Genomic DNA, 230,686 nt, shown 5'->3' with positions numbered 1-230,686 from the left:
GTTTTACAGGCGCGGGCAACGACTTCGATCAACAGGCGCAACTCTGCAGGGATCGAGTTATTCAGTCGTTGTTCTTCGACCAGGTATTGGGTAAGGCTTACACGTTTCATGTTGTTCTTTCAGTTTCTATTTCAGTGACTTTTAAATTCTTTATGAAGCCAGGGCCTTGCTAACTACTTCCAGTACGTCTTTCGACAATTTCTTGGTATCGGCTACTTTTTGCAAAGCTGCCTTCATGTGTACTTGCAGGCTTTCTGGGTATTTTTTCCAGCGGTCCATGCTGCGCGCCAGGCGTGCTGCGACTTGCGGATTGAGTTTGTTCAAAGCGATCACCAGCTCAGCCCACAGCGCATAACCACTGCCATCAACTGCATGGAAACGCGCTGGATTGGCATTGCAGAAAGCAAAGGTCAGACTACGCGCACGGTTAGGGTTGGCGAGCGTGAACGCCGGATGCTTCATCAGTTCACGCACCTTGGCCACATCCGTGGTACGAGCAGTTGCCTGCAACATGAACCATTTGTCGATGACCAGGGCTTCTTTCTTGAAGTCTTTATAGAATTTGTTCAAGGCTTTTTCTGCTGCCTTGGCTTGTTTGCCAGTACCGCTGAAATTGCTCAGTGCGGTCAAGGCTGCCAAGCGATCCGTCATGTTTTCAGCTTCTTCAAACTGGGTTTTTGCCAGTTCGAATGTGGACTCATCCGACCATTCAAGCAAGTAAGACAGAGCCAGGTTTTTCAAACCACGTTTAGCCATGGACTGTGCATCCGGGCTGTACTTACCTGGTGTCAGGTGGCCTTCATAGGCACTCAGCAAATCAGCGCGCAGGTGCTGGGTGATAGTGGCACGGGCAAACTGGCGGGCTGTATGGATGGCTTGCGGATCAACGACCTTGAATTCTTCGGCGATCATCGCTTCTGATGGCAGGGTCAGGACCAGTTCACGGAAAGCTGGATCAAGGCTGGCATCATTCAGGGTAGCACGCAGGGCTTCGATGAACATGCTGTCCAGGCTCAGTTCTTCGCCTTGCTGTACTGCAGTCGTCAATTTGACCAGACGGCGGGTTGCCAGGCGTTGGCCTGCTTCCCAGCGGTTGAAGGGGTCGCTGTCATTCGCCAGCAAGAGGCCGAGTTCTTCATCGCTGTAGTCGATTTCCAGCACAACTGGTGCAGAAAAATTGCGCAACAGGGACGGTACTGGTTTGCTGCTAACACTAGTAAATACAAAGGTCTGGCTGGCTTCTGTCAATTCCAGCACCAGACTGGTCGCGCCTGCCTGCGCTTCATAAGCAGCACAATGCAAAGGAATATCCTTGCCATCGGCACCGAGCAAGCCCATGGCAACAGGAATATGGAAAGGCAGTTTTTCTGCCTGGCCTGGCGTGGCCGGGCAAGACTGGCTCAGGGTGATGGAATAAGTCTGTGCATCAGCATCGTAAGTCGCCTCCACCTTCACGCGGGGCGTACCAGCCTGGCTATACCAGCGTTCAAACTGGGTCAGGTCACGGCCACTGGAATCTGCCATGGCAGCACGGAAGTCATCACATTCAACAGCCTGGCCATCATGACGCTCGAAGTACAAATCCATGCCCTTGCGGAAGCCATCATGGCCCAGCAGGGTGTAATACATACGCACGACTTCTGAACCTTTTTCATAAATCGTGACGGTGTAGAAGTTATTAATTTCTACAAAAGAATCAGGGCGCACAGGATGGGCCATGGGGCCAGCATCTTCTGAGAACTGTACCTGACGCAGCAGGCGTACATCTTCTATGCGTTTGACGGCGCGGCCTGTGGCTGTACCAACCAGATCGGCAGAAAATTCCTGGTCGCGGAAGACCGTCAGGCCTTCTTTCAGGGACAACTGGAACCAGTCGCGGCAAGTGACGCGATTGCCTGTCCAGTTATGGAAGTATTCATGACCTACGACAGATTCTATGCCAGCATAATCAACGTCAGTCGCAATGCTTGGATTGGCCAGCACAAACTTGGTATTAAAAATATTCAAACCCTTGTTTTCCATCGCGCCCATATTGAAGTCGCCAGTGGCAACGATCATGAAGCGGTCAAGATCGAGCTCCAGGCCAAAGCGTTCTTCATCCCAACGTATGCTGTTCTTGAGGGAATCCATGGCATGCTGGGTTTTATCCAGGTTGCCGTCTTCTACCCAAACCTGCAACAAGACTTTGCGACCAGATTTCAACTTATAGTCTTCTTCCTGGCAAACCAGCTTGCCAGCAACCAGGGCGAACAGGTAAGACGGCTTTTTGAACGGGTCTTCCCATTTGGCAAAATGGCGGCCATCACCGAGGTCACCCTCTTCTATCAGATTGCCATTACTCAGCAGCACAGGGAATTTTTTCTTGTCGGCACGCAGCATGACGGTATATTTCGCCATCACGTCAGGGCGGTCGGGAAACCAGGTGATCTTGCGGAAGCCTTCTGCCTCGCACTGGGTAATAAAGTTGCCGTTGGACGCATACAGGCCGGACAGGGATGTATTCTTGAGCGGATTGATCAGGGTTTCAATTTCCAGCGTGACTTCGTCCGGGGCATTGGCTATGCGCAGGGTCTCGCCTTCTATCTTGTAGGCAGACTTCTTGAGGTTCACGCCATTCATGCGCAATTGCAGCAATTTCAGGGATTCGCCAAACAAGACCAGGTCTTTCTCGCTGCTGTCATGATTGCGGCGCATGGTCATGCGGGTGGCTACATGGGTGGCACTCAGATCAAGGTCGAAACCCATCTCTACCGTATCTACCCAAAATCCCGGGGCTACATAGTCTTTACGGAAAATTGTCTCTGGTTTGCTGGCAATATCGTTACGCATGGATGGAATATCTCGCGAAAATAAGTTGAATGACAAAGTCTTATGGACTTTGTTAAGACCACCATTTTACCAAGCAGTTTCGTTGCAAGCACAAAAGCATGACAATTAGCTGTATTAAATGCGGTAAATTGGCTTAAATTGGTTTGAAACACGATTTCAGTCAAAGCAATCGAAGGACAGGGTCATGCAAAAAATCATATTTGGACACTGAACCAGGAAGAAATATCAAATGACATCAACAGCAGTAACAATATCGTTACAACACGTTACAGTCCAGACAACAAGTTTGCGTAATCATGCATATCATGAAGAGTATCAATATGGAGCATCGGAGTAGCATCATGAAAAAATTCGCTTTTATCCTTGCACTGGCGTGCAGCTTGCTGCTCAGCGGTTGCGCAACGACCTTCAGCAGCCAGGTCAGTGTTTTCCACGAATGGCCCACAAATACACAGGATAAGACCTATATCTTTGAACGTGCGCCAGGGCAAGAGAACAATCCCGAACATAAGGTTTATGAAGACATGCTGCGCAGCCGACTGCATAGCATAGGTTTGAAGGAAATCACAGCTGGCCAGTCGGCTGCACTGAAAGTCGAACTGAAGTATGCGACCACATTAAGGGAAGTCCAATATTCTCCTTTATGGTATCCGTCCATTTATGACCGTTACTGGGGTCTGCACTTCAGCCGGGGGATTTATCGCCACAATTATGTCTATTACCCGGGATATTGGGGCTGGCCTGGATATCCGCGTGGCTGGATGGATGTCAGCATGCGCAGCACCTATCTGCACCAGCTCGAAATACAGATCAGTGAAATCGGTTCAAACAAAAAACTGGCTGATATCAAAGTCAGTTCGGAACAATTGAATCCTGAAATTTCCCTGTATATTCCTTACCTGATTGACAGTGCCCTGAAGGCCTTCCCGGGTAAAAATGGTAGCACCACCAAAGTGGAGCTGAAAGTAGAGTGACACTGCATTCGCACTAAAAAAACGGCTGGCTTTGTAAAGCCAGCCGTTTTTTTACAGCTTAATACGCCTCTCAAGCAACATCACGCAGCCGGAGGATCGCGCAATGCTTCTACCAGGGCGCGGTCTACCACGGACTCGGCAACGATCTGGATCGCATTGCCCTCGCGGAACTGGGTAATTAGCTCTTCACTGGAAACTGAAAAAGCATCATGCCCCTGCCGATTGGTGAAGATATAGCGTGTCCGTTTGGGGCTGACCCAGGCCAGTTTGAAGCGGGTTGTCATCCCATTGGGGCGGGTAAAGTCTATCCAGACACCACGCTCCAAGGTTTCTATGACGCGCGCCCATTCATCGACTGGCTGCTCTATCTGGTCCTGCACATGACGGTTCAGGCGTTTTTCACTCGCTCTCTGAGCGATATTGACGGCAATTTCCAGCTGACGCCTGGGTGAAAATTCCAGCGGTGCGCGGGCAATGGCGGCATGGCGCTCTGCCAGCTTGGAGAAAAACAGGACGCGGTCAGGCTCATCCCATTTGATCGCATTGAGCCAGGCATTGAGCAAAGACAGCATGGCAGGTAACTTGCTGACCAGCTCCTTGCGCTCCTCGGCACTATTCTTGGGTTTGAGACTCCAGATCAGGTCATCCATCGTCCTCAGAGCATTTTCGAGGGCGTTGGGTTTTTCTTCCTTGACGTTATGTGCAATCGTCAAAATCCGTATCCACTGCTCTTTCAGGAAAACTTCAAGAAAGCCGGCAACTTCGCCGGTTTCTACACGGATCGCGACATCGTTTTCAGCAAATTCACGCGCCAGGCGCATTTTCTCTTGCTTAAGGGCAACCGCCACCGGCTCGCTGATGGCGACTTCGGTCTGTTGCTCCTCTTCTTTCAGGAAAGCTTCGAGGTCAGCAACCACATCAGAAAAAAGCTCGATCTGCTGGTCAAAATCCTGCTGCACCCTTTCAACTATGCCTTCTATCATTTGATAGAGAGGATCTTCCGTGGTTGTATCACTGTTGATCAGAACACTCGATTTGGCCAAAGTGTCTATCAATACCCGCGCCGGATGGGTTTCCTTGAAAAAGAAATCCTTGTCCAGCAAAGCGACCTTCAAGGTGGGTATTTGCAACTGACTGATCAGACTCTTGATGTCAGAAGGAATGCTGGAGTCATTGAATACATAATCAAAGATACGCGCCAGCAGTTCTATCGTGCTCTGATCTATATGGGTCAGACCTTCGGCATTGGGTTGCTGCGACAGTTGTCTCAGGTGTGCCGTATCCGTGGGCATGGGGCCACTGCTGGAGAAATTTCTTTGTACGCTGGTCAAGTAGTCAAAGAACTGGCGATCTATGGTAACCATATCCGGTGCATTACCGCCTGACTGCCCAACGCCAGAACCACCACCGCTAAAGGGTATTCCCTCACCGCCCGGGAACCCGCCACTGCTGCCGTATCCACCGCCGCCGCCCCCTGTTTCACCACCGCCCCCAGAACTACCCTGACCACCAGGGCCGCCAGGGACAGTATTACTAAAGGTCGACGGCGTGGCATTGCCTGAGAAAATATTGCGCAGCTTGGTTTCCAGATAGGGGTCGCGGTCACTGATATCATCAGAACGGGTCATCATGCTTTTTCTTTGCTTGTTGCGATAACCGTCATTAATATCAGGCAATATCCCACGTTCAACGAGAGCCTGGTTCAGTTCACGATAAATTGCGCCGAGTTGCAGGAACAACTCTGGCCGCAGCAGCCTGAGTATCAGGTGATGGGTTTCCGGGTTGGGCTCGAGCTCCATCCAGGCCTGATGAACGGCTTTGACAAACAGTTCCGGGCGAAAAGGGTTTTGTGAAACGCTGATCGGCGTACGACGCAACACGTGACCTATACGTGTATTGAGGGCAACCAATAGCTCGGCATTATTGACTTCCAGCGATTGACTGAGATTTCGGCTAAGTACCTTGCTTTCCATCTCTTCAAAACTGACCAGAGAGAAGTCCTGCTTCCCCTCATCAACTTTGCTACGCTTGCGCGTATTGACGACGCTGACTTCTTTTGCCAAGGCGGCATTGACCTGGCCAGCTACCAGGCGATAAAAAGTCGTGCCATTGCGTTTCAGTTGCTGGTAAGCCTGGAAACTGACGGCAACCTCTTCCGGCCTGACTGTCTGGTCTGATAACTGGAACAAAGCCTCAGTCAGGCGTCCAGTAAAAGCCTCAATCTGTGAAGACACCAGATTGGTCGCAATCGGCACCAGGCTCTGCAAAATCAGCAGGCGACTTGAGCTTGAAAATTCACTCGTCTTGGCGTTCTGTAGTGGAATGGTGTCCATCGCTCTTTGTTATTGTGATCAATATGTTAACAAAACCAAGATTGTTGAAAATCGTGTTTTGCCCGGAGGGGCAAACTTGTGCAACACCGGCACCCGCAAAACTGAAATGACGAAGCAAGCAGACTTGCTTCGTCAAATCAATGCGAATGCGATACCAGTCAACTATTAATTAGTATAGTAAGCCTCCGAAGCAAGGGTAATCACTACTATCAGCATAACTGCAAAAATCAGTACCACAAGCAGTCGCCCAAATTTGGGACTGCCATTTTGTTTCTCTGCGGCATTGTTTTTGATCGGTGGTGTCACATCAGTCATATTATCTTGCATTAAGGTATCAATATAGTGGAGCCTGTTGTTTTTCGGGCTTCCAGATCACGATGCGCCTGAGCAACCTCGCTCAAGGCGTAACGCTGGCGTATGTCTATTTTAACCTTGCCGCTCTCTACCATAGAAAACAATTGTGCAGCCATTTGCTCCAGATCATCGCGCTTGGCGGTATAACTCATCAGACTTGGCCGGGTAATGAACAGGGAACCACGTGAAGCCAGCTCACCCAGGCTGAACGTTGGCACCGGGCCGGATGCATTCCCAAAGCTGACCATCATACCCAAAGGGGACAGGCAGTCGAGTGAAGGGATGAAGGTATCTTTCCCTATGGAATCATAAACGACCGGCACCCCTTTTCCATCCGTAATTTCGCGAACCCTCTGAACAAAATTTTCTGTGTTGTAATTGATGACGTGGGCGCAGCCATGCGCTCTGGCCAACTCGGCTTTTTCGTCCGACCCTACAGTGCCTATCATGGTGACACCGATAGCGCGTGCCCATTGGCAGGCGATCAGGCCCACCCCGCCCGCTGCGGCATGGAACAGGATGGTTTCACCACCTTGCAGGGGAAAGGTGCGATGAAACAGGTATTGCACCGTCAATCCCTGCAACATCATCGCTGCTGCTGTTTCAAAACTGATGCTGTCAGGCAGACGCACCAGATTGTCTGTCGGCATGATGCGTGCTTCCGCATAGGCGCCGTTAGGCCTGCCCGCATAGGCAACCCGGTCGCCAGGCTTGAAATGACTGACGCCGGGACCAACAGCTTCGACTATGCCAGCACCTTCCATACCCAGGCCGGCAGGCAAAGGCTGGGGATATAGGCCCGTGCGGAAATACACATCGATAAAGTTCAGACCACAAGCTTTATGGCGCACCAGGACCTCATTGACGCCTGGCTGCCCCAGTTCCACATCAACGAACTCCATGACTTCTGGTCCGCCGGTCTGATTAATACGGATTGCCTTGACCATTTAATCCTCCAGTGACTTTGATTCGCATTGCACTTAAGCCTTTTTTACAGATAGCAAATACATGCCCCCCATGACCAGCACGGTACCGGCCATTTGCCAGCTGGTAATCGGTTCACCTAAAAAATATGCTCCCAGAAACAAGGTGGAGACCGGACCTATCATACCAGCCTGTGAAGCGGTGGCCGCTCCTATGCGCTTGACCGCTACCATGGTCATGAATACCGGCAAAACCGTACACATGATGGCATTGACCAGGGACAAAGAATATACCGCAAGTGGCTGTACCAGCGCGGAGGCGGGACGCAAAATAAAAAACTGAGCTATACAGGCTGCACTCGAGACACACATGGCATAGGACACCAAACGCAAGGAGCCCAGTCTTTGCACCAATTGCCCCGACTGTATCAGGTAAATAGCGTAAGAGATTGCAGCCCCCAGCACCAGGGCAGAGCCTAGAAGCACATAATCCCCACCCAGTTTAAGGTCATGGAAAAACACCAAGACTATGCCCAGGTAAGACACCAGCAAGGCCGTCCACTCAAGCATGCTGACTGCGCGCTTGAGAAAGAAGGCGGATATCAGCAAGACGAAGGACGGTGTCAGGAACAGGATCAGGCGTTCGAGCCCTGCACTAATATATTGCAGACCAAGAAAATCCAGGAAAGAGGACAGGTAATAGCCGACCAGCCCCAGAACCACCAGGCGCCAACGGTCAGCCTTGCCGAGGCTGCCAGCCTTGTGCATTTGCCATACAGCAATTGAAGCAAAAATGGGCAGGGAAAAGGCCATGCGAAAACAGATCAGGGTCACCGCATCGACGTTGTAGCGATAAATCAGTTTGGCAACGATGGCCTTGGTCGAGAAAAGGATTGCGCCAATCAAGGCAATGGCAAGTCCCGTCAGATAATGACGGCGTGAGGACTGGGTAGTTTGTTCTGTCTGCATAAATCCCTAAAAGCGCCAATTGTTAAATGGCCAAAATCCGCAATTTCATACATAAATTTCCACTTGGAAAGAATATAATTTCCGCATGGAAAATAAATAACATTCTTTCACAAGAAATTTGACATTTAGTTGCCAAATTTGACTTTGCGTAACTTTCAAACAATGCCTGTTTTATTACACTTATTTCCATGGACCACATCGCAGGAGAAAAGCACATGTACACGCCACGCTCACAATACGTCGATCAGCCCGTACTTCGCCCTAAACGTGCGATGCCGGAAATGCCGCAAAGACAAGTAAATCCAACATCGCCCAAACAGGATGAAAGCTCACTCAACAGCATCTTCAGGCGCCTGGTCAACAACAACCCCGAACAGGAATAATTTGCCTCAGACAGAGGCTGTACGCACCATTTCCAGAAGGCAAGCCATTCAATCTGGTCAATCTGGTGCTAGCAGCCTCACTTTTTCAGGATGGACCCTAATACCCCTCGAATTATTTCGCGCCCGACCTGGGAACCCATGGTCCTGACCGTCGATTTGATCATGGTTTCGACGACATTGTCCTTGCGTCGCAAACCGCCGCCGCCCAGCAGATTACCAAATACGCTCTTGAGCGTATCGCCAACACCACTGCTGCTTTCCTGTGGCTCTGCAGCTTGCGGCCTGGCAGCAGGGCGGCCAGATATGGCCGGGCCGGCAGCAGCAGGCGCATTGCCCCAGGCATTGCTGTCTGCAACAGATGCCTCATCCCGGCTACCTTTCTGAGGCACCGCCTCCTTGTCAGCAGCACGCGCGGCCACACGACCTGTCAATTTTTCATAGGCAGACTCGCGGTCTATCTGTTTTTCATAGACGCCGGCAACGATGGAAGTTTGCATGACCTGCTGGCGCTCATCTGCTGATATTGCCCCTATCTGCGAAGATGGAGGCACAATCAGTGCACGTTGCACGATGTTTGGCCTGCCATTATCATCAAGAAAAGAAATCAGTGCTTCACCGACACCAAGTTCGGCGATCACTGCCGCGGTATCCAGCTCGGGATTAGGGCGGAAAGTTTCTGCCGCAGCCTGTACCGCCTTTTGATCCCTGGGCGTATAAGCGCGCAAGGCATGCTGCACACGGTTGCCTAGCTGCCCCAATACCGTGTCAGGAATATCGAGCGGGTTTTGCGTGACAAAATACACACCCACGCCTTTGGAGCGTATCAAACGTACTACCTGCTCTATCTTTTGCAGCAAGACCTTGGGTGCTTCATCAAACAGCAAATGGGCTTCATCGAAGAAAAACACCATCTTGGGTTGATCAACATCACCGACTTCAGGCAGGTGTTCATACAACTCCGACAACATCCACAGCAGAAAGGTTGAATACAGCCTTGGCGACTGCAACAACTGATCTGCCGCCAGGATGTTCACAAAACCACGGCCATCGCCATCAGTCTGCATCATGTCATCGAGGTTCAGCATGGGCTCGCCAAAGAATTGCTCGCCGCCCTGCTCTGAGATAGTCAGCAGCGAACGCTGTATGGCACCGACGCTGGCGGCGGAAATATTGCCGTACTCAGTCTGGAATTCAGACGCATTCTCGGCCAGGTATTGCAGCATGGCGCGCAAATCCTTGGTATCAAGCAGCAACAGGCCATGATCGTCGGCGATCTTGAAAGCCAGTTGCAGGACACCTTCCTGGGTATCATTGAGATTCAGCATGCGGCCCAGTAGCAAGGGCCCAAGATCAGAAACCGTGGCGCGCACCGGGTGCCCCTGCTTGCCAAATACATCCCAGAATGTGACCGGGCAGGCCTGCCATTTGGGTTGATCCAGCTGCAGGGCTTGCAGCCTTTGCTGCATCTTGCTGGTGGCGCTGCCTGCCTTGGCCATGCCAGACAGGTCACCTTTGACGTCGGCCATGAACACAGGCACGCCAATATCGGAAAAAGCCTGGGCCAGGGTTTGCAGGGTGACGGTCTTGCCTGTCCCTGTGGCACCAGTGATACAACCATGGCGATTGGCCCAATCAGACAATAAATTCAGGTCTAATTCGGTGTTTTTAGCGATCAACAGAGGTTTTGACATGGTTTTGGAGGGCGATTAGGGGAAGTCGGTCGGTAGCACTATGGTAAAATACTGGTCTTCATTATAAAACCAAGCCAGGCAAAATTGCCGCCCTCAGGGTGAGCTATTGTCAATTCAGGAAAGAGCGATCATGGCAGGACATAGTAAATGGGCCAATATCAAGCATAAAAAAGCAGCAACCGATGCCAAACGCGGCAAGATCTGGACGCGTCTGATCAAGGAGATCACGGTTGCAGCACGCATGGGTGGTGAGGATGTCGATTCCAACCCGCGTCTGCGTCTGGCAGTGGACAAGGCGGCTGACGCCAATATGCCAAAAGAAAACGTCACGCGCGCGATACAACGCGGCGCGGGCACGCTGGAAGGCGCAAACTATGAAGAAGTACGTTATGAAGGTTATGGTATAGGCGGTGCAGCCATCGTGGTTGACTGCATGACCGACAACCGCGTGCGTACCGTAGCTGAGGTACGCCATGCCTTCAACAAATATGGTGGCAATATGGGTACTGAGGGCTCAGTGGCCTTTTTGTTCCAGCATTGTGGCCAGATGTTCTTTGCCCCAGGTACAAATGAAGATGCGCTGATGGAAGCTGCCCTCGAAGCTGGTGCTGATGATGTCATCACCGACGAAGAAGGCGGTATAGAGGTCATCTGTGCGCCATTTAGTCTGTCTGACCTGCGTGCCAGCCTCGAAAAAGCCGGATTCAAGGCAGAAGTCGCTGAAGTCGTCATGAAACCAAATACTGAGACCGTATTTGCCGGTGATGATGGCATCAAGATGCAAAAACTGCTGGATGCCCTCGAAAACCTCGACGATGTACAAGAAGTATTCACCAACGCCATCATAGAAGATTAAGATGAAATTACTCGTAGTCGGCTCTGGTGGCCGTGAACATGCCCTCGCCTGGAAACTCGCACAATCTGAACGTGTGCAAACGATTTTTGTCGCCCCCGGCAATGGTGGTACGGCTGCTGACAGCCGCCTCAAAAACATCAATATCACTGACCCTGCTGCCCTCGCTGATTTTGCCGAGCAAGAAAACATAGGCATTACCGTGGTTGGCCCTGAAGTACCGCTGGCTGCCGGTATCGTCAATATTTTCCGTGACCGTGGACTGAAAATCTTTGGCCCGACCAAAGAAGCCGCACAACTGGAAAGCTCCAAGGATTTCGCCAAGGCCTTCATGCACAGACATGCGATTCCTACGGCTGAGTACCAGACTTTCTCTGAGCTGGCCCCAGCGCATGACTACATCAATGCCAAGGGCGCCCCCATCGTCATCAAGGCCGATGGCCTGGCCGCTGGCAAAGGCGTGGTCGTTGCGATGACCGCTGAAGAAGCGCATGCGGCAGTCGATATGATGTTGTCGGACAATAAGCTCGGTGATGCCGGTGCACGCGTCGTTATTGAAGAGTTTTTGGCTGGCGAAGAAGCCAGCTTCATCGTCATGGTCGATGGCAAAAACATTCTGCCACTGGCTACCAGCCAGGATCACAAGCGTTTGCTCGACAATGACGAAGGCCCGAATACGGGCGGCATGGGTGCTTACTCCCCTGCCCCCATCGTGACACCACAACTGCATGCCCGCGTGATGCGTGAAATCATCGTACCTACGGTGCAGGGTATGGCCAAGGATGGCATCGTCTTCACCGGCTTTTTATATGCCGGCCTGATGATCGATGACCAGGGCAATCCAAAAACCCTGGAATTCAACTGCCGCATGGGCGACCCTGAAACACAGCCCATCATGGCACGCCTGAAAACAGATTTGCTGCACGTGGTTGAACATGCCGTCAATGGCACATTGGATACAGTAGAGCTCGAATGGGACAGACGCACCGCCATGGGCGTCGTCATGGCAGCCGCTGGCTACCCTGACTCACCGCGCAAGGGCGACAAGATCACCGGCATCCCGGCAGAAACCGCAGACACCGTGACCTTCCATGCAGGTACATCACTGAATGAAAAGACCTTGAGCGTAACCGGCGGCCGTGTGTTATGCGTCGTTGGTCTGGGCGATACCGTCAAACTGGCGCAAAAACATGCTTATGACGTAGTCGAAAAAATCCATTTCGACGGCATGCAGTATCGTCGTGACATAGGCTGGCGCGCACTGAACCGCAAGCATTAATCCTTGTCAGGCGTACATGTTTCATGTGCGCCACCGATCTTTTAAAGCGGGTTGAGAATAGTCCAAAGACTAGTCCAGCCCCTTGCGTTTTTTAGAGTAGATAGCAGAATGACAGATACACTCGCGGTTAAAAACTATTTCCTGGGCTTGCAGGCTGCTATAGTCGCGGCGCTGGAAGAAGTGGATGGCCATGCTTTTATTACGGATAGCTGGGAACGCCCTGAAGGTGGTGGTGGTATCTCGCGCGTGATAGAAGAAGGCAAGGTATTTGAACGTGGCGGCGTGAATTTCTCCCATGTCATGGGTAAAAACCTGCCCCCATCTGCCGCTGCTGCCCGCCCTGAGCTGGCTGGTCGCCAATGGGAAGCCATGGGTGTCTCGCTGGTCCTGCATCCACGTAATCCGTACGCGCCTACCGTACACATGAATGTGCGCTTTTTCACCACCCGTGCCGAAGGGCAGGAAGATGTCTGGTGGTTTGGCGGTGGCATGGACTTGACACCTTATTACGGTTTTGCTGAAGATGCTGTGCATTTTCACCAAACCTGTAAAATGGCGGTCCAGCCGTTTGGCGCAGATTTGCATGCCCGTTTCAAGAAATGGTGTGACGAGTATTTCTACCTGAAGCACCGCAAAGAAGCACGTGGCGTAGGCGGTATTTTCTTTGATGATTTCAATGAACAGGATTTTGCCAGTAGTTTTGCCATGATGCGCAGCGTAGGCGACGCCTTTATCCCGGCTTATCGCCCTATACTGGAACGACGCAAAGATCAGGAATATGGCGAGCGTGAACGTGATTTCCAGGCTTATCGCCGTGGCCGCTATGTAGAATTCAACCTTGTATTTGACCGTGGCACGCACTTTGGCCTGCAATCCGGCGGTAGGACAGAGTCCATACTGATGTCCATGCCGCCCATCGTCAAATGGCGCTATGACTGGAAACCGGAAGTCGGCAGCCCGGAAGCAAAACTGGCCAGCGATTTTCTGGTACACAGGGAATGGGTATAGAAACCCGTGCAAACCGCTGCATCCTGATACTGGGCGGCAGCTTTGACCCTGTCCATCAGGGTCATATTGCCCTGGCAGAGAGCCTGGCTCTGGCGCTGAAGCCGGATCAGTTACGCATCATTCCGGTTGGCCAGCAGTGGCAAAAAAGTGAATTTCAGGCCAGTCCGCAGCAAAGGCTGGCCATGCTAAAGCTGGCTTTTGAAGACTGGCAACTCTGCCCTGTGGTATTTGATGAGCAAGAAATCGACCGGGCAGCGCAAGGCAAGGCCAATTACACCATAGACACCCTGCGGCAATTGCGTCAGGAGCTGGGGGCAGATGCCTCCCTGGTGTTTGCCATGGGGGCTGACCAGTTGCAAAATTTGCATACCTGGCATAACTGGCAGGGTTTGCTGGACGTTGCTCATCTTTGTGCTGCTTCGCGCCCCGGCTTCAGCCTCGATATCAGCAGCCCCGGGATTGCTGATATCTGGAAGCAAAGCAGTTTGAGCGCCGAAGAAATACGTTCCAGACCCGCTGGCGGCACTTACCTTGAAAGAAACCTGGCACAGGATGTATCTGCCACCCAACTACGAACAGAATTAAAACAGCATAACCCGACAACGAGATTGCTAGTCCCACACAAGGTGCTAGACTACTTAACACAACAAACAATTTACCAATAAAAACATGGATATTAAAAAACTGCAAAGCCTGGTTGTTGACGCTCTGGAAGACGTCAAAGGGCAAGAAATACAATTATTTGAAACCACTCACCTGACCAGCCTGTTTGACCGCGTTTGTATCGCCTCTGGCACATCCAACCGTCAGACCAAGGCCCTGGCAGCCTCTGTACGCGATAAAGTCAAGGAAAATGGCGGCAACATCGTCAGCATGGAAGGTGAAGAAACCGGTGAATGGGTACTGGTCGATCTCGGCGACATGGTGGTTCACATTATGCAACCTGCCATCCGCGCCTACTACCGCCTCGAAGAACTCTGGGGTGACAAGCCTGTGAAGCTCGGTGCAGCAAAGCGCACGTCTGGCAAGAAAGCCGAAGCTGATGAAGCAGGCGACAAGCCCAAGCGCGCCCCACGCAAGACAGCTGCCAAGGCCGCTCCTGTTGAGGTCACACATGACATGATGGCGATCCAGGCCACGCTTGATGATGACAAGAAACCAGCCCGCAAACCACGCGCAGCCAAGGCAACGGGTGATGCTGAAGCCAAACCGGCCCGCAAACCGGCAACACGCAAGGCTGCCGATGGCACAACTGCCGCCAAGGTGCCCACCGGTGCCCGCGTCAAGGTAGCAGCAACAAAGACAGCCGTCGCCTCGGCAAAACAGGCCGCAGAAAAACGCTCTGCCAGCACGGCAGCGGCAAAACGTGCACCTGCCCGTAAAAAAGCAGCAGAATAACCTGCCCAGTACATCACCCTCAAATGGCTGCCTGGTGCAGCCATTTGTTTAACAGGCTCCAAGAGACCTAGCAGTAAAAATTCAATATGCAATTGATCATCGCCGCCGTAGGCCACAAAATGCCCTCCTGGATAGAAACTGGCTTTCAGGAGTACGCCAAGCGCATGCCGCCAGAATGCCGCGTCATCCTCAAGGAAATCAAGCCCGTAGAGCGCTCCGGCAGCAAAACGGCTGAAACCGTCATGGCGCTGGAACGCACCAAAATCGAAGCCGTGATACCCAAGAATGCCCGCATCGTCGCCCTCGATGAACGGGGCAAGGACTGGACCAGCGTCGCACTATCGCAAAACCTCACGCAATGGCAGCAAGATGGCCGCGACGTGGTCTTCGTCATCGGCGGAGCCGACGGCCTGGATGCAGAATTCAAGGCCAGGGCCGATACCCTGATACGTATCTCCAGCCTGACACTGCCGCATGGCATGGTCAGGGTGCTGCTGGCTGAACAGTTATACCGTGCCTGGTCCATTACCCAGAATCACCCTTATCACCGGGTATAAGTCAGGAATGAGCCAAATACGGAGACCGCCATGATAAAAGAAAATAAAATCTACCTTGCATCGAAAAGCCCAAGACGTCGCGAACTGCTGCATCAGGTCGGCATAGAATTCGACCTGTTATTGCTGCGCGACGCCGCACCACGCGGGCCGGATGTGACCGAAATCGTCCTGCCGGGCGAAGCCCCACATGATTATGTCAGTCGTGTCACCCGAGAGAAAGCCGACAAGGCATGGGAAATCATGCATCTGCGCAAGCTGCTGCCTCGTCCCGTACTGGCAGCAGATACCACCGTCGTGCTGGGCAAACAAATACTTGGCAAACCCGCCAACCGTGAAGAAGCCGTGCAGATGCTACGCATGCTGGCAGGCCAGACACATGAAGTCCTCACCAGCATTGCCGTCCACTGGGTACAAGGCAGTGCCGCTGTCACCCAATGTTCAGAGGTCAGTTTCGCCCCCCTGGATGAACAACAGGTACTGGCCTATTGCCTCAGCAATGAACCGTATGACAAAGCCGGTGGCTATGGCATACAAGGCGCTGCTGCCCGTTTTATTTCACACATCAAAGGCAGTTATTCTGGCATCATGGGCTTACCCTTATTTGAAACCTGCCAGCTATTGCGTCAGGCAGGTATCTTCATTCCTTAAATTGAAGCATCAGATTGAAGTATTAGAGAAGCTTATGAGCGAAAACCTCCTCATCAATATTACCCCTCAAGAAACCCGCGTCGCCCTGATGTTCCAGGGCGCAGTACAAGAACTCCACATAGAACGCACATTGTCACGCGGCCTGGTCGGCAATATCTACCTGGGCAAAGTCGTGCGCGTTTTGCCTGGCATGCAGTCTGCCTTTATCGACATAGGCTTGGAACGCGCTGCCTTCCTGCATGTGGCCGACATCTGGGATGCACGTTCGCAAGATGCCAATGGCAATACCAATGCACCGCTGACACCGATAGAAAAACTGCTGTTTGATGGTCAGTCAGTCACCGTGCAAGTCGTCAAAGACCCGATAGGTACCAAGGGCGCACGCCTTTCTACCCAGATATCCATCGCGGGCCGCATGCTGGTCTACCTGCCGCAAGACTCACACATAGGCATCTCACAAAAGATAGAAAACGAAGCTGAACGCGAAGCCCTGCGCACCAAAGTACAAAACCTGCAGCAGCCAGATGAAAAAGGCGGCTTCATCGTCCGTACCATGGCAGAAGACGCCTCCGATGAAGACCTAAAGGCCGACGTCGATTACCTGCGCCGCACCTGGTCAACCATACTGCAACTGGCCAAGACCCAGCCGCCGACTACCCTGCTATACCAGGACCTGAATCTGGCACAGCGCGTCTTGCGTGACTTCGTCAATGAAGAGACGGACAGCATACAGGTCGACTCGCGCGAAAACTACATCATGCTGCAAGAGTTTGCGACGCATTACATGCCATCGGTACTCGGCAAGCTGCAACACTATACAGGCGAGCGCCCTTTGTTTGACTTGCATGGTGTGGAAGAGGAAATCGAAAGAGCACTGGGTCGCCGCGTCGACCTGAAATCTGGCGGTTACCTCATCGTCGACCAGACCGAAGCCATGACCACCATCGACGTCAATACCGGCAGCTTTGTCGCTGGCCGCAATTTCGATGACACCATCTTCAAGACCAATCTCGAAGCCGCCCACGCCATCGCCCGCCAGTTACGACTGCGCAACCTCGGCGGCATCATCATTCTCGACATCATCGATATGGAGAATGAAGAGCATAAGGCTGCCGTGCTGGCAGAACTCAACAAGGCATTGTCGCGCGACCGCACCAAGTTGTCCGTATCAGGCTTCTCTGCGCTGGGCCTGGTCGAAGTCACACGCAAGCGCACCCGGGAATCACTCTCACATGTACTATGCGAACCCTGCCCAGCCTGCAACGGCAAAGGCCAGGTCAAGACAGCACGTACGATATGCTATGAAATCCTGCGCGAACTGCTACGCGAAGCCAAACAATTCAACCCCAGAGAATTCCGCATCATGGCTTCACAGGTTGTAGTTGACATGTTTCTCGAAGAAGAATCACAACACCTGGCCATGCTTGGCGACTTCATCGGCAAACCTATCTCATTGCAGGTAGAGAATGTGTTTCATCAGGAGCAGTACGATATTATTTTGATGTAACTATTTATCAAAAATACTGATCACTAAATCTTCCCTGTTCGCAGGCACTGAACTGTGCCCATTTTTTCTTTGTCTGCGAAAGAAAATGCAGCTTTGTGCAAGTAACAAAAGCATTTTAATAAGGAAAGCTGATATTGCTGCTTGATAGCGGTTTTACCCAGATATGGGCAGCTAACGCAATTTCTTTGAGAATACGGGCATCAGCCTTGAAGTAATACAACATTTCTGCTCGATTCTCGCCCAAAAAGCCTCTCCATTCATTATATTTAATAGTAATATAACAATAAGTGATTTGGAGATCATTTTGGCAACTCTCATACCTACCATCAATTCCTGCCTTTCCAGAATGGAGAGCGGGGAAAAGCGTTTCGCTCAACGTCTGGAAGATAAACTGGAAGAAGATTATCTATGCTGGTACGACATTTCCATCGGTGAGCGAACGCAGCACCCTGATTTCGTCGTTTTTCACCCCAGCCGAGGAGTATTGGTTCTTGAAGTAAAAGACTGGCGGATATCGACGATTATCAGTCTTGACAAGCAATGTGCTCAAATCCTGACCGGTCAAGGCTTAAAAAACGTACTTAATCCGATAGAACAAGCCAGACAGTATATGTTTGCCATTACAAATAAACTGGAGCGCGATCCACAACTTGTCTGGAGTGACGGTAAATGGAAAGGCCGGCTTATATTCCCGTATGGCCATGGTTTGGTACTTGCCAACATCAGTCGCAAACAGTTTAATGATACCAACCTGGCTGAGGTGTTACCCGAACATCTTGTCATCTGTCAGGATGAAATGACAGAAACCACTGATGCCGAATCTTTCCAGCAAAGAATGTGGGCCATGTTCCCAGTCAAATTTGACCGTCGGCTCACACTGCCGCAAATTGACCGTATTCGATGGCACATGTTTCCAGAAATACGACTGACTTCACAACATGACATGTTCAGTGAAACAGAGATCCCCGACATACTGCGCGTTATGGACATTCAGCAAGAACAGTTGGCCCGCAGCCTGGGCGAAGGTCATCGCGTCATACATGGTGTAGCAGGATCAGGAAAAACTTTGATTCTTGGCTACCGTGCTGAACATTTGGCCAAAGTTTGTCAGCGCCCTATCTTGATTCTTTGCTATAACAGAATCCTCGCAGCAAAGCTGTCGCAAGTGATCAAGGTGAAAGGTCTGGAAGACAAGATCCACGCAGTCAGCTTCCATGCATGGTGTAATCGCCAGCTTGATACCTATCATGCAGGAAAACCACCGCAGGGCCCAGATTTGAATGTTTATTTTGAAGAGTGTGTCAACCGGGTTATTCGCTCAGTGGAACAAAAAATCATTCCATCCGCTCAGTATGATGCCGTGCTGATTGACGAAGGGCATGACTTTAAACCAGAGTGGTTCAAACTTGTTGTGCAAATGATTCATCCTGACACGAATTCGCTGCTTGTTCTCTATGATGATGCTCAATCCATTTACAACGGCCCGAAAAAGCTGCGTTTTTCCTTTTCCAGCGTAGGAGTTCAGGCCAAAGGTCGTACGACAATACTGAAGCTGAATTATCGTAATACTGCAGAAATTTTGTCGGTGGCCCGCGCTTTTGCCGACGAATTACTCAAAACAAATGAGACAGAAGAAGATCAGGTGCCGACAGTACAGCCCATGAGTGCAGGCCGTCATGGGGCCAAACCTCTATTGATCAAGCTACCGACGCTGAAAGCAGAAGCAGATTTTCTAGCCAATAAACTTGTTGAAGCAAATCGTACCGGCACACCATGGAATGACATGGCTGTCATTTATCGCCGCTACGGTATCGGTCAGCAAATGACAGAAGCACTGAAAAGACGAGATATCCCGTTTCAATGGCAGCAAGATAAAAAGAAGGTGTTTGCGCCGTCGCACGACGGTGTAAAGATCATCACTATGCATAGCAGCAAGGGGCTTGAATTTCCGCTTGTCTGCATACCGGCGATTGGCGTATCAAGTAGTGAAGAAGACGACATTCAAGACGAAGCCCGCTTGCTTTACGTTGCAATGACGCGAGCTACACAGGAACTCGTCATGACTCATTGCGAATCTTCGGTTATTGTGGAGAAAATGCACAAAGCCATGAGTCATCTACACACTCTTTGAGTTTGCGCACTGATAAATCATCCCTTGATTATTACTGAGTCATGCTTTTTATCATTTTACGCTGTTGTAAATTTTAATCAGTTAAGGAGCTATCATGTATCCATGGTTATGGGTTTGGTCACCTCAGTTTCACTTTCCCTGGAGTGGCAGCGTCGCACAAAAAATCGAACCGAATACGACCTGGTTCAATAATATGATTCCACCGGTCTCTGGTGATGCAGAAATTGAAGCGCAGGCATTTCATCTGGCATCGTATGGTACGCAATTGGGACTGATTACTGATGTATTGCTGGATATTGCGAAAGAGACTGGCAATCTGTCACCTAAAGCGGCCGAATCGATGAGAGAACTCACTATGCTCAAAGCCAAAATAGAAGTGATCAAGAAAAGATCCGCGCGACAAGCCAAGCAAAAATAAGCTGTTACTCCTTATTGTTTGAGTACAAGCAGTTGCTGTGCATCTCTTGCGGCAATACGACCTTCATCAGTAGGAACCACCCAGATTTCTATACTGCTGTCTGGCGCATGGACAGGAGCTATGTCATCGCCTCTGGCTGCCTGGTTTTTTTTCATATCGATTTGCGCGCCGAGGTAAGCTAGTCCCTCTGCCACCTCTCGTCTCAGCGTGGCATCGTGCTCACCTATACCACCTGTAAACACCAGCACGTCCAGCCCGCGCAAACAGGCGCTTAATGCACCGCATTCGCGTATGACGCGGTAGGTGAATAAATCGATCGCAAAGCTGGCTTGCGGGTTGCTGCTGGCGCGCAGGGTGCGCATGTCAGCGGATATGCCTGACACACCAAGCAGGCCGGATTCTTTGTACAGTGTAGCTTCTATTCTTTTTTCATCCCAGCCCTGCTGCATCAGGTGTAGCAAGACACCGGGGTCAAGGGCACCGCAGCGGGTACCCATCATCAGGCCGTCGAGTGCTGAGAAGCCCATGGAACTGGCGATGCTTTTGCCGTTTTTCATGGCGCAGGCGCTGGCACCGTTACCGAGATGCAGCATGATGACTCGCCCGGCAGCGGGATCAAATGCGCGTGCCGACTGCTGGGCCAGGTGGCTGGCGACGTAGCGGTAAGACAGGCCGTGAAAACCATAGCGGCGTATGCCTGTTGCACGCAGGGATTGCGGCAGGGCCAGCGTAGTTTCGCATGCGGGCATATCAGCATGGAAGCCGGTATCGAAACAGGCTATCTGCGGTATGCCGGGATAGGCGCGGCGAAAGGCTGCTATGCCCTCCAGATTATGTGGCTGGTGCAATGGCGCCAGTGTATCGAGAGTATGCAGGTAGGCCAGGGCTGCATCATCTATCACAATGGAAGATGAAAAACGCTCACCGCCGTGGACGATGCGGTGGGCAACAGCCGCTATCTGTATGTCTGCGCTATGGCTCGTCAACACGCCATGCAGGGCTTGCAGCGCGGCGGCGAACTGGTCACCGCCTGCGGCCTTGATATCCGTTTGATCCAGTGTCAGGGTTTGAGCTTCAGCACCGGCACGATATTGTATGACGGGCTTGCCACCAGGTTGCAAACCCTCGATGACACCTGTCAGATTACTGCCAGTCACGCCCTCATTTGTAAACGGATACAGCGCAAATTTGATGCTGGATGAACCTGAATTCACCGACAGGATGACGGGCTGCTTCATGGTGCATTCTTCCGGTATTCGTGCGCCAGCAATTTGACGAGGGCGGCAGAAGCAACACGGGACGATGGGCCATCAGCACGGCTGGTCAGTGCGATGGGGACTTTGGCACCGAGAACAACACCACAGGTAGCAGCGCCTGCCAGATATTCAAATTGCTTGCCTAGCATATTGCCGGATTCAAGGTCTGGCACCATGAGTATGTCGGCGTCTCCTGAAACGGCGGATACTATGCCCTTGATTTGTGCTGCCCGGGCAGAAATGGCATTGTCGAATGCCAGCGGGCCATCAACAATGGCACCGGTGATTTGCTTGCGCTCTGCCATCTTGCACAAGGCAGCGGCATCAATGGTGGAATTGATTTTGGGGTTCACGGTTTCAACTGCCGACAAGAGAGCAACCTTGGGTTCGGTGATATTCAAGGCATGGGCCAGGTTGATGGCGTTTTGTAAAATATCGGCCTTTTCTGGCAAGCTCGGATAAATATTCAGGGCAGCATCCGTCAATAGCAAGAGCTTGTGGTACATGGGCACATCCAGGTGATAGACATGTGACAGGCGCCGTTTGGTGCGCAAGGCAGCACATTCAACGACGGCATGCATGAGCTCATCGGTATGCAGGCTGCCTTTCATCAAGGCTTCTGCCCTGCCGCTCGCAGCCAGTTCTACGGCTTTTTCGGCAGCGGCATGGCTGTGTGGTACATCGATTTGCTCATAGCTGCCAATATCAATATTGGCGGCAGCGGCGACAGCGACCAGTTTTGCCAGAGGGGCGATCAGGATGGGTATGATCAGGCCATGTTTTGCGGCATCGACCGCGCCTTGCAGGGAATCGACATCGCAGGGGTGAACAACAGCACAGGGTATGGCCGCCAGGTCTTTGACACTATCAACCAAGTGCTGCTGGCGCTCACCGAGATTGAACATGGCCAAAGTAGGCAGATGGGCGCGCGGGCGACTGACTTTTTCAGTGGGAGCGATGACCAATGCTTCTCCATAGACGACTTTGTCGCCCTTCTGGTTCCTGATTTCGCAATCGAGGGTCACGCGCTTTTTCGCATCATCCTTGGCAAGCACCGTCACAGACACGGTCAGGGTATCACCTATGCGCACGGGTTTGACGAAGTGCAGGTTTTGTTCGAGGTAGATCGTACCAGGGCCAGGCAGACGCGTACCCAGTATGGTGGAGATCAATGCGCCTCCCCACATGCCATGAGCGATCACGCCATGGAATAGCGTGTTTGCCGCATATTCTGCATCCAGGTGAGCGGGATTGACGTCACCCGATACAGTAGCAAAGGCCTGGATATCGGTGTTCGTCAGTGTGCGGGTCTGGCTCGCGGTCTGCCCTATCTGCAAGTCTTCATAAACGACATTGGAGATCAGGTCTTGTTCATTCGTTGCTGTGCTGATGGTATTCATTTGATCTGGACTCTCATTAATTTACGACGTGATAACCGCCATCGACATACAGTGTCTGCCCCGTCATGCCGGACGAAGCATCGCTGGCCAGGAATGCGGCCAGCCTGCCTATCTCTTCGAGTGTCACCAGCCTGCCCAGAGGGGAGCGGGCAACAGCCTTCTGCATCAGACTATCAAAGTCTTGCAAGCCGGAAGCAGCACGGGTAGGTACAGGGCCAGGGGATATCGCATGCACCCGTGTACCGTTGGGGCCGAGTTCAGTCGCCAGATAGCGCACGCTTGATTCCAGTGCCGCCTTGACCGGCCCCATGATGCCATAGTGGGCAACGGCTTCGTCTGCACCCAGGTAGGTCATGGTCATGATACTGGCACTCTTGCTCAAGTGTGGTTCGCAAAGCCTGGCAAGACGGACAAATGAATGGCAGGAGACATTCATCGCCCGCAAGAAACCCGCACTGGAGCTGTCTACGACGCGGCCATGCAAATCATCCAATGGCGCCCAGGCAATGGAATGGATGACAAAATCCAGTTCCCCCAATTCCTGAACTGCCACTTCAACCAGGGCTTCCAGAGATCCGTCCTGCTCCACGTCACATACGACGAGCGTGGACTCCAGCGCTGCCGCCAGGGGCGCGACAAATTGATGCGCCTTGGCATTCACACAGGACAATACCGTCTTTGCACCCAATTGCCTTAGCATGGCTGCACAGCCATAGGCAATACTGTGCTCATTAGCGAGGCCTATGATCAGGCCGCGCTTGCCTTGCAATGAAAATGAAGAACTTGCTGCAGTCATTTTTTTATCCATTTCGGTTAAACCTGAACGCGGAGCCTGCCTTGAATGAACATCAGGCAAACTGCTTTTTAAAACGCGCTATCGTCGTCAAACTCACCAATACGGCGATCAGCAATATGCCCGAGAACATGGGCCACAATACACTGAAACCCGCGCCTTTCATCAAAATGCCGTAACTGGCATTGATGTAGTAATACAGCGGCGATACATACATGCCCAGTCGCATGATGGTGGGCATGGCTTCAGGAGGAGTCCATGCGCCAGACAAAAACATCATGGGCGCGATGATAAGTATCACCATCATGCCTGCCTGCGCCATATTGCGCGTCATGGTGGCGATCAATATACCTATGCCGGCCAGGGTGCTGACATACAAGGTAGTCAGCACAAAGAACAAGAACAGGCTGCCCGCAACAGGTACTGCAAAGACCGGCACAAGGATGCCGAATAGTCCAAGCGCAGTGCCACCCAGTATCACTGCCACCATCGCAATTATCTTGGGTATCATGATCTGCAATGGTGACAGGGGTGATACCAGCAACTGCTCTATGGTGCCACGTTCTTTTTCCCTGACCATGGCAGCTGCTGGCAGCAGCAACGAAAACAGGGTAATCACATTCAATAATTCTGAAATGCCCATGAACCAGGCATCATTCTGGTTAGGGTTAAACCAGACCCGGGTCTGGTTATTGATCAGTGGCGCATCCACAGCCCCTCCTGCTCCGCCTATGTCACCAAGGCCACCAACGCCAACACCATAACGCTGCGCGGTCTGCTCCAGACCATAGCGTGTCACGATTTGTGTTGCATCCACGGCTGCCAGAAAACCCTGTACAGAATTGGAGGCATCAATCTGCATCTGTACAGATGCCGTGTCGCCACGCGCCAGCTTGTCTGCAAAACCCGGCGGTATGTCCAGTACCGCCATTGCTTTGCCATCATCCAGCAATTGCTGTCCCTGGCTGGCATGCGTGATGGCACCTGCCCAGCGAAACTCCGGCGACATGAAGCGCCCTGCCAGCTCGCGTGATGCCGCACTGCGGTCCAGGTCAAACAATACTAAAGCCGCATTATTTAACTGGAATGACACACCAGAGGCGGCATTGTAGATATCAGCAGAGAATGCATACAGCACAAACACCAGCAAGACAGGGTCGCGCATGAGTTGCAATAACTCTTTCCAGGTCATGGCCTGCAAGCGACTCCACCAGATACGATCAAACAGATTGCTCATTTCCTATCACTCCGTATCAATTTTTTGGTCGCTTGGAGAACCCAAGAAATCCTGCAGTGAACAAGGCTATTGCATACAGGGCCAGGATCAGCATGTCTTGCCACAATGCGGCAATGCCAACCCCCTTGAGAAAACTCCCCATGGCAATCTCTGCGTAATACATGCCAGGCAAGGCATGGGCAATGACAGAGGCAATGGCAGACAGCGAAGGAATGGGAATAATCATGCCTGAGTAAAGTACAGCAGGTACTACAGTCACAATGGCCGTACCAACCATGGCGGCCACCTGGGTATTGACCATCACTGATACCAGCAGGCCTATGCCAGTAGTACAAATCACATACAGTATGGTAGACAGCAAAAAGAATAGCGGATCACCCTTGAATGGCGCACCAAACAGCAGCAGGGCAAATGCAGTCAGTGCGCAGGCATTGACGATGGAAATGCCTACATAGGGTAGCAACTTGCCAATCAGGTATTCACCCCGTGACAAGGTGGATGAATAAACGTTATAGATGGCACCAGATTCTTTCTCCCTGACGACGCCCAAGGCTGTCAGGAATGGTGGTGACAGCATGAGGATAACCATGATGAGTTTGGGCGCTATCGACCAGATGCTCTTGACCTCCTGGTTATACAGATACCGGGTCTCCAGCTTGACCGATTGCATGCTGTTGCGCAAAGTCTCTTGCCCTATGCCTGTCAGCGCAGAAAAATGGGCTGACAGATTATCGAGATTCATCGCAGCATTGATGGCAGTCACATAACCCTTTGCCGTCAGTGCACGGAAAGGGAAAGTACCGTCTATCCAGGTTTGTAACGTCGTTGCCTGCCCTGATTTCAAACGGGCACCAAAATCAGGCGGGATAATGATGACTGCCCGCAAACTGTTATCGACCAACAGCTTTTCTACTTCCTGCTCCCTGTGCGCATAGCCCTGGAAAGAAAAATAACGCGAATCACTGAAGTGATGCGCGTAATCACGCGAGCTGACAGACTGGTCATAATCCACAATCGCCAGCGGAATGTTTTCCACATCCAGCGACAAGCCATAGCCAAACAGCAGCATCAATAAGGACGGCACGACAAAAGCCAGGACAAAAAACAGGCGGTCACGCACGATCTCACGCCACTCCTTATACGCCACTACGCTGATACGCCGCAGATTCATGCTTGCTCTCCCCTCGCTTTGGCATCTTCTGCTTCCAGCCTGGTGACGATGTGGACAAAGACGTCTTCCATGCTCAAACGCTTTTGCTGGAACTGCATATCAGGTGTCTGCAGAAGCGCTTGGAGACGCGGCAAATCCTGTTCAGGTTGCGGCAGCATCACGTGGATGCGCGCACCAAACAATGCGGCGCTGGAAAAACCATTCTTGTGCAGAGTCTCGAGCATGGCCTGCGCCTGGTTGGCATCACCTGCCGCCTTCAATTCATACAATTTGCCAGCCTGCGCTTCCACGTCTGCCTTCAATTGATCAGGTGAGGCATCTGCCACGATGCGCCCGGCGTACATGAGTGCGATGTGGTCGCAATGCTCAGCCTCTGACATATAGTGGGTCGTGACAAGAATAGTGACGTTTTCTTCGCGTGCAAGCCGGAACAGGACCTCCCAAAAGGCACGGCGGCCCAGTGGATCAACTCCCGAGGTAGGCTCGTCAAGAAACAGTACTTGCGGCCTGTGTATCAGCGCACAGCCCAGTGCCAGGCGCTGGCGCAAGCCCATGGGCAGGCTGGCTGCCAGCGCACTGCCAAAAGGGCGCAGGCCTGCCATATCCAGTATCCAGTCCATGCGGGCTGCGGTTTGCTGCCTGGTCAAGCCATAGATACCAGCATACAGGCGTATGTTTTCCAGCACGGAAAGGTCAAGGTAAAGAGAAAACGCCTGCGACATATAACCTATGCGTTCACGTATCTGCCGACCTGCATCCCGCATGTCGGCTCCCGCCACCCGGCCCTTGCCGCTGCTGGGGCTGAGTATGCCAGTCAGCATCTTGATGACCGTGCTTTTACCGGCGCCGTTTGCGCCCAGCAAACCGAAAATCTCGCCTTGCGGTACGCGAAAACTCAGATCATCCACTGCCTTGAACGCGCCAAAAATACGCGACAGATTTTCTGCCTCTATCGCCAGGCCCTGATCGGCATGGCGCTGGGCAGGTACATCAGTGGCATCAGCATTTTTTTGAACCGCTTTGCCGGTCAGTAGCTGTTTTTTTCGCAGCAGCGCGATAAAGACGTCTTCCAGCTCTGGCTCCAGCACTTCAATATGACTGATAGCGACATCAGGCACACATCGCTGTACTTGCGTGCTGGCCTTGGCAGCCTCGGTCTCATCGACGAATACGCGTATGTCTTGCCCCAATACTTCCATCTGCGGGAACTGCTGGCCAAGCTGATGGACAGCGGCTATCTGTTGCTCCGCCTTGCTGCATACCATGCTGACTACAGAGCCCGCCGCCAGAGTCTTGATTTGCTCGGGCTCGCCCGATGCCAGTATCTTGCCTGCATGCATGAGCGACACGCGGTGAAAGCGGCTGGCTTCATCCATATAGGCGGTGGACACCAGGGCTGTGATGCCTTTTTCCTTGAGCAGGCGCGCAAGGATGCTCCAGAATTCGCGACGGGATACCGGGTCAACGCCCGTGGTTGGCTCGTCCAGTATCACCAGTTGAGGCTCATGGATAAGGGTACAAACCAGTCCCAGTTTTTGCTTCATGCCGCCTGACAGGTTTTTCATCGGACGGTCACGGAATCTTTCCAGCCTGGTGCTGCGCAGCAGTGCTTCCTTGCGCTCGCTTAGCTGACTCTTGCTTAACAGACGCAAGCCTCCGAAGTAGTCGATGTTTTCTTCTACCGACAGGTCACCATACAGATTCTGTCCCAGTCCCTGGGGCATGAGACCTATCCTGTCCTTGATCAATTCACTGCTTTTTTCAGAATTGATCAGCGTGCCAAACACCTGCAAGTCGCCACCATCATGTGCCAGCACGCCTGCCACCGATTTGAGCAAACTGCTCTTGCCAGCCCCGTCAGGACCAATCAGGCCATAAATCTCGCCGGCTTCGACCTGCAAGGTGATGCCATCCATGGCAATCGAGTTGCCGTAGAATTTCATCAGTGCACGCGCAAGGACGACTGGCGTGGAAATCGTCGCGACTGTTTGCATTTGTTTCGTCATCGCGGGCACTTATTTCCAGCGTGGCTTTTGCCAGGCCTGATCTTCTTTCCAGCGTATGACGGCATCTGCCGGTATGCCTGGTGTCAGGCGGTGTTCAGGATTCTTGTCCAGGCTGAGCTTGACTGCATACACCAGTTTTACCCGTTCATCGGTGGTCTGTACTTCCTTGGGTGTAAACTCAGCCCTGGTGGCGATATAGCTGACCCTGGCCTCATAAAATTGCTCACCCTGCGAATCTACATAAATGCGTGCGGGCAAACCCAGGCGTAACTGTCCTATCCTTGATTCGGCGACATAGACCTTCAGATACAAATGATCAAGATCGACCATCTCCAGGATCGATCCTCCAGGCATGACAACTTCGCCTGGTTCACGCAGACGTGTCAGCACCACGCCAGAACCTGGCGACTTGATGAGCAGATCAGCGAGCACGGAACTGGCTTCTGTCACGGCAGCATCTGCCCTGTCATGCTGGGCTTTTAAAGCTGCAATGTCCTGCTGCCTTGCCTTGACCTTGTCATTCCCCAGTTGCGCCTGTGCGAGCCCTTGCCTCGCACGATTCACCGCCTCTTGCGCCGCCTTGACATCTGACTGTGCCACCTGCCAGGCAAGGTCAGCCTGTTCGTATCTGTGCTTCTCGATAACGCCACGGTCAAACAAGTCCTTGTGACGTTGCGCATCAAGCCTGGCCTGCTGTTCGACTGCCATGGCCTTGGAATAGACAGACTGAGCCTGGCTGACTGTTGCATCTGCGAGGTTGATACCCAAAGGTACTTCTTTTTGCGCCACATCGAGGGCACCTTGCGCCGCACGGACTTGTGCTTCAGTTGCATTGGAAGCCTGGCGGGCCTGCTCGACCTTGGCCTGGATACTTTCATCTTCAAGTTGTGCAATGACGGTACCAGCTTTGACACTGTCCCCCTCTCTGGCAAACACCTTGCTGATGCGGCCAGGGTATTTTGCAGCGGCGACGACACGGTCACCCTCTATACGGCCATTGGCGACGATCAGGCCTTCTGGCATCTTGCGTGACTGAGCCAGATAGTAAAAATAACCGCCAGCGATAAGCACGGCAGCAACACCGAGCAGGGCCGGGCCCATTAATTTGGATTTATTTTCCATCATTTTTCCTGAATGCTGATAGGTAACATGAAATGTGTCATTTACAATTTGCCGGCAGCATGCAGCAATTGCAGGCGGGCGAATTCATGGTCATAGAGCGCGTTATCGCGATTGGAGAGTGCCTGCAAGCGGCGCGTCTCGGCATCAAGCACATCACTATTTGGTGCCAGCCCTGAGCGGTAGCGCTCGCGTGCCAGCGACAGTGTTTCTTCAGCCTGTTCTACCGCCTTTTCCACCAGTTGCATGCGCGCCCTGGTCTCTTGCTGCGTGAGCCAGGATTGCCGCACCTGCAAGGAAATGCGCTCACGGGTGTCTGCCTCCATCTCATTGATCGCCTGTGCATTGGCAGAAAGCTGTGATGCCTGATGACGGATCAGTCCACCATCAAACAAATCCCATTTCATCACCACGCCTACATACCAGCCCTTGTCTTCGGCAAGGTAACGGTTTTCCAGCTTGCTATAACCGGCAGTGACGCCTATCTGCGGCATATGTCCGGCGGCAACGCTATGGGCCTGTTTTTTATAGGCCAGGCTTTGGCTGGATAACTCTTGTAGCTCCTTGCGGTCATTGTTCGCGGACTGCAAAAGAGCAGGCAAATCCGCCATGACTGCCTCTTTGTTAAAACCGGCGATGTCTTGTATCTCGACCGCGCGTTCATATTCACGCCCCAGCCAGCGATTCAATGCCGCACGCGCCAGCTCCAGCGCATTGTTTGCCTGCAGCCCCAGTTGACGCGCATTTGCCATCGCCACCTGGGTAGCCAGCAAATCGTGTCTGGCAGCATAGCCTTTGTCAAAGAGTGCCTGTACATCATCCACATGCTTGCTGACTGCAGCGATATGGCTGTTACTGACATTCACCGCATGCTCGGCCCGCAATACGGCAATATAGCTTTGCGCAATCGCCAGTTTGAGATCGCTGCGGGTAAGCTGGGTGCGGGCCAACGTCGCTTCGGATTGCGCCTGGGCTGCCTCGACGCCGGATGATATCTTGCCGCTGGTATATAAAGGTGCAGAAACACTGAGACCGCCGAAATAAGACGACTCTTGCGCAAACGGCAGCGTAGTACCTTTCAGCATGGGCAGCGCCGGTATATTCACTTTGGCTGCCGGTTCGCTTTCGGTACGCATATAGCCACTCTCCAGGCTCAGCCTTGGCAGGTAATTGGCTTGTGCCGAAGCCAGTTGATGTTGCGCCGACTGCTCTTTTTGCTGCGAAGCAGCAAGCATGTGATTACGCTGTAAAGCGATGCTCCAGACTTGTTCAAGGCTCTCTGCGGCAAGTGCTGGCGCGCCAAGCAACAAAACATTGATGCAAATCAAACTTTGTGTGAAAGCCTTGATTTTCGTTCGTTTTTTTACTGCTCCCGGTATGTCTGCACAGGAATTCATCTGCCGATGCATGGGAGCATTTTCTGCATTTCTACAGAGAGGAAGTGGTCTGAACAGGGTCATCATGTATTCACCAAAAAAGAGTATCCTTAGTGTATTGCTGCATTTGCACAATGCAATTGATTCGAATCAATTCAATAGACTGACATGTTTGCCAGAATAGGCCTACATCAACGAGGATGCGCTAATGAAAACTGATTACAGCCCTGCCAACACCACACAACAGACTGGTCAAAAGAAAGACTATGCGGGGCCTGCCCGCCCACTTTGCTATCTGGGTGACGATGAGGCTGAAGTGCATCCTCTCGATATGGCCTTGCAAAACAATATTGCCAAAATGACGGGCGGTATCTCACCCGCCAGCGTGGCGCTGGCCTGGATGGACTGGGGCATGCATCTCGCCGTCTCACCAGGCAAACAGCTGGAACTAGGCAATCTGGTGCAAAAGCAAATCGCCAGTTGGCCTCAATTTCTGGCGCCTGCGCTGACCGGCACACCCGCAGAGACTGCCAAAAATGCGGCAGGCGATACCCGCTTTGCCGATGCAGGCTGGGCCAACTGGCCTTTCAACGCCATGAGTCAATACTTCCTCCAGAGACAGGAGTTCTGGCAGATCGCTACCAAGGGTGTACGCGGCGTCACTGCGCATCATGAAAATGTCGTCAACTTCATGGCCAGGCAGTTGCTGGACATGATGTCCCCATCGAATTTTCCTTTGCTTAATCCCGAAGTCATCGCCACTACCCAGGCCACGGGTGGCAAGAACCTGATGACAGGCGCGGCACACTGGATGCAGGATAATGGGCTGGAGTTTCAAGTGCCTGGCGTCGAAGCCGGGGAACATAAAACTGAGCAACTGGCATATCAACCGGGACGTGATGTTGCTGTCACTGAGGGTAAGGTGGTGTTTCGCAACCACCTGATAGAGCTCATACAATATGCCCCGCAGACTGCCAGGGTGTATGCAGAGCCGATCCTGATCGTACCTTCGTGGATCATGAAATACTACATCCTCGATCTGTCACCGCATAATTCCATGGTGCGTTTCCTGGTCAGCCAGGGTCATACGGTATTCATGATTTCATGGAAAAACCCTGGTAAGGAAGACCGTGACATTGGCATGCAGGATTATCTGGCCAGTGGTCTGTTTGCAGCGCTTGAGGAGGTCGGTAACAAAACACAACACAAACCTGTGCACGCTGTCGGTTACTGCCTCGGCGGCACATTGCTGAGTATCGGGGCTGCTGCGCTGGCCAGTGACCATGTAAAGGACTTTGCCGCCCATTTGCCGAAACTGCACAGCATCAGCCTGCTCGCTGCGCAAACAGATTTCACGGAACCGGGAGAACTGGGCCTTTTCATCGACGAAGGCCAAATAGCCATGCTGGATGCGCAAATGTGGGAGCAAGGTTACCTGACCGGCGAACAGATGACGGGCTCATTCCAGTTACTTAATTCGCGCGACCTGATCTGGTCAAAGATTATGCGGGAATATCTGCTTGGCACGCGCAGCTCGCCGAATGACCTGATGTCGTGGAATGCCGACACAACACGCATGCCATATCGCATGCACAGCGAATACCTCAAGCATCTCTTCCTGCACAATGACCTCGCCGAAGGCAGGTATGAAGTCTATGGCCATGCTGTCGCCCTCAACAATATCCATGCTCCCATGTACGTAGTCGGTACAGCACGCGATCATGTTTCACCCTGGCGTTCCGTATATAAAATTCATGTACTGACAGATGCGCCCATCGACTTTGTTCTGGCTTCCGGCGGCCATAACGCTGGCATCGTCTCCGAACCTGGTCACGCCAATCGCAGTTACCAGCATTTACCCAGTGACCAGCGAGGTCAATCTTTTCAGCAGGCAAATGACTGGTTAAGTGCGTCAAAGACAGAGAGCGGTTCATGGTGGAATCACTGGCAAGCCTGGCTATCCAAGCATTCCAGCGCAACCCAAATCAAGGCAAGAAGCGTTGCTGATCAGGGGCTTGGTAAAGCACCTGGCAACTATGTATTTGAAAAATAAGCTTAAATTACCAGATTTTGAACTTCCCCTAAGTACACAAGGAGTAGAATAATTTCCTGACATAAACCATATTCATTGCTAATTGGCAGGAAAAATCACTGCGATGATATTAAAGCAAATATCCCGGCGGAGACAGTATCTTCTGAGTATTCTTTCCTTGTTCATATCATCATCGGTCTGGTCAGAAGAGCAGCGCAAGCTGGTCTTGCTGATCGCCGAATCAAATACGACCAATACGCCGCAAATCCCTTATAACCCTGTCTTTCAGCAGGCAGTCGCTTATGTGGAAAGAGAATTACATGTCCAGTTTGAATACAGGCGTTATCCATGGAAACGCTTACTGCAAAGCCTGAACGAGGGCGAGGGTCTCGCATTTGGATTATCGAAAACCAAGGAACGTGAACAAACACTGCATTTTTCTTTGCCCGTATTTGCTACCCATGTATGGCTGGTCGTCAGAAGTGACCGGTCCTTTCCATTTTCCAGAGTCAAAGACCTGCAAGGTAAAATCGTCGGCATGATACGTGGTTCTACCTTTGGCGACGAATTTGAAAAGGCCAGGGCTGAACTGCTGCTCACGGAGGATGATGTTTACTCCCTGTCATCTCGCCTCAAAAAACTGCTCAGCAAACGGACCGACGTGATGCTGTTCAGCCACTACGATCCCGATCCACGCAAGGTCGAAGCCATGCTCAACAAGACCATGCCAGAGATAGCACCCGAAATGCCTATGCCACCCGGCATATCATTCAAGGTGCTCGATCATTATCTTTTTGTAGATCACATCCACTTTGCAATACTGGCGTCCAAAGACGATGGCATCATAGAGCAGATCAACAAAGCCGTCAGGAAAGGGCGACAAGATGGCTCATTGTCTGCCGTCAATCCGCAACAAAAATAACCGGCATTTTGAATGCGACAGTCATTGCAGTAGCTGTATTCGGATAGAACTCGACGCTAAGACAAATACGCTATTTTTTACATCGGACATCAATATCAGATACATATAAAAGAGGCAGCTTACCCCTCGTCAAACTGCGGATAACTCGCGCCTTCCAGCATGGACTGTACGGAACAGTTCACGCCTGGTAAATTGTCCCAGCTGGGCTCGCCTGGTCTGGTTTCCATCATATTCGCCCAATGCAGGGTTTCTTCACCACCACCTGATGTAGCCATTTGCATTTGAAATACCCATTGCTGGTCAAGCCTGCTCATATGACCAAAGCCTGTGACGATCGATTCACGCAGGCCACTGCCACGGATAAAGCTGATCTGTACCTGCCCGTTGGCGGTGACTGTGCCGACCATGCTGCGTTGCTGCGGAGATGCAGACCGGCGACCACTGCCTTCATCGGCATCTACAATCACAGCGGACGATACTCCCCAGAAATAGCCGTTTTTATAGCCAGAGATGTGCCAGACAGTTTGATCGACTTTCCAGCTCAGCAGATTATCACTTGCTGAGAATTCCAGGGCGGGCAGATCCGGGTAGCTGACATACCAGTAGGTATTCGCCAAAAAATTCCAGGTGCTTCGGTCAACTTCAGACATGTGCATCTCCATTCTCAAACAATGTACTATGATATTAGAAAAATGCTATGATGCCATTATAGCATCAAAATAAAAGCTTGCATGTGACTTTGCCAGGTTACCTTACAAAACCTATTTCATATCGATGCATGCAGTTGCTTCCAGTAATGGTGCTACGGGTTCGGTGATCGGACAGGTTTTTATGATTGAAACCATCCCTGCGTGTCTGGTAATGTCTGTTCCGCGGCATCAGGTGGGGTCTTGCATGTCCTGTTGATAAAGCCTGACCTGGTCACGCCCTCCTGCTTTTGCAGCATACATAGCAATGTCTGCTTTTTTTGCCAGTTCAATGACCGTTGTCGCGTGATCTGGATAAATGGCTACACCTATGCTGCCTGAGACCAGGTGTTCATTGCCCTCGATATGAAATGCCTCACGAAGAGCTGCGCATATTTTTTCCGCCAGCAAACAGGCGCTTTGCAAATCCCCCACATTCAGTGCCAAGGCAACAAACTCGTCACCGCCTATGCGCCCTACGGTGTCTGAATCCCGCAGGCTGTGCGTCATGCGTTCTGCGGCTTGTTGTAAAAGGATGTCGCCTACTGCATGACCATAGGTGTCATTGACTGGTTTAAAGCGGTCAAGATCAATATACATAAGCGCCAGACGGGTCTTGTTTCTCTTTGCCAGAGCCAGTCCCTGGGCCAGGCGCTCGAAGAACAGGGTGCGGTTTGGTAAATGGGTAAGGCTGTCGTGATGGGCGAGATACGCCAGCTTGTCATTGACTTGCTTGCGTTCACTCACATCGATTTTGACAGCGACATAGTGGCGCGTCTTGCCCTCGTCATCCCTGACCGGGGCAATATGCGCTTCTTCCCAGTACACTTCGCCATTCTTGCGACGGTTTATCAACTCCCCAGTCCAGACTTCACCACGCTGCAGTTGCTTCCACATCGCTTGATATGTCTCGGCTTTGACTTGTCCGGATTGTAAAAGGCTGGGCTTCTTGCCTATCACTTCATCTGCACCATAGCCTGTTTCTATTGTGAAATGTGGATTCACATATTCGATGACACTAGCGGCATCGGTGATGATGACAGAAGTCGGGCTATGCTCTATGGCGGACGACAGGAGATTGAGCCTCAGTTCATTTTTTTTCAATTCAGCCAGGCTATTGGCCAGCCTGTGATTAACTTTAAGGATGTACAACGCAACACCACCAACAATGCCGGCAAGTACTAAAGTCAGCATGCCCCAGAAATAAACCCAGCGCAAGTTCACGTCGGGATTGGCGTCATACAGAAAATCCTTGACTGGGAAATTCGCTGGCAACATGCCCAGCTCCGCATACGTATCGGCAATATGCCGCCAACGATCAGGATTCATGTAACCGATGGCGATCAGCTCACGGCTGAGCAGGTAGCTGGTTTGTGCAGCTTCGTAGTGAAAAAATTCCTTGTTGTACTGCCTCGCATCACCACTTTTATAGCGCTGCAGTATCATGTCGATGATTTCTTCCTGGTGAGACATCGCATAGTCCCAGCCTCGTAAACTAGCGGCGCGAAAGGCCTTGACGCGTTCGGGATGCTGGCGGATCTCGTTTTCAGTGGTAAAAAGATTATCGCCATAAAAATCGATTCCGGCTGATCGCGGTGAAAAGATATTGTAGGCAAATCCTTCTTGTCCCAGCCGGAAAGGTTCATTGGTGAGATAAGCAGAAATCACATCGACCTTACCGCTAATGAGTTCCTCAATATTAAAACTGTGTTCGACCCGTTGTAGTTGATCAATCGGTAGATGTTCTCGCTTCAGGTAAGCCAGCAACTCCTGGGACTGGGGCTCGAGCATAATGCGTTTCCCCAGCAAATCATGGATGTTTGATTCATCCTTTTCTTTCCTCGCGATCAGGATCAATGGTGAATGCTGGAATATCACGGCCAAAACCACGACTGGCTTGCCAGCCTTGCGCGCCAGGATAAGGCTGCTGGTGCCAGTACCGTATTCCGCCTTACCTGTCGATATCTGTTCCAGTACATCCAGCCCAGGTCCTGCTTGCACAATATCGACATCAAGACCTGCTTCCCGATAATAACCAAGCTCTTTTGCCGCGTAATAACCGGCAAACTGGAAGGCATGAGTCCATTTGAGTTGCAAACGTACTTTATCCAAAGCCATGCTGGCTGGCGAAAACAGGAGCAGCACGCACACGCAGGTCAGGCTGAGCCACAATTTTGCACGCTTGGTCATAAGTGGAATGAGGAAAGAAGATCGATGCCACAAGCAAAGATACAAACCAGATTAATGCGCCTGCAAAGCAGGTGCAGGTATGCTCAGGTATCAACTGTAGTAACCAGGCATTTCCATCTTACAACAACTACCTATGTCAATCAGGGCTTTACACAATCATTTACAGTCGCAATCGTTTGCGAATACGGCTCAATGCTTCTGGTGTCACTCCCAGGTAACGGGCTATATCGCGCAATGGCAACTGGTCCAGCATGGCAGGATGTGTTTTTAAAAAAGAAAGGTATCTGTCCTCAGGTGTCAGCATCAACAATTCACGCTCGCGTTGTTCCTTCCTGACAATATGCCGTTCGAGCAGCTGGCGTATAGCTTTTTGCCAGGTAGAATGCTGCTCGCACAATTGCTGTATCGGGGCGTAATTGACTTGTTCCAGCTCGCATTCAGTCACAGCTACAGCAAAATAATTGGTTGTCTGCCCCGCTATCAGCACCTGTGGGGAAGCAAAAAAATCACCAGGTCCAATGAAGGACTTAATCCACTCTGCACCGTCAGCCTCCAGATAAGTCAACTTGACAATCCCTGTGAACACAACATAAACATAGGGTTGCCACTCACCGGCCGCAAAGATTTGACCACCTTTTTGCAAATGCCGTAATTGCGTTACCGGCCTCAAAATTTCCCAGCCTGGCAAAGGCACACCCGCTGCCTGCTCCATCAATTGCCTTGTATGCACCATGATCAGGCGGGCACCCGCCGGCTGGCCGTGACCAAGATATTCTGCAATGGTTGCCATACCATCTGACTATCAAGCTTGTTCATGCAGTCATGATGAAGCAAAGGGCATTCCCTCTGTTTGCATGGTGCACATGCCAGACGCAAGGACAGTGAGTGTGCGACATCCGAAAACGGGGGCGCGTGGTCAGGATCAGTCGGACCATAAATGGCAATGACAGGTATATTCAGTGCGGAGGCTATATGGAGCAGGCCAGAATCATTGGATACCATCGCATGGCTGGCTGCAATCAGAGCCAGCGCCTGATCCAGAGAAGTTTTGCCAGCCAATTGATGTACTTGTGGGCAAGCGGACTGAATCTGCTGGCAAACATCCCTATCTTTGGGTGACCCCAGCAAGACGATCTGTGCTTGTGGATCAGTAGCCCAAACAGTTTTTGCCAGCTCAGAAAAATGCGTCACCGGCCAACGCTTGGCATTGCCAAATTCGGCACCAGGGGCAAAACAGACCAGTGGCTGATCCTGTTGCAAACCCATCGCCTGCATCGTTACAGCGATTTGCCCTGCACTGACTTGCAAATGCGGACGCGGCAAATCCTGTGGCGCCTGTTCAGATGGTGGAAATGCCAGCGCAGCATAAAAAGGCACCATGGCGCGCGGCGCAGCCTTGTCATCATGGTGCATCACATTGATCAGGCCGTAACGGCTTTCCCCTTTATAGCCGACCCGCTTCTTGATACCGGCCATCCAGGGCAGAAGTGCAAATTTCAGGGTATTTGGCAATACATAGGCAGAGGTGTAGCCACGCTGGCGCAGCAACTGCGCATAACGCCAACGTTCACGCAATTGCAGAGCGCCATGCTTGAATGGTGTTTCCAGTACTGTGTCAACTTCAGGCATGGCGCGCAATACCGGCGCTACCCAGCCAGGGGCCAGGACATCGACAGGTACTGCAGGATGCTCAAGTTTCAAGAGCTGCAACAAGGGTTGCGCCATGACTGCATCGCCTATCCAGTTGGGGGCAATCACCAGTATCCGGTGTTGCGCATGCAACTTGCCTTCACTCATCTTGGCGTACGCCCCATCAGGAAGAACTCATCATTCGGGCGCATGGAAATCACATTTGCCATGCGGTTGGACAAACCGAAAAAAGCCGTGATGGCAGCAATGTCCCAGATATCCTCATCGTCAAAACCATGGTTGCGCAATGCCGCATAGTCTTCATCATTGACATTTTGCGAATCAAGACAAACCTTGATGGCAAAATCGAGCATGGCAGATTGCCTGGGCGTAATGTCTGCCTTCAGATGATTGACCGCAACCTGGTCGGCAACCAGGGCATTCTTGCTGTAAATACGCAAAATTGCGCCATGTGCAACCACACAATACAGGCAATTGTTTTTTGCGCTGGTGGCAGTGACGATCATTTCCCTGTCAGCCTTGCTGAGGCTCCCGGTGGTTTTCAGCATCAATGCATCGTGGTAGGCAAAAAAGGCGCGGAACTCATCCGGCCTGTGTGCCAGGGTCAGGAATACATTTGGTACAAACCCGGCTTTTTCCTGCACGGCCAAAATTTTTTCACGGATATCATCAGGCAAATCCGCCAATGCAGGAACGGGGAAACGGGAAATCGCAGTCATCGTGCATCCTTCATCGTTGATGTATAAGAATAATTCTCGTCAAGCAGCAAACTGCAGACGATGCAGGTTGGCATACACATTATCATTACCCAGCAATTCTGCATGTGTTCCTATCTCGACGATCTGGCCATCAACCAGGACGGCGATGCGGCTGGCCCGCTCTATCGTTGACAATCTGTGGGCAATGACCAGTGTCGTCCTGCCCTGCATCAGTTCATCGAGTGCAGCCTGTACAGCGCGTTCTGATTCGCTGTCTAGTGCAGAGGTCGCCTCATCAAGAATCAGGATGGGTGCATTTTTATAGATGGCACGGGCAATGGCCAGGCGTTGCCTTTGTCCACCGGACAAGCGCATGCCGTTGTCACCTATCATGGTTTGCAGGCCATCCGGCAGATCACGCACCACATCAGTCAGGTGTGCGGCCTGGACGGCTGCCGCTACACGCTCAGGATCAGGTGTTTGGTCACCATAAGAAATATTGGCCCCCAGGGTATCGTCAAACAGGACCACATTCTGGCTGACCATGGCGATTTGCTCACGCAGGCTGCGCAACGAGATATCCTGCAATGAACAGCCATCGAGCAAGATATCACCAGAATCCGGAGCATAAAAACGAGGCACCAGATTCACCAGTGAAGTCTTGCCCCCCCCAGACATCCCCACCAGGGCAATGGTTTCGCCTGGTTGTATGCTGAGATTGATATTCTTCAAGGCTTCCTGCTCTTGCCCGGGATAAGAAAAACTGGTGCCGACAAATTCCAGCTTGCCAAGTGCACGGGTATTCAGTGTTTTACCCTGGTCTGTTTCAGGGGCGGTATCGATCAGGGCAAATACAGATTCTGCAGCCGCCATGCCGCGCTGCATGGGGCCATTCAAGTCAGCCAGTCGCTTCAAAGGTGTGAGCAGTAACATCATCAGACTGACGAACTCAACAAAGCGACCTGCCGTTGTCGCATCCTGCGCCGCCTGCGATACGGCAAACATGATGACGACAGCAACTGCAATTGCTGCCGCCAACTGTGTCAACGGCGTGGTGGACGCAACTGCAATGGTGGTGCGCATGGCATAGCCACGCAGCTTTTCATTCTTGGCTTCAAAACGTTGCTGCTCGTATTTTTGCCCGCCAAAAATGCGTATCACCTGACTGGCACGGGTCGCCTCTTCTATCACCTGTGTCAGTTCGTTACTGACATTAAGCTGGCTTTGGTTCAACTGACGCAGGCGCTTGCTGACGCCACGCACCAGTATTGCCATGACAGGCATCATGACCAGCGCGATAATGGTCAGTTGCCAGTTGCGCCAGATCAGGGCGGCCAGCAAAACTATCACCGTCAGTGAATCACGGAACAGGGTCGTCATCGAAACCTTCAGCATCTCCACGATTTGCTGCGCCTCGAACATGATGGTGTTGATGATGCGACCGCTGGATTCTGCCTGATAAAAATTAATCGGCACATTCAGTATGCGATCAAAAATCTTTGCCCGCAATTCATTGAGCAGTTTGCTCGACACCCAGGTCATCAGGTAGCTGGTGGTAAAGGTGCATATGCCGCGAAACAGGAAAATCGCAATAATGGCAACCGGCACCATCCACAAGGCCAGGTGTTTGGCATCGGCATTAAAGCCGTGATCGAGGATATAACCCAGTACCTTGGGGAACATCACCTCGGTTGACGCTGTGCCCAGCATGGTCAGCAAAGCCCACCACACGCGCGAGCGATAGGGGGTGATCGCCTGCCATAAGCGCCCGAACACCTGCAAAGTCTCTTTATTAATCAATTTCATATTCAGAATTTTTATTTTTGTACCTGCATTATCATTTTTACATGCACGGTATTAAGCATTTTGCCTGCTGCGCGTACCTGCCAGGGGGATGGATAACAGAATCATGAATGCCATGCCAAAGACACCATCACGCAAAATGGCGTTGAACATGCCGCCAACCATCATTGCCAGCGTCAACATCACTAAAGGCATTGCCATTTCGCGCACGCCTGGATGGTCATGCATGGCCAGACGATAAGCTGCCAGGAATTGTGCCGCCCAGATCAGCAACAGCGCCAGCAGGCCAAACAGACCGAGTTCGGTAAGGTAAAGCAAATAATCGTTATGTGGCGTAGTCATGGTGGCGCTGGACAAGCCCGCTGCACGCTCACGATAGAGTGGCATCCAGCTTGCAATGCCATGCCCGAATACGGGCTCTTCTGCAATGATGTCAGCAGTTATCCGGTAGATATCAAGACGCATGCCATCCTCGTTAACTTTTTTGCCGGTCAGCGAATCATGTATCTGCTGGACCGTGCAAATGCTGCGCAGCTTGAAAATATTCCACGGACTATCCTGTACCAGGCGTACTTCGCAAGTTGGCGGCGGCGGCAGGCTCAATGCATATTTCCAGCCACCGGCAACGCCAGCACAAACCACCAGCGATAACAGCATGGTGCGCCAGGACCAGCCAAGCTGACGCAAGGCGATTACACCGCACAGTATCAGAAACAGCAAAACAGCTGTCCTTGACTTTGCCAGCAGGATCAATACCAGTACCACAAAAGCACAGGCTAGCAACCGCAATGGCAGATGATTACGCTGTACGCGCATTTCCTCTATCATCCAGGCGGCAGCGACAGCCAGCAGGATGGCCAGTAAAATGGACTTGTTGCCTTCATAAACCACATAACTGCGAAACAGGGTATTGAGCGGCAACAGGTGAAAAAAATTCGCAACAAACAAGGTGGCCGCCATCAGCGCACCGGCAAAAAAAACCTGTATTGCTCTTCTCTGCCAAAACCCGGTAGTGACAGTCAGAAAAGGTAGTAGAAACAGGTAAGTCTGGTAATGCCAGAATCCGGGCCAAAATTCTTTTTCTGCCCCCTCAGGTGCCCCTTCCATGGCAGCAATGATGATACTGACCAGGCTGAGTCCCAGTATCGGCAACAGCATGGGGCTTTGCCTGAGCCTGAGTATTTTTCGCATATAGCCGCCGGACAGCAGTACGCTCAGGTAAAACAGCAAAACCCCTGTATACATGACACCGACGGGAAAAAACAGACTCAACGGCAAATAAGCCAACAGCTGTTGCGGCAATGCCTGACGCCAGCCGAGGGCTGACTCATTGGGCTCCAGAGGATCAACTGCCCATGCTTGTGTCTTCACCATGGAATCAGGCGTATTCAATTTTGACGTTCTTCATTGACAGCCATTCGCCCAGACTCTGGCGCAAATTGTCATCGGGATTGACACGCCATTGATCAGACAGGTACAACTCTGCTCCGGCGTTGGCATTCTGGTAGCGTATCAGTACCGGACAACCATCGGCATTGAGGTGTGGCTTCAACAGCTCAGCCAGTTTTTTGGTATCAGCGCTGGAAGTCAGGGTCAGGCGCAAGCCTTGCGAGAACTGCACGCGCGCCCGGCCTATGTCCATGACTTTTTCTGCAGAGATACGCAAGCCGCCAGAGAACCTGTCTTCAGTCACCTTGCCCAGCACGGCCAGAAACTCATCTTCCTTGAACAGGGACTTGAACTCTTCCATCAGCTCGCTATACACCGTCACCTCAACCACGGCGGTACCGTCGTCCAGCGACACAATCAGCAACTTGCCACGTTGCGTCATCTGGGTGCGTACACCAGTGATGATGCCGCAAATCAGGCGCAAATCACGCGAGGGTTCCAGCTTGGCCAGGGTCGTCTTGATGAATTGACGAACCTCAGGCGCATAGGAATCAAACAGATGGCCAGAAAGATAAAAACCCAGCGCCAGTTTTTCTTCAGTCAGGCGTTTTTTATCTGTCCAGGCAGGTACATCCAGGTAATCGGGCGGCGGGATCAGGTCATCGTCGTCACCAAACAGGCTGACCTGGTTTGCGGCCGCTTCTGCCTGCTCCGCTGCTTCCAGCGCGAAATCAACGGTCGCCATCAAAATGCCGCGATCCTTTCCCAGACAATCCATAGCGCCTGCGCGTATCAGGGATTCCACTGTGCGACGGTTAACCTGGCGTTTGTCAACCCGCTTGCAGAAATCAAACAGATCGGTGAATGGGCCACCGTTTTTTCTGGCAGCGACGATGCTTTCTATCGCATTCTGACCCGACCCCTTGACTGCCCCCATGCCATAACGTATCTGACTCGACTTTTTGCCCGGTTCGGCAACTGGCACAAACCGGTATTCTGATAAATTGATATCAGGCGGCAGCATTTTCAGCTTGCAGACATCAATCGCATCTTCCACCAGGATCTTGACCTTGTCGGTATCATCCATTGCCAACGACATATTGGCTGCCATAAAAGCAGCAGCGTGGTGCGCTTTCAAATAGGCTGTATGATAGGACAGCAAGGCATAGGCGGCAGCATGGGATTTGTTGAAACCATAGCCGGCGAATTTTTCCATCAAATCGAAAATTTCATCGGCTTTTTCTTGCGACAACCCGTCCTTGGCAGCACCGTCGCGGAAAATCTGGCGGTGTTCCGCCATCTCTTCTGCTTTCTTTTTACCCATGGCGCGACGCAACAAATCAGCGCCACCAAGTGAGTAGCCACCGACCACCTGCGCCATCTGCATAACCTGTTCCTGATACACCATGATGCCGTAGGTCTCGGACAAAATACCTTCGGTACGCGGATCAGGATAATCGAATTTCTCACCGTGCTTGCGCTTGCAGAAGTCCGGGATCAAGTCCATCGGGCCCGGGCGATACAAGGCCACCAGTGCAATAATGTCCTCAAAGCGGTCCGGGCGCGCATCTTTGAGCATGCCTTGCATGCCACGACTTTCCAGCTGGAACACAGCCACAGTTTTGGCCTTTGTCAGCAAGTCATACGATGCCCTGTCATCGAGCGGCAATTTGGCCAGGTCAAAGTCCGCCATGGCCGGGTCCAGCATCTTGATATAGCGTACCGCCCTGTCGAGAATGGTCAGCGTGGTCAGGCCCAAAAAGTCGAACTTGACCAGGCCGACCGCTTCCACGTCATCCTTGTCATATTGCGAGACCACACCGGAATCACCGCCCTGAGTGTACAGCGGACAAAAGTCGGTCAGTTTGCCAGGCGCGATCAATACACCACCGGCGTGCATGCCAATATTGCGGGTGATGCCTTCCACCTGTTGCGCCAGGTCGAGCAGGGTTTTGACTTCTTCTTCATTTTCCTGGCGTTCGGCCAGCAATGGTTCTTCGACAATGGCTTCGGCAATCGTTACCTGCTTGCCCGGTTTAAAAGGGATCAGCTTGGAAACACCGTCACAGAACATATAGCCAAAGTCCAGCACCCGCCCCACGTCGCGTATCGCCCCCTTGGCCGCCATGGTACCAAAAGTGGCAATCTGCGACACCGCTTCTTTGCCATAGCGGTCTTTCACGTACTGAATAACCTTGTCGCGCCCTTCCTGACAAAAATCGATGTCAAAGTCGGGCATGGATACCCGCTCAGGATTCAAGAAGCGCTCGAACAGCAGGTTGTACTGCAAGGGGTCCAGATCGGTAATCAGCAGCGAATACGCCACCAGCGAGCCAGCACCGGAACCACGGCCCGGCCCCACCGGCACGCCATTGTTCTTCGCCCACTGGATAAAGTCGGCAACGATGAGGAAGTAACCGGGAAAACCCATCTTGATGATGGTGTCGGTTTCAAACTTCAGGCGTGCTTCGTAGCGAGGACGCTCTTTCTCGCGCTTTTCTGCATCCGGGAACAAATGCTGAAGACGGAATTCCAGACCCCGCTGGGACTCATGAACCAGGAAGTCATTGATGGTCATGCCTTCAGGCGTGGGAAAATCTGGCAGTTTGGGTTTGCCGAGTTCCAGCGTCAGATTGCAGCGTTTGGCAATTTCTACCGAATTTTGCAAGACGGCGGGCATATCGGCAAACAGTTCTGCCATCTCAGCCTGGGTCTTGAAGCAGTATTGCTCATTGAAACGACGCACACGACGACCATTCGCCAGCATGTCACCTTCAGCAATACAGACCCGTGCTTCATGGGCGGTATAGTCGTCCTTGCTGATGAATTGCACTGGATGAGTCGCCACCACTGGCAGTTTCAGGCGGCCCGCCAGCGCCACGGCAGAGCGCACATGGTTGTCCATATTCGCCTGCCCTGCCCTTTGTATCTCTATATAGAAATGGCCAGGGAAAATGCTGGTCCAGCGTCTGGCATGATGCTCCGCCAGCTCCAGATTGCCATTGTCAATGGCAACGCCGACATCGCCGAAATGAGCACCGGACAAGGCGATCAGTCCGCCGCCTTGCCCTTCCTCATGTATTTTTTGCAACCACTCGTAGCGTATCTCGGCCTTACCCTTGTGCTGATTGGTCAGCCAGGCTTGTGCCAGCAGCTCACAAAGCTGCAGATAACCCTGGCGGTTCTTGACCAGCAAGAGCAATCTGGACGGCTTGTCACGGTCAGCATCATTGGTAATCCAGACATCGCAACCGGCAATCGGTTTCATGCCCTTGCCACGCGCTGCCTTATAAAACTTGACCATGGCAAACAGGTTGGCCAGATCGGTCACCGCCATGGCAGGTTGTTTGTCTTTTGCGCCAGCCTTGATCACATCATCAATTCGCACCAGGCCATCCACAATTGAATATTCAGAATGGATGCGCAAGTGCACAAATGTCGGCTCATAAGGCTTGGAAGCGGCAACTTCAGTGCCCACGTCAGGAGTAAGTGTTATTTCTGTAGTCATCCCGCTATTTTACAGGTTGAGTGCAAGAATCTGTAGTTTTAGGACTGTCTGACACCCTCATTCCCATTTGCCCCTCATTTCCAGGGCATACACCAGCCAACTATCTGGACAAATGTATAAAACAATAAATTATTAACAACAACACTATCAATACCCATAGGTTTGACAAGACAACAAATCCGTTTCATCGCCTGGAAACAACAATCATTTATCCTGAACGAATAAGTGTGGGTAAAAACTTGCTCTTTTGCATGGCTTTGCATTTAAACTAGATTCATGGTTCTGCTTCGTTACTTTAAATCAACGGATTTAGCTGCCGGAGTCAAATTTGCTACCAAAAAAGCACAAACTCGTCAGAACATTGATTGCATCAGGAGTATTACTTGGGTGCAATCTTGCCCCCTTTGCTAGCAAAATGGCATGGTCTGCACCTGTGCCTGAAGGCGAGTCCATCTTCCTCGATGACATGCCCGTGGTCCTGTCTGCCTCGCGCCTGTCGCAACCGGTCAATGAGGCACCGGTTGCCGTCACTATCATCGACCGCCAGATGATCAGGGATTCCGGCGCCTGGGACCTGTCCGAGATCTTCCGCCTGGTGCCGGGCATGTATGTGGCCTATCATGCCGACCCGTATTTTTCTGCTGACAGCACCGTTGCCTATCATGGCATGGTTACCACCACCATGTCAGACCGCATGCAAGTCCTGATTGATGGCAGATCGGTGTATGCCAGCCTGTTTGGCGGTGTCAACTGGAGCGACCTGCCCATCGTGCTTGATGACATAGAACGCATAGAAGTCATACGCGGCCCTGATTCTGCCAGTTATGGTGCAAATTCGTATTCAGGCGTCATCAATATCATTACCCGCCACCCGGCAGAAACCCAGGGACAAACCCTTTCTTTTGCCTTGGGCAAGGGCCGCAAAGAAGCTGTTTACCGCTATGGCGGCAAACAGGGTGACCTGAACTACAGGCTGACAGCCAGCCTGCGCGATGATACGGGTGAAGACAGTCGCATCAAAAACGCCACCTCGGCATTCACCTTCTGGACACTCAACAAATACGATAACAAGACCATACAGAACCTGAGCCTGCGGGCAGATTATCAGCTCAACTCTGCCGATACCATGGAGTTCCAGTTTGGCTATAACGGTGGCCCGCGTGAAGTGGGCGAGTACAATAATGTGTCCGCCATCAGCCGCAATGCACAAAACCATTTTGAAATGCTGCACTGGCGCCGCGCCCTGGAAGCCGGCGGTGAACTGTCAGTACAGGCCTTTCATACGGTGGAGCGCGTGTACGCCAGCCTCAGGGACTCTGATGGCATCAGCAATGGCGACGCCATCTTGCGGCGCTATGACCTGGAAGTACAGCATACTTTTTCGCCATTCAAGAATGCCCGTCTGGTCTGGGGTGGCAGCATACGCTACGACCAGACGTATGCACCGTATTACCTGGGGGTAGGTGACAACCAGTATCTGTTTGGTGATTTCCCCTATCATCTGCGGCGCTTTTTTGGCAATCTGGAATGGCGTGCCCGCCCTGACCTGGTTTTCAATGTCGGCGGCATGATAGAAAACAATACCTATACCGGCACCGACACCACCCCAAGGTTTGCCATCAACTGGCATGTGCAGCCTGGGCACACACTGCGTCTTAGCCACTCACGGGCTACACGCTCGCCTTCTGTCTATGAAAAAATCTATGACAGTTACTGGCGCGGCAGCGATTTTTATCCGTCCCTGCCAGAAATGCAGACCGAGCGCGTCAAGTCGACAGAACTGGGCTATATTGGAAAATACGGTCGTCTCGATCTGGATTTCCGCCTTTTTTACGATGATTACAGCCAGTTGATTGACGTCAGGAACAAGCGTTCTGCCGCCGGCGGCAACCTCAATGCCGGCACCGCTGTCATGCGCGGTTATGAGTTGCAACTGAAAGCACAATTGTCTGACCAGACCAGGGTTATCTATGGCCTGTCTGGCGGCGGCGTCAAAAGCGATAATGTCAATGGCGTCATCTATAGTGATTCTTTACCCAAATACAGCCACAGCCTGATGCTGAGCCATCGTATCAATGATCAATGGAGCGGCAGCCTGGTCGCCTATCAGGTTGCAAAAACCAAGTTCAACGCCACTGACTATAACCCGCGCGAAAACCGCGGTTATTTCATCGATGGCAACCGCCGCTTTGATGGCAGACTCAGTTACCAGTTCAAGATCGGCGGCAAGCAGGCCGAATGTGCATTGATTGCACAAAACCTCGCTGACGCGCGCTATTTTGAATACAGGCACGACAATGAGCTGCCGGGCCGGGCTGTCAGGCTCAATTTCAAACTGGATATCTAAAGCCTATTATGTGTGCGGGGATACGCAGTCACCATCCGTGTCGCTTTCAAGCCCTGCTCTCACCCGTCCTGATGCTACTGGCCCTGTTTGGTTTGATTGTCTCGCCGGCCTGTTTTGCGGTTGACAATATCACCCTGTTGATCAGCGAAGATGGCCCTGCCTACAATGAATTTGCCAGCCAGTTAAACAGCCTGCTGGCAAACAGCAATAAATATACGATCAAGACAATTTACCTGCCTTCCTTAAAGCCGGAAGACTTGCCGCGCAATGCCGCCAACCATGTGCTGGTTGCCGTTGGCACACCGGCAATGAACAGCATGGCGCAAAAACCACCTGCCATGTCAGTATTAAATGTCATGGTGCCACGCGACAGTTTCCATAAAACAGCCAGACAATATGGCCGCCATCAGGACCCACACCGTTTTTCCAGCATTTATTTTGACCAGCCCTGGAACCGGCAACTGGCCCTGATACGCTACGCCCTGCCCGGTCGCAATCGCATAGGTTTATTGATGAGCAAGGATGGCAGCGAAATGACTGTAGGTGTACAGGCAGCAGCCAAAGAATTCGATATGCAGATCAATGTTGAAACCGTGACCGATGATTCAGAACTACTGCCTGCCTTGCGCCGCCTGCTCGGCAACAGCGAGGTCTTGCTTGCCATGCCCGATGCGACGATCTACAACCGCAACAACATGCCGAGTATTTTACTGAGCAGCTATCGCCAGAAAGTACCGCTGTTCGGTTTTTCAGCCGCCTATGTCAAGGCGGGCGCCCTGGCAGCTGTCTATAGCTCACCTGCGCAAATCGCACTACAGGTTTCTGAAGTCATACAAGGTTTGCCTGCTCATGCCAACCTGCCCTTGCCCCAATACCCGCGCTATTTCAGCGTCAGCGTCAACACCCAGGTCAGCCGCTCGCTCAGCCTGGACATGGAAGACGAAAGCACATTGATGCGAAAACTAAAATCCTCTGCGGAGCGTGCCCAATGAAAAACTGGCCCCTCGCTCATCGCATACTGTTTATTGCCCTGGCGCCTGTCTGGATCATTTCTGCCCTGCTGGTGGTGCTGGTGGTGATTGTCGGCACGACTGAAATTGATGGCGCCATCAAGGCACGCGGCACTGTCATCACCCGGCAGCTGGCCCCGGCCAGCGAATATGGTGCATTCTCGGGCAACCGTGAAGTCTTGCAGGCACTGACCCAGTCAGTCATGAAAGAAGATGATGCCAAGGCTGTTGTCATCACCGATGCCGACAACAAAGTGCTGGCCGTCAGCGGCAAACCAAGCAAGATGGGGGCAGAACACACCCGGGCGGCTGACAGCGGCAGCATCCTTAATGGTGAACACGAATCGCTGATTTTTGCCGCCCCCATCTATCAGGGCAAGGCCGAAAGTGATGCCTTTGACATCTTTGGCAATATCGACAGTGATGCAGGCGAAAGCAGCAGGCAAAAACTGTTGGGGCGCGTTTATGTAGAACTGAGCACCCACGCCAGCCATCAGAGCAAGAATATCTTTGTCGCCATCAGCATCGTCATCGGCTTGTTTGGCACTGCCTGTGCATCCGTACTGGCCATGCGCATGAGCCGCGACCTGACCAGGCCATTGTCACGCCTGCTAGACGGTGTGCATCACATGGAAAAAGGTGAATTTGCCACGCGCGTCCCCGCTGATTCGGGCGGTGAAATGCAGGAACTGGAAGCCGGTTTCAATCAGATGGCGGAGAAGCTTGAAAGCAGCCACAAATCCATGATGGAAATCAATGCCAATCTCGAAAACCTGGTCATTGCCCGTACGCGAGAACTGGAATTACGCAACCAGGACCTGGAATTGCTGTCCAGCACAGATCGCCTGACCGGTCTGTATAACAGACTGAAGCTGGAACAGATACTTGACGAAGAACACCAGCGCAGCCAGCGTTATGGCGCCAACTTTGCCATCGCCATCATTGACATCGATCTGTTCAAACAGGTCAATGACTCTTATGGCCACCAGATTGGCGACCAGGTACTGGTCACCATCGCCAACATCCTGCAAGAACATGTACGCAGCATGGATGCAGTCGGCCGCTGGGGCGGTGAAGAATTCCTGGTCATCTTCCGCGAGACTGCCATCCATGCCGCCATCGCCATTGCAGAAAAACTGCGCTGCGCGATTGCCAACCATGAAATCCAGATTGTCGGCAGAAAAACCGCCAGCTTTGGCGTCACTGCCTATTATCATCCCGACAATGTCAACGAGATGATGAAGAGGGCCGATAATGCCCTCTACCACGCCAAGAAATGCGGGCGCAACCGGGTGGAATCGAGTGAAATGTAGCAAAGATCATTGCCAATAAAGCCATTTATCCTGTATTTTCGCTCTGATACAAGGCAATTGGCCCATTCTCGGGTGAGCAGTTTGCCAAACAGTAGCGCCTTCCATGCTGCGCTACGGTAAAATGTCTGTCATCCATCGACTTATTGATCTGACAAAAAAATCATCGAATTATTCTTATTATGAGCAACGATATTAAAAATAAAGCCACGCCTGAAGCAGCACCTGTATCCAATTTCTTGCGCAGCATCATCGACAATGACCAGGCAGCGGGCAAGTACGCACGCGATGGCATGCCCAGTGTCATCACCCGTTTCCCGCCTGAGCCCAACGGTTACCTGCACATCGGTCACGCCAAATCCATCTGCCTGAACTTTGGCCTGGCACGCGATTATGCCGGTCGTTGCCACTTGCGTTTTGACGACACCAATCCTGAGAAAGAAGACCAGGAATATGTCGACACCATCATGGACAGCGTCAAATGGCTGGGTTTTGACTGGAACAACCAGGGCGTGGAACACCTGCACTATGCCAGTGATTATTTTGACCGTCTGTATCAAATCGCTGAATACCTGATCGGTGCAGGCCATGCGTATGTCGACAGCCAAAGCGCTGCTGACATGGCCGCCAACCGCGGTGATTTTTCCAAACCGGGTGTAAATTCACCTTTCCGCGATCGCCCCGCGGCAGAATCACTGGACCTGCTACGCCGCATGAAAGCTGGCGAATTCAAGGATGGTGAACACATCCTGCGCGCCAAGATAGACATGGCCTCGCCCAACATGAATATGCGCGACCCGGCCATCTATCGCATACGCCATGCCCACCATCACCGCACGGGTGACGACTGGTGCATCTACCCAATGTATGACTACACGCACCCACTGTCAGATGCGATAGAAAACATCACCCATTCCATCTGCACACTGGAATTCCAGGACCACCGCCCTTTCTACGACTGGATCATAGAACGCGCTGCCGAAGGCGGCTTCTTCACCAAGCCGGTGCCGCAGCAATATGAATTCGCCCGCCTGAACCTGACCTATGTCGTCACCAGCAAACGCAAGCTGCGCCAACTGGTAGAGCAAAACATCGTCAATGGCTGGGACGATCCGCGCATGCCTACCATCGTCGGCATACGCCGCCGTGGCTATACGCCAGAATCCCTGCAACTGTTCTGCGAACGCATAGGCGTGACCCGTTCTGACGGCTGGATCGATTACAGCACACTGGAAGGCTGCCTGCGCGAAGACCTCGACCCCAAAGCGCCACGCGCCACTGCTGTACTGCGCCCGCTGAAGCTCATCATCGACAACTTCCCCGCTGGCGAAAATATCGCCTGCACGGCGCCTATCCATCCACATCATCCAGAGCTCGGCAACCGCGAATTCACCATAGGCAAAGAACTGTGGATAGAACAGGAAGACTTCATGGAAGAACCTGTCAAAGGCTACTTCCGCCTCTTCCCTGGCAACAAGGTACGCCTGCGTTATGGCTATGTGGTCGAATGCACAGGCTGCGACAAGGATGAAAACGGCAACGTCATCGCCGTCCATTGCAACTACTTTGCCGACAGCAAATCCGGCACAGAAGGCAGCGCCAACTACAAAGTCAAAGGCAATATCCACTGGGTCAACGCCGCCGACGCCCTGGAAGTCGAAGTCCGCCTCTACGACCGCCTGTTCACCGACGCCAACCCCGATGCCGGCGGCAAAGACTTCATGGCTCTGCTGAACCCGAATGCACTGGAGGTAGTACGCGCCTACGTCGAACCAGGCATGGCCGTAGTCACACCGGATACACGTCTGCAGTTTGAACGGCACGGTTACTTTGTGGCGGATCGCGTGGATTCAGTGATAGGCAAGCCGGTGTTTAACCGGGTGACGACGTTGAAGGACTCGTGGGGGAAATAAACAACTATTTTTGAGGAAGGAAAACACCTTCCTCATGTTGGCCAATGTCAGAGATAGAAATAATTGTCACCTGCTTGAAACCTTACGTAACGGCATTTTCTGCCGTAAAAAACATGACGACAGTTCGATAATTACATCCCAGAACAGCATGGCAAGCCATGCTGTTCTGGTCTCTTCCAATGTTGACGATATGGCGTGACTGATTCAGTCTATTTTTAATTTCTGCACGCCATTGCTTGTGCGCTTTTTGGGTAAGGTCAGATTCAATACGCCGTTGTCATATTTGGCGCTCGCCTCACTCGCCTCTATTTCCAGGGGTAATTGGAAGCTGCGCGACACTTCTCCAAAATAGCGTTCACTGCGCAAGACTTTTTGATCACCGCCCGTTTTATCTTCCTGTTTTATTTCTGCGCGCAAGGTGACGACATTACCATCCAGGGTAACGTGGATATCGTCTTTGGCGACACCAGGCACTTCAGCATGCACCGTATAAGCCTGATCGGTTTCTTTCAGATCAAGCTTGATCTGCGCGGGGCTGGGCAAAGGATCGCCATGCAGGGGTTTGATAAAAAATCCTGAATTAATATCGCGAAAAAAATCGTCAAAGAAATTACTGCGATTGCTTAAGGCACCCATTTACTTCTCCTTTTGAAATGACTGATTCACATCGAAGATAAATGCTTCTCGTATTCTCAAAGTAGAACACCGAATCAAGTGCCACAAGATCAGCACACAGTGCATTTGATACATATCAAATGATGAGTGACACCTCTGTATAGCTTCGACTTTCAAGAAGAAACGGCATGTTACAAAATATTTAGCATAGAACCTGCGCTACTTTTAATACGGTTTGCCTACCACGACAAATTACAAGGGAAGGATAAAATATTCGCTATCATTCCTGATTCTGAATACTTAACCCTTGCCTTCAGTTGACGGCTGCTATGTCAGTCTGCCGCCACAAATTTATTGCGTCAGCGGAAATTCGCCATTGATAATCTTGTTGCCGATATCACTGACGCTGACATCCGCATTCGATAATATCACTACACCTTTTCCTGCTTTTTTGTCGAATGCAATATAACTGCTGTAGCCGCCTGTCTTGCCTTCGATGCCCAGGATGGAGCCGCCGAATTTATTGTTGTAACTGCCCCAGGCCAGCAAGAGGCGGTTGCCGGGCTCAAATGGTTCCTGCAATTTGCGCATGGTGTCTTTGAGTGATGTGTTGGTCTGTCCCATGTTGGCGGCGACAAATTTCAGCATGTCATTGGCTGACGAACGCAAGCCACCGGCGCCTTCAAATGAAGTAAAGTTCCAGCTCGGGGTGGCAGCAAATTGTGCCTTGCTGCTATAGCCTGTCGCCATACGTTTTTCCAAGTCTGCATTGAGTGCGACACCGGTTGCCGTCATGCCCAAGGGTGTGGTGACGCGGTTTTTGACCAGGGTGTCATAGTCTGTGCCGGCACGCTGACTCAAGGCCTGGCCCAGCAGGCCATTACCAAAACTCGAGTATTCAAAGCGACTACCGACGTCGTATTTCAACTGATAAGCGGACAAAAAATCATAGGCATTGTTGACCGTAAAACCGGCATAGGGATTGTCAGCACCTGTCTGCTTGAGATTGGCAGGCAAGGCTGGCAAGCCGGAGCGGTGTGCCGACAAATCAGCCAGGGTAATTTTTCTATCGTCAGAATAAGGAACATTGACATTGGCAGGCAAATACTTTGCCAATGGGTCTTTCAACCGGATTTCACTTTTTTCTGCCATGTCCATCATGGTGATACTGGTAAAGACGCTGGTGATGGAACCTATTTCAAAAAGGGTGTCGGCATCGACAGGGCGACGATCTGCCAGATTGGCGTAGCCGTAACTGATTACACGACTGCCTTTGTCGTCAACAATACCAACGACTATACCAACACCTTTCTTTTCTGTATCAACACGCTGCTTGAGCACATTAAGTACATCAGCATCTGACATGGATGTTGCCGCGTGCGCCTGAAAGGCACCCAAAGCCAGTGTTGCCATCAGCAATTTCATAGGAAGGCGGCGGAAAGTTTTTTTCATATTCAATTTGCTTTCTGATTCATGATTTAAAAAACCAGACCCATTACCATAAGGATCTGAGAATTGCTGAAACCACATACGAAACCGCATGTGAAGTCGCGCAAATAACAGACTGTTCAGCAATTGACGCCTGTCGCCTGCGCACACATGGCGCAATATAAGCAAATCAGGATTTGTTCGCGGGTAGATTGAGACAGAAGCTCAAAACAGGGGAATGAGTGTAGATTTTTGCGGTACAAAATGCCAAGCCTTGCGTAAAAAATTTTGCACACATCCTGCTTTTCAAGATGAAGGACTATGTATAAAATTATTTTCCCTGTAGCAGATATAAGCAGGTTTTACAGTTTTAATTTATGGAAAGAATTGATATCGCGACCCTTGAACCTTGCCTGAATTGCGGAGCATGCTGCGCCAGTTACAGGGTGTCTTTTTATTGGGCTGAAGCTGATGCTCTGTCCATCCCGGATCAGATGGTGGAAGCCATCACGCCACTGTATGCCTGCCTGACCGGAACCAACCAGACCAAGCCGCGCTGCCAGGCATTGACTGGTGAAGTGGGACAAGCAGTCAAATGCAGCATGTATCTGCAACGTCCCTCCCCCTGCCACGAATTACAGGCTGGCGATGAGAAATGCAACAGGGCGAGGGCAAAACATGGTCTGCCAGCCTTGCAAGCCAACGCATTACCTGCCGCTGCTGTATATCGGGCAGAACCTGCCAAGAAGGTGTAGGATGCAGCCTGTCTGTCATATTAGTGAGAATTTGCCTTGCACGAACAAGTAGAACACCAGGAAGCCAATGACGGCGACAAGATCCAGGAAGCACGCCTGTGGCGTGACAAAGGCTGGACTGCGCGCGTCATCAAGAACGAAGATGATGAGGGTTGGGCCGTCGCCATGATCAAGGACGGTGAGCCGGAGCCTGCCCTGGTTGGCCCCTGGACCATGGGCCGTGACAAGAAAAACCCCAAGCCACTGGACGCCAATGCTTTTGGGACACTTGTTAAAACCGCCGCAGAAGTCATACGCCGTCATGAACAACAACTGCATGCCACGCTGCACAAGAGCCTGCTGGTGTCGACAGAAGAAGCTGACTACAAGATACAGCTTGATATCGTCCCGGATGAAGATGACCCGTATGCCTGGCTCAGCGCTTTTGATGCAGGCAATACAGAATTGGCCAGGGTCAAAGTTGCAGTCGGCTTCAAACTGAACCAGCAAAATGCCCGCAACTGGATCAGCAACGAGTTTCGCCGCCCCGACTAGTGATTAGTGACTAGTGGACTGTAACAGTGAAAGCGGAAGTGAAGGACATGTGCCCGGTGACTCAGGGCAAGGCAAGGTTTTGACAAATAAGCACAGCGATAGCGGGGCTATCGCGCGTATTTGCGACGCCGCCATGGCCGCCGCGCACATGGCAGGCACTTCGCTTTTCACTGTTACAGTCCACTAATATTTTAAACCGGTAGTGAAAAATACTTGCCCGTTGATCAGGGCGAGCACAGGCAACAGAGCCCTGATTGTTTCATCATCAACTGACCGGAGCTTGTGCAGTTCCATTGATACAATCGATGAAAATCATATTTTTCCCGGAATCACGCCATGTCTTCTCAAGCAAGTTTTGTAGAATTTGTGACCGATCAGCTGAGTGCCTGCGAGGGTATCGTCGCCAGGAAGATGTTTGGCGAATATGCCCTCTATCTGTCAGGAAAAATGTTTGCCCTGATCTGCGACGACCAGTTGTTTATCAAGCCCACGCCAGAGAGCCGCAGCTTTCTGGAAATACATAGCAAGATTGTAGAAGTCCCGCCCTATCCGCAAGCCAAACCCTGGTTTGTGATCGACAGCGATATGCTGGAAGACCGTGACCAACTGACGGACCTGGCCAATTGCACGGCAGCATCCCTGCCTGTCCCAGTGAAAAAAACACCAAAAAAAGATAAAACCAAATCCTGAAAACAGTGTCAGATGTCGTGCATCTGTTGTTCTTGTATTCAATTCACACAAAGCCCATGAAAAAATTTGTCATCGCCCTGTTGATAAGTTGTACTTGCGTCGTTTCTGTTGCGGCAGAAACACCCTCTGTACCGCTGATCTGGGGTCACAGCCAGCAGATACATTCTGTCAGTCTGGGCGAAGACCGCATCATCAATGTTGTCGTGCCAGAAGGCTACAATGAAGATACCACCAGCAAGTATCCTGTCATTTACCTGCTCGACGGTGCCATGGATGAAGACTTCGTTCACATGGCGGGGGCTGTGCAATTTTCCAGTTTTTCATGGGTGAACCGCCTGCCGCCGTCTATCCTGGTCGGCATTGCCAATACTGATCGCAAGCGTGACATGACATACAAGGCGTCGGCCAATTTTAGGTTGCCGGAATGGTTGGCAACACAGCGTGACTCCTATAAAAATGCCGGTGGATCAGCCCGGTTTATGGAATTTATTGAAAAGGAATTGCAACCCTTTGTCGCAAAAAATTACCGTGTCAGTGGTGACAGGACCTTGATAGGCCAATCACTGGCCGGGCTACTGGCAACAGAAGTGTTGCTGAAAAAGCCGCAACTATTCAACAACTACATCATCATGAGCCCCAGCTTGTGGTGGGATAATGAATCCCTGCTCAGACAAGCACAGCCCTTGCTAAAAATACGACCCGCACAATCAATGAAGGTCTACCTTGCCGTTGGCGAGGAAGGTGCAGAGATGGTCAGCAATACGCGAGCCCTGGCAGCAGCACTCAGGCAGGCAAGCAAACAGGGCAAGAACCTGACTTTCCATTTTGAGTACTTGCCGCAAGAAGATCACGGCAGCATTTTGCATGGTGCAGTAATGAAGGCATTCAGGCTCTTTCATGAACAAAAGAAATGAATGACAGTCAGTACAAACTTGTCACGCCATCGCCCGCCTGACATCAGGCGGCTGACCTGATTGATTTGTCAACCCTTGAAATTATCCAATCTGTCTTCAAGTACTCTGGTATTAGTGCTTACCCGGAGAAAGAATGGCCTTTGACCCACTGAATCTGAAACAGGCATCGGAACATTTTGAGGTCGGACTCAATCGTGTCATCGATGAACGTGTAGGCCCGCTGGTTGATCGCTCGATTCATCAGGTCAGTACAGAACTGTCAGAGGTAATTCGCCAGGCAGGTGTGCAGATAGACAGGAATATTGCCCTGCTATCGGACGAAATCCATAGTCAGCGCAGCATGACCAAGGATGATATCAAGGAACTCATCGATTACTCAGCCAGCCAGATCGGCGCGGCCCTGGACCAGCGCATACAGGTCATCAAGCATGAAACATCGACCCTGATCAACGAAAAAGTTGACTTGCTCAAATGCGAGCTTGAAGATGCCGCCGTCAACAGCCGCAAGACCATGTATGCCAATGTCGCCATCTCCATAGGTGCAGCCGTGGTCATGGCCTTGATAGGCCTGATCTACAAGAAAATATCGATCGGTGAGCTGGACCTGTTGAATGTATTCAGAGTCAGCCTCTTATCTTGCGCCACGTTCACCTTTGTCTTGTCTATCCTGAAATTCATACAGCGCTGGCGCGGCATGCGGCGTGTCAAGCGCGGCGTGGCAACGGTAGCCATAGGCTATTTTGGTGTTTTGCGGCCGAATGGAGCAACCGGCCTGTTCCTGCTCAGCCTTTGCCTGATGGCGGGCTGGGTCTGGCTATATCTGGGCAAAATCTGAAACGCTTTTAACCGACACCCCAGCCTGCATCAGGCGACGACTTAGAAACTGTATTGGAAACCGGCAGACAAGTTACTGCTTGACGTCCCATTATTGGAAAAGGTCTTGGGATTATATTTCTCAAACTCGGCACGAACTGCGAGATTGGGATTGATCTTGTAAGCCACGCCCACACCGTATAACGCCTGATTACCTGTATCGGAAGCAGTGTATGCAGGCAAACCCGAAGTATCAAAAAAGGTCTCCGTTTTCACTCTTGCCATACCCAGTTTGGCAAAACCGGCGAATGTTTCGCTGAACTCCTGGTTGTACACGCCCGCCAGGCTGAAGCCGGTTTTCTTCTGCTCACTATGGCCCAGCGGTAAGCCTGAATTGATGGAAGTTTTACCGTTGGAAAAATAGCTGCTTTCCACGGCAAAAGACTTATTGATGTTATAGCCGCCAAATACCTTGGAACTGGTGGCTTTGGAGTCGCAGGTAGTGCTGTAATTGCAGTAATTGCTGTTCTCGCTCTGACCGACAGAACCACCAAGATAAAGCTGCGCAGATGCGAAAGAACTGGCAAGCATGCCTGCTGCGGCACAGACGATGAGGGAAATTTTCTTGATCAACATGTATAGCCTTTATTCAATTATCCAGGTACCTGGGTTAAGTCAGAAAACCACAGTTAAAACATCAAAGCACAGAGGCATCTTTCTACAATACAGATTTTGTTACTCATCTAACATGTCCAGTCTAACCAGAAACTTGCAAAAATAAAATTTTAAATAATCAAGTACCATTTCAATGACCACATGGTATCACCTGGCTACACCCTACTTAAATTTTAAGCAAAATTAACATCGAATCAACTTATCCGCTTTGAAATTTCATCTGATTACATCAACTACTGGACAATCAGCCAGGCACTGGAAAGGCGCCCTCTTCCTGAATCGGTAACCGGCATACCCGGCTTTTGATTCACTATCTGGACACAGCAGGATTTTAGAAAGAATGCGCACTGATAATTTCATACAGCCGGCCTCCAGACTTATTGCGTTCCAGCAACAAGGTCTGAAAATTAAGCGTACAATTCAAGGCTTATTCGGTTAACGTATTTCGATGAACTTTTTCTGTTGATCTGCATCACAACATAAGTTCTTTGTCCTGACAGTAAGCGTTGTCTGCTGTTTCCGCCGTTCCTGCTTTTAGTTTTCAGAGCGCCGCCACGGTGCTTACGCCTTGACCTATGCAAACCAAGAAATTCAATCCCGTCTTCAATTCCTATCTGATTTATATTGGTGTTGCAATTGCGTCTGGCGGCGTGGCCTTGTACACACCTATTATCGTTTCTGAAACCGGCAAGGCATTCTCGGGATTCTGGGCGGCATCCATATTATTTGGCTTGAATCTGGGTCGGGTGCTGGGTTCCTATGCGGGTACACGGTTTTCCCGCATGGCGAATCACCCTTTGGCAATTTCAGGCAATATCCTGCTGGAAGGCATCGCCCTGTATTTCATGGCCTACCTCAATCAGGCCTGGGCACTGGCCCTGTTTGCCCTGCTGGCCGGCTTGGGTAGCGGCTTGTCCTTTCCCGGTTTGAAAAATTATTTATTGAAGCTTAAGGGTCTGGACCAGACTTCTTTATTCAGTAAACTGGCTTTCGCTATTCGTATGGGTCTGGTAGGCGGTTACCTGACTGCCAGTTTTGTGCCGCATGATCAGTTGAAGCTGGTATTCCTGATCGTGCTGGTGACCTTCATCGTGTATGGCTTGTTCATGCTGATTGCCATGCGCGCCATCAGTGAACACGAGCAGGAAGGACTGGTCCAGGAGCAAAAAGCGCTAGCAAATGAAACAGCAACCATCACTGCAGCAGAAGACACGGAAGTAGACAAACCTGTAGAACTGCCAATGATGTTTTACCTTTCTAATTCAGTGTTCTGGTGTTTTGCCGTGCAACCGATGATAGGCTTCAGCCTGCATATTCCCAAGTTCACACCCGAGATACCGGTATCCACGCCTTTCTGGCTGGCGGCCCTGGTCATCATCTTTTTCCAGATACCTATTTCCAAACGTGCTGTACGCACACTGGACCATTTCCGCTTTCTGAAGATAGGCTATGCCTGCCTGTTTCTCAGCTTTGCCATCATGGTGGTGTTCACCCATAGTGCCGCCGCCGTCGTCATTTCTGCAATACTGCTGTCATTCGGTCAGGTATTTTATGGCCCTTCACTGGACGTACTGATGGCCCGCTTCGCCAACAAGTCAGCGACTGACACAGGCAGACTGATGTCCCAGCAAATGTTCTATCAAAGTATGGGCACCATGGTAGGCAGCCTGGCAGGTGGTGTCCTGTTTGATCTGGCACAGAGCATGAAAATGCCCGGACTCAACTGGTTCATGCTGGCAGCAGCCAGTCTGGCGATGATGATGCTCAGCCAGAAGAAAATTCCATCCCTCTATTACAGCGCAGGCCAAAGAGTACCAAACGCCGGCTAGCATCAGACTCTGCAACAAGCAAGCTTGTTTTTTGTTTTACCTCTTGCCCATTAAAAATGCCTGCCCACCCGGACAGGCATTTTTTTATCACTGTTACAGTCCGCTAATACCTATCCAGTACTCATTTCATCCATGTAATAGTTGCAAACTAGCCTGTACTTAGTTCAAGGCAAGGGTCTGTGTATTTAAAATTCAGTTATTTAATTGCATTTTTTATTATACTATTAGATAACCGTCTTATCCTTTGAACATTAACTATCTGGACAAGACTGACTTCATGAACAAGTTTAGCCGTCTCTGAATTTGTTTTGCAGATTCAGATTCATTCCAAGTAGTACAAACCTTGAAGGATCTTGAAAATGACACTTTACTCACCCAGGCGTGTCGCAGCCCCAGGCAATTTGAGTTCATCCCCACTAGGGCCTCTGGCCGAACTCGAAGGTAGCTGGTCGGGTCGTGGTTTTAATCTGATCGCCGTTCCAAACAAACAACACAATGCTGCATTCCGGTTAATGCTCAATGCGACCGCTGAACGTATACAATTCAATGCCATAGGCGGTCCAGTCCCCAATCGTGGCTCGGCGCAGGGTGATATCGATATTTTCGGACTGACTTACCTGCAGCAAGTGAATGATGCACCAACGATGGAAGGCCTGCACATAGAGCCTGGCATCTGGCTGAATGTACCGGCAACCACCGATCCCAAGGCCGGTCCCAGCATAGTCAGGCAATCAACCATCCCTCATGGTGACTCCCTACTGGCGCAAGGCACAAGTCTGGTTGTTGCTGGCGGTCCGCATATAAGCCCGGTCAGCTCCAAACCTACCGGCCCTGGCATGGCGCATGCGCCGCTCGGCTATCTTGATCCTTATTTACATTCCAATCTTCCACCTGGAATGAAACAAAGCTATGTTGCCGACATGAATGAGGCTTTAAGGGATGCCATTCACGGGCAAAATATCATCAGCACGACAGTGCTGTCCGTCGCATCCATACCGGTCGGCGGTATCGTCAATATTCCTTTTGTTACAGTGAATGCAAATGCAACCAAACTTGAAGCAATTTTCTGGATAGAAACTGTAGAACGTCCAGATGGAACCCAGTTCATGCAATTGCAATATACCCAGACTGTCATACTGAATTTCCTCAATATAGACTGGCCTCACATTTCCGTGGGCACCTTGATCCGTACCTGAAGCATCACCAAGAGTACATCGTGCCCCGCATATTTGCCGGGGTACGATTCATCTTGCCCCTTTCAGCCGCCGCAACACTGCTGACAGAAACTGACACTGCGCCCTCTTAAGATGACATGGCCTTGAGCAATAAAGCCCAAGCCAGATTAAAACCCATCTTGAAAAGGAAGCCCGTACCATGTTTACTCCAGCCTTTGTACTTTTGTATGTCCGCAATCCTGAAGCCAGCGCCAAGTTCTACAGTGAATTGCTGGACCTGACACCGGTGGAACTGTCACCGACGTTTGCCCTGTTCGTGCTCAAATCCGGCCTCAAGCTCGGCATGTGGTCCAGTGCCACAGTTGAACCTGCGGCCACTGCAGTGGGCGGTAGCGAAATGGCCTGTCCGGTCGCTGACAATGCAACGGTCGACGCTATCCACACCAACTGGGTAGCACGCGGCCTCAAAATAGATCAGGCGCCTTGCCAGCTCGACTTTGGCTACACCTTTGTAGCGCAGGACCCGGATGGCCACCGTCTGCGCGTTTTCGCACCGGTGTGATCATGAACACGCACAGCAACCGTAACTGGATCGCTGTTGCCTCTGCCGACCATGTACAACGTGGTCGGGCAGATGGTTTCATGCAGGTCTGCCATGGCAAGGCCAGTCCCTTGCGCCGCCTGCAGGCTGGTGACAGGGTTGTCTACTACTCACCCAGCCAGGTATTCGGCAGCAAACAAAAATTGCAGGCGTTCACCGCGATTGGCAAGGTACAGGCACAACCTGCCTATCAGGTGGATATGGGTGAAGGTTTTCAGCCTTTCCGGCGTGACGTAATCTGGGTGCCAGCCCAAGAGGCAGCCATTTTGCCGCTGCTGCAAGAGCTGGATTTTTCTGCCGGAGTGAAGAACTGGGGTTATCAATTTCGCTTTGGTATCTTCGCCATCAGCGAGCACGACATGCAAATCATCGCGATAGCCATGGGTGTACCTGCCGCCTGGCTACTCGAGGACATGGCTGCCAATACAGAATTACCTGCGCCAGACAGGCAATTGCGTCTCGCGCTACCCTGAACTTAGGCAGGGTATGCGGCAATAACAACACTGATATGCAGATTTTTTTTGCGGACTGGCGCTACAATGCGGTCTTCAAGGCATTCTGCCTGTGAGTCACCGCCTGTTACCTGTCCAAGGATACGCTTGAAAAAACGCCATCAGGTCAAGATCAAACCATTGCGCAAGCATTTTTCCGCTTATGCATCTGGCTGCCTGCTGTCTTGTATGGCAGCACTGTTGTTGACTGCCTGTTCGCGCAAAACAGAGGACAAAACCTATCGTCTCAACGACTGGCTCAGGGGTCGCAGGACAGTGAGCGAAGCGCTGGTACGGACTGATGCAGACAGCGAGCATGTCGAACTCAGTTATGCCACCCGCAAGCCCAAAACCTGGTGGTTCGTTACTTTTGATGACTGGGTGGAGCTCGACTATGATGAGGTGCAAGTCATTAATCAAAAAAATATCCTGGCCGGCAGAACGGAAAAACTGGCCAGGTCCCTGTTTGGCAACAACTACAAGCCAGCGGACAGAAATGTCAGGCTGCTCAACAAGGACGGCGGAAACGGCAGCACAGTCTGCACATCTTTTGCCGCGATCAGCGCCCCTGCCAAGGTCGGTTTCTTTGACTGTGTGGACAGCAGCGACAAGCAAAAGCGCACGGTCAGGCGCACAGACCTGAGTGGCAAATTAATACTGACCGTCAGCATGGATGCCAATCAATGGGATGATCTGACCACCGCAGACACGGTGTCATTTTATGATGAACAGCAGCGGGCTTATATACTTGAAGTGTCAAAGGATGGCAGCTATTGCCGGTTGGTGATGCCAGCCAGGGATAAAAGTATTGGTTATGCGTTGAGCACAGCAGCAGGTGCAAGGAGTTGTGATGACATGGGTGCATGGGAAAAAGTGACCCAAAGACACCTGAGCAGAGCAGAAAAGTTTGCCGGCCTTGGCCGGGACGCAAAGACCTGGAAAGACATCAGTGAACACAATTCAGGCTGGTGGCAACTGAAAGTGACGAATCTTGATGAAAAAGACCAGGAAGCAAGCAATAAATAAAGTAATCTGCAGTTTTTACACGTAACGCATTCTGCAACAGGCAGAACAGGTAAAATCTGCACCTCAGTTTCATACATTGAACGCAACATGATAGTCAGAACCCTTGTCATTATCTTCGCCCTCTTTTCACTTTATCTGGGTGTCGATAATCTGCAAAAATTCAATGCCATGCGTATCTCTGCCGATGAGTTCGAGCAGGTGGAAGGTGCAGTCGTATTAATGGTCCATGAGGTCGACAACAACCCCGGCTATGTCGTCAATGGCAGCTACAACAAGCAACTGATACAAATTACCTATAGTTATGACTTCAACGGGACAGAGAGAAGCAGTGACAGCATCTCGCCGATTTGCAGTCGTTGCGAAGCCCATCATGTGTTCAGGATGACAGGCAAGAAGCCATCAGAGCTGTTGCCAGGCACACCGCTGAAGGTATATGTGCTCAAATCTGATCCGGGCAAGTCCTATCTGGCCCTACCGACTTCCGGCGAAAAACAGTCGCAAATGTGGACTATTTTTCTTTGGCTGATTTTTGCACCTGCCATGTGCCTGCTGTTCTACAAACTGGAAGGCAGCGGTAAAAGACCAGATGATACTGGCGGCAAATGACGGCGCCATCCTGTGCTGATTTGCCTTGATTTTGCAGAACTTAGTATTCTGTGTACTTCCTGGCATCCCCGTGGACTTGTGATACAGGGTATTTCCTGGCATTCAAGGCGATTTTTTCTTTGCAGGCGACCAGCAGATCAACCTCAAGGCTGTCTGCCAGCATGACCAGGTAATTCATCACATCAGCCAGTTCATGCCTCGCCGCAGCCCTGGCCTGCTCGCTTAATTCACCGCCTCGCCCTGTAGGTAACCATTGAAAAATCTCCAGCAACTCTGCGGCCTCAACGCTGAGCGCACTGGCCAGGTTTTTTGGCGTATGGAACTGCGCCCAGTCGCGTTCATCGACGAAGTCACGCAATAACTGCCGTATCTCGGTCAAGCTATCTGCTTTGGGGGTGTCAGCCAGGTTCTGCATGGTGTCTGTTTCAATATTAACAAAGGATGATAAATTGTAGTTTAGCCAGACGTCATCGCAAATCAGTTTTTAGTCAAAAGCAATATTTATATTGCAGTGCAAAAATAATGCTTACAAATTAAGCAGTCTGGCGATAGAATACCGCTACAATTAAATATACATGTCATGCGGACATATTGCATGCTGCATTGCGCCAACATTTTAGATCGCCATGTCCAAAACAGGACATGCCCCCAACGGCTTACCATTCCACTCTGGAGAGTTCCATGTCTTTGCTTACAGAACAAATATCATCTGCTGCCCAGAACCAGATTGCCTCCCAGATCGCATTTTTCCAGGCATTCTCGCTATCGACATTCGGCGGCCTGGAAAAACTGATCGCCCTGAATTTGTCGATTGCCAAACAATCAATCGACAACGCCGACCAGTTCAGGCGGGAATTGCTGGCTGTTAAACAGCCACAAGAACTACTGCAATTTAGCCGCACGCATGCACAGCCTGAATTGGAAAAACTGCTGTCTTACAGTCGTGAGCTGGCCAGTATCAGCCGTGATACCCGGGCCGGTATCTGGCAAGCGGTGAGCCATGCCCCGATCACGACGAACTCTGTCGTTACACCTGGCCCTGCTCAAGCAGATGCAGTCAAAAAAACTAAACCTGTCAGCAAAAAACCACCTGCAGCGCAACCCATTGCAGCGACCAAACAATTGACCTTGCTTGCAGAGCCTGAAGTCAAAACCAAACCTGCCACAGGTAAAAAAGCAGCAAAATCACTGGCAAAAGATAAACCGCTTGCCCTGGTTGAAGCCAAGACCACATCAGCCAAAAAAACCGTTGCCAAACCGGCAGCAGTTAAAAAAGCCACACCGGCAAAGATAGATAAGCCAGCAGATCAAACTGTCACCCCGACCAAAACTGAAACAGACAAATCCCTGACGGCAGCCGTACCAGTTATTGCACCGGTGACAGAAGCAGTTGTGAAAGCAGACAAATCCATCGAGAAAAAACCAGCTGTCGTACCTGCAGCGAAAAAAACCTCACCGTCTACCAGCGCGAAAGCTGAAACGGCCAAAGCTGAAGTAGCAGACAAAACCGCTGAGAAAAAATCAGCAGTCAAATTCCCTTTTGCCGTAACAAACAAGCTCAAGGCAGGTACACCTGCATTCCCCAATGCGGAAACCAAACCGGCATACAAGGCAAAATCAAGCTCGGCAACCGGCGCCAAGAAGCGGGTTCGTCAATAAGTCGTTCTGAATTCTGAACCTCGCGACTCACCGCAGCAGCGCAAGCTGTTGCGGTTTTTTATTGTACTTGTTGCTTCGGCGCAAATAGTTCGACAAAGTGACATAATTAACCCAACTTTACGCCAGCAATACGCCTGCATTGCCGTTGATCGCATAGAATAAATTAACTATATCAACAGCATCATCATGCAACACTATCTCCTGGCTTTGGGCGCAAGCCTGCTATTACCACTTCAGACCGCAATGGCAGATGATGCCATCACGGTAGCCTGGCGTATCAAACCACCGCATCAGTACCTTGAAAACGGTACAGAGAAAGGCATCCTGCTGGAACGCGCCAAGCAAGTCTTCAGTGCGACACAATTGCCGCATCGTTTTGTAGAAGAACCGGCAAAACGCATCTGGAGCAATTTTTCCACCGGTAGCAAGAATTATTGTTCTTTTGGCTGGTACCGGATACCGGAGAGAGAAGGTATCGTGCAGTTTTCCGACGTGTTTCACACCGATCCGCCACATACCTTGCTGGTCAGCCCGCTTGCGAGCAAGCAGGTGGCCGCACACAAAAATCTGAAATCACTGATGAAAGATGAAACCCTGACCCTGGGAGTGGTCGATGCCGTGTCCTATGGGCCCGAGCTTGATGCAATGATCAAGAGCAGCAAGAACAAGATAGAACGCAGCACCACCTTACCGATGATCATGGCGCGCATGGTCGGCGCCAATCGCGCCTCATACATGTTCATCGACCGGGAAGACTGGGAATTCCTGAAGGACAAGGAAGACAGTCTGCGCCTGACCACGCAGATGGATTTGCCTGGCATGCCAGCTGGACTGAACCGCTATATCGTCTGCAGCAAAGATGTGTCACTTGAGCAAATGCAGAAAATCAATATGGCCTTGCAAAAATTCTATCCCATCAAAAAATAGCTTGGTACGAGGTGCCCAGGTTGCTACGAAAAACTGACACTGTTAGCTTCTCAAGCTGCCCATGCACCTGACGGTAAACCAATTGGTGACGGCAGCCCGGTTTCTGTTGCCCTGCTCAACGAACATGCACATGACCGCATAGTCATCCGTTGTCGGCCATAGCTTAACCCGACGGCTATACCTGTATCAGCCAGGTTTTGCAGGTGTTGGTTCACTTCCCTGGTGTCGCCCAAGCCAATTGTTCCCATTCATGTCTGAGCAGCGCATACATGGCGATATCTTCATGTCTTCCACGCGTGAAGATGGCGCCGCGGGCAATGCCTTCTTTGGTATAGCCACAATTGATGGCGACTTTTTCTGATGCCAGATTGCCGATATTCATATGAATTGCAAGGCGGTTGATATGCATGGTCTTGAACAGGTAATCGGTCAGCAGTTTGACTGCCTCGGTCACGATGCCTCTGCCATGCAGGTTTTTGGTGAACAGCCCATAGCCTATCTCCCTGGCATTAAAGTACGGGATTGTTTTGAAATGAAATACACGGCCGATCATATTGTTGTTTTCATCGATGATCAGAAACGTTTCATAGTGTTCTTTTGAACGGGACTCCTCTTCAATTTTTTTTTCCAGCACACCTGGCAACATCAATTCCAGCGAAAGGTAATCCCCCTTGGCATCGGGGTGGTTCATCAAGTCCAGCAAAACCGGCAGGTCCTCTTTTCTGACATGGCGAAGATGAAAACAACTACCTTTTATCATGCAAATTCTCCTGTAAAAACATTATGCAGTGAGCCTGAAAGCTGTCTGTTCCTGCAAAAACCGTAGATCTCATGCGAAGACATCAAAGAAGAGACCTGACCTGCCCGCAAGAGTTCCCAGGTTGCCTGAATCTGCCCGGTTGCGGAAACATTTTTTCACTTTGCACCGGCAGCTACGTTTCCATCAAACGTCTTTGGCGCTCTTTTTCTTCAAGAATGGCTGATTCTATTTCGTCCATGACAGCAGCAAGATCAACTGGACGCTTGCTCTCTTCCACTTTGCCCGTGAGGACTGCATCCGGTGTCAGACTGCCTGCCATGTAGAGTTTCCAGATTTCCTTGCCATAGCGTGTACCGGCCAGTTGTGGTGCAAACTGGGAAAAATAAGTCGCCAGATTGTTGACATCTCTCTCCAGCAAGGTTTGCGCTTCTGTATTGCTGGCGGCATCGATAGCCTGCGGCAGATCGATGATCACCGGCCCCTGATCATCAAGCAGTATATTAAATTCAGACAAATCGCCATGGATTACACCGGCGCACAACATCAGCACCACCTGGTGCAAAAGCTGGTCATGGTATTGCAAGGCCAGTTCCGCCGACAATTCGACATCGTTGAGGCGTGGCGCTACATTGCCTGCAGCATCAGTGACCAGTTCCATCAGCAGCACGCCTTCATGACAGATGTATGGTCTGGGCACCCTGACACCGGCAGCAGCCAGTTTGTAGAGGGCGTCAACCTCGGCATTTTGCCAGACCTCTTCCTGCATCTTGCGACCGTAGCGCGTGCCTTTTTCCATGGCGCGCGCCTGGCGGCTGTTCTTGACCTTGCGCCCCTCCTGATAGGAGGCGGCGTTTTTAAAGCTGCGTTGACTGGCCTCTTTATAAACCTTGGCACAGCGTATTTCGTCGCCACATCGGACGACATAGACAGTGGCTTCTTTGCCACTCATCAGCTGACGCATTACTTCGTCAATCAAGCCCTCTTCCTGCAAGGCTTGCAGGCGCTTTGGTGTCTTCATGCTTTGCGCGGCTTGCCAGACTTGATATTTTTTCCACTCCTGGCTGACGGGGTGTGTCCACGCGATTTGTTACGTTGATCATAGATCGTCTGGGCATCCTGCTCTGCCCGCTCTTGCGTACGCATGCTGGGAATATCGTCATGCAGGGTAAAAAAGTCGGCAGCCTGGGCACGCATGACATGCTTGATCGCGTCTTCGTCGCTGAGGTCAAATTTTTCTGTCATTAAAGTCGTGACTTCATCCAGATACTCTTCATAAGTCATCATGCTGGTTTTTCCTGTCTGTCATGAAGTGATGTTGAAAACTGCCGGATTCATCCAAAATGGGTTTTGCATCCCTGGCAAGTCTGATTCTCAGTATAGAGAAAATAATGCGGATACCCCGCAAGAAAGACAAGTATTGTACACGTGCTACCCGCCAACAACAGGGATGGGGCTATTCTCGGCTACAATGCCGCCTTCCGCGAACATATAGAGTGAAGATAGATTGTATGAGTATCATCATCCATGAGGCCTTGCGCGCCTATATAGATCCTTTGACTGAGCATGAATACGCCGCACTGGAGCGGAGCATACTGACAGAAGGTTGCCGTGACGCCCTGGTCTGCTGGGGTGAAGTGCTGATCGATGGCCATAATCGCTATGCGATTTGCCAGCGCCACAACCTGCCCTACAAAATTGTACAAAATGACAACTTCGAAACAATAGAAGATGTGCAATTATGGATGATAGACAATCATCTGGCACGTCGCAGCGTATCTGACTTCCAGCGTGGCATGCTGGCCCTGCGCAAGAAAGAAATCATCGTCAACCGCATGAAGGCACAGGAAGAGCAGGCACCACCTGAGCAGGCTGAAAGCGAAGTAGCCATCCCTGTCATCAAGCCTACCCAGAGCCGTCAGGAAATCGCCAGATTGGCAGGCATCAGCAGCAGTGCTGTCGTACAGATAGAAAAAATCCAGAAAACTGCAGCACCGGAACTGGTACAGGCTGTACGCGATGGTACTATTTCCATCAGTGCAGCCGCAGCGGTGGCATCCCTGCCAAGTAACGAACAAGTCGCTGCCGTGGCCGGCGGCCGTAAGGAATTGCAACAGGCGGCCAGACAGGTAAGGGAAAAAGTACGCGAACAAAAAACCCCGGCAAAACCTGCTCCCCCAAGTCCGGCAATACAACCGGAAGAAGAAAGTGTCAGCCATGCGCCGGCCCTGGATGAAGTAGCGGCCCTGCGCCAGCAAGTCCTGAGTCTGCAGGCAGAAAATACTGATTTGCAAAGCCAGATCGCCGCATTGAAAGCACAACTGGCTGCCTGATCATTCAAGCAATCACAGATACCATCATGACGAAAGCGCGCAAGAGTTTGTCCAGCCTGTTCTTGAACAGGCCGTCCGGCGCCGAACTGGCGCATATGAAAAAACTGGAGGCATTGCACAAAGCCGGGCAAGGTCGTCCTTTCTTTGTCGATGACGACAATTTGCGCATGATGTACCTGAACCCCAAATGCATGCAAAGCGCGATGAAGCTGGACGCGCCTGACGAACTGGTATGTGCTTATTCGCGCGCCGTCATGGGGTTTCTGCTATTCCACCCCAGGCCAGCGCATATCTTGCTGATAGGCCTCGGTGGCGGCTCACTGGTCAAGTATTGCCTGCGTCACCTGCCTGACTGCCGTATCACCGTGCTGGAAATCAATGCCGATGTCATCGCCATGCGAGAACAATTCGCCCTCCCCCCAGATAGTGAGCGCCTGCGCGTCATCCATTGCGACGCCATCCGCCATTTGCAGGAAGAGCGCTACCAGGCCGATGTGCTCTTGCTTGATGCCTATGACGAACAGGGCCTGGTGGCAGAACTCAATACCGCAGAATTTTATGCCACCTGTCACAACAATCTGACCAGCGGTGGCGTGATGGTCGCCAATGTCTGGGGCAAACCTAGCGCCCTGGCAGTCATGCTGAGCCGCCTGCGCAGGCAATATACGGGACAGGTGTGCTGGGCTCGCTCTGTTGATAGCTACAACCTGATCGTCTATGCACTCAAGACAGGCCTGCCAACACCACTAGAGCAGTTGCTGCACAAAACAGCCAGTCAGCTTGCACCATCCTATCCTGAACTGGACCTCCATACCTTGCAAGACAGCCTGTTGAGCCTGCCTGTACATCAGCAATTCGCCACACCTGACGATGAATTGCAAGCCATCAGACATAGCCTGGCGGGCATCATGGTAGCTGACAGCCGCGTGCCGCAAACCTATGCAGACTGGAAGAAACTGGTGCAGAAAAATATTTGAACAGTTAATGTAAGCTTTTCCGTCCTGCTGCGACCAAGATGTATCGATATGTGGAATACAGCTTATGAAAACCCTGATTTTGATCGGTCTGCTGACTGGTATTGCCGCCAATTTGTCAGCAGCAGAAATCTGTAGCAAGAACAGCCCTGCATACACCGTCGCCTTGCTGGAACTGTATACGTCTGAAGGTTGTGACAGCTGTCCACCCGCCGATAAAACCGTCAGTCATCTGCATCAAAGCAGTGGCCTCAATATCGACCAGGTGATACCAGTGTCCCTGCATGTCGATTACTGGGACTATCTGGGCTGGAAAGACATCTTTGCAAAAAAAACCTATACCGACCGGCAAAGAAGCCTGGCAGACCTGGCTGGCGCCCGGACGGTCTACACCCCTGAAATCTTCATGGCTGGCAAGGAGTTGCGCAATTGGCGCAACGGTATGGTCGATGATGTCAGGCGCATCAATCAAAAACCGGCAGGAGCTTCGCTGCATCTGGGCATAGAAAGACTGGCCGACAATAAGCTCTACATCACCCTGCAAGGCAATAGCATGCAGGAAGCCCGCCTGTATTTTGCCCTGGTAGAACAAGGCATCATCAGCAAGGTACAGGCAGGTGAAAATCGCGGCGCCACCTTGCAGCACGATTTTGTCGCCAGGGAATGGAACGATACTTACCAGCTACTCCCCGGGAAACCGGCCAGCCATGCCGCACAACTAAACCTGCCTGCCAATGCAAGAAAGAAAAACCTGTCGGTGCTGGCATTTGCCCAGGACAAGCAGGGAAACATATTGCAAGCTCTAAGCCTTCCCCTCTGTGAAGCCTTGCAATAAATTTCAATAAATACAGCATGCAAGTCTGCGATCAGTCCCACGACTGATTTATCCGTTTTCAACTGTGTAACGAGCAGTTCGCGCCAGATTTGCCGGGTCTGGCGCTTTTTTTCCTCCGACTCATCGCTTGCCTGCTGCAAACATTAAGCAGAACGACTACACTTTCTGCAAACTTGTGCATGCGCCGCCCAGCATAAGCCCACCTCATTTAACCTGCCGGAGTGTCAGTCAAATGAATATGCTAGTCGCTTTTCTGCACCATCTTGCTGCCTTTACGATCGTCAGCACTTTGCTGGCAGAACTGGTCCTGATGTATCAACCTTTTAGCCTGGCTTCTGCAAAAAGCCTGCGCGCGATCGACGCGGTCTATGGCCTGTGCGCCATGCTGATCATCGTCCTAGGGATATTGCGCGTCATGTATTTTGAAAAAGGGCCTGAATATTACCTGCATAACCCCACCTTCATGCTAAAAATGACTGCCTTTGCGGTGGTCGGCCTGCTGTCAGCTTATCCAACGATCATCTTCCTGCGCTGGGGAAAATCGCTGAAACAGAATCAATTACCTGAACTCACGCCGAGACAGGCACAAAATATCAAAAGTATTTTGAAACTGGAACTGGCTGGTGTTGCGGTGATCTTGCTTGGTGCCGTGCTGATGGCCAAGGGCTATCGTTTTTGATCAATCTTGATTTCAGTTGTTTTGGCCCACATTTCCTTGAAGAAAAGTTGTGCTAAAGTCTGATTTCTGGCAATCTTTCCTCATCTTGTAGTGCTGCCAACATGCTTGGTAGCCGCCTGATCTGCTTATAAGGGACCTTGCGGGATTTTGCCATGTACGATGAAAATGACTTTACTGCCGTGTCCAAGTTCTTGAAACTGGGCATCAAAATCACCTTCAGAAACCCCATGGGGCAAACCCCTTCGTTTCAGACGACCTTCCCTACCCCCAAAGGGGCCACCGTCAGCCTTGATGAAAAAAATCTTTACGATGTAGAGCGCAAATTACGCGCCCTGATAGGCAATGATACGCCCGTAAAGACGAAACTGACGCCGTTCGCCTATCTGGGCACGAATTTTCGCGGACTACTTTATTGCACCAAAGGCTCGAATGAGTTTATCGTTCAGGAAACGCATGACCTGTTCGGTTCAGAGTCCAAGCGCGTTGTGCGCACAGCAGAACACTTCATTCAGTTACTAAGCTAGCTTCATCATATCAAGCGCCTGGCTGGATTTTATTCCGGCTTCGTCAATTACCGACCAAGGGCTGTCATTCGCCGAAATGACAGCGACAAATCGCCATACTTTCAGTATCTTGACTTCACGGAACAAAACCGTCGAAGTTCTGACTCATTGAAAGGAAATTGTATGTCTCGTCGTTTCGCTGAAAAAGGCCATAGCAAAGGCAATCTGTTTTTCGGACTGACGCTTATCGTCGCCGGCTGCATCTTTCTGATGGATCACATGGGCCTGATCGAGGCATTTGAATACTGGTTCCTGCTGCCGGTCATGATTGCCCTGAGCGGTCTGGTCGATATCATCAGCCCACGCAAACCCGAACACATTGCCAAAGGTTTCTTCAACCTGGTATTTGCCTTCTGGCTGTATGTATCAATAGAACAGGTATGGGGCTGGAATTTCCGTACCAGCTGGCCGCTGTTGCTGATTGCCTTTGGCGTACAGCATCTGGTTGGCGGTCTGCTGACGAAGAAAGAAAAACAAGAATAAAACCCGTCAAGCCTGACTCATCTCAACGACCAATTCAACATCAGGAAAATTATCATGAACAACAATAATCCACAGGGGCGCATTCTGGTTGGTGCCTTGCTACTGATCTTCGGTGCGGCTGCTCTGATAGACAATCTGAACATTTTCAATATGCGCGACATCTTCCATTTCTGGCCCATGGTCTTCATCTTCGTCGGTGCGTTGAAGATATCGAAGAGCGAAACCACGGCCGGATACGTCATCGGTTGCGGTTTTGTCGGCCTTGGTGCTTTGCTGATATTGCATCATATGGGCATTATCTATTTCCGCATGCGCGACTGGTGGCCGATATTCCTGATTTTCGCAGGCTTGATGGTGATCTTCAAGGACAGAGTCGGCACCGGCACCGAAAACCTGCTGGGCAGCTCGAGCACCAATCAGGACAGTGTCTGCAATATCGTGGCCGTCATGAGTGGGAACAAATTACAAAACAGCACCCAGGACTTTCGTGGTGGCGAAATCAACGCCATCATGGGCGGAGTTGAACTGGATCTGCGCAGCGCATCGATACAGTCAGAAGCAACCCTGAATGTATTTGCCATGTGGGGCGGCATCGTCCTCAAGGTGCCGAATGACTGGACAGTTATCTCGCATGGGTCGCCCATACTTGGCGGTTTCGACGACAAAACAGTACCACCGATGGTGAGCACCAAAAAGCTATATATCAAAGGCTACGCCCTCATGGGTGGTGTGGAAATCCTGAATTAAAGGCTAGCATGCATCCCATACTGTCAGATTCGCGTCGCCTGCTGGTCTACATCGCTGCCTGGCTGATGACCGGCATTTTCATCGCCAGGCTGCTGGTGGCGGCGGATTTGACAAACTGGACCTATGCACTGTTGTTCGCCCTGCCGCTCGCCCTGCTTTGTGGTTTTTTGGCATCGTCAGCATACTTTGTGTGTCGCTCCCTGCCCATACATCAGCGCAGCTTCAGTACTGCTGTCATGGTGTTTGCGGCGGCGGCAATGATATCCGGTCTCGGCTGGCTGGGCATCTGTTATGGCTGGAACAAGACCCTGGCAGCAGCAAGCGAAGACATGCCGGTGCTGAACATGTCCCCGCATTTGTCTGTCCTTTTTTTCCTGGCGGGATTCGCGTCTTATCTGCTGGCCCTGCTGGCCTTTGATGTCTATATCGCCTTTCACAATATACGTGAAGCAGAAAGGCGGGAAGCGGCATCGCGCCTGTTGGCGAGAGATGCAGAATTGCAGGTATTGCGCTCGCAGATCGACCCGCACTTTTTGTTCAATAGCCTTAATTCAATCAGTGCACTGACGGCCATTGACGCTGCCGCAGCCAGGACCATGACAATTGCCCTTGCCGATTTTTTCCGCCAGACCCTGGCAATTGCTGAACAGGAAAAAATCAGTTTGAAAGAAGAGCTGCGTCTGTGTGAAAATTTTCTTGCGGTTGAAAAGATTCGCTTTGGCAAAAAGCTGATGACCGAGATGCAGATCGATCCCGAAGCGGGACATGCACTGATACCACCTATGATATTACAGCCTTTGCTTGAAAACGCCATCAAGCATGGCATACGCAACCTCCCCAAGGGCGGCACGATCCGCATCCATGCATTGCAACGCGATGGTTGGCTGCATGTTTCTGTCCGCAACCCCGTAGCAATAACTCCAGCCAATAGCACTGGCAATGGCCTGGGTTTAAGCAATCTGCGTCAGCGTTTTTTTGCGCTTTATGGTGAGCAGGCGAGGGTAAGCTGGCAACAAAACAACGAAGAATTCATACTGGAAATGGCGCTGCCATTTGAACGGGATAATAATGAATAAGCCACTGCAAGTCTTGATTGTTGATGATGAAGAACTGGCGCGCAGATTATCAATGGAATACCTGCGGACGCACAGCGATATTATCATCGCAGGAGAGTGTGAGACCGGCGTCGAAGCAGTTGACGCCATCCAGAAACTCAATCCTGACCTGATTTTGCTTGACATACAGATGCCAGAATTGTCCGGCCTGGAAGTACTGGAAGTGACTGGCAGACGTAGCGGCGTTATCTTCACGACAGCCTATGATCAATATGCACTGAAGGCCTTTGATCTGCATGCAGTCGATTATTTACTGAAGCCTTATTCCCAGCAGCGTTTCGATGAGGCTCTGACCAAGGCGCGCAAACTGTTGTCAGCAGAAACATCTGGTATCCCCGCTACACAAGCGCTAAGTCAGCTGATAAGTGAACAAGGCGAAAAAATGCAACGTTTGCTGATACGTGATCGCGGCCAGGTACACGTAGTGGCTCTTGACAGCATAGAGTATGTAGAAGCGCAGGACGACTACATTCTTATCCATGCGGCTGGCAAGTCATATATGAAGACACAAAGCCTGTCTGAGCTGGAAGCCCAGCTTGATGCGGCAAGATTTGTCAGGGTGCACCGTTCTTTTCTATTATCGCTGGCAGCACTGAAAAGCATAGAAAAAGCCAGCAAGGACAGTCAGGTTGCAGTCTTGCACAATGGCGCACAGGTGCCCATCAGCCGCGCCGGACATGAGCGTTTGAAAAACCTGCTTAATTGATCGCCTTGAGAACCAGGGCAAGTTCTGTCCTGGTTTCTGCCATCAGCTCGTCGATGTTTTCTTTATCAATGTCAAGTAGCCTGAAGCTCGACGGTACCGTACTCCAGTCAAGCTGGTCTATCGTATTTTCAACGAAATGTGCATCGAGAAAATCAGCAGCGGCAACAACGTCAATCAAGCCCACTTTGTGTGCAGGACCAGGATTATGTTCACGGTGATCCATCACCGCGACACGTATATCGTCAGAAATTTCCCAATCTTCAAGTATGGCGCTACCTATACTGGCATGCCAGCGATCTATCACCTCCCACAATGCTTTTTCAGTGGAAAACAGATCAACGTAATGATTTGCCCTGTTCAGGATATAGAATTTGCCTATATCGTGCAGTAAACCGGCCAGCATGGCCTTGTCAGCACTGAGCCTGGTATGTTTTCTCGCAATCACCATGGACAGAGCAGCCACCCGCAGGCTGCGGCGCCAAAGACCATCCATCTGGGTCGACAGACTGCCATTGTATTTATTCTCGGCCAGCTGCTTCATGCCTATGGATATCGCAATATTGCGAACAGCAGAAAAGCCGAGCAAGGTTGTAGCGTTTTTCAAATCACCAATTTTCTTGCCTTGGGGATTAAAACTGGCGGAGTTACTCAGATGCAAAATTTTGGCAGATAACACAGGTTCGGTACCGATGATACGCGCCACCATGTCGGTAGAAATATCGGCTTGACTCAATGCTTTCCTGATCTTCATGGTGGCTCCCAAAGACGTCGGGAAAACCAGTTTTTTTGCAGACAACTCTGCAGTAAAAGCTTCCAGGAAAGCAAACTCGGCATTCTTTTGATCAGTCATGATGGCAATAGAAATACAGGCGATTTTTCATTGTACCTTGGGAAACCCTTTTGTGCAGCCAGCGAAACAATGGCTAACATGAATTATCAATTGCTTACAGTGTCTGGAAATCAAGCAGTAAAGTTAGCCATTGAACCCTGTAATCCGGCATTTCGTCGCATCTTTGCTGCATATGGATACCTCGTGGCGTAATCTGTAACTACCGAAACGCAGCACTTAAACATAAAAGGGGAACAAGCATGAAATTCGACCAGACCGAACAGTTCAGCATCATCTTTAAACAAGCCATCCATGAATTTGCCTATCTGTTACGCCAGGTCTGGCGCTGGCTGATGCAATTACCCGCACCACAATTACTGCTCGCCTGCCTGGCACTGGCATTCGCTGTCACGATCCTGCCGCTCGCCATTAGCCTGTTCATGCTCTTCATGTTGCTGAAGTTTGTGCTGGTGGTGGTCGCTATCGCCACCAGAAAGAATCGCCAGAAAGGCAGGCAGATCGGCCAGTAAAGCTACAGGACTTCACGTCCTCTCGCCAACACAGGCAAATAAATAATGGACAAAAAAAGTGAGGCATGAAAGCCTCACAAAAACCCCTTTGGAGAGGGCAATACCTCGGGTAAAATGAGGATCAAGCTGTATTACAGCGAAGTAGCCGCCCTGGCTGCCTGCTCGTACAGTCCTGACAGTACCCGCAGGAAGCGGGCCAGTTCACTCAGTTCAAAACTTTCCGTACCGTCGCCGGTCAGCGCCGACACCAGTACCTGTTCACGTATTTCCGAATAACGACGACAGACTTCACGGCCAGCGTCATTGGTGGCATACAGGATTTCCTTGCCGCGTTTTTCTGTCTGCACCAGTGACAGGGCTTGCAGCTTTTTCAGGGAATAATTGACGATATGGGTATCTTCAATATTGAGGATGAAGGCGATATCGGCCAGTTTTTTTTCCCTCGCACGGTGGTTGATATGGTGTAGCACCAGTACATCCGTGATGGTCATGTCTTTCATGCCTACCGCCGCCATGCATCTGACCGCCCAACGGTTAAAGGCATTGCTGGCAATGATCATGCCGAATTCAAATTCACTCAATTCTGCACTCCTGCCCTCGGCCAGATGGGAGGAAGAAACGATAGGGACACGGGGTGCAGCCGGCGTGCCCAGGCTGGTTTTCTTGGCTGGTTTCGTCGTGGACATAATGACACTTTACAAAATAAATTAAACAAATTCCTTACAGAATGCCTGCTTAATTTTAACTTTTTCATTTGAAATTTCAGGTTATTTCCAATAAATTATCAATAAAAACTCGATATTTCATCATTTTTGTCGTATTTACCTCAAGCCCCGCCACTAGAAAAGACCCTGACGATGTCAATTTCTGTGATTTCGCATGGCTGCGGCATGGCCATATGTCACTTGCATGTTATGCCGGCAGAGCCAGCATTCTCGCTGGAGATGTCGCTCTTGTTGACGCAAGCAAAGCGTCCTCCTCCAATTTAAACACAGCCACCGTAGCGAGCAGTTGCGCTGCTTCTTCGCGCATGCTGCCGGCTGCCGCCGCTGCCTGTTCAACGAGAGCGGCATTTTGCTGTGTCATCTGATCCATCATGCTGATCGCCTGGTTGACCTGGAGAATACCGGTATTCTGCTCGCGACTGGCCGAACTGATCTCGCTGATGATGTTAGCCACATGCTGTACCGAGGTAACGATGTCGCGCATGGTATTACTGGCATCCACGACCAGCTTGCCACCCGTATCAACCTGCTCCACTGAACTGGCGATCAATGCCTTGATCTCTTTGGCGGCGCTGGCTGATCTTTGCGACAAATTACGAACCTCCGCAGCCACTACGGCAAAACCACGGCCATTTTCACCAGCACGTGCCGCCTCGACCGCGGCATTCAGAGCCAGGATATTGGTTTGAAAGGCGATGCCGTCGATGACCGCAATAATGTCTACTATCTTGTTGGAACTGGATTTGATCGCCCCCATGGTCTGTTCAACCTCGCCTATCACCTGGCCACCCTTGCTGGCGTTGCTGTATGCACGGTCTGCCAGTTGATGGGCTTGCAAGGCATTCTCTGCGTTTTGCCCTACGGTTGCCGTCAATTGCTCCATGGAGGCGGCAGTTTCTTCCAGACCAGAAGCCTGTTGCTCGGTACGATTTGATAAATCCAGATTGCCACTGGCAATTTCCCTGGAAGCGATATTGATTTTTTCTGCGCTTTGCCTGACCTGCCCTACCGTTTCCGTCAGGCTCTGGCTCATCTGGTTAAGGGAGGCTAATAATTGACCGGTTTCATCCTCACGACTGACTTTAATATTGGTGCGCAAGTCACCACTGGCAACCTCCCCTGCAAACTGCATGGCGGTTTGCAGGGGTGTGGTAATGGTCCTGGTTGTCATCACTGCAATCAGTATCGCCACCACAACAGCACCGGCCATCAATACAATCATCAGGGTCTTGGCAGCAGCAGATATGGAAGCAGCATCCTTGCCGCTGCTTTCCATCAGGCCCGACTGCCACTCCACCAGTTTATCCAGGGTATTAAGGTATTGATCCTGCAAAGGCGCAATCTCGGGCAGGACCAGGTCCTTGGCCTGCTCTACTTCATTGTCAAGCACCAGTTTCAGGAACTTGTCCAGCACAGGCTGGTATTTTGCTTTGGCGGCTTGTACCGCCTGCAACAATTTTTTTTCCTGTTCTGAACTGGCCAGTTTGCCAAATTGCGTCAAATCCAGGTCTATCTGCTTGCCCGCCTTGTCGATGGCATCCTGCTCTATTTTGCGTTCCGGTAAAGTGGAAAGCAGCAGCAAGCTGCGCATGCTGCGTGCAATGTGATCAAGATCAGATTTGATGCGATTGGCAATGGCCGTCTTGGGATACAGATCCTTGCTGATCAAGTCCACGCCCTGGTTGACGCGCGCCAGTTGCGTTACCCCGGTGACTGTGAGAACCAGCATCAATAAAATCACAAAACCAAAACCCAGGCCAAGACGATGACCTATTTTCCAAGTTTCCAATAATTTTTTCATGATGTATCCGCCCCTCAAATAAAGTCCTGGCTTGGCGTCTGCCTTGATCAGTTGCCAGCAGCGTCGCTGGTCAACAAATCAGTGACGAACATTTTCCCTGGTGCATGAGTGATGCAAAAAGGCAGTTTGCTCAATTCAGCCACATATTGCGGTGTCACGCCGCAAGCCCAGAATACCGGCAGCTCATCATCAAGCAAGACAACTGCATCGCCATAATCAGGTTGCGACAGGTCGTGTATTCCAATCGCCATCGGATTACCTATGTGCACAGGCGCGCCATGTACACGCGGGAAACGTGCCGATACTTCGACTGCCTTGGCAACATCCCGGCTTTTTACCGGCCGCATGCTGACCACCATATTGCCGCTGAAGCGACCGGCAGGGGTACAGGCAATACTAGTGCGATACATCGCCACATTTTTTTGCTGCTGTATGTGGCGCAAGGGAATGCCCGCCTCTATCAGTGCGGACTCAAATGAAAAACTGCACCCGAGCAAAAAGCTGACCAGCCCCTCTTGCTGGTATTGCTCCCAGTAAGTATGAATCTCAGCCACCTTCCTGACCAGTTGCCCATGTTCATAGATACGATATGCGCCAATATCATTGCGTATGTCTGAACCAGGCGCACAACGGGCTTCAAACTGCCCAGCATCCATCACCTCCACCAGAGGGCAAGGCTTGGGATTGCGCTGGCAGAACAGCAAGAAATCAAAAGCATGTTCGCGCGGCACCATCATCAGGTTGGCCTGGACATGGCCTGCAGCCATGCCCGCAGTTGATCCGCTGAATTCGCCACTACGGCACAGGGCACGTACCTGGCTGGCACTCAAAGAAGCATGTTGCATGTCATACCCCCAGATAGGCTTTCTTGACGTCTTCGTTATTGAGCAACTCTTGCCCCGTACCCTGCATGACAATACGGCCCGTCTGTATCACATAGCCATGATGAGCGATGGCCAGCGCCTTGTGCAAATTTTGCTCTACAAGCAAAATCGACATACCCTGCTCATTGATCAGCTGTATGGTGTCAAGCACCTTGGTCACAAACTTTGGCGCAATCCCCCAGGACGGTTCATCAAGCAGCAGCAACTTGGGTTTAGCCATCAGGCCACGCCCTATCGCCAGCATCTGCTGTTCACCACCACTCATGGTGCCGGCCAGTTGGTAACGTCGCTCTTTCAATATGGGGAAAAGACCATACATGGTATCGATGGATTCAGCCACCTCATCTGCATCGCGCCGGGTGTAAGCGCCGAGTTGCAAATTTCTCTCTACGGTCAGACGAGCAAAAATGCGCCGTCCTTCCGGTACCAGTGACAGGCCCAGACCAACACGTTTGCTGGCCGGGATTTTTTCCAGAGGCTTGCCATCAAAGACGATCTGGCCATCGTCAGCAGCATTCAAACCGGCAATTGCACGCAGTGTGGTGGACTTGCCGTTACCATTGCCACCGACCAGGGCAACAATCTTGCCCTTTTCCACGTCGATATCCACCTTGGACAAAGCGAGTACACCGTCGTAACTGACTTTTAAATTTCTTACTTGCAGCATCATTCATCTCCCAGGTAGGCAGCGATCACTTTGGGATCGTTGGACACTTCGTCAGGGCTGCCTTCCGCAATTTTTTTGCCATAATCGAGTACTACGATGGCATCTGCAATCGGCATGATACCTTCCAGCACGTGTTCGACAATCAGGCAGGAAATACCTTCTTCCCGTATCTTCAGGACTACGTCTACCGTCTCTCTGACTTCTGTCGGATTCAGGCCAGCCATCACTTCATCCATCAGCAGCAGGCGTGGCTTGACAGCCAGTGCACGGGCTACGGCCAGGCGACGCTGTTCACTGATAGTCATGCTGCCGGCCGGCTTGTCCTTGAATTGGCCAAGATTGACAAAGTTCAACAGCTTTGCCGCACTTTCCCTGGCGATAGCAACATTCTTGTTGATCAGGAAAGCACCGACCATGACATTTTCCAGTGCTGTCATGCTGGTAAAGGTGCGTGCCACCTGAAACGTCCTGCCTATGCCGGCGCGGGCACATTGTTCCGGCGTCATGCCCGATACCTTGATGTCATTCATCCAGATTTCACCCGTGGTCGGCGGTGCATAACCGGCAATACAGTTGAACATCGTGGTCTTGCCAGCGCCATTGGGGCCGATCAGGCCGACGATCTTGCCGGCGCCGACTTCAAAAGACACATCCTGGTTGGCAGTAATGCCGCCAAAGCGTTTGCTGACGCTTTCTACTCGCAACAAGCTCATGCTGTTTCTCCTTTTGCGTCTTTTACCTGCTGTGCCTGCACAGCTTTTCTGCGCGCAAAGAATTGTTTGATCCAGCCCATCACACCGGTCGGGTAGTACACGGCAATCACAACGATCAATGCCGCATAGATGACAAGATCAGTACCACGGCCTGAACCACCAAACAGGGCACGTGTGCCTTCTTCAATAAAAGTCAACACACCCGCCCCTATTACCGGGCCAAGCAGCGTACCGACACCGCCGAGGATGGAAACCAGCGCCATCTTGATGGACAGACCGGTATGCAGGACAGAACCCGGGTCTATATACAGCTCTTTTTGTGCATACAGGCTGCCACCCACCGCAGTAAAAAAACTGCTGACAGCAAAAGCGATCTGTTTATAGCGACTGAGATTGATGCCCAGGCTGCGCGCAGCATCAGGTTCATCTTTGATGGCCCGGAAGTAATAGCCCAGATAGCTGTTCTCTATCCAGTAATTAGTCAACAAGGTCAGTAACAGCAAGCCCAATGCGATGTAGTAATACGGCTCCTTGTCAGCAAAAATCATACTACCCCAGCCTTGCTGGTCCATGGGTATGGTCAGACCGACCGCGGCCCCCGCGTATTCCCAGTTGGTGAAAATGATCTGGATGATTTCTGCAACGGCAATGGTTGCCATGCCAAAGTAGTGGCCATTGAGACGAAAACAGGACCAGCCTATGACCAGGCTGATCAGGGCTGCCAGAATACCGCCACACAACATTGCCAGCCAGGCATTCAAGCCCCATTGTGTCAGCAGCAATGTCGAGGTGTAAGCACCCAAACCATAAAAGGCGACGTGCCCTAGTGATACCTGTCCCGCATAGCCGCCTACGATATTCCAGGCCACGCCCAGTTGTGCCGCCATCAGTATCAGGATAGCCAGATTTTGATGTGAAGGGTCTTTCACGACAACAGGAACCAGCAAAGCACACACCACGACCAGCGCCAGGAGTATGTATTTCACCGAGGAGTTGCCATGCGAATCCGGAGCCAGCAACTCCTGCGCCGAGATCGCTGTCTTTTCTTGAATATTCATATTTCCACCTTATTTCTTACGTTATTGCTTACCCATCAGTCCTTGCGGACGGAACATCAGCACAGCCAGGAACAGGCTCAATACCAGGGCCAGTTTGTATTGCGGCCCTATCAGGAACCCGCCCATGACTTCGATCACGCCGACGATGATTCCGGCAAACAAGGCGCCAATCACACTGCCAAAACCACCAAGATTGACGACGACGAAAGCAATCAGAATAAAATTGGCGCCAACTTCAGGGAAGATGGGAAAAAAGGTCGACAGCAGGGCGCCGGCCACGCCGGCGCAGGCTGCACCTATGCCCCAGGCCATGGCAAACATTTTTTGTGAATCGATACCCATCAGTTGTGCTGCTTCCTTGTCGGCGGCGGTCGCTTCAAGTGCCGCACCAGCGCGAGTCTTGGTCAGGAACAGGTAAATCCCTGCCGTGACCAGTATGGCGCCGATACCGGCTGTTACTTGCGGAGTGCCAACCTGAATACCAAAGATCTGCATGGATCCTGACACGATGGAATGATCAACGGTCCTGAAATCAGGTTTCCAGAAGAACTGCGCCAGACCACGGAACAGCATCATCAGGCCGAAAGTTGTAAATATCTGCGACAGCATGGGTGCATTGGTGATCTTTTTGATGATCAGCTTGTACAGCATCACGCCAAGCGCAAACAGGAACAGCGCCGTCAGCGGTAACGTAAACATGGGGTCCAGTGCAAACAGCGAGTACATCCAGAAACTGGAGTACATGCCGAACATCAGGAATTCGCCATGTGAAAAATTGACGATATCCATGACACCAAAAATCAGTGTCAGACCAATCGCCACCAGCGCATAGATCAGGCCTATCAAGATCCCGGACGCCAGGGTTTGTATGAGTATTTCAAGGGACATAAGCTCCTCCCACTTCCTATATGTAAAACTGAAATCTGGTGAACATGTCGCCAGGCAGTTTCTTTATTTGATCCGCTCAGTCCTGGCAAGCCACTTCGCACTGACTCGCGATTTGGCATACCAGGTCTATCATTGCATTTTCATTACTTGTTGTTATACCTGTCCGACCACATTATTTACGCTGATCCCATTTAGGCATGGGCCAGACGACATCCCTGGTTGCCAGGTCAAAGGGCCAGACAGTGTTGTATTTACCGTCGATGATCTGCACCAGGATGCCGGAACCCAGGATGTTCTGACCGTGCTCATCAAATTTGACGCCTTTCCATGGCATGATCAGTTTGCTGGCAGGGATATTGGTTTCTGTCAGTGCCTTGCGGATTGCTTCCGGCTCGGTGGAACCGGCGCGGTTGATCGCATCGACCAGGGTCATCAGGCCAGTAAAGGTACGGGAGGAATTGCCAGTGAAGTCGATTTTGTATTTGGCATTGAACAGGTCATTGACTTGCTTGATCAGCGGATTATTCTTTGCCAGGTCAGGCGACCAGACTTCGCGGGTAATGACGTAATCAGAATCCTTGCCCAGGGTGCGACGGAATTCCGTATCAGTAAAGCCGGCATTATTGGCCAGGATCATTTCAGGTGAAAAGCCAAGTTCCTTATAAGTTTTCATCGACATGATGGCGTCGCCCAGGTAGGACGACTGCATCACCACTTGCGGGTTGGATGCCTTCAATTGCTGCACTTCAGAAGTCAGTTGTGTACTCTTGGCCGGGTAGACAATAGTCTTGACCAGGTTATAGCCTTTCTCACCGGCCAGCTTGGTTTCAAGCTTGGTGGTTTCATTACCCCACAAGGTATTTTCATTGAAGGTCGCGAGTTGCTTGACCTTGATGCCTTTTTTGGCTTCCAGTTCCTTGAAGAAATCAAAGAAGTTATGAACAAACAGGTCGTCATGAGCGGTGGTACGGAAAAACCATTTGAAGCCACGTTGCGTCAGTGTTGAAGAAGACGATTCGGGATTTACATAAGGAATCTTATATTTTTCAGCCACCTGGCTGGATGTCGCCGTCACGTTACTGAAATAGGCGCCGACCACGGCCACGACTTTTTCCTGAGTAATCAGGCGCTCAGTTTCAGTCGCACCAACTTGCGGGTTGCCCTGATGATCGGCGAATACCAGCTTGATCTTAGCGCCCTTCAGATTAGGCAAGCCACCGCCGCTGGAGAAAGGCAGGTTGGGAATATTCTTGGCGCCATTATTGACGATGTCAGCAGCCAGTTCCAGGGCGTTCTTCATTTCACTGCCGGAGGAGGCCGCTGCCCCTGACAAGGGGTAGATGACGCCAATCTTGATCTCTTGCTGTGCATAGGCGGAGTAGCAAAAACTCAGTCCCAGGCTGGCCAGTAATCCGGCACGGGCAATTTTTTTGATGGTATTTTTAAACATTATTAAACGCTCCAATTTAATTGAATGTAAGCCCTCTCCTGATGCCTGTTTGGAGAGCCGTTGTGCTACTTGTGACGATGCTGCTTTACACCTGCCCCTGCTATTGCTTCACAAAATTTTTACAAGATGTGAAGCCTTACCGGGATTTACTTCATCGACCTTTCGGTCGTGTATTTCAATAAAATCGCTACTTCTTCATTGCTGGCTGTTTTCAACCACTCCCGGACAAATTGTTCACCTAATCTGTCGAGATTATTTCTTAGCATGGCGTCTACCCTGTCGACCTTGATCTTGTTGCTACGCAACTGGTTTTCATAGACTGCATCACTATCCCTGCTCATGTCCCAGCCACGCTTTTCTGCCTGCTCGGCCGCCTGCATGATCTTTCCCTGTATGTCGGCATCAAGCCTGGAAAATATCTTATTACTGATAAAAACAATGTTCTTTGGTATCCAGGCGTTGGCACGATAGTAGTACTGCATCTTGCTCCAGGCTTTGGTTTCGACACCGGTCCAGCTTGAGGTGATCATCAGGTCAAACCTGTCACTGGCAATCGCTTTTTCCAGGTCAATCACCTGTATAGGTACGGCACTGGCTTGCGCCAGCTCAGCAATCCTTTCACTGGCCGGGTTATAACTGCGCATGCGCATACCCTTGAAATCTGCCAGCGAAGTCAACGGCTTTCTTGAATACAGGTTTTGCGGCGGCCAGGGTACGGAGTACAGCAATTTCAGTCCCCGCTTGTTCAAGGCTTTTTCCACTTCCTGCTTCGACGCCATCCATAACTGGTAGGCATCTTCATATCCCCTCACTGTAAAAGGTAGTGAATCAACACCAAACACCGGTATTTCCTTGGCCAGGCTGGACATGATGACTTCACCGGCCTCAGCCTTCCCTTCCGTGACACCGACAAATATCTGCGCCGGCTTTAATAAAGTACCCGCCGGGAAAACAGCCATCTTCAACTGCCCGCCGGCGACATTGTTTACCTCCCTGGCAAACTGCTGCAAATTCATGGTCTGGAAATTGTCTGCTGCATAAGCCGTGGCAAACCGTATTTCCAGCTCTGCAGCCAGGCCATGAGCACAAGCCACCGAGGCAAACACCGCCGCAAGAGCACGCAAACCCGCAAACACGCCATGGCGTACTTCGTATTTTTGCTTCAAGACTAGCCTGTTTTGAATTAAGCCAAACATGATTTGCTCTCCCTATGCATCATATCGTAAACGTTTTATCGATAAAACGTCAATAAAATATCTTACATTTAATCTCAATAACCACTACAATATCATCAAAGGAAAAATCTACAAGATGTTTATAAAGTTTTTTTCCTCTCTATAAGAACAAGCAAATAAACTGCACCACGCTGTGGCGCAGATGCACAAGATTAGTGATGTTTTTTGTTTTTTTAATACTAAATATCCGCTTCAATTGAGGCCTTGAAACAACAATCGTTTAAATAGTTTGTCGGATTTTTGACACAAGGATTGTTACAAGGACAAGGGCGGAGGGACAAACCGAGATAAGACCTTGCCGTCGTAGCGGCATCATCTCTTTATGAAAGGTGGTTGCAAAATGAACGAACAGAAACGCGCGCATAGTGATATCCCTGAAGACCCACGCTGGCAGTTCTGGATAGATCGCGGCGGCACATTTACCGATATCGTGGCACGCCGCCCTAACGGCAAATTACTGACACATAAACTGCTGTCAGAAAATCCTGAACAATATAAGGATGCAGCCGTTGCCGGTATACAAAGGCTGCTGGGATTGGCAGCTGATCAAAGTATTTCGCCTGAGCTGGTATCGGCAGTCAAAATGGGGACGACAGTTGCCACCAATGCCCTGCTCGAACGTAAGGGCGACCCGACAGCATTAATCATCACCAAAGGCTTTCGCGATGCCTTGCGCATCGCCTATCAAAACCGGCCACGCCTGTTTGATCGTCATATCGTCCTGCCTGAACTCTTGTATGAAAGAGTGGTGGAAGTCGATGAGCGCATGGATGCACATGGCCATGTCATTACTCCGCTTGATGAAGCTGCCATCAAAAAGGAGCTCGCGGCTTTATATCAGGATGGTTATCGCGCACTGGCGATTGTGCTCATGCATGGCTACCGCCACACGCGGCATGAAGACATCATAGGCAGGCTGGCCGCAGAGACGGGTTTTACCCAGATATCGATTTCCAGCCAGGTCAGCCCCATGATGAAGCTGATTTCGCGCGGGGACACCACGGTAGTTGATGCTTACCTGTCACCCATTCTGCGCCGTTATGTCGATCAGGTTGCCAGCAAGATGGATGGCGTGCGTCTGTTCTTCATGCAAAGCAATGGCGGCCTGACGGATGCCCACCGCTTCCAGGGCAAGGACTCCATCTTGTCAGGCCCTGCAGGCGGCATCGTCGGCATGGTACGCACTGCCCAGACTGCCGGTTTCGACAAGATCATCGGTTTTGACATGGGAGGTACATCGACTGATGTGTCCCACTATGCGGGTGAGTTCGAACGTGAATTTGAAACCCAGGTGGCCGGCGTCAGGATGCGCGCACCGATGATGAGCATACATACTGTTGCAGCCGGTGGCGGCTCCATCCTGCATTTTGACGGCACCCGTTATCGCGTCGGGCCAGACAGCGCCGGCGCCAACCCCGGCCCCACCAGTTATCGCCGCGGCGGCCAACTCGCAGTCACAGACTGCAACGTCATGCTTGGTAAAATTCAGCCAGCCTACTTCCCCAAAGTGTTTGGCCCCAGGGCGGACATGTCGCTGGACCGTGATGCGGTCGTCGAGAAATTCACCGCCATGGCAGCCGAAATAGAAAAAGCCACAGGCATACGCAAGTCCCCCGAAGAAGTCGCAGAAGGCTTTATCGAAATTGCTGTCGGCAATATGGCCAATGCGATCAAGTTCATCTCGGTACAGCGTGGTCATGATGTCACCGACTATACACTGACTACCTTTGGCGGAGCCGGTGGTCAGCATGCCTGCCTGGTGGCTGATGCACTTGGCATGACCAGGGTATTTGCCCATCCGTTTTCCGGCGTACTGTCTGCCTATGGCATGGGCCTGGCAGACCAGACTGCGATGCGTGAACTGGCAATGGAATTGCCACTGGAGCCAACCTCCCTGCCCGCACTTGAAAAAGAACTTGATCGCCTGTCAGATGCCGCCAGCAATGACCTGCTGAGCCAGGGCGTACTGGCGGAAAATCTCAGTGTCAAGCAAAGAGTGCATCTGCGTTATGAGGGCACGGACTCGGTCATTGTGGTTGGCATGCAAAACATCGCAGGCATGATTTACCAATTTGAATCTGCGTACAAAAAACGTTATTCCTTCCTGATGCCGAACAAGACGCTGGTGATAGAAGCCATCTCCGTCGAAGCCATAGGCGCGTCTGGCGAAGGCAGTGAGAGCGTCGAACAATTACCACCAAGGGCTGCAGGTGAACAACTGAGTCCGGTAGAAATCGTGCAGCTGTTTTCTGGTGGAAAGTGGCATGACACGGGCCTGTATGCACGTGATGACATGCGCCCCGGTGACAAGGTGAAGGGCCCTGCCATCATCGCCGAAAAAAATGCCACCAATATCATTGAACCTGGCTGGGGTGCAGAAGTCACCGCCCTCAACCACCTGGTATTTACCCGGCTGGAAGCAAGGCCAAAACGTCAGGCCATCGGTACCAAGGCTGACCCTGTCATGCTGGAAGTCTTCAACAACCTGTTCATGAGCATTGCCGAGCAGATGGGCCTGCGCCTGCAGAACACGGCCTTCTCGGTCAACATCAAGGAACGTCTCGATTTCTCATGCGCCCTGTTTGATGCCGAAGGCAACCTGATTGCCAATGCGCCGCACATCCCTGTGCATCTGGGCTCCATGGGCGACAGCATCAAGACCATCATACGTGCCAATGCCGGAACAATGAAGCCAGGCGACGTGTATATGCTCAATGATCCGTACAACGGCGGCACGCACTTGCCCGATGTCACTGTCATCACCCCAGCCTTCAATGCGGAAGGCACAGAGGTCCTGTTCTATGTCGGCTCACGCGGTCATCATGCCGACATCGGTGGCATCACGCCTGGCTCCATGCCAGCAGACAGCAAGGTGGTCGAAGAAGAAGGCGTATTGATCAATAACTTCAAACTGGTCAGCGCCGGCAAGTTCATGGAAAAAGAAACCATCGCCCTGCTCTCTTCCGGCAAATACCCTTGCCGCAATATCCACCAGAACCTGGCCGACTTCCAGGCGCAGATCGCCGCCAATCAAAAAGGCGTCGATGAATTGCTGAAGATGGTGCAACACTACGGTCTCGATGTCGTGCAGGCCTATATGGGGCATGTGCAGGATAATGCAGAGGAAGCCGTCAGGCGCGTCATCACGGCCTTGCAGGACAGTAGTTATGAGTACAGACTCGATAACGGAGCTGTCATCAAGGTCGCCATACGAGTGGACCATGCAAGCCGCTCTGCCGAAGTGGATTTCACCGGTAGCTCACCGCAATTGGACAACAACTTCAACGCACCAAGCGCCATTTGCATGGCCGCCGTGCTGTATGTGTTCAGGACCTTGATTGATGATGATATCCCGCTCAATGCCGGTTGCCTGAAACCCCTGAAGGTCATCATTCCGGAAGGTTCCATGCTTAACCCCCGCTATCCGGCAGCGGTTGTATCAGGAAATGTGGAAACATCGAGTTGCATTACCAACGCGCTGTACGGTGCACTTGGCGTTCTGGCGTCCTCACCGGGCACCATGAATAACTTCACCTTTGGCAATGATGACTATCAATATTATGAAACCATCTCCGGCGGCTCTGGTGCCGGTGAAGGATTCAATGGCACTGACGTAGTGCAAACCCATATGACCAATTCGCGCCTGACTGATCCCGAGATTCTGGAATGGCGTTACCCGGTCAGACTGGAGAGCTATGAGATCAAACCGGAATCTGGCGGAGCAGGTCGCTGGCACGGCGGCAATGGCGGCATCAGGAAGATTCGTTTCCTGGAAAAGATGACCGCCTCCATCTTGTCGAATAATCGCCTGGTGGCGCCATTTGGCGCGGCTGGAGGTGGCGATGGCGCCTGCGGCAGCAACTATGTCATCCGCCAGGACGGCCGTACTGAGAAGCTGGGCTTTGTTGCCAGCACAGACATGCAGCCCGGCGACATCTTTGTCATTGAAACACCCGGTGGTGGCGGTTATGGAAAAGCATAAGCACATCGGAGCAGTCAGGCATTAGCTTTACAAGCCAGTGATGAATTCATCACTGGCTTTTTTTGTCCCGCCAATTTCCAGCATCTGGCAAAGCAGTACTGCATGTCGTTCCCAAAATCATCAATTCAACTTTTTAACAACGTTAACTTAATAATTTGTCGATGTTTTATAAATATTTTATATGTAAACAGTTTATTTTTAATCGATAATGAATTGTCGACTGATCAGATGGAGTCCAGTTGACAATCATCCCGCGCTGACGCAAACACCTGGCCGCAGACATTCCGCTGACCCGCATGTTCGAAGCGATCGAGGGTGATACAGGCGAAATCGTTTATTTATATTTTTGAGAGAAACAAATGAAAAAGACTTTACTTGCACTTGCCCTCACCAGTTTGTTTGGCCTGGTCGCCGGCAATGCCTCTGCACAATCATCAGTCACGGTTTATGGCATCGTCGACACAGGTATCGCGATAGAAAATGGCGGCAGCGCAGGCTCTGTCAGCAAACTGACCAGTGGCATGGCTTCGGGATCGCGCCTTGGTTTCAAAGGCAGCGAAGATCTCGGCGGCGGTCTGTCGGCCTTCTTTCTGCTGGAAGCTGGCATCAATGTGGATGCCGGCTCATCCGGTCAGGGCGGCCTGATGTTCGGTCGCCAGGCTTATGCCGGTATCAAAGGTGATTTTGGTACGATAAGCCTGGGTCGCCAGTACACACCGGAGTACCTGACGCTGGCGTTTGTCGATCCTTATGTCACCGGCATGGCAGGTGATGCGGCAAACATCATGCCTAACTCTGGCGCCGGTGCCAGCCGCATGGACAATACACTGAAGTATGTGACACCGACTTTTGACGGTTTCAGTGCAGAGCTTGCTTATGGCTTTGGTGAAACAGCGGGTGACACATCTGCCGGACGTCAGCTCGGAGCTGCACTGACTTATGTCTCAGGCCCCTTCGCCATCAAGCTGGGTTACCACAACCGCAACAATGACACGGCCACGCTGAAAAATACTGACGACGGCAAAACTACGCTGCTGGCAGCGACCTATGATTTTGGCGTCGTCAAAGCCCACCTTGCCTACGGCGTCAACAAGGGTCTGAACAGCTCACCACTGCGCAATACGACCAATCCGTTTGGCAGCGCTATAGCCCCGGTCGCATCAACCGATTCCAATGATTTGCTGATAGGTGCAACCATCCCGTTTGGCAACAACAAAATCCTGACTTCGTACATACGCAAGGATGACAAGACGGTAAGAAACCAGGATGCCAGCCAGCTGTCCATCGCCTATGTGCACAGCCTGTCCAAGCGCACAGACCTGTATGCATCTTACGCAAAAATAGATAACAAGAATGGCGCCGGCTACACCGTGGGCAGCGCCATTGAAGCAGGTTCAGGGGACAAGGCTTTGCAAGTCGGCGTGCGCCACAGCTTCTGAATCGTGTTGTAGCATTGCTGCAAGAAATTTGCATTGAGAGCGTTGTATTTTCAAATCAGCAACAGCTTCACAAAACACCGTGGAACTGTTGCTGAGCCAGTTTCAGTGACGATTTTTCAAGGGTTTGGCACAAACAGCAGGAATGCAATTCTTGCATTGGATATTTTTACAAATTGATCTACCTTATTTGAAGACATTCCAGTCTCCATCAGTATCAAATCGCGTTGTATCGCATGTCGGTGATGCCTTGGGAATAAGGCAAGGCATCCACCGGAAAGGCAAAAAATGCTGAAGATATTCCGGTCACTGCTATTCGTTCTCCTGGCCCTGTCGCTGACTCCAGCCGCTTCCGCAGCCACCTACAAACTGGTCAGCCTCAGTTACCCGCCTTACGAATACGTGGAAAACGGAGAAGTCAAAGGCATTGCAGTAGAAATTGTCAGAGAAGCTTTCCGGCTGATGGGGCATCAGGTCAACATTAGCATCTACCCGATGAAACGCAGCCTGAAAATGGTCAGGAATGGAGAAGTCGACGGTATATTCACCGTCTTTCGCACACCTGAAAGAGAAAAATTCATCACATACACCAATGAATCCGTCTTACTACTGACCATGAGCCTATGGGTGAGAAATGGCAGCAGCATCACTTTTGACGGCGAGCTTGATCACCTGTCGCAGTACAGGTTTGGGGCCGTACGCGGAATCAGTTATGGCACAAAATTTGACGAATTGAGCAAGAGCGGCATACTCAATGTGGAACTGGCCGGTGACATGACCAGCGCCATCAACATGGCATTGGCCAACCGCTTCGACATCCTCATCAGCAATCACTTCGGCGCCATCTACGAAATGAAAAGAGCCGGCGTTTTCAATGAATTCAAAACACTCTACCCGGTTACACAGGAACAGGAAACCTTCTTTGGCTTTGCCAAGAAGACGCACCTGGAAGCCGTCAGGGATGAACTGGACCAGACCCTGAAAATACTCAAGCTCAATGGTTTTTACGACATGGTCCTGAAAAAATACCGGGACGTGATGATCTATCGCTGATCCCGGCATTCCCTCAAATCAATCTATTCAATTTAACGATACAGATTGATGGCATCTCGCGTTTCCAATGCTACCCGACGTATCGCATCAACATTGCTTTCACCGGCTGCAAGCACAGGGTACAAAATCGCCCGTGAAGAATTGATCATCATGCCGGTACCACCGGCAGTTTTGCCAGCTTGTACCGTAGCCGCGATGTCACCACCCTGCGCACCTACGCCAGGCACCAGCAAAGGCATGTCACCGATCAGGGCACGCACCTGAGCCACTTCCCTGGGAAAGGTTGCACCGACCACCAGTGCACACTGTCCATTGGTATTCCATTTGTCCGCCACCAGTTGCGCCACGTGCTGATACAGGGGCTTGCCACCAACATCCAGGAATTGCAGGTCCGAACCACCGGCATTTGACGTACGGCACAAGACAATGGCGCCACGGTCTTGCCATTCCAGGTAAGGTGCGACTGAGTCAAAGCCCATATAAGGATTGACGGTGACAGCGTCTGCGTCATAGCGTTCAAATGCTTCGCGCGCATATTGCTCGGCTGTGGCGCCAATATCGCCACGCTTGGCGTCAAGAATCACCGGGATGCCTGGATAGTTTGTCTTGATGTAGCGACAGATTTCTTCGAGCTGGTCTTCTGCACGCAAGGCTGCAAAATAAGCAATTTGCGGTTTGAATGAACAGGCCAGGTCTGCTGTTGCATCAATCACTGTCTTGCAGAAAGTATAAATTGCATCTGGATTGCCAGCCAGTTCTGCGGGAAATCGCTTGATATCAGGGTCCAGACCAACACAAAGCAGTGAATTATTTGTTGTCCAGGCAGAGGAAAGTTTTTCGATAAAAGTCACGGTTACCTCGTATGATGGGGCATGGCTGTCCATGCGCAATGGCCGTCATTATACCCTGCGCCTTACACCTGACAGCAGCAATACTGCTGCGTCCAGAGCATGACGGGCAATGCAACAAAGCAGCCAAATTTGTTTATCATGCTGGTAATAGCAAAATGGCTGATCAGCCAATTATTATCAAGAGTGCCACCATGAAAAAAAACAATGAAACTCCTGTCAATATGCTGGCACTGGAAAACCAATTCTGTTTTGCCCTGTATTCCTCTTCACTGGCATTGACCAAGACCTACAAACCCCTGCTTGATGAACTCGGCCTGACTTACCCGCAATACCTCGTCATGCTGGTCCTATGGGAGCATGATGGCATCCTGGTCAAAGACATAGGCAAAGCTCTCTTTCTCGATTCCGGCACACTGACGCCATTGCTCAAGCGGCTGGAGGCCAATGGCCTGTTGCAAAGACAACGCGATGAAGACGACGAGCGCCAGGTCAGGATCAAGCTGACGGACACTGGCAAAAACTTAAGAAACGCAGCCCTCGGCATCCCGGAAAAAATCCTCTGCGCCAGCGGCCAAAACAAGGAAACCCTGGTGCAATTGCGCGAGCAATTGAACAGTCTGCGTGGGGAATTGCATAATTCTTAAGCAATGATTTAATTCAAGCTATGCATTCAATAGAAAAAAACAATCGAAATTTAAATTGCACACAATTAAATTGTTAGCTATAGTTACTCCATCGACACGGCATACAAAGAAATGCCAGTCGCTTGAAGATGATCAATACAGACGATCAACATAGACAATCAAACAATTTAGCCAGGAGTTCATCATGCAAGTACTTTACACAGCAAACGCAACAGCAACTGGCGGTCGTGATGGCCGCGCCGTTTCCAGCGACAAACATCTTGACGTTAAACTGAGCACACCAAAAGAACTGGGCGGTGCTGGCGGCGAAGGCACCAATCCAGAACAAATGTTTGCAGCCGGTTATTCTGCCTGCTTTATAGGAGCCATGAAATTTGTTGCCGCTGCCGGCAAAATCGCCCTGCCTGCCGATGTTTCCATCAATGGTCTGGTTGGCATAGGCCCCAATGGCAAAGGCGGTTTTGGCCTGGCCGTCACACTCAATGTCAGCCTGCCTGGCATGGACCGTGCGGCAGCCGAAGCACTGGTCGCCAAGGCGCATGAAGTCTGCCCATATTCCAATGCAACACGTGGCAATATCGAAGTGACCCTGAATATCGTATAAACCGGACCAGGCAACAACATCAAGACGTGTCGCCGCAAGGCTGCACGTCTTTTCGCTTTTCTGCTTCTTTCCTTTTGCAACTGTGCAATGACACCTGTCTCACTTGCAGTATCAACAGATGATGGTAACGCACATGTAAAGTCTGCTTGACATCGCTTTTTTTTCATATAACATGACAAGCATGCTTTACATCAAAACCGGATTCAACCAGGTTGCGGCTAAAGCGTTTTTTATGCCATGACGTGTCAAGTCTGTTTTACACGCCATAAACAAGCTGCATGCAAACGCATGCATTTTTTTAACCCCATGATGTAAAGCAAACTTGACCTTATACATCTACTCAGACTGGAGAATGTTATGCGTGAAAAGCAAGCCATAAGCCTGTACTACCGTGAACTGTTTGGCGCCTTGGTCATTTATGTCCTGGCCCTGTATGCCAGCAACTTCATTGCCGAACCCATGCCAGTCAGCACCTTGCGCAACCTGATCATTGCCGGCCCGTCCATACCTGCGCTGCTGATGATCTGGGCCATCATCCGACATTTCCAGCGCATTGATGAATACGTACGCAAATGGGCATTGGAAAACATGGGCATGGCGGCCGCAGTCACCGCCGGTTTTTCCCTGACTTATGGTTTCATGGAAAGCGCCGGTTACCCGCGCCTCAGCATGTTTGTCACCTGGTCGGTGTTGCTGGGTTCCTGGTTTGTGGCAACCTGCCTGCGTCGCTGGATAGAAAGATCGCAATGAAGAACATCGTCAGGGACTTGCGTACCGAGCGCGAATGGAGCCAGGCCCAATTGGCCGACCTGCTGGAAGTATCGCGCCAGACCATCAATGCCATAGAAACTGGTCGCTACGACCCCAGCCTGCCGCTCGCTTTTGCGATTGCCAAACTGTTTCAATTACCGATAGAAAAAATCTTTGACGCCAGCTAATGCTGCTGATGAACTGGCACTTCAGCATCTGCAAGCAGACCTCGTCCTGACGGATATTCACATTGGAGCGTGACCTCATGCAACTCAAAAAATGGATATTAAGCAGCCTGTTCGGCTTTTACTGTTCCGCTGCACTCGCCCCTGCTGCCTGGGCTGCCGACGACAATACCGGCACGACCGCCAGCAAAGCCGGGCAGCAATTCCAGGTTGGCAGCCTGTCTGTGGAACGTTACGGACATCAGGGAAAAGCCATCATCCTGATACCAGGGCTGGCCAGCGGCAGTTGGGTGTGGCAAGACACCATACGACAACTGGAGAAAAATCATACGCTTTACGTCGTCACCCTGGCCGGTTTTGATGGTCGCCCAGCCATCGAAGGTCCCTTGCTGGAAAAAGCCAGGCAATCATTGCTGGACCTGATACAACAGCAAAAACTGATCAAACCCATGCTGATAGGCCACAGCATGGGTGGAACCCTGAGCATCTGGTTCGCCCAGGAACACTCCGACCTGATCAGCGGTGTCGTCGCGGTCGATGGTTTGCCGGTCCTGCCAGGGACAGAGAACGCGCCCGCCGAGCAAAGACCGGCACTGGCTGCCAGCTTCAAGGCACAGATGAGCGCCCAGACTACAGAAGCTTTCAACAAACAGCAGTTGCAGTACATGCGCACAGTCGGCGTTATTGATGAACAATTGGCACAGGCATCAGCAATCAGGACGAGTAAAAGTGACCCGGCAGCCTGTGCCAGTTACGTCAGCGAACTGGTCACCATGGATTTACGCAAGGACATGTCGAAAGTCCAGGTGCCCTTGCTGGAAGTGTCACCCTGGCATGCCCCTGACTTTGCCACCCGCAATATCAGCCTGGAAGCGAAGAACAGCTATTACCAGTCGCTGTTACAGGGAGCCCCCAAACTGAAAGTCGTCGGCATCAACAACGCCCGCCATTTTGTCATGCTGGACCAGCCCAAGGCATTTGCCGAAGCACTCAACAACTTCCTGGACAGCGTGGAATAAGACGTGCCAATAAAAAACCCCGCCTGCATTGATGCAGACGGGGTTTTTTATCAAGGCAGGTATCGCTTAATGATGATGCTCAGCTTCTGGCTTACCCATGATTTCCAGAACCGGTGCTGGTGATTTCAAACCCTTGGCGGACTGGCCGTCAGTTGGGATTTCCACCCAATCCATTCGTCCTTTTTCACATAACTGTGTCACCTTGAAATACTGCTTGCCAACAATATCAGGCAGCTTCACCTGGATGGAAAACTCATCATAGTAGGCATCCGGCAAGGGGCCGCCTGTCCATGTCACCTCACGTACATCCTGGCTGATGGTCTTGCCATGCGAGTTATAAGGTGTAGTCAATGGCAAGATCGTCGTGTCGATTTTCCAGCCAGCCTTGGGCATGGGCTTGGCGCCACTGACGCTTTCAGGAATGCTGACCTTGACCGTGGTCGTTGCACTGCCCTCGCAACCATGACCAATTTTAAAAGTCAGTTTATAGTAAGCACCAACATTGGCCTTGGGCTGGTCCAGGGTAACGTGAGCGGATGCACCTTGTGCGATCAGGCTGCCTAGTAGCAACAGCGTTATTTTTTTCATGTCGTCAATTGGTGATTTGGTTTGGCCGGAGCCGGGAGCAGCTCGATCTGATGTGGTCTGGCAGTATCAGCTACCGCATTATTCAGGTAAAACGCATAGGCATGCCAGACCGCCAGTGAACAGATGGCGGCAATATTGAAGCAATGTAGCAGGCTTGTCCATTTGACCGGGATTTTATTTTCGCTCATACGGACATCCTTTCAGTGCTGTACAGCCTGGTTCAACGGCCTGGCAGTCGCCTTGATCTCTATGGTCTCGCGCTTTTTGTCCTTGCCTTCGACAACCAGAGTAACTGGCACAACATCCCCCTCTTTGACCTGGGCCTTCAAGTCCATCAGCATGATATGGAATGCCCCCGGCTTCAGCTCAAGCAGTTTGCCAGCAAGTAAATCCAGGCCATCAACCTGGCGCATCTTCATCACATTATTAATCATTTCCATCTTGTGTATTTCTGCCACACCTGCTACAGGTGAGCGGACTTCCACCAGACGTACATCTTTGGCAGATTTGATCTGCATGAAGGCCCCAGTCGCCTTCTGCTGGGCCACGGTGGCACGCACCCAGGGTTCACTGACGGTCACTTGTGCCTGCGCCAGCAGGGCAAAACCGGACAAGGCCAGGCCCATCATCATCTTGGTCATTGTATTCATCTCTTTTATCCTTATTAACTTTTCATCAAGGCAGATAAATCTGCCGCACATTGTTCTGCTGTCTGTTCATGCTTCAGGGCCAGGCGAATTTTGCCATTGGCGTCAAACACATAACTGATGGACGTATGGTCCATGGTATAGGAGCTGCCACTAGGCACCTTGTCGTAAAACACCCTGAAAGCCCTGGCTACCTCACGTGTCTGTTGCATATCCCCGCGCAAACCCAAAAAGCCGGGATCAAAAGCGGCCATGTATTGCGCCAGCAAGTCCTGGGTATCTCTTTCAGGGTCTATGGTAATAAATATCACCTGCAACTGCCCGGCTTTTTCAGCCAGCAGCTTGCGTATCAATACCGCCCGGCTCAGGGCCGTAGGGCAAATATCAGGACACTGGGTAAAACCAAAAAATATCAGCAGGTATTTACCCTTGAAACTGGCCAGGCTATAGTCACGGCCATCATGGCCGCGCAGGTGAAAATCTGCACCATAGTCAGCGCCGGTAATATCAATACCGTTAAAACTGACCGGCGCACGGCTGCAGCCAACCAGCGGCAAACTGGACAGAGCAAGCAACTTGAGTAAGGAACGGCGTTCCATTGTGCATCTCTTTCAAAATCAGCAAGCGCCCGCAACCGCAGCGGGGCGCAGAGTATCATTTGTCATATCAGCAAACCCGGACACGAATAACGAACCATGGTGAAACTGACAGACAAGCCAGGGCGAAAGATCAGACCAGAACAGGCGGAGCACGCGCTTGCGCGCTGTCCCAGATGAAAAGAGTGGAAGGTGACTGATAAAACAGCGAAGGAAAAGCCGCGCTCAGATTTTTGCCTGTGGCGGCACCGGCTAGCGCAGGCAGGATAAAGTCATGATCGGTATGCGGCAGGCAAAAAGCACAATGCCCGTGGATACGCGGCTTGTCCTGAACAGTCTTAAGCGCATCCACTTTCAGCACCTTGCCCGTCACACTGTCAACAAGCCTGACGCCCTGCACACTGCAAATCTCGATGACACCGTTCCTGACAACAGGCAAGCCACCACCCATGCTGCCTGCCAGCGATGGCAAAAAAGCATTGAACAACAGAGCCAGGCAAGCCAGCACGATGATCAGGTGTCGGTTATGGTAAGAGATACGCATGCAGGAATTATACCGAATACGGCCAGACTTGAAAAAGAGCGATCTCATTCATCGCTTTTAGATGTTCAGTTTTTTTTCCTTACATGTGAATTTTTCCGACTCCCCAGCGAATAAAAGAGCAGGTGTTTAGCAAAACTCATCGGGTGTCTTGCCAAACTTTCATTTAAACACTTAATCACATAACCTGGGGAGAATAATCATGTCTGCACCATTGATAGCACCACATCTGTCAGTACGTCTGTTATTGCGTCTTTTCATCATAGGCTTGTCTTGTCTGTTCTTTTCTGCGCCTGCCTTTTCACAGTCAGGTACGGCAATGCCAAACGGTCTGAATTTGGAAACGGTATTGCGCAGGCATTTTGCAGCGATAGGTGATATGGACAAGGTGCAAGCGCGGCGGGTGAAGTTGCGCATCATCGGCATGGCGCCGTTTGACATACCGACAACAGTCGAAGCCAGACGGCCAGCCTTGTTGCGCCGGGATGTGATGTTGCAGGGACAGGTACAAGTGACTGCCTATGATGGCAAGGATGCCTGGAAGATAGATCCCTTTCTGCCCAGCGGCAAGCGGGCGATTGATTTGCCTGCCGAAGAATTGCCTGCTTTGCTGGAAGAAAGTTATTTTGACGGCATTTTGGTGGCGGCGCAAAAACAGGGCTTTCCCATGCGTTACGCTGGCGAAGAGAATCTTGACGGGCGGCGCGTGCACGTCGTCAAGCTTACTGTGCCGACCACGGGTGAATCCACTATTTATCTCGATGCGATGAATTATCTCGAAATCAAACGCCTGCAAAAACGCCAGATCATGGGGCGCAGCACTGAACTGGAGGTCTGGAGCAGTGATTATCGCCAGCAAGACGGCTTGACGTTGCCGTTCCGGTTTGAGATTGCGCCTAAAGGTGCCAGTCAGCGCATGAGCATGGTGGTTGACGCGCTGGAAAATAATCCGGTGATAGCTGTAGCGCGCTTCCAGCGTGCTGCCCAGCCGTGAAATTGTCTGTCTTATCGGGGTACGCCATGCATACACCACCCATGGATGGCAAACACATCGTCAACAGCGAGCGCCTGCACGGTCTTGATGCCTTGCGTGCGGCAGCGCTGCTGCTTGGTGTCTTGTTGCACGCAACGATTTCTTTCTTGCCCGGGGCGAAGTTTTTTTGGATAGTGAGCGACCATAGCAAGGCAGAATTACTGGGGCCAGTGTTTTTTGTTATTCATGTATTCAGGATGCCTTTGTTCTTTTTACTGGCAGGTTACTTTGCCCACCAGGCTTTGCAGAAAAAAGGCTTGTCTGGCTTTATTCGGGACAGGGCCAGGCGTATCGCCCTGCCCTTGCTGGTCGGCTGGCCGGTGATTTTTTCAGGCATCGTTGCTGCAGTCTTGCTCGCTGCCTGGTTGCGCAATGGTGGCAGCATGCCCAAGCAATCACCACCTTCACCACGGTTTACGGCGGAAGATTTCCCGCTTGCTCACTTGTGGTTTTTATACATGCTCCTGCTGTTGTATGTGGCGATGCTGTCATTGTGGTGTACAGGCAATCTGGCCGGGTGGTCCCGTTTATTGCATGCAGCCGCAAGACTTGCCATGCCGGTGCTGGCTGGTGTAGCAGGTCCGGTGATACTGGCGTTGCCGGTGGCACTGGCCCTGTTTTATACACCTTACTGGATCAACTGGTTTGGTGTGCCGACACCAGATCAATCGCTTTACCCAGGGCTTGCCGCCTGGGTCAGTTTTGGACTGGCTTTTGGTTTTGGCTGGGCATTGCTACCACATACTGAGCTGATGTTACGCTGGCAAAAAAGCTGGTACTGGCATCTGGCCATTGCATTTATTCTGACGTCTGCCTGCCTGGCAATGACTGGCTTGACCCCGCAATTACTGCCAGCTGTCCACGACTGGAAAAAATTCGTCTATGCAGCATTGTATGCCTGTGCCGCCTGGAATTTTTGCTTTGGCCTGACCGGCCTGGCGCTACAATGCATGGACCGTGCCCACCCTGGCGTACGTTATCTGGCTGATGCTTCCTACTGGATTTATCTGGTACACCTGCCGCTGGTGATGACTTTGCAGGCCTTGGTGTCACGCACGGACTGGCACTGGACAGGCAAGCTGGCAGCAGTATTGACAGCGTCCCTGTTACTGGCGCTGATCAGTTATCACTGGATGGTCAGACGCACGTTGATCGGCAGCATACTGAATGGCAAGCGCATATCACGAACGGTGAAGGCCTGAATATGGATCAGGAACTTTTTTTACAGCACCTGGCGCAACACAAACGCCTGCTCTATAAGGTGGCCCATGGCTATTGCCGCCATGCCGAAGATCGTCGTGACCTGGTACAGGACATGGTGGTGCAATTGTGGCGTGCTTACCCTGGCTTTGATGGCAGGGTGCAGTTCTCGACCTGGATGTACCGGATTGCCATGAATGTCGCCATTTCTCATTATCGCAGTGAAGCCCGGCAGGTGCGCGACACCGTGCCACTGGAAGAATTCGGGCTTGATATCGCCGAGGCTGATCAGTTGTTCAATGCGCAAAGCGACAATATGCGTACGCTGGACAAACTCATCCGCGAGCTCGATGAATTGAACCGTGCCTTGATCTTGCTGTTCATGGACGGTCATGGCAATGAAGAAATCGCCAGCATCATGGGCTTGACTGCGACCAATGTCGCCACCCGCATGAGCCGCATCAAACAAAAATTGCAAAGCCGTTTTGCAGAAGGAGGCTAAGATGGATCTGGAATTGTTAAGAGCCGAATGGAAAGCCAGGGACCAGAACCTGGAACAGGCAGTCAGGATGAATACCCAGATGCTGAAATTGTCGCTGATGGAGCAACATCGTCGCGACATCAAGAAATGGGGTCTGGTCGACAAATATGAAATTGTCGCAGGCATACCTGTGTTTATTTATCTGATCTGGTTTTTGTCGCATTACATCACGCGACTTGAATTTGCGCTGCCTGCCTTTGCCCTGCTGGCCTGGACAATCGCCATGCCCCTGCTCAGCCACAGCCAGCGCCATGCCCTGCAAGCCATGGATTTTGGCCAGCCTGTCACCATCGTGCAGAAGCAGCTGATGATATTGAAATCAAGACGGCTGGCATTGCTCAAGTGGGCATTCTTGCTGGGGCAGGTTGTCTGGTTCATTCCTTTCCTGCTGGTGTTCTTCAAAGGAATGTTTGGCGTGGACCTGTACCAGAAAACAGATCACTTCATCGGCCCCAGCCTGCTTTTCAGTGTGCTGTTCATCCCTCTGGCAATCGCTGTGTCGAGGTTATTGTCGGGCCGCTTGAACCGTTCACCGGGGTTTCAGGCGTTTACCGATACACTGGCTGGTGAGGATTTCAAAAAGACGCGCGCCTTTCTGACGAAGATTGCGCAGTTTGAAGAAGTTCCTGCCGAGACCGATCAGGTATGACGTAATGTGATGCAAACCAATCCTTGATTTTATATGGAATCATGGCACAAACCGTGTTATCTTCAAGACCATTTTTGGTACGTGCCCCAATCAAATTCAAGGTGATCCATGCGCACTTTTTTTGCTCTTGCCAGCTTTGTCTTCGTGTTGCACATCAATAGTCCGGCATGGGCACAGACAGAAGACGAGCCCGTCACCATTGCCGAATCTGGTCTTGCGCAGCCTGAAAGCCTGGAGAAAACCATGGCAGCGATTGCCCAGAATTTGCTGTCAAGAACGGGGATGGAAAATAAAAACTGGGACGCCAATCAGCTGTTCCGCATGCAGTTGCTGAACGCCGAGCCTGAGCAGGCGCGGCGCTCCATTCTGGCATGGCGTACTCAAGCACAAATAGCCGGGCAAGCTGGCAGCGACAGCCTGTTTGTCGTGTATGAACTGTACGCCTTAAGTCTAGAATTGCAGAACCGGCACAAGCTGAGTTTTGAGACTGCTTACCAGCAGGCATTCAGGCAGATATTCGCCGGCCTGAACGACAAGGCCGCTTATGATGCCGCTTTTTCTTTGGGGGCCTCTGTTGAACGGCTAAAAGCAGATTTTGAACAAAGCCTTAAAATCCATGCGGGTAAAAAAGCATTGCGCGCCAGAGAAGCCCTGACTTTAAGCCGCCAGTACCTGGCCTGGCAAGTCTATGAAAAAGTAATTCCTCTTAGTGCAGCACTGCTCAGGGAAGACGATGAAAGGCGTTATCAAGAAGAGCAATTATTGATACCAACAATTGATGGCGCACAGATTTCAACCCTGGTGATACGCCCCAGACAGCCCGTACCGGGGCCGGAGGCAAAGAAGTATGCGAGCTTATTCAGCTTCACGATTTATGCCAACGATGACTGGGCTCGCGCAGATGCCAGAAAAATGGCGGCAAACGGTTACGTTGGCGTAGTCAGCTATTCCCGAGGCAAAGGCCGCAGCCCTGACCAGATCATCCCCTATGAGCATGATGGTGACGATGCCCGCACAGTCATTAACTGGATAGCCAGTCAAAACTGGAGTGATGGCAGGGTTGGCATGTATGGCGGCAGTTATAGCGCTTTTACACAATGGGCTACTGCAAAGAAATTGCCACCGGCATTGAAAGCCATGGCAACCTCGGCCAGCGCGGCACCGGGCATCGATATACCTGCCGAGGGCAATGTATTCATGAACTTCATGTATTCATGGCTACCCTACGTCACCAATAACAAAACGCTTGATGACGCTACTTATGGCGACAAGCAGCGCTGGCAAAAGTTGGACAAGACCTGGTACCTGCAAGGTTCTGCCTATCGTGAACTCGATAAAATAGACGGCACCCCCAGCCCGGTGCACAGACGCTGGTTGCAGCATCCGGGCTATGACAATTACTGGCAAGCCCTGATCCCTTACCGGCAGGAATTTGCCGCAATCAATATCCCCATACTTGGCACAACCGGTTATTTTGATGGTGGCCAGGTCGGTGTGCTGCATTACTTCCAGCAGCATACGCGTTATCTGCCCAATGCAGACCATACTTTACTGATAGGCCCTTTCAGTCACCTGGCGATGCAAACAGGTGTATCACCTTATGAATCAGGCTATAAAGTCGATGAGGTTGCCAGACTTGATTTGCAGGCATTGAGGCTGCAATGGTTTGATCATTTATTCAAGGGCACGCCCAAGCCTTCCTTGCTGAAAGACCGGGTCAATTATCAGGTGATGGGAGCAAACCTGTGGAAGCATGCCCCCACGCTGGCAGCCATGCAGCCTGGTCACGCTGATTATTATCTGGCTACGCCGACACAAGAAGAGAATGAACAAGGAAATAAGCAGCAAAATCAGCAAACAGCTCTCTTCAGGCTGACACCCGCCCCGGCATTAAAGCAGCCCCCTATCAGCTTGATGGTGAATATGGCCAATCGTGATGACGCCACTGAAGAACCAGGCGAGGAATTAAGAGTAAACAAGACACTCAACACCCGCAATGCCCTGGCATTTTTTTCTGACACCATGCCGGAGGCAATGGAAATCAGCGGCTTGTTTGCCGGCCATCTGGAATTTACCGTCAACAAAAAGGATGTGGACCTGACTGTCACCTTGTATGAACAAATGCCTGATGGCAGGTATTTTGAGCTCGCTTCGTACATGACACGTGCGAGCTATGCCAGAGACCGCAGCAAAAGAAGCTTATTGCAGGCGGGGAAAAAGCAGATTATCGATTTTACGGCAGAGCGTATCACCAGCAGGCAAATGCAGGCTGGCAGCAAAATTGTCGTCGCCATTGGCATACCAAAGCAACAGGACCTGCAAATCAACTATGGCACAGGCAAGGATGTCAGTGACGAAACTATTGCTGATGCAGGCAAGCCATTTCAACTACAATTACTGAATAGTACTTATATCCGTGTGCCCCTGGGCTTGCCAGGCAAATAATGTACGTTTCGATACCATCTCCACATCACATCCATACCCTCTTCTTTAGCCAATGACACCAGCAAACATCCCTTTCCTGAGTAAAGAACAAGTCAGTGCCGCCTTGCCCTACGGCAAACTGATCGCGGCCCTGCGCATTGCCTTTACGGAAGACATGCTTGCCCCAAAGCGTCATGCGCATACCTTGTCAGAAGCTGACAACTCCAGCCTGTTGCTGATGCCAGTGTGGCAGTCGCAAGGGCATCTTGGTGTCAAGCTGGTGACGGTAACACCGCAGAACACAGCGCTGCCGACGGTGCATGCAGTCTTTATCCTGTTTGATACACGAACCGGCGCACCGCTGGCCTTGATGGATGGCGAAGAACTGACCTTGCGCCGCACGGCTGCAGCGTCTGCCCTGGCGGCATCTTACCTGTCGCGAACGGCTTCGCAGCATCTGCTGCTGGTCGGCAATGGCAGTCTTGCGCCACATATTGCGGTGGCCCATTGTCATACCCGGCCAATTACTGACATCAGTATCTGGGGCCGGTCAACCGTGAAATCTGAACAGGCAGCTCGCCTGATACGCGCGCATGCAGAGTGTCGTGACGATATACGTATCCATGTGGTTGATGATCTGGCTGCGGCTTGTGCAAGGGCCGATATCATCACTTGCGCCACCACCAGCAAAACACCGATCGTGCTTGGCAGCCACGTCAAGCCAGGGACGCATCTTGACCTGGTCGGTGGCTTCAAACCGGATATGCGTGAAGTTGACAACGCCTTGATGAGCAAGGCCAGCGTATTTGTTGATACCTATGCAGGTGCCCTGGCAGAAGCTGGCGACATCACGCAAACCCTGGCCAATGGCAGCCTGTTGCACAGCGCTATCCGGGCAGAGTTGCGTGAACTATGCAACGACCATCACCCTGGTCGCCTGCATCAGGAAGACATAACAGTATTTAAATCAGTGGGGAGCGCAATAGAGGATTTGTGTGCAGCCAATCTGGTGCTGAGTCATTGCACACCAGGGAATGCGGTCAGGTCATAACCCGTTTGAAGAAGGCTGTGCAGAAAGCTGATCGGGGATATACAAAGCATGTCTTGACATGTTTTGTATATCCCCAATTTCATTTTTTGCGATAAACCTGCGATTATTCGTCAAGCTTTATCGTTTCAGTACATACTCAACTTTTTGGAATACCGCCAAGCAGAGCCGCTTTTTTCTGCGGCTTGGCTGCCGTCAGGGACTTGCCTGCCGATACGCTGGCCGCAGTCGCATTGCCGGTGCTGGCACTGGGCTCGTAAGGTTTCAGGAACCATGGATCTATTTTTTCCCTTGGCGGCTGGAAGCTGCGTGCAGGACGTTCGCTGCGTTCAGAGCGCTCACCGCGGTCACCACGCTCATGTCGGTCACGCGGTGACTTGTGTTCAGGCTGATGAACTGAAGTAGCAACAAAACCCGCCAGATGCAGGCGTACGATTTTCTGCTTGATCAGTTTTTCTATATCAATCAGCAAACGTTCATCCTGATCCGTATGCAAGGAGATGGCATCGCCCTTGGCGCCGGCGCGCCCTGTGCGACCTATGCGGTGGACATAATCTTCGGCGCTATATGGCAGATCAAAATTGATGACACAAGGCAATTCTGCAATATCGAGACCACGCGCAGCCACATCTGTAGCAACCAGGACTTCGACTTCACCTTGCTTGAAGGCTTCCAGGGCGGCCATACGTTCTTGCTGGGATTTGTCACCATGAATGGCAGAAGCTTTAACACCCTGCTTGACCAGATGCACGGCAAGACGTGATGCGCCTATCTTGGTATTCGAAAAAACAATGACCTGCTTCAAGCCGCGCTCGCGAATAATAAAGGAGACGGCATCGCGCTTTTCTTCAGCACCGACCTTGTACAGTATCTGCGTCACATTATCTGCAGTGGCATTACTGCGCGCCACTTCTATGGTCTGCGGATTGGTCAGGAAGCTGGCAGCAAGCTTTTTGATCTCTGGCGAGAACGTGGCCGAGAACATCAGATTCTGGCGCTTCTTAGGCAACAGGTTGATGATGCGCTGCAGGTCGGGCAAAAAACCCATGTCCAGCATGCGGTCAGCCTCATCCATGACAAGTATCTGGACCTGCGACAGGTTAACAGTTTTTTGCTGTACGTGATCAAGCAAACGACCAGGTGTGGCGATCACGATCTCTACACCGTTACGCAAAATTGTCGTCTGTGGCGCCATGTCCATGCCGCCAAATACGACGGTAGAGCGCAAAGGTGTGTGACGAGAATAAGCCTTGACGTTTTCTGCGACCTGGTCAGCCAGTTCACGTGTCGGCGTCAAAATCAGAGCACGTACCGGGTGCCGGGCCGGTGACGCACTGGTGCTTGCATGTGCCAACAGCAATTGGATGATAGGCAAAGAAAAACCTGCCGTTTTACCCGTGCCGGTTTGTGCAGCCCCCATGACATCACGGCCTTGAAGGACAACCGGTATTGCTTGTTCCTGGATGGGAGTGGGATGTACATAACCCTGATCTGTCAAGGCACGCAAAATTTCTGGCGCAAGGCCAAAATCAGCAAACATTACCTGTGGGGCAGTCTGCTCGTCTGGGGATATAGCTGGGGACTTGATATCAGTCATGGTAGTTGGTGGGCCCAGCAGGACTTGAACCTGCGACCAACGGATTATGAGTCCGCTGCTCTAACCAACTGAGCTATGGGCCCAATTCTTTCTGCAAGCTTTGCCTGCCTTAATCTGAGGTTAATCCAGTTTGGAAAAATACTTCAGGTTTTGCAGGTAGAGCCAGATGATGCCGCCTGCAAAATGTTGTACCAAATTTCAGAACAACAAGTTAAACGGGCACCGAAAAACCGGCACCCATTATATAACATTAATTACCTTCTAGGAAGCTCTTGAGCTTGTCTGAACGTGATGGATGACGTAATTTCCTCAAAGCCTTGGCTTCTATCTGGCGAATACGTTCTCTTGTCACGTCAAATTGTTTACCTACTTCTTCCAAAGTATGGTCCGTCGACATTTCAACACCAAAGCGCATGCGCAATACTTTTGCTTCGCGCGGCGTCAAGGAATCGAGTACGTCTTTCACTACGTTGCGCATCGATGCGTGCAAAGCTGCATCGGCTGGCGCCAGTGTGTGATTGTCTTCGATGAAGTCACCCAAATGGGAATCATCATCATCACCTATCGGTGTTTCCATCGAGATCGGCTCTTTGGCAATCTTCATGATCTTGCGGATTTTGTCTTCCGGCATTTCCATCTTGATTGCCAGTGTAGCCGGATCAGGCTCCACACCAGTCTCTTGCAAAATCTGGCGCGAGATACGATTCATCTTGTTGATCGTTTCTATCATGTGCACAGGAATACGGATAGTACGCGCCTGGTCAGCGATAGAGCGGGTAATGGCCTGACGAATCCACCAGGTTGCATAGGTAGAGAACTTGTAGCCGCGACGGTATTCAAACTTGTCCACCGCCTTCATCAAACCGATATTTCCCTCCTGGATCAGATCCAGGAATTGCAAGCCACGGTTGGTGTATTTCTTGGCGATGGAAATAACCAGACGCAAGTTGGCTTCTGTCATTTCACGCTTGGCCTTGCGCGCCTTCATTTCGCCGGCAGACATCTTTTTATTGATGTTGCGCAGGTCCGGCAAAGGCAAGACAACGCGCAACTGCAAATCAATCAGTTTTTGTTGCAACTGCTGCACAGACGGGATATTACGACCCAGGATGGCGCTGTAAGAATGACCTGCATTCACTTCGCCTTCCACCCAGTTCAGGTTGGTCTCATTACCAGGGAAGACCTTGATGAAGTGGGAGCGCGGCATGCCGCAGCGATTGACCACCACTTCGAGGATCTGCTTTTCTACATGGCGCACTTCGTCAACCTGGCCACGCAAGGTATCGCACAGTTTCTCTACCACTTTTGCAGTAAAGCGTATGCCCAGCAATTCACCGGAGATTGCTTCCTGCGCCTTGATATAAGACTTGGAGTTGTAACCTTCTTTTTCGAAGGATTTGCGCATTTTTTCAAAATTCGTCGCAATGACTTCGAATTTTGCCAGCGCGTCACGTTTCAATTGCTCAAGCTGCTCAGCCGAGATGGCAGCTGCACCGGCAGCACCGCCATCGTCGTCTTCTTCTTCATCTTCTTCCTCTTCCTCTTCGTCCTCGTCAGACTCTTCTTCCGCGGCAGCGGCAACGACGGGGGCTGCAGCTTCTTCATCTGCATTGGGATCAACCAGACCATCGACGATTTCATCAATCTTGATTTCGTCAGCAGCGATACGGTCAGCTGCCGCCAGGATTTCTGCGATGGTGGTCGGACAGGCAGAGATCGCCTGTATCATGTCTTTGAGGCCTTCTTCGATTTTCTTCGCAATGACGATTTCGCCTTCGCGCGTCAGCAACTCAACCGAACCCATTTCGCGCATGTACATGCGCACAGGGTCGGTGGTGCGACCAAAATCGGAGTCTACTGTAGACAGTGCCGCTTCAGCAGCAGCTTCCACTTCATCATCATCGGTCGTGACGGTGACGACATTGTCCGACAACAGCAAGGTTTCAGCATCGGGGGCTTGTTCGTAGACAGCCACACCCATGTCATTGAAAGTGCCGATGATGCCTTCTATCGCTTCCGGATCAACGACGTTTTCGGGCAAGTGATCGTTGATTTCAGCAAAGGTCAGGTAACCGCGATCCTTACCAAGCTTGATCAGGGTTTTCAGTTTCTGGCGACGGCGCTCGAGCTCTTCCTCGGTTGCTTCAGGGTCAGAAGAGAAAGCGTCTTTCAACAGGGCTTTTTCCTTGGCTTTGCGGTCCTTGGCTTTAGCCTTGTCGATGGCTTTCATCTCGGCACGCTCTACTGCGTTGAGCGCCGCGATTTCTTCATTCTCTGGTTGATATTCTTTCGGTTTGCGACCACGACGACCAGGCACCTTCACGCCAGGCAAGACATAGCTGGACGTGTCAATCGCGGCAAGTACCGCAGCATCGGTCGTCTGGCTCACGGTGGGAGCAGAACCGGTTTTGATTTCCTGCACCTCTGGTGCAGCTTTTGCTGAATTCTTGGTTGGCTTAGTCACTGTCTTTGAATCGGTTTTGTTAATTGTCACAGAAGCTTTCGATGATACGGATACTGGTTCTGGCTGGGCTGCAGATGCACTCCTGGATTTTCCACTGAGCTCGGAATCAGCCGCTTCTACTGACTGCTTCCCTTTTTTTGCCGGTGGTGTCATATTTTTGCCGCTCACTTCCTTACCAGCCGTTTTTGTCGCAGACCTGGACTCAAGCACATCCACGTCTTTGGCTTTTGTTGCCGCCTTCAATGCTGCTTTATTCGTTGCCTGCTTCACCTCGACCGCCTCAGCCACCAGTGATTGTTTTATCACTTTAGGCGCTTTAGCGTCTTTCGCAACCCCTTTTTGCTCCGTCGTTTGCTCAGCCGTTTTAAGGGCTTTCGTATTACTACTAGTACTCGTACTCCGTGCAGTGGACGCCATTACTGCCGTCTTTGCCTTGGTGCCAGCACTTGCCGCTGCGCTGGGGACGGTCTTCGCCGCTTTCGTCTGAGTTGTGGCAGGCGCTTTTTTGGGAGCACCAGCCACGGCTTTTTCTACCGTAGTGGACTTCAGGGTTTTCGCGGGTTTCTTCATTGCGTTAGCCATTGAATCAAACCATCCGGAACTGAGGAAGTCGCCTGCTTGTACACAAAAAGAAAATACGCTACCACCAGATCTTGCGATCTGCATTGCAGAGCAAACTCTTGTTTGTTTCAGACTTCCCGAGTCTCAGCGCCAGTGTTTTGGGTTACTCGGAGGAGCATTACACTCACCTAAACAACACATTCCATACAAAAAGCACATGCTTTGCACGGAATGAAACAACCTAAGACCTTGAATCGAAAGCCTTTAATTATACCACGAGAGAGTGCTTTACTCTAGTCAAAGACTATGGCATATATCACTTTAGTGAATAAAAATTAGGCAAATACTGGTAAAAAAAGAGGCGAAGGCAATAATTTCCTGCAAACAAATTTGTTAAATATTTAAGAAATTTAATGAACTCAATTGACTTTAGCCTGCTTCCATGACAGAAAATGATGGCGTAAGCAGAAATAACAAGACCGCGACCCGAAACAGCAGACAATCCGTATCAAAAGAAGTTCAAATACGGAAAGTCGTGCAAAGAAATGTACTTTTAAATCAACGCAGCGCAGCTTCGGCGGCAGCTTGCTTCCTTAGCTGATCCTGTAACTGCATGATTTCACGGAAACGCTCAGCATCTCCAGGCTCTTGCAAACCACGGGCAACCAATTTCTCCCGCTCCATATCCAGTACTTGCTTGCGCATTTGCCTCAGAGCACCAGACAATTCCAATCTGACAATATCGATATCGCTTTCAGTCTGCTCAGCAATTTCTGCAATCAGCGCATCAAAATCAGAGCCGCCCGCACGCAACTGTTCAGCCAGGGCGGCAAATTGGGCATTTTCGCCCATACTCTGAGCAGCTACCACCAGGGTGCGTAACATGTCAGCACCATCAGGCGCCAGCGTTGCAGCATCAGACAAGACACTTTCATCAATCGACATGGCCAATGAGGGGTGCGCGACCAGGATGCGCATGATCTGGCGCTCCAGACCGACCGGCGCATTGCGCTTGCTTTTGGGCGGCGCCTGCTTGATGCGGGCGACCGGCTGGCTCAACTCGAACAGGGCTTCAATTTCTGCGGGGCTGGTTTGCGTCACTTGCGCCAAATTGCGCACCAGTTGCAAGCGCATGCTTGAAGCTTGCATTGCCTGCAACAGTGGCTTGGCGTCAAACTGCGTCCTGGCCCGCCCTTCTGCCGTCGCCAGATCACTATCACCGATCATTTCGCGCATAAAAAATTGCGACAGGGGCATGGCATCATGCACTTCCTGCTCAAAGGCTTCCGCACCAAATTCCCGGATATAGCTATCCGGATCATGCTCAGCAGGCAAAAAAAGAAACTTGATGATCTTGTCGTCATTTGCATGCGGCAGGCAGGCGTCAAGCGCCCGCCTGGCCGCACGCCGACCGGCACTGTCACCATCAAAACTGAACACCACGTGATCAGTCTGACGCAACAATTTTTGCACATGAGTAGGTGTGCAGGCTGTACCCAGGGTCGCCACTGCTTGCGGAAAACCCATTTGCGCCAGCGCCACCACATCCATATAACCTTCCGTCACCAGGACATAACCAGCTTCACGTATGGCCTGGCGCGCCTCGAACAAACCATATAACTCCAGACCTTTTTGAAACAGCGGGGTTTCTGGCGAATTCAAATACTTTGGCTCCCCCTGCTCCATGATCCGACCACCGAAACCGATGATCTGCCCTTTGGTATTACGGATAGGGAACATGACGCGGTCGCGAAAACGGTCATAGCGCTTGCGACTGCCCCCCCCCTCTTCTTCGCCCTTATCAATAACAAGACCCGCTTCGACCAGGACAGGACTATCGTAATCAGTAAATACTGAACGCAACCCATCCCAGCCATCAGGCGCGAAACCCATACCAAAACGCGCCGCTATTTCGCCAGTCAGACCACGTTTTTTCAAATAAGCAATAGCCTGGGGAGCATGACGCAATTGCTGCCTGTAGTATTCACCAGCCCGCGTCATAACGTCAGACAAAGCCAGACTTTTTGCCATCACCTCGGCACGCTGCGCCGGCAAGAGATGATCTTCTTCCGGCACGATCATGCCATTGTTTTGCGCCAGGTCGCGTATGGCGTCAACAAAGCTGAGGCCAGAATATTCCATCAGAAATCCGATGGAACTGCCATGTGCGCCGCAACCAAAGCAGTGATAAAACTGTTTGGTCGGACTAACTGTGAAACTCGGGGATTTTTCATTATGGAAGGGACACAAACCCATATAGTTTGCGCCACCTTTTTTTAACTGCACGTATTTACCCACCACGTCGACAATGTCAACGCGAGCGAGCAAATCCTGTATAAAACTTTGTGGTATCAAGATCAGATGCCAGCAAATAATTCAAGCAAAATGGCAAACGCCACTTACTTGGACAAGGCAGCCTTGACCAGACCAGAAACCTTGCCCATGTCGGCGCGACCGGCAAGCTTCGACTTCAATACATCAATGACTTTGCGCATATCTTGCGGACCGGCGGCACCTGTTTCAGCCACAGCAGCGGCAACAGCAGCTTGCACTTCTTCATCAGACATGGCGGCTGGCATGTAGACAGACAGGATTTCCAACTCGGCTTTTTCTATATCAGCCAGATCCTGGCGACCACCGGCTTCAAACTGGGTAATGGAGTCTTTACGCTGTTTGATCATTTTTTCTATGATTGCCAGGATCATGCCATCATCAAGCTCAACGCGCTCATCCACTTCTTTCTGCTTCATGGCAGCAGTCAGCAGGCGTATGGTACCCAGTCTGGCTGTTTCCTTGGCACGCATCGCGGCCTTCATATCATCGGTGATTCGTTCTTTTAAAGTCATGATTCAGGACCTTTAATCTTAATTAATTAAACAATTAATAATTGAATAAAAACAACAAAGCCCGCTACGGCTGACCGGAGCGGGCATGCAAACCTAAGCAGCTAATGAACTGGCACCGCGATGTACCCGGCAAACGCCAGACACAACAGCAGGATTAGTACATTTTCTTAGGCAGTTGCTGACTACGAATACGTTTGTAGTGACGCTTGACAGCGGCAGCCAGCTTGCGTTTGCGTTCAGCTGTTGGCTTCTCGTAGAACTCGCGAGCGCGCAATTCGGTCAACAGACCGGTCTTTTCGATAGTGCGCTTGAAGCGGCGCATGGCAACTTCGAACGGCTCGTTTTCTTTAAGGCGAATTGTGGTCATGTAAGTTCAAACCATGGAAAGATTTATAGGAAGACCGAGATATTAACAGGAAAATTAATTTAATGGAAGGACATTGATTAAATCTTGCGCAAATTTTTGCCGTAGTCTGTCATTCCGGGGCCGCCAGCATAGTTAATTTTCATGATACTTGTTCGTAATGTCAGGTGTTTACATGGGCATATGGAGTCCCCTGCAATTATCAACATCCACGTCTCATGCGCACGTCAAACGTAACCAGACACAAAACAATCACATAAAAACAACAGATTTTATGCAGCCAACCCGGCAGCCAACCCGGCAGCCGTACCGGATGCCCAGGCCCACTGGAAATTATAACCACCGAGCCAGCCAGTGACATCCACTGCTTCACCTATAAAATACAGGCCAGGCACCTTGTTGGCCATCATGCTTTGCTGCGACAACTCACGCGTATCAATACCGCCACGTGTCACCTCAGCCTTGCGATAACCTTCTGAACCGTTTGGTATCAATTCCCAGCGATTGAGTTTTTCACCCAGTTCACGCAGACGCTTGTCAGACATATCTGCTACCCGGGCATCACCGGCAAAACCGTGTGCCGTCAATAAACCATCGACCAGGCGAGCGGGCAGATATTGTGATAAATGATTGGCAAGATTTTTTTTGATCGTAGTTTTATTGCCAACCAGATCCTGCGCCACATCTATCTCAGGTAACAGATTGATACGTATGGGCTTGCCCGGCTCCCAAAAGCTGGAAATCTGCAATACGCCGGGGCCGGACAGGCCGCGATGGGTAAACAACAAATCTTCCCTGAACAGGATGCGTGACTTTTTTTCACCAGTTTCTATATCAACTTCCAGGGAAATACCGGACAAAGGCACAAACGGCTCCCAGTCCCTGGCATCGAAAGTCAAGGGAACAAGGGCTGGACGCGGCTCTATGATCTTCAAACCGAACTGACGCGCCATCTTGTGGGCAAAATCTGTCGCACCGATTTTGGGGATGGACAGACCACCGGTCGCAATCACGACTTGCTCCGTCCTGATACTCCCCATGCTGGTCTGCAATGTGAACTGGGCAGCATCACCCTCAACTGCTTGCACATCGTCGACCTTGCACCCCATGCGCCATTCGACATTACCGCGATCACATTCTGACTTGAGCATGGCAATGATGTCTTCAGCGCTGTCATCACAAAACAATTGCCCCTTGTGTTTTTCATGCCAGGCGATGTTGTAGCGTTTCATCAAGCCAAGGAAATCTTGCGGCGTATAACGGGACAAGGCACTTTTACAAAAATGCGGATTCTCTGACAGGAAGTTGGCTGGCGTCGCGTGCAAATTTGTGAAGTTACAACGCCCGCCACCAGAAATACGGATTTTTTCTGCCAGGCGTGTAGCATGGTCAATCAACACAACACGTTTGCCGCGCTGACCGGCTACTGCCGCACACATCAGGCCGGCAGCACCGGCGCCAATAACGGCAAGATCAAATTGTTTACTCATGACAGGGGCTTTCTCAAAATTCAGGCGAGATTGTAGCCCAGAGCAGGCAATATGAGGCATGCCAGGCCTTGCACCATCGTTTAAAATTCAATCCTTGGGAGTTTTTTCAACAATTCAATCACTGCGCAGATTACCAAGATACGCAGATGCACCAGCCACCATGACAGATTTCAGCTTCTGGATTTTATTTGCACTTTCGATCATGGGTATTTTTATGTACCCCTTGTATCTGCTATCGTTTTTTAAGATTTTCAAAGCCAGGAGAAAAAACCAGCTTCTGTCAAAACGCTATTTAGCAATCAAAGTACTGGCGGTAATCTTGGGCTTTGTCAGCCTGCTGGTCAGCGCCTTTCACCTGCATCTTATCATGACCACCAATCCCAATAAGGGCTATGCAAACGGCATTGTGTTCTACAGCCTGCTGATGATCAGCCCCTACTATCTATGCGCCCTGATTTTTCTCTTTATCAAGACACGTAAACAAGTACACACGGTAACCACTGAACAAGCATAACCACGCAAAAAAATAAGTAACTCCCATCCTTCAGGAGGAAAGACTTGCAAGAACAGGTGACAGCAGGAATGTTTCAATTACAAAGACATTCACCACATCAATATATGACGCCTGATTGCACACCATACTACAGTCTTCTTTTTAAATTCATACCTACCAGATTTGCTGACAAGACAGGCTAAGTAGTCATGAATACGGTCTCGCATCAAATCGCTCCCGGACGAATATATCGGTCAGGCTTTACCTGTGTGGTATTGATGGCAGTGCAATGAAGAGAACATCTGGAACAAGCATGCCGGTACAAGGCAATGCTCGCCCACAATGCCAGAATGCTGCAGAAATGGGACAAGACCGATGTGATCAAACTGGCCGTCAGCCGCGCGAAAAAGTCCTTGTGACGCGTTCAAGGTGGGCGCGCATGGCTTTTCTGGCCTCGGCCGGATCGTGTGCAGCAATCGCTTCCAGAATGGCGCGATGGTCTTTCAGCGTTTGCTGGCGCAAATCCTCGGTCTGAAAATGTTCCTTGAGCTTATGCCAGAGGCGGCCACGCTGGTTCCACAGGTATTCAACCGTACCAACCAGGGCGCTATTGCCGGTCGCCTGCGCGATGGACAGGTGGAAATTACGGTCTGCCTGCTCGTTACTGGAGTAATTGTCATGATTTTTTTCCATGTCCAGCACAGCCCTGAGGATGCCATCAATGGCCGCATCCGTTGCTACGCGAGCGGCGATGGCGGCAATTTCAGACTCAATCAGACGTCGAGCCGACAAGACTTCAAATGGCCCAGGCCCCACCTCGGCCAGATCGGCCGGCTCTTCAGGCTTTTCAGTCACATATACACCAGAACCGCCGCGCACCTCTATCACTCCACCCAGCTCGAGTGCGATCAAGGCTTCACGCAAAGAGGTACGGCTCACACTGAGTTTGCTTGCCAGGTCACGTTCGGATGGCAAGCGACTACCGGGCATGACCCGCTCTTCTTGTATCAATGCCTGAATTCTGTCGGCAACCACACGATACAGTCTTGGCTCATGTGCCGGAACTTCATTTTTGGGGTTGATTTTTTTTATCATTGTTGCAGTTTTTATTCAATTTTTTGCCGACATAATGTGGTCAGACCCATTCTAAATTGGCACTACCAGCTTTGCAATGTGAAGAGCATATTTTTGTCAAACTTTTTATAATGCGGCTCTATAAACCGTGCCCAGCCAAGCATGAAGATCGAATGACTGCTTCCTTTCAGCAAGAGCAGGGACAGCAAGGCTAGCGTCGTTGGAATATATCCTTCAAAAAAGTATCGGTCGCCGCAATTGTGGGCGACACCCAGGGTTCAAACAGCCAGAAATTATGCGGAGCATCATTGAACCTGATCACCCGACTGGTGATACCTATTGCATTCATTTTGTCCACCATGACATCCCAGCCCAGACTATAACGCCGTTGCGAACCAAGTATGAACAGCACCGGTGCCATCTGCTTGTTGACATGAGTGATCGGAGATGCCTCATGCCATAGTGCCGGCTTCTCTGCGTAACGGCCTCCAAACCAGGCACCTGCTGATGATGGCTGCCTGGCGGGATCATCTTCATAGCGCCTGGCCTCTTCAGAACTGAAGTCAGACAAGCCATCGATGTTGATGACCGCTTGCACCTCACTGGAAATCTGTCCTGCTGTCTGTAAGTCGACCATATCAAACTTCTGCATGTGATTGGTGACACCGGCCAGACTAGCCATCTGGCCACCTGCTGAGGCCCCCAGTACGGCAATTTGCCCAGGGTCCACGCCATACGTTGCAGCATGGGTGCGTACCCAACGTATCGCTGCTTTGACATCATGGATGGCGGCGGGGTATCTGGCCTCCGGCGACAGACGATAGCTGATGCTGGCCACCACATAGCCCCGCTGTGCCAGCCCCGTCGCCAGCGCAGTGAAATGACTGCGGTCGCCGGTACGCCAGCCGCCGCCATGCACCATGACAATCGCCGGCCCTGGCTCAGCATTTGCCAGTACTGGCAGATACAGATCCAGTTGCAGAGCGCGCCGGCCATACTGCACGTAGTCCAGGCCAGCCAGACGCACGACATCGGACGGTATTGCCCTGCTGGCTATCTCCAGATGCGGATATTGCGGCAATAATTTGGCATAGACTGCTTCGACAGTGTATGCATTATCCACGGTTCCGGCTTGCTGCATGCTGCCGCAGGCTGACAATGTAAAACAGATCAGCAGATATAAGCAAAACCTGCGCATTCAATGCTTTCCATTACCATTACCAATTAAATACAGGTTGATTCCGCAGGTGCAGCACTTGCAGGGCACTCCCCCTCTGATAGCGCATAAATCACCCAGCGTGTATAAGTTAATTTGAAAGAATTATGGCACAAGCATCAAATATTTGGCTAGTCCACATTGCATAATTGGACTGACCACAATAAAATGGTCCTACCAAAACAAATGGCAAAATCCCCCCTGAACCAAGTACACCTGCTTGCGGAGGCGAACCGGCCCCGGATTTAATAACAGGGAAAACATTTGCCCATAACGAGACAAAGCAAGAGCATGAGCACCAACAAAACCAGCAAATCCAGGCCTGCGGCCAGGCTGATCAGGGCGCAATTTCCGCCCCCTGTACCCGCTCCTGCTTGCCCGCTCATGGGCTTCGCCAGTCAATCACATGTACCCAGATTCCCAAGATTATTCATTCATCCGGCTCAAATCCATGTCAAATAAAACACACTCGCGCCCTGGCCGCTTTTTGCCAGCCCTGCTTTCCCTGATCACAGTATTTGCCATGACTGCCCCCGTACATGCTGAAGGCAATCTGCGCAATCCCGATAACAAGGATCTGAAGGACCAGGGAGAAGGCACCTATCCCGTACCCTATAAAAAACCTGTGACTGAAGAAATCACTGAAATCCTGCACCGCGTCCGTGGCTATCTGGAATCGACCACGCCGACACGTATCATCAACAAAACCACTGGCGCCATCATCACCGACTTCAGCAAACCGGTAGCCGAAGCCATTTTCGAACCAAGCAAGGGTGACTACGGCATCCTTGTATACGAAATGGGTGTGGTCCATTCGGGACTGTTAAAAGCCTATGAAGCTACTGGCGATAGACGTTTTACAGACATGACCGCACGTCACCTGCAATTTTTTGCTGACACCATGCCTTACTTCAAGGCGCAGGAAAACGCCTTCCATCTGGAAAGAGCCAATAGTTTTTCTCGCTTCCTTGATCCGCGCTCGCTTGACGACAGCGGGTCCATGTGTGCGGCCCTGGTGCGTGCCCGTCTTGCCGGCATCGGCCCCGACCTCAACAAGATGATCGGTGTATGCAGCAATTTTGTCTCCAGGCAGCAATACCGGCTGGAAGACGGCACGCTGGCGCGCAAGCGTCCGCAAGCCTCATCCATATGGGTGGACGATATGTACATGGGAGTACCAGCCCTGGCCGAAATGGGACATATGACCAGGGACAAAACCTGGTTTGATGATGCCGTCAAAAACGTCTTGCAGATGTCGGCAAGAACCTTTGATGAAAAAGCTGGCATCTATACCCACGGCTGGAACGCCAATAATCCCGATGCACCTTATTTTTACTGGGGTCGCGCCAATGGCTGGGCAGTACTGGCCATGAGCGACCTGCTTGACGTGCTGCCCAAAGACCACCCCGGTTACACCAAAGTTCTGGCGCAGTTGCGCAAAACCTTGCGTGGCATCAGTCAATTGCAGTCAGGCACAGGACTCTGGCACCAGATGCTGGACAGGAATGATTCTTACCTTGAATCTTCTGCCAGCGCCATGTTTGTGTACGCGATTGCCCATGCTGTCAATCAGGGCTGGGTCAGCCCGGTCACTTATGGTTCCATCGCTCAGGCTGGCTGGGCCGGCCTGGCATCACGCATCAATGCCAAAGGGCAGCTCGAAGGCGGCTGTGTCGGCACGACCTTTGCCAGTGACCAGGTGTACTACTACAACCGCCCTACCAGCGTCGATACCTTGCACGGCTATGGCCCGGCACTGATGGCAGGTGCGGAAATGATCAAGCTGCTGAAAAACCCGGCATTTGAAATCCAGCACAGGGTACGCACTTATCATTACGTGCCTATAGGCGGCAAAACTGATTATCGCGAACATCATTAGAACTCTGCCATTTTCATTATTGAATTGAGAAATTTCATGTCTTATAAATTGTCATCGCTGATGATAGCCGTCATGCTGGTCACGCCATTGGCGCAGGCAGACAAGCTGGCCGTCACGGCCAGTCACGAACTGCAACAGGCCCGACCATCCGAAACCATTACCCTGCCCTGGTCCGAGGTGAACAAAGCCTTGCCCGGTGCGCTGATACAGCGCATTGCAGTAAAAGACAAGACCGGCAAGGTCCTGCCGCATCAGGTCACGAATGTCGCGCCCTTGTCAAAAGACCCGACCGGCGCAGGCATTGCCTATGGCGAACTGATTTTTCAATACAATTTTGCCGAGGGCGAAAAGACAGCCAACTTCACCGTTGAGAAAATCGACACACTGATACCGGTATTTCCCCAGCAGGCTTATGCCCGCTATGTACCTGAGCGCCTCGATGATTTTGCCTGGGAAAACGACAAAATAGGTCACCGCACTTATGGCAAGGCACTGAGCGCCCCTGCCGCACCCGGCAGCAACAAGGAAGTCTTGCGCAGCAGCGGGCTGGACATCTGGTTCAAGCGTGTCAGCTACCCCGTCGTGGATCGCTGGTATAACAAGGGCCACGATCATTATCACAAGGATGAAGGCGAAGGCCTGGACATGTATAACGTCGGCCGTTCCCGTGGTGCAGGCGGCACCGGCATCTGGGATGGCAAAACCCTGCATACCAGCGATAACTATGCGTCATGGAAAGTGATCGCCAATGGCCCCATACGCGCCGTATTTGAACTGACTTATGACAACTGGGATGCAGCCGGCGTCAAGGTCGCTGAGGTAAAACGCTTTACCGTCGACGCCGGTCATTACTTCGACCAGATAGAAAGTACGTTCAACTTTTCCGGCCCGACCGAGCTGATTGCAGCCCTGGGGTTGAACAAGACACCAACGGACAAAGGCCAGTCACCGGTCATCAAGCTGACGCAGAACCTGGCAGAAGGTTCGCTGCAACAATGGGTGGAACAGGCCAGCAATGGCGCCATCGGCATTGCCATCATCCTGCCGACCGCCAAAGCCTATGCAGAAGACAATCTCAATCAACTGGTGCTGACACCCGTCAGCTCTGGCAAACCCTTGCGCTACTACGCAGGCGCCGCCTGGGACCGGGCAAGCCCGTATAACTCGCAGGACAGCTGGAAACAGGCCGTGGCTGCTGAAGCAGCCAGGATCAGGCATCCCCTGTCCATCAAACTTTCTACCACACCATAAATCGTACCAATAATACGATAGAAACAACAGCATCCGGAGACAGCATGAAGCAAGAACACAATCGACAAAGACGACGCCTGCTACGAAACACTGCAGGCGTCTTGCTGGCTGGCGGTGTGGGGCCGCAAACCTGGGCATCAGCTTCTGCAATTGACGCCCCCTGGCTTGAAGCACAGGCAATCATAGACCGTGTAAGCAGGCCGTTGAGCTTCAAGGCGCAGGATTATGTGATTACCGAATTTGGCGCCGTCAGTTGCAAGCTGGTCACAATAACGGCCCAGGTATCTTCAGATACGGAAAAAAGTGAGCAGGCCCCACTGAACACACCAGCACCTGGCTCCACTGACTGCCGTCCCGCTATTACAGCGGCAATTTCAGCCTGCAACAAGGAAGGTGGTGGTCGTGTTGTAATACCTGCCGGTAACTGGTATTGCGCCGGCCCCATGGTATTACTGTCGAATGTACATGTGTACCTGAAGACTGGGGCACATATCTACTTCAGCACCAACCCTCTCGATTATGCGAAATATGGAGAATATGATTGCGGCAAGAATGGCAAGCTGGTCATCTCCCGCTGGCAAGGCAATGACTGCCTCAATTACTCACCTCTGGTCTATGCCTATGGCCAGGACAACATCGCCCTGACCGGTGAAGACTGGACCAGCATCATCAATGGCCAGGGTGGCGTGCCATTCGAGCAGGGTGCTGGCTCATGGTGGGACTGGAAAGGCAGGAAACGTCAGGGTGTCAATCCGGCCTTCACCGAAATCGCGGTCAATCCCAACAATGGCAGCGACCTGGCCAGCATCGTACCGGGTCTCGATCCGGTAAAACAAAAACTGATACAAGGCGAAGGCGATAGCTGGCGCAGCGACTCGCGTTACCTGCCCGCCTTGTCCGAAGCAGGTGTAGCAGTAGCAAAACGGGTGTTTGGCATAGGCCACTATCTGCGCCCCTGCATGATAGAACTGATAGGCTGCAGCAATGTCTTGTTGCAGGGCTACCAGGCCAGCAACTCACCATTCTGGGTACATCACCCTGTGAATTGCCGCAATCTACATATCAACAGAGTCAATATGGACAGCATGGGTCCGAATAGCGATGGCTTTGATCCAGAATCCTGCGATGGAGTCCTGGTCGATCATTGTACCTTCAATACCGGTGATGACTGTATCGCCATCAAGTCGGGCAAAAACCTTGATACCAATTTGGGCCCGACAAAAAACATCGTCATCCAGAACTGCATCATGAACAGTGGTCATGGTGCGGTGACGCTGGGTAGCGAGATGGCTGGCGGCATAGAAAACATTTATGCCCAGCACCTGGAATTCCGCAACATCAACTGGGCCAAAGACGCCCTCAACACCGCCATACGCATGAAAACCAATATGAACCGGGGCGGTTACCTGAGGAACTTCTATCTGCGTGATATTGCCATACCCAATGGTGTACAAACCCGGCCACGATTTTACAAGCCGCTGCCAGGCGGTGACGAAGCTTTCAAATCTGTCGCCTCCGGCGCTGGCGCCATTATCACTATCGACTGCGACTATGCACCGGCAGATGACAGCGTCAGGACTCGTCCGCCCATGGTCAGCAATGTCCAGATTTCCAATGTCAGGGTCGGTAACGTCAATACCGGTGATGGCAGTTATTCCTGCTATCAGGCCATGGTCATACTGGGGCCGGTGGCCAGCAGTTATAACGGCCCGGCGGGTAAAGTCATTTCTGCCTTGCGTGATATCAGTATCAGCGACTGCGATTTCGGGACAACACGGAATAAAAAAGACATCTGGTATGTGCACAATGTCAGTAAGCTGAGCCTGAACAAGGTGAGCATCAATGGCAAGCTTTATACAGAAACGATTTCTGGCTGAAGACCAGCAGTTCTGAACCTTAGTTCGGAATTGCTAGTGGACTGTAACAGTGAAAGCGGAAGTAAAGGACATGTGCCCGGCGAATCAAGGCAAGGTTTTGACAAATAAACACAGCGATAGCAGGGCTATCGCGAGCATTTGCAACGCCATGATCGTCGCGCACATGGCAGGCACTTCGCTTTTCGCTGTTACAGTCTACTAGATTAGTCCAGTCTTTCGATATGTACATTGCGTAATTCAAAAGCTGTTCCTTCCAGCTGGAAACCGACACGCCCGGAATACGGGACAGACTTGCTGATACGGTTTTGCACAACACCATTGATGCTGACCTCCACTGCGCCATTCATACTGACGATATCGCAGCTATTCCACTCCCCTGCCGGCTTTTCACTATCGTCCTGCATTTTTGCCTTGACCGGAGTGGCTGAGCCTGGCGGGCTGCTCAGGTCTTCGGCAAATGTAGCGCCTGCCATGGGCAACAGGTCACCGGAGAATTTGTACTTGGTCTGTATCTGCAAACTCAGGGGCCAAACCCTGTCTTTGGGGCCAGAAGCAATGTAGATCAGCACACCACTATTCCCTGGTTTTAGTGGCCAGCGCCATTCAGCGTGCAGGCGGAAATTCTGGTAGCTGTCCCTGGTAGAAATATAACCACTGGGTTGACCAGCTATGGTAATCACCCCCTCGGCATTGATTTGCGCGACGTCACCGATTGCAACGGTCGGACTTGTGAAGATTTCCCAATCGTGAAAATCTGACGCAGAAAAAAGGTCTGCCGCCAGCACGGGCTTCGCTGACATGCAGAGCAACAGAACTGTTGTCACTAAAGATGCCATGCCAGACGATCTTGCGCAGCTTGAAGTATGCATATTCGTTTAATAGACATCAACCAGTTGATAACAGCCAGTTCTCTGAAGCTTATTCCTCAAACACAATTGGTCCTACCAATTATATTTACAACTCCATTATGCATCATTTTTAACTACGAAGGCATAAATATTACCTCTATCAACGATTAGAAATCTATTTGCCAAATTTTTATATTTGGTCCAACCAATTTAATATACAATGCAAAACCAGCCAGCCATCAGGAATAGCACAACATGGAAAAAACAGCTTGCGGCATGCGATTGAAGTTGCGTCTGGCACTCGTCCTGATGTCAGTATTTCAGACGTCGATTTCTGCCAGCCCTGCCTTGCCAAAGCAAGATGTTTATGCCAATCCAGTTATCCATGCTGACTATTCTGATCCTGATGTGATACGTGCAGGCGATCGCTATTACATGACGGCATCGAGTTTCAACCTGGCCCCTGGCTTGCCGCTGCTGCAATCCACCGACATGGTGAACTGGCATTTGACAGGCTATGCCTTCGAACAGCAGACGCCGGCAGAAAATTTTATAAAACCGCAGCATGGAAAAGGCGTTTGGGCACCCTGCCTGCGCTATCACGATGGGATGTTCTGGATATTCTACCCAGACCCGGATGCCGGTATTTATATGATCACGGCAAAAGATTTCAATGGCCCATGGAGCAAGCCACATTTGCTGCTGGCAGGCAAAGGCCTGATAGACCCCAGCCCTTTATGGGATGAAGATGGCAATGCCTACCTGATACATGCCTGGGCGAAAAGCCGGGTCGGCATCAATAACCGTATCACCTTGCGCAAAATGTCCGGAGACGGCAAGCAGATACTGGATCAGGAAGGCATGGTTATTATCGATGGAGACAAGCTGCGCGGCTACACGACGCTGGAAGGCCCGAAACTGTATAAGTATCAGGGTTATTATTACATCTTTGCCCCTGCCGGTGGTGTCGAACATGGCTGGCAATCGGTATTCAGGGCAAAGAACATCACAGGCCCCTACGAAGACAAAATCGTCCTGCATCAGGGCAAGACAAATATCAATGGCCCGCACCAAGGCGCATGGGTACAGACAGCCGAAGGCAAGGACTGGTTTTATCATTTCCAGGACAAGCGTGCCTATGGCCGCATCGTCCATTTGCAACCCATGCAATGGAAAGATGGCTGGCCGCAGATGGGTCAGGATATCAATGAACAAGGCATAGGCGAACCAGTATCGATGTACGCGCGTCCTTTGTCCGGCGCCAGAGACACCATCAGGCAGGTCAGTGATGATGAATTCAGTCTCAAAAAACTGGACCTGGTCTGGCAATGGAATGCCAACTGGGAAGCCAGTTGGCATTCCCTGTCCGCACGCCCCGGTCACTTGCGCCTGTTCAGTCAGCCAGGACAAGAGACTGGCGACAATCTTTGGCATACTCCGGCGATACTATTACAAAAATTGCCCGCCACTTCGTTTGTCGTAGATAGCAGTTTCGATATCAGACACCTTGCCGATGGTGACCGTGCCGGTCTGCTGATGTATGGCATGGATTACGCCTGGCTGGGTGTGATGCGACAGCAAAACGGTGCCAGCCTGGTCATGGTCACCTGTCATCAGGCTGACGCCGGATCTCAGGAAAAACCCGAAGCCAGTCAGATACTTAAACAGCATATTGTTTATCTGCGCATGGAAGTTGGCGATGGTGGATTGACGCAATTTTTTTACAGTCTCAATCGCAAAGACTATAGCAAACTGGGGCCGGCATTCACCGCCCGCATGGGGCGCTGGGTGGGCGCCAGCATGGGATTGTTCAGCGCGGCAAAAAACCGGGTAGACAAAGCATCAGGCTATGTTGACATAGATTACTTCAAGGTGAAGGTTTTGCCTTTGCCCCCAGTAATTGAAAACATCGTCGAAGAATGAACAGGCAAACCCGATGTAAAAGACCGCTGAAAAGGCCACCGTGCTGATCGTCTGCACGGTGGCCTACTTATACTTAACTGCGACCTCGACAAGGTCAGTAAAGATACAACTATAGCGATCTCAGGAATGCCAGCAAGGCTTCGCGGTCTGCCCTGGACAAGTTTTCAAAACGCTGGCGGGAACGATCTGCTTCACCACCATGCCAGAGTATGGCTTCTGTCAGGTTGCGGGCACGGCCGTCGTGCAGATAACCTACCTTGGCGCTATTACCCATGACCTTGTCCGTATAACCTATGCCCCACAGCGGTGAGGTGCGCCACATGCTGCCCTGAGCCTGCCCCTCGACAAACTTGTCAGCGAGACCGGTACCCATGTCATGCAACAACAAATCTGTGTAAGGGCGTATGGTCTGGTTACGCAACTCTGCCAGCAAATGACCCGAACCAGTTTTCATCTCTACGGTATGACATGCCGAACAACGCATGCTCTGGAACAGGGCTGCACCGGCAGCCACCAGTTGCTGGTCGACGCGATGTTCATCCAGTGGCGCCACACCTTTGGGAAAACCGCTGGCCAGACTGCGCTGGGCCGGCACCGCTACCAGCGAAAGATAACGGGATATGGATTGTAGATCAGCTTCTGTAATACCTTTCTGCGTACCACCGGCAGCGCAGGCGACAGGGCCCGCATTGCAGGCGCGGTTAGGGTAGACCGGTGAAGTCACCGCCATATCCAGCAGCAAAGCAGCAGCAGCCTGCTGGCGCAGGGTGGCCTTGGATGCCTTCCAGCCAAAGCGGCCAACGCGGACCTCCCCGGTTTCCGGATCAAACACATAATTGGGTTTACCAAGAACGCCATCGATATCAGGCGCTGAGCGCGCACGCGCCAGAATATCGGCTTCCGGTATCGCTTCAAGCAAGCCTGTACCGATCATGGGCTGGGCAGCACGTAATGAATAGGTATCAGGTACAGGGCCCTCAAACGCCAGCACAGGCTTGCGCAATTCGGCCATGCCGCCATCAGCGAGCTTGACGGTGCGGCTTTCAAATCCCCCTACATTCACGCTGTTACCCCAGTTTTGCGGTATGCCTGTGGCTGACATGGCATTCATCTGTACCGACGTACCATATTGTGAATGTGGCAGTTGCTGGCCCGCTGCATTGGTCGTCGCCACGCGGACAGACATACTGTCGAGCTTCTGGTTGATTGCGATCGGTGCAGGGCTGCGACCATTATTGACGTGACAGGCGATACAGGCAGACTGATTGAAGCGCTGCCCCTGCAAACCAATGGCTGCCGTATAGCGGTCATTACCAGCTTCATTGTGGTCGCCGGTCGTGAAGTTGGTATGGATCAGGCGGCGGCCTTCGACAAAGCGCTGCATGTTCTGCATACCGACATTATTGAAGGGCTGCTGGAACATGAACAGACCGTTGTCAGAGTAGTTGTAAGACACCGACCCAAGGCCGCCAGACAAAGTCTCATCCGGCAAAGGCACAGAATTCAGGCGTGGCTTTACGCCATACCAGGGGCGCAGGCCTGCCCCCACCACGTAGGTCCATTCATAGGAATAGTAACGGATGCCACCAGTATCTCCCTTGGCCATCATGGATTCTGTGGTGGAAAACATCGACGGTGACACTTCTATAATGTCGCCAGCCACCAGGGGACGCGCCTTGATGTCCTTGCCATTCGGGAAACCATTGGCATCAAGATCACCGTGACCAGGGTAATCCTTGATCAGCAAAGTACAGGCGCCATTAATGCCCGTTGTATTGCTGAGCTTGCCATTGGCGGGGTAAAGTACAGGTTTGCAGACCGGCACGTTACGGTCCACCAATTCACCAGGCGCCATCCAGCCATAACCCGTTACCCCTGGCCGGTCAATGGCGCGGAAGAAGGCAATACCACCTGATAAAAAATCCACCGTGGTGTACTGATTGACGATCAGGGTGGGCTTGGTCACACCAGACACGCGGCTGTTGTCGATGATCTCGACACCCCAGGTGCGGTTCTTGAAATATTGCGGCACAAAAGTCAGGTAATTGCCTGGCCCCTTGTCAACAGGCTGGCCGGTGACCGGATCAACAGTCTCATTGGGACCATAGCCTATTTCATTCCATTCTTCGCCGCGTTCACGACCATGTCGCGCCAGACCACGTGCACCGAAACGGGTAACCAGGGTGCCATCGGCCAGCGTGAATTGCAGGGTTTCCAGTGGTTCGGCAGAAGCAGGCAGAGGTGACCAGCCGGTGCCATTGTCGGGGAATTTCAATGCCGAAGTGCTCAGCTTGGGCAATGTATTGTCACTGCCTGGCGACTTGAATTCGACCTCAAACAAGGAATAACCATACTGCGTAGCCCTGGTCACCCCTTGCATCCTGATATAACGGGCATTGATGCCAAGATTGAAGAACTCTTCGGTGCCGCCCTGGCCATTACTTACATAACGCACCTGGGTCCAGCTCTGACCATCATCCGACACCTGCAACTTGTACTCTTTTGCATAAGCGTTTTCCCAGACCAGCTTCATATAGCCAACCTGGGTTTTGCTGCCAAAATCAAACTGTATCCATGCACCATCCTCTGCAGCACTGGCCCAGCGCGTGTTTGACTTGCCGTCAATGACATTGCTGGCAGACAGATTATTCCCCTCGGTTGCTGAACTGGTGGCCGCAACAGGTTTCAGTGCTGCGCCAGGCTCGACCGGATTGCCAGGATTGGCCGGATCTGTTGGATTAGTCGGATTGCTTGGATTGGTCGGGTTACTGCCAGTCTGTGTTTGCCTGAATGCCTGGATTTCAAAAATAGAATAGCCGTAAGCAGACGAGCGCTTGATGCCATTGATGCGCCAATACCTGCCGGCACCGTTGAGTCCGGCAATATTTTCATCGCCACCCTGGCTGCCGTTAACAGTTTTGACAGTAATCCATGTCTTGTTGTCATTTGAGGTTTGTATCTGGTAACTGTCCGCGTGTGCGTTTTCCCATTTGATGAACAGCCGGGTGACATTGACCGACGTAGCAAAATCCAGCGTCAGCCATTGTTGATCGTTGAATGCACTGCTCCAGCGGGTGCTGGTATTTTTATCTATTGCTTTTTCAGGCCCGAGATCACCACGTTCAACTCCTGAAGCTGTTGCTGCAACGGGTTTGAGTTCCATCTCAGTTGCGGCATTGCCATCGGTGTTAAATGGCAGGGACATATACAGTTTGCCAAGTTCACTCAGTTGCCCATCAGCAGCCAGCAAATTGATATTGGGAATTTGTGCATTACGGCCAGAGAACCAGGCATAGCGGGCCACCCAGGGCTCACTTTCGAGGTAAGCAACCGCATCGGTCATATATTTTTTCTGCTTCTCCAGTGTGATGGTATCGCGCGCATCATCACCACAGGCAAATTCAGTCACCCACAATGGTTTTTGATATTTCTTGTAACGTCCTATGATAAATTTCAGGGCGTCGACATTACAGGCATACCAGTGCACAGGGATGTAATCGATCTGGCAGTCTTTACATGCGTCGAGAAAAGCATCAAGATAAACAATGGGGTCGCTGTAAGTGACACCCTTATCACTGACACAATCAGCTGTCGGACAGTAATTGGAAACAGGTGCCCCAAGTTGCAAGCCACGACGCTTTGCAACCTCTTGCAATACGGGCCACAAGGCGGCAGCCTGACCCGGTGTCATGTTCGCCTGGGACTTGAAGTTGGGCTCATTGAATCCGGACAGATAACGCGTCGTAACCGGGATGTCTTTCAACAAGCCATCGACTGTCGGCGTCCCGCCCCATGCCATGGCTGTAAAGTCAAGACCCAGACTTTGATTGGTACTGCTGACGGCACTGTCAGGCTTGGGTGACCAGTTGTACCACCAGCTCACCCCGCTGGTAACTGCTGTCAGGTCTGCCGCAGATTGAAAACCATAAGCAATACCACGCTTGGAGCTTTTTGCCGGGGGAGGAGCTGCGCCCTGCATGGCTATGGGCGGAGCCGGTTTTGCGGCACTTCCTGCAGTCGTGTTGCCGTTCGATCCACCGCCACAGGCAGACAAAATCATTGAACAGAGGAGTATGCAAACATGACTTACCAGAGTTGTTTTTAGCAGGTCAGGCTTTCGGTAGCGATCCATTTCTTTTCACCTTTTGGGTTATATGAAAGCTTTCCACAAAGAGGAATGTGAAAGCTTTCCAGAAAGTACTACATGTAACAAAATTTGACGTAAAGTCACCCAGCCCAAAATCGGTAAATATGTAATTAAATGTAATGTCTGCAATAATTCAAAGAGGATGCCCTGGTCAGGGAGACCGATCATTGACATCTCGCTTAAAGCACCTATTTGTACAAGCAGTAGAATGAGCAGGATGTGAAGGGCACGGGCAGCTCATGATGAAACTTCATGTGAGCAAGAAAACCCGGCAACGATATGAATGGAGATGTGGCTCAAGAAAAACATCGTCCAGACGACTGTTTCTGAACAAAAGCCAGACTTGATGCCCCAAACCTGAATGCAATCAGCAAGAGACTTTCCACAACCTGGGCAACCGGTTACAAGGCGTTACAATTAATGGTCACGGATAGTTTTTTTGATGCAGTTTTGACTGCCTAAAAAAGATGGACCGTTCACAGCTTCCAGACACTTTCCAACATCGCGTAACCACGCACGTCGTATTCTTTGAGTTCAGCATTTTGATAGGGGTAAAAATCATTTTCCCCAAAGTAGGCCTCGCTGAGTTCCGCAAAATATTCGTGGTGATTGCTGATGGCGTAGGCTTCCTGCAGTCCAGGTTTGTGGTCACGCGTGACCTGACGGTACAGCCCGGCCAACTTGGCATTATCGTAGGCACGCATGACAAGAGCATCCAGATCCGGATGCATGAAGTGATAAGCGTGTGCCATTTCATGCAGCAATGCATATGGCTGGCTGCGGACCAAGGTAGTGAATTCTTTCCAGTTGCAGATTTCTATATTGCCGGCAAACTCGACCGGGTAGCCATGCTCTCGCAGCCATTGCGCAGACGGATGATGTTGCGCACCAAAGGCGCGATAGGTAGCGCTGGAAACATAGATACTGACGCTGTGCAAATCAATCTGCGCATGAACAGGCAGTTTCTTCAGTTTGTTCAACTGATCCGTCAGTACGCGCATGAAGGCAGCTTTTGATATTGCATCTGCTGTCTGCAACCCCCTATCAAACATCAGGGTCCAGCCATCAATCTGGATTTCCTGATAGACATTGGCAGCACCAACCTGGAGTACAGGGAGAAAAAACCAGACCGGGATCAATGACAATGCAAGACGACGTTTGTGAATAGAGGGAATACGAGATGATGGCATGAGGGCAGTCAATTAATTTCGTCAGAAGATTAAAGCATGACCATCGGCCATGGCGCAACTGCGCGCGCCATGGTCACATTGCGTATTAATGGTGATGCGGCGCCCAGTAGCCCTCCCTGAAGTGCCAGGAATGACCCACCTGTTCCCAGTGGTGCGCCACCCAGACATGACCAGGGCGCGGTGCCGACCAGTATCCACGGTGCCAGACATGACGCCCCCCCTCCCAGAACCAGGCACCGCCTATCCAGATATATCCGGGACTGGGAGCGACACCTATCACCTCGGCATAGGGCGCGGGCGGTGCCGTTTCCACGACAACTGTCGCGGGGGCATAGGCTGGCTGTACATAAACAGGCTGAGGCTGTGCTACAGCTACTGGCTGCGGATGATAATAAGGACGCGGCGCCACGACACAACCAGTCATCATGGCGACTGCAGCAACTGTCGTCAGACAAAGCGGGATTTTTTTCATTTTCGACTCCATTTCACTTTCCGCACCATGCGGTTTTGCAAAGCATTTGGCTGTTTGCAAAGTATGGATAATAACGGCCACAACAGCCAGGCTGATGACCGTGTTTTGTAATGATTTGTAGCAGCAAATTGCAAATTGATGATGGCAGTAATGAAATGAAACCGGCTTGAGCGTAACGACAATTCTCCATGCATCTCATAGGTAAAAAATCAACAAGTATTTTATTATTAACATTACCACACAAGCAAACCTGAAGTACCAGCATCAGAGACAGCACTGAAACAGTGCCCGATATCTGTGCACAAACTGCAAGACCAGTTCAGGAAGCTGCAACATTTCTTCCAAGAGAGAATTTCAAAAATGGCATCTGTTCAAATGCTGCATATCGATATTCCTGTTTGAAATACACAACAGTTTTAGTCAATTCTCATCAATCTTTAAAAATGCAAATAAGTTGTTCTTGACTTGTTTCCTGCCAAGAGAGATAACCATTCTGCAACCACGCAAACGATTACGCAAACGTTTGCGGCGGCGCTGGTAGTCAGCACCTTAGTTACCCCTATATCCTGGCTACGCCCCATTTCAGGGATGGCGCTATTGCACCATTCCGAAACACTGTCCATTAACATCAAATTGGAAACTTATTATGCGCAAAACTATTTCTCGGCAATTGCATAAGGGAATCAGTCTGAGCGTGATCGCTTTGTCGGTCGCGGCAGCTTTTCCCATGCAAACGGCCTGGGCTCAGGCTGCCAAGCCGGAAGCCGCAAAGAATGACGGCACACAACTCGAAACCGTCATCGTTACGGCCAACCGCCGCGCTGAAAACATCAAGGAAGTGCCAATGTCGATTTCTGCCATCAAAGGCGAGGCATTGGACACCTACAACGCCAGCGGCCAGGATATCCGTTTCCTTGCAGCCCGTGTGCCCAGCCTGAACGTAGAATCTGATTTCGGCCGTTCTTTCCCGCGCTTCTATATCCGTGGCCTGGGCAATACCGATTTCGATCTGAATGCTTCCCAGCCTGTTGGCCTCGTCTATGACGACGTGGTACAAGAAAGCCCGATGCTGAAAGGTTTCCCGGTATTTGACGTGGACCAGGTTGAAATCCTGCGTGGCCCGCAAGGCACGCTGTTCGGTCGCAACTCTCCTGCCGGCGTACTGAAGTTTGACTCCGCCAAGCCTACCCGTCGCTTTGAAGGTTATGCCAACGTCGGTTTTGGCAACTACAGAGCGATCAATCTGGAAGGCGCAGTCAACGTGCCGTTGAGCCCGGACTGGGCAATGCGTTTGTCCGGTCAATCCCAGACCCGTGATGATCGCGTGACTAATCCCCGTCCAACCGGTGAAAAGAATCTGGAAGGCTACCGCGACAATGCAGCCCGTCTGCAATTCTCGTATAAAAATGGTGACTTCAGCGCCTTGATCAACCTGCATGGCCGTGACATGTCCGGCAATGCCACATTGTTCCGCGCCAATATCATCCAGAAGGGTACGAATGAACTGGTACCAGGCTTTGACTACGGCAGCTACCCGACTGATGGCCTCAACAGCCAGACACTGAAATCCTCAGGCGGCAGCCTGCGCCTGCGCTGGGATTTGCCAGGCATGAGCCTGCATTCCATCACTGCGTATGACAAGGCAAAATTCTATAGCCGTGCTGACGTTGACGGTGGTTACGGTGCATCCTTTATGCCGACCATGGGCCCTGGCTTTATCCCCTTCCCTGCAGAAACCGCAGACGGCTTGCCTAGCCTGAAACAGATCACGCAAGAGTTCCGTGTTGAATCCAACACCAAAGACCCATTGCAATGGATCGCCGGTCTGTACTACTTCAGTGAAGACCTGCAAGTTGACAGTTTCGACTACAACTCCTTCGCGCCGGGCAATCCACAGGACGGCTATGCAGTTCAGCATCAGAACGCCAAGTCCTGGGCAGCTTTTGGTACTGTCAACTATGCCGTCACTGAGCAGTTCAAACTGCGTGGCGGCCTGCGCTACACCAGCGACAAGAAAGACTTTGATGCACAACGTACCTGGACACCAGGCACACCATTTGGCACACCTGGCACGCCCGTACTGCGCGCCAATCCATCTGCTACCAACATCAGCTGGGACATAGGCGCCAACTACACCCTGGACAAGGCAACTTCATTGTTCGCCCGTATCGCCACGGGTTATCGCGCGCCGAGTATCCAGGGACGTGTCCTGTTCGGCGACAGCATCTCGGTTGCAAACTCAGAGAAGACTCTGTCTTTTGAAGCCGGTATCAAGAAAGACATACTGGACAACACAGCACGCATAAGCGCAACCGTGTTCCAGTACACGGCAAAAGACTTGCAGTTGACCGCAGGCAGTGGCAGCGTCAACCAGAACAAACTGGTCAATGCTGACAAGGCTGTAGGTCAGGGCTTTGAAATGGATTTGCAGGCCAACCTCAACCGCAACTGGAAAACCACACTCGGTCTCAGCTATAACGATACCGAAATCAGGGATGGCAAGCTGTTCGTTGCCCCTTGCGGCAATGGCTGTACCGTCACCAATCCTGCCGGTCCGATCAAAGGCACGGTATTAATAGGCGGCAATCCTCTGCCGCGCGCACCAAAATGGGTTGCCAACTTCTCGCTGCGTTATTCCACACAGATCGGTGATGGCACGCTGTATGCCAACACTGACTGGAACTACAAGGACACCTACAATATGTTCTTGTATGAAGCCAAGGAATACAAAGCCAAGTCTCTGTTGGAAGGCGGCTTGCGCGTTGGCTACATGTGGGCTGATGGCAAATATGAACTGGCTGCTTATGGTCGCAACATCACCAACAAGCAACAGGTCATTGCTGCGATTGACTTCAATAACCTGACAGGTATCCTGAACGAGCCACGCAATTACGGCGTACAGTTCAAGGCCAACTTCTGATCATCAGGTCCTTGTATGGCTAAATAATTTTATATTTAGCCATCATTGCCATAAAAATGCCGGATATCTATCCGGCATTTTTATTCAGTTCATCCCCGGAAATTTTCTGATAATTTCAATATTCATCATTATTCACGCAACCAGCGCAACATCGCTGGAAACGCCGGCTTACCCTCTTTTGCTGCACGTTGCGGGCCAAGACTGAGACCGGCCCATTCCATGATAGGCAAACCGATGTAATTGCCAGATGCAAAGTTGTCTATCAGCCAGGCTGAGTCATCTTTATAGCCATGCTCATGGAATATAAAATTCAGGGGTAAATCCAGTTCAATGGCAGCTGCATAAGACCACAGGATGGCGGCAATTTCTTCACCCTGTGGTGGCCAGTCCTTATCCTGCTGCGCACTGCCTACTATCGCTCGCTGGGCGGACGGTGTGACAGCAAGGTGACCGGCTTCGTGCAAGATATCCCCCGGGTAATCAAGCCTGGCATAATCAACATAAATACAGGATGGTCCCAGGTCCAGACCGGGCAGAAACGTGGCATGCTCAATCGGTCGCTCAATGACATCTATTCCTATCCTGTCAAGGAAGGTCAACACCTTTTTCAGGTACACGTCATCCTGGTGATCAAGTTTGTGCAAATTCAACTCCATCAATAAACAAATGATGATCAGTGCGCGCTGGCGGCATTGTCTTGTACTATGCCAGCTGCTACGGTAAGGCAGTGACTAACCTGTACAGCAATGTTTTCCGGCACCGGTATTTCACCTGCCAGCACCTGCTTTATCCAGGCTGCGGTACTTGCAGCATCAAGATTATCCGGTGTATCCGGCACCACAGCCAAAGGTTCTTGCTGTGCAGGCACCAGCGTCGTCGATTGTCCGGCATGAAACCAGTCTATCTGCTGAGCCCTGCCAGTACTGGCGACTGTCTCCCCTTCGGTACCACGCATCAGGAATACATCCCCCTCACCAACATCAGCACAATCAGTCAGATATTCACGCAACATGCGCAGGTATTCGGGGTGAGTATAAGAGTTCAGACGCAGCGCCGGGTTGCGGAATGGTTGCAGCAATTTGACCAGGGTATGGGTGGAATTGCGCACACCTAAAATACGTCGCAGGCTCAATAAGTGTGCCATTGCCGGGGACAGAACATCAATAGCCATAAAAGCCGGCAAATTCTGCTGCATTTGCTGCTGCACCTGCAAGCTGGTCTCTGCGAGTGGCAAACCAAGTGCAGCAAACACTTCGGCTGTCGCCACGCGGCCCACATCGGTACGTACACCATGTACCAGTACCGGTGCCCCCTCACGTGCCAGCAACATGGCCAGCAAAGCAGTCAGGTTGGCTTTTTTCCGCGCACCGTTATAACTGGGGATGATGACCGGCGCATAGTGGCTTCGCACTGGCGCCTGCAATGGCAGGATGAATGGCCTTGCCGCCTGCATGAATCCGGCAATTTCCTGCACGGACTCACCCTTGATCCGCATGGACAGCAAAATCCCGCCAAGCTCCAGGTCACTGACCCGCCCTGCCAGCATGGCGCCATACAAGATAGCGGCATCATCGCGTGTCATGCTGCGTGCACCGTCCTTGCCACGGCCAATTTCCTTGATAAAACGGGCCGCAGCCAAGCTTGTGCTGTCTTCCGGCGTTCCCGGAACAGCTTCTGGATTAACAGGAGAAAACTTCACGCCCGCTTCCCCAACAGTTTCTGGATGAAACGCCATTCATCGGGTGTGACCGGCGTAATCGACAGGCGACTGCCTTTTTGCAAGAGCTTCATGTCCGACAGCTCGGGATAGGTGCGCAATTCTGCCAGGCTCAACAGACGAGTCTTGCGCAATGCCTTGACATCCACCATCATCCAGCGCGGGTTCTCCTGCGTGGCCTTGGGGTCAAAATACTTGCTGTCCTTATCAAACTGGGTATGATCAGGGTAAGCGGTACTGGCGACCTCCGCCAGGCCGGCTATGCCAGGTTCAGGACAACTGGAATGATAGAACAGCACGCCGTCGCCAGGCCTCATACTGTCGCGCATGAAATTACGGGCCTGATAATTACGAACACCAAACCAGGGAATGCTGGGCAGAGCCAGGACGTCATCAATACTGATTTCGTCAGGCTCCGATTTCATTAACCAATAAGCCATAAGAGTCGCGGAATAAGATCAAAAAGAATTCATCGCATAAATTGTCGCATAAATAGACATTTGGCGGCCAGGCATATGGCAGGCATGCATTTCCAAGTTCAACATGATTCACGCCAATTATCTTCTGCCAGGGCATAGCGTCCACGTCCAGCCTTCTTCGCAGCATACATGGCATTATCTGCTGCATACATCAGGGACTCTACTGTACTGTCGCCATCACCAAGCGCAATACCGATGGAAACACCGAGCTGTACTGGCTGTCCTTTTACAGTCAGCACTTCCTGCAAGGCTGCAATATACTTGTTACTGATGGTAATGACCGCCGCTTCCGCTATATCCAGGTCATCACTCAGCCCACTGATCAACACCACAAACTCATCACCACCAACCCTGGCCAGGGTATCAACCTGCCTGACGATGGCAGACAATCTGTTGGCAATATCCACCAATGCCTGGTCTCCGGCCTCATGCCCGAAACCATCGTTAACAGGTTTGAAGCCATCAAGATCAAGGTACAACAACGCCACCCGGCCTTCTTTCCGTTTCGCTCGTGCCAGGGCTTCCTGGATTTTTTCTGTCAGATGCAGGCGATTCGGCAAACCCGTCAATGCGTCGCGCCTTACCATGCCGGCCAGTTCACTTTGACTGTCAAGCAATTTTTGCATCAGGCGGTTAAATGCTTTGGTGAGCAGGCCAACCTCATCGTCATGTACTACGGGCAGCGCCTGCATGGGTAAATCCCCATTACTCATGTTATTGGCCAGCTCAGCCGATCGCCTTAATGGCCGGAAAAACACTGCGAGGCTGAAATACATCATCAGCAGAATGACAATCAGGGCGAGCAGACTTGAACGCAAGATATGGTTCTTTAAATTCACAATCAGGGCAAGTGCTTCAGAACTGGGAAGTCTTGCCACAACCAGCCAGTCAGTACTGGAAACCGTTGCAAAAGCAAGCAACTCCTCCACTCCTTCTGCATTCACCGCAAGACCATTTTCCAGATGCCCGGCCATGGCCTTTTCATACAAGGAACCCGCACCAGTCTTGGCTATCGTAGTCAAAGTCAGTTCAGGTTTGCTGGCTGCAACATAAATCTGCTCAGCAGGGGACAGCAGCAAATAACCACCTTGGTCACCAATACGACCATGCTGTATGACGTCAAGAAATCCGGTAGCGTATATCTTGCTGACGCCAACCAGCACAGCCTTGACCTGACCATGTTCGTCGCTGACTGGTGCCGCCATAGGCAATGCCGGTTCATTGAGCGCACGTCCGATGACCGGCTTACCGACGGTAAATTTACCTGCCAGTGCCCCCTGAAAATAGTCACGATCGGCATAAACCATACTTTTCCGTCCCTGTTGCTCTGGAAAATCCGCTATCACCCGCCCATCCAGATCAGTCACGAATATCCCGCCATTCATGACCGGATATACGTCGTAACGCGAACTCAGCCAGTCCTTGAGTTTTCCCTCATCTTGCAATAATTCGACCGGCAAGGTTTCTGCCAGATGTCCGAGGAATTTCTTCCGTTCCAGGAGCTTTTCTTCAATGTTGCTGGCGACCTGTTTCGCAAGTGCTTCTTGTTGCAGCAATTCCGTCCGTATCAGATCGCTGCGTATGACGCCCATCAGGAATATAAAACGTATCAGCGTTGCCGACACGACCAGCAGCGTCGCAAGCAACAATAGACGGATCACGATACTACGGGTATAACGGCCTAGAAATGCCATGATTATTTATCCGCACCCATTTCTCAAGTCAGCAAAACAAGTCATCAGAATTTTCAGCTTCCAAAGTTGCACAAGGCCAGCGCCATCTTCATTGCATTAATGAAAACACAAGTCGAGTATTTTTGTCAAAGAGCAAAACTGTCCGCAGCGAAATAACTTACCACTGTACAACAAGAACACCGCTAATATTACTCAACATCAGGTTGGGTGATAAATACTTGCGTAACATAAACACGAAAGGTGTTCAAAAAAATGATGCGTGCATCAAGGCAATGCGATTGTTGCGACCACTTTACAATCAGCCAGGGTAGTGATTTCGAAATTTGTCCGCTTTGTGGCTGGGAACAGGATATTTTTGGCATAACAGAACCAGACAGGCCATCATCAGCCAATCACGGTATGAGCATACGCCTGGCGCGCCTGCACTTGCAGCAGCCAGATAAAATGGCGTCCATCAATTACCGTCGGAAAATATCTGCACTCAAAGAACAAGACTACCCCTATTCTGCCCGTCAACTTAAAGGCAGGGCTGTTATCATCAATTGCGCAGGTATACTTGATGAGCTGGCATTCTGGGAAGCATATCTGGAAATCTGCAAACCCGAGGGTGCGCAATATTTTGGTAGGAATCTGGATGCCTTCAATGATGCCCTCAACGGAGGACCGGGCTACCCCGGCGATGGAGTCGCCCTCTATTTCATCAACACATCCAGTTTGCGCAGCTTTGATAGCTGGCAATTTTATGAGGGCTTAAGTCATATTGCAGAGAATTCCGCGTCGACTGTCATCTTTCTCGAACAGGTCAAGCAAGAGGGCTTTTACGCGCCCCTGCATCAATCCTGAAATGTAGTAGAAGTATACGGGTAGTTTCCCGTTACACTATTAAAATATGCAAAGCAAGTACGGCAGGCAGAGTATATTGTTTACTGTCTAGAGAGCCCCATTCAATAAAGGAATAGTCCATATGTTTATCGCCGTCGACAATAAAACCCTGGTGAACCTGAACCACGTAGCATCGATTACCAGGGCTGACAAAAATAATATTTCCATCTTCCGTTTTCTGGGCACCACAGGAAGTGTGATAGGTACTTATTCCATCGATACCGCAGCAATTGAAGCTGACAAGACAATTGGCATCATCAACAGTTTTGGTAACAAATAATGCGCTCTTGCAGCCGCTCCTGAAATAAGCCAGAGCAAATCAACCTGTATCCATCCTTAACGCCATGCTGCAGGGAAATTTCTTGCCGCATGGCAGCATGATTCTTTATCTTCATTCAAATTCTCAATCGCCAGCCTGCTTATCATTATGATCTTGAATTGCCAGCATTATTGAGCGATATTGTAAGCAGGGTATTGCCCCCTGCTTAGCACCAAAAGGTGACCAGATGAAGATCCAGAACTTCCCGATAGGAACCAGGCTCGCCGCAGGTTTTGGCCTGGTCATGCTGCTTGCAACACTGTCATCAACAATAGGCCTGTGGCGTCTGAGCGAGGTGGCGACGAATACCCGCGCCATGATGATGGAACCGCTTACAAAAGAGCGCATGACAGAAGAGTGGTATCGCATCACCTTCGCCGGGTTAAAGCGCACCATGGCAATAGTCAGAAGCAGTGATGAAAGCCTGGCAGATTTTTTTGCTGACGATGCAAAGATATCGACATTGCGCAACAATGAAATTCAAAAATATATGGAAGAACATGTGTCAGGTGCAGATGAAAAAGCCCTGCTGCAGAAAATCATCGACGTCCGTAAACAATATGTAGCCACCCGAGACCTGATCAGTAAAGCAAAAAAAGATGGTCAGGCTGAAGAGGTTACACGATTGTTCAGCCAGTTCAAACCCATGTCTGATGCCTATCAAAAATCAGAACTGGATTTTCTTGAATATCAGCAGCAAGCAGTCGACAAGCTCAGCAAGGAAGTGGACAACGTCGCCAGTAACAGCAAGATACTGATCACGACACTCATCATCGTCTTTCTGGTATCTGGTGGTTTCTGCGCCTGGTACCTGACCCGTAGCATCACAAGACCCATACACAGCGCGGTCTCCATGGCCAGGAGTGTTGCGGACGGTGACCTGACCACATATATAGAAGTCAACTCACGTGATGAAACCGGACAATTGATGCAAGCCCTGTTTGACATGAACAGTGGTCTGCAAAAAATAGTATCCGAGGTCCGCAATGGCACCGATACCATTAACGTCGCCTCCAGGGAAATTGCGAACGGCAATATGGATCTTTCCTCCCGCACGGAAATGCAAGCTGGTTCACTGGAAGAAACCGCCTCCTCCATGGAAGAACTCACCAGCACCATGAAGCAGAAACTCGGATAATGCCCGCCAGGCTAATCAACTGGCCAATGCAGCCTCTGAAGTTGCTATCAAAGGTGGTAGTGTCGTGGCTGAAGTGGTTGACACCATGGGGTCAATCAGTGCTTCTTCCAAAAAAATTGTCGATATTATTGCAGTCATTGATGGCATTGCCTTCCAGACCAATATTCTGGCCCTGAATGCCGCAGTGGAAGCCGCTCGCGCTGGTGAGCAGGGCCGTGGTTTTGCCGTGGTCGCATCAGAAGTGCGCAATCTGGCGCAACGCTCTGCCAGTGCCGCCAAGGAAATCAAGACCCTGATCGCTGATTCTGTAGAAAAGGTTGACGAAGGTTCCCGCCTTGTTGATCAGGCTGGTGCGACCATGAATGAAATAGTCGAGCGTGTCAGGCAAGTTACCACCATCATGAGTGACATCAATAATGCCAGCACTGAGCAGTCTACCGGTATTGACCAGATCAACCAGGCAATCATACAGATGGATAGCGTCACCCAGCAGAATGCAGCCCTGGTTGAGCAAGCCGCGGCAGCCGCAAAGAGCCTGCAGGATCAGGCACACAATTTGTCAGACCTGGTCAGCATATTCAAAATTGCCCGCAAAGTGCAATTCGCTGCACCACCCGTGGTGAACAACAGGATCGCAAACGCAGCTTAAACACAAGGCCTCTCGTGCAAGCTCAGGCTAAAAACAGTGGGGAATTAAAACGCCTGTTTAGGTACTTTCGGAATAGCAGAACAGCACAAAAATCGGGGACAGCATTAAAAAAGCACTTGTCGCTTTTCGAACAACGACATAGCAATCAAGAAAAAACGGCTGTCACATGTGACAGCCGTTCCAGTATAAAGTCCCCACCGATGCCGCTATGCCGGCATCCTGAACCTGGGCGGTTCAAGTTGGCCACGGTCAGTTCAATTTCGGGTTCATCGGACTAGCGACGCTCACACCTATCGAACAATGTTCCACAGCCTATGCACATAAATGGTTCAAGGAATATATGGCACTGGCGAACACGGTAGGGAACTAAAGTGTACCTCTAAACAGGGTCAGTTCGCTAGCTATTTTGATTAAATTAAATAATAAAAAGGCCGATCAAAATAGTTTTTCTTGCGGCGTCAGCGCCTGATCCATGGTTTCATGCATCTCGCTGATTTTTTGCTTGACTTCTGCGAGGGACAATCCTGACAAAGGACCCTCCGGCGACTTGGTTGCCAGTAATTCGGTCGTCATGCTCAGCGCAGCCATTACGGCTATCCGGTCTGTCCCCTTGACTTTGGCGGCATCGCGTATGGCAGACATCTTGCCGTCAAGATAGGCCGCAGCCTCGCGCAGTGCGCGGTCTTCACCTTCCCGGCAACTGAGCTTGTAACTTTGCCCCATGATGTTGACATCGACCTGTATGATTTTTACTTCACTCATGCTGCTTCCTTGTCATTCAATACTTCGGCAGGTAATTGCGCCAGCAAGGCCGAGACGCGATCATGCGCCTGTTGCATACGGTGCTGCAAGTCTGCGTTTTGTGTCGTCACTGACGTCACTTCATTACGCAATCTCGCGTTTTCGCTGCGTAGGGCATGCGCCAGCTCTGAGAGCCGCGTCACTTTTTCTGCAAGCAATTCGAATTCGGAAATCATCATGTCTCTGTAAAATGAGGTAAAGCCAAGAGCCTTTTATTATACGAGCAAATTTTCGCTCAGAGCAGCCTTACCAGCCTGCCATCACTCAAAATAAGTGCAGCATGGACAGTTTTACCAGAAAATACCGACTTTAAGACATATACATAAGTCTGTAGTTGCTCGCGATAGGCGGCTTCTTCCCCCGGCAAAAGCCGGCGTTTGTAGTCCAGTACCCAGACTTCATGCGAAAAAACCACAACCCTGTCCAGACGCAATAGCTTTTGTTCAAGCAAGACGTCCATTTCATTGCGTGCATAAGCATAGGCGGAAGGATCATAAAATTTCTGCAATGCCGGGTTGCTTAATATATTTTCGGCCTGCTGCCGTATGACCGTCGCTACGCCGCTGGCGCAGGGCAACCAGGCTGCAATGGTCTCTGCATCTGGCAGAACAATCGGCCAACCAGGAGCATTATTGCTCAAACGCTCCATCAGCGTGTGCAATGCGATCCCCTCTATCTGTTCATCTGTCGATACTTCTGTCTTGCTTTCTGTGGCAGGCATGGCTGGCGGGGCAAATACGGCCAGGCTGAATTCTTCATCCTGTGCAGCCCCCAGATTCTCTATTGTTGTGGTGAACTGCTTTTCTTCCACACTGCCGAGACAGCCATACCAGCTGGGTGCCAGCATCTTTTTCCCACTACGCACACCGCTGATTATCAATACCTGTTTGGCGCGCGTGATAGCAACATACAGCAAGTTCCAGTTTTCTTGCCTGGCCTGATCATCTTCCATCTTGAAGAACCGGTCACGTGCTGCCCCGCGCTGGTCCTTTTTCCCGTATACAGAAAAATGCCGTTCATCACCTGCCTGCAAGGGCCATTGGCATAGCACGCCTATGCGGTCTTTCATCGATTCACTGTGGTTGGCATCGAGCATGACAACGATCTTCGCTTCCAGACCCTTGGCGCTGTGTATGGTCAGTATGCGCACCGCATCGGCAGCGCTGTCGACTGCCGACTCATCGGGGGCATCGCTGTCGCCGCCACGACGCAAGGCACTGAGGGCTGCAATAAACTTGGGCAAGCTCGGATAGCGGCCGGCATCAAGGTTCAGTGCCAGCTCTGTGAAACTGTGGATATTCCCCATGACCTGGCTACGCTGGGCAACCGATGAAGCCTGGGCGTAGCGCTGCAATACCTCCCCCTGGTGCAATATGCGGTCCAGCAAGTCATGAACAGGCAGGTAATAAGACGCTTCCATCCATTGCCCGAGCAGGTTCGCAGCCCGTCGCAAAGCAGGTGTTGCAACGGTTAAATCCGCATCCCTCATGGCCTGCAAACGCTTCCACCAGGTGCCTCCCTCCTGCAGTGCCAGGGTAATCAGGTCATCATCACTGGCTGCCATGACGGGAGACTTGAGTACATGGGCCAGGGCACGATTGTCACCGGGTGTCATCAGAAAATTTAACAAGGCAATCAGATCCAGCACTTCCAGCGCATCCAGCAGGCCGCCACGGCGACTGGAAACAAAAGGAATCCCCGCCTCGCGCAGTGCTTTTTCATACGCCGACAAGTGTGTACGGCGCTTGACCAGCAACATCACCTCATCCCAGCGGAATTGATCTGTCCCCTGCTCTGCCCTGAGCTGCAGCAGTGTTCTTGCGACTTGCCTGCCTTCTTCATAGCGTTGCAGGTTTTCAGCTTCTTCCAATGGTGAGGTCAGAGGGTTGCGCAAGGGGAAGCGTGACGGTGTTTTTACCATTTCATCATCAGCATCCGCATCTGTTACTGGTTCCGCCTTCACAGTTTCGCCTATCAAGGGCAGGCGCCAGACTGCACCTGCGGCATCAGAGGCGGTTGTCTGGGCATGGAACAAAGGATTACCGGATGCCATGCAGGCATTCAATACCTCAACGATGGCAGGTGCATTACGCCGCGTCTGGTTGGTGCGCAAGACCATCGCGCCCTGTTGCGCCAGCATGGCCTGTGCCGCGCTGAACACCCTTGGTTCGGCGCGACGGAAGCGATAAATCGATTGCTTGGGGTCACCGACCACAAACACACTGGGTTTGGCAGCATCATTGCCATAAGCTTCCAGCCAGGCTTGCACTATACCCCATTGCAGGGGATTGGTATCCTGGAATTCATCAAGCAAAATATGCCGGTAACGTGCATCCAGGCGACTGTGCAGATAGGCTGCATAGTCTTCATTGCTGAGCAGACGGTAGGCTTGCCATTCCAGGTCGGCAAAATCAAACACCCGCTGGTCAGATTTCAGGTTTTGATAGCATTCCAGGTAGGCACTGCCGACAGTGAACAGGGCTTCATTGACTTGCATGACCATTTTCTCGGCGCTACGCTTTTCCAGCATGCGCAATACCTGTACGATGGCTTCGCACTCGTCCTCAAAGGCGCTGAGCTGATCCACGCCCAGATGCTTTTCTATGGACGCGATCAGGGCCTTGACCTTGATATTGTGCGAACGGGTATTGCCTTGCCCATTAATGAAACCATCACAGATCATGGCAAATGCGTCCAGGCTGGGGCCGTCTGTCAGGCCCTGCTCAATCTTGCTGGCATTTGCCTGGTTCGACTTGGAACCCTGCCCCAGCACCAGGGCCATGTGGGCGATGCGCTGGTAGAGCGGGGCATCCTCCCACAGACTGAGGCGTGCATCGCGATGCAGGTCCGGCCCGATCAGGTCACGCAGCCAGTCGAGCGGCCCGCCCGTGGAATCATCCTGGCTGCTGGCCCACCATTCTGCGCGCTTGTCGAGAAAAGCATCCAGCATTTCCCGGGTATTAAAGTCACCCAGCTCCTGGTAGAGAAAAAGTAACGCTTCACGAATGGCTGCATGTTCATCTTGCGCCAGCATCTGCATCAGTTGGCCATAAGCTTCACGCTGGATGTCGCCACTCGCTTCGACCAGGGTAAAACCATGCGGCACACCTGATGACAGCGGAGCCAGTTGCAATAAGCGCCCGAACCAGCTATGAAAGGTATCGAGCGACAATGACTGCGGGCTGGACAAGACTTTTTCATACAGACTGCGCGCCAGCGGTATCATTTGCGGCAACTCTGCCGCCTGCACACCGCGTTCTGTCAGCAAGGTACGCACATGCGCAAGATCAGCCAGGGCAAGCTCGTGCAATAAGTCCATCAGGCGTTCGCGCATTTCTTGCGCGGCCTTGCGGGTAAAGGTAATCGCCAGCAGCTCTGCCGGCTCGGCCCCGGCCAGCAGCAGGCGCAGCATGCGCGATACCAGCAGCCAGGTCTTGCCGCTACCGGCGCAGGCTTCCACTACCACGCTAAGGTGCGGGCTACAGGCGACACTGGTGAAATGGGCGTGGCTGACCGCTTCGCCGTTGACTTCATAGGCCTGCGCCATTTGCGTATGCATATCCATCATAGCCACGCCCCCTTACGGCACAGGCCACGCATTTCACAATACTGACAAGTGTTTTCAACGCCGTGCGCAGGCATGGGTGCACCTTGCTGCAGTGCTGACATACTGGTTTTGATAGACAGGGCCAGTTCAGATACCCAGCGCTCAAAATCATCGGCATCCGCCTGCCCAGCCTTACCTTGTGACAGTTCCAGCGCGACATAACTGCCGCTGCTGACCGGCAAATCAGTCAGCAGGCCATAGAACGGTAGTTGATGGTCTTCCCCCTGTTTCAAACGTGTGCGTAAATCCATCAGGTTTTTGGTCTTGTAATCCAGCACGGCCATCTCGCCGCTGACATGCTTGTCTATGCGGTCTATACGCCCCTTCAGGGTCAGTTGGCCGCCAGGCCATGTCAGCAGTTTTTCATTCTTGATTTCGCCCATGTCAAATTGCCAGCCAGCTTCTTCATGTGACTGTTGCCAGGCTATGTAGGCAGGGATCACTTTTTCCCATCGTACGCTGTAAGCCAGTGTGGCCGGGCTTTTTTGTAAAACATCGACAAAAAAATCAGCTGAAATTTTACGCAACAGGGATTCTTTGTCGACATCGAGCTCGTGCAATTGTGCAGTCTTCAATTCTTCGTGGTAACACTTCAAGATCGCGTGCAACCAGTCGCCATAGTCGCGTTTTTCCGGCATATCAGACAATTCATCAAGTCCGCTCAGTCCCAGCATGCGGCCGGCAAAGAACTGGTAAGGGCAAACCACCAGGCTGGTATAGCCGCTGGCTGACAGCGTCTCTGGCAAAAGTACGGCGGCAGATGGTGCAGGCATGTCTTGTGCACATGGCCGCATGGTCTGTACCGGCAATTCCAGTGGCCGGCTATCAAGCCCGTTTTGCTGCGTTCTTTCCAATGTCAGGCCCAATTGTTCAAGCCAGGGGCTGACGGGATTATGCTCCCCGTTCAGGCTGCCCTGCCAGGACAGTACAATCTCGCTATTCGATAATAATAATTCCGCCAGGTCACGCAATTGCTGCTGCTGGCGTAATTCACGGGTTTCCAGCCCGCATTCGCGCCTGACTGCATTGGCAAAAAACAGGACTTCACTGGCTTGCGAAGGCAAGTGAGAAGCATCGGCGCCAACCAGCAAGACTGCATCAAAAGGCCGCAGGCGAGCACCATTGAGCGGTAACATGACGACCCGTTTATCTGTATGAGCAAAGGTGAAGGCTGTACTTTCGAGTTGCAGATTGATGAGTGCCCGCCACTCGGCAAAGCTGAAGCCAGTTTGCAAGTCTGCACAGGCAATTTGCAACTTCTGCAGCAACTGTATGATCTGCGCCCCGGCCTGGTCAGCCTGGAAGGCATTGAACATGGACAGGTCAAAAAAAAGTTGCAGGGTTTGCGCACTCCACTCCGACAGGCTGCGCCGCCCGCTGAAGCTGGCTGCCAGTCTTGCCATGCCGCGCAACCAGCGGCTGGCCCGCTCAGCATCCTTGCCGGCATCCAGCGCTGCCAGCACGGATTCCCAGCCACCCAGCACATTGGCGCGTCGCAAAATCAGTTCTATATGCATCACCAGGTCAGCTTTGGCAGTAACAGAGTCCTGGGCAGTATCTTCATTGTCTTTCCAGACCAGGTAAGGTGATTTTAAAAAATCGAGCAGGGCCATGGTATCGGCCCGAGTCGTCACCACCTCAAGCCAGGCGGCGACGGCGGCAGCAGCGCGGGTAGTCGACAATTTCCAGCCGGTTTCATCGGCAACCATGATTTGCGCACGTTCCAGCAAAGCGCGAATGCGACGTGACACCACACGGTCTTGCGCTACCACAGCCACGCTTTGCTTACCTGCCTGCAACCAGTTGATAATGGTTTGCGCCCCTTGCACAGCCTCTTCTTCCAGCGAACTGGCCCGACACAAACGTATATGTGAGGTATCGACCGATTCAGTCAGTGCTTGCTGATATTGTGCCCCGCTGTCCTGCAAACCCGGCCAGGCATGGTAATACGGCTGCGGCAAAGCCTGGGCGCGCCAGTCCAGGCTGATTTGCATTACTGTCTGTTTTTTTGCCCAGGCTTTTAAGAAAACCTGCTCCATTACATTGGGCATGGTTGGTGCTATCCATAGCAAGGGTTCACTGGCTTGCGCAGCGACCTGCAGTAACTGCGCGTAGCGCCTTACCTGCGGGTCATTGCCGTCCAGCTGGCTTTGCCAGACGGTCCAGACCAGTTGCGATTCTTCTGACAGCAGGGCCTGTGCAGGCGCCGGCAACTGCGCCAGGGCAGCCTGCCAGTCTTTTTCCAGCTTGCTTCTGTCTTTACCCACCGTTGGCAACAAGGCTGCAGTTAACTCATCGGACAGGGTCAATAAGGTCTGCGCCAATGGCAATAAGTCTGTATTACGACGTGCGCCGAATAATTTTTTTAGCCAGGCGTGCTGCCGTAATTCACCATATAAATTCATCAGCCTTTCACTGCTGTCACTGCTCTGAGATTTTTTTTGCAGTGCAGCATCAGGACTCAGCATTTCAAGCAAGGCAAACACGGTTTGTGTGCGTGGCGGGATGAAATTGCCTTGTAATACCGTGCCCAGCGCCCTTAACAGCAAGTGAGCATGCTGGTAAGTCGGCACGATTACCCGCACGCCGGAGAAGTCACGTCCCAGTTCCCGCCCCCAGGCCTGTTCTTCCGCAGTGCGCAAAAATACTTGCGCGGCATGACGCCAAAACGCAGGAGAAGCGGGAATTAACTGAGGTGGATGCAACATAGGAGGAATCTGTGAATTTGCCTGTAGAGCAAGTATACTATGCGACGACCACTGCATTTTGGCCGCGGGCAGCACACTTTTTTAAAAAATAGGTTATTATTTGACCCATAGCTAACCACGCCTGACTCTTCTTTGACAACGGTGCCGTCCAATTCATCACTATTGAATTTGTGACGTTCACCCCCAGATTCAAACCAGAATGCGGCGCAGTCCGGAAATCACCGACATTCAGTGGCGCTGTTACCCCTTAAATTTTTCCCTCTCGTTGAGGATTCCATGAGCGAAAACATCAAATATGTAAGCGATGCTTCATTTGAAGCAGACGTATTAAAATCCGAAGTACCTGTATTGGTCGATTTCTGGGCTGAATGGTGCGGTCCTTGCAAGATGATCGCTCCCATACTCGAAGATGTTGCCAAAGAATACAATGGCAAGATCGTTGTCGCCAAGCTCGACGTTGATGCCAACCAGGCCGTGCCTGCCAAGTTCGGCATCCGTGGTATCCCGACCCTGATTTTGTTCAAGGATGGTGCTGCAGCAGCACAAAAAGTGGGGGCGTTGGCAAAAGGCCAATTAACTGCTTTCATTGACAGCAATATTTAAGGTATTATTACGGTCTGAAGCACAACATCACCGCAGGCGCTAAAATGCAGGCGGTGATAATAACAACAAGCAAGCTGCACAAATCACTATCCATGAATTGATGCAAGCGCATTTTAGACTGAACACCATTAGGCTTATTTTATAATCTGAGACAGAATTCTTTTCTATCCTGTTTAATCCGTAGTTCCCCCTTTCACTCCCCCACCCCATAATCCCATCCCGGGACATTCACCATGCATCTATCTGAATTAAAGGCCTTACACGTATCCGCATTGCTGGAAATGGCCATTGGACTCGATATCGATAACGCAGCGCGTATGCGCAAGCAGGAATTGATGTTCGCGATCCTCAAAAAACGTGCAAAAGCCGGCGAACAAATCTTTGGCGACGGCGCCCTCGAAGTCCTGCCCGACGGTTTTGGCTTCCTGCGCTCACCAGACGCCAGCTATATGGCATCGACCGACGATATTTATATTTCCCCTTCGCAGATCCGCCGTTTCAATCTGCATACTGGTGATTCCATCGAAGGTGAAGTGCGCACACCAAAAGACGGTGAACGCTATTTTGCATTGGTGAAGGTGGACAAGGTCAACGGCGAATCGCCTGAAGCCTCCAAGCACCGCATCCTGTTTGAAAACCTGACGCCGCTGCACCCGAACAAGCTCTTGACTCTGGAACGCGAGATGCGCGGCGAAGAAAATACCACCGGTCGCATCATCGACATGATCGCCCCTATCGGCCGTGGACAACGTGGCTTGCTGGTGGCATCCCCAAAATCCGGTAAATCCGTCATGCTGCAACATGTGGCCCACGCGATCACCACCAACCACCCTGACGTTACTCTCATCGTTTTGCTGATCGATGAACGTCCGGAAGAAGTGACAGAGATGCAGCGTTCGGTACGCGGCGAAGTAGTGGCATCGACTTTCGATGAACCGGCAACCCGTCACGTGCAAGTGGCTGAAATGGTGCTGGAAAAAGCCAAGCGCCTGGTCGAAATGAAAAAAGACGTGGTCATCCTGCTCGATTCCATTACTCGTCTGGCCCGCGCCTACAATACCGTTATCCCTGCCTCCGGTAAAGTATTGACCGGTGGTGTTGATGCCAACGCCCTGCAACGTCCAAAACGCTTCTTCGGCGCAGCCCGTAATGTGGAAGAAGGCGGCTCACTGACCATTATCGCGACAGCCCTGATTGAAACCGGCAGCCGCATGGATGATGTGATCTATGAAGAATTCAAAGGCACAGGCAATATGGAGGTTCACCTCGAACGCCGCCTGGCTGAAAAACGTGTCTATCCAGCCATCAACCTCAACAAATCCGGTACCCGCCGTGAAGAGTTGTTGATCAAGCCCGACCAGTTGCAAAAAATCTGGATCTTGCGCAAATTGCTGTATAGCATGGATGAGATCGAAGCGATGGAATTCATCCTCGACAAAATGAAAGCCACCAAGAACAACGCAGAGTTTTTTGAAATGATGCGCAGAGGAGGATAAATTTCCTGCCTTGCTTCCCCGTTCTGGTCTTTCGAAGCCGTCACTTTGTGACGGCTTTTTTATTGGGAAATAATCCCTGTATACGCTTGAAAAATGCTAGACAACCTGAACATTTAATGACAGCAGAGATATATCCGGCAATTCACGCGTCTTTTTCTTATAAAATCGAAACCACAACCATTCAGGTCCGCTCACCAAAACCAGAAATATGCCATCACATATTGTCAGAAGGAGATATTTCATGAAATACACAACCAGCAGCATCTTTATTGCCGCGCTGATATTCGCCACGCAAACCCCTGCTTAAGCACAAGGGCTGCAGGATACTGCTGCAAGCATCGCAGCACAAACCAAAGCCATGCAAACGCTTGCATTCATGGATCGCATCTGGCGCGGCCCGGCGTCAAGCATATTGCTATCTGATGAAAAACATGTCATCACACAAACTGAACGTGTCGGTCCTTTTTTGGGTGGATCAGTCAAGCTTATCGAGGGCCGCGGCTACGAAGCTGACGGCAAAGTATCATTCAATGCTTTCGGGACCATCTCGTTCAATCCGGCAAACAGTAATTTCACGCTGCATTCCTATGCAACGGGGCAAGTCGGCGAACTTGCGTTGACACCAAAAAGCCAATGGTTTTATCTGGCGATCCTGACCACCATGCTTGTTTCACTTCAAAAGCAGCCATGTGCAATTACCGCTCCATTTGCCACAAACTGCTTTCTGCCAGGCAAATCAAAAGGCAATTCACATCGCCTGCCGCATACGCCTGATATCGCGCAATGGTGGCTCACCAAACAAGCGCGTGTATTCACGGCTGAACTGGGATGCGCTTTCATAGCCTACCCGGATGGCGGCGCTGCTGGCGTCGATGTCTTCGACCAGCATGATCTGGCGGGCGTTTTGCAGGCGCAGGTGTTTTAAATATTGCAAGGGGCTCATGCCCGCCACGGTGCGAAAGTGCAGCCTGAAGGTGGAGGCGCTCATGTGGGCTTTGCTGGCGAGCTCGTCTATGGCAACATCCTCGGTGTAATTTTGTTTGAGCCAGGCGATGACGCGGGCGATTTGCTGGCCTGGTGAGCCAGCGGTAACCAGATGGCGCAAGACCGGGCCGTGCTCGCCATTGAGCAGGCGGACGGTGATCTCTTGCCGTATCAGCGGTGCCAGCATGGGTATCATTTGCGGCTCATCGAGCAGGCGCACGAGGCGGGTGATGGCATCCAGCAGGCCATCCTCCATGGTCACGACGGACATGGCCAGTGAGCTGGCGGCTTTCAGTGGCGTGGTGAAGCTCATGTTGGCGGCGCACTGGGTGATGGCCAGGGCATCGAGTACCAGGTACATGCCCAAAAAAGGTTGCACCTTACTGGCAGCGGTCACATACGACACCACGGGCAAATCAACCGAGGTGACCAGGGATTGCCCAGGCACATAGTCAAATACCTCATCCCCCAGGTTCACCCGTTTGCTGCCCTGTACGGTAACGCCCAGGCCCAGGCCATAAAAGCAGGGCATGGGGTCGGTGACCCTGCTGCGCCTGACCATGACCAGGCCCGGCACCTGTGTGGTGCAATCGCCATCGGCCTGAATGATGTTGCCAACCAGTCCGGCCAGGACTGGTGTTGGGCTTGGGAGAGAGTCGGGTGACGATAAATATTGATTCTGCATGGGTTTGTACCTTGCTACTGTGCTGTGGCCTTGTTTTGAGGCGTGCATTTTTAATTCTCATAGCCTACCATCTTCATGGCTGGCTTTTCATATTCTGCCGGGCATTCGTCGAAACAGGCAAGAAATGCGTTGAATCAGGCAAACACTTTATTGCCATAAGAGCAGACAATGCATAACAAATAAAACATGGCGGCAGCACGCAGTACTGCTACCTAGTCGCATTCATTAAAATGATGTCAAGCACAATCCCCCCTACCTGGAGGTTTTCATGATCAACTCAACTATCAATGGCAAGAATACCAGCGTCGATGTCGCGCCCGACACGCCCGTACTGTGGGCGCTGCGCGACACCCTGGGCCTGACTGGCACCAAGTTTGGCTGTGGTGCGGCATTGTGCGGTGCCTGCACCGTGCATCTGAACGGCCAGGCGATACGCTCGTGCATCACCCCCATCTCTTCGGTCGAGGGCCAAAAAATCACCACCATCGAAGCTGTGGGCCAGGACAAAGTGGGCAAGGCAGTGCAGGCCGCCTGGATCAAGCATGATGTTGCCCAATGTGGTTACTGTCAAAGTGGGCAGATCATGAGTGCCACCGCCTTGCTGAAAACCAATAAAAAGCCCAGCGATGCCGATATCGATGCTGCCATGTCAGGCAATATCTGCCGCTGTGGCACCTATGTGCGCATACGTGCAGCCATCCATGACGCTGCATCCACCTTGGCCTGATCAGGAGAACCACCATGCATTTTGAAGCCCGTTTGAATGAACTGCCACGCCATCTGCAATCCCTGTTGCAATCGAACAGCCCCGAAACCTCTGCAACCACTGAAACAAGCGCAGGCGGCCTGAGCCGCCGCAGCTTCTTGAAGATGGCCACCGCCAGCGGCTTTGCCCTGGGTTGCTACCCCTTGCTGGCAACAGCCCAGGATGCTGCCAAAGCGCCCTCTGGTCTGAAAGCCACCGAGCAGCCGGGCGCATTCGTGCAGATTGCCAAGGATGGCACGGTCACCGTCACGATTAACCGCCTGGAATTTGGCCAGGGTGTGCAAACCGCCCTGCCCCTGATACTGGCAGAAGAACTTGATGCTGACTGGTCAAAAGTCAAATTCGCCAATGGCAGCAACCACCCGGCCTATGTTGATCCGGCATTCGGCATGCACTTGACAGGTGGCTCGAACACCATTGCCCATTCTTATACCCAGTACCGTGAGCTGGGCGCACGTACCCGTGCCATGCTGGTACAGGCAGCGGCCACGCAATGGGGTGCAGATGCCTCTGCCCTGCGCACAGAAAAAGGCTTTGTTGTTGGGCCAGGTGGCAAAAAACTCGGCTATGGTGAACTGGCCGAAGCGGCCATGGCATTGCCGGTACCAGAAAAAGTCACGCTCAAAGATCCAAAAAATTTCCGCCTGATAGGCAAACCCACAGGCCGCCTCGATGCCCAGGCCAAATCAACAGGCACCCAGGACTTTGGCATAGATATGCACTTGCCCGGCATGCTGACTGCCGTAGTCGCCCGCCCGCCGGTATTTGGTGCAAAGCTCAAGTCTGTTGATGATGCGGCAGCCAAGGCCATCAAGGGTGTCAAGGCAGTAGTGCGCGTACCGACAGACCGTGGTGGCGAGGGCGTAGCCGTGATCGCCACTGGCTACTGGCCTGCCAAACAGGCCCGCGATGTGCTGAAGCTGGAATGGGATCTCGCCAGCGTAGAAAAAGTCGATAGCGTGAAGCAACTGGCGAGTTATAAAGAACTGGCCAAACAGCAAGGCGCATTGAAGTACAACGACGATGTCTCTAAGATCGCGACAGCACCGCACAAGCTGAATGCCGAGTTCGTCTTCCCCTATCTGGCCCATACGCCTATGGAGCCTTTGAACTGCACCGTCGCCATCAAGGGTGACAAGGCAGAATTGTGGATGGGCACGCAAATGCCTGGCCTGGACGGTTTTGCCGCCTCTGCCACACTGGGCCTGAAGCCGGAAAACATCGCCGTGCATACCCAGATGGCCGGTGGCGGCTTTGGCCGCCGCGCGATTGCCACCAGTGATTATGTGGTGGAAGCCTGCCAGGTCGCCAAGGCAGCAGTCGCTGCGGGCCTGGACGCGCCTGTGCGCACCCTGTGGAGCCGTGAGGATGACGTCAAGGGTGGCTACTACCGCCCCATGCATGTACACAGGGCCGACATAGGCTTTGATGCCCAGGGCAACATCCTGGGCTGGGACCATGTCATCGTCGGCCAGTCCATCGTAGGCGGCACACCATTTGAAGGCATGATGGTCAAGAATGGGGTTGATGCAACCGCAGTCGAGGGTATGAAAGAGCCGTATGAGATGCCGATGCGTCTGTCCGTACATCATCCCAAGATCAATGTGCCAGTGCTGTGGTGGCGCAGCGTGGGTTCTACCCATACTGCCTTTGTCATGGAAACCCTGCTCGATGAAATTGCCCAGACCACCAAACAAGACCCGGTAGCCTATCGCCTGAAACTGATGGGCGACAAGCATCCACGGCACAAGGCAGCACTCGAGCTGGCGGTAGAAAAATCTGGCTATGGCAAAAAGAAATTGCCTGCTGGCCGTGCCTATGGTGTGGCTGTGCATGAATCCTTCTCGTCCATCGTCGCCTATGTCGTCGAAGCGTCCATCAAGAATGGCCAGCCCAAGTTGCACAAGGTAACGGCTGGCGTGCACTGCAACCTGGCTGTCAATCCCAAAACCGTGGAAGCACAGGTGCAGGGCGCGGCATTGATGGGCTTGTCGATGTGCCTGCCGGGTGCCGCGATTACGCTCAAGGATGGTGTGGTCGAGCAAAGTAATTTTGGTGATTTTGTCGTGCCACGCATTACTGATATGCCGCAGGTTGCAGTGCATATCGTGCCCAGTGCAGATGCACCGACTGGCATGGGTGAACCTGGCTTGCCAGCGCTGGCACCAGCATTTGCCAATGCTGTCGCCAGGCTCAGTGGCAAGCGCTTGCGTGAATTGCCATTCAAGGTCAGCTAAGCTCTATTAGGACTTTCGCAAAACCGCCCCAACTGCGTTGTAGCTCCTAGCCGTACTAAAGTACTGTCTTCGTCGCTACGCCTTGTTGGGACAATTTTGCGTAAGTCCTATCTATTAAACTTCAAGCAAAGCTCAATTCAGTAAAAGTCTAAGCAATGGAAAATCTCGATACCCTGGTCTTGCGCACTGCGCTAGCATGGCATGCGCAAGACTTGCAAGTCATCCTGGTCACGGTGGCGCGCACCTGGGGTTCTTCACCACGCCCACCCGGCTCGCTGATGGCGATCAATGGGCGCGGTGAAACCGTAGGCTCGGTATCGGGTGGCTGCATAGAAGATGACCTCATCCACCGCATCCGCGAAGAAGGCGTGCAGGCTGTCTGCGCAGGCAGCCTGCCGCTGGTACTGCGTTATGGCATCTCTGCCGACCAGGCACACCGCTTTGGCCTGCCCTGCGGCGGCACGGTAGAGCTGGTGCTGGAACCAGTATCAGCTCATAGCCGCCTCGATGAATTGCTGCTCGCCTGCGAACAGCGCCGCAGCGTCGAGCGCACGCTCGATTTGCAGACCGGCCATGCTCAACTACAGGCAGGCCACTATGATGGCCTGCCCAGACTCGATGACCATAAGCTCATCACCTACCTTGGCCCGCAAGCCCGCATCATCGTCATCGGTGCCAGTGACCTGTCGCGCTACCTGTGCCAGTTTGCACTGAGCCTGGGCTTTGCCGTCATCGTCTGCGACCCGCGCGAAGAATACCGCGCCAGCTGGCAATTGCCGGGCGTAGTCGTCAGCGATGAAATGCCGGATGACCTGATACTGCGCCTGCAACCCGACAGCCGCACCGCCGTCATCGCCCTCACGCATGACCCCAAGCTTGATGACCTGGCGCTCATCGACGCCCTGCAATCAAATGCCTTCTACGTTGGCGCAATAGGCTCGCGCCGCAACAGCCAGCAGAGGCGCGAACGCCTGCACACCCATTTCGACATCCCTGAATCTGCCCTGCAAACCCTGCACGGACCAGCAGGCTTGTACATAGGCAGCAAGACCCCGGCAGAAATTGCCCTGTCCATCATGGCAGAAATTGTGGCGCTGAAGAATGGCATACCCCAATCAGCGGGCATGCCTGTCATAGTTGGTAAAGCCATCCATGACAGCCAGTCACAACAAGAGATGAGTACATTCTCTTGCATGATCTGATGATGCACTTCATCACTTTTTAGTAGGCAAGCAAGATAAAAAAACAAAGCTGATCATCGCCAGCTTTGTTTAACAACTCCGGTTCACAGACTCACTTTATCCACGCACGTCCATGTCCGTTTTTTCTTTATGGATTTTCCTGGATTGCTTGTTTTCAGCATGCTGAATATTGCGCTCTTCAGCAGCACTGATATGGCCATTTCGTGCGGCATTGGCTTCTTTATGTTCTACCCTGGCCTGGCCCTTCTCCAGCTTGGCGACTTCATGATTGGTCAGTTCGTCACTCTTGATACCGGCTTCAATACGCTTTTGCTGGTTGACATTTCTTTGCACGTCGGCCTGCATGCGTTTGCTTGATACTGAATTGGGATTGCCCGTCTGTGCATCATGCTTTTCAGCATAAATATCGGCGCTGGCCTTGTCCTGCATGCGGTCTATCTTGTTTTTTTCCCGCTGGCTGAGTTTGCCATCTTTCAATGCCCTTTGTTCTTCACGCGAAACCGCGGCTTGTTCACGTTCGAGCTTGCCGGCTTCCTTGGTGCTGAGCTGACCTGATTTCAAGCCATCTTCTATACGTGTCTGTTGACTGACATTGCGTTGTACATCTGTGACCGCATTCTGTGCAAAAACAGGTGCAGCCAATACGCTCGCAATGAGCAGAGAGATCAATTTGTTATGCATGATAAGTTCCTTTTCCGTATCCAGATTTCATTGAGCCTTCGCTAGCGATGGTCATATAACGGGGTCACATGGAAATAAGATGACCAGAAATCTGTAAGAGTGCGTAACAAAGATGATCAGCTGAAATATCGTTCAAGCAACAGGTTTCAGCAATACTATTGTCACCAGAAAAGACGTATCAGTGACAGCCAGAACCGCATGCGGCAAATCGGCGGCAAGATACAGCAAGTCACCTGCGTGCATAACTTTCGCACCTGCCTCCAATTCAATTTGCATCTCTCCGGACAGGCACTGTATGGTGATGGGGCCATTGACACGATGTGAAGGCAGGTTTTTCCCCTTCAACAAATTCATTTGCATGACTTCCAGGTGTGCGTCTTTGAACAAGGCATGTGCCGGCAAGGTCATGAGTTGCGCTTCAGGAGTCAGCAAATTGGTGATTTCTCCCGAACGTATATGTGGTGTAGCCATTTCATTTCTCCTCATATTGCAAGCCGGCACAATGATCACATACTCAAGCGGTCACATGAAAATCAATAATGATCTCACCCGGCTCATGGGAAACATACGCTACTTTCACGCCAGCACCGAAGTGCTGCTCGATCTGTGCCAATAGTGGCAAGGGATTATGATCATTGCAAAAGCGCATGGTTTCCCCTTGCTTTAATGCGGACAAGGCGCCAAAAATGGCTGCGTGGCGAAAACGCTTGGCAACACCACGCGCATCAAACGCATACACGCCTTCGGTAAATACGGGTGTAGAACAATCATGAACCATGGTAAAACTCCTTTTTAATATAGATGAAAACAGTCAGAAAATACAGGGAGAAGGCATTTCTTACCCTCCCCATTAAATAAACGGTTAAACTTTACCTGAGCCTTTCGCATAAGCTATATTGCCCGCACTGGCCTCAATACCTTTTCTGCCTGCAAGCATGCGTATGGCAAATAGCGCCAGACAAACCACACCGATCGAAAACACGATGTCGCCAGGAACTCGCATCCAGACCAGGGTTTCCATGAAATGTGAATGGATGACCTCCGGTGAGCGCGCAAACCACATGCCTTTGGTAATACTTGCGACAGCCTGGTAGATGCCTGCAGGCACCAGGGACATGAACACCATCATCGCCAGACCAATATTGAGCAACCAGAACATGGCCTGCAATAATTTATCTGACCAGAGGGCACGCTCAGACAAGCCTCTCAGGCAAAACAGCAACAGACCTATGCCCAGCATGCCATAGACACCGAACAAGGCCGCGTGACCATGTGCGGCAGTCATATTCAGGCCTTGCATGTAGTACAGGGCGATCGGCGTATTGATGGAAAATCCGAGCAAGCCCGCGCCAACGGTATTCCAGAACCCGACAGCGATAAAACACAGTATCGACCATTTGTATGCCTGCACCCACGGAGCAGCCTTTGAACGCTGATAGTTGCGGAAAGCTTCCACGCCTATCATTGCCAGTGGCACGACCTCCAGGGCAGAGAACATGGCGCCAATGGCGATGACAAATGTCGGCGTGCCTGTGAAGTACAGGTGATGCAAGGTTCCCAGGATGCCACCGAACAGAAAGACGATGGTTTCCAGAATAATGGCGCTATTGGCTGTTGCTGCATGTATCAAGCCCAGGCGGGTGAACAACAGGGCAATGACAGCGGTAGCAAACACTTCAAAGAAACCTTCCACCCACAGATGCACCAGCCACCAGCGCCAGTACTCGATCATCGAATAATGCGTGTGCGGTCCCCAGGTCAGTGAGGTGGCATAGAAACCACCTATACACATGGCGGCCAGGAACACCATCGCAATCAGACCGCGGCTCTCAGATGGTTTTTTCAAGGCTGGCAATAAACCGCGTCCCAGCAAAGTCACCCAGAACAGCAAACCAACAAACAAAAGTATCTGCCACACACGCCCCATGCTGGTGAATTCCAGACCCTGATTACCTATCCAGAAACTGAATTCATTGCCTTTGTGCTGCAGGCTGCCCAGCCAGCCAAACGCCGTAGAACCAACCACAATAAAGAGCAAGGCATAGAACAAAAGATTGACGCCCAGTTTTTGAAACTTGGGCTCATGCCCCGAAATGGCAGGGGCGATATACAGGCCCGTTGCCAGCCAGGCAGTGGCTATCCACAGCACGGCAAATTGCGTATGTATCGTGCGACTGACTGTGAATGGCAGTATCTCTGCCAAAGGAAAACCAAAAAAACTATGTCCCTCAACAGCATAATGGGCAGTGATGACTCCCATGCCTACCTGAGCCAGTATCAGCCCTATGACCACATAGAAATATTTTCTGGTCGCTTTCATTGATGGAGTTGGCTTCAGATCAAATAAAGGATCGGCCTTGGGTGGTGCTGGGTCGCCAGCCTCCTTGCTGATTGAATGATAAAAAATCATGCCTGCAATAGCAGCGATCATTAAAATGACGCTGGCAATGGACCAGATGCCTGCACCTGCTGTCGGTGTGTTGTCAACCAGGGGCTCGTGCGGCCAGTTACTGGTATAACTAAGTTTTGCAGCGCCTGGTCTGTCCGTGGCGGCGGCCCATGCTGACCAGAAGAAAAATGCGGGTAAGGCTTGCAGGTCCTGCGCTTCAGGTAGAGAACCACGGTTCATCGCATATTGCTCGCGTAATTTTTCCAGTGCAGGATCGTTGCCAAACAAGGCAATATAATGTTGTGCGACATGCTCGATTGCCTTTGCACGATCCACACTGAGTGTAATCACATCGCTGGCAGGGTCGTAAGTATTGAGTCGCATCTCTTGCTTGAGTCGCGCCGTCAGTTCTGCCTGACGCCCCACACTCAGTTGATCAAAGGATGTCCGGGCTTCTTTTTGCGCCCATATTTCCAGCAGGGCCAGCGATTCACGATGCAACCAGTCGGCAGACCAGTCTGGTGCGACATAACTGCCATGACCCCATACCGTCCCTAATTGCTGTCCCCCGGCGGACAGCCAGGCTTCTTGCCCTCGTTGCACCTGTCCGTCTGAAAACAGGACAGTCCCATCGACACTAACGACTTGTTTAGGAATAGGCGGCGCCGTCAGGTAAATTTCTGTGCCGACCCAACCCAGGACGGAGAAAGACAGGACACAGATGACGGCGAGCCAAGTCCAGAGTTTACGCGTGGCATGCATGGCGTTTTCCTTATTGGAGAATTGAGAAAGTTTCATGACACTGAAGGATGAATGGATTGCAGTGACGTCCTGCATAAAGCATCCTTGGCATCATTAAAGATTCATTTTATATGCATGTATTAAAAGGTACAAACAAAATGAATGTTTAATCTAAAATCCTTGATAGAGGTCAAAATTTTCATATAAGCCAGGAAAATCCAATAAACATCTATACTATATATATCTTAATAAGCCATGAAAAAATGGTGCTGACGCCTTGATATCACCTGGCGAATCGAAACCACTTGGCAATAGTGCACTTGAAAAAAGATGATGATCCTGAGCCGACACTGGTCTCACAGTTTGATGGAATCAATATGAGATTGACCGCCTTTACCGACTACACATTGCGCACCTTGATTTACCTGGCACAACACAGCGACAGGCTGGTGACCATACAGGAAATTGCCGAGCTGCATGGCATTTCAAAAAGCCACCTGACCAAAGTTGTCCATCAGTTGGGAATTTCACACAAGGTAGAGACCATACGCGGCCGCCATGGTGGCTTGCAACTGAACCTGCCTCCTGAAGAAATCAATATCGGCGAAGTGGTGCGAAACACCGAATCCGACTTTCATATGGCAGAATGCTTTGACCGTCACAACAACACTTGCACCTACGCAGGCGCCTGCATTTTAAAAGGTGTGTTGAGCAGTGCAACTGCTGCGTATTTGTCTGTGCTTGATGCAGTAACCCTGGCAGATCTGGTCACACCAAAAAACAGGACAGGGAAGATACAGGTTCTGCCACTCAGTAAAGCCAGGCGAAAAACAGACGCAACCTGAGATTCGTTTATACGTAAATAACAACTTCTCCTTAGAAACCCTCGCTTCAGCAAAAAAACTTTAGCTTCTTATTTCATATCAAAGCTTTTTGAGAAATACATCAGTATCGTGAACAGCAACGAGATTTCCTTCAGGTTACCTACCTTCACATACAAAAGGTGTTCATATGAAAAACATGCTCAGAGGATTTTCTGCTCTCCTGACCCCGGGTGCATTACTCACCACCCTGCTTCTGGCTTTTACAGCACAGGCATCCGAAACCAAAGCCATTAAAAGTTCTGGTGATTTTGGTCCTCCCCAGGGACCTGCCATACATGCCGTGCTGACCAGTCCGCCATTTGTCCCGCCACCTGTACGTCGCAATTATCCTGCCAAGGTCATTGTGGAATTGGAAGTTGTTGAAAAGGAGATGGCCATTTCCGAGGGTGTCAAATACATGTTCTGGACATTTGGCGGTACCGTCCCTGGCAGCTTTATCCGCGTACGTCAGGGTGACACTGTCGAATTTCACTTGAAGAACCACCCCAGCAGCAAGATGCCGCATAATATTGACTTGCATGGCGTGACGGGGCCTGGTGGCGGTGCATCATCGAGCTTCACTGCACCTGGTCATGAATCACAATTCACGTTTAAAGCACTCAATGAAGGCATCTACGTTTACCACTGTGCAACGGCACCTGTTGGCATGCATGTCGCCAACGGCATGTATGGACTGATCCTGGTTGAGCCGCCACAAGGTTTGCCGGCGGTAGACCGCGAATACTACGTCATGCAAGGTGATTTCTATACGACAGGCAAATACCGTGAGAAAGGGTACCAGCCTTTTGACATGGAAAAAGCCATCGATGAAAAACCTACCTATGTCCTGTTCAATGGTGCAGAAGGGGCGATGACAGGTGACAAAGCCTTGACTGCCAAGACCAATGAAAAAATCCGCCTGTTTGTTGGCAACGGCGGCCCTAACCTTGTGTCCAGCTTTCATGTGATAGGTGCCATTTTTGATAAAGTGCGCTTTGAGGGCGGCAGCAATGTCCAGACAAATGTACAGACCACACTCATCCCCGCAGGTGGTGCGGCGGTTGTTGAATACCAGACCAAGGTACCAGGCAGCTATGTACTGGTCGACCACTCAATTTTCCGCGCATTCAATAAGGGGGCATTGGCCATCATGAAAGTCGATGGCCCGGCCAGGAAAGACATTTATTCGGGCAAGGAACTGGATTCTGTCTACCTTGGCGATCGAGCACAGGCTAATCTGGCTGCAGTCAGTACTGCAACGAAGGCGGCAGAAAGCGGTACCCTTACTGTGCAAGACCAGATCAATGCCGGTGGGCAGTTGTTCACAGGCACTTGCTCGGTTTGTCACCAGGCAAACGGCGCTGGTCTGCCAGGCGTATTCCCTCCTCTGGCACAGTCTGATTATCTTAATAGCGATCCACAAAGATCAATCAGTGTGCTGTTGCGCGGCCTGACTGGTAAAGTAACTGTCAACGGTAAAGAGTTTGACTCTGTCATGCCTGCCATGAACCAGTTGAACGACGATGAGGTAGCGAATATCTTGACTTATGTACTGAATAGCTGGGGTAATAAAGGCGGTCGCGTGCAAGCCAGTGAAGTCAAGGCGGAACGCGCCAAAGCTGTACCTGTAAAAGCAGCGGCCCATTGATCACCCGATTAGCGTGATCTGATGAGCAGTCATAAATTGTTGATCAATTGGTACGGATACAAGAGCAAATCAATATGCGGACTGGTTTTTTTGTGCGCCTGCTCCTTGCTCTTGTTATCAACTGCCAATGCCGCTGATTATCTGACTATTCCGGGCGGTCAGATTGCCAGTGTACTGTCAGGACCCGATGCGAAGGAGAAGGAAAACGTCAAATCCTTTTCCATGCGTGTCAGCCCTGTCACGAATGGCGAATATCAGCAATTTCTGCAAACGCATCCGGAGTGGCAAAGATCTCGGGTGCCGGCTATTTTTGCGGATGCCAGTTACCTGCACACCTCGGTATCTCCCACTTATACAACTCCTACAGGCGATACGGACAAGTCGACACAGGCAGTTACCAATGTCAGCTGGTACGCAGCGCAGGCATATTGTGAATCTGAAAATGCACGCTTGCCGAGCTGGCTTGAGTGGGAATTGGTCGCTGCTGCGGATGCACATCATGCCGATGCACGCAGTGACCCCGACTGGAGAGCACGCATACTGTCCTGGTATTCGGTATCGTCAAATGACTCTTCAAACCTGATCAGCCATATACCCAACTATTACGGGATCAAGGATATGCACGGCCTGATATGGGAATGGGTCAGTGACTTCAATGCCTTGCTGATCAGTCCTGACAGCCGTACTCAGGGTGATCCTGACAAATTGCAATTCTGCGGCGCTGGAGCGACCAGCCTGCAAAACAAAGAAAACTATGCGATCTTGATGCGGGTGGCCCTGCTGTCCTCATTGACAGGTGCAAGTACCACCGACAATCTGGGGTTCCGGTGTGCCCGGGACCTGACGGAAGAAAGAAAATGATATGTCCATGAATGCTAGCAAAAGAATTGCTGCAGCCGCTGCACTCGCCCTGAGTATATTCAATGCCCAGGCAAGCAGCACGGAACCTTTAAAGGCCACAACACAAGTACAGGCTTTGCCAGGCGATTCGATCTACCAACTGCCAATTACACTTGAAAATCAACAAGCCGGCAAGTTCACGCTGGCAAGCCTGGCCGGAAATGTCGTGATCATCAGCATGTTCTACAATTCATGTGAATATGTTTGCCCCATGCTGATAGACACCATCAAGATGCTGGAAAATAATCTGGATGAGAAAGAAAAATCCCGTTTATCCGTACTGCTGGTGACATTCGATCCAGCCAGGGATGATGTCGCAGTTCTGCAATCAATTTACAGGAGCAGAAAACTGGATGAGCAGCATTGGGTATTAGCGCGCACCAATGAGAAGTCTGTACGGCAACTGGCCGCAACATTGAATATACAGTATCGTCAAATGAAAAGCGGCGAGTTCAATCATACCAGTGTACTTATTTTACTGGACAAGAATGGCCGCATTCTTGGTCGAAGCGGCACACTCGGAACCGTTGATGATGAATTCTTGCAAAAAATCAGATCGTCACTCAACACCCTGAGTACAAACTCCATGCACTGAATTATCCCTACCTACATAGGTTCGCCATAAAAAAATGGCCCCTTTCAATCAAGGGGCCACTCATCCATCGCAATTCAGTCTTACTTGCTGGCCAAAGTCTCAGGCTTATTCCACCCACCGCCTACTGCTTTATAGATGCTGACCACAGAAGACAAATGCGCACGCTTGCTGTCAATCAGACTGGATTGTGCCTGATACAGGTCACGCTGAGCATTCAATACTTCCAGATAGCTGCTGTAACCGTTTTTGTAGCGCAAGTCAGCCAGACGCAAAGAGTCTTGCAAGGCTGTCACACGGCGCTCACTGGACGCAATGACCTGCTCATTGGCAGCCGTGTTATTGAGTGCATCATGCACGTCGCGGAATGCGCCCTGCACTGCCTGCGCGTATTGCGCCAGCGCCTGGTTCTTACGTGCTTCAGCGCCCTGCACCACCGCGCCAATCGCGCCTGCGCGGAACACGGGTTGCGCCAGACTGCTACCCAGGCTCCACAACAGCGAAGCCGGATTCAGCAAGTCCTGGAAGACCCGAGATTCATAACCAGCCGTCGTCGTCAATTTCAGACTGGGGAAATATGCCGACCTGGCCTGACCAATATCGGCATTCGCCGCCACCAGGCTTTGCTCTGCCGCCAGGATATCCGGACGGCGATTAAGCAAATCAGACGGCAGTTCAGCAGGCATGCTCAATTGTTGATGCAAGCCGTCTATCGCATTGCCACGGGCAATAACTGGTGTGGCAATGGCTGTCGCTGAACGGCCCAGCAGTACGGCCAGGGCAGACTCTGTGTTCGATAAGGTCTGTTTGGCCTGGGCCAAACTGATTTCTGCCGCTGCTGCTTCAGATTCTGCCAGATGCAAGTCCAACTCACCAATGGCGCCTGCGGCATAACGCTTTTGTTGCAGACGCAGATTTTCCTGACGTGTCTTCAGGGCAGAATCAGCCAGGGTCAGTTGAGCGTCGCTTGCTCGCAGGCTGAAGTAGGTTTGCGCGACATTTGCATACAGACTGCTTTGCACCAGGCCACGATTGGCTTCCTGCGCCAGCAGGCGGGCACGGGCAGCTTCATCGGCGCGCGCCAGTTTGCCCCAAAAATCAACTTCATACGAAGCCGTCAGGCCCAACTGGAAGTCTTTGCTATAAGGGCTGGCGCCGGTGCCAAGCTTGCCGGCATTTTCACTGGTACGGCTGCGGCTGGCGCCAAGATTGGCATCCACACTGGGATAGCGATTGGAGTTGGTGCCAACCGCGACAGCACGCGCTTCTTCTATACGCGCAGCGGCCAGCAACAAGTCCTGGTTATTGGCAGTTGCCTCGTCGAGTAAATTGTTCAGGACCGGGTCCTGAAAACTTTTCCACCAGGCGGCGAAGTCCACCGCAGCCACTGGCTTGCCTGAGGCCAATGTTGCCAGGCTGGCCGGGGTTTCCAGGGCCGGGCGTTGATAGTCGGGCCCGACCGATGCGCATCCTGCCAGCACCAGGCTTGCCATCAGCGTTGTTAATATCAATTTTGTTCCAGACATATTTATTCCTTCACATCCGGGTTTGCTGCATTATGCAAAATGTGCTCAGGGTGTTCAAAATCCTGCTCAGTGGTTTTCAGGCGCTTGTCATTGATCAGCTTGAAGAACAAGGGAACAAAGAAAATCGCCAGGAAAGTCGCACCGAGCATGCCACCCAGGACACCTGTTCCCAAAGACTGACGCGCAGCTGCACCGGCGCCATGTGAGAATGCCAGTGGCACCACACCCAGGATAAAGGCCAGCGACGTCATCAGGATAGGACGGAAACGCAGGCGTGCCGCTTCCAGCGCTGCCGCCACCGGTGCATAACCTTCATGCACTTTCATGACAGCAAACTCCACAATCAGAATCGCATTCTTCGCCGACAGTCCTAACAGCGTCACCAGACCAATCTGGAAGTACACGTCATTATTGAAATGACGCAGATACACTGCTGTCAAAGCGCCAAAGATACCAAACGGCATGGCCAGCAAGACCGAGAATGGCAAAGACCATTTCTCATATTGAGCAGCCAGGATCAGGAAGATCATCAGGACACCAGCACCCAGGGCCAGTCCGGCCGCATTACTGCTGCGTTTTTCCTGGAAGGATGCACCGCCCCAGTCATAGACGACATCAGCAGGCAAGACGTTCTTGGCCGCCCTTTCCATCGCTGCAATCGCCTGACCCGAGCTAAAGCCAGGTTTGGCATCGCCGAGCAGTTTGATCGCCGGCAAGGCATTGAAGCGCTGTACAGAGTCAGGACCGGTGATGAACTTGATGGTGGTAAAAGCACGCACCGGTATCATCTGGCCTGTCGCAGAACGCACATACATGCCACCTATGTCATCCGGCTTGGCACGATACTGTCCCTCTGCCTGCAATTGCACGGTATAGATACGACCATTCTTGTTGAAGTCATTGACGTAATAGCTGCCCATGGTCGCGGCCAGGGTGTTATACACATCAGACAAGGCCACGCCCATGGAACGGGCTTTTTCATTGTCGACGTCGACAAACAATTGCGGTGAGTTGGCTTGCCATAAGGTTTTTACACCAGCCAGTTCCGGCTGCTTGTTGGCTTCGGCAATCAGCAAAGGCAAGAGTTGGGCCAGACGTTTGACACCACCTTCACCGGCATTTTGCAGATAGAACTCGAAACCACCGGTCTGTCCCAGGCCCTGAATGGCAGGTGGTGCAAAGAACAGCGGCAAGCCTTCCTTGATACGGCCGGTTTTCATATAGCTCTCACCCACCAGTTGTTGCGCAGACTGGTGACGCTCTTCCCAAGGTTTCAGGGGGAAGAACATGGTTGCAGCAGAAGATTTCAAGCCGCCACCACCGAGGAAATCCAGACCGACCAGGGCAAAAGTCGTGTCGATATTTTTGTTGGTTTTCATGATGGATTCAACCTGACGCACCATGGCGTCAGTACGGTCCAGTGATGCACCGTCAGGCATGATGGCAGCGCCAATGAAATAACCCTGATCTTCATCCGGCACCAGACCACCTGGTACGTTTTTCCACAACAAGCCTGTCAGTGCAACCATGCCCAGCACAAGTGCGACACCAAGCGTGGCACGCTTCATAAAGAAGGTAACGCCATTGGTATAACGCTTGGTCAGACGCAGGAAAGCTGCATTGAACCAGGTGAAGAAACGGTTATGGTTTTCCGAACCGGGTTTCAGCAGGATCGCGCACAAGGCAGGTGTCAAGGTCAGCGCAACAATACCGGACAAGACCACGGCGATAGAAATCGTCACCGAGAACTGGCGATACAATTCACCCGCCAGACCGCCGAGGAAGGCGATAGGACCAAAAGCCGCCACCAGCACCAGCACGATCGCAATGACCGGGCCGGTTACTTCATGCATGGCTTCAATCGCTGCATCTTTTGGCGACATGCCCTCTTCATTCATCAGACGCTCGACGTTCTCCAGCACCACAATCGCATCATCAACCACAATACCAATCGCCAGCACCATACCGAACAAGGTCAGTGTGTTGATACTGTAGCCAAGCAGGTGCAGACCAGCCATGGTACCAATCAATGACACAGGTACAGCCAGGGTCGGGATGATAGTGGCACGCCAGCTTTGCAGGAACAGGTAGACAACGATAAACACCAGCACCATCGCCTCACCCAGGGTCTTCAAGACTTCGGCAATCGACTCGGTAACAAATGGCGTCGTATCATAAGGCGTCGTGTACTCCATGCCTTCCGGGAACTTGGCCTTCAGGTCTTTCAGGGTTTGCTCCACGGCTTTGCGGGTTTCCAGCGCATTCGCACCGGTTTGCAGGAACACACCAATATTGGCAGACGGGTGACCATTGACACGACCATACAGGTTGTAGTCTTTGGAGCCGAGTTCAACACGCGCCACATCACTGATGCGTATGGCAGAACCACCTTTGGCTGATTTGATGATGATGTTGCCAAACTCAGCAGGCTCAAGCAAACGGCCCTTGGCCGTCACCGTCATTGTCAACTCTTCGGTATTGTTTGGCGGAGCACCCACCTTACCCGCCGCATACTGGGCATTTTGCTCAGTCACGGCATTCGAGATATCAGCCACTGTCACGCCCAGCTGCGCCATGCGGTCAGGACGCATCCAGATACGCATCGCATAGTCCTTGGCGCCGAAGATCTGCACATTGGTGGTGCCAGGTACACGCTTCAGGGCATCAAGTACATTCTGTGTCGCATAGTTGGACAGGAACAGCGCGTCATAACGATTGTCTGGCGAGAACAGGGCCGCAACCACCAGGAAGTTGGCCGAACTCTTCGAGACCGTCACACCCTGACGACGAACTTCCTGTGGCAGCTTGGCATCAGCCTGGCGCACCCGGTTGTTGACGTTAACGGCAGCGATATCGAGATTGGTGCCGACTTCGAATGTGACATTGATGGATACACGACCGTCTGCTGACGAGACGGAATCCATGTACAGCATATGTTCCACGCCGTTGATCTGTTCTTCAATCGGCGCGGCCACGGTACGTTCTATCACCTCGGCAGAAGCACCCGGATAAAACGCCGTAACGTTGACAACCGGTGGCGATATCTCGGGATAACGAGAAATGGGCAGGATGCGCAATGCAGCCAGGCCCGCCAGCACGATGATCAGCGACAAGACAGTCGCGAAGATCGGCCGGTTAATAAAAAATTTTGAGAACATGAATAATTCCTTGTAGCCTAAGCTTGGCTTAGCTTAATTTTATGCAGCGGATACATCAGCTTACTCTGGGCTTGCTATGGGCTTAATGCTGTGCACTCGCGGACGCCGGTGTCGACGATGCAGCCGGAGCCGATGCGGCTGGCGCAGACGAAGCCGGCGCACTGGCGGCAGATTTGCCAGCAGGCGCACCTGGTGGCGCATCTGGCGCAGGCGTCAAAGCAGCCTTGGCAGAAATCGCCACTGGTGTCACTACCATGCCTGGGTCATGCGCCTTGATGAAGCCGTCCACCAATACACGATCACCACCCTGCAAGCCTTTGGTGACTATCCATTCACCATGTGACCAGCCATCAAGCTCTACCGGTTTAGGTATCAGCTTGTTGTCCGGTGACACCGTGAACACGATTTTGCCCATCGGGCTATCAATCACCGCACGTTGTGGTACTGCCAGTGCAGAACTGCGCTTGGCACCGCTCAGGATAACGCGGACAAACTGGCCAGGACGCAAAGTACCATCAGGGTTAGGGACCTGGGCGCGCGCATCAAAACCACCGGTGGCCGGATTGATCCTTTCGCTGACAAAATTCATCTTGCCGGTCGCCGGGAAGATACTGCCATCAGCCAGCTTCAGTTGCACATCAAATGCCAGGCTGCCATTGCTGGCACGCTTGCCCGGCAAGGCGACCTTACCGCTGACCACTTCCTTGCTCAGCTTCAGGTAATCCGCTTCCGGTACGCTGAAATTGATATACACGGGGTCAGTCTGCACGATGGTAGTCAGCAAGCTGTCTGTCGCCGTTACCAGGCTGCCATTTGATTTGGCAGCAACGCCGGTCACACCATCAATCGGTGCGACGACGCGGGTATAACCCAGATTGAGCTTGGCTTCATTGACCTGGGCGCGCACCTGTTTGTAGCTTGCTTCAGCCGTTTCCAGATTGGATTTGGCATCGTCAAACTCTTTTTGGCTGATGGCTTTTTCGGCTGCCAATGGACTCAGGCGGGCAAACTCACGCTTGGCCTGGTTCAGCTTGGCTTCGCTGACGCCGGCTGCCGCTTCTGCTGACGCCAGTTGTGTCTGATAAGTCCCCGGATCGATCTGGAACAGGACCGTACCGGCTTTAACGCGTGAACCTTCTTCATAGACACGGTTTTGCAGGATACCGGCTACACGGGCTCGTACTTCTGTCTCGCGCGAACCGGCTGTCTGGGCGGCATATTCAAAATCAAGCCCCAGGTCACGCTGCTGAACGGTCACAACATTGACTTCTGGTGGCGGCATTTTGCCAGGGCCACCAGTATTGGCCGCCCCCTCTTTGCTGCAAGCCGCCAGCACCAGCAAAGGCAGGCTGACAGCAGCAATACGCAAGGCAGGCATCAAGCCTGAGACATTGGAAACATGGCGTGCCATGGCGCCAAGCTGGAAAATCGGTGTTGATTGTTGTATCGGAGAGCGCATGAGGAATTCTTTCTTCTGTATTGAAAGGCGGTATGCTATTATATACATTCACGAATGTTTGTAAATAAGGTTTTTCTGCTGCCCTGCTTCAAAACGAAATTTGGCACAATGCCGCTTTTCGCTACAGGATAGGGCAAATAGTTAGTGGTATGGTCGGATCAGCTCAGACCAGACAGGTATATAAGTCATTTGTATTCATTGTTTGTTTATCCCCTAAAACAAGTGGTAGCTAACGAAAATGAGTGAAAATGAGCAAAAACGAGTGCCTTTAACGAAATCGGCACTAAATGAATGCACAAAGAGCAGTTGCAGAAAATGAGGTCAGTTGTGCCAGGCTAGTAATAGTAATAATGAGCAAGTAGTAAAAAAGAGTAAGCGCTGATAATAAAAAAACATTCCGGCACTACCATGTGCGTCTAATTAACAAAATGCAGTAGCAAACTGACAATCGATACTGGAAGTGGCTGATATCAGGGCTGGTTTTGATCTGGAGCAAATTTGATTTTCCAGCGACGTCATAACCTGAATAAGACTGAGCCTGAATAAAACTGAACAGCAACTTGCAGTGCTATACAAAGAAACAATATAAAGAGACAAAATACAAAAATGTACGCCCCAACTTCAGTTCAAGCTGGTTTTATTGGCTGCTTGCTCTGTCGGGTGCGCACCAAGGAAACATGATGGCAAGAAAGACGAAAGAAGAAGCTCAAGAAACCTATAGCGCGCTATTGGACGCTGCAGAAAAAGTGTTTTCAGAAAAAGGTGTAACCAGCACGACACTCAATGATGTCGCCACTGCCGCCGGCATGACACGTGGCGCCATTTATTGGCACTTCAAGGACAAGAGTGCCCTCTTCCAGGCCATGTGCGACCGTGCCTTTTTACCCATGGAAGCACTGCTCGGCGAAATCGTCGCCACTCCGGGTAAAGAACCACTTGCCGCATTAAAACAGTTAAATATTCACTTCCTGCATCTGGTCAGTGGCAATGACCGCCAGCGCCGGGTATTTGACATCATTTTCCATCGCTGCGAAAAAACCGAAGATCTGGCTTTTTTCCGCGTTGAAGATGAAAAACGCACCGAATGCCTGGGCAAAGTACAAGCCATCATCCAGCGCGCCGTCGATGAAGGCAAACTCCATCCCGATACCGATACCTGGATAGCCATGCAAGCCAATCATGCTTTTCTGCTTGGTATCGTCCATGAATGGCTGGAAGACCCTCAAGCATACTGCCTGATACAGCATGCCGAAGACATGATAGACATGTTCATGGCCGGTTTAGTTGCACGCCCACCACGCAAAAAAACATAATATATTTACGAAACGGAATGATTTTACATTAACTAAAAAATGCTTGCTTGCGCTGCACAAAATACACATTGCAGGCGGCAGAAATCATGGCATTTATCGTGGCATTTCAGATCGGCAGCTTCCAGTCAAACCGTACCGCCAGCATGCGCAGGGCAAAGCAGATACCAACACCAAAACCAAGCGCCACGACTTCTGACACATCAAGCCAGTTCAACAGCAAATAAGTCCAGCAACCGGCAAAAGCGCAGGTTGCATACAAATGGCTACGCCGGAATACCAGCGGGATTTCATTGCAGATGATATCCCGCAACACACCGCCAAAAATGCCGGTGATCACCCCCATCATGACGCAGATGAACATGGGCATGCCCACTTCCAGCGCCAGCGATGAACCGGTGACGCTGAACAGCCCCAGCCCAAGTGCATCGGCCACGACAATGGCATTTTCCATTGCGGTACTGCGCAGTCGGCGCAAAAAGGGAATAGCCAGCAGGGACATGATAAAAATGACGATGGGGTACTCCTGATTTTCCACCCAGAACAAGGGACGCCGGTCCAGCAACAAGTCACGCAAGGTGCCGCCACCAAAAGCAGTAATGAAGGCCACGGTGAACACGCCAACGACATCCATGCGCTTGCGCCTTGCCTCAATAAAACCCGAACTGGCAAAAGCCAGAATGCCAGCGACCTCTATGGTATGCAACATCGAACTCATGCCCAGATACAATGCCATGCTGTCTTACATCCTTTTTGAATTGAAAACTGTCATTTAAAAAACCGCAAAAACCCTCGACACCACAGCGCCTGAACATCAAGAAAAACCATGAAGCCCATGGCAGTTCTGCATGGCTCAACATGTACCAGCGACCGCAGCATGCACTTCGCTCTTTGGAAGCGGATTTTACTTGATCAGGACTTACGCAAAACCACCCCAAAGCTGGCAGCTTACCGTCGCTTCCAATTCGTCCTACCCGCGCAGGCGGGTATCCATGCTTGATCAGCCTCACCGGTCTTGCTGTCTGCGTGCTTGATCAACGATGAATTCCCGCTAAAAGCAGGCGGGAATGACGGTTTAGGGTACATTGTGCTCATGGCGCTCATTGTGATCCAGGCATGGCCAACGCAAAAACCGTCTGGGCCAATTCCGCACAAGTCCTATTAATCCATAATGCGCGAAGATGACAGCTAGACTGACAAACGTCAACCGCTACCCCGTCAACGGCGGTAACAACAATCCATGGCCGTATTAACTGCTTTGAATTACCACGACAGACATGCCAGCCAAAAAATAACAAAATACTAAAAAACAATGCTTTCAATATTAAAACAACCACAAAAATAAACTCTTCCAAGTGACAAACCCCGCATTCATTGGCAAACAGCCATGGCTTCGCGCCAGAATTTCATTGTATAATCATGGGCTTGGCATTTTGGGCGTCCAGAATTCCAGGTATTTCAGTAATACAATTATTTAACCTTTGGCAAGTGATAATGCAATCGGGTCAAGAAGCTGGGCGACCGACGAAGTGCTTATTGGCTACCTACACTATTTTTGAGGCAAGCATGAAAGACGGCATCCACCCAAATTATCGCGAAGTGTTGTTCCACGACGTTTCCAATGATTTCAAATTCATCACACGTTCAACGATCAGCACAAAAGACAAGGCTGAATTCGAAGGCAAAGAATACCCACTGGTAAAGATCGAGGTTTCTGCTGAATCCCATCCTTTCTACACTGGCAAGCACAAAATCGTTGATACTGCTGGTCGCGTTGAGAAATTCCGCCAGAAGTTCGGCAAAGTCGGCTCCAAAACTTCTGTCGCCAACTAATTGGCGCAAGGGAACCGCAAAGCTGCTCAGCCAGGTTGATAAAGCTTGCGAATATAGCCTGCGTAGCCAGTTGCAAGGTCTTGCAGCAATTGCAATCTGCTGGCAAGACATGCAAACCAGACCGTGGTTCCCACAAAGTTTTAGCAAAAAAAGGCAGCCCAGGCTGCCTTTTTTAATAGGCCACACTCAAGTACACACTCAAGTATCAAGATGCATCCTGATGGCGTATCTTTTAGGCAAAGATATGTCAATGCGCCCTGACTTTACCCTACAATAAGCATCCTTTCCTTCCACCATTGAGATATGAAGCCAGTTCGACTTCCTGCTGCTGCGACAGTTGCGCTACCGCGCTGGGGAATCATCGCCCTGTGCCTGCTGTACATCCTGCCCGGCCTGATTGGCCGCGATCCATGGAAAGGGGACGACGCTGCTGGCTTTGGCATCATGTGGACCATGGCGCATGGCAGTCTGAATGACTGGCTGTGGCCGCACATCGTCGGCCTGCCCATGCCTGAAGAAGGCCCGCTGGCATTCTGGCTGGGCGCAATATGTATTAAATTATTTAGCTGGTTGGTCGGCGAGCCCATGGCGGCGCGGCTTTCAACCGGTTTTTTCTTCCTGCTGGGCTCTTTGTCGGTCTGGTATGCCACCTATCTGCTGGGCCGCAGGGCCGAGGCGCAACCTTTGAAACTGGCCTTTGGCGGCCAGCCCGAGGCGCGTGATTTTGGCCGTACCCTGGCTGACGGCGCACTATTGATTTATCTCGGTTGCCTGGGCCTGCTGTTGCGCAGTCATGAAACCAGCGCCGAGGCATTGCAGATATCCCTCATCGCCTGCTGTCTTTACCAATGCGTGCGCCTGCTGGACGAAACCAGCAAACGCGCCGCCATCAAGATAGGCATCGTACTGGGCCTGCTGGTGCTGACCAGGGGCTGGGTAGTGCCTGCGGGTTTATGGATCAGCCTGCTGGCAGCCTGCGCCTATCGTCGGCAAAACACTCCACTGCAATATCTGACCAGCATCACCCTGCCCATTGCAGCGAGTATTGCTGCTGCCTGGCTGTTCGCCATCAGCATGCTGCATCCCTATGACAGTTCACCTTACCCGGCCTGGATGCTGTGGAATTATCGCCAATTCAACGTCCCCAATTACGACAGCATCAGCTACCTGTTCCGCTACGGCATCTGGTTCAGCTGGCCCGCCTGGCCATTTGCCGCCTGGGCTATTTATGCCTGGCGCAAACAGGAAAGAGCCCTGCATATCTCCCTGCCTGTCAGCTTTTTGATTTGCTTTGGCGTACTGGCCCTGCTCAACCATCAGTCTGAAGAAGCAATACTGCTGCCCTTTCTGCCGCCGCTGGCGATACTCGCCGCCTTTGGCCTGCCCACCATGAAGCGCAGCGCCATCAATGCCGTGGACTGGTTTTCTGTCATCGTATTTACCGGCACCGCTGGCTTTATCTGGATCGTGTGGCTGGGCAATGCCATCGGCTGGCCAGCCAGACTGGCGCACCGCATGACTGATCTGGCACCCGGCTATCAACCCAGCTTCAACCTGTTTGTCTTTGTGATAGCCCTTGCTGCCAGCATCGCCTGGTTCCGCCTGGTGTATTGGCGCATATCCCGGCAACCGGCAGTACTGTGGCGCGCCGTCGTCCTGTCCAGTGGCGGCGTCATCCTGTGCTGGCTGCTCCTGCTGAGCCTGGGCCTAACATGGATAGACCAAAAAATCACCTATGCGCCGCTGGCAAAAGAACTGGCACGTGCCGTACCGGCAAACTCCGGTTGCATACAGGCCCATGTCGGCCCTTCACAACGTGCGATGTTTGCGTATTTTGGACAAGTCAGCTTCGCCGGTTTTTCAGACCATGATTGCAAGCTGCTACTGGTGCAGAACAGCAAAAAATCACAGCATGAACTGGTCATGCCTGCAGAATACAAAGTCGAGCAATGGACCGCCTTATGGTCTGGTCACCGCGCTGCAGACAATGATGAATTGTTCACCCTGTACCAGCGCAAGCAGTGATGAAGACCGAACACCCCAGCACGCTGAGCGGCAACATCAAGCGTATCGCCTCCCTGTCCTGGCCCATGATGGTGGGCCAGATGGCCGTGGTGGGCAATGGGGTGATCGACACCGCCATGACCTCGCGCTTCTCGGCAACGGACCTGGCCGCACTCTCCATCGGCATCTCGATTTATGTCAGCATCTTTGTCGGCCTCAATGGCATATTGCAAGCGATTTCGCCGGTTGTCGGGCAACTGTTTGGCGCACGCAAATTCAAACAGATAGGGGCAGAAATCAAGCAAGGCGTCTGGCTGGGCTTTTTTCTCGCCTGCATAGGCTGCCTGATTTTGCTATTCCCGCAAGGGCTGCTCAACATCGCCCAGGCTTCCAGCAGCCTCAACAGCAAAGCCGCGCAATACTTGCAGATACTGGCCATCGCCCTGCCCGCCACCCTGGGCTTCAGGATTTATGGCGCACTCAATAACGCGGTTGGCCGCCCCAAGATGGTCATGGCAATCCAGCTTGCCGCACTCGCCATCAAAATCCCGCTCAACACCCTGTTCATCTTTGGCGGCCTGGGCATACCCGCCATGGGTGGCCCCGGCTGCGCAGCCGCCACCGCCGTCAATGCCTGGCTCATGCTCATCACCGGCTGGCTCATGTTGAAGCACGTCAAATATTATGAATTGTTTGTACTATTTGGCACAGGCTTCGTCAAACCCAACTGGAAAGCCCTGCGCAGCCTGCTGCACCTGGGCATACCCATGGGGCTTAGCTACCTCATCGAAGTCACCGCCTTTGCCTTCATGGCCCTGTTCATCGCCCGCCTGGGTGAAGTGGCTGTATCCGGCCACCAACTGACCGCCAACTTTGGCACCATCCTCTACATGCTGCCGCTCGCCATCGCCAGCGCCACCGGCACCCTGGTCGCCCAGGCCATAGGCGCCAAGCAAATGCAGGCCGCCCGCGTCACCGGCAATGCAGGCATCATCCTGGCAGCCATGCTGGCAGTACCAATCGGCATCACCATCTGGTTTTCCCGCGACCTGATCTTGCATGCCTACACATCCAATCCCATTATCATCGCAGCCGCCTTCCCGCTGTTCACCTTTATTTCGGTGTACCAGATTTTTGATGCGATACAGGTCACCACTGCCTTCATCCTGCGCGCCTACAAAATCGCCATCGTGCCCACCATCCTCTACGCCTTTGCGTTATGGGGTTGCGGCCTGGGCGGCGGCTTCATCCTCGGCCTCGACCCCTACAACATCAGCCCCGCATTCCTGCGCGGCGCAGCCGGCTTCTGGATGGCCAACAGCACCAGCCTGGCCATCGTCGCCTTTTGCCTGTGGTACTACCTGCGCATCGTCCAGAAACGCTTCCCCACCCCCGCCATGTGGCGCAGAAATGTCAATTTTGAACACCCCGACCGCTCACCATAAACCCCTGCACAAGGGCAGCAAGGACAGGCCCGCTTGCAAAAGAAAAACAGTTCTGTCATAATCGCGTTCTGCGTTGCCGAGATGGCGGAATAGGTAGACGCACGGGACTCAAAATCCCGCGCCGCAAGGCGTGCCGGTTCGATTCCGGCTCTCGGCACCAAAAGCATTCGTAAGGCTCTCAATCTGAGAGCCTTTTTTGCTTCTATGCTCCAGCTTATTTTTAAACTACGGATTCTTTAGCAAATAATCCGCACACTCACTCAACTGCCTCAGCACGAGCTCACGCACATAATCAAAAATTGGTACGCAGTCGATTGTATCGATAGCGTCAAACTGCTTACGCAGTAAACCCGTACGCCATGCAGAATAGTATTGGTCGCCTTTAAATGCTCGACTAAAAAAATGACTTGTTGCTAGTAAGTCCCAAGGTTCTTTTTCTGCCACGAGTGCAAACTCAAACATGTCCCAAGCTTGTAGGCGATCACCGCAATGGAAAAATTTCTTGGCAATGATTTCTGCCGACGCCTCCACCCCCACCTTTATCCCGATTATTAAGATAGCAAAATTGTCTCACCACTGGTGACACAATTGCTGTGAACACCTATTCTGTGCATGCAGACTAGCGAACACATTCAAACGAGCGCGAGTTTCATCTTCGCGGAACGAATGGCAGCGAAAGTTGCCTAATACCCTCAAAAACTGAAAATAACTCTTTAAAACTATTTCTTGCTTGACTTTACTTTTTTCAAAGCGCAAACTCATTAAAAGTAAAAACAAGGAGAAAAAAGTATGAAAACGAATATATCCGTACCAATTCCAACCGAGTTGTTTTTAGAGTTGACAGATTTTCTGAGAAGTAACAATGACCCTAGCGATCCAGTGTATGTCATTCAAAATGCAATCGACTACTGGATGGAAAACGCAAGCTGGAAACCAGAATTACTGGCGAAAAGCAGCATGCAGGGTTACCAATGGAAGTCCTTATTTTTGCCGCACAACACAGAGATTCGCATGCAATACAAGGGAGCCTACTTCTATGCACAGGTAGAAGGTGATGAGATTATTTATCAAGGCAAAACAACCTCCCCCGGCAACCTCGCAAATATGATTACCAAAAGCAGCCGCAATGCATGGCGCGACTTGTGGATCAAGCGGCCAGGCGATAGCGAATGGAAGCTTGCCGACGATTGCAGGAATAATTAACAGAAGACCTGCAACTCAACATCAAAGCTACATGGAGCATCAGAACCAGGCCGGGCCAATACATCCATTGCAAAATAAGCATAAACAACACAAAATGCCCGGTAAGCTTGATTCAGTAACTTAACGAGTCAAATTACCGCGAACAGCTTTGCATGAAGTCAAATGCAAACTCCAGAAACATGGTAAAAACGACCGGGCAATCAAGCAACACCCAAAGCTGGACAAAAAATAGAACACCCTATGATTGACGACATCAAAAAAACACTCTGGGCGACGGCTGACAAGCTCCGCGCCAACATGGACGCCGCCGAATACAAACATCTGGTTCTTGGCCTGATCTTTGTCAAGTACATCTCTGATACCTTCCAGAGCCGCCGCGAAGAACTCACCCGCCGCTTTGCCGATCAGAATGACGATTACTACCTGCAAGATGCTGACGCTGAGCTGCTGGCCGAAGAACTGGAAGACCGCGACTACTACCGCGAGGTCAATGTATTCTGGGTGCCAGAAGCCGCACGCTGGGAGAGCCTGCGCGCCAATGCAAAGCAATCAGACATAGGCAAACGCATAGACGATGCCTTGTCCATCATCGAAGTTGAAAACCCAAAACTCAAGGGCATACTCGATAAACGCTACGCCCGCGCTCAACTGCCTGATGGCAAGCTGGGCGAACTGGTTGATCTGGTCTCCACCATAGGCTTTGGCGAAAATGCCAGCACTGCCCGTGATGTGCTCGGCCAGGTGTACGAATACTTCCTGGGCATGTTCGCCAATGCAGAAGGCAAGCGTGGCGGGCAGTTCTACACGCCAGCCAGTATTGTCAAAACGCTGGTTGCTGTGCTGGCGCCACATCATGGCAAGGTGTATGACCCTTGCTGTGGCTCTGGTGGTATGTTCGTGCAGTCAGAGCGTTTCATCGAAGCCCACGGCGGCAAGCTGGGCGATGTCAGCATCTACGGGCAAGAAGCCAATCCCACCACATGGCGGCTGGCGGCAATGAACCTGGCTATTCGCGGCATAGACTATAACCTTGGCCCAGAACCTGCAGACACATTTACCCGCAATAAGCACCCAGACTTGCGCGCCGATTTTGTGCTCGCCAACCCTCCATTCAACATCAGCGACTGGTGGCATGGCAGCCTGGAAGGTGACCCCCGCTGGGTATATGGCACACCGCCACAAGGCAATGCCAACTATGCGTGGTTGCAGCACATGCTGTATCACCTGAAGCCTACAGGCCGTGCCGGTATCGTGCTGGCCAACGGCAGCATGAGTTCCAGCCAAAACAGCGAAGGCGACATTCGACGTGCAATGGTCGATGCGGATGTGATCGAAGTCATGATTGCCTTGCCCGGCCAGTTGTTCTTCAATACGCAAATTCCGGCTTGTCTTTGGTTCCTTGCCAAGCAAAAGACGGCACGCAAAGGCGAAGTTCTGTTTATTGATGCACGCAAGTTAGGTAGGATGATCAGTCGTGTGCAGTGCGAATTGACTGACAAAGTCATAGACGATCGTATTGCAGCAACTGTTGCCGCATGGCGTGGAGAAGGTACCGATGCCTATGCAGACATCCCCGGTTATTGCCGCAGTGTTCCGCTAGCTGAAATAGCAGAGCATGGCCATGTGCTTACTCCAGGTCGATATGTTGGTGCTGAAGAAGTCGAAGACGACGACGAAGCATTTGCCGACAAGATGCAGAAGCTGACTGAAAAGCTTGGCGAACAAATGGCGAAGAGTGCAGAACTTGATGCGTTGATCCGTCAGAAGCTCGGAGGGCTTGGGTATGAGTTTTGAAACCCGAAATCTTGAAGCCCTTGCTGCACCGATAAAGAACGCGATTGCCGGCGGACCGTTCGGCTCCAACCTTGTTTCCAAAGATTATGCTGAATTTGGGATACCGGTAATTCGCGGTCAGAATATGGGCGAAAAGTGGGTACAAGGTGATTTTGTATTTGTGTCCCCGGAAAAGGCCGAAAGTCTTGCACAGAACAAGGCAAGGCCGGGTGACTTAGTATTTACCCAACGCGGCACATTAGGACAGGTTTCCATAGTTCCAAAGACACCGTATACAGAATATATAGTCTCCCAAAGCCAAATGAAAATCACGTTGGACCCGCAAAAGGCAGATGTGAATTTCATTTACTACCTTTTCAAGACCGAAGAGCAACTCAAGTACATTTTTAATTCGGCAATTCAAACTGGCGTACCACACACGAATTTAGGTATCTTGCGGAAAACTCCCGTAGTCATTCCCCCGCTTGACAAACAACGTTCTATCGCCAGTATGTTGAGTCTGCTTGACGATCGCATCACCCTCCTACGTGAAACCAATGCCACGCTCGAAGCCATCGCCCAAGCCCTGTTCAAGTCATGGTTCGTAGATTTCGATCCAGTCCGTGCCAAGCAGCAAGGCCAAATGCCGGAAGGCATGGACGAAGCAACCGCAGCACTGTTCCCTGATGGTTTTGACGAGTCTCAATTTGGAATGGTGCCGAAGACTTGGCGAGTTGGAAAGTTAGCTGATATCTGTTCGATTTCAAGTGGAAAGAGGCCATCCGACAGAAGTGATAAATTAACAGAAACATTCAGCGTTCCATTGTACGGCGGTGCGGGACCTATTGGCTATACATCCACATCATTGTTTGATGAGCCACGAATTGTCACGGGACGGGTTGGTACACTTGGAAAAGTGCATATCGCTTACCCTCCATTCTGGGCTTCGGATAATGTGCTTGTGCTGACCCCATTAGAGCCTGCGGCATTCACATTCTGCTTACATTGGACACGGTCAATTGATGTAAGCACGTTAAATCGAGGTTCGACTCAACCACTTCTTACTCAGCGAGACTTAGGTGCTGAACTTGGAATTATTCCACCGATAGAAATTCTAACCAAATTCGAGGCGGTAGTATCGCCACTCTACGAACAGATTCATGCTCAAAGTGAGCGAGCCGAACACATTGCCTCCTTGCGCAATACGTTATTGCCACGCCTTATTTCTGGAAAATTGCATTTGCCGGAGAATGCGTCATGAAATTTCTCTATGACGAGTTTTTTGATGATTTGTCTGGTAATGAGAATCTTCGTGTTGAGAATGGGCAAGTTGCAATTAGACATCGGACTTGGACACCTAAGGAAATTCTTGAACTAGCGGAATTGACAGATGGTAGTAACCCCATCCTTGAGGAAGTTTTTGATTCTTGGTTCGAAGATCGTTTAGCGTTGAAATGTGAATCTGCTGAAGATTTTTTGCGAGAATATGAACTCGAAGAGCGCTTCTTGAAATTAAGCGAGATGTTTAAAAAGGGAAGTGTTGTCCCTTTTGTAGGGGCTGGCATGTCTATTCCTTGTGGATATCCAGGTTGGACAAATTTCTTAAGGCAGCAACGAAAGCAAACGCTTCTTGATGAGGCTGAATTCGAAAGAATGCTTTCCTCAGGTCTTTATGAAGAGGCAGCACAAGCGCTGTGCGACAATCTCAACGAAGGTTTTCATGAAGTTTTTAACAATGCCTTTGGTAGTGAGAGGCAGCTCTCTGGGCCGGTACGCATGCTGCCATACATATTCAAAAAAAATGTCATAACGACGAATTTCGATTCTGTCGTAGAGCGTGCCTACAAAGAAGCAAACTTTGCATTTACCGAAAAAATCATTGGCTATGACGCGGATGATATTCGGGTTCAGCTTGGAAAACGAGAAAGGTTCCTACTACTTGCTCACGGGAAGGCTAGCTCACCAAAAGGTAGGGTGCTTACCAAATCTGAGTATGTCCAACATTATGGAGAATCGGGTGGAGTTGCAAGTTCGATTGACGCTATTTGTGCCCAAACGACTCTGCTGTTTATTGGTTGTAGTCTTTCAGTAGATCGCACTCTTACCGAGATGCAGGCATTTGCAAAAAAACTCGGACACCACAACGTTCCAGCACATTATGCCTTCCTGTCAATGCCAGTGGACGAAAGAGGGGAACCTGATCAAGTCGCAAGAGTTAGGCGCCAACGTGAACTTGCTGCATGCAATATTTTTCCGATCTGGTATCCAGCAGGTAATCATAACGATGCAATTGAGGCACTCCTTTTGAAACTCTTTTCCAGCTAGCTCATGACCGAAGACCAATTAGAAAACGAAGCCTTGGGCTGGTTGCAAGAAGTTGGCTACCAGTACATAAACGGCTATACAATTGCGCCAGATGGTGAATCGCCGGAACGCAGCAATTATCTGCAACCACTACTTGTTGAGCGTGTTCGCGGTGCGATCAGCCGTTTGAATCCCACGATTCCGCTGGTCGCCCGTGAAGATGCACTCAAGCAGATCACGGACCTGGGCATACCGGCAATGCTGTCTGCAAACCGGCACTTCCACGGCCTGCTGGTCAATGGTGTGCCAGTCCAATATCAAAAAGACGGCGAGACACGCGGTGACTTTGTGCGGCTGGTCGATTTTGCTGATGTTGCCGCCAATGAATGGCTGGCCGTCAATCAATACACGTTGAAAGGCCCCAAGCACACGCGCCGCCCGGACATTATTTTGTTCGTCAACGGTCTGCCGTTGGTATTGCTGGAACTGAAAAATCCCGCCGATGAAAACGCCGACATATGGAAAGCATTCGACCAGATACAGACTTACAAAGAGCAAATACCGGATGTGTTTTATTACAACGAGATACTGGTTATCTCGGATGGCAGCGAAGCACGTTTAGGCTCGTTGTCTAGTGATGCTGAACGCTTTATGCAATGGCGAACCATTGATGGCGTCACCATTGACCCGTTAGGGCAGTTTAATGAGCTGGAAACACTGATACGTGGTGTTCTCGCTCCTGCATACCTGTTGGATTATTTGCGCTTCTTCGTGTTGTTTGAAGATGATGGTGGGCTGATCAAGAAAATCGCTGGCTATCATCAGTTTCACGCTGTGCGTGCTGCTATTGAACAAGTGGTGTCTGCATCACGACCTGGCGGCAGTCATAAAGGCGGTGTGGTATGGCATACCCAAGGCAGCGGCAAGAGCATCACCATGACCTGCTTTGCTGCGCGGGTGATGCGGGAAGCTGCGATGGAGAACCCGACCATTGTTGTTATCACTGACCGCAATGATTTGGACGGACAGTTGTTTGGCGTGTTTTCACTGGCGCAAGACCTGCTGCGTGAACAACCTGTGCAGGCAGGAACCCGTGGCGATTTGCGTGCCAAGCTGGGCAACCGGCCATCCGGCGGCATCGTGTTTGCCACTATTCAAAAGTTCATGCCCGGTGAGGATGAGGACAGCTTCCCGGTACTGTCTGATCGTAGCAATATCGTGGTGATTGCGGATGAAGCCCACCGCACCCAATATGGCTTTGAAGCCAAGTTCAAGGGCGATGCCAAGGGCTATCAGGTAGGCTATGCCCAGCATCTACGTGATGCACTGCCCAATGCGACCTTTGTCGCCTTTACTGGCACCCCTGTTTCTGGTGAAGACCGCGATACCCGCGCCGTGTTTGGCGACTATATCCATGTCTATGACATGCAGCAAGCCAGGGAAGATGGTGCAACGGTTGCCATCTACTACGAATCACGCCTTGCCAAGCTGGGATTAAAAGAAGCGGGGCTTGACGAACTGGATGCAGAAGTCGATGAGCTTGCCGAAGATGAAGATGGTGACGAGCAGTCCAAGCTGAAGAGTAAATGGGCGGCACTGGAAAAAGTGGTTGGTGCTGAACCACGCATACGCCAGGTGGCGACTGATCTGGTCGCTCATTTTGAAGAACGATCTACAGCACAGAGCGGCAAAGCGATGGTTGTGGCCATGAGCCGCGACATCTGCGTTCACTTGTATAACGAAATCATCAAGCTGCGCCCTGACTGGCATGATGAAGACCCAGCCAAGGGTGCGATCAAGATTGTGATGACAGGTTCTGCCAGCGACAAGCCGCTGTTACGACCCCATATCTATTCCAAGCAGGTCAAGAAAGACCTTGAAAAACGCTTCAAAAATCCGGCTGACCCTCTGCGTCTTGTCATCGTGCGTGATATGTGGCTCACAGGCTTTGACGCTCCTTGTGTGCATACGCTGTATGTCGATAAGCCCATGAAGGGTCATAATCTGATGCAGGCTATTGCAAGGGTTAACCGGGTATTTAAAGACAAGCAAGGCGGTCTGGTTGTTGACTATATCGGCATCGCCAATGACCTCAAGCAGGCGTTGAAGGAATACACCGCCAGCAATGGCCGGGGCAAGCCAACTGTCGATGCCCACGAAGCCTATGCTGTTCTTGAAGAAAAGCTGGACGTGTTGCGTGCCATGCTAAACGGTTTTGACTACAGCAATTTTCTGACAGGGGGCCACAAGCTGCTGGCTGGCGCTGCCAACTTTGTCCTGGCTGACAAGGAGGGCAAAAAGCGTTGGGCTGATCATGCATTGGCAATGAGCAAGGCATTTTCGCTCTGCTGCACACTGGATGAAGCCAAGGCTGTGCGGGAAGAAGTTGCCTTCTTCCAGGCTGTTAAAGTGCTGCTGACCAAGCGCGACATTAGCGCCAGGAAGAAAACAGATGAAGAGCGCGAACTGGCTATCCGGCAAATCATCGGTTCTGCGGTCGTCTCTGATCAAGTCGTGGATATTTTTGATGCAGTCGGCCTGGATAAACCCAATATCGGTTTACTCGATGATGAATTTTTAGCGGAGGTACGCAATCTGCCAGAACGCAATCTGGCTGTTGAACTGCTGGAGCGTTTGCTGGAAGGTGAAATCAAGAGCAAGTTTGGCGGCAATGTCGTGCAGAACAAAAAATTCTCTGACTTGCTGGCTGACGTCATCAAACGCTATCAGAACAGGTCCATCGAAACAGCACAGGTGATCGAAGAGCTGATACAGATGGCGAAAAAGTTCCAGGAGGCTGCCAGCCGCAATGAAGCACTCGGCCTGACTGACGATGAAATCCGGTTTTATGATGCACTTGCCAATAACGAATCGGCTGTTCGCGAACTGAGTGATGAGACACTAAAGCTGATCGCCCATGAATTGACTGAAAATCTTCGTCAAAACATCAGCGTCGATTGGTCACAGCGTGAAAGTGTGCGGGCCAAGCTGCGGCTGATGGTCAAGCGGATTTTGCGCAAGTACAAGTATCCGCCTGATCAGCAGGAAGAAGCGATACAAACAGTATTACAACAGGCGGAAAGTCTGAGTGCTGAATGGGTTTGAACTACTGCTTTTCTATCAGTAATAGAACTTACGCGACATTAGCGCAGACAGCAAACAGGACTCGGCTGTTCAAGCATGGATACCCGCCTGCGCGGGTATGACGAATTGTAAAGTACGCTAAGGTCCAAGCTTTGGGGTACTTTTGCCTAAGTCCTAAGTGATCAAGACATTGCCACCAGGAACTTATTAGATGAATCTTAATTAGACAATAAATTGTCATTTTTGCATTCACACAAATTTCTGCAATTATTTTTTCCATCAGGTGTAAGTAATCTGAAATCCGCCCGACTGATGCATAAGTTCTGCTTGTTGATGCAAGTTTGCATGGCAGGTAAAGGGCTTGGTTCACTTTTACTTATTTTACTTATTTCAAACCTACGGAGAATACATCATGAAAAAATCTATCCAAACTGGTGCAATGATCGCTGCTGCTGCCGCTGCCATGGCTTTGTCTGGTCTGGCGATTGCCGGTACAAGTACAGTGAGCGCTGGTGACAAAGTGCATTGCTCTGGCATCAATAGCTGCAAGGGCACCAGTGAATGCAAAACTGCTGAGAACGCCTGCAAAGGTCAAAATTCATGCAAAGGCCATGGCTTTGTAGCAGCACCAGCAGGCCAGTGCCTGGCCAAAGGCGGCAAGATCATTGATCTGGACAAGTAATCCCCGGCTATTCAGGATTAATTCAGTCTATTGATGAAGTGCGCCAACTGGTCATGTTGGCGCATTTTCCGTTTTCATACAAAATCTAAAAATCATGCAGAATTCTTTAACAACTGCCAGCTTTGGCCTGGGTTTGCGTACCGATCATTACCTGTCGATACTGGCAGACAAACCGGTGGTGGACTGGTTTGAGATTTTGTCTGAGAACTATATGGTGCCGGGCGGCAAGCCTTTGGCCATGCTGGACGCCATACGTGCCGATTACCCGGTGGTGATGCATGGTGTGTCGATGTCGATAGGTTCGCCGGATGGCCCCTCAGCAGAATATCTGCGGGACTTAAAGCAGTTGATCAACCGGGTGTCGCCGATGTGGGTGTCTGACCATATCTGCTGGACGGGTGTGCATGGCAAGAACATGCATGACCTGTTCCCCCTGCCCTATAACCAAGAAACCATTGCCCTGGTCGTCAATAATGTACGCCGTGTGCAAGACGTGCTGGGCCGAAGGCTGGTGCTGGAAAATGTATCGAGTTACCTGCAATACAGCAGCGACAGCATGCCGGAATGGGAATTTGTCGCCGCCATTGCCCAACAGGCAGACAGCATGATTTTGCTGGATGTGAACAATATCTATGTCAGCAGCATCAATCACGGTTTTGATGCACTCGATTATCTGCGCGGCATACCGCTTGATCGCGTACAGCAGATACACCTGGCCGGGCATAGTGACCATGGCACGCATATTGTTGACACCCATGACCAGGCTGTTGCCGACCCTGTGTGGGATTTGTATGCGCAGGCAATACGCCGCTTTGGCGCCGTGCCCAGCATGATAGAACGTGATGACAACATACCGCCGCTGGCAGAGCTGGTAGCTGAGCTGGACAAGGCGCGTGCCATTTGCGCCAGTGCATGTGGCACGATGTTGCCTGTTGCCAAAGCAGCCTGAGAGTATGCGCCATGAATCATACACAGACACTGCAAACAGACTTTCAACACTTCATTTTAGGCCAGCGCACAGCTGCCAGCATGCATGGCCATCTGGCAGATACGCCGGGCCTGGGCCGTGATGCGCGGCTCGATATCTATTACCAGGCTTACCGTTTGCGCCTGCGTGATGCGCTGTCTGAGGCTTATACCAAAACGCATCAGTATCTGGGTGATGACTTGTTTTATCAGGCGTGTGCAACATATATTGATACACACCCCTCCAGTTTTCGTAACCTGCGCTGGTTTGGCGACCAGTTCGCCGAACAATTGCGCCGGCAATTTGCCGAACACCCGCAAGTGGCTGAACTGGCGCAGTTTGAATGGGCGCTGGGGACGGCCTTTGATGCGCCAGACCACAGCCTGCTTGGCCTGGCTGACCTGGCAAACATCAGCGATTGGGAAACCGTGGGCCTGCGCACCAGCAGCTCGCTGCAATTCATCAGCATGCACAGCAACAGCGTCGCCGTGTGGCTGGCGCTGAATGAGGACACTGCGCCACCAGCACCGGAATTCACCGAGCAGGCAGTGACCTGGATAGTATGGCGCAAGCAATTGCAGGCGCATTTCAGGTCCATCAGTGCGGCAGAGGCGACGGCATTGCAGCAGCTGGCACAGGGGCAGCCTTTTTCTGCCGTGTGTGAACAAGCGGTAGAAAACAATCCACACATCGCCGATGAAATTGGTGGCTGGTTGCAGACCTGGGTCGTCGATGAAATGCTGGCAGAAGCTGTTGAGGCCTGACAGCAAATCTAAAAAATTCAGGCAGCGTCTGATTTTTTTGCCTTGATCTGTACATAGATTTCTTGCGGCGCTGCGCTGAAGTATTTGAACAGGGCCGGGCATAGCCAGCCTTCCATGTCCAGTGCTTCTGAAAAATACCAGTTGCCACCACCGTCTGGGCGACGCCATTCAAGCTTGATGTCATGACCAGGAAAAGGCGTGGCAGAAAACAGCATCACAAAACCCTGTTCTGCATTGGAGATATGGGCGACAACCTTGTCAATCATGGTGTCAGCACCGCTGACAAAGGGTTCCTGCACCAGCCCCACACGCTCGTCATCAAACACCCACATGTCGAGGTATTTGTAGGGGGCTATAACATTGATTGCATTCATTTTATTGTTTACCTTTTTGCTGTCACTGTCTGACTTACTGACACCTGTGCAGGCAATCATAAATCAAGTGCGATTGTTTTAATCAAAGGTAATTCTACGTCAGTTTTGTCTTCCCGCCATACCTGTTCCAGATAAGGTCTGACCAGGTCCAGCGACGTCGATACCGGATGCGAGCCTGGGAATTTTTGCAAATTCTGTTCTTGTAACGCCAGCATGCGGGCGTCTTGCTGAGCCACACGCTTGAGGAAAGGCCAGACCGTTGCACGCAATAGCCAGGCGGGCGCCCAGCGGTTTTCTACATGCAAGGTGGCAAAGACGTGGGTGGTGCTGGCGCCTTCCGGCGTGAAATGCAGGGTGATGCGCACGATGCTGCCGTTCTGGTAACGGTACTCAATTTGTGCGGTACCGGGCTGTGCGAAATAGACGCGCTCAGACAAGCGTGGTGACTCAAACAGGCGATACAGCAGGCCGGACTGTTCTGGCTGGCCCTGGTAATCAACGGTGAAACCCTCTGCGGTCTTTGTCAGGCTGGCTTGCATGCGGCTGCGGCGATTGTCACGCCGTACCAGGCCAGGGTGGACCAGGTGGGTATGCAAAGGGTCCAGAAAATTTTCCATTGCGTTGACAATATCGGCTTGCCACTTTGCCTGCCACATGAATTTGCGCGAACCGGCCGGCAGGTCAGCAATCAGGGCTGGTGGTGCAAGGTCACCACTGGCAGCAAGGCGTACCCAGACCAGGCCGTCTAGTTCTTGCACGGCATAGTATCTGGCAGCAACAGCGGGCAGGCATTGATCTGCCGGCAGGCCCGGCACACTGGTGCAGCGGCCCTGCTCACCAAAGGTCCAGCCATGATAAGGGCATTGCAGGCCCTCGCTTGTCATGCGGCCCTGCGACAAGGGTGCCTGGCGATGCGGGCAGCGGTCTTCCAGTGCCAGTATCTGCTGGCCTGGCAGGCGCACCAGCACCATGGGCTTGTCCATGATGGTGACGGCCAGTGGCTTGTGACTGACGCATTCGCTGCGGGCGACAACCAGCCAATGTTTGCGGACTTGCGGGTTCCAGTATTTGCTCATAATTTGTAACGCTTCATGACAGGGATACCCAGGCGTGTAGTCAGCCAGCTTAACAGCTTGATGACGATGCGCGTCTTGCGTGGCATATGTCTTGCCAATACAGCGCTGTATTCTATTGCCGGGCTGCCGCCGCGCAGCCGCTTGAAGTGGGCAGCACCGGCGCTAAGATTGATGGTCTTGCCATGTTGTCTGCCATAGTCAAACACGGCGGCCATGAGCAGGCGGTACAGGCCCAGTTTTTTTGGGAGCGACGTATCATAACCGACGATGGGTGCCGTGACCGTATTGCCCTGCTGATATATGCCGACAACAGCCAGCATTTGCCCTGCCCCATCTTTAAAACCGATGAAATGCAACAGGCCAGCCCGGTGCCAGGCACGCATGAAAGCAGCCGTGTACTGAGGGTTAAGGCGTGAATATTTATCGGTGTACAGTTGCTGGTACAAAGATGCAATACTCGCGTAGTCAGCGTCAGCAATCTCATGATCGGCAACGCGTTGGAGCTTGGTGTGCGTAAGCAGGTGCAGGTCACGACGCATGCATTGATGCTGCTTGCAGGCCTCTATATCTTCGTACAGATACACCTGACGGCTGGGGATAAGCTGAAAGCCTATTGCCTGCAAGGCATCGAGCCAGTCTGCATGCTGTTCACGGTTGAGGGAGCGGAACCAGATGGCATGCTGCGGCCATATACACCTGGCCTGATCTACCACGTCGGTCAGTGCAGCCGCGTCTAACCTGGGATAAAGATTGGTGCTCAGCATCCAGTTATTGATGATAACGGTTTTGTCGATGTCTGCCGCACGCAGACAGCGCCCATAGATATCGATGATGGCAAGCAGGGGCCGGTACCACAGTAAATGCTGATAGCGCTGCAATTCTTCTTTGGCGTATTGCCAGTAGGTCGTCAGTGGCGAACATACCCAGGCGTTGTCGGCCTCACCGTCATTGGTGGTGACGGGTAATGCAAGCTCATCCGCCTGCAAGAGCGTCAACCGGGTTTGCAGATTGCGTATCAATGCGCCCTGCTCTGCCGAATGGTGGATGCGATAGAGTGCCTGGCACGCACCATCGGCATCAGTATGAGCAACGACATTTTTTTCCGCAGAATTGGGCATGACGCGTATCTATGGCTCTGGCAATGGGTGACCATCCCATTCTATATCGCGGGTTGCTGCTTCGCGCATGGAACATTGTTTTTGCAAGGCCATCAGGGCGAACGAACCCATATCAACAACACCGCCCAGCATGGGCAGCAGGCTGCGCCCTGTCCACATGGCATCGTGGGCCGTATTGAAATCAGCCCACCATTGGCGGACTGATCCCTGGCGCAAGGCGCTCACAAAACCGGCTGTGAGCATGACGGCTGCCAGCATGGCAGGCCTGGCTTGTGAAGGTGTCACATGTCCTTTGCTTGCAACATCATGGGTGCCTGACAGTGCCGCAGGCAAGGCATCGTCCAGCGCGAACAGGTGTACGCCGCTGATGGCGCGCGGATTACACTCTATGACATGTGGGATACCGTCAGCACCCACTATCCAGTCGAAAGAAATTTGCCCGGTAAATTGCAGGTCCGCCACCAGTTTTTTGACTGCCTGGCGTATCTGTGGCTCGTCACAGGGTGAAAAGTAATAACTGGCGCTCTTGCCCAGCCTGTGCAGCGGCTGGTAGACCGCATGGGCCAGCAAACGGCCCTGGTCAGCAACGCTGTAAGAGCAGAGTTCACGGCCTGAACGCAGCTCCTGCGCTACCCAGTTACCCATGGCGGCCAGTTCAGGCTCTTTGTCACCGATACCTTCTGGCAGCAGACGTACGTGCACGCCAAAGCGTGAGTATTCCGGCTTGAGCACCACTGCCTTGCCGTGCGCCCACTCTCTGGCTTCGGCAATGCTGTAGACCAGCTTGCTGGCAGGCGGATTGGCACCAGCGTTTTGCGCCAGGGTCAGGAACTGCCATTTGCTATGCAATTGTCGCAGTTTGTCAAAATCATCGACAAGTACTCTGACGTGAGCAGGCAGCTTGTGCCGGTAACGCGAGAGGTAGAATACCTCTTCGCAAGTCGGCATCAGCAAATCGATCTGATAGCGGGTGATAGCCTGGTTGAGGTCAGCAATAAACGCCTGCGGGTTGGCACTGGCGGCTTTCAGGCTTATTGTCGCAGTCACCGCCGGTGACCAGCCAGACAGGCGGCATGGTACGCTGTCTGCAATATATGTTTGCCAGCCCTGGTGATGAAAGCGCCGCGCATGATCAAGCGCCACTGGCGCTCTGCCGCCAAGTATCAGTACATTAGGCAAGGCTCAGTTCCTCATTTCTTTTACCATCCTGCTCAGCCTGCACAGGCAACTTCGGCAATGCCACCAGGCAGGGGCGCGTTACACACATGATGCGGCGCCGTTTTTTTGTTGCGTCTTCCCTGACAAAGGGCATATGCACAAAGTCTGGCGCCTGCAAACCCAGGCGTTCAGCCAAAGCTGCAATGGCAGCATACATGTCTTGCCTGGTCTGCGGCTGTACATCATTGACGGCAATATGCAGGCTGGTGCCATGCTGCTCTATACGGTAATCAGGCAAAGCCTTGCGGAAGATGGTGATCGCATGGCGCAACATGTCGGGATAAATGGCAACCAGTTCTGTCGTGCTCTTTTTGGGTAGCCATAAAATATCGTCACAACGCCCCTCCACCGCAGCCAGTGCCAGACTGACGCGACCACATGGGCAAGGTGTATCACGCACGCGCAAGACATCATTGAGACGGTAGCGGATGATTTTTTGCGTCGTGCGGGTAAAGTCGGTAACCACAGGCACAAAGCGGCTATGCTCTTCATCCAGCCATTCTGGCTCTATATGAACAAATTCTTCATTGAGGTGCATGACGCCATGCTCACAGGTATAGCCCAGGAAGCCTTCTGTACATTGATACAGTTGATGGACGATGCCGCCAAAGGCTGCGGCAATGCGCGCCTTGTCGTCAACTTCCAGCACCTCGGCAACAGAGATCACCTTGCGTGGTGCAATATGCAGCATGCCTGTGAGCTTGAGTTGCGCCAGCTGGCTCAGTACATGGGCAGGCGCCACCAGGATATCGGGCGCCTGTTTTTCCAGTGCGGCCAGATGCGCATCAACACCCTGGAACAGGTCATAGAAAGTGAAATCTATGCGCTTGCTGCCCAGTGTCGTATACAGGCTGCTGTTGGCACGCAGGAAAAAACCTATCTTGACTTGTTTGCGCCCGGTCAGCAAATCTCTCAGCATGTCTGACGGCAAGGTGCGGGCCATGATGATCCCGGCCCAGGTGGCGCTTTCTGCTGGTGAGGTCAAAAATACACCGCGTGGCCCCATGGTACCGCTGGACAGGCCGACCGTGTAGCCATGCAGGTCGGGTTTGAAGTCACGGCTGGCTTCGCTGCGCAATGCGGCTTCAGTCGCTGTTGCGAGGCTGATGCCTGCGCTGTTCAGTTGCGCAAAATTTTCCAGGGTGACAGTCTTGTCCATCAGCGGCAATTGCGCAAGACTTTTGCCCACGTGCTGCTGGTAATATGCCGTGCGCGGCAGTTCGTGTTTGAGGAAGCTGGCAATTTTTTTGGCCTGCCAGGCTTGCAATTGCGCCCGCGTCCTGAAACCTGCACGGCCGCTCAATAGCCAGCGCGTACGAGCAAAGTGGTAGCCCAGGCGGGCGAGTTCACTAAATTTCATTTGATATCATTCGATAATTCTTTCCAGCTTTGCTCGCAGTGCGAAGGCAGGATCAATGCAGGTTCGGGATGCGCTGCAGCTTCGCGCAACAAAGTAAAACTGCGACGATAATTGCCGACATGGTCAAAAATGCGGTTGGCAAAGACTGTCGGCAATTTATTTTCTACGAGAGCCTGACGCGACCAGCAGGCATCGGCTGCCATGAATACCAGTCTATGGTCAGCACGCTTGAATACAACACCCATCTGCCCCCTGCTATGGCCTGGCAAAGGCAGGGCTAATATGCTGCCATCATTGAACAGGTCAAAACCACTATCAAACATGGACAGCTCGGGCGGCAATTTGCGCATGGGTGCATCTTCAACAAAATCAAGCCTGTCTGCCATATCATCGGGCAGCAGGGGAGGCAAGAAAGCATGCAGCAAACCACCCAGGCGCGACATGCGACGCGCCTGATCATACTCGGCGCGCGAGACGATGAAGCGCGCCTTGGGAAAGTCCCTCAAGCCAGCGATATGGTCGGCATGCATGTGTGAGATGACGATATGGCTGATATCAGCGGGCCGTATGCCACGCGCAGCCAGTTGCGTCAGCAATTGTTCTTCATGCGGCAGATTGACAGGTGTGGTCCAGCGGTACAGCCGCTCGGGAAAAGGCTGCGTCGCTGTCATGAAATGCTGGCTATAGCCAGTGTCAAACAGGATATATCCACGGGTCGGATGCAGTATCAGGCCACACAATGCGGGGAACATGACGCTTTGCCAGCGACCGCCCCGGGTGGCCACACATTCTGGATGGGTGCAATGACCAACCTTGAGCAGTTCAAACGGTAATGCTTGCAACCTCATGTGAGCCGCCCTTCCGTCTTCCTCCACTGCGCGGTACGGCGGATGCCGTCCGCGAGGCTCACAGCAGGCTGATAACCTAGAACCTGACGGGCACGGCGCAAATCCAGGGTTTGCGAATAGGCGATCGTGGCAAGTGAATAGCGCGTGAACGGCGGCTCCCAGCCTGGTCTTGCCTGTGCCAGAGTTTCCAGCCCACGCGCCATCAGGTCAGCCAGCCAATAAGGCCGCTGCACGGTTTTTATCGTCATGCCAAATTCCTGCGCCAGCCTGTCAAACAATGCTGCAACAGCGAGGGGTTCGCCATTGGAAATATTGAATACCTGCGCTGTCGGCGCTGGCGCTGGCGACAGCGCCAGTGACAGCATGACGGCCTGCACGACATTCTCGACATAGGTCATGTCAAGCAAGGCCTGCCCCTGGCGCATCAAGGGCACGCGACCATACTGTATCAAACGTAGCAAACGGGGCAGCAAGGCATTGTCCCAGGGGCCAAAGATGGCACGTGGCCGCAGGATGACGCGATGTGGCAGGTTTGCCGCCTGCACCAGTTGTTCAGCCACCCGCTTGCTGCGTGCATAGGCATTAACGCCGTCAGGTAAAGGCTGGGCTTCAGGTATGTCCAATTGATCTTTAAAGTCGAAGTAAACACTGGGAGATGAAATATGCACCAGTGTATTTACCCGATTGACCTGTGCTGCTGCCAGTACTTCTCTGGTTGAAGCAATATTGGCACGTTCAAACAAATCAGCAGCACCCCAGGGCGAGGTCAGTGCGGCACTGTGGATGATGGCGTCGGCACCCTCTGCTGCACGGCACAGTATGGCTTGTGCCTGCAGCCCGCCATGTTCCATGGCGACGAATTCTGCATCACCGGACCCCGTCTTTATCTTGCCAATGATGCTTTGCGCAAGCACCTGCTGACGGCCGGTAAAAATCACCTCATGCCCCTGCCCGGCCAGATGCCAGACCAGGTGACGTCCTAAAAAACCGGTACCGCCGGTAATTAAGATTTTCATCAATACACCAGCACCATGCCACCCATGGTCAGACCCGCGCCTGAGCCAACCAGCAGCATGGCGTCGCCCCGCTGCACATGCGCACCACTGCGGCACAGATGCAGGGCGGTCGGCATGGATGCGCCAACCTGATTGCCATAGTCTTTAAAAATGTCGATGATGCGTTCACTATGGACGCCGAGACGCTTGCTCAGGTGATTGATCGCCAGTTGGCTGGCCTGATGTGGCACGACCTTGACGATCTGCTTCAGGCTCAACTGCGCCTGCTCGAGCAGATGATCGATGAATGCCTCCATTTCCGAAGCAATCAGTTTGAAGGCAGACTTGCCTTCCATCTGGAAAATGGACAAGGGTTCTATCGGTGTCTTCAGCCGGCGTGGATGAAAACGTGAACCACCCGCCGGTATCTGGCAATGATCCACCCCTGCCGACAAGGTAATGCTGCGTGAAGACAGAATGCATGACGATTCAGTATCCAGGGAGCGCCGTATCACCACTGCTGCGGCACCATCACCGAAGATGCCGCAGTCACTCAGGCGACTCCAATCCACGCCAAAGGTGGCCAGATCAGACGATACCAGCATCACGTTTTTATAGCGTCCGCATTCAACCAGATAACTCATGGTATCGAGGCCAGCCAAAAAGGACAGGCAACTGGCGCCGATGTCCATGGTCGTGGTGCGTTGCCTGGTCAGTTTCAGTTCTGCATGGATCAATGCAGCGTTATATGGCAGGGCCTGGTCCATAGTGCCTGATGTCGCCACCAGACAATCAATGTCCCCCCATTGCAAACCGGCGTCAGCGAGAGCAGCTGTGCAGGCGCGTGCAGCCAGTTGTGCTGCGGTCTCATTGACCGACAGAAAACGTCTGCGCACGCCGGTTTTTTTGAATGAGCTGCCGCTTGGCAGACCCAGTTTTTTATCCAGGTCTTCTGCACTGGTTTCTTGCGCTGGCAAGGCCATGCCGCTACCGATAATTCTGATATTGCGTTTGAACAATCATTTCTCCATCTTTAATACTTGCCTGAACTTTGCTCAACAGAACAAAGCATGAATGACATGATAAACAAGCGCACCGGTAAAAAGAATAATTAATGACTGGGTAAAGGCTTCTATTCAAAAAGGGATCAAATATTAATACTTTTATGAAAAAAACCTCTGCATTTCATCAATCAGGTGCGCTTTAACCATGTATTCAAATGCCCCGCAAACCTTGTACCACGCCCCAGAATACCGGCTTGGCCTGCATGTTTTCATCAAACAGCAGAGGCCCGTCAGACGGGGTTTTCCCGTTAGCCAGCCATGACTCACTGTCTTGCAAACCCCAGAGACGGATGCCGCCGCGCTGTGCGTCATTGCCCACATTCAATGCAATGCCGGCAGGGAAATCTGCCAACGCCTTCAGCTGTGGCAAGGCAGCGCTGGCTTGTGCCTGCGCATTGACCGACCAGGCCATCAATACAAGGGGAGTGATAAAGCGAAACCAGATATTTTTCATGAGTTACCTATCAATTTACGGACATAGTTTGTGGGCCTGCACGCATGCCCTGACGCACTTTATAATCCGGCTATAATTCAGTGTTAAATCCACGTAACGATCTTATGCAAGACCTGTTGATCACTCTGCTCAAGGCACATCAATCCGTCAACGCTACCGAAGAAAATCACAGGCTGCACACACTGGATTTTGTCAGCAGCACGCCTGCCTGTACCAACCGCGATACAAGTGCCGGCCATATCACGGCATCGGCCTGGATACTGTCGCCCGACGGCAAGGCGGCCCTGCTCACCCATCACAAGAAACTCAATCGCTGGCTGCAACTTGGCGGGCACCTGGAAGATGATCCAGACATACGGGCTGCCGCTGCCCGCGAAGCACGTGAAGAAAGCGGTATCGAAAGCCTGCAACTGCTCAGCGACGCCCTGTTTGATGTTGATGTGCATCCCATCCCGGCCAGAAAAAACGAACCTGAACATTACCACTACGATTTACGTTTTTTGTTTCAGTCACCTGTCACAGAGTTCCGTGTCAGTGATGAATCGCATGATCTGGCCTGGGTACCACTGGCCCAGTTGGTGGCAGACGGAAGCAATGAGTCTGTCAGCAGGATGGCGAGAAAAACACTGCCCGGAGTCTGATCGCTACGATGGGTATGATCAATACCTGTGCTCATCCACCAGGTGCTTGTTGAAACTATACTTGCTGCCACCTTGCAGCACATCGGTCAGGCGCTTGGGGTTGGCGGCAGAAATGAAGATATCGGCCACACCATCCTTGACGCGGAACTTGGTAGCCGGGCTGAGGATATTATTGGCCTTGATGCAAAGGTGACGGATGATCTTGGCTTTTTCACTGCAAATCAGGAAGTGGTTTTCTTTTCTGAAATTCGCCAGTGGTATATTCAACCACCAGCCTTCATCACTGCCATAGCGTACCACTTGCGAAAACTGGGTGTTGCGATCATTGAGCAATTCAGCTTGCAGTGATTCGTTAGCGATGAGTATGGCTTCGGCTTTGTTCATGATGACTTGCTTTAAAAATAATGCGCAATTGCGCCAACCCGGTATTGTACGCTGCGAGTCAGTACGATGGAGCCGGTATCAACACAAAAGCATAGCAGCATCCGGTTTACACGCTGTAACCGGCTATTACCAAGGCAGCCAGGTATGCAATATTGCGGTCCTCTGCCTGATGTCACAATCAAACGTGCATACCGTACAATCCTGATCAAGGACAGAGCAGTCATCATGGTTATCTTTCTGCTTGCTGCATCAATTGCTCATCTACCCCAACAATAAGGATTACACAATGATATGGGATAAACTTGTCCTTTCCGCCTGTCTGGTTTGCTGCGCAATGACAAACGCAAGCGCACAGCAAAACAAAACCAGTGATCCCTATCAATGTGCCAAAGACACGGCTGACCAGGCAGCCATCAAACTTGGTTATGCACTGGAGCGACCACACCAGCAAGCCTGCAGGATAATGCCTTCAGACCCGGGCAAAAGCATTGTAGCGCTGGCATATTTGAGCAAAGATTCGGCAGACTTTGGCGGTAGTGAAGAGATGGGGGAATACGACCTGGACATTCTGATACAAGACAGCACCAGCAGAAAGCAACTCAGTCGCCTGCATTTACCCAGGCTGATTGAATCTGACGCAATTCGTTTTAGTGGCCTGTCTATAGATACCGGCTTGTACCAGCTTACACTGGCCTTGCGTGCGTTTGGCATACGAGTCGTGCATACCGGTTCTTCGCATGCCAACCCTTATGGAGCAAGCCACCTCAGCCTGTTTGTACAAAAAGGCAGACAAATTCACCAAGTACTTGAGAGTTTGCTTATCAGCAAAGATAGTGGCGAGTGGGATACCAGTTGCGCCGGAAATTTCACCAGCCAATCTGGCAGCATACGGATTGCGCCCGGCAAGAACCAGGACATGGCCGATCTGCTACTAACGACCAACCAGATCAACACTATCGCCAGGCTGGACAAAGATGAATGCAAAGAAGTCAAAGACCAGACAGTGGTTAACAATTACCGCCTGCAATTTAACGGGAAGAACTACCTGAAACCAGCGGAATTGCAAGAGCAATAAGTAGCTGTCTGCACTGTTTACCCAAGACGCGGATAAGGGTAAACTGTATGTATATACAGTAAAAATCCACCAACATGCTCGCCAATCTCGACGATCCTTTCTATTACCTGGAAAACTTCCAGGCTGTACTCGACTGGGTAAGCGGGCGCTATGCAGATTTGCTGGCAGCAGATGAGCGACAGTTTATTGACACATTTGCCAGTCTGCCAAAGACATCCCGTGCTTTATATGTACGTATGGTCATGCGCAAAGGCAACATATTCAGGGCCAGCAAACTCAATTATGCCGAGATCGGTGACACAAGAGCAGCCATGCAAGTGTTGCTGCAAACTGGCTGGGTAGTCGCCGATCCAATACTGGACCTGGCCGCACTGTTTGATCTTTTGCAAAAGCCTGAATTGACTGTGGCGCTGAACATGACGGCAGCAGAAAAGAAACTGCCGAAGGCCGGGCAACTGGCCGCATTGGCGCCGCAGCATGCAATTTGCCAACCCTTTTCTGCCTGGTATGCAGATACAGATGATATGGCCTATACCATCCTGAACAAGGATTTGTGTGATCATCTGCGTCTGATTTTCTTTGGCAATCTGCATCAGGACTGGTCAGAATTTGTACTGTCTGATCTTGGTATTTTCCAGTATGAGAAAGTCGAATTTTCTGTCGCCTCACGCGGTTTTTCCTGTCGGGCAGACATAGACGATTATCTGGCCTTGCATGCCTGCCGGGTAGCCTTTGACGAAGGCAAAGCCATACCCGAGGTACTGGCTTTACTTGAGCAGAGTAATACCAGTAATAGCTGGCTGGCCAGCCGTCGTCATCGGTTTTTATTCCAGATTGGCGAGCATCTGGAAAAGCAGAAAGACTGGGCACTGGCCCGGCAGGTCTATGCCGCTTGCACTTACCCTGGCGCACGCTTGCGGCACATACGCGTGCTGGAGAAAAGCGGGGAAAGCAAGGCAGCCTTAAGTTTATTGCAACTAGCGCAGCAGATGCCAGAAAATGAGGCCGAACTACAGCAGATACTGCGCATTGCACCACGCCTGAACCGCAAGCTGGGGCTGGCAAAACCTGCGCTTGTCAGCCCGGCACCAGTGACCGAATTCAATCTACAATTACCCTATCCCGAAGAAGACTATGTGGTCGAATATGTAGTGCGCGATCACCTGCACAAAACAGTAGCACCGGTATTTTATGTAGAGAATGCACTCATCAATTCGCTGTTCGGCCTGCTGTGCTGGTCAGCAATCTTCAAAGCGATACCGGGCGCATTTTTCCACCCGTTTCATCGAGGCCCTGCGGACCTGCTGGCTGCAGATTTCCAGGCGCGCCGCGCAAATGATTTTATCGTCTGCCTGGCGCAACTTGACAGTGATGCCTATCAGCAAACCATACGGCAAAATTACGCTGACAAGTATGGTTTGCAGTCGCCGTTTGTATTTTGGGACACCATCAGTACCGAATTGCTGGACATCGCATTGAGCTGCATCCCGCCTGCACATTTGCGATGCAGTTTCGAGCGCATACTGCAAGATATCAAGGCCAATCGCAATGGCTTCCCTGACCTGATACAGTTCTGGCCACAAGAGCGACGCTACCAGATGATAGAAGTCAAAGGCCCTGGTGACCGGCTGCAGGATAACCAGAAACGCTGGCTGGACTTTTGTGCCACCCACCAGATGCCCGTCAGTGTGTGCTACCTGAGCTGGCAGGACGAAACCACAATCCAGGGCTCAGCGTGAGTTACCGTATTGCTGTACGGGCCCTGTGTGAATTCACCGCCAAGACAGGTGACCTTGATCTGCGCTTTACCCCGTCACCAACAGCAGAACAAGGCATGGCCGGGCATGTGACAGTCGCCCTGCGCCGCCCGGTCACTTACCAGCGCGAAATCAGGCTGCAAGGCCAGTATGCTGGCCTGGAAGTCAGCGGTCGCGCCGACGGTTACGATACGGCACTGCGTCAGGTGGAAGAAATCAAAACCTATCTCGGTGACCTGCATGCGCAGCCAGACAATCACAGGCAATTGCATCTTGCCCAGGCAAAGGTATACGGACACCTTCTCTGCCAGAAAAATGATTTGCAGTACATCAGCGTGGCCCTGGTGTATTTCAACATCCAGAACCAGCAAGAAACCGTGATCAGGCAAGATTGCACTGCGGCAGAACTGGCTGATTTTTTTATCCTGCTATGCAATCGCTACCTGACATGGGCAGAGCAAGAGGCAAAACGACGCTGTGAACGCGATATCGCACTAACGAACCTGACCTTCCCCCATCCTGATTTCAGGCCGGGGCAAAGGCAATTGGCCGAAGCCATGTACAAGGCCAGCAAACGCGCCTGCTGTCTGCTGGCCCAGGCCCCCACCGGTATAGGTAAAACCATAGGCAGCCTGTTCCCGTTGTTAAAAGCCAGCGCGGCACAACAGCTGGACAAGGTATTTTTTCTGACCGCCAAGACTTCGGGCCGGCAACTGGCCCTGCATGCCATCGACACCATACGCAAGAGCAGCCCCACCTTGCCCTTACGGACGCTGGAACTGGTGGCCAAGAGCAAGGCATGCGTGCATCCAGATGCCGCCTGCCATGGCGATGCCTGTCCGCTGGCACGCGGATTTTACGACAAGCTGGCCGCCGCCCGTACTGCTGCAGTAGCCACGCCCGTACTGGACAAAGACAGCTTGCGCGACATCGCGGCTGCACATGAAATCTGCCCTTATTACCTGGGCATAGAAATGGCACGCTGGGCCGACATCATCATTGCCGACTATAACTATTATTTTGATTTGCATGCACTGCTATATGGCCTGACTGTCGCCAACGACTGGCGCGTGGCTGTGCTGGTTGATGAAGCCCATAATATGGTGACACGGGCACGGCAAATGTATAGCGCGGAGCTGTCACGCAGTAACTTGAAGGCACTGCGTAAACACGCGCCGCCAACACTGAAGAAAACCCTGGACAGCCTGCACCGCAACTGGCTGGCTCTGGAAAAACAGCAAGACAGCGACTATCTGGCTTATCCCGACATACCAGAAAAATTCCTGTCTGCCCTGACGCGCACCTGCACGGAAACAGGGCTTTATTTTGCAGACAACCCGCGTGAACTGGCGGCGCCACTGCAAGAGTTTTACCTGCAGGCCCTGCTATTCAATCGCCTGGCAGAAAGCTTTGCCAGTCACAGCCTGTTTGACATCAGCAAAACAGACAATTCGTCAACCCTGTGCCTGCGCAACGTCGTGCCTGCCACTTTTTTGCAAGCGCGCTTCACGGCAGCCCACTGTTGCGTCCTGTTCTCTGCCACACTGATTCCCTGGCACTATTATGGCGACAACCTCGGCCTGCCAGAGGGTACTGCCTGGATAGACGTAGATTCGCCATTTGGCGCAGAGCAATTGCAAGTCAGGATAGTCGATCACGTCTCTACCCGCTACGCTGATCGCGCCAGCTCGGTCGCCCCGATTGTCGCACTGATGGCGCGTCAGTACCGGACACAACCTGGCAATTACCTGGCTTTTTTCAGCAGCTTTGACTACCTGGAACAGGTCAGTTCTGTTTTTCAACAGCATCATCCCGACATCACTCTGCGTCTGCAGAGCCGCCGCATGAGCGAAGAGCAACGTAGCGACTTCCTGGCACAATTCACCGAAGAAAGTCAGGGCATAGGCTTTGCTGTTCTCGGCGGCGCTTTTGCCGAAGGCATAGACTTACCCGGCAGCCGCCTGATCGGCGCCTTCATCGCCACCCTGGGCCTGCCGCAAATCAATCCCGTCAATGAACAGATCAGGCAACGCATGGAAGAGATGTTTAAGGCCGGTTATGACTATACCTATCTCTACCCCGGCCTGCAGAAAGTCATACAGGCTGCAGGGAGAGTGATACGTCAGACCAGCGACCGTGGCGTCGTGTATCTGATTGATGAGCGTTATGCCAGGGCTGATGTCAGGCGCTTATTGCCAGGCTGGTGGAGTATGCATACGTCGCATTAGTATGCAATCTTTCCGCTTCAAGCATCAATGCGCCGACTACGATGTGGGGCCACAAACACCAAAAGTCACCTTCCCGCCTGAATTTTTCATCCAGATCTTTTTGCCCGCATATCCAGTTCTGCCTGGTTTTCTAGGCAAGCGTCATTTCCTGTACTGCAATACCCACAAACAATACAAACTATACATAATTCAATTAAATATTGTATTTTTACGAAACAAAGTATATATTAATCATACCAAGGCAGCATTTTTAATAAAGCAGGTATCGATTATGAAAACTTCCAAATCCCAGCAAGAGCAAACCCGGCGCAACCTGATACGCGCGGCAGTCGACCTGATGACAGATCAAGGTTACGAAGCCACTACCATGAAGCAGATCGCCCGTGCTGCGGAAATTGGCGATGCGACGATCTACAAATACTTTGCGACCAAAGAAAAAATCCTGTTCGCCTATTACGAACTGGCTATAGAGATCGTACTGGAACTGACACGGGAAACACCGGGCTGGGATGAATACAGCTTGCAAGAGAAATTGCAGAGGTTGGTCGATGCCCTGCTCGAGCTTTTACTGGCCGACCGCGAATTTGTGCAGATTACACGCGATATCTTTGGCAAATCGCCGCTGCTGATGATGCGAGACAACATGCCAGGACAAAGCCTCTTGCGACAAGAAATCCTGGGCATGCTTGATGCGGCAGAAGAAGCCCGGCAAATTGCCCCCTGCGATTTTAAAAACCTGATTGCCGGTCTGTTTGGTGACTACCTGTTTGCCGTTATCGCTTACTGGCTCAAAGATGAGTCGGATGAATTTTCCAACACCACGCAGCTGGTGGACATGACTCTGGCGATACTCGTCCTGGCGCTGCAAAGCGGCATGATCAACAAAGTCACTGACCTGGTCAGCTTCATGCTGCGCAACCAGTTGTCGCGGATGATGCAGCATGGCTCTGGCCTGCTTGACATCCTAAAACTGGTCAGGCAAGGCATGGGTAAGGCTGGGGATGCGCGATGAACAAGGCGCCCCCCTCAAGCAAACTCGGGCGCAGCACCATCACGGGCATGGCCCTGGCAAAGGCCGGCGCAAGCAAGTTGGGGCACAAGGCCAGGCAATGGGCTCGCAAGGATGACGACAGGGAAGCCGCGCAAGAACAACATGAGGCTGAGCTCGGCCGCATCCTGTTTCGCGCTCTCAATCAGTTGAAGGGCAGCGCCCTGAAAATTTCGCAAATGCTGAGTATGGACAGCGACTTTCTGCCAGCAGGTATACGACGCGAACTGGCCAAGGGCTGCCACCAGGTGACGCCGTTGAACCGCGCCCTGATACACAAAGTCTTCCAGCGTGAATTTGCCCAGGTGCCCGAACATTTGTACGGACAGTTTGACAGCCATGCCTTTGCTGCAGCCAGCCTGGGCCAGGTACACCACGCCCGCACCACTGATGGCCGTGCAGTAGCTGTGAAAGTGCAATACCCTGGCATTGCTTCTGCCATCGGCAGCGACATTCGCATGCTGCGCGGCATACTGACCACCCTGGGTCTGGGCAGCGACAGCATGCCTGACAAGGACATCATAGACAGCGCCACAGCCGAACTGGAGAGCAAACTGGCAGAAGAGCTGGATTATGAACATGAAGCAGCCCAACTGAACTGGTTTGAGCGGCACCAGAAAATGCCGGGCATTGTCATCCCGCGAGCCTTACCCGAATTATCCACCAAGCGTGTACTGACCATGGAGCATGTGGATGGTCAGCATCTTGACGCCTGGCTGGCAACAAAACCCGACCAGGCGCAACGCAATCACTTTGGGCAACTGTTGTTTGACTGGTTCTGGTACAGCGTCTGTGAACTGCGTCACCTGCATGCCGATCCGCACCCTGGCAATTTCATGTTCATGGCTGATGGCCGCCTGGCCCTGCTTGATTTCGGTTGTACCAGAGCGATATCGACAGAATTTACCACTGCCATGGCAGCGCACTGGCGCGCCCTGCTGATGCCGGATGGTCCGGCACGTGGAGTTGCATTGCTCAAGTCCTATATTGCGCTCGATCTGTTGTCAGCCGATCTTTCGCAAGAGGATTTTGACACGCAGGTATTGCCTGCCTTACATGCCGTGCAAGCCTGGAAAATCCAGGGTTTCGAGAAAGCACAGTTTGATTTCACTGACAAACTGCCCTACCCCGCTGTCACTGACAGGCAGCAGAATAAAATTCTCGCACGAGCGATGAAAGGCTACCACCCCGATATGCCTTATTTTGACCGCGCTTACCTGGGTCTGATGCATATGCTCAAGAGCTTGGGAGCCGTCATCAATACCAGCATTCCATGGACAACAACAGGAGAAAAAAATGGCAACAACAAATAAGCAACGACGCATCTGGATAGGTTACAGCCTGCTGAGCATTGCTATCCTGCATACGGTTTACGCCTTTGTCTTCTTTGGCGGTATTTACACCATCCTGTTGCGCCAAGGCTTGTTCGATACGGTCAACCAGGATGCGCTGAAAGGGGCCGCAGTATGGTTCCTGCTTTTTGGTGTATTACTTGCCTTGCTGGGAATTGCTGTCCATGCCCTGGAAAAAAGCCCTTACTTCCACGGTGCTCGTGCCTTAGGTGCCGGAATTTTTGCCTTGAGTCTGCTGGGTGTCATCCTGATGCCTGCGTCTGGATTCTGGCTGGCATTTCCTCCTGCCCTGGCCCTTCTGATGACACGGTCATCTGCTGTATGACTCACTGAATCCCTAAACGGAGTATCCGCCATGAAGCCCCTTGTAGTTGAAACCGCCGTACCACCGCATAGCAAAATTGCAGAAGATTTGCCCGGCGCCTATTTTTATGATTGCTATCAAATGGATTTCTGCCATGATGGCATCCCGGCCATGCAACTCTATCTTGATACCTTTGCCAAAACTCCGGGCTGGGTCAGTTTTTTGATGCGGGTACGCAATCATGTCGTGGGATTGTTCGGCCTGAAGAACCTTGGTCACCTGAGTGCGATACGACCAGACAAGGCTGCGCAGGATTATCGTATCGGCGAACGCGCCGGGATATTTTCACTGATCTATCAATCCGAACAGGAAGTCATACTCTGTGACAGTGACAAACATCTTGATGTCAAAGTATCGGTCAGCAAACAAGTGGAAGGCAGCCGGCAATATGTTGCTGTCACCACCGTCGTGCACATACACAATACGCTGGGTCGTGCCTATATGTTTTTTGTTGGCCCGGCGCACAAGATCATTGCCCCGGCAGTATTGAGACGGGCCGGCACCTGAAAATCCGCGCGCACTATCTCACGGTCCGGCAAATGGCGGGGTACAGTCCATTAGATAGGAGCATACCCTCAGTCAAATGCAACTTTTCAAGCTTTCCATATTATCGAGCTCTGGCTATTAAAAACATACGTATTTTCCCTCAACTGTTTTGTCATTGATTTGTCATAATTCCCGCCTAAGATGGAATCACCAAAACAACAGAAAAAAGGAAAAACAAGAATATGTTTAATAAAATTAAAAACAAAATCAGTCAGTTGCGTGTGAAAAGCATCATTTTCCATTCCCCCCACAGGCAGGCATTATCTGAAATCCCGGATGCTGTCATGACTTACTGGCAGATAAAGGCAAAAAAAGAATTCCCCGGCATCCCTAGTGATGCCGTTTTTTTTATCCGTGCGGCAGAAGGGCTGATGGAGTTCTTCGAATGTGTCAAGCGCAGCAAACGACCCTGCGCCCTGCCATCCAAAGCAGCAGACTCTGTCTGGCATGTCTGGAACAGCTGGTCCTCCATCAATCTCGACTGTTTCTGCCAAAAACATTTTGGCTGCACTATCCCCCATGTGGAAGCAGAAAAGATGGATGGTCCCCTGGACCTGGCGCTGGCGGCAACACTGGTGGAAACGCGTTACATGGAAAGGCTGATGCCAGCCAGCGTCACTGTCACCCGTCTGTTCGCCCTGGATCGCAAGCTGAAGATGCCTGGTGGGTTTGCCTATAAAATTTCACGACAACAAGTCGGTTTCCAGAATATGAATGAACGTGGCAAAGGCAAAGGACATATGATCTTCCCGGCCAGCTTCTCGATCATTGAATTGGCGGCAGCAGGCCTGATCACGGCAGAAGTATATGAAGAAGCGATGCGGCAGCAAGCCAAAGCTCAGGCTGCCGCCAACAGTGGCGGTTCAAGCTGTGGCAGTGGTTTCAGTGACAGTGGTGGTAGTAGCTCCTGTGATGCTGGCTCAGGCGATTGTGGTGGCTCAAGCTGCGGCAGCAGCTGCGGCGGAGGTTGCGGTGGCGGTTGTGGCAGCTGAGTTAAGACCGATCTGTGAATCTTGGCCATCAGGTACATTTAGCCAGCACAAATTAAACCCCTTGCAACCCCTGCTGGGCAAACGACGGTTCAGCACGCCGTACCGGATACCAGCGTTCACGCAAACGCATGAAGGGACTTTCCACCAACCTGTATAACAGCCAGCCACCACCTATACCAGCAGCAAAGACCAGGGCAATATTGAGTAGCGTATCTGCACTGATCTGATGGCTGCGCATTGGCGGTGCCAGCAACATGAAGATGGGTTTGTGCGCCAGGTAGACAGCATACGACCACAGGGCCAGACTGGCAGCACCGGGGACAGGCAATTTGTTCAGCAACGATCGCGGACTCAGTGCAGAACAGGTCAACAAGCCAAAAGCCATCGCCAGCACAGAAAACCCCAGGGTTGTCACCCAAGGCTGCTCCACCGCTTCGCTACTGAGCAGATATAACATCAGTCCTGCCAATCCTGCCCCAGCTACCAGCAAGGTGTTCCCCCAGTTCAGTAGGCGTGCATAAAACCGTCCGTGAAAATTCTTGATCAGGGCCAGGGCCACACCAGGCAGCAACTCATCGAAACGGGCAAAGCTGGAGTAATACAATTCTTGCGAAAAAGAGTTTCTGCCCATGTCCAGTGCGGCATAACCACGCATGGCCATGCCTGCTGCTATCGCGCCCAGCAGCAATAACCAGGCGCCAGCCAATGCATGTCTGCGACCGGCGATCAACCAGGCCAGCACAGGCAATATCAGATAGAACTGCTCTTCTATGCACAGCGACCAGGAATGTGTAAACGTCTGCCCGTATTGCAAGCCAAAGTTTTGCGTAAAGGTCAGAAACCGCCATAGCGGTGCTACGCTGGAACCATTGAGCAATTGCGGCAACAGAAAATAAACCGCCAGGACCACATAGTAATTTGGCAGCGTGCGCAACAGACGGCGGGCAAAGAATATCTTGAATGAAAACACCTCGCCACGCGCAATCGCCCCGCAAATCTGGTTACCGATGAGGTAGCCACTGAGCACGAAAAACAGATCAACGCCGGCCCAGCCGACATCACCCAGCCAGCCAAAATTCGGTCGCTGGCTGACAAACGCCGTGTAATGTGACATCAGCACCAGCACAATCGCCAGCGCACGCAAAGTATCCAATCCCCTGATGCGCTGGGCGACTTGTTCACGCATATAACACCTGTAGCATTGCAATCAAAGGGAGTATGGAGCGGTGTGCTAATTTCAAGGGTGACATAAAAAGGAAACTACAAAGGAAAGCGTAAGGGTAATCAGGTCAATAAAACAGAACTGAGCATATCAATCGACTAACATTATATGGCACAAAGACTGGCACCAGGGCATGAAAAACCACATTTAAAACCGCCAGCCCCTATCTGAAAAAAACGGATAGGAATGCATCGGCTGCATCAAATCGATACAATGCCGTTCAACGCAGTCGCCTCCAACAAGGTACACTGATAGCTCAGCCAAACTTAACCATATTGCAACTCATGTCGTCTCTTCTTACTCTTACGCGCCGCATCTCAGGTACCAAATTATTAAGTTGCGCAATAAGCAGCATCGTCTTGCTGCTGTCTGCCTGCCCCGCCATGGCAGGCATCAAACTGACTGACCCCATCCCGGTCAACCCTGACCTCAACACAGGTACGCTGGCAAATGGTCTGCGCTACTATATCCAGAAGAATGATACGCCGCGCAAGAAAGTCGAGTTGCGTCTGGTCGTCAAGGCTGGTTCAGTGCTGGAAGATGATGACCAGCAGGGGCTGGCCCATTTTACCGAGCATATGGCTTTCAATGGTTCGCGCCACTTCAAGAAGCATCAACTGATCTCGTATCTGCAATCGATAGGCGTCAAATTTGGCGCCGACCTCAATGCCTATACCAGCTTTGATGAAACCGTGTATGTCCTGCCGATACCAACCGATAAAAAATCCTACCTGAAAACCGGTTTCCAGGTCCTGGCCGACTGGGCGCAGGGGGTAGAGATGAAGGCAGCCGACATTGACAAGGAGCGCTCCATCATTCTGGAAGAAGCGCGCCTGGGCAAGGGGGTATCGGATCGGATCAGCAAACAGTTGATGCCAGAAGTCTTCAATGGTTCCAAATACGCCGAGCGCATGCCCATAGGCAAGGAAGACATCATACAAAACTTCAAGCATGATGCCTTGCGTCGATTTTACAAGGACTGGTACCGGCCAGACCTGATGGCGGTCATGGTGATAGGTGATGTAGAACCCGCCGAAGCAGAAAAGATGGTGCGCACCTATTTTTCCGGTTTGCAAAACCCGCAGCCCTCACGCCCCCGGCCGGAGATCGTTATCCCAAAAAGCACCTCATCGAAATCCCTGGTAATTACCGACAAGGAAGCTGGCAACAATATGCTCATGCTACGCTACCCGCTGGAAAAACAGCCTGCCCATAACAGCATTGCCGACTACCGACAGGACATCATACGCAATATGTACCAGGGTATGCTGAGCCGTCGCCTTGGCGCATTGACTGATTTGCCCAAACCACCTTTTTTGGGTGCATCAGCCGGTTCGCAACCAGTAGTCAATGGTTATGAATCTTTCATTTCGACTGCTGTTATTTCACCTGCTGGTACGGCTGCAGCCATAACAGCACTGATACAAGAAAAAAACCGGGTACGTCAGTTTGGTTTTACCGCGGATGAACTCGACAGGGCCAGGAAGATAGAAGCACGTGAATATGAAAGCATCTTCAATGAGCGCAATAAGTCGGACTCCGCCACTTTTGCCGCAGAATATATACGCAACTTCCTGCATGACGAACCCATACCCGGCATCAAGAATGAATATCTGTATTTCAAGGAATTCAGCGGCGGTATCACACTGGAAGAAATGAATCAATTCGCAAGAGATGCCACGCCTGACGATAGCACCAGACTGGTGTTTTATGTAGGCTCGAACAAGTCTGGCGAAACCATACCAAGCAATACAGAACTGCTGGAAATGGCCAGACTGGCAGAGCAGCAACAACTTGAAGCCAAGCCAGAAACTGCTGTCAAATCAAGTCTGATGAGCAGCCTGCCGACACCGGGAAAAATCATTGCTGAAAAAGAAAACAGGTTGCTGGGGACCATCGAATGGACCTTGTCGAACGGTGTCAAAGTTACAGTCAAGAAAACAGACTTCAAGAATGATCAGGTACTCTTGAGTGCACGTCGGTTCGGTGGCATGTCACTATACAACGAGGATGACAAATTCAATGCCTGGTATTCCAACAGCATAGTCTGGGGCATGGGCCTTGGTAATTTCAGTCAACAAGATATCTCAAATGTGCTGGCAGGCAAAGATGCCAATGTCAGGACCACGATAGACAACTACACCGAGCTGTTCAGTGGTTCGTCAAGCAAAGCAGATATTGAAGCCATGCTGCAGCTACTGTACTTGCGCATGACCAGTCCGCGCAAGGACGAAGCCGTGTTCCAGTCCTTTATCGCGGCACAGAAGCAGCAGGCACGCAACAATATGTCAACGCCAGAATCCGTGTTCTGGGAGGACGTGAAAACCGCCCGTTACGGCAATCACCCACGCATTTTGCGTACTGCCAAGGTCGAAGATTTTGACCATGTAAACATGGAGCGCAGTCTGGAAATTTTCCAGCAGCGTTATGGCAGCGCCAAAGACCTGCACTTTGTCATAGTAGGCAGTGTCGATGTTGATAAACTGCGCCCCCTGGTTGCCACTTACCTCGCCAGCCTGCCCGTCACTGATGTCAAGACATCGTTCGAGGATCTCCATATAGAACCCGTCAGTGGTATAGTCAAAAAAGAGGTACATGCTGGTGACGAGCAGAAAAGCATCGTATCAATCAGCTTTGGCGGCCTCATGACTTACTCAAGGGAAGAGAACAGCCGCTTCTATGCCATGCTCGATATCTTGAATCTGAAGATCATCGACGTACTGCGCGAAAAACAGGGGCTGATCTACAGTGGTGGGGCCAGTGGCGGCTTCCACAGAACTCCGCACGCACATTACGACATAGACCTCACCCTGCCCTGCAGCCCGGAAAATGCTGAAAAGGTCGTTGCAGCCCTGTTTGGCGAAATACAAAAACTGCAAAAGTCCGGACCGCAAATCGAAGACCTCAACAAGGTCAAACAAAGCTGGCTGAAAGATAACCAGCAAGAATTACGCAGCAATGAGAACTGGCTCAATCACCTGCAGACGGCTGTGCTCTACCAGACCGACCCGGAATCCATACTGAGTACAGAGAAACGCATCAAAGCCTTGTCCCCCGGGCAAATCAAGGATGCCGCCAAACGGTATTTTGATTTCAATAACTATGTCCAGGTTGTGATGTACCCGGAAGAAAAAAAGGTCAAGGAGTGACGCACTGATAACGTCAGTACCAACTGGTTTGGGCAAGTTGCTGATACGATGACTTGACTGAGCCAGTTACTACAAGACTAATCCATGTATTTTTTGCGCAACTGCTCCATCACACCTGTAGCCCGAATACGGTCGAAAGCTTTCTGTAATTTTGAGACCAGCTCCGGGTCGCTGTTGCGATTGACCGCAAAAAAATAGGCGCTTCCTGTATCACCCAGGAGCAAAACCGGTTCCAGCAGGGATGGGGAATAATTGAGTGACTTGATGACGAAGGCTGCACTCCAGTTGAGGGAGGCAATCATATCAACACGGCTTGCCAGCAGTTTTTTCATGTTTGATTCTTGCGTAGGCGCATAGTCAACATTGTCATCGGTGAAATGACCACTCTTCAAAAAAGCCTGATTCGAAGCCATTTCGCGCACCAGTCCTATGCGGTATGCTGAAGCGTCGACCAGTGTCTTTGCCTGCACATCCTTGCGCGAGCGCAGTTTATACAGGTAAATCTGACGCTTGCTGATCGGGCCTATCCAGTGAAACAGCTTTTCACGTTCGGGTGTGCGCACGGTGGAATACAGCAAGGTATTCGGCTCTGTTGATGCAGCCTGATATGCGCGCGCCCAGGGCATAAGTTTGATAGACGCCTGGATACGGGCAGTTTTCAACACCTCTTGCAATAACTCGGTTGAGTACCCGGTAAGCTGACCATTTTCCTCGTAATTGAGAGGGGGTAATTCTTCGGTCACAATCCGTAGTTCATTCACACTCACCGGTGTGGCGAGCGCGATAAGTGGCCATGTAACCAGCAGTAAAAAATACGGCAACAAGCTGCGCATGGTGATTAAGGATAGTTGGCGCATCAGCTATGTTCGTGGCATCGTCAATTAAACGAGAAAGTATAATTCACATCCACTGCTGATTCATTGCCGGTGCGGCCTATGATGCTGATCCTGCGGGTCAGTTGCCAACTGAGCTTGATGGCGCCGCTCGCATCTGACAGACCACGCTCCACCGACAAAACCAGGCCCGGCATGATGCGCTTGCCGACGCTGACCACCTGATCGGTACTGGCAGTATTGCTGGTACCCGTCGAACCAGCCACAGTCTGGCCAGGCAAGCGGGTGCCGTTACTACTGGACGAAGAGCCGATCGAAAATTCGTCAAAGCCCAGTCCTTGCACGATGTCGCGCGGCACATTGCGACTGCCGTCGCCACCAAAAATGGCGGTAGCGGCCGACATCAGCAATGATGCGTCACCGCTGGCCAACTGGTCAGAACTGCGCCCCAGTACCAGCCATGACAATTTTTCTGAATCAGGCACCACCGGCTCCGATACCAGCCTGACTTGCGGCGCAACGACCGTACCGACAATTTCTACCCCGGCTTCTACCGGCAGGCCACGGCGCAATGCCCGTATGTTCAGGCCAGGATTGGCTGGTGGTCCCTGGAAGTTGAGTATGCCTCTCTCTATCGCCAGTTGCTGTCCATAGCCTTCATACACACCCTTGACGGTACGTATGGAACCATTCGCCTGCAAGGGGCTGCCATCGACAGAGCGCAGACGCAGACTGCCTTCCAGGCCGGTATCAAGACCGCGACCGACAAAGACAAAGCGCGGCCCCATGTCAAAGCTGACATCGACACGGGTTTTGAGTCCCTTGCGGTTGCTGTCAGTTTCGCTGGCGCTATTGGCCATGCCATTGACTGTCTTACCGGATTTATCACTTTTACGAATCACGACGACATCGCTGGATAAACTGGGGGGCGGCAGTTTCGGCAGTTTGAAGTAAGCACCGTCAGCGGCCACTTTACCAGTCAGGCTCCAAATCTGATTCGCTTCAACGATATTAGCCTGGCCAGATACCACCAGCCACCTGTCCTTGCGTTGCAGCAGCGGGAACTGCTGCCATTGTGCCTGGATGCTACCGGTTTCCTTGTCTATATCAATGTCACCGCTGGCGGTGAACTGACCTTTTTTACCCAGCATATCAAGACCCTGGAATTGTGCATGGCGCGGTACGCTGGTCACGGTATTGGAAAACTCCAGCTTGCTGACTTTCAGGCGCTGATCTTCTATCTGGGCGTCAAGGCTGCCATTCGGCAAGAGCAAACCTTCCGAAGCAAACGCGACTTCCAGTTCACGGCCGCTCAGGTCGGCACGATAACGGGGCTGCCCCAGGTTGCCTTGCAATTGTCCGTTGATATTGAGCCTGCCTTTTAAAACCAGGCCGGGATTGATCAAGGGCCCCAGCCATTGCAGGTCCGGAATGCTGGCGCTGCCCTGCCCGCTTAAGGCTGCAGTTTTACTGATGGTCCAGGCATCATTTTGTTTGCTGACCTGGCTATTGAGTTTGACTTGCCATAGCCCCAGGCGACTACCATCGGCTTTCAGGTCAAGAGCAAGGTTTTCACCGTCACTACCAGCAACCAGTCCGCCCAGCTTCATTTGCAGGGCCAGTTCACGTATTCCCAGCGCCACCGATGTGCCTGTGCCCTCCGGATCATTAAAGCGCAGGTCACCACTTTGACGCTGCACCCTGATTTCCCCCTGAGCGCGGTCTTGCAGATTCAGGTTCCATTGTGCATTCAACCTGATGTTGCCACTGACGGCATATTGCGGCCTTACCAGGTCAACAATATCAAGGGCGTGTACATCGCTGAGTTGGCCACGGGTCTTGATGGACGCTGGTGTCCATTCCAGTTCATCCAGTTGCAGCTTGCCCAGTTCGCTTTGCAGGCTCAATGCACCAAGTTTGACTGTCTGCGCTGACACTTGCATGCTGGCGGCACTTTGCAGGCGTACATCTGGTTTGCCGCTCAGGCTAAGCGTCTGCAGTTGCCCATTCCAGGCCCAGGGATTGGCCGGGTTGCTTTGCAGGCTGCCACTGGCCGCCAGTTTCAGTGTTTGCTGATTGCTGAACGCGGTATCGAGCGTCAGTGTATGGGCATCACGACGACCTTTTAATTGCAGGTGCATTTGCTCAAGTTTATCGCTGCGCTTGGCATTTGTATTTGCGGTATTTGCAGCGCTTGCAGTATCAGTGCCAGACCAGTCAGCGCTGAGCTTGCTGGCTGTGATATCACCATCAAACTGTCCTTGCAGTCCATTGGCCAGATTCAGCTTGCCCTGCAGGCTGGCAACGCTGAAAACCTGTTTACCACGCTTGATAGTGATTTGTTGAGCCTGGGCATCGACACTGCCTGCAGGCTCATTGAAGCGACCTCGCAGGCTGGCATCTGCCTTGATGCTACCCCCTACTGCGAGTTGCCAGTGGTTGAGCAAGGGATTGAGTCTGCTGACATCCTGGGCATCCAGCCTGAGCTTCAATACATCATCAGGCTGCCCCCAGTTACCCTGGGCACTGATGCTGTTATTACCCCAGCTGACATCAAGTTGCCTGACTTGCAGTTGCTGATCCTGCTGCCAGCGTATATCAGCAAGGCCTTGCATGGTTTGTCCGGCATACTGTCCCTGCAATTGGGTCAGTTTCGCCTCCAGATGCAGGCGCGGATGTAATTGCCCCTGTGCTGTCAGTTCGGCTTGCAGGCGACCTGGCTGGGTATCGACCCATCGTGCAGGGTCAAAATCCTTGAGACTGGCCTTGACATGAAAAAGCTGCTGGCCAGCAAAGCTGATATCACCTGCCCCCTGTAACTGGGTCTGTTCAGCCTGTAAATCTATCTTGCTGAAACTCAGCAACTGTTTGTCATATCGATAGCTGGCCTCTGCCTGCAGACTGGCACGTGCATCGCGCAAATGTGCTTGCATGTTGATGCTGTGGTCCCTGGCTGTATGCGCAGAAAATTTGCCCTGGATATCGCTGGATCGCAAGCGTTGGTCAATCTGTTTCAGGTCGATATTAGCCAGATTGACGTCCAGTTCTGCCTGCAGTTTTCCTCCTGGCCACTGCACATGAGCGTCACCTTGCAACTTGCCGCGCCCGGCCAGTTGCACCTGTACTTTGCTTAACTGAATTTGCTCCCCCTGCCACAGCAAACTGGTATCGAGATTTTGCACTGGCAAGCTGCGCTGGTTGACAGGACCCGCTTTGGCATTGCTGATGCTGACGTTGCCTGTCAGGCCAAAAGAAGTGCTTTTGCTTGCAGCAGTATTGACAGGATTAAGCTGGGCCAGCACACGTAAATCCGCCTGTGGCGCACCGGCTTGCCAGACAGATGGGTCAACATGGCGTGCGTCAATTTGCAGGAGCGTAATAAAAGGTGCCTTGAATGGGGTAATCACAGCATTGGCCTTGCCTTGCATGACTCGCTGTGATCGTTCTGACGACGCTGTTGCCTGGCTGCCCAATTCTGTTTGCAGGGCAAGCTGTAATTGCGCCAGACTGCCGCTGACAGTTCCCTGCACAGCCATGCCTGCCGTAAAGGCAGGTAATTCGGGCCGGCTCAGCGCCTGCAGGCTGGCATTGCCTTCAAGCTTGAACGGTGTCTGGCTGCCCATCTTGCTGGTGGCTTCCACCCTGCCCCAAGGCGTGACTCCAGTTGCACTGGCCTGGAACTGACCAGACTGATAGCCAAACTTACCGCTCATGGCGCTCAATTGCAGGGTTTCTGTCATGGTTTTTCCATCGGCATGTAATTCACCAAGGACCAGACGGCCCAAGGCCAGCTGTTTTGCCTGCAAGCTTACAGGCAAGCTGAGGTCACCAGGCATGGTGGCCGGCTTATTGTTGGGCAGGCCAGCAATAAGCAGGGCACTGACGCTCAATCTGTTGATCTCTACATGCTTTTGCCATAGCGAACCGGGATACCAGTCAAGCTCGACAGCGCTGGCCTTGATATGCAATGCTTTGCTGGTATAAATAAACTCGTCGACTTTTAACTGATCACCAAGGCTGCCAGTGACACCGCTGAAATGCAAGCTGCCTATGCTCAAGTCTTCAACCAGCGCCAGTAGGCTGCGGGTACCGATCTGGGTTTTGCAGGCCCAGGCAAATAGCAGTACAGCGACAATGATGACAAGCAATACCAGCTTGATGACAAAACCAAGCATGCGACGCCATAACGGGCGCTTTTTTGCAGGCGGAGGAGAACTACCAGCTGGCGGTGTAACCGGTGACAATGGTGTGCTTGGTGTTTGATCAGCGGGCTGCATATCAGAACGCTATCGCAATCGAGAAATCGAGCCTGACTTTTTTTGCCTGTCGTCCATACGCAAGGTCGAGGGCAATCGGACCGGCCGGTGTTTTATAGCGTGCACCTACACCCATGCCCTGTTTCAGACTCAGCTCACGCCAAGTATCGGCAGCATTACCGACATCAATAAAGCTGGCGGCGCCCCAGACGGTATCGAGCCAATGGACGTACTCTGCACTGGCAGTAGCCATGACACGCCCGCCCCTGGTGCTGCCTACGTGCTGTATCCCCAGACTTTGATATGAATAACCACGCACCGTCGTGCTGCCACCGGTACGGAACAGATAATCCTCGGGGATACCTTCATCATCTTTGGAAAACACCGCACCCAGTTCTGCCCGCAGGATGACACTGTCGGTTTTGCGCACCGGGATCCAACGCTGGTATTTGGCGTAACTGCGGATGAAACGCTGGTCAGACAGCAAGGCTTTTTCTGATGCAGCGAGGTCCAGTTGCAAGATCTCGCCCTTGCGCGGATCAAAGGGCTGATCTACATCACGCCAGGTCCAGCCTACGCTGGCAACCAGGGCTTTGTTAATCTCTTCCGGCTCGCCTTCAGACTTGATTTTTTCCCTGACCATATTCAGACCCAACCTCTGCTCAAGATGGCCACGTGTACTGACGCGTTTGACGCCGAAAGCATTGCGGTCAGAGCGCACACCGGCGATATTGTCTTTTTCCAGCAACACACCGAAGGAATCGAGGTAATTATTGCCATTCGGCGGCAAATAGATATCCGCATAACCAAGCTGACGGCGCTGCTCCAGCCGCACGGCGCTACGCAAATCCCATGCCTTGCCCAGTATGTCGCGATCACGATAAGCAATCTCGCTGCGATAACCGGTATTAGTACTGTAGCCAAGCCCAAAACTGAGGTCACGTGCCTGACGTTCCACCACATTGACATCAACGGGTATTGCATCGGCTTTGTCAGGATCGGGGTCGATGCCAACAGCGACAGTGGCAAAGTAAGGTGAATTTTGCAAAGCACGCTGGAAATCGAGCAAGCGACTGCGTGAATAAACTTCCCCTTTCTGCGGCGCCTGATATCTGTCTATCAACCAGGATGGGTAACGCTGCATGCCGGTGACGCGGATATCACCAAGAGTAAACACCGGCCCGCTCTCCACTTCGACTTTCAGGACGGCGCTATGCTGGTCGGCGTCGACTCTGGCCTCGCTGTCCGTGATTTTTGCGGCGGCATAGGCATCTGCCCGCAGGCTTTCCAGCATCTGGGTTTTGGCACCAGTCCAGTCATTTTCGCGAAATGGCTGCCCCACCGCCAGGCCCCAGTCTTCCTGCAAATTGCGCCGGCGCTTGATGGCTGCCTTGTCTCCGGTGTCGATTGCATCAGACAAAGGACCAAACACTTTAAGCGAGACATTTTCTATCACCGTACGCTCACCGGCATTCACAGTCACATGGATCAGTCTGTCAGTCTTGCCGGCATCAGGATTTTCAAACTGTATCTGCGGGGAAAAGTAACCTTCAGTTGCGAGAATATTGCCGATATCCTGCCTCAACCTGCGTATCAGTGCCGGTGTAATATTTTGCGCTTCTGCATTGCCAGACAATTCAGCAATATGCTCGCGCAGCAAGTCAGCCCAATGGCTTTTTGCGGCCTGTAGTTGCAGACGCCCGGTACTGCTGACACGAACAGGCTCAGCATCGCTGCTGACCTCGCTATTGACTTCAGGACTTGCTGTTGACTGTGTTTTGTTTGTCCCTGGCTCTGAACTTTGCTGCGCTCCTGCCGATGTCGCCGCAAGCATGCTGACAACACACAAAATAGTCAGGCAAGGGCGCAGTGTTTTCTGCATCAGCGCCAGCTCATTTGGTTGCCAGACCGACGCGGCTGATACCAAGCTTCTTTGCTTCTGATATCACTTGTATGACCTCATCATAAATCATGCCCTTGTCAGCAGATACCATGACGGGCATATCGGGTTTGGCGTCGTGGAATTCACGCAGCTTTTGCATGAGCTGCATACGATCCCTTGCCTCTTCCTTGCCCTCCTGTCGATTGTTGCCATTGCTACCAGCCACACTATTGATACTGATGGTCGATGGCGCATTGGGACGCAAGGTGATTTCTATAAAATCCTTTGGCGGTTGCTTGGATATCCCGGCTGTCGGTATGTCGATGACGCTGGGGTTGGTCATCGGTGCACACACCATGAAAATCACCAGCAAGACCAGCATCACGTCAATGTAAGGAACGACATTGATCTCTGCCTTGAATTTGCGTTTACGTTCGCCACGCAGGGTACTCATGCTGTCAGTTCTTCTCAGCGCGATTGACGCTGCAGAATATTCGAAAACTCCTCAATGAAAGTTTCAAAGCGTATCGCCAGCCTGTCTATATCATGGGAGTAGCGGTTATAAGCCAGCACGGCCGGGATGGCCGCAAACAGGCCTATGGCGGTGGCAATCAGTGCTTCAGCAATACCGGGTGCAACCGCAGCCAGTGTCGCCTGCTGCACATTCGCCAGGCCACGGAAAGAGTTCATGATGCCCCAGACCGTGCCGAACAGGCCGATATATGGCGATACCGAACCTACCGAAGCCAAGAAGGATAAATGTGCTTCCAGCAAATCCATTTCACGCTGATAAGACGCACGCATGGCGCGACGGGCACCGTCCAGCATGGCGCCGGCATCAAGCGAGGCCTTGTTGGCGCTCTTGACCTTGTGATATTCACTCATGCCTGCTTCAAAGATACGTTCCAGCGCGCCGCTGGTATCACGACCTGTGCGACGGCTGTTGGTGGCGGCAGCGTACAGATCCACCAGATTACCGCCAGACCAGAAATTACGCTCAAACTCTTCTGTCTGTGTACGGGCCTTTTTAATGGCAAACATCTTGCTGAAGATATAGGTCCAGCTGGTCAGCGATACGCCCAATAACAAAGCCATGACTAGTTGCACCAGGACTGAGGCATTGGTAATCAGGCTTAAAAATGAAAGATCTTGAGTAACATTCATATTGAATCAATTTAAAATCAAAAACGAAGGCCAGAAGCATATCAGCATGGCCGTAGTGATCATGACGGCAATCACAGCACCTTGGCAGCATACGATCTGCCGCATTATCACATTACCCCTATATTCAGGCAATTTTTGCCAATACTTCAGCAGGTATGGCAGCAGGCCTGACAGCAGCCTTGCTCACGCACCCTACCTTGATATTGCCGCTGGCAAGCAAACGGTCACCACACCAGGCTTCTTGCATAAACTGTACAGAAGCCCGGCCCAGCTTTTCGACCACGACAGTGAGTCTTAGTTCATCGTCAAGCCTGGCGGGTGCATGATACTCGACTGCGGTAGCTTTGACGACAAACATCAAGCCCTGTTCATCCGCCATCAGTTGCTGGTTGACTCCGGCAGCCCGCAGCCATTCAGTGCGTGCACGCTCAAAAAACTTCAGGTAATTGGCATAAAACACGATGCCACCGGCATCGGTATCTTCGTAATATACGCGTACTGGCCAGACAAATACAGGTTTCATCCGGGCTTACCCTACGCCGGACTGCGTTTGATATTGAGTGGCCCATAACCCTGGCATGTGGGCATCATCTCTATATGGTTGATGTTGACGTGGGCAGGCAGGGTCGCTATCCAGTAGGCAGTTTCGGCAATATCGACGGCCGTCAATGGTACCGTACCCTCATAGACCTTGGCGGCAGCTTCATCATTACCACGCATGCGTACATTGGAAAATTCTGTGCCGCCGCACAGACCCGGCGCGATATTGGTGGCGCGTACACCGGTACCAACCAGATCGGCACGCAGGTTACGGGTAAACTGCTCGACAAAAGCCTTGGTTGCGCCATAGACATTGCCACCTGGATAGGGTGTTTCACCAGCCACAGAACCGATGTTGATGACCAGACCGCTGCCACGTGCCACCATGGCGGGCAAAATAGCCCTGGTTACTGTCACCAGACCCTTGGTGTTGGTGTCTATCATGGTATCCCATTCCTCTTGTGAGGCCAGATGGGCGGGTTCTGTCCCCAGTGCCAGACCGGCATTGTTGACCAATACGTCCACCGGCAGCCAGTCTGCGGGCAAGCCTGTCAGCGCCGTATTGATGGACTCCTTGCTGGTGACATCCAGGGTAACCGGTAGCAAGGCTGCTCCAAGCTCAGCCTGCAAGGCAGATAAACGCTCGGTACGGCGTGCCGCAGCGATGACTTTATGCCCTTCGCGGACGAACTTTCGCGCCATTTCTTCACCAAAACCTGAGCTTGCACCTGTAATCAATACGATCATGCTGATTTCCTTAATTATTTGCAGGCAATATGCCTAGCGGCTACGACGTTGTGTGATGCATTATTTTAAGTGTTTTTGCCATTGCGCTGCTGATAGTCGACATTTGGCCTGTTTTTAGCCCTTGCTAAGCACGTACCTATGAATATATTACTTATCGAAAGAATAATTTCACTTACCACGACGCTTGCACTTGCCCATTCATACGTCATCACGTAAAATCCTTGCACCATTTCATCTCACGTGACTGGCGAAACGACCAAGTTTTTCATCAAGGATCTGGTCTAAGGTGGAGCTCCACCGGGAAGCGTGAGATTTCGGGGTCTTTCTGACTCCAGCCGTGCGCCTGGGTAGCCTGATGGTAAAGCAATGAGGCTGCCCCTATCCGTTTCAGACACCTCATTAACAACAATCATTGTTTATTAACAGGAATAATCAGGAACCGCCATGTTTGCAAAAAATCATACTCTCGCCAACGTAGATCCAGAACTGTTTGCTACGATACAAAAAGAAAATGTCCGTCAACAAGAGCATATCGAGTTGATCGCCTCTGAAAACTATTGCTCCCCTGCCGTCATGGAAGCCCAGGGCTCCCAATTGACCAACAAATATGCCGAAGGCTATCCAGGCAAGCGCTACTACGGTGGCTGCGAGCATGTGGACGTGGTTGAACAACTGGCGATAGATCGCCTGAAACAATTGTTCAATGCCAATTTTGCCAACGTGCAACCCAATTCCGGCTCACAGGCCAACCAGGGCGTGTTTTTCGCCTTGCTGAGCCCTGGCGACACCATCATGGGCATGAGCCTGGCTGAAGGTGGTCACCTGACCCATGGCATGCCTTTGAATATGTCTGGCAAATGGTTCAATGTCGTGTCCTACGGCTTGAATGCACAGGAAGACATTGATTACGACGCCATGGAAAAACTGGCTCGCGAAACCAAGCCTAAACTGATCATCGCCGGTGCATCTGCATTTGCCCTGCGTATCGACTTTGAGCGTTTCTCCAAAATCGCCAAGGAAATCGGTGCCTATTTCATGGTTGACATGGCGCACTACGCAGGTCTGATTGCTGCCGGTGTCTATCCTAACCCTGTACCGTTTGCGGACGTCGTGACATCGACTACCCACAAGAGCCTGCGCGGCCCACGTGGCGGCATCATCCTGACAAATGACGAAGCGATTTCCAAGAAAATCAATTCTGCGATCTTCCCCGGCTTGCAAGGTGGGCCACTGATGCATGTTATCGCTGGCAAAGCGGTTGCTTTCAAAGAAGCGCTGACACCAGAATTCAAAGCTTATCAGGAACAAGTCGTCAAGAATGCTGCAGCCCTGGCAAATACCTTGACTGAACGTGGCCTGCGTATTGTTTCTGGCCGCACCGAGTCCCATGTGATGCTGGTCGATTTACGCCCTAAAAACTTGACAGGTAAAGAAGCCGAAGCCATCCTGGGTTCCGCCCATATGACTTGCAATAAAAACGGTATTCCTAACGACCCGCAAAAACCGATGATCACTTCCGGTATTCGTCTGGGTAGCCCGGCCATGACAACCCGTGGTTTTAAAGAAGCTGAAGCTGTCAAGGTCGGTAACCTGATTGCCGATGTCCTGGACAATCCGCATGATGCTGCCACAATAGAGCGCGTGAAAGCAGAAGTGAAACAACTGACAGATGCTTTCCCAGTCTATCAAGCTTGATGTTGAGTCACGTGCCAGCTTGATGCAGACTTGTTTTTGATCGAATCTTGACATAATCCAGGCTGCAACAAGGCTACAGCAAAAGCCACTCGCCTGAGTGGCTTTTGCATATTTGCACCACAAAAACCAATATACCAGGACTAGCTACGCACGATGAAATGCCCTTATTGCCACAATGATGACACCCAGGTCATCGATACCCGTGTTTCGGAAGAAGGTAATGTCATACGCCGTCGTCGCCGCTGCGCTGACTGCGACAAACGTTTCACGACCTATGAACGTATAGAGTTGACCATGCCCGTCATCGTCAAGAAAAACGGCAGCCGTACCGAATACGAAACCAGTAAACTGCGCGCCAGCCTGATGCTGGCCCTGCGTAAGCGGCCAGTATCTGCTGAAGCAGTCGAGACGGCCATACAAAGGATAGAAGAAAAATTATTGTCTAGCGGCGAAAGAGAAGTGATGTCCGGCCATCTTGGCGAACTGGTGATGCGCGAACTAAAACGCCTCGACAAAATCGCCTACATCCGCTTCGCTTCTGTCTACAAAAGCTTTGAAGATGTATCCGAATTTGCCGAGGCGATACAAGAAGTCAGGAAAAGCTGACCCTGTACGAATATTTTACCTCACTTATTCCAGCATTCGTCTACAGTAAGTGAGCCAGAGACTGTCCTGGCACCAAAATTGTTGATCGTAAAGGTACCACAAGGATCTGACGCCATTCTACCGCCAGGACGTGGCACAGCTTGTATGCTGTATGTCGTTGGCGTAGCAGCTACAGCAAAACTGATATTGTAGTCTATGGACGTCCCGGTTGCACCAGCTGGGCTGACCAATACTGGCAAGGCAACTGCAGCGCCTCCCTTGTCAATATCATAGCGGTCATTGATCGCCAGAAAACTTTCCATGAACTGGACATCCTGCTGAAGCTTGGCCTTGGCATCTGTACGCCTCCCCCTTCTTACATGATCCATATAAGAAGGGGCTGCAATAGCTGTCAGGAGCCCTATAACGACGACAGCAATCATGAGTTCAATCAGGGTAAATCCTTTTTCCGATTTCTTTGGTAACACTTCACACCTCTGTTTCATTTATCTCTGTCAACAATCTCAATCTGTACGCAGTAACTGTTTCCAGATTCTCTTGGATGGGCTCACGTTTTGGCTGAAATCAATCTTCTTAGGCATTGGTCCTCCTGGATCTGTTGCGCCAGAAGAAGGTGGTTGATAAATAATAGACTTATTTCCCTTTTTAAGGATTGTCGTACCAAAGGTCAATGCACCTTGCTTACCTGCGATCACCGTGTCTGAAGCATCCACTTTACCGTCACCAGTCGTATCCACAACAGGATAGGCAAAAGTACCGCCGGTTAAAGCACGCAAAATGAACGTCGTTGATTTGCCATCGGAAGAGCAAGTATCCAATGCACTGGCAGGAATAATCGATGTAAATATAACTTCATCGAAATAAACCTGAGGATCAATGGTAATACGCTCCCCTGTTGAAAGAGTGGTATCCAGGTCCATATACCAGCCACGTTTTGACGTGTAATCAACCGCCTGACTATCCACAGTATAGTTGGAACCAGATACACTCAATGTCTGCTTTTGCAGGGCAGATTGACTACCAGTAATAGCATTATTGGTCACACTAGGAACACTGAAATTATCCCAAACACCGTAGATGGATTGAATATCAACATTCAGTGGGTCATCCGTTTCATAGATCTTACCTGTGCCAAACAAGACCATCGCTCCGCCTTTAGGGTGCGGAATCAGGTCAGGCTGCACAGTGATAGGCTGAGTTTTACCTGAACGTATGGCTCTAAACAGAGGCGTGTTGGAAAAGGCAATTGTCGTACCACTATTGCTCACATTGAACTTCCACATGTTTCCCTGCAAATCACCTGCATAGATAGTTTTGATCGTGGAATCCACATTGTACAATAGCCTTGGAGACGCCAATCCGTTTGGTGTGCCCGCAGAACCTACGCCAGTATCGACCTTGGTAATCACCCCGTCCTTCAGGCGGATAATAAACAATACCGCATGTTTGTTATCACTTTCATAGCCATTACCCATGATGGCAACCCAGTCTCCATTTGGCATGCGACCAATCTGTGCGTTACCTATGGTATACCCCAAATCGCCATCATTGGCTGAAGTAATTTCCCACAAAACCTTGCTTGCACCGAAGGCATTGGGGTCCGTCACATCCAGGGCAAATACAGAACGCCCACCGGCCCCTGTTGTACCGACCAATGCCGTTTTCCAACCATTGTCCCAGTAATCTCCCAGTGAAGGCGTGCCATCTACATAGAAGCGATGTCCATAAGTAGTCCTGGACAGCAAGGGCAGGTTAGTGACAACAGCCTTGGGAATATAGGCGAACTTTTCAACCCCGGTCGCGCCGTCCAATGCGTGCAACATGCCGTCATTGCCACCTATATAAACCATCGATGTACGCGTTGCCTTGCTGCTCAGGAAAGTATTATACGGATTTGCTTTTTCAGGAGCGCCTGCTGGCAAAAAGTTATAGCCGTTGTTGCTGCCTTCTTTAAGATACTGGGGAGCAGAGTTCACAAAGTCGCCAAATGCCATGGTACGCGGACGCAAATAGCCCAGATCAGGCCCTCCTTTGATATATTCAATAATATTGTTTGCAGTAACTGCACCAAGGGGACTGTATGTTGCAGCCTCATTTGTATACGAAACCAGATCGGCAGGAGCTATATTGGCCAGTTCAAATTTCCTGCCTTTGAGAGTTGCGTCTACATAAGTATATACATTGTCTTTTCTGGTTGCATAGGCTGGCGCGGATGCCGTCCACCCCCCTGTTGTAAGATTACCATCCGCATCCAAAGGCCTTTGCACTACCTGGCCCGACCAGTCAGAAGTACGGTAACTGGATGTATAGAGACTACTGCCACTACGCACCGTATTACTGGACGTACCCACCGCAGCCGCATCACCAACGCGTTCTGAAATAGTATTCAATGAAGATTCAAGGGCATTCGCAAATTCCGTGGGGTTTGAAGCACTGAAATATTTACCCCTGGAATTCACTGCCGCATGCCATAGATCGTCTACCTGATTGGTCGACGCATCCGGCCACTGCTTGGTGCCACTGGTTAAAGCAGGCAAGTCTACCGCCGGATCAAGAACACCCTTGACGCCCAAACCAACGGTAAAGTGCACCAAATGCTGCCAAAAAGCCGGGTCCGCACCAGAAACAGGTACATTTTTCTTTGCAGCTCCCCAGTCTGGACGCAGGTCACGCGACCAATAGTAAAAAGCAATATCGGCCAAAGTATCGCTATAACTATCACTATACGGGCCAGCAGGAGCGTAAGTATATGTTGAACTCGGACCTGTAATAGTTGGGCCGGCGGTACCGTCATAATTGGCATTACGACCACCTGCTGCCGCAGCGCCATTCCAGTAACCATCTGTCATCAAGATGTTGTAGTTTTGGCGACAGGTAAGTTGTGTACTCGCTAAACCAACACCGTTCTGGGTTTGCCACGGTCCGGTAATAGATGTGTCAGTAAAATATTGACCAATATCATCTACCGCATTGCGCAAAGGTGTGCCAGCGGCAGGCATTCTCTGCTTATACAAGGTATTGAGAAAATTGGTTTTATTAGTGCTGCTAAAATCATCCGAAATTTTATTGATGACCGTACCATTCGTATTAATGGTGCCAAAACCAACCCTGATGGTAGAGCTTTGTTTTGCGAATGCCTGACCACTACCGCCACGTGCAGTCAAGATACGCGAACGGTGATATTGAAACCAGTTCGCAAAATTCTGTAGTTCCTGAGCGATAGTACACGCTGTTAGCGGACAGTCGGTCCTGGCTGGGGCCTTGGCAGGTAAAGTAGTACCTGTCTTGATTTCAATACGCGTGAAACAACTTAATGTACTGGTATTACATGAACCACCGCCGTTATAAACATAATATAAAGCGGGAAATATAGTACGCGCACCCGTATCATAGTCACTTGCATCGTCTTTCAACCAGGCATAGGCGCCAGCAGCAAAAGTAACACTATTAGTCAGGTCTATAGTATTGGTATTTGTCCCGCCAGAAGGAGCAACAGGATTATACAAAGCGCTTGAAGGAGTTGCAGCGGCCATCTGCCCTCCTGCAGGGGCAGCCCAAGGCTGGTACAACACTTTGGGATCATAATAAGCCTTGTTCACATCAGACGAACGCCAGCGAGCCACTGTAATATTGTGATTAAAACCAACCACGACCTGGTTTGCGATACCATAATCGCCAGCACCAGAAACATTATACAAATTGGCTGGTTTAGGGAATACATTGGTTATCCAGCAGGAGTGACCAGTACCAGCGCAATAATTGTCCATCTCGGAACCCTTGGGTTGCCAACTACTGCCATTCCAGTACCTGTCCAGGCTGGGATCGCCCGTTTTTGGGATATCATCAGGCATCATCTCAAACATCATCGAACCTGAATCGTCCAGGGTATAGAAAATATTTGGCGGAACATTAGGCTTGACCAGCGGGGGCACTTGTGAAATGCCGGCATACACATGAGCAGTCATGCCAAACTGGGCAGCCACTGCGCAAATCACGTAATAGGTGAGCGGCTTGTTAAACTTGTTAATCATGATTTCCTCTTCAATTCGCTAATCTGTCTGCAATCACCAAACATATTTAATTATTTACCGCCACCTAAATACCAGACCACCTGCAACCAAATAACACTGGTCGGCACAATGCCCTGCCCCCTGGCAGTAATCATATAAGCCGAAGCCAGACCCGCACTACCGGCATTATTGCTATCAGTAAAACCAAATGTACTTGGCGGCCTAATCCACTCTTCTATGATGCACTCGGGCTGCGCCGATACATCAGGCACTGTTCCGGCTGGTAATCTGTACCCAGAAGTCGTCCAATTTGACCTAAGCTGCCATAAAGTAGGAGCGGGGAAATCTGGAGGGCCGGATGCATATAGATTGATCGGGATGCCGTGGACAGTCTGTGTAGCCCCCGTCGTCAAGGGCCCCCCATTGGTCGTCAGCTCAAAATCTTTTTGGCAGTATCGCAACGCAGTTTCTGCCGCCTGAAATGCCATATTCTGTTCACGCATGCTCTTGGCAATACTCTCATCCTGAGTTGCCCTGCGTACGGCAGTGATCGCCAACAAGGTCAACACCATCAGAAAAACCAATGCCGTGATCATGACAAAACCCCTTTGGGCTACATATAACGATCTCATAACGAATTTCCTGCAGCACGTCCGCGCAAAGTAACGACAGTAGAAAATGTTGAATACAGTCTCTTGTCCGTAGGGGTTACAACATTACCGGAACAGTCTGTATACTTGGTTGAGGTAGGGGCCAAATTATCATTGGCAGAACGCATGACCAGGCAAATTTTGGCCGATACAACGCGTGCCCACTTTGATAATGGCGGGTCCCCAGGCAATTGCCCCGCAGGTGCCGGGACTGTACCAGCTACTAGAGAAGCAGCACTGAAAAAGCTGTTTGCTGATTGGGTACCTTGTTGGTCATAGCCATAAATTACTTTCATGTCTACAACATTTTCCATCACGGGCTGCCCAGCCAGCCAGGAGGAGGTGCCAAAGGCAACTCCTCCGTTACCAACACAATACAACTCATTACGATTGGTTGTTGCATTTAGCGCAATATAATATCGATTTTCAATCGTATAAGTACTGTCAGCAGGATTGATGGCTATCGCCTGTCCCAGGCAATCTGTTGGAGATACCGCCGATGCACTTCCTTGGTTAGCGTTATCAGAATCTACAATGTAGTGAACTATAAAACTATCTGGCGCGGTCCCACTATTGGTGCATACCGCCGGGCTGGCCGTAGCTGAAACAAATCCGCCCGTACATCCTGCTATAGGCTCTCCCCAGACGATAGTATTGTAGTCCGTTGCACCACCGCCACTTTCAGTTTGATTGCCAGTATTTTTGATGTTTCCATACCCCACCATACGTACATGGTAAGCGAGCATATTCAAAGCCATACGCCCGTCCTCTTCCATCAGGGATTTATCATCGAAAATCCTGTATGTTTGAGAGTTGCTAATAAAAAGTGACGTCACCGCAAGCGAAATGACCAAACCTATCGCCATGGCGATCATGACCTCAGCCAGGGTACGTCCTCTTGTATATTTCAAAGTCATAAAACTCATCATTGCCTCTGCTTATGGTGTAAATCTGAGACTGATACAACGTACACCTGCTCCTGGTGCAGGTGGAGTTGCAGCCGGACAAGCAGGATCGACAGCCGTGAAATTAGGCTCTTTCCACATAACGGTAACGTCATAACCACCAACAGCATTTTGAACAATATAACCAGCGCCTCCATACATGCGTGTTCCTAGCGTTCTCAGCCATTCGGCAACATCTTTATTAGCGACTTCCTGTGGTGTGCAGTTATTCGAATTTGCACATCCCGGGACGGTAGGTAGCGACGCGATTGTGGTCGCATAAGGCGTCTGATAATTGTAAAAATTCGGCGCCGCACCTGTGTCCTTATCTTTAATTGCCTGACCATTTGCGCGCATGCGATCACTGATATCGTAAGCTGCCTGTGTTGCCTCCGAGCGATAATTAGCACTCTTAAGATATTTCAAGGTATTCGCCTGTAAGCTTGCAACCCCCAACAGACCAATGGCAACAATGACCATCGTCACGATGATTTCTACCATCGAGACACCCTTCTGTTTACCTAATACAAATATTTTCATAACAACCTCAGCACGGCAGAGTTTTAACGACACTTACTCTTCGGGTAGAAGATAAGCAAACATAGCGGTCATAAGGTGTCCCCATATAAGCGTCAGGAGGTTTAATGTAAAAAGTGGTTGCTGTCCCAGTTGTTCCAATCCCCCCTATACCATTGATAACAATGTTTTGCGCATTTGGCGTAGGCACAATGGACCCCTCTGTTACACTCCGCAATAAAGCGGGTTGCACTTTAAGCAAAGTATCTCCTGCATCAAACTGACCATTCGCATTTGCATCGAGAAACATGATCCAACCACTGGCCCACCCCACATTTGAAGCTCCGTTACTGACAACAGCTGAGCAAGCGGGTGTAGCGGCATCAGCATTATCGCTTTTGCAAATAGTGACCGCGCCGCGGGTATTCGCTATCCCCTTTGCGATCGTAATTGCACCGTGAAGCAGGCTGGCATTCGTCGTACTTCGACTCTTAACCAAGAATGCCCGATAGTTGGGCAAAGCAATTGCCGTGATGAGTCCTACAATGGCGACGACTATCATCAATTCGATGAGAGTAAAGCCACGCTCGTGATAGGATGATTTGAATTTCAGCATGTTCATAATTTGATTGCCCTCTACTTATGCATAATATAGATGCTTGCCTATATGCATCAATGCTTTCTAGATTAGCGGTCAGCTTTTGGTGATGAATGGTAAAAAATGATTTCAAGCAAGCATGGAATTTTACAAATAAACAAACCCTAAGGGAAAAGACCTGAAATGCTGAGGATACACAAAGAAGTACAGCTGCAGGTTGCCGTGTCTAGTTATTATGCATATGGGCAAGCAAACATAGCCCCGCGTCTCAACAGACGCCACCAGGCATCAAGCTACACAAGGGCACAGGACTGAAGATTTGCCGGTCGAAGTAGAACTCCCGGCATGCGAAACACCACCAAAAATTTTGCACTACAGTTGTGAGTCTGCGGATTCTGATAGGGGGTGTTAATGTTGACTTCGTAGTTCGTTTTTTGGATGCCTGTCGCTTCGTTTTTGCTGCTTGTTGTTGTCGTTGCGAGGAGGGGGAATTGGTGAATTGT

At 51.6% G+C, this 230,686-nt stretch carries 196 protein-coding genes, 2 tRNA genes, 1 other RNA gene, 2 pseudogenes and 1 riboswitch (1 of these 202 cut by a window edge); of the genes and pseudogenes, 98 read left to right on the top strand and 103 right to left on the bottom strand.

What is annotated here, in order from left to right:
* Positions 1-110 carry the 5' portion of a class 1 fructose-bisphosphatase gene (locus LZ463_RS12340; RefSeq protein ID WP_241455996.1) on the bottom strand. 892 nt of this gene lie to the left of the window's left edge, so 110 of the gene's 1,002 nt are visible here — the first part of the coding sequence; the start codon lies at positions 108-110; the stop codon falls past the left edge of the window.
* Positions 111-150: 40 nt separating this feature from the next.
* Positions 151-2,829: an aminopeptidase N gene (gene pepN, locus LZ463_RS12335; protein ID WP_241455995.1), complete on the bottom strand. Its 2,679-nt coding sequence runs from the start codon at positions 2,827-2,829 to the stop codon at positions 151-153.
* 341 nt (positions 2,830-3,170) lie between these two features.
* Here pepN and LZ463_RS12330 point away from each other — a divergent pair, with 341 nt between their 5' ends.
* Positions 3,171-3,803, top strand: coding sequence for a DUF4136 domain-containing protein (locus tag LZ463_RS12330; RefSeq protein WP_241455994.1), 633 nt, complete (start codon positions 3,171-3,173; stop codon positions 3,801-3,803).
* Between the two features lie 80 nt (positions 3,804-3,883).
* Here the strand turns inward: LZ463_RS12330 and LZ463_RS12325 are convergent, their stop codons facing one another.
* The 3 genes from LZ463_RS12325 to LZ463_RS12315 form a co-directional block, all read right to left on the bottom strand.
* Complete coding sequence (locus LZ463_RS12325; protein WP_241455992.1) at positions 3,884-6,136, bottom strand: DUF1631 family protein; 2,253 nt, start codon at positions 6,134-6,136, stop codon at positions 3,884-3,886.
* Between the two features lie 326 nt (positions 6,137-6,462).
* Entirely contained in the window at positions 6,463-7,437 is a 975-nt protein-coding gene (locus LZ463_RS12320; RefSeq protein WP_241455991.1) for a quinone oxidoreductase family protein, read from the bottom strand.
* Between the two features lie 33 nt (positions 7,438-7,470).
* Positions 7,471-8,382 carry a DMT family transporter gene (locus LZ463_RS12315; RefSeq protein ID WP_241455990.1) on the bottom strand — a complete coding sequence of 304 codons (912 nt, stop codon included), beginning with the start codon at positions 8,380-8,382 and terminating at the stop codon, positions 7,471-7,473.
* A gap of 215 nt (positions 8,383-8,597) precedes the next feature.
* Here LZ463_RS12315 and LZ463_RS12310 point away from each other — a divergent pair, with 215 nt between their 5' ends.
* The gene (locus LZ463_RS12310; protein ID WP_241455988.1) at positions 8,598-8,765 is read left to right on the top strand and encodes a hypothetical protein; all 168 of its coding nucleotides are present in this window, start codon (positions 8,598-8,600) and stop codon (positions 8,763-8,765) included.
* A gap of 77 nt (positions 8,766-8,842) precedes the next feature.
* On the opposite strand, the gene LZ463_RS12305 is transcribed toward LZ463_RS12310, so the two are convergent.
* Positions 8,843-10,456 (bottom strand): helicase HerA-like C-terminal domain-containing protein, encoded by a 1,614-nt coding sequence (locus LZ463_RS12305; protein ID WP_241455987.1) that lies wholly within the window; start codon positions 10,454-10,456, stop codon positions 8,843-8,845.
* Positions 10,457-10,586: 130 nt separating this feature from the next.
* Here LZ463_RS12305 and LZ463_RS12300 point away from each other — a divergent pair, with 130 nt between their 5' ends.
* The 8 genes from LZ463_RS12300 to rng all read left to right on the top strand — a co-directional run bounded on the left by LZ463_RS12300 (position 10,587) and on the right by rng (position 17,706).
* Complete coding sequence (locus tag LZ463_RS12300) at positions 10,587-11,312, top strand: YebC/PmpR family DNA-binding transcriptional regulator (RefSeq protein WP_241455986.1); 726 nt, start codon at positions 10,587-10,589, stop codon at positions 11,310-11,312.
* Between the two features lies 1 nt (position 11,313).
* Positions 11,314-12,588, top strand: coding sequence for a phosphoribosylamine--glycine ligase (gene purD, locus LZ463_RS12295; protein WP_241455985.1), 1,275 nt, complete (start codon positions 11,314-11,316; stop codon positions 12,586-12,588).
* 108 nt (positions 12,589-12,696) lie between these two features.
* A complete protein-coding gene (gene hemF, locus LZ463_RS12290) occupies positions 12,697-13,596 on the top strand; it encodes an oxygen-dependent coproporphyrinogen oxidase (protein WP_241455984.1) in 900 nt (299 codons plus the stop codon).
* On the top strand, positions 13,587-14,261 hold the full coding sequence (gene nadD, locus LZ463_RS12285) for a nicotinate (nicotinamide) nucleotide adenylyltransferase (protein WP_241455982.1): 675 nt from the start codon (positions 13,587-13,589) through the stop codon (positions 14,259-14,261). The genes hemF and nadD overlap by 10 nt, the downstream gene beginning before the upstream one ends.
* Positions 14,262-14,265: 4 nt before the next feature.
* Positions 14,266-14,994: a ribosome silencing factor gene (rsfS, locus tag LZ463_RS12280; protein ID WP_241455980.1), complete on the top strand. Its 729-nt coding sequence runs from the start codon at positions 14,266-14,268 to the stop codon at positions 14,992-14,994.
* Positions 14,995-15,080: 86 nt separating this feature from the next.
* Complete coding sequence (gene rlmH / locus LZ463_RS12275; RefSeq protein WP_241455979.1) at positions 15,081-15,551, top strand: 23S rRNA (pseudouridine(1915)-N(3))-methyltransferase RlmH; 471 nt, start codon at positions 15,081-15,083, stop codon at positions 15,549-15,551.
* Positions 15,552-15,581: 30 nt separating this feature from the next.
* Complete coding sequence (locus LZ463_RS12270; protein ID WP_241455978.1) at positions 15,582-16,199, top strand: Maf family protein; 618 nt, start codon at positions 15,582-15,584, stop codon at positions 16,197-16,199.
* Between the two features lie 34 nt (positions 16,200-16,233).
* Entirely contained in the window at positions 16,234-17,706 is a 1,473-nt protein-coding gene (gene rng, locus LZ463_RS12265; protein ID WP_241455976.1) for a ribonuclease G, read from the top strand.
* 115 nt (positions 17,707-17,821) lie between these two features.
* Here the strand turns inward: rng and LZ463_RS29090 are convergent, their stop codons facing one another.
* Positions 17,822-17,950: a hypothetical protein gene (locus LZ463_RS29090; RefSeq protein ID WP_277624036.1), complete on the bottom strand. Its 129-nt coding sequence runs from the start codon at positions 17,948-17,950 to the stop codon at positions 17,822-17,824.
* 60 nt (positions 17,951-18,010) lie between these two features.
* Between LZ463_RS29090 and LZ463_RS12260 the strand changes: the two genes are divergently transcribed.
* Positions 18,011-19,837: a DEAD/DEAH box helicase gene (locus tag LZ463_RS12260; RefSeq protein ID WP_241455974.1), complete on the top strand. Its 1,827-nt coding sequence runs from the start codon at positions 18,011-18,013 to the stop codon at positions 19,835-19,837.
* A gap of 94 nt (positions 19,838-19,931) precedes the next feature.
* The gene (locus LZ463_RS12255; RefSeq protein ID WP_241455973.1) at positions 19,932-20,255 is read left to right on the top strand and encodes a hypothetical protein; all 324 of its coding nucleotides are present in this window, start codon (positions 19,932-19,934) and stop codon (positions 20,253-20,255) included.
* 11 nt (positions 20,256-20,266) lie between these two features.
* Here the strand turns inward: LZ463_RS12255 and LZ463_RS12250 are convergent, their stop codons facing one another.
* The 8 genes from LZ463_RS12250 to LZ463_RS12215 are packed head-to-tail and all read right to left on the bottom strand — an operon-like array spanning position 20,267 to position 30,634.
* Positions 20,267-21,493: an acetate/propionate family kinase gene (locus LZ463_RS12250; RefSeq protein WP_241455971.1), complete on the bottom strand. Its 1,227-nt coding sequence runs from the start codon at positions 21,491-21,493 to the stop codon at positions 20,267-20,269.
* Positions 21,490-22,911, bottom strand: a complete 1,422-nt coding sequence (locus LZ463_RS12245) for a bifunctional enoyl-CoA hydratase/phosphate acetyltransferase (protein WP_241455970.1) — start codon at positions 22,909-22,911, stop codon at positions 21,490-21,492. The genes LZ463_RS12250 and LZ463_RS12245 overlap by 4 nt, the downstream gene beginning before the upstream one ends.
* A gap of 16 nt (positions 22,912-22,927) precedes the next feature.
* On the bottom strand, positions 22,928-23,707 hold the full coding sequence (fabI, locus tag LZ463_RS12240) for an enoyl-ACP reductase FabI (protein WP_241455968.1): 780 nt from the start codon (positions 23,705-23,707) through the stop codon (positions 22,928-22,930).
* Positions 23,708-23,759: 52 nt separating this feature from the next.
* Positions 23,760-24,941, bottom strand: a complete 1,182-nt coding sequence (locus LZ463_RS12235; protein WP_241455966.1) for an ABC transporter permease — start codon at positions 24,939-24,941, stop codon at positions 23,760-23,762.
* A 16-nt stretch (positions 24,942-24,957) separates the two neighbouring features.
* Complete coding sequence (locus tag LZ463_RS12230) at positions 24,958-26,112, bottom strand: ABC transporter permease (RefSeq protein WP_241455964.1); 1,155 nt, start codon at positions 26,110-26,112, stop codon at positions 24,958-24,960.
* Positions 26,109-28,118 (bottom strand): ATP-binding cassette domain-containing protein, encoded by a 2,010-nt coding sequence (locus LZ463_RS12225; protein ID WP_241455963.1) that lies wholly within the window; start codon positions 28,116-28,118, stop codon positions 26,109-26,111. The genes LZ463_RS12230 and LZ463_RS12225 overlap by 4 nt, the downstream gene beginning before the upstream one ends.
* 9 nt (positions 28,119-28,127) lie before the next feature.
* Entirely contained in the window at positions 28,128-29,243 is a 1,116-nt protein-coding gene (locus LZ463_RS12220) for an HlyD family secretion protein (RefSeq protein WP_241455961.1), read from the bottom strand.
* Positions 29,244-29,281: 38 nt separating this feature from the next.
* Positions 29,282-30,634: a TolC family protein gene (locus LZ463_RS12215; RefSeq protein WP_241455958.1), complete on the bottom strand. Its 1,353-nt coding sequence runs from the start codon at positions 30,632-30,634 to the stop codon at positions 29,282-29,284.
* Between the two features lie 187 nt (positions 30,635-30,821).
* On the opposite strand from LZ463_RS12215, the gene LZ463_RS12210 reads away from it, so the two are divergent.
* Together LZ463_RS12210 and LZ463_RS12205 are read left to right on the top strand one after the other, a co-directional pair.
* Positions 30,822-32,666, top strand: coding sequence for a PHA/PHB synthase family protein (locus LZ463_RS12210; RefSeq protein WP_241455956.1), 1,845 nt, complete (start codon positions 30,822-30,824; stop codon positions 32,664-32,666).
* 157 nt (positions 32,667-32,823) lie between these two features.
* On the top strand, positions 32,824-33,567 hold the full coding sequence (locus tag LZ463_RS12205; protein ID WP_241455954.1) for a substrate-binding periplasmic protein: 744 nt from the start codon (positions 32,824-32,826) through the stop codon (positions 33,565-33,567).
* Between the two features lie 119 nt (positions 33,568-33,686).
* Here LZ463_RS12205 and LZ463_RS12200 read toward each other — a convergent pair whose 3' ends face one another.
* The 8 genes from LZ463_RS12200 to dnaE all read right to left on the bottom strand — a co-directional run bounded on the left by LZ463_RS12200 (position 33,687) and on the right by dnaE (position 45,491).
* Entirely contained in the window at positions 33,687-34,217 is a 531-nt protein-coding gene (locus tag LZ463_RS12200) for a hypothetical protein (protein WP_241455952.1), read from the bottom strand.
* A 228-nt stretch (positions 34,218-34,445) separates the two neighbouring features.
* A complete protein-coding gene (locus tag LZ463_RS12195) occupies positions 34,446-36,443 on the bottom strand; it encodes an ABC transporter substrate-binding protein (protein WP_241455950.1) in 1,998 nt (665 codons plus the stop codon).
* A gap of 160 nt (positions 36,444-36,603) precedes the next feature.
* Positions 36,604-37,233 carry a Crp/Fnr family transcriptional regulator gene (locus LZ463_RS12190; protein WP_241455949.1) on the bottom strand — a complete coding sequence of 210 codons (630 nt, stop codon included), beginning with the start codon at positions 37,231-37,233 and terminating at the stop codon, positions 36,604-36,606.
* Positions 37,179-38,240 (bottom strand): lipopolysaccharide heptosyltransferase II, encoded by a 1,062-nt coding sequence (gene waaF, locus LZ463_RS12185; RefSeq protein ID WP_241455947.1) that lies wholly within the window; start codon positions 38,238-38,240, stop codon positions 37,179-37,181. Before waaF ends, LZ463_RS12190 begins: the two co-directional genes overlap by 55 nt.
* Entirely contained in the window at positions 38,237-38,812 is a 576-nt protein-coding gene (locus tag LZ463_RS12180) for a peroxidase-related enzyme (protein WP_241455944.1), read from the bottom strand. Before LZ463_RS12180 ends, waaF begins: the two co-directional genes overlap by 4 nt.
* A 39-nt stretch (positions 38,813-38,851) precedes the next feature.
* Complete coding sequence (gene msbA, locus LZ463_RS12175) at positions 38,852-40,597, bottom strand: lipid A export permease/ATP-binding protein MsbA (protein WP_241455942.1); 1,746 nt, start codon at positions 40,595-40,597, stop codon at positions 38,852-38,854.
* A gap of 51 nt (positions 40,598-40,648) precedes the next feature.
* The gene (locus LZ463_RS12170; RefSeq protein WP_241455940.1) at positions 40,649-41,968 is read right to left on the bottom strand and encodes an O-antigen ligase family protein; all 1,320 of its coding nucleotides are present in this window, start codon (positions 41,966-41,968) and stop codon (positions 40,649-40,651) included.
* A gap of 4 nt (positions 41,969-41,972) precedes the next feature.
* On the bottom strand, positions 41,973-45,491 hold the full coding sequence (dnaE, locus tag LZ463_RS12165; RefSeq protein WP_241455938.1) for a DNA polymerase III subunit alpha: 3,519 nt from the start codon (positions 45,489-45,491) through the stop codon (positions 41,973-41,975).
* Positions 45,492-45,906: 415 nt separating this feature from the next.
* Between dnaE and LZ463_RS12160 the strand changes: the two genes are divergently transcribed.
* From LZ463_RS12160 to LZ463_RS12145, 4 genes are all read left to right on the top strand, one after another.
* Positions 45,907-47,838 carry a TonB-dependent receptor plug domain-containing protein gene (locus tag LZ463_RS12160; protein ID WP_241455936.1) on the top strand — a complete coding sequence of 644 codons (1,932 nt, stop codon included), beginning with the start codon at positions 45,907-45,909 and terminating at the stop codon, positions 47,836-47,838.
* A 71-nt stretch (positions 47,839-47,909) separates the two neighbouring features.
* Positions 47,910-48,830, top strand: coding sequence for an ABC transporter substrate-binding protein (locus LZ463_RS12155; RefSeq protein ID WP_241455934.1), 921 nt, complete (start codon positions 47,910-47,912; stop codon positions 48,828-48,830).
* Positions 48,827-50,161 (top strand): GGDEF domain-containing protein, encoded by a 1,335-nt coding sequence (locus LZ463_RS12150; RefSeq protein WP_241455932.1) that lies wholly within the window; start codon positions 48,827-48,829, stop codon positions 50,159-50,161. Before LZ463_RS12155 ends, LZ463_RS12150 begins: the two co-directional genes overlap by 4 nt.
* Positions 50,162-50,340: 179 nt before the next feature.
* Complete coding sequence (locus tag LZ463_RS12145; protein ID WP_241455930.1) at positions 50,341-52,071, top strand: glutamine--tRNA ligase/YqeY domain fusion protein; 1,731 nt, start codon at positions 50,341-50,343, stop codon at positions 52,069-52,071.
* Between the two features lie 204 nt (positions 52,072-52,275).
* Here LZ463_RS12145 and LZ463_RS12140 read toward each other — a convergent pair whose 3' ends face one another.
* The gene (locus LZ463_RS12140; protein ID WP_241455927.1) at positions 52,276-52,707 is read right to left on the bottom strand and encodes an Hsp20/alpha crystallin family protein; all 432 of its coding nucleotides are present in this window, start codon (positions 52,705-52,707) and stop codon (positions 52,276-52,278) included.
* Positions 52,708-53,037: 330 nt separating this feature from the next.
* Complete coding sequence (locus LZ463_RS12135) at positions 53,038-54,138, bottom strand: serine hydrolase domain-containing protein (protein ID WP_241455925.1); 1,101 nt, start codon at positions 54,136-54,138, stop codon at positions 53,038-53,040.
* Positions 54,139-54,491: 353 nt separating this feature from the next.
* Here LZ463_RS12135 and LZ463_RS12130 point away from each other — a divergent pair, with 353 nt between their 5' ends.
* From LZ463_RS12130 to LZ463_RS12110, 5 genes are all read left to right on the top strand, one after another.
* Entirely contained in the window at positions 54,492-54,869 is a 378-nt protein-coding gene (locus tag LZ463_RS12130; protein ID WP_241455923.1) for a YkgJ family cysteine cluster protein, read from the top strand.
* A gap of 36 nt (positions 54,870-54,905) precedes the next feature.
* Positions 54,906-55,403 (top strand): hypothetical protein, encoded by a 498-nt coding sequence (locus tag LZ463_RS12125; RefSeq protein ID WP_241455920.1) that lies wholly within the window; start codon positions 54,906-54,908, stop codon positions 55,401-55,403.
* A gap of 336 nt (positions 55,404-55,739) precedes the next feature.
* Positions 55,740-56,093, top strand: coding sequence for a TfoX/Sxy family protein (locus LZ463_RS12120; RefSeq protein ID WP_241455918.1), 354 nt, complete (start codon positions 55,740-55,742; stop codon positions 56,091-56,093).
* Positions 56,094-56,149: 56 nt separating this feature from the next.
* A complete protein-coding gene (locus LZ463_RS12115; RefSeq protein ID WP_241455916.1) occupies positions 56,150-57,007 on the top strand; it encodes an alpha/beta hydrolase in 858 nt (285 codons plus the stop codon).
* A gap of 133 nt (positions 57,008-57,140) precedes the next feature.
* Positions 57,141-57,842, top strand: coding sequence for a hypothetical protein (locus tag LZ463_RS12110; protein ID WP_241455915.1), 702 nt, complete (start codon positions 57,141-57,143; stop codon positions 57,840-57,842).
* 41 nt (positions 57,843-57,883) lie between these two features.
* Here LZ463_RS12110 and LZ463_RS12105 read toward each other — a convergent pair whose 3' ends face one another.
* Positions 57,884-58,456, bottom strand: coding sequence for an outer membrane beta-barrel protein (locus tag LZ463_RS12105; RefSeq protein WP_241455914.1), 573 nt, complete (start codon positions 58,454-58,456; stop codon positions 57,884-57,886).
* Between the two features lie 614 nt (positions 58,457-59,070).
* On the opposite strand from LZ463_RS12105, the gene LZ463_RS12100 reads away from it, so the two are divergent.
* The 6 genes from LZ463_RS12100 to LZ463_RS12075 all read left to right on the top strand — a co-directional run bounded on the left by LZ463_RS12100 (position 59,071) and on the right by LZ463_RS12075 (position 64,223).
* Entirely contained in the window at positions 59,071-60,324 is a 1,254-nt protein-coding gene (locus tag LZ463_RS12100; protein ID WP_241455913.1) for an MFS transporter, read from the top strand.
* Between the two features lie 359 nt (positions 60,325-60,683).
* A complete protein-coding gene (locus LZ463_RS12095) occupies positions 60,684-61,520 on the top strand; it encodes a heme-binding protein (RefSeq protein WP_241455912.1) in 837 nt (278 codons plus the stop codon).
* Positions 61,521-61,698: 178 nt separating this feature from the next.
* Entirely contained in the window at positions 61,699-62,061 is a 363-nt protein-coding gene (locus tag LZ463_RS12090; RefSeq protein ID WP_241455911.1) for a VOC family protein, read from the top strand.
* Between the two features lie 2 nt (positions 62,062-62,063).
* Positions 62,064-62,573, top strand: coding sequence for an EVE domain-containing protein (locus tag LZ463_RS12085; RefSeq protein WP_241455910.1), 510 nt, complete (start codon positions 62,064-62,066; stop codon positions 62,571-62,573).
* 126 nt (positions 62,574-62,699) lie between these two features.
* The gene (locus LZ463_RS12080; protein ID WP_241455909.1) at positions 62,700-63,617 is read left to right on the top strand and encodes a hypothetical protein; all 918 of its coding nucleotides are present in this window, start codon (positions 62,700-62,702) and stop codon (positions 63,615-63,617) included.
* 87 nt (positions 63,618-63,704) lie between these two features.
* Complete coding sequence (locus LZ463_RS12075) at positions 63,705-64,223, top strand: DUF3592 domain-containing protein (RefSeq protein ID WP_241455908.1); 519 nt, start codon at positions 63,705-63,707, stop codon at positions 64,221-64,223.
* Between the two features lie 40 nt (positions 64,224-64,263).
* Here LZ463_RS12075 and LZ463_RS12070 read toward each other — a convergent pair whose 3' ends face one another.
* Positions 64,264-64,638: a nucleotide pyrophosphohydrolase gene (locus LZ463_RS12070; protein WP_241455907.1), complete on the bottom strand. Its 375-nt coding sequence runs from the start codon at positions 64,636-64,638 to the stop codon at positions 64,264-64,266.
* Positions 64,639-64,904: 266 nt separating this feature from the next.
* Between LZ463_RS12070 and LZ463_RS12065 the strand changes: the two genes are divergently transcribed.
* Positions 64,905-65,882 carry a phasin family protein gene (locus LZ463_RS12065; protein ID WP_241455905.1) on the top strand — a complete coding sequence of 326 codons (978 nt, stop codon included), beginning with the start codon at positions 64,905-64,907 and terminating at the stop codon, positions 65,880-65,882.
* Between the two features lie 186 nt (positions 65,883-66,068).
* Positions 66,069-66,809 (top strand): hypothetical protein, encoded by a 741-nt coding sequence (locus tag LZ463_RS12060; RefSeq protein WP_241455903.1) that lies wholly within the window; start codon positions 66,069-66,071, stop codon positions 66,807-66,809.
* A 211-nt stretch (positions 66,810-67,020) separates the two neighbouring features.
* On the opposite strand, the gene LZ463_RS12055 is transcribed toward LZ463_RS12060, so the two are convergent.
* The 3 genes from LZ463_RS12055 to LZ463_RS12045 form a co-directional block, all read right to left on the bottom strand.
* The gene (locus tag LZ463_RS12055) at positions 67,021-67,569 is read right to left on the bottom strand and encodes a GNAT family N-acetyltransferase (RefSeq protein ID WP_241455901.1); all 549 of its coding nucleotides are present in this window, start codon (positions 67,567-67,569) and stop codon (positions 67,021-67,023) included.
* Positions 67,570-67,741: 172 nt separating this feature from the next.
* On the bottom strand, positions 67,742-68,587 hold the full coding sequence (locus LZ463_RS12050; protein WP_241455900.1) for a PA4780 family RIO1-like protein kinase: 846 nt from the start codon (positions 68,585-68,587) through the stop codon (positions 67,742-67,744).
* A complete protein-coding gene (locus LZ463_RS12045) occupies positions 68,584-68,853 on the bottom strand; it encodes a hypothetical protein (RefSeq protein WP_241455899.1) in 270 nt (89 codons plus the stop codon). Before LZ463_RS12045 ends, LZ463_RS12050 begins: the two co-directional genes overlap by 4 nt.
* Positions 68,854-69,077: 224 nt before the next feature.
* Here LZ463_RS12045 and LZ463_RS12040 point away from each other — a divergent pair, with 224 nt between their 5' ends.
* From LZ463_RS12040 to LZ463_RS12000, 9 genes are all read left to right on the top strand, one after another.
* Entirely contained in the window at positions 69,078-69,899 is an 822-nt protein-coding gene (locus LZ463_RS12040) for a ParB N-terminal domain-containing protein (protein ID WP_241455898.1), read from the top strand.
* Between the two features lie 26 nt (positions 69,900-69,925).
* Positions 69,926-70,876, top strand: a complete 951-nt coding sequence (locus tag LZ463_RS12035) for a fused MFS/spermidine synthase (protein ID WP_241455897.1) — start codon at positions 69,926-69,928, stop codon at positions 70,874-70,876.
* 64 nt (positions 70,877-70,940) lie between these two features.
* Positions 70,941-71,708, top strand: coding sequence for a DUF1223 domain-containing protein (locus tag LZ463_RS12030; RefSeq protein WP_241455896.1), 768 nt, complete (start codon positions 70,941-70,943; stop codon positions 71,706-71,708).
* A gap of 232 nt (positions 71,709-71,940) precedes the next feature.
* Positions 71,941-72,387 carry a DUF2214 family protein gene (locus tag LZ463_RS12025; protein WP_241455895.1) on the top strand — a complete coding sequence of 149 codons (447 nt, stop codon included), beginning with the start codon at positions 71,941-71,943 and terminating at the stop codon, positions 72,385-72,387.
* A 152-nt stretch (positions 72,388-72,539) separates the two neighbouring features.
* Positions 72,540-72,911, top strand: coding sequence for a hypothetical protein (locus tag LZ463_RS12020; protein ID WP_241455894.1), 372 nt, complete (start codon positions 72,540-72,542; stop codon positions 72,909-72,911).
* Between the two features lie 162 nt (positions 72,912-73,073).
* Positions 73,074-73,433 (top strand): LiaF transmembrane domain-containing protein, encoded by a 360-nt coding sequence (locus tag LZ463_RS12015; RefSeq protein ID WP_241455892.1) that lies wholly within the window; start codon positions 73,074-73,076, stop codon positions 73,431-73,433.
* Between the two features lie 54 nt (positions 73,434-73,487).
* Positions 73,488-74,180, top strand: coding sequence for a LiaI-LiaF-like domain-containing protein (locus LZ463_RS12010; RefSeq protein ID WP_241455890.1), 693 nt, complete (start codon positions 73,488-73,490; stop codon positions 74,178-74,180).
* An 8-nt stretch (positions 74,181-74,188) separates the two neighbouring features.
* Complete coding sequence (locus LZ463_RS12005; protein WP_241455888.1) at positions 74,189-75,256, top strand: sensor histidine kinase; 1,068 nt, start codon at positions 74,189-74,191, stop codon at positions 75,254-75,256.
* On the top strand, positions 75,249-76,001 hold the full coding sequence (locus tag LZ463_RS12000; RefSeq protein ID WP_241455886.1) for a LytR/AlgR family response regulator transcription factor: 753 nt from the start codon (positions 75,249-75,251) through the stop codon (positions 75,999-76,001). The genes LZ463_RS12005 and LZ463_RS12000 overlap by 8 nt, the downstream gene beginning before the upstream one ends.
* On the opposite strand, the gene LZ463_RS11995 is transcribed toward LZ463_RS12000, so the two are convergent.
* The gene (locus tag LZ463_RS11995; protein WP_241455884.1) at positions 75,994-76,851 is read right to left on the bottom strand and encodes an HDOD domain-containing protein; all 858 of its coding nucleotides are present in this window, start codon (positions 76,849-76,851) and stop codon (positions 75,994-75,996) included. The genes LZ463_RS12000 and LZ463_RS11995 overlap by 8 nt on opposite strands.
* Before the next feature lie 239 nt (positions 76,852-77,090).
* On the opposite strand from LZ463_RS11995, the gene LZ463_RS11990 reads away from it, so the two are divergent.
* On the top strand, positions 77,091-77,360 hold the full coding sequence (locus LZ463_RS11990; protein WP_241455882.1) for a hypothetical protein: 270 nt from the start codon (positions 77,091-77,093) through the stop codon (positions 77,358-77,360).
* 131 nt (positions 77,361-77,491) lie between these two features.
* Here the strand turns inward: LZ463_RS11990 and LZ463_RS11985 are convergent, their stop codons facing one another.
* From LZ463_RS11985 to LZ463_RS11940, 9 genes are all read right to left on the bottom strand, one after another.
* Complete coding sequence (locus tag LZ463_RS11985) at positions 77,492-78,046, bottom strand: winged helix DNA-binding protein (protein WP_241455881.1); 555 nt, start codon at positions 78,044-78,046, stop codon at positions 77,492-77,494.
* 226 nt (positions 78,047-78,272) lie between these two features.
* The gene (locus tag LZ463_RS29085) at positions 78,273-79,886 is read right to left on the bottom strand and encodes a methyl-accepting chemotaxis protein (RefSeq protein ID WP_277624035.1); all 1,614 of its coding nucleotides are present in this window, start codon (positions 79,884-79,886) and stop codon (positions 78,273-78,275) included.
* A 47-nt stretch (positions 79,887-79,933) separates the two neighbouring features.
* The gene (locus LZ463_RS11970; RefSeq protein WP_241455880.1) at positions 79,934-80,731 is read right to left on the bottom strand and encodes a putative hydro-lyase; all 798 of its coding nucleotides are present in this window, start codon (positions 80,729-80,731) and stop codon (positions 79,934-79,936) included.
* Between the two features lies 1 nt (position 80,732).
* A complete protein-coding gene (locus tag LZ463_RS11965) occupies positions 80,733-81,437 on the bottom strand; it encodes an ABC transporter ATP-binding protein (RefSeq protein WP_241456125.1) in 705 nt (234 codons plus the stop codon).
* Entirely contained in the window at positions 81,437-82,150 is a 714-nt protein-coding gene (locus LZ463_RS11960; protein ID WP_241455879.1) for an ABC transporter ATP-binding protein, read from the bottom strand. Before LZ463_RS11960 ends, LZ463_RS11965 begins: the two co-directional genes overlap by 1 nt.
* Complete coding sequence (locus LZ463_RS11955) at positions 82,147-83,208, bottom strand: branched-chain amino acid ABC transporter permease (RefSeq protein WP_241455878.1); 1,062 nt, start codon at positions 83,206-83,208, stop codon at positions 82,147-82,149. The genes LZ463_RS11960 and LZ463_RS11955 overlap by 4 nt, the downstream gene beginning before the upstream one ends.
* Before the next feature lie 21 nt (positions 83,209-83,229).
* Positions 83,230-84,096, bottom strand: coding sequence for a branched-chain amino acid ABC transporter permease (locus tag LZ463_RS11950; RefSeq protein WP_241455877.1), 867 nt, complete (start codon positions 84,094-84,096; stop codon positions 83,230-83,232).
* Between the two features lie 172 nt (positions 84,097-84,268).
* Positions 84,269-85,546 (bottom strand): ABC transporter substrate-binding protein, encoded by a 1,278-nt coding sequence (locus tag LZ463_RS11945; RefSeq protein ID WP_241455876.1) that lies wholly within the window; start codon positions 85,544-85,546, stop codon positions 84,269-84,271.
* A gap of 146 nt (positions 85,547-85,692) precedes the next feature.
* Entirely contained in the window at positions 85,693-86,742 is a 1,050-nt protein-coding gene (locus LZ463_RS11940) for a TRAP transporter substrate-binding protein (protein WP_241455875.1), read from the bottom strand.
* 379 nt (positions 86,743-87,121) lie between these two features.
* Here LZ463_RS11940 and LZ463_RS11935 point away from each other — a divergent pair, with 379 nt between their 5' ends.
* The 3 genes from LZ463_RS11935 (at position 87,122) to LZ463_RS11925 (ending at position 93,252) form a co-directional block, all read left to right on the top strand.
* Positions 87,122-90,763 (top strand): hydantoinase B/oxoprolinase family protein, encoded by a 3,642-nt coding sequence (locus LZ463_RS11935; protein ID WP_241455873.1) that lies wholly within the window; start codon positions 87,122-87,124, stop codon positions 90,761-90,763.
* A gap of 359 nt (positions 90,764-91,122) precedes the next feature.
* Positions 91,123-92,202: a porin gene (locus tag LZ463_RS11930; RefSeq protein ID WP_241455871.1), complete on the top strand. Its 1,080-nt coding sequence runs from the start codon at positions 91,123-91,125 to the stop codon at positions 92,200-92,202.
* 285 nt (positions 92,203-92,487) lie between these two features.
* Complete coding sequence (locus LZ463_RS11925) at positions 92,488-93,252, top strand: substrate-binding periplasmic protein (RefSeq protein WP_241455869.1); 765 nt, start codon at positions 92,488-92,490, stop codon at positions 93,250-93,252.
* A gap of 32 nt (positions 93,253-93,284) precedes the next feature.
* Here the strand turns inward: LZ463_RS11925 and pyrF are convergent, their stop codons facing one another.
* Complete coding sequence (gene pyrF / locus LZ463_RS11920; RefSeq protein ID WP_241455867.1) at positions 93,285-94,103, bottom strand: orotidine-5'-phosphate decarboxylase; 819 nt, start codon at positions 94,101-94,103, stop codon at positions 93,285-93,287.
* A 191-nt stretch (positions 94,104-94,294) separates the two neighbouring features.
* Here pyrF and LZ463_RS11915 point away from each other — a divergent pair, with 191 nt between their 5' ends.
* The 5 genes from LZ463_RS11915 (at position 94,295) to LZ463_RS11895 (ending at position 97,305) form a co-directional block, all read left to right on the top strand.
* On the top strand, positions 94,295-94,747 hold the full coding sequence (locus tag LZ463_RS11915) for a MarR family winged helix-turn-helix transcriptional regulator (protein WP_241455864.1): 453 nt from the start codon (positions 94,295-94,297) through the stop codon (positions 94,745-94,747).
* A gap of 184 nt (positions 94,748-94,931) precedes the next feature.
* The gene (locus LZ463_RS11910) at positions 94,932-95,351 is read left to right on the top strand and encodes an organic hydroperoxide resistance protein (RefSeq protein WP_241455862.1); all 420 of its coding nucleotides are present in this window, start codon (positions 94,932-94,934) and stop codon (positions 95,349-95,351) included.
* 357 nt (positions 95,352-95,708) lie between these two features.
* Entirely contained in the window at positions 95,709-96,101 is a 393-nt protein-coding gene (locus LZ463_RS11905; RefSeq protein ID WP_241455861.1) for a hypothetical protein, read from the top strand.
* Positions 96,098-96,289 carry a helix-turn-helix transcriptional regulator gene (locus LZ463_RS11900; protein WP_241455860.1) on the top strand — a complete coding sequence of 64 codons (192 nt, stop codon included), beginning with the start codon at positions 96,098-96,100 and terminating at the stop codon, positions 96,287-96,289. Before LZ463_RS11905 ends, LZ463_RS11900 begins: the two co-directional genes overlap by 4 nt.
* A gap of 77 nt (positions 96,290-96,366) precedes the next feature.
* Positions 96,367-97,305, top strand: a complete 939-nt coding sequence (locus tag LZ463_RS11895; protein ID WP_241455859.1) for an alpha/beta fold hydrolase — start codon at positions 96,367-96,369, stop codon at positions 97,303-97,305.
* A 66-nt stretch (positions 97,306-97,371) separates the two neighbouring features.
* On the opposite strand, the gene LZ463_RS11890 is transcribed toward LZ463_RS11895, so the two are convergent.
* The 5 genes from LZ463_RS11890 to LZ463_RS11870 all read right to left on the bottom strand — a co-directional run bounded on the left by LZ463_RS11890 (position 97,372) and on the right by LZ463_RS11870 (position 99,680).
* The gene (locus LZ463_RS11890; RefSeq protein ID WP_241455858.1) at positions 97,372-97,893 is read right to left on the bottom strand and encodes a YcnI family copper-binding membrane protein; all 522 of its coding nucleotides are present in this window, start codon (positions 97,891-97,893) and stop codon (positions 97,372-97,374) included.
* On the bottom strand, positions 97,890-98,081 hold the full coding sequence (locus tag LZ463_RS11885) for a hypothetical protein (protein ID WP_241455857.1): 192 nt from the start codon (positions 98,079-98,081) through the stop codon (positions 97,890-97,892). Before LZ463_RS11885 ends, LZ463_RS11890 begins: the two co-directional genes overlap by 4 nt.
* A gap of 12 nt (positions 98,082-98,093) precedes the next feature.
* The gene (locus tag LZ463_RS11880) at positions 98,094-98,543 is read right to left on the bottom strand and encodes a copper chaperone PCu(A)C (RefSeq protein WP_241455855.1); all 450 of its coding nucleotides are present in this window, start codon (positions 98,541-98,543) and stop codon (positions 98,094-98,096) included.
* A 14-nt stretch (positions 98,544-98,557) separates the two neighbouring features.
* Positions 98,558-99,139, bottom strand: coding sequence for an SCO family protein (locus LZ463_RS11875; RefSeq protein ID WP_241455853.1), 582 nt, complete (start codon positions 99,137-99,139; stop codon positions 98,558-98,560).
* Positions 99,140-99,269: 130 nt separating this feature from the next.
* Positions 99,270-99,680 (bottom strand): DUF2946 domain-containing protein, encoded by a 411-nt coding sequence (locus tag LZ463_RS11870; RefSeq protein WP_241455851.1) that lies wholly within the window; start codon positions 99,678-99,680, stop codon positions 99,270-99,272.
* A gap of 199 nt (positions 99,681-99,879) precedes the next feature.
* Here LZ463_RS11870 and LZ463_RS11865 point away from each other — a divergent pair, with 199 nt between their 5' ends.
* From LZ463_RS11865 to lhpI, 6 genes are all read left to right on the top strand, one after another.
* Positions 99,880-100,671, top strand: coding sequence for a LolA-like protein (locus LZ463_RS11865; RefSeq protein ID WP_241455849.1), 792 nt, complete (start codon positions 99,880-99,882; stop codon positions 100,669-100,671).
* A 26-nt stretch (positions 100,672-100,697) separates the two neighbouring features.
* Positions 100,698-101,912, top strand: coding sequence for an acyltransferase family protein (locus LZ463_RS11860; protein WP_241455847.1), 1,215 nt, complete (start codon positions 100,698-100,700; stop codon positions 101,910-101,912).
* 2 nt (positions 101,913-101,914) lie between these two features.
* Entirely contained in the window at positions 101,915-102,412 is a 498-nt protein-coding gene (locus LZ463_RS11855; protein WP_241455845.1) for an RNA polymerase sigma factor, read from the top strand.
* Position 102,413: 1 nt separating this feature from the next.
* Positions 102,414-103,100: a hypothetical protein gene (locus LZ463_RS11850; protein ID WP_241455843.1), complete on the top strand. Its 687-nt coding sequence runs from the start codon at positions 102,414-102,416 to the stop codon at positions 103,098-103,100.
* Positions 103,101-103,208: 108 nt separating this feature from the next.
* On the top strand, positions 103,209-105,545 hold the full coding sequence (locus LZ463_RS11845) for a CocE/NonD family hydrolase (protein ID WP_241455841.1): 2,337 nt from the start codon (positions 103,209-103,211) through the stop codon (positions 105,543-105,545).
* 52 nt (positions 105,546-105,597) lie between these two features.
* The gene (lhpI, locus tag LZ463_RS11840) at positions 105,598-106,575 is read left to right on the top strand and encodes a bifunctional Delta(1)-pyrroline-2-carboxylate/Delta(1)-piperideine-2-carboxylate reductase (RefSeq protein ID WP_241455840.1); all 978 of its coding nucleotides are present in this window, start codon (positions 105,598-105,600) and stop codon (positions 106,573-106,575) included.
* Between the two features lie 136 nt (positions 106,576-106,711).
* Here the strand turns inward: lhpI and LZ463_RS11835 are convergent, their stop codons facing one another.
* From LZ463_RS11835 to LZ463_RS11805, 7 genes are all read right to left on the bottom strand, one after another.
* Positions 106,712-108,169, bottom strand: a complete 1,458-nt coding sequence (locus LZ463_RS11835; RefSeq protein ID WP_241455838.1) for a DEAD/DEAH box helicase — start codon at positions 108,167-108,169, stop codon at positions 106,712-106,714.
* A 6-nt stretch (positions 108,170-108,175) separates the two neighbouring features.
* Positions 108,176-108,252: transfer RNA gene (locus LZ463_RS11830), tRNA-Ile, on the bottom strand.
* A 167-nt stretch (positions 108,253-108,419) separates the two neighbouring features.
* Complete coding sequence (gene rpoD, locus LZ463_RS11825) at positions 108,420-110,786, bottom strand: RNA polymerase sigma factor RpoD (protein ID WP_241456124.1); 2,367 nt, start codon at positions 110,784-110,786, stop codon at positions 108,420-108,422.
* A 966-nt stretch (positions 110,787-111,752) separates the two neighbouring features.
* Complete coding sequence (gene dnaG, locus LZ463_RS11820; protein ID WP_241455836.1) at positions 111,753-113,549, bottom strand: DNA primase; 1,797 nt, start codon at positions 113,547-113,549, stop codon at positions 111,753-111,755.
* Between the two features lie 44 nt (positions 113,550-113,593).
* A complete protein-coding gene (locus LZ463_RS11815; protein ID WP_241455834.1) occupies positions 113,594-114,040 on the bottom strand; it encodes a GatB/YqeY domain-containing protein in 447 nt (148 codons plus the stop codon).
* 154 nt (positions 114,041-114,194) lie between these two features.
* On the bottom strand, positions 114,195-114,407 hold the full coding sequence (gene rpsU / locus LZ463_RS11810) for a 30S ribosomal protein S21 (RefSeq protein ID WP_005877634.1): 213 nt from the start codon (positions 114,405-114,407) through the stop codon (positions 114,195-114,197).
* A gap of 269 nt (positions 114,408-114,676) precedes the next feature.
* Positions 114,677-115,894 carry a BaiN/RdsA family NAD(P)/FAD-dependent oxidoreductase gene (locus LZ463_RS11805; RefSeq protein WP_241455832.1) on the bottom strand — a complete coding sequence of 406 codons (1,218 nt, stop codon included), beginning with the start codon at positions 115,892-115,894 and terminating at the stop codon, positions 114,677-114,679.
* A gap of 58 nt (positions 115,895-115,952) precedes the next feature.
* On the opposite strand from LZ463_RS11805, the gene LZ463_RS11800 reads away from it, so the two are divergent.
* Positions 115,953-116,408 carry a hypothetical protein gene (locus tag LZ463_RS11800; RefSeq protein WP_241455830.1) on the top strand — a complete coding sequence of 152 codons (456 nt, stop codon included), beginning with the start codon at positions 115,953-115,955 and terminating at the stop codon, positions 116,406-116,408.
* 372 nt (positions 116,409-116,780) lie between these two features.
* On the opposite strand, the gene LZ463_RS11795 is transcribed toward LZ463_RS11800, so the two are convergent.
* Together LZ463_RS11795 and LZ463_RS11790 are read right to left on the bottom strand one after the other, a co-directional pair.
* Complete coding sequence (locus tag LZ463_RS11795; RefSeq protein ID WP_241455829.1) at positions 116,781-117,482, bottom strand: FadR/GntR family transcriptional regulator; 702 nt, start codon at positions 117,480-117,482, stop codon at positions 116,781-116,783.
* A 190-nt stretch (positions 117,483-117,672) separates the two neighbouring features.
* Positions 117,673-118,659, bottom strand: a complete 987-nt coding sequence (locus LZ463_RS11790; RefSeq protein ID WP_241455828.1) for an alpha/beta hydrolase — start codon at positions 118,657-118,659, stop codon at positions 117,673-117,675.
* Between the two features lie 469 nt (positions 118,660-119,128).
* On the opposite strand from LZ463_RS11790, the gene LZ463_RS11785 reads away from it, so the two are divergent.
* From LZ463_RS11785 to LZ463_RS11775, 3 genes are read left to right on the top strand one after another with little or no spacing between them, the layout of a single operon-like run.
* The gene (locus LZ463_RS11785; protein WP_241455827.1) at positions 119,129-120,556 is read left to right on the top strand and encodes a glycoside hydrolase family 88/105 protein; all 1,428 of its coding nucleotides are present in this window, start codon (positions 119,129-119,131) and stop codon (positions 120,554-120,556) included.
* Positions 120,557-120,592: 36 nt separating this feature from the next.
* The gene (locus LZ463_RS11780; protein ID WP_241455826.1) at positions 120,593-121,807 is read left to right on the top strand and encodes a DUF4861 family protein; all 1,215 of its coding nucleotides are present in this window, start codon (positions 120,593-120,595) and stop codon (positions 121,805-121,807) included.
* A gap of 44 nt (positions 121,808-121,851) precedes the next feature.
* Positions 121,852-123,684, top strand: coding sequence for a glycoside hydrolase family 28 protein (locus LZ463_RS11775; protein WP_241455825.1), 1,833 nt, complete (start codon positions 121,852-121,854; stop codon positions 123,682-123,684).
* 203 nt (positions 123,685-123,887) lie between these two features.
* On the opposite strand, the gene LZ463_RS11770 is transcribed toward LZ463_RS11775, so the two are convergent.
* The gene (locus LZ463_RS11770; RefSeq protein WP_241455824.1) at positions 123,888-124,484 is read right to left on the bottom strand and encodes a 3-keto-disaccharide hydrolase; all 597 of its coding nucleotides are present in this window, start codon (positions 124,482-124,484) and stop codon (positions 123,888-123,890) included.
* 303 nt (positions 124,485-124,787) lie between these two features.
* Here LZ463_RS11770 and LZ463_RS11765 point away from each other — a divergent pair, with 303 nt between their 5' ends.
* On the top strand, positions 124,788-126,455 hold the full coding sequence (locus LZ463_RS11765; RefSeq protein ID WP_241455823.1) for a glycoside hydrolase family 43 protein: 1,668 nt from the start codon (positions 124,788-124,790) through the stop codon (positions 126,453-126,455).
* Between the two features lie 109 nt (positions 126,456-126,564).
* Here the strand turns inward: LZ463_RS11765 and LZ463_RS11760 are convergent, their stop codons facing one another.
* The 4 genes and pseudogenes from LZ463_RS11760 to LZ463_RS11745 form a co-directional block, all read right to left on the bottom strand.
* On the bottom strand, positions 126,565-129,660 hold the full coding sequence (locus tag LZ463_RS11760; RefSeq protein ID WP_241456123.1) for a di-heme oxidoredictase family protein: 3,096 nt from the start codon (positions 129,658-129,660) through the stop codon (positions 126,565-126,567).
* Positions 129,661-129,672: 12 nt separating this feature from the next.
* Positions 129,673-130,434, bottom strand: a pseudogene (locus LZ463_RS29295) (glycoside hydrolase family protein); the annotation flags it as partial.
* A gap of 644 nt (positions 130,435-131,078) precedes the next feature.
* Complete coding sequence (locus tag LZ463_RS11750; RefSeq protein ID WP_241455822.1) at positions 131,079-131,792, bottom strand: M90 metallopeptidase family protein; 714 nt, start codon at positions 131,790-131,792, stop codon at positions 131,079-131,081.
* 85 nt (positions 131,793-131,877) lie between these two features.
* Positions 131,878-132,264 carry a YXWGXW repeat-containing protein gene (locus LZ463_RS11745; RefSeq protein WP_241455821.1) on the bottom strand — a complete coding sequence of 129 codons (387 nt, stop codon included), beginning with the start codon at positions 132,262-132,264 and terminating at the stop codon, positions 131,878-131,880.
* Positions 132,265-132,910: 646 nt separating this feature from the next.
* On the opposite strand from LZ463_RS11745, the gene LZ463_RS11740 reads away from it, so the two are divergent.
* Entirely contained in the window at positions 132,911-135,184 is a 2,274-nt protein-coding gene (locus tag LZ463_RS11740) for a TonB-dependent receptor (RefSeq protein WP_241455820.1), read from the top strand.
* A 128-nt stretch (positions 135,185-135,312) separates the two neighbouring features.
* On the opposite strand, the gene LZ463_RS11735 is transcribed toward LZ463_RS11740, so the two are convergent.
* The 4 genes from LZ463_RS11735 to LZ463_RS11720 form a co-directional block, all read right to left on the bottom strand.
* Entirely contained in the window at positions 135,313-135,828 is a 516-nt protein-coding gene (locus tag LZ463_RS11735; RefSeq protein ID WP_241455819.1) for a hypothetical protein, read from the bottom strand.
* A 29-nt stretch (positions 135,829-135,857) separates the two neighbouring features.
* Entirely contained in the window at positions 135,858-136,883 is a 1,026-nt protein-coding gene (gene ybiB / locus LZ463_RS11730) for a DNA-binding protein YbiB (protein WP_489686109.1), read from the bottom strand.
* A complete protein-coding gene (locus tag LZ463_RS11725) occupies positions 136,880-137,341 on the bottom strand; it encodes an EVE domain-containing protein (RefSeq protein ID WP_241455818.1) in 462 nt (153 codons plus the stop codon). Before LZ463_RS11725 ends, ybiB begins: the two co-directional genes overlap by 4 nt.
* Positions 137,342-137,439: 98 nt before the next feature.
* On the bottom strand, positions 137,440-139,074 hold the full coding sequence (locus LZ463_RS11720; RefSeq protein ID WP_241455817.1) for a diguanylate cyclase domain-containing protein: 1,635 nt from the start codon (positions 139,072-139,074) through the stop codon (positions 137,440-137,442).
* Between the two features lie 252 nt (positions 139,075-139,326).
* Here LZ463_RS11720 and LZ463_RS11715 point away from each other — a divergent pair, with 252 nt between their 5' ends.
* The 3 genes and pseudogenes from LZ463_RS11715 to LZ463_RS29290 all read left to right on the top strand — a co-directional run bounded on the left by LZ463_RS11715 (position 139,327) and on the right by LZ463_RS29290 (position 142,062).
* Positions 139,327-139,917 (top strand): CPCC family cysteine-rich protein, encoded by a 591-nt coding sequence (locus tag LZ463_RS11715; RefSeq protein WP_347176264.1) that lies wholly within the window; start codon positions 139,327-139,329, stop codon positions 139,915-139,917.
* A 121-nt stretch (positions 139,918-140,038) separates the two neighbouring features.
* Positions 140,039-140,236, top strand: a complete 198-nt coding sequence (locus LZ463_RS11710; RefSeq protein ID WP_241455815.1) for a hypothetical protein — start codon at positions 140,039-140,041, stop codon at positions 140,234-140,236.
* A 226-nt stretch (positions 140,237-140,462) separates the two neighbouring features.
* A pseudogene (locus LZ463_RS29290) lies at positions 140,463-142,062 on the top strand (methyl-accepting chemotaxis protein).
* A gap of 187 nt (positions 142,063-142,249) precedes the next feature.
* Here the strand turns inward: LZ463_RS29290 and ssrS are convergent.
* From ssrS to LZ463_RS11680, 5 genes are all read right to left on the bottom strand, one after another.
* Positions 142,250-142,430: non-coding RNA, 6S RNA (gene ssrS, locus LZ463_RS11700), on the bottom strand.
* Between the two features lie 67 nt (positions 142,431-142,497).
* A complete protein-coding gene (locus LZ463_RS11695) occupies positions 142,498-142,809 on the bottom strand; it encodes a cell division protein ZapA (RefSeq protein ID WP_241456121.1) in 312 nt (103 codons plus the stop codon).
* Between the two features lie 11 nt (positions 142,810-142,820).
* A complete protein-coding gene (locus LZ463_RS11690; RefSeq protein WP_347176261.1) occupies positions 142,821-143,042 on the bottom strand; it encodes a DUF904 domain-containing protein in 222 nt (73 codons plus the stop codon).
* A 56-nt stretch (positions 143,043-143,098) separates the two neighbouring features.
* Entirely contained in the window at positions 143,099-146,431 is a 3,333-nt protein-coding gene (locus LZ463_RS11685; protein ID WP_347176260.1) for a UvrD-helicase domain-containing protein, read from the bottom strand.
* A complete protein-coding gene (locus tag LZ463_RS11680) occupies positions 146,428-149,178 on the bottom strand; it encodes a PD-(D/E)XK nuclease family protein (protein ID WP_241455814.1) in 2,751 nt (916 codons plus the stop codon). Before LZ463_RS11680 ends, LZ463_RS11685 begins: the two co-directional genes overlap by 4 nt.
* A 276-nt stretch (positions 149,179-149,454) precedes the next feature.
* On the opposite strand from LZ463_RS11680, the gene trxA reads away from it, so the two are divergent.
* Both trxA and rho read left to right on the top strand, forming a co-directional pair.
* Positions 149,455-149,781, top strand: coding sequence for a thioredoxin TrxA (gene trxA, locus LZ463_RS11675; protein WP_241455813.1), 327 nt, complete (start codon positions 149,455-149,457; stop codon positions 149,779-149,781).
* A 233-nt stretch (positions 149,782-150,014) separates the two neighbouring features.
* Positions 150,015-151,277 carry a transcription termination factor Rho gene (gene rho, locus LZ463_RS11670; protein WP_241455812.1) on the top strand — a complete coding sequence of 421 codons (1,263 nt, stop codon included), beginning with the start codon at positions 150,015-150,017 and terminating at the stop codon, positions 151,275-151,277.
* A 748-nt stretch (positions 151,278-152,025) separates the two neighbouring features.
* Here the strand turns inward: rho and LZ463_RS11665 are convergent.
* Positions 152,026-152,946, bottom strand: a complete 921-nt coding sequence (locus LZ463_RS11665) for an AraC family transcriptional regulator (protein WP_241455811.1) — start codon at positions 152,944-152,946, stop codon at positions 152,026-152,028.
* A 268-nt stretch (positions 152,947-153,214) separates the two neighbouring features.
* Between LZ463_RS11665 and LZ463_RS11660 the strand changes: the two genes are divergently transcribed.
* From LZ463_RS11660 to LZ463_RS11650, 3 genes are all read left to right on the top strand, one after another.
* Entirely contained in the window at positions 153,215-153,673 is a 459-nt protein-coding gene (locus tag LZ463_RS11660; protein WP_241455810.1) for a (2Fe-2S)-binding protein, read from the top strand.
* A 14-nt stretch (positions 153,674-153,687) separates the two neighbouring features.
* Positions 153,688-155,949: a xanthine dehydrogenase family protein molybdopterin-binding subunit gene (locus LZ463_RS11655; protein WP_241455809.1), complete on the top strand. Its 2,262-nt coding sequence runs from the start codon at positions 153,688-153,690 to the stop codon at positions 155,947-155,949.
* A gap of 155 nt (positions 155,950-156,104) precedes the next feature.
* Positions 156,105-157,151, top strand: a complete 1,047-nt coding sequence (locus LZ463_RS11650; protein ID WP_241455808.1) for an XdhC family protein — start codon at positions 156,105-156,107, stop codon at positions 157,149-157,151.
* A gap of 96 nt (positions 157,152-157,247) precedes the next feature.
* Here the strand turns inward: LZ463_RS11650 and LZ463_RS11645 are convergent, their stop codons facing one another.
* From LZ463_RS11645 to LZ463_RS11630, 4 genes are all read right to left on the bottom strand, one after another.
* Positions 157,248-157,832, bottom strand: a complete 585-nt coding sequence (locus LZ463_RS11645; protein ID WP_241455807.1) for a hypothetical protein — start codon at positions 157,830-157,832, stop codon at positions 157,248-157,250.
* 132 nt (positions 157,833-157,964) lie between these two features.
* Positions 157,965-158,303: a cupin domain-containing protein gene (locus tag LZ463_RS11640; RefSeq protein WP_241455806.1), complete on the bottom strand. Its 339-nt coding sequence runs from the start codon at positions 158,301-158,303 to the stop codon at positions 157,965-157,967.
* 43 nt (positions 158,304-158,346) lie between these two features.
* Positions 158,347-158,610 carry a DUF2249 domain-containing protein gene (locus LZ463_RS11635; protein ID WP_241455805.1) on the bottom strand — a complete coding sequence of 88 codons (264 nt, stop codon included), beginning with the start codon at positions 158,608-158,610 and terminating at the stop codon, positions 158,347-158,349.
* An 84-nt stretch (positions 158,611-158,694) separates the two neighbouring features.
* Positions 158,695-160,983 carry a nitric-oxide reductase large subunit gene (locus tag LZ463_RS11630; RefSeq protein ID WP_241455804.1) on the bottom strand — a complete coding sequence of 763 codons (2,289 nt, stop codon included), beginning with the start codon at positions 160,981-160,983 and terminating at the stop codon, positions 158,695-158,697.
* 356 nt (positions 160,984-161,339) lie between these two features.
* Here LZ463_RS11630 and LZ463_RS11625 point away from each other — a divergent pair, with 356 nt between their 5' ends.
* From LZ463_RS11625 to LZ463_RS11610, 4 genes are all read left to right on the top strand, one after another.
* On the top strand, positions 161,340-161,807 hold the full coding sequence (locus tag LZ463_RS11625) for an RrF2 family transcriptional regulator (RefSeq protein WP_241455803.1): 468 nt from the start codon (positions 161,340-161,342) through the stop codon (positions 161,805-161,807).
* 175 nt (positions 161,808-161,982) lie between these two features.
* Positions 161,983-163,473 (top strand): copper-containing nitrite reductase, encoded by a 1,491-nt coding sequence (gene nirK, locus LZ463_RS11620; RefSeq protein WP_489686110.1) that lies wholly within the window; start codon positions 161,983-161,985, stop codon positions 163,471-163,473.
* A 21-nt stretch (positions 163,474-163,494) separates the two neighbouring features.
* On the top strand, positions 163,495-164,334 hold the full coding sequence (locus tag LZ463_RS11615) for a formylglycine-generating enzyme family protein (RefSeq protein ID WP_241455801.1): 840 nt from the start codon (positions 163,495-163,497) through the stop codon (positions 164,332-164,334).
* A 7-nt stretch (positions 164,335-164,341) separates the two neighbouring features.
* On the top strand, positions 164,342-164,968 hold the full coding sequence (locus LZ463_RS11610) for an SCO family protein (protein WP_241455800.1): 627 nt from the start codon (positions 164,342-164,344) through the stop codon (positions 164,966-164,968).
* Positions 164,969-165,048: 80 nt separating this feature from the next.
* Here the strand turns inward: LZ463_RS11610 and LZ463_RS11605 are convergent, their stop codons facing one another.
* From LZ463_RS11605 to LZ463_RS11595, 3 genes are all read right to left on the bottom strand, one after another.
* The gene (locus tag LZ463_RS11605; RefSeq protein WP_241455799.1) at positions 165,049-166,491 is read right to left on the bottom strand and encodes an efflux transporter outer membrane subunit; all 1,443 of its coding nucleotides are present in this window, start codon (positions 166,489-166,491) and stop codon (positions 165,049-165,051) included.
* Positions 166,492-166,493: 2 nt separating this feature from the next.
* Positions 166,494-169,649, bottom strand: coding sequence for an efflux RND transporter permease subunit (locus tag LZ463_RS11600; protein ID WP_241455798.1), 3,156 nt, complete (start codon positions 169,647-169,649; stop codon positions 166,494-166,496).
* An 82-nt stretch (positions 169,650-169,731) separates the two neighbouring features.
* Positions 169,732-171,108, bottom strand: a complete 1,377-nt coding sequence (locus tag LZ463_RS11595) for an efflux RND transporter periplasmic adaptor subunit (RefSeq protein ID WP_241455797.1) — start codon at positions 171,106-171,108, stop codon at positions 169,732-169,734.
* Between the two features lie 677 nt (positions 171,109-171,785).
* Between LZ463_RS11595 and LZ463_RS11590 the strand changes: the two genes are divergently transcribed.
* On the top strand, positions 171,786-172,421 hold the full coding sequence (locus LZ463_RS11590; protein WP_241455796.1) for a TetR family transcriptional regulator: 636 nt from the start codon (positions 171,786-171,788) through the stop codon (positions 172,419-172,421).
* Between the two features lie 106 nt (positions 172,422-172,527).
* Here LZ463_RS11590 and LZ463_RS11585 read toward each other — a convergent pair whose 3' ends face one another.
* Positions 172,528-173,154, bottom strand: a complete 627-nt coding sequence (locus LZ463_RS11585) for a trimeric intracellular cation channel family protein (RefSeq protein WP_241455795.1) — start codon at positions 173,152-173,154, stop codon at positions 172,528-172,530.
* Between the two features lie 830 nt (positions 173,155-173,984).
* On the opposite strand from LZ463_RS11585, the gene LZ463_RS11580 reads away from it, so the two are divergent.
* From LZ463_RS11580 to LZ463_RS11525, 12 genes are all read left to right on the top strand, one after another.
* Positions 173,985-174,251 carry a type B 50S ribosomal protein L31 gene (locus LZ463_RS11580; protein ID WP_241455794.1) on the top strand — a complete coding sequence of 89 codons (267 nt, stop codon included), beginning with the start codon at positions 173,985-173,987 and terminating at the stop codon, positions 174,249-174,251.
* 303 nt (positions 174,252-174,554) lie between these two features.
* Entirely contained in the window at positions 174,555-176,276 is a 1,722-nt protein-coding gene (locus tag LZ463_RS11575) for an ArnT family glycosyltransferase (RefSeq protein WP_241455793.1), read from the top strand.
* Positions 176,276-177,700: an MATE family efflux transporter gene (locus tag LZ463_RS11570; protein WP_241455792.1), complete on the top strand. Its 1,425-nt coding sequence runs from the start codon at positions 176,276-176,278 to the stop codon at positions 177,698-177,700. Before LZ463_RS11575 ends, LZ463_RS11570 begins: the two co-directional genes overlap by 1 nt.
* Positions 177,701-177,775: 75 nt before the next feature.
* Positions 177,776-177,860, top strand: a tRNA-Leu gene (locus LZ463_RS11565).
* A 629-nt stretch (positions 177,861-178,489) separates the two neighbouring features.
* Positions 178,490-178,903, top strand: coding sequence for a hypothetical protein (locus LZ463_RS11560; protein WP_241455791.1), 414 nt, complete (start codon positions 178,490-178,492; stop codon positions 178,901-178,903).
* A gap of 240 nt (positions 178,904-179,143) precedes the next feature.
* A complete protein-coding gene (locus LZ463_RS11555; protein WP_241455790.1) occupies positions 179,144-180,697 on the top strand; it encodes a class I SAM-dependent DNA methyltransferase in 1,554 nt (517 codons plus the stop codon).
* Positions 180,687-181,937, top strand: a complete 1,251-nt coding sequence (locus tag LZ463_RS11550; protein ID WP_241455789.1) for a restriction endonuclease subunit S — start codon at positions 180,687-180,689, stop codon at positions 181,935-181,937. The genes LZ463_RS11555 and LZ463_RS11550 overlap by 11 nt, the downstream gene beginning before the upstream one ends.
* Positions 181,934-183,001, top strand: a complete 1,068-nt coding sequence (locus LZ463_RS11545; protein ID WP_241455788.1) for an SIR2 family protein — start codon at positions 181,934-181,936, stop codon at positions 182,999-183,001. The genes LZ463_RS11550 and LZ463_RS11545 overlap by 4 nt, the downstream gene beginning before the upstream one ends.
* 3 nt (positions 183,002-183,004) lie before the next feature.
* Positions 183,005-186,085: a type I restriction endonuclease subunit R gene (locus LZ463_RS11540; protein WP_241455787.1), complete on the top strand. Its 3,081-nt coding sequence runs from the start codon at positions 183,005-183,007 to the stop codon at positions 186,083-186,085.
* Between the two features lie 391 nt (positions 186,086-186,476).
* The gene (bufA2, locus tag LZ463_RS11535) at positions 186,477-186,746 is read left to right on the top strand and encodes a BufA2 family periplasmic bufferin-type metallophore (RefSeq protein ID WP_241455786.1); all 270 of its coding nucleotides are present in this window, start codon (positions 186,477-186,479) and stop codon (positions 186,744-186,746) included.
* 94 nt (positions 186,747-186,840) lie between these two features.
* Positions 186,841-187,695 (top strand): MNIO family bufferin maturase, encoded by an 855-nt coding sequence (gene bufB / locus LZ463_RS11530; protein ID WP_241455785.1) that lies wholly within the window; start codon positions 186,841-186,843, stop codon positions 187,693-187,695.
* 11 nt (positions 187,696-187,706) lie between these two features.
* The gene (locus LZ463_RS11525; protein WP_241455784.1) at positions 187,707-188,477 is read left to right on the top strand and encodes an HvfC/BufC N-terminal domain-containing protein; all 771 of its coding nucleotides are present in this window, start codon (positions 187,707-187,709) and stop codon (positions 188,475-188,477) included.
* Between the two features lie 17 nt (positions 188,478-188,494).
* Here the strand turns inward: LZ463_RS11525 and LZ463_RS11520 are convergent, their stop codons facing one another.
* From LZ463_RS11520 to LZ463_RS11480, 9 genes are all read right to left on the bottom strand, one after another.
* Complete coding sequence (locus LZ463_RS11520; RefSeq protein WP_241455783.1) at positions 188,495-188,851, bottom strand: DUF6717 family protein; 357 nt, start codon at positions 188,849-188,851, stop codon at positions 188,495-188,497.
* A 56-nt stretch (positions 188,852-188,907) separates the two neighbouring features.
* On the bottom strand, positions 188,908-189,927 hold the full coding sequence (locus tag LZ463_RS11515) for an aromatic ring-hydroxylating oxygenase subunit alpha (RefSeq protein ID WP_241455782.1): 1,020 nt from the start codon (positions 189,925-189,927) through the stop codon (positions 188,908-188,910).
* Positions 189,924-191,045: a GNAT family N-acetyltransferase gene (locus LZ463_RS11510; protein ID WP_241455781.1), complete on the bottom strand. Its 1,122-nt coding sequence runs from the start codon at positions 191,043-191,045 to the stop codon at positions 189,924-189,926. Before LZ463_RS11510 ends, LZ463_RS11515 begins: the two co-directional genes overlap by 4 nt.
* A gap of 9 nt (positions 191,046-191,054) precedes the next feature.
* Complete coding sequence (locus tag LZ463_RS11505; RefSeq protein WP_241455780.1) at positions 191,055-192,224, bottom strand: ATP-grasp domain-containing protein; 1,170 nt, start codon at positions 192,222-192,224, stop codon at positions 191,055-191,057.
* Positions 192,217-193,623 carry a F390 synthetase-related protein gene (locus LZ463_RS11500; RefSeq protein ID WP_241455779.1) on the bottom strand — a complete coding sequence of 469 codons (1,407 nt, stop codon included), beginning with the start codon at positions 193,621-193,623 and terminating at the stop codon, positions 192,217-192,219. The genes LZ463_RS11505 and LZ463_RS11500 overlap by 8 nt, the downstream gene beginning before the upstream one ends.
* Entirely contained in the window at positions 193,620-194,471 is an 852-nt protein-coding gene (locus LZ463_RS11495; RefSeq protein ID WP_241455778.1) for an MBL fold metallo-hydrolase, read from the bottom strand. Before LZ463_RS11495 ends, LZ463_RS11500 begins: the two co-directional genes overlap by 4 nt.
* On the bottom strand, positions 194,468-195,487 hold the full coding sequence (locus tag LZ463_RS11490) for an NAD-dependent epimerase/dehydratase family protein (protein WP_241455777.1): 1,020 nt from the start codon (positions 195,485-195,487) through the stop codon (positions 194,468-194,470). The genes LZ463_RS11495 and LZ463_RS11490 overlap by 4 nt, the downstream gene beginning before the upstream one ends.
* Complete coding sequence (locus LZ463_RS11485) at positions 195,487-196,485, bottom strand: 3-oxoacyl-[acyl-carrier-protein] synthase III C-terminal domain-containing protein (protein WP_241455776.1); 999 nt, start codon at positions 196,483-196,485, stop codon at positions 195,487-195,489. Before LZ463_RS11485 ends, LZ463_RS11490 begins: the two co-directional genes overlap by 1 nt.
* Positions 196,486-196,681: 196 nt before the next feature.
* Positions 196,682-196,984 carry an endo-1,4-beta-xylanase gene (locus LZ463_RS11480; protein ID WP_241455775.1) on the bottom strand — a complete coding sequence of 101 codons (303 nt, stop codon included), beginning with the start codon at positions 196,982-196,984 and terminating at the stop codon, positions 196,682-196,684.
* Between the two features lie 104 nt (positions 196,985-197,088).
* Between LZ463_RS11480 and LZ463_RS11475 the strand changes: the two genes are divergently transcribed.
* Positions 197,089-197,625 carry an NUDIX hydrolase gene (locus tag LZ463_RS11475; protein WP_241455774.1) on the top strand — a complete coding sequence of 179 codons (537 nt, stop codon included), beginning with the start codon at positions 197,089-197,091 and terminating at the stop codon, positions 197,623-197,625.
* A gap of 18 nt (positions 197,626-197,643) precedes the next feature.
* Here LZ463_RS11475 and LZ463_RS11470 read toward each other — a convergent pair whose 3' ends face one another.
* Entirely contained in the window at positions 197,644-198,009 is a 366-nt protein-coding gene (locus LZ463_RS11470; protein WP_241455773.1) for a hypothetical protein, read from the bottom strand.
* Between the two features lie 334 nt (positions 198,010-198,343).
* Here LZ463_RS11470 and LZ463_RS11465 point away from each other — a divergent pair, with 334 nt between their 5' ends.
* The 8 genes from LZ463_RS11465 (at position 198,344) to LZ463_RS11430 (ending at position 207,371) form a co-directional block, all read left to right on the top strand.
* The gene (locus LZ463_RS11465; protein ID WP_241455772.1) at positions 198,344-199,084 is read left to right on the top strand and encodes a PA3715 family protein; all 741 of its coding nucleotides are present in this window, start codon (positions 198,344-198,346) and stop codon (positions 199,082-199,084) included.
* Between the two features lie 74 nt (positions 199,085-199,158).
* Positions 199,159-200,823, top strand: a complete 1,665-nt coding sequence (locus tag LZ463_RS11460; RefSeq protein WP_241455771.1) for a VRR-NUC domain-containing protein — start codon at positions 199,159-199,161, stop codon at positions 200,821-200,823.
* Positions 200,820-203,069 carry a helicase C-terminal domain-containing protein gene (locus tag LZ463_RS11455; RefSeq protein ID WP_241455770.1) on the top strand — a complete coding sequence of 750 codons (2,250 nt, stop codon included), beginning with the start codon at positions 200,820-200,822 and terminating at the stop codon, positions 203,067-203,069. Before LZ463_RS11460 ends, LZ463_RS11455 begins: the two co-directional genes overlap by 4 nt.
* Positions 203,070-203,340: 271 nt before the next feature.
* On the top strand, positions 203,341-204,081 hold the full coding sequence (locus LZ463_RS11450) for a TetR/AcrR family transcriptional regulator (RefSeq protein ID WP_241455769.1): 741 nt from the start codon (positions 203,341-203,343) through the stop codon (positions 204,079-204,081).
* Positions 204,078-205,430, top strand: a complete 1,353-nt coding sequence (locus LZ463_RS11445; RefSeq protein ID WP_241455768.1) for an ABC1 kinase family protein — start codon at positions 204,078-204,080, stop codon at positions 205,428-205,430. The genes LZ463_RS11450 and LZ463_RS11445 overlap by 4 nt, the downstream gene beginning before the upstream one ends.
* The gene (locus LZ463_RS11440) at positions 205,414-205,794 is read left to right on the top strand and encodes a DUF6463 family protein (RefSeq protein WP_241455767.1); all 381 of its coding nucleotides are present in this window, start codon (positions 205,414-205,416) and stop codon (positions 205,792-205,794) included. The genes LZ463_RS11445 and LZ463_RS11440 overlap by 17 nt, the downstream gene beginning before the upstream one ends.
* 30 nt (positions 205,795-205,824) lie before the next feature.
* The gene (locus tag LZ463_RS11435; protein WP_241455766.1) at positions 205,825-206,340 is read left to right on the top strand and encodes a DUF2867 domain-containing protein; all 516 of its coding nucleotides are present in this window, start codon (positions 205,825-205,827) and stop codon (positions 206,338-206,340) included.
* A 221-nt stretch (positions 206,341-206,561) separates the two neighbouring features.
* On the top strand, positions 206,562-207,371 hold the full coding sequence (locus tag LZ463_RS11430; RefSeq protein ID WP_241455765.1) for a hypothetical protein: 810 nt from the start codon (positions 206,562-206,564) through the stop codon (positions 207,369-207,371).
* Positions 207,372-207,423: 52 nt separating this feature from the next.
* Here LZ463_RS11430 and LZ463_RS11425 read toward each other — a convergent pair whose 3' ends face one another.
* The gene (locus tag LZ463_RS11425) at positions 207,424-208,557 is read right to left on the bottom strand and encodes an acyltransferase family protein (protein WP_241455764.1); all 1,134 of its coding nucleotides are present in this window, start codon (positions 208,555-208,557) and stop codon (positions 207,424-207,426) included.
* Between the two features lie 320 nt (positions 208,558-208,877).
* Between LZ463_RS11425 and LZ463_RS11420 the strand changes: the two genes are divergently transcribed.
* The gene (locus LZ463_RS11420; RefSeq protein ID WP_241455763.1) at positions 208,878-211,742 is read left to right on the top strand and encodes a M16 family metallopeptidase; all 2,865 of its coding nucleotides are present in this window, start codon (positions 208,878-208,880) and stop codon (positions 211,740-211,742) included.
* Positions 211,743-211,819: 77 nt separating this feature from the next.
* Here the strand turns inward: LZ463_RS11420 and LZ463_RS11415 are convergent, their stop codons facing one another.
* From LZ463_RS11415 to LZ463_RS11385, 7 genes are all read right to left on the bottom strand, one after another.
* On the bottom strand, positions 211,820-212,599 hold the full coding sequence (locus LZ463_RS11415) for a substrate-binding periplasmic protein (protein ID WP_241455762.1): 780 nt from the start codon (positions 212,597-212,599) through the stop codon (positions 211,820-211,822).
* A gap of 20 nt (positions 212,600-212,619) precedes the next feature.
* Positions 212,620-216,852 (bottom strand): translocation/assembly module TamB domain-containing protein, encoded by a 4,233-nt coding sequence (locus LZ463_RS11410; RefSeq protein ID WP_241455761.1) that lies wholly within the window; start codon positions 216,850-216,852, stop codon positions 212,620-212,622.
* A gap of 1 nt (position 216,853) precedes the next feature.
* Positions 216,854-218,713, bottom strand: a complete 1,860-nt coding sequence (locus LZ463_RS11405; RefSeq protein ID WP_241455760.1) for an autotransporter assembly complex protein TamA — start codon at positions 218,711-218,713, stop codon at positions 216,854-216,856.
* Between the two features lie 10 nt (positions 218,714-218,723).
* The gene (locus LZ463_RS11400; RefSeq protein WP_241455759.1) at positions 218,724-219,167 is read right to left on the bottom strand and encodes a biopolymer transporter ExbD; all 444 of its coding nucleotides are present in this window, start codon (positions 219,165-219,167) and stop codon (positions 218,724-218,726) included.
* 14 nt (positions 219,168-219,181) lie between these two features.
* Positions 219,182-219,877, bottom strand: coding sequence for a protein TolQ (gene tolQ / locus LZ463_RS11395; protein WP_241455758.1), 696 nt, complete (start codon positions 219,875-219,877; stop codon positions 219,182-219,184).
* A gap of 124 nt (positions 219,878-220,001) precedes the next feature.
* Positions 220,002-220,400 carry a tol-pal system-associated acyl-CoA thioesterase gene (ybgC, locus tag LZ463_RS11390; RefSeq protein ID WP_241455757.1) on the bottom strand — a complete coding sequence of 133 codons (399 nt, stop codon included), beginning with the start codon at positions 220,398-220,400 and terminating at the stop codon, positions 220,002-220,004.
* 11 nt (positions 220,401-220,411) lie between these two features.
* Positions 220,412-221,164, bottom strand: a complete 753-nt coding sequence (locus LZ463_RS11385; RefSeq protein ID WP_241455756.1) for an SDR family NAD(P)-dependent oxidoreductase — start codon at positions 221,162-221,164, stop codon at positions 220,412-220,414.
* 230 nt (positions 221,165-221,394) lie between these two features.
* A riboswitch (ZMP/ZTP riboswitch) is annotated at positions 221,395-221,520 on the top strand.
* Between the two features lie 88 nt (positions 221,521-221,608).
* On the opposite strand from LZ463_RS11385, the gene glyA reads away from it, so the two are divergent.
* Positions 221,609-222,859 (top strand): serine hydroxymethyltransferase, encoded by a 1,251-nt coding sequence (gene glyA / locus LZ463_RS11380; protein WP_241455755.1) that lies wholly within the window; start codon positions 221,609-221,611, stop codon positions 222,857-222,859.
* A 153-nt stretch (positions 222,860-223,012) separates the two neighbouring features.
* Positions 223,013-223,465 carry a transcriptional regulator NrdR gene (nrdR, locus tag LZ463_RS11375; protein WP_241455754.1) on the top strand — a complete coding sequence of 151 codons (453 nt, stop codon included), beginning with the start codon at positions 223,013-223,015 and terminating at the stop codon, positions 223,463-223,465.
* 20 nt (positions 223,466-223,485) lie between these two features.
* Here the strand turns inward: nrdR and LZ463_RS11370 are convergent, their stop codons facing one another.
* The 7 genes from LZ463_RS11370 to LZ463_RS11330 all read right to left on the bottom strand — a co-directional run.
* Positions 223,486-223,932: a type IV pilin protein gene (locus LZ463_RS11370; protein WP_347176259.1), complete on the bottom strand. Its 447-nt coding sequence runs from the start codon at positions 223,930-223,932 to the stop codon at positions 223,486-223,488.
* Positions 223,933-223,968: 36 nt separating this feature from the next.
* Positions 223,969-227,496 (bottom strand): pilus assembly protein, encoded by a 3,528-nt coding sequence (locus LZ463_RS11360; protein ID WP_241455753.1) that lies wholly within the window; start codon positions 227,494-227,496, stop codon positions 223,969-223,971.
* A gap of 50 nt (positions 227,497-227,546) precedes the next feature.
* Positions 227,547-228,071, bottom strand: coding sequence for a pilus assembly PilX family protein (locus LZ463_RS11355; protein WP_241455752.1), 525 nt, complete (start codon positions 228,069-228,071; stop codon positions 227,547-227,549).
* Between the two features lie 32 nt (positions 228,072-228,103).
* A complete protein-coding gene (locus LZ463_RS11350) occupies positions 228,104-229,054 on the bottom strand; it encodes a PilW family protein (protein ID WP_241455751.1) in 951 nt (316 codons plus the stop codon).
* Between the two features lie 9 nt (positions 229,055-229,063).
* On the bottom strand, positions 229,064-229,609 hold the full coding sequence (gene pilV / locus LZ463_RS11345) for a type IV pilus modification protein PilV (RefSeq protein WP_241455750.1): 546 nt from the start codon (positions 229,607-229,609) through the stop codon (positions 229,064-229,066).
* A 7-nt stretch (positions 229,610-229,616) separates the two neighbouring features.
* Positions 229,617-230,207 carry a GspH/FimT family pseudopilin gene (locus LZ463_RS11340; RefSeq protein ID WP_277624031.1) on the bottom strand — a complete coding sequence of 197 codons (591 nt, stop codon included), beginning with the start codon at positions 230,205-230,207 and terminating at the stop codon, positions 229,617-229,619.
* Between the two features lie 269 nt (positions 230,208-230,476).
* On the bottom strand, positions 230,477-230,686 hold a 210-nt coding region (locus LZ463_RS11330; RefSeq protein ID WP_241455749.1), incomplete at its 5' end, for a hypothetical protein.

Source organism: Undibacterium paludis (assembly GCF_022568815.1).
In the GTDB taxonomy this organism is placed as follows: Bacteria; Pseudomonadota; Gammaproteobacteria; order Burkholderiales; family Burkholderiaceae_D; genus Undibacterium.
The sequence above is the reverse complement of the archived record's forward strand: the minus strand, read 5'-3'. Positions and strand labels throughout refer to the sequence as shown.

Coding starts and splice junctions, on each gene's coding strand:
- pepN (WP_241455995.1), bottom strand. CDS start 2,829: ATGCGTAACGATATTGCCAGCAAACCAGAGACAATTTTCCGTAAAGAC.
- LZ463_RS12330 (WP_241455994.1), top strand. CDS start 3,171: ATGAAAAAATTCGCTTTTATCCTTGCACTGGCGTGCAGCTTGCTGCTC.
- LZ463_RS12325 (WP_241455992.1), bottom strand. CDS start 6,136: ATGGACACCATTCCACTACAGAACGCCAAGACGAGTGAATTTTCAAGC.
- LZ463_RS12320 (WP_241455991.1), bottom strand. CDS start 7,437: ATGGTCAAGGCAATCCGTATTAATCAGACCGGCGGACCAGAAGTCATG.
- LZ463_RS12315 (WP_241455990.1), bottom strand. CDS start 8,382: ATGCAGACAGAACAAACTACCCAGTCCTCACGCCGTCATTATCTGACG.
- LZ463_RS12310 (WP_241455988.1), top strand. CDS start 8,598: ATGTACACGCCACGCTCACAATACGTCGATCAGCCCGTACTTCGCCCT.
- LZ463_RS12305 (WP_241455987.1), bottom strand. CDS start 10,456: ATGTCAAAACCTCTGTTGATCGCTAAAAACACCGAATTAGACCTGAAT.
- LZ463_RS12300 (WP_241455986.1), top strand. CDS start 10,587: ATGGCAGGACATAGTAAATGGGCCAATATCAAGCATAAAAAAGCAGCA.
- purD (WP_241455985.1), top strand. CDS start 11,314: ATGAAATTACTCGTAGTCGGCTCTGGTGGCCGTGAACATGCCCTCGCC.
- hemF (WP_241455984.1), top strand. CDS start 12,697: ATGACAGATACACTCGCGGTTAAAAACTATTTCCTGGGCTTGCAGGCT.
- nadD (WP_241455982.1), top strand. CDS start 13,587: ATGGGTATAGAAACCCGTGCAAACCGCTGCATCCTGATACTGGGCGGC.
- rsfS (WP_241455980.1), top strand. CDS start 14,266: ATGGATATTAAAAAACTGCAAAGCCTGGTTGTTGACGCTCTGGAAGAC.
- rlmH (WP_241455979.1), top strand. CDS start 15,081: ATGCAATTGATCATCGCCGCCGTAGGCCACAAAATGCCCTCCTGGATA.
- LZ463_RS12270 (WP_241455978.1), top strand. CDS start 15,582: ATGATAAAAGAAAATAAAATCTACCTTGCATCGAAAAGCCCAAGACGT.
- rng (WP_241455976.1), top strand. CDS start 16,234: ATGAGCGAAAACCTCCTCATCAATATTACCCCTCAAGAAACCCGCGTC.
- LZ463_RS12255 (WP_241455973.1), top strand. CDS start 19,932: ATGTATCCATGGTTATGGGTTTGGTCACCTCAGTTTCACTTTCCCTGG.
- LZ463_RS12250 (WP_241455971.1), bottom strand. CDS start 21,493: ATGAAGCAGCCCGTCATCCTGTCGGTGAATTCAGGTTCATCCAGCATC.
- LZ463_RS12245 (WP_241455970.1), bottom strand. CDS start 22,911: ATGAATACCATCAGCACAGCAACGAATGAACAAGACCTGATCTCCAAT.
- fabI (WP_241455968.1), bottom strand. CDS start 23,707: ATGACTGCAGCAAGTTCTTCATTTTCATTGCAAGGCAAGCGCGGCCTG.
- LZ463_RS12235 (WP_241455966.1), bottom strand. CDS start 24,941: ATGAGCAATCTGTTTGATCGTATCTGGTGGAGTCGCTTGCAGGCCATG.
- LZ463_RS12230 (WP_241455964.1), bottom strand. CDS start 26,112: ATGAATCTGCGGCGTATCAGCGTAGTGGCGTATAAGGAGTGGCGTGAG.
- LZ463_RS12225 (WP_241455963.1), bottom strand. CDS start 28,118: ATGACGAAACAAATGCAAACAGTCGCGACGATTTCCACGCCAGTCGTC.
- LZ463_RS12220 (WP_241455961.1), bottom strand. CDS start 29,243: ATGATGGAAAATAAATCCAAATTAATGGGCCCGGCCCTGCTCGGTGTT.
- LZ463_RS12215 (WP_241455958.1), bottom strand. CDS start 30,634: ATGAATTCCTGTGCAGACATACCGGGAGCAGTAAAAAAACGAACGAAA.
- LZ463_RS12210 (WP_241455956.1), top strand. CDS start 30,822: ATGAAAACTGATTACAGCCCTGCCAACACCACACAACAGACTGGTCAA.
- LZ463_RS12200 (WP_241455952.1), bottom strand. CDS start 34,217: ATGTCTGAAGTTGACCGAAGCACCTGGAATTTTTTGGCGAATACCTAC.
- LZ463_RS12195 (WP_241455950.1), bottom strand. CDS start 36,443: ATGACCAAGCGTGCAAAATTGTGGCTCAGCCTGACCTGCGTGTGCGTG.
- LZ463_RS12190 (WP_241455949.1), bottom strand. CDS start 37,233: ATGGCAACCATTGCAGAATATCTTGGTCACGGCCAGCCGGCGGGTGCC.
- waaF (WP_241455947.1), bottom strand. CDS start 38,240: ATGAGTGAAGGCAAGTTGCATGCGCAACACCGGATACTGGTGATTGCC.
- LZ463_RS12180 (WP_241455944.1), bottom strand. CDS start 38,812: ATGACTGCGATTTCCCGTTTCCCCGTTCCTGCATTGGCGGATTTGCCT.
- msbA (WP_241455942.1), bottom strand. CDS start 40,597: ATGAAATTGATTAATAAAGAGACTTTGCAGGTGTTCGGGCGCTTATGG.
- LZ463_RS12170 (WP_241455940.1), bottom strand. CDS start 41,968: ATGGTGAAGACACAAGCATGGGCAGTTGATCCTCTGGAGCCCAATGAG.
- dnaE (WP_241455938.1), bottom strand. CDS start 45,491: ATGACTACAGAAATAACACTTACTCCTGACGTGGGCACTGAAGTTGCC.
- LZ463_RS12160 (WP_241455936.1), top strand. CDS start 45,907: ATGGCATGGTCTGCACCTGTGCCTGAAGGCGAGTCCATCTTCCTCGAT.
- LZ463_RS12155 (WP_241455934.1), top strand. CDS start 47,910: ATGCTACTGGCCCTGTTTGGTTTGATTGTCTCGCCGGCCTGTTTTGCG.
- LZ463_RS12150 (WP_241455932.1), top strand. CDS start 48,827: ATGAAAAACTGGCCCCTCGCTCATCGCATACTGTTTATTGCCCTGGCG.
- LZ463_RS12145 (WP_241455930.1), top strand. CDS start 50,341: ATGAGCAACGATATTAAAAATAAAGCCACGCCTGAAGCAGCACCTGTA.
- LZ463_RS12140 (WP_241455927.1), bottom strand. CDS start 52,707: ATGGGTGCCTTAAGCAATCGCAGTAATTTCTTTGACGATTTTTTTCGC.
- LZ463_RS12135 (WP_241455925.1), bottom strand. CDS start 54,138: ATGAAAAAAACTTTCCGCCGCCTTCCTATGAAATTGCTGATGGCAACA.
- LZ463_RS12130 (WP_241455923.1), top strand. CDS start 54,492: ATGGAAAGAATTGATATCGCGACCCTTGAACCTTGCCTGAATTGCGGA.
- LZ463_RS12120 (WP_241455918.1), top strand. CDS start 55,740: ATGTCTTCTCAAGCAAGTTTTGTAGAATTTGTGACCGATCAGCTGAGT.
- LZ463_RS12115 (WP_241455916.1), top strand. CDS start 56,150: ATGAAAAAATTTGTCATCGCCCTGTTGATAAGTTGTACTTGCGTCGTT.
- LZ463_RS12110 (WP_241455915.1), top strand. CDS start 57,141: ATGGCCTTTGACCCACTGAATCTGAAACAGGCATCGGAACATTTTGAG.
- LZ463_RS12105 (WP_241455914.1), bottom strand. CDS start 58,456: ATGTTGATCAAGAAAATTTCCCTCATCGTCTGTGCCGCAGCAGGCATG.
- LZ463_RS12100 (WP_241455913.1), top strand. CDS start 59,071: ATGCAAACCAAGAAATTCAATCCCGTCTTCAATTCCTATCTGATTTAT.
- LZ463_RS12095 (WP_241455912.1), top strand. CDS start 60,684: ATGACACTTTACTCACCCAGGCGTGTCGCAGCCCCAGGCAATTTGAGT.
- LZ463_RS12090 (WP_241455911.1), top strand. CDS start 61,699: ATGTTTACTCCAGCCTTTGTACTTTTGTATGTCCGCAATCCTGAAGCC.
- LZ463_RS12085 (WP_241455910.1), top strand. CDS start 62,064: ATGAACACGCACAGCAACCGTAACTGGATCGCTGTTGCCTCTGCCGAC.
- LZ463_RS12075 (WP_241455908.1), top strand. CDS start 63,705: ATGATAGTCAGAACCCTTGTCATTATCTTCGCCCTCTTTTCACTTTAT.
- LZ463_RS12070 (WP_241455907.1), bottom strand. CDS start 64,638: ATGCAGAACCTGGCTGACACCCCCAAAGCAGATAGCTTGACCGAGATA.
- LZ463_RS12065 (WP_241455905.1), top strand. CDS start 64,905: ATGTCTTTGCTTACAGAACAAATATCATCTGCTGCCCAGAACCAGATT.
- LZ463_RS12060 (WP_241455903.1), top strand. CDS start 66,069: ATGCAACACTATCTCCTGGCTTTGGGCGCAAGCCTGCTATTACCACTT.
- LZ463_RS12055 (WP_241455901.1), bottom strand. CDS start 67,569: ATGATAAAAGGTAGTTGTTTTCATCTTCGCCATGTCAGAAAAGAGGAC.
- LZ463_RS12050 (WP_241455900.1), bottom strand. CDS start 68,587: ATGAAGACACCAAAGCGCCTGCAAGCCTTGCAGGAAGAGGGCTTGATT.
- LZ463_RS12045 (WP_241455899.1), bottom strand. CDS start 68,853: ATGATGACTTATGAAGAGTATCTGGATGAAGTCACGACTTTAATGACA.
- LZ463_RS12040 (WP_241455898.1), top strand. CDS start 69,078: ATGAGTATCATCATCCATGAGGCCTTGCGCGCCTATATAGATCCTTTG.
- LZ463_RS12035 (WP_241455897.1), top strand. CDS start 69,926: ATGACGAAAGCGCGCAAGAGTTTGTCCAGCCTGTTCTTGAACAGGCCG.
- LZ463_RS12030 (WP_241455896.1), top strand. CDS start 70,941: ATGAAAACCCTGATTTTGATCGGTCTGCTGACTGGTATTGCCGCCAAT.
- LZ463_RS12025 (WP_241455895.1), top strand. CDS start 71,941: ATGAATATGCTAGTCGCTTTTCTGCACCATCTTGCTGCCTTTACGATC.
- LZ463_RS12020 (WP_241455894.1), top strand. CDS start 72,540: ATGTACGATGAAAATGACTTTACTGCCGTGTCCAAGTTCTTGAAACTG.
- LZ463_RS12015 (WP_241455892.1), top strand. CDS start 73,074: ATGTCTCGTCGTTTCGCTGAAAAAGGCCATAGCAAAGGCAATCTGTTT.
- LZ463_RS12010 (WP_241455890.1), top strand. CDS start 73,488: ATGAACAACAATAATCCACAGGGGCGCATTCTGGTTGGTGCCTTGCTA.
- LZ463_RS12005 (WP_241455888.1), top strand. CDS start 74,189: ATGCATCCCATACTGTCAGATTCGCGTCGCCTGCTGGTCTACATCGCT.
- LZ463_RS12000 (WP_241455886.1), top strand. CDS start 75,249: ATGAATAAGCCACTGCAAGTCTTGATTGTTGATGATGAAGAACTGGCG.
- LZ463_RS11995 (WP_241455884.1), bottom strand. CDS start 76,851: ATGACTGATCAAAAGAATGCCGAGTTTGCTTTCCTGGAAGCTTTTACT.
- LZ463_RS11990 (WP_241455882.1), top strand. CDS start 77,091: ATGAAATTCGACCAGACCGAACAGTTCAGCATCATCTTTAAACAAGCC.
- LZ463_RS11985 (WP_241455881.1), bottom strand. CDS start 78,046: ATGTCCACGACGAAACCAGCCAAGAAAACCAGCCTGGGCACGCCGGCT.
- LZ463_RS29085 (WP_277624035.1), bottom strand. CDS start 79,886: ATGAAAAAATTATTGGAAACTTGGAAAATAGGTCATCGTCTTGGCCTG.
- LZ463_RS11970 (WP_241455880.1), bottom strand. CDS start 80,731: ATGCAACATGCTTCTTTGAGTGCCAGCCAGGTACGTGCCCTGTGCCGT.
- LZ463_RS11965 (WP_241456125.1), bottom strand. CDS start 81,437: ATGCTGCAAGTAAGAAATTTAAAAGTCAGTTACGACGGTGTACTCGCT.
- LZ463_RS11960 (WP_241455879.1), bottom strand. CDS start 82,150: ATGAGCTTGTTGCGAGTAGAAAGCGTCAGCAAACGCTTTGGCGGCATT.
- LZ463_RS11955 (WP_241455878.1), bottom strand. CDS start 83,208: ATGAATATTCAAGAAAAGACAGCGATCTCGGCGCAGGAGTTGCTGGCT.
- LZ463_RS11950 (WP_241455877.1), bottom strand. CDS start 84,096: ATGTCCCTTGAAATACTCATACAAACCCTGGCGTCCGGGATCTTGATA.
- LZ463_RS11945 (WP_241455876.1), bottom strand. CDS start 85,546: ATGTTTAAAAATACCATCAAAAAAATTGCCCGTGCCGGATTACTGGCC.
- LZ463_RS11940 (WP_241455875.1), bottom strand. CDS start 86,742: ATGTTTGGCTTAATTCAAAACAGGCTAGTCTTGAAGCAAAAATACGAA.
- LZ463_RS11935 (WP_241455873.1), top strand. CDS start 87,122: ATGAACGAACAGAAACGCGCGCATAGTGATATCCCTGAAGACCCACGC.
- LZ463_RS11930 (WP_241455871.1), top strand. CDS start 91,123: ATGAAAAAGACTTTACTTGCACTTGCCCTCACCAGTTTGTTTGGCCTG.
- LZ463_RS11925 (WP_241455869.1), top strand. CDS start 92,488: ATGCTGAAGATATTCCGGTCACTGCTATTCGTTCTCCTGGCCCTGTCG.
- LZ463_RS11915 (WP_241455864.1), top strand. CDS start 94,295: ATGAAAAAAAACAATGAAACTCCTGTCAATATGCTGGCACTGGAAAAC.
- LZ463_RS11910 (WP_241455862.1), top strand. CDS start 94,932: ATGCAAGTACTTTACACAGCAAACGCAACAGCAACTGGCGGTCGTGAT.
- LZ463_RS11905 (WP_241455861.1), top strand. CDS start 95,709: ATGCGTGAAAAGCAAGCCATAAGCCTGTACTACCGTGAACTGTTTGGC.
- LZ463_RS11900 (WP_241455860.1), top strand. CDS start 96,098: ATGAAGAACATCGTCAGGGACTTGCGTACCGAGCGCGAATGGAGCCAG.
- LZ463_RS11895 (WP_241455859.1), top strand. CDS start 96,367: ATGCAACTCAAAAAATGGATATTAAGCAGCCTGTTCGGCTTTTACTGT.
- LZ463_RS11890 (WP_241455858.1), bottom strand. CDS start 97,893: ATGAAAAAAATAACGCTGTTGCTACTAGGCAGCCTGATCGCACAAGGT.
- LZ463_RS11885 (WP_241455857.1), bottom strand. CDS start 98,081: ATGAGCGAAAATAAAATCCCGGTCAAATGGACAAGCCTGCTACATTGC.
- LZ463_RS11880 (WP_241455855.1), bottom strand. CDS start 98,543: ATGAATACAATGACCAAGATGATGATGGGCCTGGCCTTGTCCGGTTTT.
- LZ463_RS11875 (WP_241455853.1), bottom strand. CDS start 99,139: ATGGAACGCCGTTCCTTACTCAAGTTGCTTGCTCTGTCCAGTTTGCCG.
- LZ463_RS11870 (WP_241455851.1), bottom strand. CDS start 99,680: ATGCGTATCTCTTACCATAACCGACACCTGATCATCGTGCTGGCTTGC.
- LZ463_RS11865 (WP_241455849.1), top strand. CDS start 99,880: ATGTCTGCACCATTGATAGCACCACATCTGTCAGTACGTCTGTTATTG.
- LZ463_RS11860 (WP_241455847.1), top strand. CDS start 100,698: ATGCATACACCACCCATGGATGGCAAACACATCGTCAACAGCGAGCGC.
- LZ463_RS11855 (WP_241455845.1), top strand. CDS start 101,915: ATGGATCAGGAACTTTTTTTACAGCACCTGGCGCAACACAAACGCCTG.
- LZ463_RS11850 (WP_241455843.1), top strand. CDS start 102,414: ATGGATCTGGAATTGTTAAGAGCCGAATGGAAAGCCAGGGACCAGAAC.
- LZ463_RS11845 (WP_241455841.1), top strand. CDS start 103,209: ATGCGCACTTTTTTTGCTCTTGCCAGCTTTGTCTTCGTGTTGCACATC.
- lhpI (WP_241455840.1), top strand. CDS start 105,598: ATGACACCAGCAAACATCCCTTTCCTGAGTAAAGAACAAGTCAGTGCC.
- LZ463_RS11835 (WP_241455838.1), bottom strand. CDS start 108,169: ATGACTGATATCAAGTCCCCAGCTATATCCCCAGACGAGCAGACTGCC.
- rpoD (WP_241456124.1), bottom strand. CDS start 110,786: ATGACACCACCGGCAAAAAAAGGGAAGCAGTCAGTAGAAGCGGCTGAT.
- LZ463_RS11815 (WP_241455834.1), bottom strand. CDS start 114,040: ATGACTTTAAAAGAACGAATCACCGATGATATGAAGGCCGCGATGCGT.
- rpsU (WP_005877634.1), bottom strand. CDS start 114,407: ATGACCACAATTCGCCTTAAAGAAAACGAGCCGTTCGAAGTTGCCATG.
- LZ463_RS11805 (WP_241455832.1), bottom strand. CDS start 115,894: ATGAGTAAACAATTTGATCTTGCCGTTATTGGCGCCGGTGCTGCCGGC.
- LZ463_RS11800 (WP_241455830.1), top strand. CDS start 115,953: ATGCCAGGCCTTGCACCATCGTTTAAAATTCAATCCTTGGGAGTTTTT.
- LZ463_RS11795 (WP_241455829.1), bottom strand. CDS start 117,482: ATGATAAAAAAAATCAACCCCAAAAATGAAGTTCCGGCACATGAGCCA.
- LZ463_RS11790 (WP_241455828.1), bottom strand. CDS start 118,659: ATGCGCAGGTTTTGCTTATATCTGCTGATCTGTTTTACATTGTCAGCC.
- LZ463_RS11785 (WP_241455827.1), top strand. CDS start 119,129: ATGTCAAATAAAACACACTCGCGCCCTGGCCGCTTTTTGCCAGCCCTG.
- LZ463_RS11780 (WP_241455826.1), top strand. CDS start 120,593: ATGTCTTATAAATTGTCATCGCTGATGATAGCCGTCATGCTGGTCACG.
- LZ463_RS11775 (WP_241455825.1), top strand. CDS start 121,852: ATGAAGCAAGAACACAATCGACAAAGACGACGCCTGCTACGAAACACT.
- LZ463_RS11770 (WP_241455824.1), bottom strand. CDS start 124,484: ATGTCAGCGAAGCCCGTGCTGGCGGCAGACCTTTTTTCTGCGTCAGAT.
- LZ463_RS11765 (WP_241455823.1), top strand. CDS start 124,788: ATGGAAAAAACAGCTTGCGGCATGCGATTGAAGTTGCGTCTGGCACTC.
- LZ463_RS11760 (WP_241456123.1), bottom strand. CDS start 129,660: ATGTCCCTGCCATTTAACACCGATGGCAATGCCGCAACTGAGATGGAA.
- LZ463_RS11750 (WP_241455822.1), bottom strand. CDS start 131,792: ATGCCATCATCTCGTATTCCCTCTATTCACAAACGTCGTCTTGCATTG.
- LZ463_RS11745 (WP_241455821.1), bottom strand. CDS start 132,264: ATGAAAAAAATCCCGCTTTGTCTGACGACAGTTGCTGCAGTCGCCATG.
- LZ463_RS11740 (WP_241455820.1), top strand. CDS start 132,911: ATGCGCAAAACTATTTCTCGGCAATTGCATAAGGGAATCAGTCTGAGC.
- LZ463_RS11725 (WP_241455818.1), bottom strand. CDS start 137,341: ATGGCTTATTGGTTAATGAAATCGGAGCCTGACGAAATCAGTATTGAT.
- LZ463_RS11720 (WP_241455817.1), bottom strand. CDS start 139,074: ATGGCATTTCTAGGCCGTTATACCCGTAGTATCGTGATCCGTCTATTG.
- LZ463_RS11715 (WP_347176264.1), top strand. CDS start 139,327: ATGATGCGTGCATCAAGGCAATGCGATTGTTGCGACCACTTTACAATC.
- LZ463_RS11710 (WP_241455815.1), top strand. CDS start 140,039: ATGTTTATCGCCGTCGACAATAAAACCCTGGTGAACCTGAACCACGTA.
- LZ463_RS11690 (WP_347176261.1), bottom strand. CDS start 143,042: ATGATGATTTCCGAATTCGAATTGCTTGCAGAAAAAGTGACGCGGCTC.
- LZ463_RS11685 (WP_347176260.1), bottom strand. CDS start 146,431: ATGATGGATATGCATACGCAAATGGCGCAGGCCTATGAAGTCAACGGC.
- LZ463_RS11680 (WP_241455814.1), bottom strand. CDS start 149,178: ATGTTGCATCCACCTCAGTTAATTCCCGCTTCTCCTGCGTTTTGGCGT.
- trxA (WP_241455813.1), top strand. CDS start 149,455: ATGAGCGAAAACATCAAATATGTAAGCGATGCTTCATTTGAAGCAGAC.
- rho (WP_241455812.1), top strand. CDS start 150,015: ATGCATCTATCTGAATTAAAGGCCTTACACGTATCCGCATTGCTGGAA.
- LZ463_RS11665 (WP_241455811.1), bottom strand. CDS start 152,946: ATGCAGAATCAATATTTATCGTCACCCGACTCTCTCCCAAGCCCAACA.
- LZ463_RS11660 (WP_241455810.1), top strand. CDS start 153,215: ATGATCAACTCAACTATCAATGGCAAGAATACCAGCGTCGATGTCGCG.
- LZ463_RS11655 (WP_241455809.1), top strand. CDS start 153,688: ATGCATTTTGAAGCCCGTTTGAATGAACTGCCACGCCATCTGCAATCC.
- LZ463_RS11650 (WP_241455808.1), top strand. CDS start 156,105: ATGGAAAATCTCGATACCCTGGTCTTGCGCACTGCGCTAGCATGGCAT.
- LZ463_RS11645 (WP_241455807.1), bottom strand. CDS start 157,832: ATGCATAACAAATTGATCTCTCTGCTCATTGCGAGCGTATTGGCTGCA.
- LZ463_RS11640 (WP_241455806.1), bottom strand. CDS start 158,303: ATGGCTACACCACATATACGTTCGGGAGAAATCACCAATTTGCTGACT.
- LZ463_RS11635 (WP_241455805.1), bottom strand. CDS start 158,610: ATGGTTCATGATTGTTCTACACCCGTATTTACCGAAGGCGTGTATGCG.
- LZ463_RS11630 (WP_241455804.1), bottom strand. CDS start 160,983: ATGCATGCCACGCGTAAACTCTGGACTTGGCTCGCCGTCATCTGTGTC.
- LZ463_RS11625 (WP_241455803.1), top strand. CDS start 161,340: ATGAGATTGACCGCCTTTACCGACTACACATTGCGCACCTTGATTTAC.
- nirK (WP_489686110.1), top strand. CDS start 161,983: ATGCTCAGAGGATTTTCTGCTCTCCTGACCCCGGGTGCATTACTCACC.
- LZ463_RS11615 (WP_241455801.1), top strand. CDS start 163,495: ATGAGCAGTCATAAATTGTTGATCAATTGGTACGGATACAAGAGCAAA.
- LZ463_RS11610 (WP_241455800.1), top strand. CDS start 164,342: ATGAATGCTAGCAAAAGAATTGCTGCAGCCGCTGCACTCGCCCTGAGT.
- LZ463_RS11605 (WP_241455799.1), bottom strand. CDS start 166,491: ATGTCTGGAACAAAATTGATATTAACAACGCTGATGGCAAGCCTGGTG.
- LZ463_RS11600 (WP_241455798.1), bottom strand. CDS start 169,649: ATGTTCTCAAAATTTTTTATTAACCGGCCGATCTTCGCGACTGTCTTG.
- LZ463_RS11595 (WP_241455797.1), bottom strand. CDS start 171,108: ATGCGCTCTCCGATACAACAATCAACACCGATTTTCCAGCTTGGCGCC.
- LZ463_RS11590 (WP_241455796.1), top strand. CDS start 171,786: ATGATGGCAAGAAAGACGAAAGAAGAAGCTCAAGAAACCTATAGCGCG.
- LZ463_RS11585 (WP_241455795.1), bottom strand. CDS start 173,154: ATGGCATTGTATCTGGGCATGAGTTCGATGTTGCATACCATAGAGGTC.
- LZ463_RS11580 (WP_241455794.1), top strand. CDS start 173,985: ATGAAAGACGGCATCCACCCAAATTATCGCGAAGTGTTGTTCCACGAC.
- LZ463_RS11575 (WP_241455793.1), top strand. CDS start 174,555: ATGAAGCCAGTTCGACTTCCTGCTGCTGCGACAGTTGCGCTACCGCGC.
- LZ463_RS11570 (WP_241455792.1), top strand. CDS start 176,276: ATGAAGACCGAACACCCCAGCACGCTGAGCGGCAACATCAAGCGTATC.
- LZ463_RS11560 (WP_241455791.1), top strand. CDS start 178,490: ATGAAAACGAATATATCCGTACCAATTCCAACCGAGTTGTTTTTAGAG.
- LZ463_RS11555 (WP_241455790.1), top strand. CDS start 179,144: ATGATTGACGACATCAAAAAAACACTCTGGGCGACGGCTGACAAGCTC.
- LZ463_RS11550 (WP_241455789.1), top strand. CDS start 180,687: ATGAGTTTTGAAACCCGAAATCTTGAAGCCCTTGCTGCACCGATAAAG.
- LZ463_RS11545 (WP_241455788.1), top strand. CDS start 181,934: ATGAAATTTCTCTATGACGAGTTTTTTGATGATTTGTCTGGTAATGAG.
- LZ463_RS11540 (WP_241455787.1), top strand. CDS start 183,005: ATGACCGAAGACCAATTAGAAAACGAAGCCTTGGGCTGGTTGCAAGAA.
- bufA2 (WP_241455786.1), top strand. CDS start 186,477: ATGAAAAAATCTATCCAAACTGGTGCAATGATCGCTGCTGCTGCCGCT.
- bufB (WP_241455785.1), top strand. CDS start 186,841: ATGCAGAATTCTTTAACAACTGCCAGCTTTGGCCTGGGTTTGCGTACC.
- LZ463_RS11525 (WP_241455784.1), top strand. CDS start 187,707: ATGAATCATACACAGACACTGCAAACAGACTTTCAACACTTCATTTTA.
- LZ463_RS11520 (WP_241455783.1), bottom strand. CDS start 188,851: ATGAATGCAATCAATGTTATAGCCCCCTACAAATACCTCGACATGTGG.
- LZ463_RS11515 (WP_241455782.1), bottom strand. CDS start 189,927: ATGAGCAAATACTGGAACCCGCAAGTCCGCAAACATTGGCTGGTTGTC.
- LZ463_RS11510 (WP_241455781.1), bottom strand. CDS start 191,045: ATGCCCAATTCTGCGGAAAAAAATGTCGTTGCTCATACTGATGCCGAT.
- LZ463_RS11500 (WP_241455779.1), bottom strand. CDS start 193,623: ATGAAATTTAGTGAACTCGCCCGCCTGGGCTACCACTTTGCTCGTACG.
- LZ463_RS11495 (WP_241455778.1), bottom strand. CDS start 194,471: ATGAGGTTGCAAGCATTACCGTTTGAACTGCTCAAGGTTGGTCATTGC.
- LZ463_RS11490 (WP_241455777.1), bottom strand. CDS start 195,487: ATGAAAATCTTAATTACCGGCGGTACCGGTTTTTTAGGACGTCACCTG.
- LZ463_RS11480 (WP_241455775.1), bottom strand. CDS start 196,984: ATGAAAAATATCTGGTTTCGCTTTATCACTCCCCTTGTATTGATGGCC.
- LZ463_RS11475 (WP_241455774.1), top strand. CDS start 197,089: ATGCAAGACCTGTTGATCACTCTGCTCAAGGCACATCAATCCGTCAAC.
- LZ463_RS11470 (WP_241455773.1), bottom strand. CDS start 198,009: ATGAACAAAGCCGAAGCCATACTCATCGCTAACGAATCACTGCAAGCT.
- LZ463_RS11465 (WP_241455772.1), top strand. CDS start 198,344: ATGACAAACGCAAGCGCACAGCAAAACAAAACCAGTGATCCCTATCAA.
- LZ463_RS11460 (WP_241455771.1), top strand. CDS start 199,159: ATGCTCGCCAATCTCGACGATCCTTTCTATTACCTGGAAAACTTCCAG.
- LZ463_RS11450 (WP_241455769.1), top strand. CDS start 203,341: ATGAAAACTTCCAAATCCCAGCAAGAGCAAACCCGGCGCAACCTGATA.
- LZ463_RS11445 (WP_241455768.1), top strand. CDS start 204,078: ATGAACAAGGCGCCCCCCTCAAGCAAACTCGGGCGCAGCACCATCACG.
- LZ463_RS11440 (WP_241455767.1), top strand. CDS start 205,414: ATGGCAACAACAAATAAGCAACGACGCATCTGGATAGGTTACAGCCTG.
- LZ463_RS11435 (WP_241455766.1), top strand. CDS start 205,825: ATGAAGCCCCTTGTAGTTGAAACCGCCGTACCACCGCATAGCAAAATT.
- LZ463_RS11430 (WP_241455765.1), top strand. CDS start 206,562: ATGTTTAATAAAATTAAAAACAAAATCAGTCAGTTGCGTGTGAAAAGC.
- LZ463_RS11425 (WP_241455764.1), bottom strand. CDS start 208,557: ATGCGTGAACAAGTCGCCCAGCGCATCAGGGGATTGGATACTTTGCGT.
- LZ463_RS11420 (WP_241455763.1), top strand. CDS start 208,878: ATGTCGTCTCTTCTTACTCTTACGCGCCGCATCTCAGGTACCAAATTA.
- LZ463_RS11415 (WP_241455762.1), bottom strand. CDS start 212,599: ATGCGCCAACTATCCTTAATCACCATGCGCAGCTTGTTGCCGTATTTT.
- LZ463_RS11410 (WP_241455761.1), bottom strand. CDS start 216,852: ATGCAGCCCGCTGATCAAACACCAAGCACACCATTGTCACCGGTTACA.
- LZ463_RS11405 (WP_241455760.1), bottom strand. CDS start 218,713: ATGCAGAAAACACTGCGCCCTTGCCTGACTATTTTGTGTGTTGTCAGC.
- LZ463_RS11400 (WP_241455759.1), bottom strand. CDS start 219,167: ATGAGTACCCTGCGTGGCGAACGTAAACGCAAATTCAAGGCAGAGATC.
- tolQ (WP_241455758.1), bottom strand. CDS start 219,877: ATGAATGTTACTCAAGATCTTTCATTTTTAAGCCTGATTACCAATGCC.
- ybgC (WP_241455757.1), bottom strand. CDS start 220,400: ATGAAACCTGTATTTGTCTGGCCAGTACGCGTATATTACGAAGATACC.
- LZ463_RS11385 (WP_241455756.1), bottom strand. CDS start 221,164: ATGATCGTATTGATTACAGGTGCAAGCTCAGGTTTTGGTGAAGAAATG.
- glyA (WP_241455755.1), top strand. CDS start 221,609: ATGTTTGCAAAAAATCATACTCTCGCCAACGTAGATCCAGAACTGTTT.
- nrdR (WP_241455754.1), top strand. CDS start 223,013: ATGAAATGCCCTTATTGCCACAATGATGACACCCAGGTCATCGATACC.
- LZ463_RS11360 (WP_241455753.1), bottom strand. CDS start 227,496: ATGATTAACAAGTTTAACAAGCCGCTCACCTATTACGTGATTTGCGCA.
- LZ463_RS11355 (WP_241455752.1), bottom strand. CDS start 228,071: ATGATCACGGCATTGGTTTTTCTGATGGTGTTGACCTTGTTGGCGATC.
- LZ463_RS11350 (WP_241455751.1), bottom strand. CDS start 229,054: ATGATGAGTTTTATGACTTTGAAATATACAAGAGGACGTACCCTGGCT.
- pilV (WP_241455750.1), bottom strand. CDS start 229,609: ATGAAAATATTTGTATTAGGTAAACAGAAGGGTGTCTCGATGGTAGAA.
- LZ463_RS11340 (WP_277624031.1), bottom strand. CDS start 230,207: ATGAACATGCTGAAATTCAAATCATCCTATCACGAGCGTGGCTTTACT.